The following is a 230,686-nucleotide window of genomic DNA, read 5'->3' on the forward strand; positions in this document are numbered from 1 at the left end:
GTCAGTTTATGGACCAGACCAACCCATTGGCAGAGGTAACTCATAAGCGTCGTCTTTCTGCTCTTGGTCCTGGTGGTCTGTCTCGTGAGCGTGCAGGTTTCGAGGTTCGTGACGTTCACTATACCCATTATGGTCGTCTTTGTCCTATTGAGTCTCCTGAAGGTCCTAACATCGGATTGATTTCATCACTCTGTATGTATGCTAAGATTAATGATCTTGGCTTTATCGTTACACCATATCGTCGTGTGAAGGATGCTAAGGTGGACATGGATAATAAGGATGTAGTCTTCTTGACAGCAGAGGAGGAAGAAGAGCAGATTATCGGACAGGGTAATGCACCATTGAATGCAGATGGTACATTTATCCGTGATGTTGTTAAGTGTCGTCAGGATGCTGATTATCCAGTAGTTACTCCAGACTCTGTTGCTCTTATCGACGTATCTCCACAGCAGATTGCATCTGTGTCAGCAGGTTTGATTCCATTCTTGGAGCATGATGACGGTCACCGTGCGTTGATGGGATGTAACATGATGCGTCAGGCAGTTCCTTTGCTTCATAATGATGCACCTATTGTTGGTACAGGTCTTGAGAAGCAGGTATGTGAGGACTCACGTACTATGGTTACTGCAGAGGGTGATGGTGTTATCGAGTATGTTGATGCTACAACAATCCGTATTCTCTACGATCGTACAGATGATGAGGAGTTTGTAAGCTTCGAGCCTGCTTTGAAAGAGTATCGCATTCCTAAGTTCCGTCGTACTAACCAGAACATGGTTGTAGACCTTCGTCCAATTTGTGATAAGGGTCAGCGTGTGAAGAAGGGTGATATCCTTACAGAGGGTTATGCAACAGAGAACGGTGAGTTGGCATTAGGTCGTAACCTTGTTGTGGCTTACATGCCTTGGAAGGGTTACAACTATGAGGATGCTATTGTTATTTCTGAGCGCATGGTTCGTGAGGATGTATTGACCTCTGTTCATGTTGATGAGTATTCTCTCGAAGTTCGCGAAACTAAGCGTGGTGTTGAGGAGTTTACTGCTGATATTCCTAACGTAAGCGAGGAAGCTACTAAGGATCTTGACGATAATGGTATTATCCGTATTGGTGCTCGTGTTGAGCCAGGTGATATCATGATTGGTAAGATTTCTCCTAAGGGTGAAAGCGATCCTTCTCCAGAAGAGAAACTTCTCCGTGCTATCTTTGGTGACAAGGCTGGTGATGTTAAGGATTCTTCTTTGAAGGCTAATCCATCATTGAGCGGTGTTGTTATTGATAAGAAACTCTTTAGCCGTGCTATTAAGACACGTGAGAGCAAGCGTCAAGATAAGAATATTCTTGCTAAGATTGATGAGGAGCAAGAGGCAAAGATTAATGATTTGAAGGACCTCTTGGTTGATAAGTTGCTCGAACTGACTGAGGATAAGGTTTCAGAGGGTGTTAAGGACTACTCTGATGCTGAGATTATCACTAAGGGAAGCAAGTTCACTGTTGCTGCATTGAAGAACCTCGATTATGAGGGAATCCAATCAAATGGCTGGACTGATGACGAGCATACCAACCTCCTTATTCAGAAGTTGATTATGAACTTCATCCGCAAGTACAAGCAGATGGATGCTGAGATGAAGCGTAAGAAGTTTGCTATCACTATAGGTGATGAACTTCCTTCTGGTGTTCTTCAGATGGCTAAGGTTTACATTGCTAAGAAGCGTAAGATTCAGGTGGGTGATAAGCTTGCAGGTCGTCACGGTAACAAGGGTATCGTATCGAAGGTTGTACGTACAGAAGATATGCCATTCCTTGAGGATGGTAGTCCTGTAGACTTGGTATTGAACCCAATGGGTGTGCCTTCACGTATGAACCTTGGTCAGATTTTCGAGGCTATCCTTGGTGCTGCAGGTCGTAAGTTGGGTGTTAAGTTTGCTACTCCTATCTTCGATGGTGCTAAGCTCTCTGATTTGAAGGAGTGGACAGATAAGGCAGGTCTGCCAAATCTCTGTTCAACCTATATCTATGATGGTGAAACTGGTGAGAAGTTCGACCAGCCAGCTACAGTGGGCATCACTTACTTCTTGAAGTTGGGTCACATGGTTGAGGATAAGATGCACGCTCGTAGTATCGGTCCATACTCATTGATTACACAGCAGCCACTTGGTGGTAAGGCACAGTTTGGTGGTCAACGTTTCGGAGAGATGGAGGTCTGGGCTATTGAGGCCTTCGGTGCATCTCATGTTCTCCAGGAAATCTTGACAATCAAGTCTGATGATGTAGTTGGTCGTTCAAAGGCTTACGAGGCTATCGTTAAGGGTGAACCAATGCCAACTCCAGATATTCCAGAGTCACTGAACGTGTTGTTACACGAGCTTCGTGGTCTCGGTCTCAGTGTCAAACTTGATTAATACGTACACCCCATAATAGAAGTAAAACATGGCTTTTAAGAAAGATAATAAAGTAAAGAGTAATTTCAGCAAGATTACTATCGGACTGGCTTCACCTGAGGAGATTCTTGAGAACTCTTTTGGTGAGGTAACCAAGCCAGAGACTATCAACTATCGTACCTATAAACCAGAACGTGATGGTTTGTTCTGCGAGCGTATCTTCGGTCCAACAAAGGATTACGAGTGTGCCTGCGGTAAGTACAAGCGTATCCGTTATAAGGGTATTGTCTGCGATCGTTGTGGTGTTGAGGTAACTGAGAAGAAAGTACGTCGTGAGCGTGCTGGACATATTGAATTGGTTGTCCCTGTTGCTCATATCTGGTATTTCCGTAGTCTTCCTAACAAGATTGGTTACCTTCTTGGTATGCCAACTAAGAAGCTTGATGCTGTTATTTACTATGAGAAATACGTTGTCATCCAGCCGGGTGTCGTAGAGGGTATGAAGAATGCCGATACTGAAGAGGATTTGAATGGTTCTCATAAGTTCGACCTTCTTTCAGAGGATGAGTATCTCGATATCCTTGATAATAAACTCCCAGAGGGTAATGAGCGTTTGGATGATTCTGATCCAAGCAAGTTCATTGCTAAGATGGGTGCAGAGGCTATTTATGACCTCCTCACAGGCATTGATCTTGATCGTTTGGCAGGTGAATTGCGTGACCGTGCAACAACTGACTCAAGTCAGCAGCGTAAGACAGAAGCTTTGAAGCGTCTGCAGGTTGTAGAGGGCTTCCGTCAGTCAATCGGTGTGAATAATCCAGAATGGATGATCATGAAGATTATCCCTGTTACTCCACCAGAACTTCGTCCATTGGTTCCATTGGATGGAGGACGTTTCGCAACATCTGACCTTAATGACCTCTATCGTCGCGTTATCATCCGTAACAATCGTTTGAAGCGTTTGATGGAGATTAAGGCTCCTGAGGTTATTCTGCGTAATGAGAAGCGTATGCTTCAGGAAGCTGTTGACTCACTTTTTGATAACAGCCGTAAGTCTTCTGCTGTAAAGAGTGAGAGCAATCGTCCATTGAAGTCACTCTCTGACTCTCTGAAGGGTAAGCAGGGACGTTTCCGTCAGAACCTCCTCGGTAAGCGTGTTGACTATTCTGCGCGTTCAGTAATTGTCGTTGGTCCAGAGTTGAAGATGGGTGAGTGTGGTCTGCCTAAGTTGATGGCAGCAGAGCTTTACAAGCCATTCATTATTCGTAAACTCATAGAGCGCGGTATTGTGAAGACTGTAAAGAGTGCTAAGAAGATTGTAGACCGTCGTGAGCCAGTAATTTGGGATATCCTTGAGAATGTAATGAAGGGTCACCCAGTTATGTTGAACCGTGCCCCGACACTTCACCGTCTTGGTATTCAGGCATTCCAACCTAAACTTATTGAAGGTAAGGCTATTCAGTTGCATCCATTGGCATGTACAGCGTTCAATGCTGACTTCGATGGTGACCAGATGGCTGTTCACCTCCCATTGAGTAATGAGGCTGTGTTGGAGACACAGGTGTTGATGCTTCAGAGCCATAACATTCTTAACCCAGCTAATGGTGCACCTATCACCGTTCCTTCACAGGATATGGTGCTTGGTCTTTACTATATTACAAAGATTCGTCCAGGTGCTAAGGGAGAAGGTCTTACATTCTACGGCTCAGAGGAAGCAATTATCGCTTACAATGAGAAGAAGTGTGACCTCCACTCACAAGTAAAGGTAATCGTTGATGACCTCGTTGATGGTAAACTCCAGAAGCGTATGGTTGAGACATCAGTTGGTCGTGTAATTGTTAATCAGATTATCCCAACTGAGATTGGATTCTTCAATGGTATTATCTCTAAGAAATCACTTCGTGGTCTTATCGCTGACGTTATTAAGGCAGTTGGTATGGCTCGTGCTTGTGAGTTCCTTGATGGTATCAAGAACCTTGGTTACCGTATGGCATATGTAGCAGGTCTTTCCTTTAACCTCGACGATATCATCGTTCCTGTTGAGAAAACTGATATCGTAGGTAAGGGTCAGAGTGAGGTAGACCAGGTGAAGGCTAACTATGAAATGGGTTTCATCACTGACAAGGAGCGTTACAATCAGGTAATTGATGCGTGGACACACGTAAACAATAACCTTAAGCAGGCTGTTATGAAGCATATGACAGAGGCTGATCAGGGATTTAATGCTGTATATATGATGCTTGACTCTGGTGCCCGTGGTTCTGCTGACCAGATTGCTCAGCTTGCTGGTATGCGTGGTCTTATGGCTAAGCCACAGAAGGCAGGTGCTGAAGGTGCTCAGATTATTGAGAACCCAATTATCTCTAACTTTAAGGAGGGTATGTCTGTGTTGGAGTACTTTATTGCTTCTCACGGTGCTCGTAAGGGTCTTGCTGATACGGCTATGAAGACTGCCGATGCAGGATACTTGACACGTCGTCTTGTTGACGTTTCTCATGATGTTATCATCAATGAGGAGGATTGTGGTTCACTCCGTGGTCTTGAGTGTCGTGCCTTGAAGAATGGTGATGAGACAATTGCAAGCCTCTATGAGCGTATCTTGGGTCGTGTGTCAGTTCATGATGTTATTAATCCTACAACTGGTGATATTATCGTTGCTGCAGGTGAAGAGATTACAGAGGCAAAGGCACAGGCTATTGAAGATTCACCAATTGAGATGGTAGAAATCCGTTCTGTACTCACTTGTGAGAGCAAGAAGGGTGTATGTAAGAAGTGTTACGGACGTAACCTTGCTTCTGCACGTATGGTACAGATGGGTGAGGCTGTTGGTGTCATTGCTGCACAAGCTATTGGTGAGCCTGGTACACAGCTTACTCTTCGTACGTTCCATGCTGGTGGTGTGGCTGGTAATGCTGCGGCTAATGCAACTATTACAGCTAAGAGTGATGCAAAGATTGAGTTTGAGGAACTCCGTACCGTACCATTCGTTGATGAGAATGACAAGGAGTGTGAGATGGTTGTTAGCCGTTTGGCTGAAATTCGCTTTGTAGATCCTAACACTGGTATTGTACTCCTTACAGATAATGTTCCATATGGTAGCTCTCTTTACTTCAAGTCAGGTGATACTGTTAAGAAGGGCGATCTGATTTGTAAGTGGGACCCATTTAATGCTGTTATTGTTAGTGAATATGCAGGTGTTCTTCGGCTACATGACGTTATAGAGGGCGTTACTTATAAAGCAGAAACCGATGATGCTACAGGTCTTACAGAGCGTATCATTATTGATTCTCGTGATAAGACAAAACTCCCTACTGTTGATATTGTCAAGGTTGGTGCTAATAAGGGTGCTGATGGTCTTTATGCTGCATCTGATATCCTCGGAACTTATAACCTCCCTGTGGGTGGTCACTTGGAACAGGTACTTCTCGATGGTGCTGAGATTAAGACGGGTATGACACTTGTTAAGATTCCACGTTCTGTCGGTGGTGCTGGTGATATTACTGGTGGTCTTCCACGTGTTACCGAACTCTTTGAGGCTCGCAACCCATCTAACCCTGCTGTCGTATCTGAAATTGATGGTGAGATTACTATGGGTAAGGTGAAGCGTGGTAACCGTGAGATTATCGTGACTTCTAAGACTGGTGAGCAGCGCAAGTATCTTGTTAGTCTGTCTAAGCAGATTCTTGTGCAAGAGCATGATGCTGTTCGTGCTGGTACTCCATTGTCTGATGGTATCATCACACCTGCTGATATCTTGTCTATCATGGGTCCAACAGCTGTTCAAGAGTATATTGTTAATGAGGTTCAGGACGTATATCGTTTGCAGGGTGTGAAGATTAATGACAAGCACTTTGAGATTATCGTTCGTCAGATGATGCGCAAGGTACGTATCGACGATCCAGGAGATACTACATTCCTCGAGCAAGAACTTGTTGACAAACTTGACTTTGCTGAGGAGAATGATCGTATCTGGGGTAAGAAGGTTGTTACCGATCCGGGTGATTCAGAAAACTGCTATAAGGGTCAGATTCTCTCTGTACGTAAGTTACGTGATGAGAACTCAAGCCTTAAGCGTCGTGACCTCAAGCTTGTTCAGGTGCGTGATGCCGTTCAGGCAACTGCTACCCAGATTCTTCAGGGTATCACACGTGCTGCCCTCGGTACGAAGAGCTTCATGAGTGCTGCTTCCTTCCAGGAGACAACTAAGGTACTCAACGAGGCTGCTCTCCGTGGTAAAAGCGATAACCTTGAGGGTATGAAGGAGAATGTTATCTGTGGTCACCTCATTCCTGCCGGTACTGGTCTTCGTCAGTGGCAGAAACTCGTTGTTGGTTCGCAAGAAGAACACGAGCGTATGGAGGCTAACAAGAAGAATGTTCTTGACTTCGCTAAGCAAGAGGCAGAGGCTACACAGGAGTAATCCTAACCTCTCATACATAAGATTAAAAGGGATTTGCAATAACTTTGCAAGTCCCTTTTTTATATATTGCTTTGGCTGTCTAAGTTCATTATAAGGATGAAAGGTGATGGTGTAAAGGTCAAATTTATTCATTAATCCCAAATCTCTAAATGATGAAGATTCTAACATAGTTAACTCTCTTATTCTTAAAAATTATAATAGTATTTTGATTTAGCTTACCAAATGTTAAAATAGCGTTATTTTATGTTTTTCTTTTGCTTTTATAAAAATATCTTTCTACTTTTGACACCATAAGACAACAGATTGTTAATCTTCCTCTTTCTCCAAGAGCAAGACTGTTTATCAGCCGTACAGAGGGGACTTCAAGAAGTTGTTGAGGTTTTCTCTTTTTTGTTTTCTGGTTAAGGAGATGATAAGGGTGCCTCGTTTATCATTTTTTTTCTAACAACTTAAAAAATTATCAATTATGAGTTCATTTAGAGCAACTTTGGAATTGGGTGGTAAGGAGTATGACGTACTCTATTCTAACTACGAGTTTAGCCGCACAACTGACAAGAAGGGTCAGCCTGCATCAAGCATCTCTGGCGGTCGAATCAGTGTAACCATCGAGTCTACTGATGACACTTCTACTATCGAGGCTATGCTTAACAGCCAGTTCAAGCCTGTTGAGGGTAAGATCGTTTACAAGAAGAGTGAAGAGGATGCTAAGATGAAGGAGATTTCTTTCAAGAATGCTTACATCGTTCACTACAAGGAGACACTCGACGTTAACAACGAGGCACCGATGACCATCGCTATGACTTTCTCTGCTGAGAATATCACCGTGGGCAATGCTGAGCTCGACAACCGTTGGCCTCGCACATAAGCTTAGGAAACTTAAAGGACTATGCAGAGCTTCCTTGCTCTGCATAGTCCTTTTCGCTTTCAATACTCAAAGGGGACTTAAATCAGTTTTATATTGCAATTATATTCCGTTTCCTAAGACTGGGAATATTATACCCCGACACGCCTATTAGCTTAATTTTATCTCAAAACAAACAACCCATGTCAATTCCTTTCAACCCCATTACTATCAGCGTAGGAAAGAAGACTCTTTCTTCTTTTATTTCTCTACAAATCGAACAAAACATAGGTAAACACCACCGATTCCAAATGTCTGTTGAACTCGAATCGGGGGGAAATAAATATGTACATAATATCAGCAGTAGTAAAGAGTGGCTCGGACAAAGCATCGTCGTAAAGGCTGCAAATACTCCTATCTTCGTTGGTGTGGTGACAAATGTACAATTACACAGAGAAGGAAGTGACTTTGGATGTATCATCGTTTCTGGCTACTCTGCTACTTACAGAATGGAAACGGCACACAGCTGCTTCTCATGGAATGATAGAACCATTGGGGATGTAGTGAAAAAGCTGTGTGAACAAGCTAAGGTGCAATTAGAGTTGAATCCTGCATTCAAGGAAACCAAAGACTTTATCTGCCAGTATGAAGAGTCGGATTTCGACTTTATCCGTCGTCTTGCTCATCAGTATCAAGAGTGGATGTATTTCGATGGAACTAAACTAATCTTTGGTAAACCAAGGAAATTGGCTGACCCTATAAGATTAGAATATGGAACAACACTGTCTTCACTTGACATTGGTTTGCAGACCCTCGCACGCTCTGAGCAGGTGTTCTCTTATCACTCTGGTGCTGACCGTGAAATGCAACGTATGACGCCAGACTTGGCATATGGTCATGACAAACTTGCGGGTGAGGCTTTCCGTGCATCATTAGGTATGTTCTCAAAACCTGCAAGACAGCATGCGCTGCCACGTATCAGCAATGAGACGGAACTCGTTAACTACATGGGGCGTAAGCAGGCGGCAGAGACGGCAGAGACACATTATATCACAGCTGAGAGTCAGGTACCAACCCTGCGTGTAGGTTCCGTCATAAGTCTCTACAGCTCATTCTTGGAACGTGTAGGGAACCTATCAGAAGAGAGCTTGGGTAACTTTATCATTATCGAGATAACACATGAGGTGAGCCAAGGCAGCTACTACAAAAACCGCTTTAAGGCTATCCCTGCAACGATAAAGGCACTGCCAAGTCCAAAGGTGCGTATGCCATTGGCTGAGACACAGATGGCAACTGTGCTTAGTAATGCTGACCCACAGGGTAAGGGCCGTGTGCGTGTGCGTATGAACTGGCAGACGGATGGTATGCAGACAGGCTGGGTACGTGTGATGACACCAGATGGTGGTAGCAGTAGTGACGTAAAGAGCAACCGTGGCTTTGTATTTATCCCAGAGGTAGGCGACCAAGTCCTCCTCGGCTTCCGTCATGGTGACCCTGCAAGACCATACGTTATGGGTAGTCTGTTTAACGGAGTTACTGGTGGTGGCGGTGGTCAAGGCAACAACTGCAAGAGCCTCACCACACGAAGCGGTAGTTCCCTCAAGCTTGATGATTCTGCAGGTAGCGTCACATTACACGACAAGGGCGGTGTAAAAATGAATTTTGATGGTGGAGGAAATCAAAGCCTTAATGCAGCTTCTAAGGCTACAACATCTGTGGGAAAAGGTGGTTCAAGTGTTCTCACAATGGATAGTAGTGGAAACATTGACCTTTCTGGTAAAACGCAGATTACATTGACCGTTGGTGGTAGTACAATTACAATCAAAGGAGACGAAGTACGAATCAGTAGTAAGAATATAATCTTGGAGGCTGAGAATAATTCTATAACAGGAACTAACAACACTGTAACAGGAACTAACAATAAGATTAACGGTGAAACCGATATTGAAGGACCAAAACTGTCCTTGAAGGGTGACCCTGTGAAGATTAACTAACATTTTGTTTTCATTTATGAAAAAAACATATTGGCAAGAGGTACATGAACAGTGCGCAGAAAAAGATAATATGCGCCTAAAAACAACTAAATATAGATGTGAGCAAACCATCATTACAAAACTAAATGGTGTACCAGCTTGTACTATCAGAACAAAGTCAGATTATCAATTTGAGTGGGCAGAGAATCTTAAACGCCCAGCAATGAATGCTTATTGTAAGCTACTGGAGCAGTTTGTTTCTGTTTATCCACCAAGCTATCAGAAGCCTTTAGAGATGATTATAGACTTAGAAAAACTAAAATTCGAGTCTGTTTTTGATATTGATATGGCAACTGGTAAAATGGCAGGTATTGTCAATCACAATGAGATTGTTGAGAAATGGCAGGAGTATAAGAAGAACATGCTGGATAATTACAGTTTCCTTCGGTCAGCTGATACAAAAGAGAATGTAAATGCTTTTATAGACTCGATGGAAAAAGTTATCGTAGACGAAAAACTCCTAATGGCTGAGTTCTATGGAAAAATGATATTCCTGCTGTTATTTGATGGCTATCTCGTTGGTAAGCCTAACTACGCAGCAACAACAGATATAGAATTTCCATCACAACTATTTCAAGGTGTAAAGTTTCCGATGACACTTACGCCTTGTATACAGAAAGAATCCGTAGAGTCTGTTATTTATGAACTTAAGAGTTCTGTTTCAGATTCTGTAAAACTCTCTGAACGTATTAAGAAGGAGTATGACGAACGTTTTAAACCTACTATTCAATATAGTTTCTCTTCATATGATGCACAATTTAATTCTCATGTGTTATTAAATGAGAAGGAAAGATATGTTCAGGAGGCGGAATGCTATATCATTGAAGAAATTGTTAATAATCTGAGCTTAACAATCCACTGTAAAATTCGTAAAATAGTTTAGCAAGATGAGCAAACAATATATTAAAATGGGAACAAACGTTGTTTGTACCAATATGACATTTCCTTCTCCATTGAGAATCGGTACACCCTCAAGAATTTGTACAGCATTGACAAAGGAAGACAAGCCAGTGCTACGTATTGTAGACACCAAAATCAGCAATTGTTTTGAATGTAGAGTGCCACAGATGAAATGGGAAGGAGTTAGGGCTTCGATTCTTGGTATCATAGCAGGGGCTCTTATTGTAGCAGGAGCTATTGCTCTTATAGCTGCAACGGTTGCAACAGGAGGTTTAGCAGCAGGTATTGTTGCTGGCATCGGAGCAGCTATATTACCTGAATCATTAGCCGCACTTACGGTATCTGTCTATATTGCAGATGCGATTCTAATAGGTAGTAAACTAAAGTTGGGATATGATTTAAAACATTTATGTGACGCATCATTAGAGGCTACATGGGATATGGGACTTCCAAGTACAATCATTGAAGGAGAACAAGCCATATTATCAAGTTCTTTTATTCCATGTCCACAGGGAGGAATCATTACGCTCATCATTGATGATGGTTTAGCTGAACATGCTGCATGTATGATAGCTGATCGTAATAGTGAGATAATAAATAAAGAATGGTGGGGGCAATTTTACCAAGGTATGATAAGTGGTGCAACAGGTGCTGCTAACCCTGTTTCTATGGCTATAACGGCGATTGCGACTTTAAAAGATGGCTTTGACGGATATGCTGATGATGACCTGAATATAAATCAGTATGAGATGCTACACAAAGACAAAGAATTTAAATATGATTACCAAGGAAAGATTGAGGACGAAGCTTATGATATTGCAAAGGAAGAAGGTATTGAAAAGAAAAGAGGAAAAGGAACATATAATGACGCTAAGGAGAATTGGGGTAAATATAAAGAAAGTAAACAGAACGAAGCTAAAGCTATCGAAAAGCACCAAAAAGCAGAAGGCAAGGCAGCAAGACGAGAGCAAAAGATTTCTAATAGGTCGAGTGATAAAATGAAAGGACGAGCTAAAGGTGAACGCCAAAGGGCAAACCACAAGGGAAATGTTGCAAAGCAGGCGACTCAAGAGGCTAAATATGCCAAAGGAAAGTTTATAGGAGGATTAATTGGCTTTGGAATGGGTATTGGTGGTTCTGCGGTTAATATGCTTATTGACAAGGGATATAAAGAAGAAGAATTTAAAATGACACGTGATATTGTTTCAGAGATAAAAAGAATCAATACTATTGATAAAAATAATTCCAAAATAGTATCAGATGGGAAGTAGCAAAGGAAATTGGGGAAGATACGGATTACAAGCATTTGGAATTTCAGTGCTTGGTCCCCTCTTATTTTATCTTATTAATCCTATCATTGAACATTTTAAGGGTAATCGTGATGCTGTCTCATATACAAAGACATACGTAAGTCAGTGGGATAGTATAAAAATAGTGCTACCCACTAACCTATTTGATTTCTCATCTGGTGGATTTACTCATCGAACAGAAGTCTTGACTGGTGATGGTAAGCAAAAACAAAGGATATATGCAAGCTTTGAAAAGTGTTATATTTCACAATATAAGAAATATTTTGAAATTATATGGATCGTAGGTATAGATGAAATTGTTGGGCTTTATAATCGTCATTATGATGCAGCTGGTGTTCAAAATGACTTAATACGTCCAAACATGGTGTTATCAGTCTATGTCAATCGTAAACAATGGAAGGATAAATCATATGGAACGATAGAAAAGCCTATGCCAGTCTTTCTACATAGAATTATCTCAGGTGATGATATAGAAGAGCGAAACAAGCATGCGCTCTGGAGAGACAGTCTTCAACCTGGTGGAGACTTTGTAGATTTTTATCTCCCTCCTAAGGCTGTCCAACGTATGCGCAACACGCCAGACTCTGTTAACTATAAGTTTGCAGAGTATTACTTGCGTTATCTCTTACCCGAAGACGAGTTTGAAAGATTGTTTGAAGAAAAATAATCTAAAGGGGCATTATGATAGGAAGTAATAAAGGGAATTGGGGAAGATACGGATTACAAGCATTTGGAATTTCAGTGCTTGGTCCCCTCTTATTTTATCTTATTAATCCTATCATTGAGTATTTTAAGGGAAATCGTGATGCTGTCGCATATACAAAGACATACGTAAGTCAGTGGGATAGTATAAAAATTACTCTGCCAAACAATCTATTCGAACAGATGATGCAAAAAGGATCTATTCGAGTAAAAACACTTGTTTCTGATAGCAAAGGTAAATATCGAATAGTAGCGGATAATAAGATTTTTTATATATCTCAATATAAGAAGTATTTTGAATTAATTTGGATAGATGGAGTAGATGAAATTGTTGGACTTTACAATCGTCATCATGATGCAGCTGGTGTTCAAAATGGCTTAATGCGTGCAGGCATGGTGCTATCATTCTATGTCAATCGCAAACAATGGAAGGATAAATCATACGGAACAAAAGAAAAGCCAATGCCAGTCTTTCTACATAGAATTATCTCTGGTGATGATATAGAAGAGCGGAATAAGAATGCGTTAAGGCAAGATAGTCTTTTCCCTGGAGAAATTATGGTATATTTTTATCTCCCACCTAAGGCTGTTCAACGTATGCGTAACACACCAGACTCTATTAACTATAAGTTTGCAGAGTATTACTTGCGTTACCTCCTACCCGAAGACGAGTTTGAAAGACTGTTTGAAGAAAAATAATCTAAAGGGCCATTATGATAGGAAGTAATAAAGGTAATTGGGGAAGATATAGTCTACAAGCATTTGGAATTTCAGTGCTTGGACCACTCTTGTTTTATCTTATTAATCCTATCATTGAACATTTTAAGGGAAATCGTGATGCTGTAGCATATACAAAGACATATGTAAGTCAATGGGATAGTATAAAGCTCATACTACCTAATGACTTGTTAGAACAATCAATAAAGGAAGGTTCAAGTCATATTAAGACGTTGTCATCCTACAGAGACAAAAACCGAATAGTTGCAGTAAACGAAATATATTATATTCCACAATATAAGAAATATTTTGAGTTAATTTGGATAGAAGGTGTTGATGAATTTATTGCGCATTATCAACGTCGTCATGATGCTGCAGGTATACAATGTCAACTGATGCGTCCAAACATGGTGCTATCAGTCTATGTCAATCGTAAACAATGGAAGGATAAATCATACGGAACGATAGAAAAGCCAATGCCAGTCTTTCTACATAGAATTATCTCAGGTGATGATATAGAAGAGCGAAACAAATTTGCACTCTGGAGAGATAGTCTTCAACCTGGAGGAAGATTTGTAGATTTCTATCTCCCCCCCAAGGCTGTCCAACGTATGCGCAACACGCCAGACTCTGTTAACTATAAGTTTGCAGAGTATTACTTGCGTTATCTCCTACCTGAAGACGAGTTTGAAAGACTGTTTGAAGAAAAATAATCTAAAAGTTCATTATGATGGGAAGTAGCAAAGGAAATTGGGGAAGATACGGATTACAAGCATTTGGAAATTCAGTGCTTGGCCCCCTCTTGTTTTATCTTATTAATCCTATCATTGAACATTTTAAGGGAAACCGTGATGCTGTCGCATATACAAAGACATACGTAAGTCAGTGGGATAGTATTAGACTCGTTTTACCAGAAAACCTATTTGATCAAACCTTGCAACGAGAAGGGACAAGTTATGTCCAAGTAATAAAATATGATAAAAAACAAAGTCAGAGAATATATGCCAGCAATAAAAGATATTATATTCCTCAGTATAAAAAGAATTTTGAATTGATATGGATTAAAGGTGTTGATGAAATTGTTGGACTTTACAATCGTCATCATGATGCAGCAGGTGTTCAAAATGGCTTAATGCGTCCAAACATGGTGCTATCAGTCTATGTCAATCGCAAACAGTGGAAGGATAAATCATACGGAACAAAAGAAAAACCTATGCCAGTTTTTCTACATAGGATTATCTCAGGTGATGATATAGAAGAGCGGAATAAGAATGCGTTAAGGCAAGATAGTCTTTTCCCTGGAGAAATTATGGTATATTTTTATCTCCCACCCAAGGCTGTTCAACGTATGCGCAACACACCAGACTCTGTTAACTATAAGTTTGCAGAGTATTACTTGCGTTATCTCCTACCTGACAATGAGTTTGAAAGGCTATTTGAAGAAGAATAATGTAAAAGTTCATTATGATGGGAAGTAGCAAAGGAAATTGGGGAAGATATGGATTACAAGCATTTGGAATTTCAGTGCTTGGCCCCCTCTTATTTTATCTTATTAATCCTATCATTGAGCATTTTAAGGGAAATCGTGATGCTGTCGCATATACAAAGACATACGTAAGTCAGTGGGATAGTATAAAAATAGTGCTACCCACTAACTTGTACGACTTCTCATCTGGTGAAATACCTCATCGAACAAAAGTTTTGACAGGTGATGGTAAACAAAAACAGAGGATATATGCAAGCTTTGAACAATATTATATTACACAATACAAGAAATATTTTAAGATTATATGGATTGTAGGTGGTATAGATGAAATTGTTGGACTTTACAATCGTCATCATGATGCAGCAGGTGTTCAAAATGGCTTAATGCGTCCAAACATGGTGCTATCAGTCTATGTCAATCGCAAACAGTGGAAGGATAAATCATACGGAACAAAAGAAAAACCTATGCCAGTTTTTCTACATAGGATTATCTCAGGTGATGATATAGAAGAGCGGAATAAGAATGCGTTAAGGCAAGATAGTCTTTTCCCTGGAGAAATTATGGTATATTTTTATCTCCCACCCAAGGCTGTTCAACGTATGCGCAACACACCAGACTCTGTTAACTATAAGTTTGCAGAGTATTACTTGCGTTATCTCCTACCTGACAATGAGTTTGAAAGGCTATTTGAAGAAGAATAATGTAAAAGTTCATTATGATGGGAAGTAGCAAAGGAAATTGGGGAAGATATGGATTACAAGCATTTGGAATTTCAGTGCTTGGCCCCCTCTTATTTTATCTTATTAATCCTATCATTGAGCATTTTAAGGGAAATCGTGATGCTGTCGCATATACAAAGACATACGTAAGTCAGTGGGATAGTATAAAAATAGTGCTACCCACTAACTTGTACGACTTCTCATCTGGTGAAATACCTCATCGAACAAAAGTTTTGACAGGTGATGGTAAACAAAAACAGAGGATATATGCAAGCTTTGAACAATATTATATTACACAATACAAGAAATATTTTAAGATTATATGGATTGTAGGTGGTATAGATGAAATTGTTGGGCTTTACAATCGGCATTATGATGCTGCAGGTATACAATGTCGACTGATGCGTCCAAACATGGTGCTATCAGTCTATGTCAATCGTAAACAATGGAAGGATAAATCATACGGAACGATAGAAAAGCCAATGCCAGTTTTTCTACATAGGATTATCTCAGGTGATGATATAGAAGAGCGGAATAAGAATGCGTTAAGGCAAGATAGTCTTTTCCCTGGAGAAATTATGGTATATTTTTATCTCCCACCTAAGGCTGTTCAACGTATGCGCAACACACCAGACTCTGTTAACTATAAGTTTGCAGAGTATTACTTGCGTTATCTCTTACCCGAAGACGAGTTTGAAAGATTATTTGAAGAAAAATAATCTAAAGGGGCATTATGATAGGAAGTAATAAAGGTAATTGGGGAAGATACGGATTACAAGCATTTGGAATTTCAGTGCTTGGTCCCCTCTTATTTTATCTTATTAATCCTATCATTGAACATTTTAAGGGTAATCGTGATGCTGTCTCATATACAAAGACATACGTAAGTCAGTGGGATAGTATAAAAATAGTGCTACCCCCTAACCTATTTGATTTCTCATCTGGTGAATTTACGCATCGAACAGAAGTTTTGACTGGTGATGGTAAGCAAAAACAAAGGATATATGCAAGCTTTGAAAAGTGTTATATTTCACAATATAAGAAATATTTTGAAATTATATGGATCGTAGGTATAGATGAAATTGTTGGGCTTTATAATCGTCATTATGATGCAGCTGGTGTTCAAAATGATTTAATACGCCCAAATATGGTGTTATCAGTCTATGTCAATCGTAAACAATGGAAGGATAAATCATACGGAACGATAGAAAAGCCAATGCCAGTCTTTCTACATAGAATTATCTCAGGTGATGATATAGAAGAGCGGAATAAGAATGCGTTAAGGAAAGATAGACGTTTTCCTGGAGAAATTATGGTAGATTTCTATCTCCCACCCAAGGCTGTTCAACGTATGCGCAACACACCAGACTCTGTTAACTATAAGTTTGCAGAATATTACCTGCGTTATCTCTTACCCGAAGACGAGTTTGAAAGATTGTTTGAAGAAGAATAATGTAAAAGTTCATTATGATGGGAAGTAGTAAAGGAAATTGGGGAAGATACGGATTACAAGCATTTGGAATTTCAGTGCTTGGACCACTTTTGTTTTATCTTATTAATTCTATTATTGAACATTTTAAGGGAAACCGTGATGCTGTAGCATATACAAGGACATACGTAAGTCAATGGGATAGTATAAAGCTCATACTACCTAATGACTTGTTAGAACAATCGATAAAGGAAGGTTCAAGTCATATTAAGATGTTGTCATCCTACAGAGACAAAAATCGAATAGTTGCAGCAAACGAAATATATTATATTCCACAATATAAGAAATATTTTGAGTTAATTTGGATAGAAGGTGTTGATGAAATTGTTGGGCTTTACAATCGTCATTATGATGCAGCTGGTGTGCAAAATGACTTAATGTGCCCAAACATGGTGCTTTCAGTCTATGTCAATCGTAAGCAATGGAAGGATAAATCATACGGAACAAAAGAAAAACCTATGCCAGTCTTTCTACATAGAATTATCTCAGGTGATGATATAGAAGAGCGGAATAAGAATGCGTTAAGGCAAGATAGTCTTTTCCCTAGAGAAATTATGGTAGATTTTTATCTCCCCCCCAAGGCTGTTCAACGTATGCGCAACACACCAGACTCTGTTAACTATAAGTTTGCAGAATATTACTTGCGTTATCTTCTACCCGAAGACGAGTTTGAAAGATTGTTTGAAGAAAAATAATCTAAAGGGGCATTATGATAGGAAGTAATAAAGGTAATTGGGGAAGATATGGATTACAAGCATTTGGAATTTCAGTGCTTGGTTCCCTCTTTTTGGGTGTATTATCGTTTCTGGCTACTCTGCTACTTACAGAATGGAAACGGCACACAGCTGCTTCTCATGGAATGACAGAACCATTGGTGACGTAGTTAAGAAATTGTGCGAACAAGCTAAGGTGCAGTTGGAATTAAATCCTGCATTCAAGGAAACCAAGGACTTTATCTGCCAGTATGAAGAGTCGGACTTCGACTTTATCCGTCGTCTTGCTCATCAGTATCAGGAGTGGATGTATTTCGATGGAACAAAACTCATCTTTGGTAAACCAAGGAGATTGGCTGACCCTATAATATTGGAATATGGAACGACGCTGTCGTCACTTGACATTGGTTTACAGACCCTCGCACGCTCTGAGCAGGTGTTCTCTTACCACTCTGGTGCTGACCATGAGATGCAGCGTATGACACCAGACTTGGCCTATGGTCATGACAAACTTGCGGGCGATGCTTTCCGTGCATCATTAGGTATGTTCTCAAAACCCGCACGACAGCATGCACTGCCACGTATCAGCGATGAGTCGGAACTTATTAATTACATGGGGCGTAAGCAGGCGGCTGAGACGGCAGAAACACATTACATCACGGCTGAGAGTCAGGTGCCTACCCTGCGTGTCGGTTCTGTCGTAAGTCTCTACAGCTCATTCTTGGAACGTGTAGGAAACATATCAAAAGAGAGTTTGGGTAACTTTATCATTATCGAGATAACCCATGAGGTGAGCCAAGGCAGCTACTACAAAAACCGCTTCAAGGCTATCCCTGCAACAATAAAGGCACTGCCAAGTCCAAAGGTACGTATGCCATTAGCAGAGACACAGATGGCAACTGTGCTTAGTAATGCTGACCCACAGGGTAAGGGCCGTGTGCGTATGAACTGGCAGACAGATGGTATGCAGACAAGTTGGGTGCGTGTGATGCCCCCAGATGGCGGTAGTAGTAAGGACGTAAAGAGCAACCGTGGTTTTGTATTTATCCCAGAGGTAGGCGACCAAGTCCTCCTCGGCTTCCGCCATGGTGACCCAGCAAGACCATACGTTATGGGTAGCCTCTTTAACGGAACTACTGGTGGTGGCGGTGGTCAAGGTAACAACTGCAAGAGCCTCACCACACGAAGTGGCAGTTCTCTCAAGCTTGATGATTCTGCAGGTAGCGTCACATTGCACGACAAGGGTGGTGTAAAAATGAATTTTGATGGTGCAGGAAATCAAACTTTAGCCACCAAAGCTTCTGCAACAACAACTGTTGGTAAAGATACCAGCCTTTTACAAATGGACAAGGATGGTAACATAGAATTGAAAGCTAATACGAAAATAACATTGAAGATAGAGGGTAGTAAAATAATTATAACCAAGGACAAAATCACGCTTGAAAGTTCAGAAATAGAGGTGAATGGTACTACATCTACGACTGTAAATAGTCCTTCAATAAATATGCAAGGTGGAACAACAAATATAACAAGTACAACTATTAATTTAAAGCCTGTACAACCACAAGCACCAGATGATGGTAATGCTTACTTTTTACCAACAGCAGCCGTAAATATTGATAGTACAAAAGTAGATATAAATGGTGGTACTGTAGAAATTAACTAATAATAATTTAATAAGAAAATGATAGATTTACATAATAAATGGGAGGTCAAAGATCATCATTCCACTTTGGAGAAGAAGAATGCATTGGATCTTTTATCTGAGAATCATATAGAGTCCTTGGATAGTTCTGCACACTATCGTTTTAAACAGATTAATGTTATCCGTTATGAAGATATTCCTATAAGTAATTCTACAATACGCGCTCAATATCTTTTTGAACGCGCAAATCATAATGTCCATACTAAATGTGAAGAAAGTTATTATACTTTTACACCACAGCAAAACAAAATTGGCGATTTTCTGAGCCTTTCTGATCAAATTAGAAAAGAGGTATATTGGCGTATAGATAAAAATGGAGAACCTCTACGTATTTTGAATGAGGGAGAGTTGAAGGAAAGTTGGGAAAATGCTAAGAAAGAACTTCTTCCTAACAATGAGTTTATGAGCTCTTTGGATAAAGAACAGTATAAAAAGATTATTCAAGCTGGAGATACGGAGTTTCAGGATATGAGCTTATTTATACGCAATTATAGAACGAATCTTTTTTTAGAGAGCTATTTGGACAATACTTAATGAAATCACCAGAGAATTATGAATTTGAGAAACTACAAACAATGTCTAACTTTTTTAAAGATATTGTTATAGAAGCAGATCTCACATATTCAAAGTTGAAAGAGGACGAGAAATTTATATTTATAGTGAAAGAAAGCGAACTTGACCGTAATAAGCTTGATGAGATAGAGATGGTAAAACAATACAATAAATTATATAAAACAAAAATTAAATATGACTTTACAGAATATGATTATAAATATAGAGCAACCATGAAATTAAACAAAGAGGACGGATTGTTAGAGAACCTAACTCTAAGTCTTACAGAAAAAATTAAAAATAATCTAATTTGTGATATCAGTTTTGATTTAAAGCGTATAGAGTCATGAAAGGTTATATAGAAGAGGGAGGCTGGGTTTCTTGCACAATGGATAGTTTCGGAACTCCCAGACAGTTAGTAGCACGGCGTGATGCTCAGGTTAAACGGCATAATGGTAAAATCTTATTAACAAAAATAGATACAGCTATTGATAAACAATTTGTTTGTAATTCTCCTGTTAAATTCTGGACGGGTTTGGCTGCACTTGCTGTAGGTATTGCAATTGCTTTATCTGGTCCTGTGGGTTGGATAGCTTTGGGAGCGTGTGCTGTAGCTGCTGTAGCGATTACTATTCAATCTGTAACGTCTCACGCTTGTAATGGGTGTTTAGAAGGAATAGAGTGGAATCCTTCACATGAGACGGTAAAAATAGGCGGACAAGATGTCATATTATACAATTATTCTCGGTTACAATGCAGTAATGGAGGACTTCTCATTGCGAGTGAGACATTCGATGAAGCAAATAGTATTTCTAATCAGATGGCTCTGAATAACTGGCAAGCAAATGTAATAAATATCGAACAACATCTCTTGAATGGAATGATTGATGGTCTTATGGGTTTTTCTTTCACAGCAGTAGATGTTACATTTGAATTGGCTGGAGAATATCTTGGAGAAAATAATATCGTAAGTGGAGAAACATGGTTTGGAGTTGGATTAGGCAAAGATGCAACTACTACGATATTAAAAGCTGCACCTGCTGAGCGAGCTCTATCAAAAGAGATAGTAAGTAGCATATTTACAGCAGAATTTTGGGCTGTCTTAAAAAAAGCCCAAGATTAACCCTTCAATTAATTAGCCCTACGTCGCTTATTAAAGATGTAGGCAAGGGACTTATAAAAGGTTCAGCTGTCGGCATTCCACAATTAATATTAAACAATATGATTGATGCGGAAGAAGAAAAATTGAAAAAGAAAAATGAAACAGCTATTATGCAACAAATAAATCCAAATAGTGATATTATAGCTAAGAAAATATAGTTAAATTAAAATGGGTATTTTATAAGAACGTCAAAAAGCTTAACTTTGTTGTAAGTTTGTTATTAATATAACGCTTATTAAATATTTTGCTTAGATAATAATATAACAACCATTAAATAATAAAAGATGAAGACTTTCAAAATTAATGCACAAGGAATAGGTGCAGCCATAGGCTTATTGTTGGTAAACGGGATAGTTTATCTAATTTTTCATCGTACACCAGCAAGCGAAGAAGAGATTAACGCATATATTCAGAACTCGGAAGTTGTGGAACTGACAGATTTTACTTTTTTCGATGTGGAAGACATGGTAGTATATGCAAGACAGCCTTTGAGACGCAACCATAGTACACTGTATAAAGATATAGCAAAAGTTTATTCACCAGACAGTAAGAAAAATTTTGTTTTAGAGACTTACGATGTCCCTGGCAGAATATCTGTAAATGCAGAAATTTTACGAAGGCGCCCTAAGATTTATCTTGTTGTTAATAAGGATGATTTGCATAATCCAAAATTAGGAAGTAAGGAAAAGCCTGTTCCTGCATTATTGTGGTACACAAGTCCAGATAGTAAGTTTAATCACGTTCCTGAAATAAATTATATACATAGTGTAAAGGAATACCTTACCTATTGCCGAGCTGAATAAAGAGAGAGTATAATAATTGGTTAATGGGTAAACTGAAGGGTTTGATAATATAGAAAAGCAAAGATATATTAAAGCAAAAGAGTTCTATCAACAAAATGAAGACTTTCAAAATTAATGCACAAGGAATAGGTGCAGCCATAGGCTCATTGTTGGTAAATGGGATAGTCTATCTTATTTTTCATCGCACACCAGCGAGCGAGGAAGAGATTAACGCATATATTCAGAACTCGGAAGTTGTGGAACTGACAGATATTACCTTTTACGATGAGGAAAACATGGTAAGGTATGCAAGACAGCCTTTGAGACGCAACAATAGTTCATTGTATAAGGATATAGCAAAACTTTATTCGCCTGACAGTAAGAAGTATTTCGTTTTAGAGGTTTACGGAGCCCCATATTCAATACCAATAGACACGGATATCTTACGAAAGAGTCCTAAGATCTATCTTGTTGTTAATAAGGATGATTTGCATAATCCAAAATTAGGAAGTAAGGAAAAGCCTGTTCCTGCATTATTGTGGTACACAAGTCCAGATAGTAAGTTTAATCAAGTTCCTGAAGACGATTACAAATATAGTGTAAAGGAATACCTTACCTATTGCCGAACTGAATAAAGAGAGAGTATAATAATTGGTTAATGGGAAAACTGAAAGGTTAGATAATATAGAAAAGCAAAGATAGATTTAAGCAAAAGAGTTCTATCAAAAAGATGAAGAGTTTCAAAATTAATGCACAAGGAATAGGTGCGGCCATAGGCTTATTGTTGGTAAATGGGATAGTTTATCTGATTTTCCATCGTACACCAGCAAGCGGGGAAGAGATTAACGCATATATTCAAAACTCAGAAGTTGTGGAACTGACAGATTTTACTTTTTTCGATGTGGAAGACATGGTAGTATATGCAAGACAACCTTTGAGACGCAACCATAGTACACTGTATAAAGATATAGCAAAAGTTTATTCACCAGACAGTAAGAAAAATTTTGTTTTAGAGTCTTATGGATCTCCCTACAGAATATCGGTAGATGCAGAACTTTTACGAAGGTGTCCTAAGATTTATCTTGTTGTTAATAAGGATGATTTGCATAATCCAAAATTAGGAAGCAAGGAAAAGCCTGTTCCTGCATTATTGTGGTACACACGTCCTGATTAGTAAGTTTAATAGAGTTCCTGAAAGAAATTATATATATAGTGTAAAAGAGTATCTTACCTATTGCCGAACTGAATAAAGAGAGAGTATAATAATTGGTTAATGGGTAAACTGAAGAGTTAGATAATATAGAAAAGCAAAGATATATTAAAGCAAAAGAGTTTTATCAAAAAGATGAAGACTTCCAAAATTAATGCACAAGGAATAGGTGCAGCCATAGGCTTAAAAAACTATATCAGTAGTGTTATTTTGAGGGTGTAAGCTAAGACAGTCAAGGTAAAAACTTTTGTAGTTAGATTTGGGTAAATGACTTTAATGTATTATCTTTGCATAAGAGAAATAAAGTATTATCTAAATCATATTAACAAAATGGACAATAACAATCAGAATCAAGAGGGACAGCAGTTGCAGATTGATCTCTCACCAGAAATCGCTAAAGGTGTTTATACAAACTTCCAAATAATCTCTCATTCAAGTTCAGAGTTTGTACTTGACTTTGCTACGCTTCTTCCAGGTGTACCAAAGGCAACCGTAACAAGTCGTGTTATTATTGCTCCTGAACACGCATTGCGTCTCCTTGCAGCGTTGCAGGACAATGTAGTTCGCTATGAAAAAGAGTTTGGTAAGATTGATCGCCACGAGCCAGAGCAGGAACCACGTACGATTGCTCCATTCGGTCCTGGTAAGGTTGATGCATAAGCATCTCTTTAAAGAATAAATTATGAAGCCGTTCGAGCAATCGGGCGGCTTTCGTTTTTTTGATAATCTCGAGAGATATAGAATGTGCAGTTATCGAATTACTTGTATCTATAGCAATGGTAGGAAATCTGTTCGTCGACCATTTGGGCGTAATGGATTTAACCTCGAAAAGCATATTTATAAATAAAGATACCAACAAGAGGTGTGAAAGCAAGGCTTAGTCCTATAAATGTGAAGCACGATAGCCAGCCCCAATCTCTCCACTTTATGACAAAGGGCATAAGTACAAGTGTAATAATGAGATCTATAAATATCCACATAATAAGAATTGCTTTTGAAAGACAAAGATAAATAAAAATGCTGTAAAAACAAAGCGTTGCAGATAATTATTTTGAAAAATTATTACATAATCTCGGATAAAACATCTACAAATAACGGCAAAAATATATGTAAAAGATAAGTTTGTAACCAATGGTAAATCAGTCAGTTATGATTCTGTGTAAGAAAAGGTGCTTAATTGGACTTCAAAAGGGCGTTAGTAAGACCTCTAAAGGGCATCTTTTGTAAGTCAATTAGGCGTCTTTTAGCAACCAAAAGAGCATGTATTGGTTTTGAGTTGTATGAAAATAGTTTACAAGTATTGGTTGATATGGGAATAAGTAGTCTCGCAGAAGACGGAAATATATCAATAATAAAACAAAATGTCATGAGGCTCTATTGGTTGATTTGACTTTAATGGAAGAGCCTAAAGAAAGTTCTGTTAGTAGTGTTATTTTGAGGTGGAAATCTAATAGGTTTAGAGTAAAACTTTTGTAGTTAGATTTGGACAAATAACTTTAATGTATTATCTTTGCGTAAAAGAAGAAAGTATTTATTGCTCCTGAGCACGCATTGCGTCTCCTTGCAGCTTTGCAGGACAATGTAGTACGCTACGAGAAAGAGTTTGGTAAGATTGACCGCCACGAACCAAAAGAGCAGGGACCACGCACCATCGCTCCATTTGGCAATGGTAAGGTTGAAGCATAAGCAATCCCTTTAAGATTAAAATACTTGAAAGTCGCCTCCATATTGGGGGCGACTTTCTGTTTCAGAGGGGGCTTGTAAGCATGTTACAAGGTCACTACTTTGGTTAAGCTATTGCGCTTTCACGTATAAGTTTGTGTATTGGTAGTAAGCCTGCGCCTTGCGGATGAGTTCTTGATTCATCTGCTTTGTAGGTTGCTCTTCAAATGTACCATCGTGTAATGGACGAACGATGTATTGTCGTATATTGCGGACTGGCGATAAAACAGTTAGTCGGTTACCTTCAAGATACCCAAGGTCTTGGTAAGTTGCCATGAATGCACGAGGATGATAGGTTGGTGCGAGGATGTCTTGTCCTGTGAAACTTACAGTGCAACGTAACTTGAGGAGAGAAAGTAGGGTAGGCATGACATCAATCTGCGAGCATATAGTTTCAATCTTTCTTGGTTGGAGAATAGCTGGCGCATAGATGAGGCATGGAATATGGTAGCGGTCTATAGGAAGTGATGTTTTTCCAGCACTGGATGCACAGTGATCAGCAATAACTACGAATACAGTATTCTGGAACCATGCTTTCTTTCGGGCGTCATTAATGAATTTACCGATTGCATAGTCTGTATATTTTACTGCGGCTTCTCTTGTGTTAGGGTCACCGTCTACTTTAATTCTGCCACTGGGATAGGTGTAAGGGCGATGGTTGCTCGTGGTCATAATCTGTGCGAAGAAAGGAAGCTTCGACTGATAGTTCTTATCGAATACTTGTAAGCTCTTGTTGAAGATATCTTCATCACAGACACCCCAAATGTTTGCGAATGTTACTTGATTGTTCGGTATGTCCTTTCGGTCTATTACCTCGTAGCCATTATGACTGAAGAAGTCGCCCATGTTATCGAAATAACTATCTCCGCCATAGATGAATTGCGGTTTGTACCCCAAGTGAGAAAGGATACGACCTATTGATAAGTTCCCCATTCGATTAGCTTTTCGCTTGATGATGCTCTCTCCTGCACTCGGTGGAATGCAAAGAGATAATGCTTCTAATCCTCTAACAGTTCTGTTTCCTGCTGCGTATAGACTGTCAAAGACAATACTCCCTTGCATGAGCTTGTCAAGTTGTGGGGTAAGGTTCTCTTTGTTTCCATATCGAGTAAGGAAATCAGCACTTAGGCTTTCTACTGTTATTAAGACGATGTTAGGGCGTTGTGGCGCAAGGGACTCTCCAATCGCCTTCTTTCCCTCATCATTAAGTCCACTTAATTGACGATACTGAGACACACATTGTTGTTTGGGTAACATGGTATAGAACTTATCATACTCTAACATGTTACTCTGGAAAGCAATGACAAAGTCGCAGGCTCCGTTTTGTTCAAGTTGAGTAACGTATTGATTGTTACTTTGTAGAGCATGGGTGCCTTGTAAGATAAAATATGAGCTTATTGCTAAGACCATATATATAGAAAGGTGTATAAGAAACTTCTTCGCATTGTAAAGATGAGTAACCTTTAGCTTGTAATGTCGCGATTGAAGGAAGATAATTGCAGCTGTTAAGAGTAATGTAATGCCAATCAACGGAACAATAGAATAAGACTCCATGATGTTCCCAATAACTTCGTGAGTGTAGACGAGATAGTCTACTGCAATGAAATTATATCTTACGCCAAACTCTCCCCAGAAGATGTATTCTCCTGCTGTGACGCAAAGTAATAAGAAAACATATACAGCCCAAGTTATATAGAGGGAGATCTTACGCCATGCTTCTCTTGTTCTTGGAATGAAAAAGCGTATGGAGAAACTGAATAGTTTCCATCCGAGGAATATTCGTGCAATCTTTGGTGCGCCGCCTCTATATTCGTGGAAGATGGTATGGAAGAATAATACGTAGGCAAAGGCGATAGTTAGTAGAAGTTCAATGATCCATCCTGTGACGCGATGATATTTAGCTTCATTTAGCCCAAGGTTTATAATTTGCAATGGTAAGGCAAGCAAAATTGCCATACAAATGTCTGTTACGAAGCCAACACTTAAGAATCTGATTATCTCCCAGAAAGAGAAAGAAGAATCTTCGGGGACATTCCACATTAAGATAATTCTTAGGATGAATCCAATGAGTAGATACAGTTTTAAAAATCGTGTTCCAATGAAATTAATAGGATTCTTGGTAATTACATTTGTTCTTTTGTCCATCGTTTGCTTATTTTTCGGCAAAGTTAATAATTATAGATGAGGTTCAGACATATTTTAGGCAGTAATTGCGCTCGCGTGTTTGAGAATGTTAGATCCTTGGAATGATAAATATGATTCTATTTGTCGATGGTGTTTCTTTGTTTTTAGATAAGGTTCAACTTTATTTTTTAAGAGACTATCTACTTTCGAAGTATTTGCTTACTTTTACATTCAAAATTAAATCTTAATGAGTATTATAGTATTTACTATTCTTTTATTGTTAGCCCAAGTTTAACACCCACCTTCGCCTAATTGTTGCTGTCACCATACTTTCCTCGTTTTTCTTATGGACTCTGTGTCCTACAAATTTTATTCTTTTTGAATGGTGAGTGTTTTAAGTTCAACTTATCGTATATTTGTTTTGCTTGCTTCGAAGGACTACCACATTGGCGCATCTCGATGGTTTCACCTAATGGATTCTTCCCTTTTGTGGTGACGAGCTTTTGGGTGCTCATACGTCGTACTATCTCGGTCCAGTAACAGGATTCTCCTTCTCGTTTTAATTGACAACGGATGGTGTTTACCACCCAGTAGGCTAATAAACCGAAGAAAAGGTGTGCGTCGCTTCGCTCATCTTTCTGATGATAAATAGGACGGAGGTTGAGATCATTCTTTAGTTGTCTGTTCGTACATTCTATCTCACGGATGAGATTGTAGTATTCCCATGTCACACGCTCAGAAAGTGTCCTGACATTGCTGCGGAGGAAATAGACTCCATGACCAGATTCCATTGCCGAGAGGTCTTTTATCTCCCAGTCTACACGTAGCATCTCCTTGGGTTTCTTCTCATTTTTTATGTAGCTTATCTGGTAGAACTTCGCTATAGAAGGGTACTTCTGTATGGCACGTCCTGTACGTTCAACAACCTTTTCATAGGTTTTTGTTCCACCTTTCTTGGAGATTCCTTCGTTTATCCTCTGCAGTTCCATCTCAAAACGCTCTTTCCAAACCCTGTTCATGGACGACTCTGTCATAGCTTTCGAAGGAGATGTTATTTCGAGATAATAATCCTCATCATCCTCTGTCTTAACCTCTTTCAGCGTTATCTTCTGCCGACGGGCATCCATTACCGTAACACTCTTGTTATCATCACTGAGCGTATAGTCTTTCATTTTCGTACGGGATACGCAGAGATAATTGTAACCCTTTTTCTTTATTAGCTCCAAGTTCTCTTCCGTGGCAACACCTGCATCCATGACAACAAGCGTATCCTTGGTTCGTGATGGATTCCTCTTTGCCAGCGTATCAATCATATTGGGTAGAGACTTGGGATCTGCTGTATTACCCTCTAAGATAGAAGAATAACGTATAAAACCTTCTTGATTGATACATAATGCAAGTACAAGTAGCTTACAGTCAGAGCGTTTTTCTTTTGAACGACCGAACTTGGCTTTATCGCTATTACGCTTACTACCCTCGAAATAGAAGTTGGTTAAGTCGAAGAGCATCAACTTGTTGTCTATATTAAAGATATCGTCAGTAACGCTGCACAGATGACGCTCTAACTGTTCCTTTAGTTCATACAACTTGTCAGTGATTTTATACAGAGAATTGATCCCTGGTGTCCAGCCAGGAACTCCACTGTAAAGTTCGCCAGCAGCTGAGTTATCGCGCAAATAATAATAAGATGAACGTTCAGAGACTGCATATACCGTGCGAACAATCAATGCTGACAAAGCCGTGTGTATCGCATTCTCCGTCCAGCCGTTTTTGCGCAGAAAACCCTCTAACTGCAGCTTGTCTATCGTCTGCTTGCAGAGCCACTCTGCACCAACATTCCTTGCGTCAGTATAGTTTGCCGTCTCGAGGTCAATGTAGTTCTCATATTTTCTCAGCGACTTCTGCTCTTCCTTATTAAACCGATCGATTCCACCTTCTTTCTCCATACGGCTCCACCATTCGTCAGCCTTTGCCTGTTCAATAGGAGTAAGTCCCTCAAGGCGTTCTTTGAAAAGCGAGGGTGTACTTCTGGTTTTGAAGCGTTCGGTAAGAGCGTATGCAATTTTTCGAACCTGTACAGCAGTAAGTGAAGGTTCAAAACCTATGTTCAACAGAATTAGCGAATGTACATGACCCTGCACGTCACGATATGACTCCTTGATGCGATAATAAGGAGCCATGTCGCCTGTGGCAGGGTTGAATCGTGTCTGTACATTTGCGTGCATGAGTGCAAAGTAACAAAATATTTTTGATATGGCTGTGTCCTACAAATCAGATTTTACTCCTCGTTACAATACCCTATACTTGATTATCAATCATTTATCAAATTGATACTACACAAAACATCCCGAAAATTTATGAAAAATAATTTTGCCGGTTAAACTTGGGTTAGGTGCCTATTGTGCAGGATTGTTAGGCTCCTTGACAGGTTTGGGGGGAGGAGTAATCGTCATTCCTCTGCTCACTTTAGTTTTCGGTATCGACTTTCATTATGTCATTGGAGCAGCTTTGAGGGTGTGTCAAAATTGATACATCCTCTTTTTTATTCTTCCTTTACTTTGTGTACCACATAATTCGTTATTTACTGCAGCTATGCTGCTAATTTCATATAAAATGATTTATTAGGCTTTAAATAACCTATATAAACTTGTATAAAGCGTCTGAAGGTGACTAAAAGTAGCTCCATAACGGCTTTTAGTTCCTTGAGTTTGGTTTTTCTACACATTTTCCCTATGTTAAAGGCAATAGCGAAGAAGGCAAAGTCCATATTGACCTTGTCTTTCCCAAAATGTCTAAACCTCTTGTAGGCTTTATTATATTTTGTTTGTCCAAAAACAGCTTCAGGTTCTATGCACCTTCGTCCTCTATGCTTGATGCCTTCTTCCGAGGTCAGTAGTTCCCGTGCCTTTTGTTTATAGTGCTGTAGTTGGTGGTTTACTTCTATAATTCTGTTCCCTCTTGCCTTAAAGCATGAGCCTCTCAGCGGACAGCCTTCACAGCGTTCTGCCTGATAACGTACGCTGTAAGTAACGAACCCATTAGAGGTTAGGGAACGCTTCATGCCTATACGTTTCATATGCTGTCCCATAGGGCAGACGTAGAAATCCTGTTCTTTATTATAATAAAGGCTTGCGGGACTGAATGGGTTAGGTGTGTAGCGTGGACGCTGCTCTTTATGGAAGTAGTTATACTTCACATAGGCTTCTATATTATGTACGTCCATGAACAGATAATTCTCCTCGGAGCCATACCCCGAATCGGCTACGACTGTCTTGGTATAACGATGATAGCGTGATTTGAAAGACTCCAAGAAAGAAGGTAGTGTGAGTGTATCGGTACGATTGGCATAGAGTGCAAAGTCAGTGATGAACTGGTTCTCAGTTGCTATCTGCAGATTATATCCAGGCTTAGTCTGTCCGTTCCGCATAGCGTCCTCCTTCATGTGCATAAACGTGGCATCAGGGTCGGTCTTGCTATAAGAGTTTCTTTCTCCCATTATCTCAAGGTGTTGGTCATACTCTTGAAGTTTATTACGTTTCTTCTCAAGCTCCTTAAGTTGTTTTTTCTTGGTTCTAACAGCCTGCTTTTCTTCTTTTGTCTTAGCTTCATGAATAGATTCCAAAGACTTGTTCAATTCCTCGGATATCTCATCGAGCAGAGCTGCAGTGAACTCGACACCTTCTGTTTTAGCGGCATTGTCCTGCGCTATGACATCATCAACCTGAAGCAAAAGTGTGCGTATTTGTTCCTGCAACTTGGCGCGGTTCTTTTCCACGGTTCTCTTCCAAACGAAGGTATACTTGTTGGCTTTCGATTCTATTTTTGTACCGTCAATATATTCAACGTCAAGACTTATCAAACCTTTGGCTGCAAGTACTAATACCACTTGTGTGAATATATTGTTGATTTCCTTTTTCACACGATTACGAAAACGATTGATGGTAATAAAATCAGGCAGCTCATATCCTGCCAGATAGATGAAATGAATGTCACTCTATACGACGGCAGGAATAGATATTATTCATATAGGCGTAAAGAATCACCTTGAGCATCATTTGTGGATGATAAGGCTTGCGACCACTGGGCTTATAAAGTTTGTAGACACTATCCAACATAAGATTATCCACTAAGGCGTCTAAAAGACGAACAGGGTCATCTTCTGCGATATCCTTATCGATTCTTTGAGGAAAAAGAATCATTTTCTTGTGTATGTAAGAACGAAAGTGTACCTTTGTCATAATGAGATTTTTTGTATGCCTAAAGGTGCAAAAACTTTAGGAAATAGCAAAGCCCTGGCTTGAGAAAGTCGGGGCTTTGTGCATAAAAAAGAGGATGTGTATATTTTGACACACCCTCTTACAGACAATATAGTTAAATGATATGCTTTATAGTCCTTGGCTTTGCAATTCTTTCTCGGGTATTGGCAACCACTTGATTTTACGGCTTGCCCAAGTTGTTGCGGCAGAACCTTGCTCCAATCCACGACGGATATCTGCTGTGCGTTCACCACGGAAAGCAAGGAAGATACGACGTAACTCAGCTATTTGTGCAAGGGTAGGGGCAGTTGACAGTTGACTGGCTGTGTCATATTTACCAATGACCTTGTTAACCTCTGTCATTGCATCACCAGTCATAACACCTCTTACAATGAGTTCAGCCTTGATAAGGTGGATGTCATCATCGTTTGAAATAATCATCGAACCCTTTCTTGTTAGCCCTGACGCATAAATGTTATAGCGATTAGGATTCTTCTTATCTACACTCGCATGAGCCAGTGGTAAGGCTTTCTTTTCAGCATCTGTTGTTCTTGCAGCTTCAAGAGAAGGGCTTACTTGTACATCACGGCTGTTTGGACCGATAGCACTGTAAAGTGGGTTGTCACCACCATCATTGTTATAGATTACCTCCACAGTCTCACCATCCTTTAGTGCACCTTCTACGAAAGTCTTAGCGTCTGCGTATTGTCCACGATGCATAGCCAGTTTGAGTTCGTAGGTTTTTATCTGTCGGATAGCTGCGTCTTGGTCAAAGCCTTTGAAGGACTTTAGTGCATCAGACTTTGCAGCTTTCTCAGCAGCTTCGTATTGCTCCTTAGCTTGGTTTAGTAGTGTCTCGTGCGGGATAACAGCCTTATTCAGGATGACAGACCCACCTTCTGCTGCCGGAGTTGTAGAGAAAGACTCTGCAAGCAATTGTAGAGCATAGCCAGCATGGAGATGTCCAACGTAGTTACCATATGCTTTTACAATCTCAGTCTGCTCAGCATTTGCTCCTGTTATCTGTACAGCAATCTCTGTTAGTTCAATACTTCGAGCGTAATAGTTATGGATTTTATTCCAAAGATCGTTTTGCGTGCCCGAAGTAGGAGTGAGGTTATCTGTCGCAATTTGGCGATAAAGGAGCGCATTAGGAATCGTTCCTTCGGTCAATTCGTCAACGGTTGTACCCAAAGCGAGGAAGGCTGCAGCAGAGGCATCGCCTTGAAGCGTCTTTACGTAGGCTATCAAAGGACCATCAGTAATACTATTGCTTTGAATATTAGCAACCATTGCTGATTTATTCAGTTGGTCTCTTGTAAGTGTGTTACTTGGTGTCTCCGCATTTTCTACCCATGAATCGCAACTCGCGCATAGTACAGAGAGAGCGAGAATGGCATATATTGATTTTTTCATTTTATCGTCTTCTTTTTATAATGTGAAACTTAAAGTTGCTGTGTAAGTGCGTGGATGTGGAGTATTGGTAATGTCACGTGACAAACTTCCAATACCTCTCTGCTTACGATTACCACCGTTGCCTTCTACTTGTGGGTCTGCACCAGAGTAGTTGGTAAGGACAAATACATTTTGTATTGCGAAAGAGAAACGCATTCCATTCACCACGTTGCGTGTCCACTTGCGAGAGAGTGATGATAAATCATAACCTAAGTAGAGCGTTGACAAGTGCAAGAAGTTAGCTTTCTCGATGTAGTTAGCTCTGAAGCGTGCGCTGTGTGCCAAGTCCTCGGCAATTTGGTTATATTCTGCAGTACCTACGGTAGCATTAGCAAGCGCCTGCAGCTGGTCGTTACGTTTCTTCAAGTTATCACCCAAACCAGATACATTATAGAAGCTTTGATTATAGATAGATGCACCCAAAGCATAATTCCACTTTGTTCCGAAGGTGAAGTGGCTGAAGAGTTTTAGGTCGAATCCAAACGAACCATTGACAGATGGGAATGGCTTACCAAGATACTGGTAGTCATTACTCTCTATGGCACCTATTTTCTGATTGTATGTGCCGTCAGCATTGAAGGCAGGCTTCTCAACGGTGTGATAATAGAAAGCATAGACAGGTTGCCCCTCTTTTACAACGTTAGGATAGTTATTGATATCCTTTCCGCCAGTATCAATCACTTTGTTTGCCTGATAATTAATGTTTGCATACACGTCAAGAGAATGACGGTTAGCCTGTTTCCAGAGGTTACCATTATAGCTGAACTCAATACCATGACCCTTGATGCGTCCTACGTTACGTGGAACGCTACCTATCCAGCCATCGCTTGAAAGAAGGTCATCGTAGATGATGGCGTCAGAAGTGTATTGTGCATACAGAGTAAGTGCTAATGTATGTCTGTTACGAATAGTCCAGTCTGTTCCTAATTCAATCTCTCGCATACGCTCAGGTTTGATATCAGGGTTACCTTTGTACTGAGGTTTAACAATTGGGCCATAAGCACTGATACCGTCCATGACATAAGATGTACGGGCATCTGTAGGGTAGGGAAGGCGTCCACTCTCACCATAGGCAATGCGGAACTTCTGATTCTTGAGGTTGTATGATGCACTCAAAGAGGGATAATAGATACTTGCCACATTACTACCGATAAGATTAGATGCATCACGTCTGAGTCCTGCATTCACAAAGAAACGGTTATCATAGTTGAGAAAAGCCTCACCATAAAGACCCCATGTGCGTTGTTCGAAGCTTGACTCTGTTACTGTACGTTCCGTTGCTGCTGAGATATTGTCGATATCACTTCTAAAGCGAGATGCAGAAATACTATTCAGTGTTTCATACTGGCGTGCAATCTGTTAGAGAAGGGTTGCTGTAAGGTCCCATTTGTCAGCAAGATGGAACTTACGAGTAGCTTTTATGTCCCAGTTGAAGTTAGAGTTTCTGCGGTTGCTTATATTTTTTGCACCCTCAGCATTATTTCCTAACTTATAACCGAAAGGTAGGCGATAGATTCCTTCTGTATGGTTTACGTCTGCGCCAATGATAGTCTCAATCTTCACATCTGCTGGAAGCATATAGCTAAGACGAAGGTTACCGATGAAACGGTCGTTGCCATAGGTCCAACTCTGTGCTCGCCACGTACTTTCGTCGACATATGGCCATGGCGTCTGGTTAATCATTAAGTTCCATATCGCATCATATCTACCCATTGCAGTCTGTGGAAGACTGATGTTACCATGTATGTAGGAAGCAGTAGCACCGAGTGAGAAGCGACCAGAGCGAAGGTCATAAGCCATCTTCGCACTATGTCGTTTGTCCTTATTGCCAGGTACGATACCTGCAATGTCATTCATATTGTAAGAGAAGAAAAGGTTCTGATTCCCTTTGAAGGCTTTTGAAACAGAGGTGTAGATAGTTTTCTGCCAGCCAGTTTGGAAGAAATTATTGATAGGATCATTATTTACAAACTGATCATATTTTCTTGCCAATGTAGCTGCGCCTAACGACATCTTCACTTGTATGTCAGCCTTTCTGTTTTCTGGATTGTTATTTTTACCTCTTTTGGTTGTGATAACAATAACACCATTGGCAGCCTCTGCTCCATAACTGGCTGCGGCAGAAGGACCTTTTATGACATCGATAGTTGCAATGTCATCAATGGTCAAGTCATTGAGTGCGCTGAGTGCATCTTGTGAACTATTGATGTCAGAGATATGTGAGCTATTGTATTTCACACCATCAACATAGATGATTGGGTCACGCTCCATACTCATTGTAGCACCGCTACGCATGTTAAAACGGATTGGCATACCAACTTTACCATTGCTTTGGTACATCTGTACACCACCAATCTTACCATCAAGCATGTCACTGAGAGAATTTGTATGCGCATTCTTACTCAGATTATCAATGTCGATATGGTCAACCTTACTTCCAAGTGCTTTCTGACTACGTGCGCTGGAGATACTGGCTGTAACCTGTACCTCCTGAAGGTCGATACCAGGAATAAGACTGATAGTAGGCTGTCCTTTTAGTGCTTGTGCCTTTATGTCCTGTTCCTTGAAACCAATATAGCTGATGTGCAGTGTCTGGTCATCATTTGTGTTCAGTGAGAAGTAACCGTCTTCGTTGGTTACTGCTTCTACACCTTTATTTCCTTTGACCACAGCACCAATAATAGGCTCTCCTGTATCTTGGTTAATAACTCGTGCCTTGTAGGTTGTTTGCGCACTTAAATTGATAGCAGAGGCTACCGATAGCATGGCAATACTTCTCTTAATGTTTTGTAACATGAAATGATTCTGTTGTTATCCTCCTAAGGAGTAATATTAAGTAATGACTACATTATATAAGGTGTAGCCGAATTTGGTGGCGCAAAGGTACCTCTTAAATAATGATACTACAATACCTAAAAATTGTGATTTTTATTTGTAAGTAGTATAGTTGCGCTCATAAATATGTTGATTCAGTACGAAGTAAGATGGGAATCTTCTGATATAAGGAGTCTTCTTTTAATTGCCAAGACTTCAGTAGGTTGTCTTCTTTCTAAGTATAGCTGCTCAGCACATGTGGTGTTGTTCGTAAACACCATTGGTGCTGATGCTCCGCACCATATGTGCGCAGCCTAATAAACACTCCTTAGAAGCTTGCTAAAAAGTGGTAACATAGCTGTTTTGTAGAGGCAGAGTTAGTTTTAGTCAACAAAGAACACCTTTGGTAAAATCACAAACCTTTGTCATGTAATGTTAAGTGTTTGACTTATAGGGTGTTTGTTGCCCATTAAATACTCTGTGTTGTATGTCGGATAGTGCTCATTGTTGTCATTTTATGACCGTAGATGAATCAGATGTCTCTTACAGCAGATATGACATAATTTAGCTTCTTTGAATGTGTTTTTCACTCCAAAATTATAGAAAAAGGTCTCTGTCAGTTGTGTTTTTCAGTCCCAAAATGGTATGAATGGGTTCTTTTGAACTGTTAAATAATAAGTAAAAAGTTATTTATTGTTAACGAATAGCGTTTGGCAGATTATTCTTTTTCTTATTATTAGGTCGTTTAACGGATTATTCGTACCTTTGCAACCCGAAACAACAGAGTGAATTATATCGTTTTTAGAGTGTCTCACTTGTGTTTGTAATGGTTTGAAAATAAACAAAATAAATATATAACAATAAAAAGTAAAATTATGCCTACTATTTCACAATTAGTAAGAAAAGGCAGAAAGGACATCGTAGACAAGAGCAAGTCTCCGGCTTTGGACAACTGTCCACAGCGTCGTGGCGTATGTGTTCGTGTTTACACAACAACTCCTAAGAAGCCTAATTCGGCAATGCGTAAGGTTGCCCGTGTTCGTTTGACCAACCAGAAGGAAGTGAACTCTTATATCCCAGGAGAGGGTCACAACTTGCAGGAGCACAGTATTGTTCTCGTTCGTGGTGGTCGTGTTAAGGACCTTCCTGGTGTACGTTATCACATCGTTCGTGGTACTCTTGATACCGCAGGTGTTGCCAACCGTACACAGCGTCGTTCTAAGTACGGTGCTAAGCGTCCAAAGGCAGCTAAGAAGTAATATTCAAGTTGCCTAAAGGCAGCTAAGAAACTTCAAACCATAAAGCCGAGGTGCAACGGCCGGTGATGGTCGATGCCCCGAGGCTCTTTAAAAAGAAGCAACTAAAAACAAACAGTTTTGCTGGAGATTTGTAATCACAAAGGTTGAGTAAATGCCCAAGAGAGGGCGTTGAAGAACGAAAGACGACAGCCTCCGCAGACTTAAAGTTTAAAATAAAAATGAGAAAAGCAAAACCAAAGAAGCGTGTAGTCCTTCCAGATCCAAAGTTTAATGATCAGAAGGTGTCAAAGTTCGTAAATCACTTGATGTATGATGGTAAGAAGAATACCTCATACGAAATTTTCTATGCTGCCCTCGATATCGTAGGCGGTAAGATGAAGGATGAAGAGAAGTCTCCACTTGAGGTGTGGAAGCAGGCTCTCGACAACATCACTCCACAGGTAGAGGTAAAGAGTCGCCGTATTGGTGGTGCTACTTTCCAGGTGCCAACAGAGATTCGCCCAGATCGTAAGGAGAGTGTTTCAATGAAGAATATGATTGCCTTTGCACGTAAGCGTGGTGGTAAGAGTATGGCTGATAAGCTTGCTTCTGAGATCATGGATGCTTTCAATAATCAGGGTGGTGCTTACAAGCGTAAGGAAGATATGCACCGTATGGCTGAGGCTAACCGTGCGTTTGCTCACTTCAGATTCTAATCAAGTTATTATAATAAGGTAAAAGAAATGGCAAATCACGATTTACATTTGACTCGTAATATCGGTATTATGGCACACATCGATGCCGGTAAGACGACAACATCTGAACGTATTCTTTTTTATACAGGTAAGACTCACAAGATTGGTGAGGTTCATGATGGTGCTGCAACCATGGACTGGATGGCACAGGAGCAGGAGCGTGGTATCACAATTACATCTGCTGCTACAACATGTAACTGGAACTATCTCGGCAAGTCTTATAAGATTAACTTGATTGATACTCCGGGACACGTTGACTTTACTGCTGAGGTAGAGCGTTCACTTCGTGTTCTTGATGGTGCAGTTGCTACTTATTCTGCAGCTGATGGTGTACAGCCACAGTCTGAGACTGTTTGGCGCCAGGCTGACAAGTACAATGTTCCACGTATTGGTTATGTAAACAAGATGGACCGCTCTGGTGCTGACTTCTATGAGACAGTACAGCAGATGAAGGATATCCTTGGTGCTAATCCTATCGCTATTCAGATTCCTATCGGCGCAGAGGAGAACTTCAAGGGTGTTGTAGACCTTATCAAGATGAAGGCTATCTTGTGGCATGATGAGACTATGGGTGCTCAGTATGATGTTGAGGAAATCCCTGCTGATCTTGCTGATGAGGCTGCTGAGTGGCGTGAGAAGTTGCTCGAGGGTGCGGCTAACTACGATGATGAGTTGATGGAGATGTACCTTGAGGGGCAGGATATTCCAGAGGATAAGCTGATTGCTGCAATCCGTAAGGGTTGTATCGCTATGGAGTGCTGCCCAATGCTTCTTGGTTCTTCTTATAAGAATAAGGGTGTACAGCCTCTTCTCGATTACGTTTGTGCTTTCTTACCTTCTCCATTGGATACACCAGCTATAGTTGGTATTAATCCAGATACAGAGGAGGAAGAGGATCGTAAGCCAAGTGAGAGCGAGCCTACATCTGCTTTGGCATTTAAGATTGCTACAGACCCATTCATGGGTCGTTTGGTATTCTTCCGTGTCTACTCAGGTAAGGTTGTTGCTGGTTCTTACGTATTCAATACACGTTCTGGCAAGAAGGAGCGTATCAGCCGTCTATTCCAGATGAACTCTAATAAGGAAATTCCTATGGAGTCAATCGATGCAGGTGATATCGGTGCTGGTGTAGGTTTTAAGGATATTCGTACTGGTGATACTCTCTGTGATGAGAACGCACCAATTATCCTCGAGTCTATTACCTTCCCTGACACTGTAATCTCTATCGCTGTTGAGCCAAAGAGCCAGGCTGACGTTGCTAAGCTTGATAACGGTCTTTCTAAGCTTGCTGAGGAGGATCCAACATTCACCGTTCGTACTGATGAGCAGAGTGGTCAGACCATTATCTCTGGTATGGGTGAGCTTCACCTCGATATTATTATCGACCGTTTGAAGCGTGAGTTCAAGGTAGAGTGTAACCAGGGTAAGCCACAGGTTAACTACAAGGAGGCTATTACTAAGGCCGCTCAGAGCCGTGAGACTTATAAGAAGCAGTCTGGTGGTCGTGGTAAGTTCGCTTGTATTGACGTAACTATCGAGCCTAAGGATGAGGATTACGAGGAGGGCGACTTGCAGTTTGTAAACGTTGTTAAGGGTGGTAACGTGCCTAAGGAGTTCATCCCTGCAGTAGAGAAGGGCTTCAAGGATTGTCTTGGCAATGGTGTACTCGGTGGCTTCCCAATGACTGGTCTTAAGGTTACTTTGACTGATGGTTCTTTCCACCCAGTTGACTCTGACCAGTTGTCATTTGAGCTCGTAGCTCACCAGGCATTCAAGGTCCTCTGTCCTAAGGCAGGTCCTGTTCTTATGGAGCCTATCATGAAGGTAGAGGTTGTTACTCCAGAGGAGAACATGGGTGATGTTATCGGTGACTTGAACAAGCGTCGTGGTCTTGTACAGGGTATGGATGAGGCTCGTAGCGGTGCTCGTATCGTTAAGGCTATGGTACCATTGTCAGAGATGTTTGGTTACGTAACAGCTCTTCGTACTATTACTTCTGGTCGTGCTACTTCTTCTATGGAGTATGATCACCACTCACCAGTATCAAGTACTCTCGCTAAGGAGATTCTTGATGAGTTGAAGGGTAATTCAGACCTCATTAAGTAAATAATGTAAGGTTCTGCTCTCTCATAGCGAATGACTCTTATGAGAGAGCAACCTTTCTGTATATTCAATAATAAATAAAAAGTTAAACATGAGTCAGAAGATTCGTATTAAGCTGAAGTCTTACGACCACCAGTTGGTTGACAAGTCAGCAGAGAAGATTGTGAAGGCTGTTAAGGCTACTGGCGCTATTGTTAGCGGTCCTATTCCATTGCCAACACACAAGCGTATTTACACTGTAAACCGCTCTACATTCGTTAACAAGAAGTCACGTGAGCAGTTCCAGCTCTCAGATTTCAAGCGTCTCATCGATATTTACAGCTCTACAGCAAAGACTGTTGACGCTTTGATGAAGCTTGAGTTGCCTTCAGGTGTAGAGGTTGAAATCAAGGTGTAGTCATCTGTTGACAAATAAGAAACAAATTAATACAAAAAGCATTTACATTCATTTTTAAATCATTAGTTGAAATGCCAGGATTATTAGGAAAGAAAATCGGAATGACATCCGTTTTCAGTGCCGACGGTAAGAATGTACCGTGCACTGTTATCGAAGCTGGTCCTTGTGTTGTAACCCAGGTTAAAACCGTTGAAAAGGATGGTTACAAGGCTGTTCAGTTAGGTTTCGGCGAGGCTAAGGAGAAGAGAACTTCTAAGCCACAGCAGGGACACTTTAAGAAAGCCGGCACAACACCAAAGAAGCACTTGGCCGAGTTCAAGTTTGACGAGGAGTATAACCTCGGTGACACTGTTACTGTTGAATTGTTCAGCAATGCTAAGTTCGTAGACGTTGTAGGTACATCTAAGGGTAAAGGTTTCCAGGGTGTTGTTAAGCGTCACGGATTCGGTGGTGTAGGTCAGTCTACTCACGGTCAGGATGACCGCGCACGTAAGCCGGGTTCTATTGGTGCTTGTTCTTACCCAGCTAAGGTCTTCAAGGGCATGCGCATGGGCGGCCAGATGGGAGGCGACAGAGTAACTACTCAGAACCTTCAGGTGTTAAAGGTTATTCCAGAGCACAATCTTATCCTTGTTAAGGGTAGTGTTGCTGGATGTAATGGTTCAACCGTAATAATTAAGAAGTAATGGATATTAACGTATTAGATATCAAAGGTCAGGAGACCGGCCGTAAGGTAACTCTTAACGAGAATATCTTCGGAATTGAGCCTAACGATCACGTCCTCTATCTCGCAGTTAAGCAGTATCTCGCTGATCAGCGTCAGGGTACAGCTAAGTCAAAGGAAAGAAGTGAGCACGCTGGTTCTACTCGTAAGTTGGGTCGTCAGAAGGGCGGCAGCGGTGCTCGTCGTGGTGATATCAATTCTCCAGTCCTCGTAGGTGGTGGTCGTGTATTCGGTCCTAAGCCACGTGATTACAGCTTCAAGCTGAATAAGAAGGTAAAGGTTCTTGCTCGTAAGTCTGCATTGGCTTATAAGGCACAGGATAATGCTATCGTTGTTGTTGAAGATTTCAATCTTGACGCTCCAAAGACTAAAGATTTTGTAAATATTGCAAAAAATCTTAAAGTTGATAGCAAGAAAGTTCTTCTTGTTTTGCCAGAAGTAGAGAAAAACGTATATTTGTCGGCTCGTAATCTACAGAAAGCTGAGGTTATGACAGCTGCTCAGGTAAATTCATACAAAGTTTTGAATGCTGACGTAGTTGTTATCACAGAGAACTCTCTGAAGGTTATCGACGAAATCTTAACCAAGTAATTATTAGGAGACAAGAAGAATTATGGGATTTATCATTAAACCAGTGGTCACTGAGAAGATGACCAAGTTGACTGACAAGTCTTCTGAGGATAAGGTTGTAAAGCACAAGGGTGAGAAGAGAACTATTTTGGCTCAGCCAAAGTATGGTTTTATCGTTAAGCCTGAGGCCAACAAGCTTGAGATTAAGAAAGAAGTTGAGGCTTTGTACAACGTTACAGTAGTAGATGTGAATACGATTCGTTACGCAGGTAAACGTCAGGCACGTTATACCAAGGCTGGTCTCGTTAAGGGACAGAAGAACGCATTCAAGAAGGCTATCGTCACTTTGAAGAATGGCGATTCAATCGATTTTTACAGCAATATTTAAATAAAAAATGGCAGTACGTAAATTAAACCCGGTTACTCCGGGACAAAGACACAAGGTTATTGGCACGTTCGAGGATATTACTGCATCCGTGCCAGAGAAGTCTCTCGTTTACGGTAAACGTTCTACCGGTGGTCGAAACAACACCGGTAAGATGACTGTTCGCTACATGGGCGGTGGTCACAAGAAGAAGTATCGTCTTATCGACTTCAAGCGAGAGAAAGATGGTGTTCCAGCTGTAGTGAAGACAATCGAGTATGATCCTAACAGATCAGCTCGCATTGCGCTGTTATACTATGCTGATGGTGAAAAACGTTACATTATTGCTCCTAACGGACTGCAGGTTGGTGCAACACTGATGTCTGGTGCTGAGGCAGCACCTGAGGTTGGTAATGCACTTCCTTTGGCTAACATTCCTGTTGGTACTGTAATTCATAATATTGAGTTACGTCCAGGTCAGGGTGCATTGCTCGTTCGTTCGGCTGGTAACTTTGCTCAGCTTACTTCTCGTGAAGGCAGTTATTGTGTTATTAAGCTCCCTTCTGGTGAAACACGCCAGATTTTGTCAGCTTGTAAGGCAACTGTAGGTAGTGTAGGTAACTCTGACCACGCTCTTGAGCAGTCTGGTAAGGCTGGTCGTTCTCGCTGGTTGGGACGTCGTCCTCACAACCGTGGTGTTGTTATGAACCCTGTTGATCACCCAATGGGTGGTGGTGAAGGTCGCCAGTCTGGTGGTCACCCACGTTCACGTAAGGGCTTGTACGCTAAGGGTCTTAAGACTCGTGCACCTAAGAAGCTTTCAAACAAGTACATTATTGAGAGAGCTAACAAGAAGTAATCAAAGTAATTAAGAGTAAATTATGAGTCGTTCATTAAAAAAAGGTCCATACATCAACGTATCACTCGAGAAGAAGATTCTTGCTATGAATGAGAGTGGTAAGCAGAATGTAGTTAAGACATGGGCCAGAGCATCAATGATTTCCCCTGATTTTGTGGGTCACACTGTTGCAGTTCATAACGGAAATAAATTTATCCCTGTTTACATTACTGAGAATATGGTAGGTCACAAGCTCGGAGAGTTCAGCCCTACACGCCGTTTCGGTGGTCACTCTGGTAATAATAAGAGGTAAGCAGGTCATAATCCATTTAGAAAATAGAAAAATATAATGGGAGCAAGAAAACATATAAAGGCTGAAGCTCGTAAAGAAGCTTTGAAAAGCCAGTATTTTGCAAAGCTCAAGGACTGTCCTTCTTCTCCACGTAAGATGCGCTATGTAGTAGACATGGTTCGTGGTATGGAAGTCAATCGTGCCCTTGGCGTGCTGAGATTCTCCAAGAAGGCAGCTGCTCAGAACGTTGAGAAACTTCTGCGTTCAGCTATCAACAACTGGGAGACAAAGAATGACCGCAAGGCTGAAGACGGTGAACTTTATATCTCTAAGATCTTCGTTGATGAAGGCGTTACAATGAAGCGCATGCGTCCTGCACCACAGGGCCGTGGCTACAGAATCCGCAAACGTTCTAACCACGTCACTCTTTTCGTTGATTCAAAGAATGACGCTAATAATGATGATAAATAAATAGTAGAATGGGACAGAAAGTTAATCCAATTAGCAACCGTCTTGGTATCATCCGCGGTTGGGAGTCAAATTGGTTCGGTGGCAAGAATTTCGGGGATAATCTCGTAGAGGATCGTAAGATTCGTACTTACTTGAACAAGCGTTTGGAAAAAGCAAGCGTTTCCCGTATTGTCATTGAGCGCACATTGAAGCTCGTCACCATTACTATTTGCACCGCTCGTCCGGGTATCGTTATCGGTAAAGGTGGTCAGGATGTTGATAAGCTTAAAGAAGAGTTGAAGAACCTTTTCAAGAAGGAAATTCAGATTAATATCTTCGAGGTTAAGAAACCTGAACTTGATGCAAACATCGTTGGTAACAATATCGCTCGCCAGGTAGAGGGTAAGATTGCTTACCGTCGTGCTATCAAGATGGCAGTCGCTAACACTATGCGTGCTGGTGCTGAGGGTATCAAAGTTCAAATTACAGGTCGTCTGAACGGTGCCGAAATGGCTCGTAAGGAAATGTTTAAGGAGGGTCGTACTCCTCTGCATACATTCCGTGCAGACATCGATTATTGTCAGACAGAAGCCCTTACAAAGGTTGGTCTGCTGGGTATTAAGGTATGGATTTGCCGTGGTGAAGTTTACAACAAGGTAGATCTTACTCCTAACTTTACTCAGGAGAAGAGCAATGGCCGTTCTAACAATGGTGGCCGTTCTGGAAGAGGTAATCGTAGAAGAAACAATAACCGTTAAAAGAAGAAGCTATCATGTTACAGCCAAAAAGAGTAAAATATAGAAGACCTCAAGACGGACGTGGCAATAAAGGCAACGCCCACAGAGGTACACAGCTGGCTTTCGGCTCATTCGGCATCAAGACACTTGAGGCTAAGTGGATCGACAGCCGTCAGATTGAGGCCGCTCGTATAGCAGTAAACCGCTATATGAACCGTCAGGGCCAGGTCTGGATTCGCATCTTCCCTGATAAGCCAATCACTCGTAAGCCTGCCGATGTTCGTATGGGTAAGGGTAAGGGTGATCCTGCAGGATGGGTTGCACCAGTTACTCCAGGTCGTGTTCTCTTTGAAGTAGAGGGCGTAAGCTTTGATATTGCAAAGGAGGCTCTCCGCCTCGCTGCACAGAAGCTGCCTGTTAAGACAAAGTTTATTGTTAGACGTGATTTCGATAAAAACGCTTAAGAAAGATGAAGATTAAAGAAGTAAAAGAACTCGAGACCAAGGATTTGGTTGAGAAAATTGAGAACGCTGAGACAGCTCTCGCAAAGATGAAGCTGAATCATCAGATTACTCCGCTTGAGAATCCATCTCAGATTAAGGCCGCTCGTCGTGATATTGCACGTATGAAAACAGAACTTTCTCAGAGAGAACTTAATAAATAACAATGGTCCAGATGGAAACAAGAAATTTAAGAAAAGTAAGACAGGGTGTCGTTATCAGCAACAAAATGGATAAAACCATCGTTATTGCAGCTAAGTTCAAGGAGAAGCACCCTATTTATGGTAAGTTTGTCCAGAAGACAAAGAAGTACCATGCTCATGACGAGAAGAATGAGGCTAATGTAGGTGATACAGTTCTCATTATGGAGACTCGTCCTCTTTCTAAGACAAAGAGATGGAGATTAGTTCAAATTGTAGAAAAAGCTAAGTAATTATGATACAGACAGAATCAAAACTTACAGTATGTGATAACAGCGGTGCTCGTGAAGCTAAGTGCATTCGTGTACTCGGTGGTACTCGCCGTCGTTACGCAAGTGTTGGTGACGTTATCGTAGTTGCTGTACAGAACGTCATCCCATCAAGTGAATTGAAAAAGGGTGCAGTATCAAAGGCTTTGATCGTTCGCACAAAGAAGGAAATTCGTCGTGCTGATGGTTCATACATCCGCTTCGATGATAATGCATGTGTATTGCTGAACAACGCTGGCGAAATTCGTGGTAGCCGTATCTTCGGCCCTGTTGCTCGTGAGTTGCGTGCAGTGAACATGAAGGTCGTTTCTTTGGCACCTGAGGTTCTTTAATTATTAAATAGAATAATAAAATGGCAAAATTCCATATAAAGAAAGACGATCAGGTCATTGTTCTTGCCGGTGCGGACAAGGGCAAGACTGGAAAGGTGCTTAAGGTCATCGCAGACAAGGAGCGTGCTATCGTTGAGGGCGTGAATATGGTCTCTAAGAGCACAAAACCTTCTGCTGCTAACCCTCAGGGTGGTATCGTTAAGCAGGAGGCTGCAATTCATATCTCAAATTTAAGTCTCATCGATCCGAAGAGCGGTAAGGCTACACGTATCAAGATTGAGCGTGAAGGCAAGACTGTTAAGCGTATCGCTAAAAAGTCAGGGGAGGAAATTAAGTAATGAATACAGCTCAGTTAAAGAAACAGTATAAGGAGCAGATTGCTCCTGCTTTGCAGAAGCAGTTTAACTATTCTTCAGCTATGCAGGTTCCTGTTTTGAAGAAGATTGTTATCAATCAGGGGCTTGGTGATGCAACTCAGGATAAGAAACTTATCGAGGTTGCAGTGAACGAGATTTCTTCTATCACAGGTCAGAAGGCTGTTGCAACATATTCTAAAAAGGATATTGCAAACTTCAAGTTGCGTAAGAAGATGCCTATTGGCGTTATGGTAACTCTGCGTCGTGAGCGTATGTATGAGTTCCTCGAGAAACTCGTTCGCGTATCTTTGCCACGTATCCGTGACTTCAAGGGTATCGAGAGCAAGTTCGATGGTCGTGGAAATTATACTCTCGGTATCACCGAGCAGATTATTTTCCCAGAGATTAATATCGATCAGGTTGACCGCATCCAGGGTATGAACATTACCTTCGTAACATCAGCTAAGACTGATGAAGAGGGTTATGCTTTGCTGAAGGGCTTCGGACTTCCATTCAAGAATGCTAAAAACGATTAATTGATATGGCAAAAGAATCAATGAAAGCTCGCGAGGTAAAGCGTGCAAAACTTGTTGCTCGCTATGCTGAGAAACGCGCTGCTCTGAAGAAGATTATCGCTACTTCAAATGATCCTGAAGAGGCTTATGAGGCTGCTCGCAAGTTGCAGTCTATTCCTAAGAATGCTAATCCAATCCGTTTGCACAATCGTTGCAAGATAACAGGACGTCCAAAGGGTTACATTCGTCAGTTCGGTCTCTCTCGTATCCAGTTCCGTGAGATGGCATCTCAGGGACTCATTCCAGGAGTTAAGAAGGCAAGCTGGTAAGCAAATATATCGACGCGGATAGTGAATTGTGAAAATTATTTTGTATCTTTGCAGTTCATTATCCGCTTTCAAGCGATTTTTTAATATTGTCGGGGTAGTCCCGATTAATTAAACATTTATATTTTATGACAGATCCAATAGCAGATTATCTGACAAGACTCAGAAACGCAATCATGGCTCATCACCGTGTTGTTGAGGTTCCTGCGTCTAACTTGAAGAAGTCTATTACTAAGATTCTCTTCGAGAAGGGTTACATCTTGAACTATAAGTTCATCGAGGATGGTCCCCAAGGTTCAATCAAGGTCGCACTTAAGTACGATCCTGTAACAAAGCAGAGCGCTATCAAGAAGTTGAAGCGTGTTTCTACCCCAGGTCTTCGCCAGTATACTGGTTACAAAGACATGCCGAGAGTAATTAACGGACTTGGAATTGCTATCCTTTCCACGTCTAAAGGTGTAATGACAGACAAGGAAGCTGCTGCAGAGAAGATCGGTGGTGAGGTTCTTTGCTATGTTTATTAATTGGAGGATTGAATATGTCAAGAATAGGAAAATTACCAATTAGTGTTCCAGCTGGCGTTACAGTTGCTCTTAACAATGGTGTTGTTACAGTAAAGGGTCCTAAGGGTGAACTTTCTCAGAAGGTAGATTCTTCTATTAAGACTATCATCGAGGAAGGTCAGGTAACATTCGAAATTGATGAGAATAGCCCAGTAAACTACAAGCAGAAGCAGGCTTTCCACGGTCTTTATCGTTCACTTGTAAACAACATGGTTGTTGGTGTAAGTGAGGGTTACAAAAAGACATTGGAACTTGTTGGTGTAGGTTATCGTGTTTCTAACCAGGGCAACTTGGTAGAGTTTTCTCTTGGTTATACTCACCCAATTTTTATTCAGCTTCCTTCAGAAGTTAAGGTTGAGACAAAGAGCGAGCGTAACCAGAATCCAATCATCACTCTTGAATCAGCTGACAAGCAGCTGCTTGGTCTCATCTGTGCAAAGATTCGTTCTTTCCGTAAGCCTGAGCCTTACAAGGGTAAGGGTGTCCTGTTCCAGGGTGAGGTTATTCGCAGAAAGTCTGGTAAGACAGCTGCAGCTAAGTAACTTTAATTCATCATTACGATTATGACAACAAAGAAAGAACAAAGAAGAATTAAGATAAAGTTCCGCATTCGTAAGAGTGTGAACGGTACTGCTGAGCGCCCACGTTTGAGTGTTTTCCGCAGTAATAAGCAGATTTATGCACAGGTTATTAACGATCTGACAGGAACAACCCTCGCTTCTGCTTCTTCACTTGGCCTTGAGAAGATGGCTAAGATAGATCAGGCTAAGAAGGTAGGTGCACTTGTTGCTGAGCATGCTAAGGCTGCTGGCGTAGAGCAGGTTGTTTTTGACCGTAACGGTTATCTCTATCACGGACGTGTACAGGCTTTGGCTGATGCTGCACGTGAGGGAGGACTTAAATTCTAAACGATTATGGCAATGAATAGAGTAAAAGTAAATAGTGATGTAGAACTGAAAGATCGCTTGGTTGCTATCAACCGTGTAACTAAGGTTACAAAGGGTGGTCGTACTTTCACATTCGCAGCTATCGTCGTTGTAGGTGACGGTAAGGGCGTTATTGGCTGGGGTCTTGGTAAGGCTGGTGAGGTTACTGCTGCTATCCAGAAGGGTACAGATTCAGCAAAGAAGAACCTTGTTAAGGTTCCTGTTTTGAAGGGTACTGTTCCTCATGAGGCAGAAGCTCGCTTCAGCGGTGCTCATGTTCTCCTTAAGCCAGCTGCAGCCGGTACTGGTTTGAAGGCTGGTGGTGCTATGCGTGCTGTTCTTGAGAGCGCAGGTGTTACTGACGTGATTGCAAAGTCAAAGGGTTCTTCTAACCCTCATAACCTTGTAAAGGCTACTATCGCTGCTCTCGCTGATATGCGTGACGCATATACAATCGCTGGTGAGCGTGGTATCAGCATGGATAAAGTATTTAACGGTTAATTTTAGGAGGTATTAAATTATGGCAACAATTAAGATTAAGCAGATTAAGAGCCGTATTGGTGCTCCTAAGGACCAGAAGGAAACTTTGCAGGCATTGGGACTTCGTAAGATTTCTCAAGTTGTTGAGGTAGAGGATACTCCAAGCTGCCGCGGTATGATCCGTAAGGTGCATCACCTGGTATCAGTAATTGATTAATTAATCTTTTAAAGAAAACAGTAATTATGAAATTAAATAATTTGAAACCAGCTGTTGGCTCTACACATTCACGTCGTCGTATTGGTCGTGGTCCAGGTTCTGGACTCGGTGGTACTTCTACTCGTGGTCACAAGGGTGCAAAGTCACGTTCTGGTTATAAGAAGAAGATTGGCTTTGAGGGTGGTCAGATGCCTCTCCAGCGTCGTGTACCGAAGGCTGGTTTCAAGAACATCAACCACAAGGAATATTTCGCTGTAAATCTTTCTACGCTTCAGGCACTTGCTGAGAAGAACAATCTTACTAAGATTGGTGTTGAGGAGCTTAAGGCTGCTGGACTTACCAATGGTAAGGAACTTGTTAAGGTTCTCGGTAATGGTGAATTGAAGGCTAAGTTGGAAGTTTCAGCAAATGCCTTCTCTAAGACTGCTGAAGAGGCTATCAAGGCAGTAGGTGGTAACACAACTATAATCTAAGTTAATGAAAAAGTTTATTGAGACACTGAAGAACTGTTGGAAAATTGAGGATTTGCGTCAGCGACTTCTCATTACTATTCTGTTCACAGCTATTTACCGGTTTGGGTCGTTTGTGGTGCTTCCTGGCATCAATCCCACCCTGTTGGAAAAATTGCAGGCACAGACCAAGGGCGGTCTTATGTCACTTTTGGACATGTTCTCCGGTGGTGCATTTTCTCATGCGTCAATCTTCGCATTAGGAATTATGCCATACATCTCAGCTTCTATCGTTATGCAGCTCCTTGCTGTCGCTGTACCTTATTTTCAGAAGATGCAGCGTGAAGGCGAGAGTGGCCATAAGAAGATAAATTGGTATACGCGTGTCCTGACAGTAGTGATTCTACTGTTTCAGGCACCGTCTTACCTGATGAACTTAAAAATGCAGGCCGCTGGTGCGTTGGCATCAGGTATTGATTGGACTACATTTATGATTCCAGCTACAATTATTCTTGCAGCTGGTTCAATGTTCATTCTTTGGCTCGGTGAGCGTATTACGGATAAGGGTGTCGGAAACGGTATCTCTATTATCATTATGATTGGTATCATTGCACGTCTGCCACAGGCGCTTATTTTGGAATTCGGTAATCGTGTTTCAGAAGCTATTGGTGGTGGTATTGTGATGCTTATCATTGAGATTATCATCCTTTATGCTGTTGTATGTGCGGCTATACTTCTTACACAGGGAACTCGCAAGATTCCTGTGCAGTATGCTAAGCGTGTTGTTGGAAATAAACAATATGGTGGTGCACGTCAGTATATTCCATTAAAACTTTTTGCAGCTAACGTAATGCCTATTATCTTTGCGCAAGCATTGATGTTTATTCCGTTGGCAATCGTTCAGTATTCATCTGATAGTACAAGTTCAGTACTTCAGTCTTTGATGAACACGAAAAGTTTGGCATATAACTGTATTTATGTGCTTCTTATCGTAGTGTTTACTTATTTCTATACTGCGATTACACTTAATCCAACTCAGATGGCTGAGGATATGAAACGTAATAACGGTTTTATCCCTGGCGTTAAACCTGGAAAGGATACTGCAGATTACATTGATACTGTTATGTCTCGTCTTACGGGACCAGGAGCTTTGTTTATCGCTTTTATTGCTATTATGCCAGCATTAGCAGGATATTTAAATGTTGCTGATGCATTTGGTCAGTTCTTTGGTGGTACTTCATTGTTGATTCTTGTTGGTGTTGTTATCGATACTCTCCAGCAGATTGAGTCACATTTGATGATGCGTCACTATGATGGACTTCTCAATTCTGGACATACACGTGGCAATAGTGGTGTTGCAGCCTATTAAATCTTTTTCTTAAGAAATGAGTATATTTCTAAAGACTGAAGATGAAATTGAACTCATGCGTGAGGCCAACCTGCTGGTCGGTAAAACGTTGGCAGAAGTTGGTCGTCATGTCAAGCCTGGTGTCACAACTCTCCAGTTAGATAAAATAGCTGAAGAGTTTATTCGTGACAATGGTGCTATACCCACATTCAAAGGTTATCCAAGTTCTTATGGACCTCCTTTCCCTGGCAGTATCTGTGCGTCTGTAAACGATGTTGTGGTACATGGGGTGCCAAGTGAGGATGTTGTTTTGAAAGATGGAGATATTATCTCTGTTGATTGTGGGACTTTACTTAATGGCTTCAACGGAGATAGTTGTTATACTTTTTGTGTTGGGGAAGTAAGTGAAGATGTCAAGAAGTTGCTTCGTACAACGAAGGAATCCCTTTATAAGGGTATTGAGGTAGCACAAGCAGGTCATCATGTAGGTGATATTGGTCAAGTGATTCAGGATTATTGCCAAGCACAAGGTTATGGTATAGTTCGTGAATTAACAGGACATGGTATTGGCCGTGAGATGCATGAGGAACCATCCGTTCCCAATTATGGTAAGCGTGGAAGTGGAGTATTGCTTAAGGCAGGAATGTGTATTGCGATAGAACCGATGGTAACTATGGGTAAACGAGAAATTGGTTTATTACCTGATCGTTGGAGTATCGTTACACGTGATCGTTATCCGGCAGTCCATTTTGAGCATACTATTGCGATTAGGGCTGGTAAGGCTGATATTTTATCTTCTTTTGAGGAAGTTGAACATTTAGAAGGACAAAATTTTTAATTAGTATATGGCAAAGCAAACTGCAATAGAGCAGGATGGAACAATTCTTGAAGCACTTTCAAATGCAATGTTCCGAGTGGAATTAGAGAATGGTGTTGACATCACCGCTCATATTTCCGGTAAAATGAGAATGCACTACATCAAGATTCTTCCTGGTGACAAGGTGAAGGTTGAGATGAGTCCATACGATCTAACTAAAGGTCGAATCGTTTTCAGATACAAATAAACAACATAGAGATATGAAGACAAGAGCATCATTAAAGAAGCGTACAGCTGACTGCAAGATCGTTCGTCGTAAGGGTCGTCTGTTCGTTATTAACAAGAAAAACCCTAAGTTCAAAACACGTCAGGGTTAAGTTAAAAAAGCGTAAAGAGTAAGATTTCTCGTAATTAATGCTTACCTTTGCGTGCTTTTTAGCGTTAAATGACATTTAATTATTTAATTATCAAACAATGGCAATAAGAATTGTTGGAGTAGATTTGCCCCAGAATAAGCGTGGCGAAATCGCATTGACCTATATCTATGGTATTGGTCGAAGTAGTTCAGCAAAGATATTGGATAAGGCTGGTATTAGCCGTGACCTGAAGGTCAGCGAGTGGTCTGATGACCAGGCAGCCAAGATCCGTGAAATTATCGGTGCTGAATTCAAAGTTGAAGGTGATCTCCGTTCTGAGATCCAAATGAACATCAAGCGCCTCATGGATATAGGTTGCTATCGTGGTGTTAGACATCGTAATGGTCTTCCTGTTCGCGGTCAGAGTACTAAGAACAATGCTCGTACCCGTAAGGGAAAGAAGAAGACTGTTGCTAATAAGAAGAAGGCTACTAAGTAATTCTAAGGAGGAAATTAATTATGGCAAAGAAATCAGCAACATCTAAAAAAAGAAATGTAAGAGTTGATGCGTTGGGACAGCTCCACGTACACAGCTCATTCAATAACATCATTGTATCTTTGGCTAACAACGAGGGTCAGGTTATCTCTTGGTCTTCGGCTGGTAAGATGGGATTCCGTGGATCAAAGAAGAATACTCCTTACGCTGCTCAGATGGCAGCAGAGGATTGCTCTAAGGTAGCTTTCAATCTCGGTCTTCGTAAGGTTAAGGCATTCGTTAAGGGTCCAGGTAACGGTCGTGAGAGCGCAATCCGTGCGGTGAATGCAGCAGGTATTCAGGTAACTGAAATCGTTGACGTTACTCCATTGCCACACAACGGCTGCCGTCCTCCAAAGCGTCGTCGTGTATAATCACATCTTATAACAATTAAAAGAATTCATATTAATTATGGCAAGATACATAGGTCCAAAATCACGAATTGCACGCCGTTTCGGTGAGCCAATTTTCGGCGCAGATAAGGTATTAGCTAAGAGAAACTTCCCTCCTGGACAGCACGGTAATAACCGTCGTCGCAAGGTGTCTGAGTATGGTGCTCAGCTTGCAGAGAAGCAGAAGGCTAAATACACTTATGGCGTTTTGGAGCGTCAGTTCCGTAATCTGTTCGATAAGGCTGCAAAGGCAGAGGGTATTACTGGTGAGGTTCTTCTTCAGAGCCTTGAGAGCCGTCTGGATAATGTAGTGTTCCGTCTTGGTATCGCTCCTACTCGTGCAGCTGCTCGTCAGCTCGTTAGCCACAAGCACATTGTTGTTAACGGTAATGTCGTAAATATTGCTTCATATCAGGTAAAGGCTGGTGACGTTGTTGGCGTTCGCGAGAAGGCTAAGTCACTTGAGGTTATCGAGGCAGCATTGGCAGGCTTCAACCACAGCAAGTATCCTTGGCTCGAGTGGGATGATAACGCTAAGTGCGGTAAGTTCCTCCATCGTCCAGACCGTGCTGACATCCCTGAGAACATTAAGGAGCAGTTAATCGTTGAGTTGTACTCTAAACAATAAAATTCATTAAATTAATGGCGATATTAGCATTTCAAAAACCTGATAAAGTAGTGATGCTGGAGGCCAATGACCATTTCGGCAAGTTCGAATTCCGTCCTCTTGAGCCAGGCTTTGGTGTTACCATTGGTAACGCTCTTCGCCGCATCCTCCTTTCATCGCTGGAAGGTTTCGCAATCAACACCATCCGTATAGCTGGTGTTGAGCACGAATTCTCTTCAGTTCCAGGTGTAAAGGAAGATGTTACCAACATCATCTTGAATCTCAAACAAGTTCGATTCAAGCAAGTAGTAGAAGAATTCGAGAATGAGAAAGTTAGTATCACCGTAGAGAATTCCACCGAATTCAAAGCAGGTGATATCGGTAAGTATCTGACTGGATTTGAAGTGTTAAACCCTGATTTGGTGATTTGTCATTTAGACTCCAAGGCTTCTATGCAGATTGATTTGACCATCAACAAGGGACGTGGTTACGTTCCTGCTGAGGAAAATCGCGAATACTGCACTGATGTAAACGTACTCCCAATCGATTCCATCTACACCCCAATTCGTAACGTAAAATATGCCGTTGAACCATATCGTGTTGAACAGAAGACCGACTATGACAAATTGGTTGTTGAAGTTACGACTGATGGTTCCATCCACCCAAAGGATGCACTGAAAGAGGCTGCAAAGATTCTTATTTATCACTTCATGTTGTTCTCTGATGAGAAGATTACTCTCGAGAATCCAGATCAGGAGGGCAACCAGGAGTTTGATGAGGAGGTTCTGCACATGCGCCAGCTCTTGAAGACCAAGTTGACCGACGCAAGTCTCAACTTGAGTGTTCGTGCACTCAACTGCTTGAAGGCAGCTGATGTAGAGACATTAGGCGACCTCGTACAGTACAATAAGACGGATCTTCTTAAGTTCCGTAACTTTGGTAAGAAATCGCTTTCTGAGCTTGATGATTTGCTCGAGAGTCTGAATCTGTCGTTTGGAACCGACATTACAAAGTATAAATTGGATAAAGAATAGTTGACGAGTTGTCTAAACGACAAGTTGACGGGTTTATCCACAACAAGTTAAAAACAAAATGAGACATAATAAGAAATTCAACCATTTGGGTCGTACTGCTGACCACCGCGCTGCGTTGCTTTCAAACTTGGCAGTTGCTTTGATTCTGAATCAGCACAAAAGAATCACTACGACTCTTGCTAAGGCAAAGGCTCTTAAGAAGTATGTTGAGCCGCTGATCACACGTTCTAAGAATGATACAACTAACTCACGTCGTGTTGTATTCCGTTATCTTCAGAACAAAGAGGCTGTTACTGAGCTTTTCAAGGAGATTTCAGTTAAGGTAGCTGATCGTCCAGGCGGTTATACTCGCGTTATCAAGCTCGGTACTCGTCAGGGTGACGCTGCTCAGATAGCATTTATTGAGCTTGTTGACTACAATGAGAATATGGCTAAGTCTCCAAAGGCTGAAGCTAAGAAGACTCGCCGTAGCCGTCGTTCTACAAAGAAGGCTGATGCACCTGCAGAGGCTGCTGAGAACGTTGCTGAAGAAGCAAAGGCTGAATAATCCGAATAGATTTTATCTCTATATAAAGAACTCCCGGTACTTAATGTATTGGGAGTTTTTTTTGTAGATTAAGCTTTTTACTTTAGCATTCTTGCTACATAGCCATTGTGGCGGAACCATTTATGTGCCCAGTTAGGTATCATAAAGATATAGCCAGAGATGTCCTCGTGTGGGGCACAGTCAAGTTGGTTGCTAATGATGTCTGCTGCTTCTTGTACAGATGTTCCGTATAAACGTGCTAATTCTTTACGTATAAGCGTATAAGTGATGTTACGGATAGTTGCAGCGTTGATGGGTTGATCACCTAACAGAGCTAATAATTCGTCTTTAGAAGGGATTTTTACCTTTGGTCCTACTCGTAGTCCTTCAAAGCAGTATTCACCATCTACCTTGTACATTGTAAATCCATCTTTATGGTTACGTTCGTTACGGTCCTCTGCCATTTGGCGTGCAATAGGGTGGGTGATGTGTTTTAGAATCTCAGTTATAATCGGTTGATGACGTAATTGTCCGTATGTATAGCCTTCTCCGTTGATACCTCCAGATCCTGCTGGGATGTCTGAGTCGGAGATTATGCATAACTCTTTTCTTTCTATTTATTCTTGTTTAAGTATTCTGATTAAATTTTAGTTCAAACTTTGTGTAGAAGTCCCTAACATAAATGAAATCGAAGATGCTGAAGCTTGTATGGTCGTATAGATTGTGGAAATGCTGATGAAGGTGTAAGTCGTAACTCCATTCTCGGTCTAACCCTTCATTCCAACAATCATCCGCATCTTGCATTCCCATGAGTTCCATATCTGTCTTGTCGTCTTCCTCTCCATGATATCCGTAAAAACTCATACAGCAACCATGTTTGCAATAGATGTCGTTATAACTTTCATCATTGAGAATCTCCCAAATCATTTCTGAATCTTCTGCTTGGAAAGGATTACTTTTCGAGTATTGTCTATCTTTTCCTAAGAATATCTTACACTCTACACCCCAAACAGCAAACTACTACCGCTATCTGCCAACATTTTCTTTGTGTTGTAATACAACTCTTTACTTTGTTGATAGTTTTTAATTACTACTTCTTTCAGTGTTTCGTTGAATTCCTTTAACAGCTGATAGTTTTCAGCTGTTGGCTTGAATAGTTGGTTAAGGTGCATTCGACGATTAAAGATGAGATTTTGGTATAAGTGACAAAAAGAGACCTAAAATCTTTTGTAATCCATTTATTTCACGAAGGAGGGTGTGTTCATAATTGACACACCCTCTTTCAATAATCTAACGAAAACAATCTTGAGGCAGGTGAGCACAAGTTTATTGGGTGTTTTTACCCACTTGCTTCTTCATAGCGTTTATTGATGCCTCTTTATTCTGCAAGTCTCCCTATTAGTAGTTAGGACCTTCGCCAAAGTTTGGAGCCCCCTTGTCGTACCACACCCTTTCAGAGTTAAGCAGTTCAGGTCTTTGTCCATCTGTAAAGGTGAATCCTTGCTGCGTCATCGCAGTTTCAATAATAGTACGCATTTTATCGGCTGGATCGGGTTGAGCGATATAGAATCGGCGAGGCAACTCAGTGTTGGGCTTCATTGTAATCCAAGGAATGAGCGAACTACCAACTTTAGGAACGCCAGAGCGGCGCACTGTTACAAACTGCTCAAGTGGTTGATAGAAGAAATGTAGATACAATTGGATGTAAACCTTCTCTAAATCGCTTGGAACACTACCTGTTAGTTGGTAGTCAGAATTAGCCATCATCGTAGCAATGGCTGCATCATCGTAGATAACAGGCTCGTCTAACTTGTCGTTACAATGTGCCTTATCATAATAAGGTATTTTGTTCAGTATCGCTAAACGGTTATAAGCCTTAGCTGAAGCCTCAACGCCAAGTTTGAAATATTCGGCTGCAGTATGAGGCAAGTTAGCACCCAGTAACTTAAACTCAGTCAGATAGAGGTTCATTTCAGCTGTGGAAAGGGTCATCTCGTAAAGTGGGTTATCTTCAGTGTCTTGTACCACCTTACCTTTTGGAGCTGTTGGGAAAGTGAAGTCAACGCGACCACGCACTAATTCCTCGTTAAAGTACGATAGCGGTGAGTAGGTTTTCGTTTTTTCTCCGTCAGTTACTTTCCATCTGGTTGTTACAAAATAATTGTTGACGCCAGTGTATTCTGTCTTTTCAGATATAGCTATACCGATAGGTAATCCCTGATAGCGCACCCATGGTTCCCCATCACCTTTCCAACTGTCGAAATGTTTCTTGCCAGAAGCATCTGTGGTATAGTTCACCTGGTCTAAAATATATTTAGGAATAGCACAGTTATTATCCCCTCTTGCTTGTGCATCAAAGAATGCTTGTACTACCTCAGAGTTGAAATCGTTTTTGGTAAACATCACCAGCATACGTGGATCTTTGTTACGTTTCATGAAGTCGATAACGTTTTTGCTGCTAATACCTAAGTTCACACTATTATCACTTCCATAGGTGTTGTTGCCACCATCTCCACCTGTACCTTTATTATATACATAGTCGTCTGCAATAGATTGCATTACGTTTGCATCATCAGCACCCACTTCTTCTGCTATTTTTAAGGCTTTAGCTTTGTTTTGGTGAAGAAGTCTTACTGCAATTTTAAGTTTTATGCCGTTTACAAATTTCACCCATTTCTTAGTATCTCCCCCGTAGGCTAAGTCATTGTCTCCAACACTTATCTGCGTTATCGTTGACTTCAGCTTATCCAGATCGGTGTTTAGTTCAGTCAACCATTGGTCGAATAGACTCTCTTGCGATTCGTAGTTAGGAGTTAATGTGCCCTCATACTTGGCTTGTGCAGCTTCAGAGTAAGGTCTTGAACCAAAGAGGTCGGTATCGAACAGTCCCATGTAAACTGTTAGAGCGTTTGCCATAGCCGAAAGGTGTGAGTATTGAGCAGCTTTGTTAGCTGGCATCTTATCGATAGTAGCTTTAATATCGTTCTCGTATCGTTTAACATAAATAAGTTGAGAACCCACACCGCCCAGTTCAGCCAACTTGTTATACAAGTCATTAAAACTACTTGATGGTGAATATGCCTGAACTATTTTTGACGTGTAAGCCCCATCGTAATACCACAGCAGGTAATCGAAGGGTTGGTATTGCACCTGTTCCTGAGTAAACAAGAACACAGGATTTCCTTCGGCGATAGTCGATGGGTCAGTATTTATTTTTGCGTATTCGCTTTCGCTGCATCCTGTTACCAGTACCATGCATGTGGCACATATACCAAAGGCGAGCGACTTGAATTTTATAATATTCTGTTTCATAATGAAAGGCATTTAGAATGTAGCGTTTAATGTGAAGAGATAGCTTGCTGTGTAAGGCATAAATGATCGCATACGGAACTGCGCAGCTCCTGTTCCACGTACCGATTCAGGATTCTCGTGATTTGGCGCAGTGTTCAGTAGGTATGCCAAGTTACGTCCGGTGAAACTAAGGGATAAGTTCTTTGCACCGATATAGCTGCTAATTTTGGTTGGAACGTTGTACGAGAGAGTTATTTCTCGCAGAGCGATGTAGTTGATTTTCTTAAACCAATCATCGTTAATAACACCTGTTCCCCAGCTATTCTTAAAGTATGCAGCACTTTGTAGGTGTGCAGGTTCTACATAACCTTTTTCATAAGCCTCCTGATAGGTCATTCCACTAACGTCTTGGTTAGTTCCTCCTGGTGTGGTAACAATAGTACCAGCATCGAAAACGACATCAGGGATAAAGCCATCAGTAAACACCTTATCTTGCGCATTAGCGTATTTGCTGGTCCAGGTCATCCCCTTACGGTATTTCTCGGTCTCTCCAGAGAAACCGTATGCAGTTGCGTAGCGTGAGTTATACGAAGCAACGTATCCTCCAAAGCGTGCGTCAAATAGCACATAGAGACTAAGGTCTTTCCATCTTAGGGTAGAGTTTAGTGATCCAAGGAAGTTAGGCAACATCGATCCAACTTCTTTCACAGTACCTCCGCGCTTATAATACACTGTTCGGAATTTGTTAGTGTAGCCCACCACTGGTTTGCCAGTCTTTTCGTCGGTCTTTATCCAAGAGTCAGACATTAGCATACCATAGTCGGAGCCTACTTTGGCAACAGATGCTATGCGGTAGTTACCATAGTTTGCTGCACCATCCAGATTAATGTAAGAGGTTACATCAGGACTTAGTTCTACAATCTTATTGCGGTTGCGAGTGTAGGTGAAATTTAGGTCCCATTGCCATTGTTTCTTCTTTATAGGAGTTGTGTTGAGTGCTATTTCTATACCTGAGTTCTGTATATTACCAGCGTTGATTAGCTTTTCTTTTACGCCCGATTCCCAAGGTACATTGATAGTCATAATTTGGTTTCGAGTGTTCTCCTTATAATAGGTGAGGTCTACCCCAATCCTACTGTCAAGGAAACGCCAGTCAAGTCCCACTTCCCAAGCATTCTTACGTTCAGGTTTTAAGTTGGTACTCTTCATATTCTCAGGGATAGTCATTCCATAGATTTTCTTGTCGCCACGTTGATATGTTGCCACAGAATAGCCCGAATTTATATAATAAGGAGAGGTGTCGTTTCCCACCTGCGCCCAAGAACCGCGTACCTTTGCAAAGCTAACCCATTTTGGAAGTTTGTCTTTGAAGGTTTCTGTGATGATCCATGAGCCCGAAACAGAAGGATAGAAATAAGAGAAATTACCTGTTCCGTAGCTGTAAACCAAGGCTGAGGACCAGTCGTTACGTCCCGTTATGTCCAAGAATAGTTGATTCTTCCAGCTTGTTCCAATCATAAAGATGGTAGAGACGATACGCTTGGTGTTGAATTTATACGCATTAAAGCTGGCTTGTTGTTTTGAATTCTTGATAAAGAATTGGTTGGGCACAATAAGTCCACCGTTCGTACTCTCGCTATTATACTGTGCATATTGGTTAAAATATTCCTCACGTAAGAACCCGTGCACTTCCCAGTCCTTATTAATTTGATAGTTTAGGTTGGCCGCAAGGTACAAGTTCTCTTGTGTAGTGTGCGTGTGAGAGAGAGCATAAGAACCACCTTCGTTGGCATAACCACTACCAGGGGCTTTTAGCTCGCCATCGATGGCATAATAGTTGAGCGAACCACCAGTTGAAAGCTGTAGCCAAGGCAGTGCTTGAATATTGATGTTAAGCACAGGGCGAAACATGGTTTCTGTTTGTTTGTAATCGTTTTCAAAGATACTCCACCACAGCTCCTTGCCAGGTACAGCACGATAGAGATCGCCATATCTTTCGCTGGCAAGTCCACCATGTTCCCCTTTGTAAAGGTTACGATAACGATTAACGTCGTATTCACGTGGGAACGTACTATTTGCAAAGTATTCTCCGATGTTTAAAGGTGCATTACGAGGTTGTGATTGCGTAAAGTTTACGCTGAAATCTACCGTCACGATGTTCCCAATCTTTTGTGAAGCTTTTCCTAAGAACGACAGACGGTTAAAGGTGTTGCGTGGTGTAGTACCCTTATTGTATTTATAAGATGCTGAAGCGTAGAATTGTGTACGATCATTACCACCTTGCAATGATACATTCGTATTGGTATTAAAGCCTGTGTCGTAAGCATCTTTATAGTTGTTTGGGAACATCTTCGCTGTTCCCATTGTCCCATCGTACTGTTCAAACTGTTTACCCTTAGCCCATGAGATATCAGGTCCCCAAGCATAGTTCCCATATTGTTCGATGAGCGAGTATTCACCTTTAGAGTTACGAGCGAACGATGTCATGTTATCGCTCCAAAGGTTGCCCGTGGCAGTGTATTCGTCTCCGTAATCTACAGCACCAGGGAAAGCTCCAATCATATAGGTGTTTTGTAGATCTGGAGAACGATAGACTGTTTCTAATCCTATAGTTTGCGAAACCTTTACAGTAACACCTTTGCCTGCTTTCCCACTTTTAGTGGTAATTACTACAGCACCATTCAAACCACGTGAACCATATAATGCTGTTGCTGCAGCGCCTTTTAGTACGCTCACACTCTCAAAGTCGTCGGGGTTAAGGTTCTTTAGTTGGTTACCATAGTCGTTGATATTGCTATTCCAGTCAGCGTCCCCTGATTGGCTTGTAGCATTATCTAATATCACACCATCTACTACAAAGATAGGTTGGTTGTTGGCATTAACCCAAGTTTAACACCCACTTTCGCCTAATTGTTACTGTCACCGTACTTTTCTCGTTTTTCTTATGGGCTCTGTGTCCTACAAATTTTATTCTTTTTGAATGGTGAGTGTTTTAAGTTCAACTTATCGTATATCTGTTTTGCTTGCTTCGAAGGACTACTACATTGGCGCATCTCGATGGTTTCACCTAATGGATTCTTCCCTTTTGTGGTGACGAGCTTTTGGGTACTCATACGTCGTACTATCTCGGTCCAGTAACAGGATTCTCCTTCTCGTTTTAATTGACAACGGATAGTGTTTACCACCCAGTAGGCTAATAAACCGAAGAAGAGGTGTGCGTCGCTTCGCTCATCTTTCTGATGATAGATAGGACGGAGGTTGAGTTCATTCTTTAGTTGTCTGTTCGTACATTCTATCTCACGAATGAGATTGTAGTATTCCCATGTCACACGCTCAGAAAGTGTCCTGACATTGCTGCGGAGGAAATAGACTCCGTGACCAGATTCCATTGCCGAGAGGTCTTTTATCTCCCAGTCTACACGCAGCATCTCCTTGAGTTTCTTCTCATTTTTTATGTAGCTTATCTGGTAGAATTTCGCTATAGAAGGGTACTTCTGTATGGCACGTCCTGTACGTTCAACAACCTTTTCATAGGTCTTTGTTCCACCTTTCTTGGAGATTCCATCGTTTATCCTCTGCAGTTCCATCTTAAAACGCTCTCTCCAAACCCTGTTCATGGACGACTCTGTCATAGCTTTCGAAGGAGATGTTATTTCGAGATAATAATCCTCATCATCCTCTGTCTTAACCTCTTTCAGCGTTATCTTCTGCCGACGGGCATCCATTACTGTAACGCTCTTGTTATCATCACTGAGCGTATAGTCTTTCATTTTCGTACGAGATACGCAGAGATAATTGTAACCCTTTTTCTTTATTAACTCCAAGTTCTCTTCCGTGGCAACACCTGCATCCATGATAACGAGCGTATCCTTGGTTCGTGATGGATTCCTCTTTGCCAGCGTATCAATCATATTGGGTAGAGACTTGGGATCTGCTGTATTACCCTCCAAGATAGAAGAATAACGTATAAAACCTTCTTTATTGATACATAATGCAAGTACAAGTAGCTTACAGTCAGAGCGTTTTTCTTTTGAACGACCGAACTTGGCTTTATCGCTATTACGCTTACTACCCTCGAAATAGAAGTTGGTTAAGTCGAAGAGCATCAACTTGTTGTCTATATTAAAGAGATCGTCAGTAACGCTGCACAGATGACGCTCTAACTGTTCCTTTAGTTCATACAACTTGTCAGTGATTTTATACAGAGAATTGATCCCTGGTGTCCAGCCAGGAACTCCACTGTAAAGTTCGCCAGCAGCTGAGTTATCGCGCAAATAATAATAAGATGAACGTTCAGAGACTGCATATACCGTGCGAACAATCAATGCTGACAAAGCCGTGTGTATCGCATTCTCCGTCCAGCCGTTTTTGCGCAGAAAACCCTCTAACTGCAGCTTGTCTATCGTCTGCTTGCAGAGCCACTCTGCACCAACATTCCTTGCGTCAGTATAGTTTGCCGTCTCGAGGTCAATGTAGTTCTCATATTTTCTCAGCGACTTCTGCTCTTCCTTATTAAACCGATCGATTCCACCTTCTTTCTCCATACGGCTCCACCATTCGTCAGCCTTTGCCTGTTCAATAGGAGTAAGTCCCTCAAGGCGTTCTTTGAAAAGCGAGGGTGTACTTCTGGTTTTGAAGCGTTCGGTAAGAGCGTATGCAATTTTTCGAACCTGTACAGCAGTAAGTGAAGGTTCAAAACCTATGTTCAACAGAATTAGCGAATGTACATGACCCTGCACGTCACGATATGACTCCTTGATGCGATAATAAGGAGCCATGTCGCCTGTGGCAGGGTTGAATCGTGTCTGTACATTTGCGTGCATGAGTGCAAAGTAACAAAATATTTTTGATATGGCTGTGTCCTACAAATCAGATTTTACTCCTCGTTACAATACCCTATACTTGATTATCAATCATTTATCAAATTGATACTACACAAAACATCCCGAAAATTTATGAAAAATAATTTTGCCGGTTAAACTTGGGTTAAGAGTAGATGCACCTCTTATTTGAATTTTAGTAGAACCAAACATTCCACCGTCTGACTGGCTGATCTCTACACCAGCCACCTTACCTTGCAATGCTGTAACAGGAGAAACCGTGTTGGCTCGTTCCAGTTCATCGCTTTTCAGTTCGGTGACAGCATAACCCAATGCTTTTGTTTGTCGTTTAATTCCCAATGCCGTAACCACCACATCATTAAGCGCAGTGGCTTCTTCTTCAAGGGCAACGTTTATCTGTTGTCGACCATTAATATCTACATTTTTAGGCTTCATTCCCAAGTATGAGAATACTAACGTGCCTTTTGTGGGGCATTGTAGGGTGTATTGCCCGTCGATATTAGTCACAGTACCCATATTTGTACCTTTCACCGTTACCGAAGCACCGATTACAGGCTCGCCCGTTGGGTCTTTCACAATGCCACTAACCGTGACATTTTGCGCATAAAGCTCAGTAGCGAACATCCATATCAGTGCCATCATACAGATTCGCCATAAGACTTGCGCTTTGTTCTGCTTGTTGTTCATTTTGCTTATAGTTAAAGATTAATATGTAAAATTTATTGTTTAGGTTTTATATATGTCTCTATTTCACTTTCATTCTGTATCAGCTCTTTGTGTTAGGTTTTGTTGTTTTGAATATTAGCTATGTGTAGCAGCTATTACCGCAATGAATTTATCGCTCTTGTAACTCTTATTGAGAGAGACTTTTATTTGTTTAGTTATAGGTTCTTATTAATAACTTCTGATATCTTTGAGTAAACAGATTGATACTCTAAAGATGGTTTTTAAGTATTGTAGATATTGTAATTTCGATTGTAGGTTAGTGTTAGTATGTTTTACGACACATAAAGTGTTGCTTAAGGGTTATTTATATAGTTTTTATTATCAATAGTCCGTTAAATATTATGCTGCATCAGCAGCGAAACTAAATATATCATTTATCCTTTCTTTATTTAATGGCGTGTTCGGGTTCTTCTCGAACACGTCAATAATTCGTTGTGCATAGTAGGCATTGACCATCTGCGCTTTAAGTCGACCGATGGACGTGCCAAGTTCCTTGCACATGATTTTGGTCACATTGAGTGCTGTGAATGAAGAGTTGAAAGCAAATTCAAGTTTTCTCTTGTCGCGTGCCTGACAATCGGTAAGACCGAGGAATTGCTTTGCGTCGCGAAAGCAAAACTCCTCTTGGAAACGTGTGGTATAGTACTCCATCACATCGCGTCCACTCATGCTCTCATCCGTAGAGAAGTACAAACGGCGGACACCGTTGGGCAACTCGTGGATGACAATCGACACGACCCTATGCAAGGACTTGCACCACGCCTTGAGCGCATAGGCTTTGCCTTTGGTCTCTCCTAAATCAAGCTCATTGCCTTTGGATATGTCGATGTTCCTTACGTCAATCTTGTCACCTTTGATACGAGGACGGCCGGGCTTTCCCGTGGGTTCCCCATCCCATGTGTAGAACAAGGCTGCGTCATGACGCAAGCGGCTCACAACATGGAAGCCCATCTTCATTACCTTGTCGATGAAAGGTCTTTTGGAGAAGGCTGAGTCAGCGACAAGAACCTTGCAAATACGCTGTAAGGTTACCTTGTCGTCCTCCAACACCTTGGTATACCAGTCGTATAGACTCATCTCTTTTTTCTCCTCCCCTTTTTCCAATGTGGTCTGCACAGCCTTGAGCATCATACACTCATGCAAGTCCACGTCTATCACACCGATGCCGAGGATCTCAAGACCGTGCTTTACCGCACCTGCACAGCCCGACCAAAACGTACCCACGTATGGGGTATGCTTCCCAGCCTTCTTGATGAAGCTTGGATCAATAACGATGGCATTGAGCCCTTTACCCTGCTTGAAGGCGAAAGCACTCAGCCACATATTTATTTCGAGCCAGTTCACGCTGCGCTCTGCCGTCTGCCGATAGCATTGTTCGCCACGCTTTCCATAGCGTCCCATCTGCGTAAAATTACATTTCCTTGGGATGACCATCAAAAGAAAAAGCATTTCCATGACGTTTGTTTGAATACTTTTGTTTAACTTTGCTCCATCTTCAGCACTAAATGCTGCTTTGCAGAGCTTCATATATCGGCTAATCAAGTTGGTTATCAGCATAAACTTTATTGTCTTTTTACATCTATAAAGTTACTGAAATTCAATGAGATAGCCGATTTTATTATGTTATACTTTGTTATATTCTATTGCCTAATTATCTCTTTCTCAGAGACTTATCATGTTTTCTTTCTGCCACAATTCCTGTTGGCTTTTGGGTAAAAGCTTCGCAAACTGCGAAAATTTAACGGACTATTGATTATGTGAGCAAATATAAATAAAATAAATATATTAAGCAATAAAAATGGCGATTAATTTTTGTAAATATGTAAAGGCGATAAAATGAGGTGCTCGCAAGTAGATAAGTAGACAAGAGAGTGGGTCGGAAAGAGTTGTCCTTTGGTTAAGATGACTAAGATGATTATTTGTAACGAAGTAGAGAGAATAGGCTAATCAGCTACTTACAATCAGTAATGCCTTACAATTCCCTAATCTTCTACCATGCGACAATAGACTTTGTTACCTAAAAATCTCGATTTTTCAGATGTTTCAGGTGATGTAGTATAGTTCATGTTCCTTTATTCGTTAATGTCAAAATCTAAGTATTCGTTGTGGACTTACACCTGACTCTTATTCTGTGGTATGTAATAAATGATAATAGTAAATGTTACAATATATTGCATGTTATATTTATTTTACTTATATTTGCAACCAAAAGTGTGATTTATATTGTGGTTTAATAGCACTATCACGATGTTCTTTACGCTTTGGTAGACAGAACTATGGTTAATTTCTATGTTCTGTCGTTTGATAAACCTTTCTTATAAAGTGCTTAGACATTACAGCTTATGAAGAAATTTTTACTGATGTTTTCTTTGTTTGTGTCTTTAGTGACGTTTGCACAAACAAATGGTGAAATGAGGATTGCAACATCTACAGCCGTAGGGCAAGACTTTGTGTTCCGTGTTACTCGAACCGATGAAACCAGCAAAGTGTTTGTTGACTGGGGAGATGGTAATAAACAAGAGGCTACGTTAGAAGGATGGAGTAATAATAAGAAGGTAACAGGAAAGTTACTGAAAGACACAATTATTGTTTATGGTGATTTTTCTGCTGTTGAAGTTTCTGAGGCAAAAGCAACATATCTTGCTTTTAAGAATCAGCCTAATTTAAAGCAAGTTGAAGCTAAGAGGAATGAATTAACCTACGAAGGTATTGATTTATTAGGTGCTCCTAATCTTGTTACACTTGACCTTAGCTATAACAAAATTACGCGTTTAGACCTGCGTAATTTTAAGAAGTTAACTAACTTTACAGCTAATCATAATACAATTTTGGCAACTGTTTTATTTCCAGATGGCAGTACAGAACTACGAAATATCGACATGTCAGATGGAGATATTACACACTTTTATCCTGTTAGTCTTCCTAACCTCCGTTATCTTAATCTTGCGAACGGTAGTTTGTTAGAGTTAGAATTGGGTAATAATTATCCAGAGTTACGTGATGTTGATATCACAGGGAATGTTGGAGTAACATCTATTGATGTTACGCAACAAACTAAACTTGAAAAGCTTCTTATAAAGGGAACGAAGATAACTGAGCTAAACCTTATTAATACCCCAGAGCTTATCATGCTTGATGCGTCTAATACCGACATTGCAAAGCTTGACTTAAGTGGTAACAAGAATGTAACAACGCTTGAACTTAGTGATACGAAGTTGTCTCGTTTAGATGTGTCTAATCTTGCAAATCTTTATACAATTAATATTGATAATACGAAGATACAACGTATTGATTTATCCCACCAACGGTTTTTACGTAGTGTGAGCGTACGGAATACTGGAATACAATTTCTTGATATGCATGGTGCTATCGGTACTAATAGACTTAATCACCTTGATATGCGTGACTGTAAGAATACTACTCCTCAGTCACTTAACTTCACATTCAAAGCAATGCCGTCACATACCGGTAATTCTTATCGTACAAATGTTTTCCTATCAGGGGCTAACTACGAACACGCCAATACTGGGATTTTAGATGATGATGCCGACAATTCTTATAAATTAGATGTTCATGGTGATGCTACTGCTTCTATGGATTCTGTTTCTATAACTATGCAAACATCCGAAAATGGAGGTAGTTATACACTAAGTCAAATCCCTGATGATGGGTATTTTGCAACTTATGAACCTGTTACTGGGAAAGTTCTGCCTGGTTTTCCAATTAAGATAGATGTTAAAGCACCTGCTGGCTCAAAGTTCGTTGGGGTAGAGGTGAATGGAAAATTAATAGCTGACAGTATATTTGTCGTGTCTGAAGCGGCGGTTGTAAAACCTATTTTTAGTGTTTCTGGTGATGACGATTATATCAAACTAACAGTTCCTACAGGTATAGATCAACAGTACTTCCTTTCTGTTAGCGGTGAGGATAAAGATGTTTCAATTGACTGGGGAGATGGCGAACTTGTAAAAGTGAAGGTTAAATCGACTCCAACAACAGTAGAGGGGCAAACGTCTGGAGCGACTGTAACGATATATGGTGCTGTTACAGGAGCTGATTTCTCAAGTTATCCAGGTGTAGGTGTCGATAATAAGATAACTGCTGTTGATTTGAGTCATAATATTCATTTGCGTTCTCTTTCTACGTATATGAATCCAATTACGTCCATAGATGTTTCTAAACTATTGGATCTTGAATCCCTTGATTGTTCTTATTCAGACCTTACTTCCTTGGATGTAAGCAAGAACAGCAAACTTATCAATTTACGTGCTTATGGTAATCAAGTTGATAATATAGATATTACAGGTGCTGTCGATTTAGCTTATCTTGATGTCAAAAATAACTGGTTAGAAAGCTTAGATTTAAGTCAAAACAAGAAACTTGTTTATTTGAATATAAGTAGTAATGAGATAGAGGCAGTTGACGTGAAGGATATGCCAGAACTTGTAGAACTTTATGTTTCAAATAACAAAATTACGACTCTTGATGTTAGCAAGAACCCTGCATTGAAGACATTGCAGCTTTCTAATAATTCAGTCTCAAACTTAGACTTAAAGAATAATCTTCAACTTGTGACACTTACTGTTGATGGCAATAGATTAGAGGGGTTGGACCTTATGGGGCATGAACGATTGACCTATCTGAATGTAGGAGGTAATAGATGGGATGCATGTACTTTAAATGATCTTTATTATAGCCTTTCTCGTTATCCTAAACTTCAGAGTGGAAAGATGCCACGTGGTAACACGCTTTTCGTTCATGGTGAGAAAGCTGGAGAGTATAATGACGCTGAGCATGCAGAATCATCTATCGCTAAGTTGAAGGGTTGGACGATTGATTATGAGGGCGATGGAACAGGTTGTAACATGGCGTATATTACAATACAGGAGCCAGAATATGGAACGTTAAAGGTATTTACAACAGATGGCGTTGAGGTTCTGACAGGTACAAAGGTGGCTAAGAATACAGATCTTGTCATTAAAGCGATACCCGCATCTGGATATAAACTTGAAACTTTGACACTTAATGATGAAGAAGTAGATTCTCCTAATTTTAAGGTTATTTCTTCTGTGACTATTGGAGGAATCTTCACAGTTTCGTCACAAATAGATGCTTCTACTACTGATACCCTTAAAGTCTCTGGAGGTAAGAATTATCTAAGTTTTATGACAGGAACGCCTACACACTTGCAAGTCTATACCTTAAGTGGCAAATTGATGTTCTCTACTATTGTAAGAGAGCATAAGACGGTTAGTCTACCATCGGGTATCTATATTGTTAAAACGAAGGGCTATTCAAAAGTTGTAGTAGTTGAATAGAAAGAAATTAAACTTGTCCGCATGAGAAAGCGGAAAGAGTAGAATTAGCAATCCCGAAGGTCATTATAAACTTTCGGGATTATTTTTCTATAAGTGTTTTTACTTTAACATTCTTGACACATAGCCATTGTGGCGGAACCATTTATGTGCCCAGTTAGGTACCATAAAGATATAGCCAGAAATGTCTTCGTGCGGCGCGCAATCAAGTTGGTTACCTATGATGTCTGCAGCTTCTTGTACAGATGTTCCGTATAAACGTGCTAATTCTTCGCGTATAAGCGTATACGTGATGTTACGGATAGAGGCTGCGTTGACGGGTTGATCACCTAACAGAGCTAATAATTCTTCTTTAGAAGGGATTTTTACTTTTGGTCCTACCCGTAGTCCTTCAAAGCAGTATTCCCCATCTACTTTATACATCGTAAATCCATCTTTACGGTTACGTTCATTACAGTCCTCTGCCATTTGGCGCGCAATAGGGTGGGTGATACGTTGTAATATCTCTGTGATAATGGGTTGATGGCGCAATTGTCCGTATGTATAGCCTTCTCCGTTGATACCACCAGAACCTGATGGGATGTCTGAGTCGGAGGTTATGCATAACTCTTTTCTTTCCATTTATTCTTGTTTAAGTATTCTGATTAAATTTTAGTTCAAACTTTGTGTAGAAGTCCCTAACATAAATGAAATCGAAGATGCTGAAGCTTGTATGGTCGTATTTATTATTAAAATTTTTATTAAGATTTACGTTATCGATTTCATCTCATTTATTGCAAAACCCCAGAATGATGAGCTTATCATAATGTCTGAAAAAATAAATTCATCACCACAAGAATTTGCTTTATTTGATTAAGAGGTCAAAAATGAATGCGGAATTACCTATATAAAGGCAATTCCGCAAGGATATATATGCTATTTAAGTTTTAGCGTACAGCAATATTATTATTTATATGGAAGTTTACTTCTTTAAAAGTAAACTTATATACACTGACAGGGAAGTTGCTACCTTTTGTATTCCATGTAAAGGTTGATATGTGTATATCACTCCCGTAGTGTCTTGAACTAACAAGATACCATCAATGTATGTATTTGAGATTACATACATATCTTTTGGAAAATCAGGATTTTTTTCTTTTGCTTTTAATGTTATATCTACAACATCTATGCCAAAGATTTCTTCTCCTTTTAGGAAAAGTGATCCATAGTTTGCTAATACTTCTCTGTATTCCTGTGCAAAATGCAGGCCTAATACGTTCTCAGCAGATACTATCTTATCTTCTGATACTCCTCCAGTTGCTCTTTTACGAGGAAAAGAGTTAATTAATTTTGTAATATTCATAATTATAATGTTTGTGAACGAGTCTCCCAATACTCTTTTCTTTCTTTGTTAAATTGTTGTCTATCTATTGATGATTCATCGAAAGTATGCAATTTTGTAAAATTTCCATTACAATGATGTTGGTCGTAAGTTAATTCTGCCAATGGCGATTCTGGATTTTGTCCAACGTGATGGAGTTCATAAGGTCTGCCCGTTTCATCACGTGGCGGATATCCATCTTCAGCCAAAGCTTTGTTTGTCCAATCTGGCCATTTTGGCTCATTACAAGCATTTCCATCAATCTTAGATTGTAAAAGAGCTAGTTTCCCATTAACTTCACCTTCCTGAAGCCCTGCATCTATGTAGATTTGTGCTTCATCCATAGACCTAATAGAATCTATAATGGCATCAGACCATCCTGTTTTCAATTTAATTTCTATTTTCTGTTCATCGGTTAGTCTCTCTGTTCTTTGCTCAATTTCTTTCGATATTTCTATAGAATGTTGTGCTTCAGTATTTTCTTGAAAGTGGGACTGTTTTTCTGCAGTTTCTATCGGGTTAGTATTATTACTTCTTTCTTCTGTTAATCCTGAGTTTGCAACATTTTCTGGTTGAGGTATTACCTCACTTTGAGAAACGTTTATATTAACATCTAATTTTTCAGAAGAAGCCAGCTTTTCAATAGGCATACTTTCATCTAAATCATCTGACTTAAGGAGCTTATCTTTTGCTGAAGGCATATCTTCTACAAAGATACTATTTTCTTTTTTTTCTAATGTTTTGCTTTCATCATAGACTTCTTGTTTTGATAAGTATTCGTTTTCTGAAGGAAGTTCTTTGTCAAAAACACTATGCCTCTCTTTTAGAGATTCATTTGGGGATTCCCCTTTTAACTCAAGCATATCTGGTTTAGAGAGACCATGCATAGACTGAGATTCTAATTTTGATTGTAAGTTATTAAAACCTTGCATGTTGCCATTTTTTTCTAACCCCTTCATTTCTTTAATAAAGAATTTGCTAGCGGATGTAGCAACTTTAGAAATTGCTTGAAGTTTCTCTTTTCCTTCGGATTCTGCAACGTTCTTCATTTGCTGTGACACGTCGTAAACCTTCTGAATTTTTTTGGCAACTTCAACACCTTTTTTAGCTATTTCAGCCACCTTAATTGCAGTTGTTACTGGTTCCATATATTCTATTTAACTCTAAAAGTTTCTCTCCATTGGTCAAACATCGCATTATTTCTTACGAAACAACGTTCTGTATAATATAAAAACTCTCTGCTTATGTTCCCGTCTAGTTTATCTTTTAGTAACTTGTCAAGAAGAACTCTTACCTGATTCATATTAGAGTGCTGTTCTGTCATATTCCTGTACTCTGCATCAAGATGGAGATATAATTTAACAACCTCTGATAGTTTTGCAATTTGACAATCTTGCCAAATAGATAAGTTTCCTTTGTTCTCATACTCTATAAGCATTTCACTTAGACCATACTTTATTGATGTTGGCAGTGATGTTGTTGAAATATGTTCACGAATTATTTCAGTATCAAAAGGTTCTTTTATATATGGTTTAAGTAGAAATTTTATAACTTCAGAGCTGCGTTTATTGTTCAGTTTAGGTGAAGGTTTTGAGGCCTTATTATAGCAGAAGTTAGACTCAAATTCATTGAATTTTGAAATCCTGCATTGAACAGGCTCTTCCCAAATATTTTGATAGATAACAGCTTCACCTTGTTTTTGTCTCCCTATTTCTTCAATCTGTTCATTTTTAAGAGACATTGAACCGCCAGCGGCTTTTCTATCTTCGCTATCGGGTAAAGTTAGTACTATTTTGGTATTTGTATTTCTTATTGCAGAAGCATCCAGCATAGATGGGGACTGGTCTACGATAACAAAGGCTTCTCCATAAGTACGCATTTCTGCAATACTATTGGAAATCATCTCGACGGATTTACCTGTGAGATTCGAGGACTCTTGAGATTGCTCTAATGATGTTTTTTTTAATAAATTATGAGCTTCTTCGAGAACTGTAACATGCTGTAAAGGCTTATTCATTCCTCCTTCTGACATTCTAAACTCATTAATTTTCATGACGAGGAATCCCATTAGTAGAGCCTTAGTTTCTGTCGATTTAATGCGGCTTAAATCTATAATAACATTCTCATTGAAAAGTTTTGCATCAGGTATTGATTCACTATTCAGCATATTTCCGAACATACCTTCGCACAATTCCTGCAAACGAATTTCAAGGGCTCCTTTGTAATCACCCTTTGTGTCAACAGAATAGTTTGAATTGTCAATGTATTCTGATAGGCAGACCAAAACGTCTTCTACAGTAGGAAAAATAGGTGTAGAGAGTTTGTGTTCAGAAGATTCAATATCCCATCCACACTTCTCGTAAGCTGTAATAACTGAGTGTTTCAACACAGCAGGCATTGCCGCATACATAGGCCAGCATGCATTAAAGATTTCCACAAGACAGTCTACATGCTCCAATACATCTATATATTTATAAGGAAAACTGAAAGGATTTATTCTCAGTAGTTCGCCAACCTTATGAGTGTTGCTGTAAACAGTAACATCTTTAAGGCAACCAAATACATGCTTATATTCTCCTTTTGCAGGTTCAATAACCATGAAATGTTTACCCTTTTCTCGAATCTGCTGTAATAGTAAATACATGACGTTAGATTTACCGCTACCAGTTGAGCCTGTAACAAATATATGTTTTGTTAGTTCGTCAAGATTAAGAGACACAGGTGTTTCTGACTCATTGCCTAAATGGATTATATGGCCTATATTGATATTTTCCTTAGACATCTTCTCGGAGAAAACATTTCTTGCAAATGAGGCTCTCTCTTCAACGATAATCCCTGGTACACTGCTTTGTGGCAATGATAAATGAATAGCTAGTTCTTTACTGGTTACAATAGAGCCTGCAGAGACATCGAGAGAATAATAATCAAATCTCGGATTTAAACAGTTCTTTAAGTATTTACAAATGTCTTTTACGTCATTGAAATCTTGCCATGTGTTTATTGCACATGTTTCCAATCCACTTTCTTCACCAATTATTGAACCACGATAAATATTAGCTAACTGTTGAGCTGTAGTAGCGTCATTGGCAATAAAATACGTTGCTACCGACCATAAACCAAATGGGCTGCCTTTCTGGAGGCGCTTCAATTGCTTGTCCAAAATATCAAGATAATACTTAACTGTTCTATTTTGGTAGGTCACTTGTTTAGATATTCCAGTCGTTTTTGTCTGGCTTGTCCCATTTTGAGTAGATTCTCCCTTTTGTTCTGTTGTGTTTGTTCCCTTCTGATTAGCTACAGAATCTGAAAAGTTTTTTCCTATAGAATCTGAAAAATTTGTGCTTTCGCTATGACTAGTACCATTTCCTATTCTACCACCAACTAAACCCTTATATATTGAAGTAAGAATGTTACGACTGTAGTTTTCGCTGGTTCCTTCAGTTGTGCTTTTCCCTGTTGTAGAATTCTCAGAATATCCGTCTGTATGAGTTACTGTTTTAGAAATAGACTCTCCGATTGATCTAGAAAAGTTCTCTGTAAATGATTCAGAGATACTTTCACTTTCACTCTCATTATAGGTCATTTGAAGGTTTTCTGCAGGTGAAAGTCGAGTGTATAGATTATTAAACGAATTAACCATATCTTTGGCTTCTTTGTTGCTAACACTATCTGCAATGAAATAGGTTCTGAAACGAGGTATAGAGGATGTGGCATTTATAAGTCGTTCTATTCCTTGAACAAAACCTTCCCTCTTGTCATCTCGTAATGAGGCGATAGCAGACACGGATGCTACCGCCGGACTTTCAAAGTCCAAAGCTGGGATGGCTTGCATTTTATAGCCGACCCCTGGGAAGTAGCCTTCTAGTCCAGATTCAAGAATTTCGCCCGATATATGACTTGATCCAGAAAAATCCCTAGCACCAAGATATAGTTCAACATCTCCATCATTTTGCTTGTTCAAAACCAATATAACATTTTTGGCTTTTTTATGAAGAGACATATACAACATTGACAATTTATCAGCGAAAAATACATTCTTCTCGATAACAACCTTGTTAACTCTATACCACCTAATAGGTGAATAATTACTCTTTTGCATAGGTAAAACCTGACAATAACTTAATTCATGCAGATACTCACGTGTTACCATGCTATCGAACACTTGTTTACTCGCCGTAATTATCTGTTTAGGATCAATAGAAGTCTCATCAAAGTTGTGTGTAGGTTGCTCAACTAACGTTTGTTCTTGCTGTAGGTGCGATTCCTCTACAGCAGGATGATTTCTTTTATAATGTAATTTATTCATATTAATTTATACCGAAAGAAATTAATAAACTATCAGAATGATTTTTTGCATTATTAAGCCATTTTGTTAGGTCTTCAATAAGACCATTAACTAGTCGTGCCTTTTCTCGCTCTATTTGATTTTCATATCGTTTAAGTTTGAAGTTATAGTCGGCCTTATTTTGAGCTTTCTTTTGCTTGTATAGATATGTAGCAGTTGCCAAGACTAAAAGTTCCGCTGCGACAATTATCCATAACTCTACTCCTGCAATAGCCAATCCTACAGCGATTAAGGTTCCGACACTAGCAACAGCAACAGGGGGCGCTGTTACGTCTTGTACTTTATGAGGTATTTCTAATGATGCATCTATTTTCACCTCTCTGATGGATATTAGGTTCTTATTTGACCATAAACGCATCTTGGCACGGTAACCATCGTGAAAATCAGAGAAAGCATTCAGCTGTTTCTCATCTTGTAGCTTTAAGACCCCATCTGTGTAAAGGTCATCAACATCAAAGTAAAATTTTTCAAGAATCGATTGTGCAATAAACTTTGTTGACTCAGCAAATGCCTTTAAGTTTTCTTCTGTGATATCATCAAGATACTCAGCTGCTTTTGCACGAACTTCTTCTTTTAATCGAAAAAAGTCTACCATTACATGATTTCTTGTGTTAAATTCCATATTCGTTTACTAACTTGTTTAGTTCCTTTATTGCATCATGAGATTCTGTAATAATTTTGTCTTTTTCACCCTTGAACTTTTCCTTATTTGACAATTCTGTTTTAAGTTCTTCGAGTCTATATTCTTCCTCTTTTAATTTTTTATTAAGTTCATCAAATACAAGTTGACGCATCTGATAAGCTTTCTGTTTCACCTGAGGGAGAAACTTATCCCTACTCTTTCTAACGCGTTGAAGTGTTAAGGCCATGAAATTACGAAGCTTATCGGCTTCATTTGTTCTTGTGCCGTATTTAGCTGGAATTCTTTCATCTGGTCTAGAAGTGTGATAGATGACTTGTTCGGGGGATATTTCGTATACTTCTTGACTAGCAGATGTTGCTTCCTGTAAAATATTCCCAAAATCTAACGACTCTAATATAATGTCATTTAAGTCATCTTCCTTTAAAAAATCTGAAAAGGTTTTTGAAAATTCTTCAAAAAGCTCTTTTTCTGCTTCTTGAACCTTGTCAAAAAGGTTGGTTATTGCTGTGCGGACATTATTAATAGATTCCAGAGTTTGAAAGTTGTCAAGCTCTTTATCAATAAATTTAAATTTGGAATTTAATTTGTCAATATTGAACTTCTTATCAGCTTCTTTCGCAAGTGCATTAAAATTTGATCGTCTTGCTTCGACAATGTCTCTCTCTTTGTTAATTTTGCTGAGACCCCCATCAATAAGTTCTTTTTCCTTGTTAAGTCTTTTTATAAACCCAGAATAGTCTTTTTTAATGAGATTTATAAATTCACGAAGACATTTCTGCTTTTCTTTTTTAGCAAACTGATTTATTTCTGATTTAAGTGAATCAAAATTAGCCCATGACTGTATTGTTCTCAGCATAGTGTCATTATTAAAGGCATCAACTTTATTTTTTAAGTGCCGCTTAGCATGATCTAATATAGTCATAATAGTATCCCATTCGTCTTTAGCCCACCCTTCAGGTTTTACGAAATCATCGTAACCTTTCAAGTCTACTTTGCTTCCTTCCAGATATGAGATGAATGTGTAGAGTAGACTATCTACATAGGTCAAACACTTAATTTTATCACCATAATTCTGTTTGATAAAATCAAGTTTAGACTCCTTGTGGTTTAAAAAATCTGTAGAGCTGCTATGCGTTAGTACGTAGAAGAGACGACGTTTATCGGATTCTGATAAATTATCTAATTGCTCATTTACAAATTTTTTGCTATCAGTCTGGTCGAGAGTTTCGCTACCTTTTTGTAAAAATATAATGGCATCAATTTCTCTCGAACCATCTTCTGTTTGAGTAGCAAGTAATTGCTTAGTCCTTGTCTCTATTCCACCAATAGCACCAATTCCTGGAGTGTCAATTACTCGCCAACCTTTTAATTCCTTATTGAAAGGGTATCTCATACGTACTTCAATAGCTATATCTTTCTTTTTTCTATTATCGACATAGTTCTTTAATAGTATTTTGTCAATTTTGGCACATAGAGTTTCTTTCTCAAGCTGTTCATGTCGCTCCCATATTTTTTCGAAATCATATCCTCCCAAGATCATATCATCTATATTATTGACAGGTAGGTTATGATATTTTTCTGGAATTGCAACATAAGATTTAACTTTTCTACTAATATTGTCTTTGATAGTCGTTTTATTACCATCACCAAAGGTTATAGTTACCTCAGGAGTCTCACCATATTCAATGTAGGTTACTCCACAAGTTGTCTGATCATGTCCTGTAGGAAGCAAATCCTTGCATCCTAAAAGAGCATTGATAAATGTAGACTTGCCGGAACTTACTTTTCCAACAATGGCTAAGGTGAAATAGCCTTTGATAAACGGCTTAGCCATACGTTCTATGCTACGGCTATGCCAGTCATCATCAGCAATTCCACAAATTTTTCGGACTGTACGATATTTATTTAATGTCGTATCTACTAATTGTGTGAGTTTTGCAAATTCGTTAGTATTCATTAATTGTTAGTTTTTGGTAAAAATTTATGCAAATATAACAAAAAATTAGATAATATCAAATGTTTTCAAGAAGATAATATTTTTATTTAAAATTATGCTTATATTTGATTATATTTAATCTAAACCGCTTGTCTTATAACTATTCAGCGATAATAAACGTTGAATATTTACGATTGATATCGTACTTGTTATTTTTTCTAAAGCAAATAAGATGTAAAAGCTGAGAGTCTTTCTTATCTGCAAGGTGATAAGAGGACTCTGTCTTTTATAATTATTTTTAATTATAATAATGTTTTCCTTTATTAATGTTTGTCTAACAAAGATTTTGAATTAACTGTTTATTAAGTATCTTGCGGACTTCCTCTCTCATCCATTTCTTCCCATATATTTTTATATATGTCACGGTTGTTGCCGAAGGGATAAAAGCCGAGAATACGCCAGTTATGAGGGTAAGTGTGGCGACTATTACAATTTGGGCAGGGCATTGGAACTGACATAGCAGTTGCTCCATATTCAATATCTAATGCGCGAAAGGTGTTGTTGCAGTCGTCGCATCTGAAAGTCATATAACCTCTGATCATAAGTTTGATGATTTAAATTATAATTCTCAGTCTTGTTGTGAAGGAAGCAACTTCTTTGTAGGGAATGAGTTGTACTATCACAAGTTAATAAAACATATTTGAAAAGTAGGAACTATTTACTCCTTTATGAACAGAAAAACTCAATTTAACTGGTAGTTGTGAGTAGGGTAGTGCTACAGAGTAATGTAATACTAATCGTTAAGATAAATGTTGTTTTGTTCATAATTCATTAGGTTTTTGTTTCTGTTTGCAAAATAAATATTTAATTGTGAGAGGCACAAAGGAATTAATTTGTATTTTTGCGGAAGAGTATCTTAAGTGCTGCGATTAGTAATATATGAAGAAAGGGGAACTCAAAATTGTAAGAAAGAACTTCGGAATCTTCTTTACAGATTGAGGGCGAGAGATGGTGTTAATAACAGAAAATGTTTGGCAGGACTTGTATCTGTATAGTATGTGTAGGCAGATAGAAGATGACAAAGCTAAGAATGAAAGATATGAATATAGACGATAAGACTATCAACTTAAGTACTGAGGCAGCTAAGACGTGCGGAAAGTCTGTTAAGACTCATACTGAAGACGGGGCTATAAAGGCAAAACTGAATGCAGTGTATCGGCTCAGACTATTATATAATAGTGGTGAAGAACTGTGGAAACATATAGGAAAGGCGGGCAGTGGAAACAATTCCTTTGGTCGTGTTGGAGGGAAAGATGCCTTTTTGCGTAAGGCTGTTTATCACGAGTTGGAGCGTGAATGGGAGGATGAAATGGGAATTTCTCTTGACAGATTGATAGATGCTTATGGGTTGGCGGAAAGACTGATGGAGAGGTACAAGTCCTTGCTGGGGGATGTCGAAGATAAGGATGTGAGGACAGAATGTTGTGAGCAAATTGTCAATGTCTGTGTTTTTGATGATGAGATAACAGAACGTGAGGGTACGAAGAAGCGAGAACTTCTACTGCGATTGCAGGAAGAAGATGCTTATTGTCTTACGGTTTTTCTATTGATGTTACTCGGTGCACTGCCCTTGTCAGTCGAGACACGACAGGGCGATGCGAAGCAGATGAAGTAACAATATGAGTCGGTTTATAACTTCTTTCTACGTGTATGTCATCGGAATATACTTTTTGTACAGACACCAAGGATGACACTTTTTCATAAGGTTTTAAAGGAAGCGGAAGAGAAACTGACGCGTATTCGGTTGGTAAAACTTACGGCTGACATACTTTGTAATCTATCAGTTCTTGCCAGCACAGAGCAAGTTGCAGAGACTGGTCGGCGTGGTCAGTGGGACCAGTTATATCCCAATCTTGATGGTTATTGGATAGGCGAGCATCATAGTGAGCAGAAACCAGACTACTGGCGAGTAGAAGAATTAGCGACAAGCTATCTATTTTGTCATTATTTTCAGAAGGAAGGTGAGGCTGGTAAGCTGCATCAGCAAGAGTTTACTATAAGTTTCTATCGGAATGAGGAGGATTATGCCTGTGTGCAGCATCCTCGTTCTGTCTTGCAGTGGTTGAATAACGACAAGTTATCAAAGGATGATATCACCTATCCACACTTTGTTTTCTTCGGTGGAGATAGTCCGACGAAGATAGCATTTGAGTCATTTATGATGGATGTATCTTGGTTTCGTCCGATGCAATTAACACGTGCAAAAGATGATTGGATGCCTCCAACAGAAAAGGGAGTAGAGGTGGTAAATGATTTTGAGGACTATTCCTATACGTTTTATCTCGGCTTAGAAGCTATTACACCTGATTTTATTTACGTAAAAGATGAGAACGGAAAGTCGTATAAAGTCTCTGTTTCTGAGCACGAAGAGTTGAGAAACTGTACGTTGAATGATGCTATTGGTATTATTACTTGGGCTGGTAAACGTTATATTGCGTTTGATCATCTGATGCTATATCTACCGATAGACTCATAGTAAATATGGCTGTTTGTAGCTGTTGAAAATCAGCAATATGGAGGATATATTTGGTAACTTTAGGGTTTTCCCCTCACTGAGTAGGGAAATATCTTTGTAAATGTGAAAATATGTAGCTAATTTTGCCAATGTTAAGAATTTGTAAGTTATGAAGAAGTCTTTAATTCTCTCCCTCTCCGCAGCCGTGGTGCTTAGTAGTTGCGATACCTATACAGGGTCAGGTGCTGTAACTGGTGGCTCGTTAGGAAGTATTCTTGGAAGCGCTATTGGTGGTATTGCTGGTGGAGCGAGAGGTTCAGATATAGGTACGATTGTTGGTATGGCTGGTGGTGCTATCATAGGTGCTTCTACAGGAGCAAAGGCTGACAGACGTGCGAAAGAGGATGTACACGACCATTATGAGAAGGTGCAACAGCGTAAGGCACGTGAAAGAAGGAATCAATCAGGATACGATAATTATAATCAGACAGACGACTATGCACAGCCTAATAGGGTAGATGGAAGCGGCTTTGATAGCACTAACTCTGGCGACGACCGTATTTACGATTTCCAAGGCAGTGATTATACAGGCAGTTACAGCGCGGCACAGCCAAATACAAAGGCACCAGCTGAGTCAAGTGTGGATAAGTTGGCAGGTAATTACCAGTATACACCGAACATTGAGATTATCAACGCTCGTTTTGTTGATGATAACCAAGATGGTATCTTGTCGCGCAATGAGGTAGGTAAGATTATCTTTGAGGTGATGAATCGTGGAAACAAGGCTATCAGTGATGTACAGCCTTCAGTGTTGGAAACAACCGGTAATGCACACATTTACATCAGTCCATCTATTCACATTGAGAGTATTGCACCCGGTAAGGGCGTCCGTTACACAGCACTTGTGAAGGCTGATAAGAAATTAAAGAATGGTATGGCACGATTTGCTTTAACTGTTTTGCAGGGTCAGAAGAGTATAAGCAAAGTGACAGAATTCAATATAAGAACCAGTAAGTAAGATTGTTGATAAGCTGATAATATAAAGAGTCAGCAAATCGTCTTACGGTTTGGATTCTAAAAGGATAGGATTAAATAGAGATTATAAAGATATTATTGTGTAAGTACTAACTACTGATAACTAAAACTTTAAATGACGGAATGGGGCTGTATCATTAAACTGGTGCAGCCTCTATTTCTTTTTAACCCAAATAGTTTATTAGAGGCTAAACATATTTCTACAAACAACTTATTCCTATTAGCCTAATTAGGCTATTTGGTTTATTTGGTCTAATTAGGCTAATAACTTATTTTTCTGTCATAATTTTTCACATCATAATTTTGAATACATGCTCTTTTGGCTTCTAAAAGACGCCTAATTAGCTTGCAAAAGATGCCCTTTAAGGCTCTTACTAACGCCCTTTTGAAGTCCAATTAAGCACCTTTTATTTTACTACTTTATAACTAATTGATTTCCTGTTGGTTGCAGATTTGCCTTTTATACGTGTTTTTATCCTTATTTGTAGATGTTTTCTTTGAAATTATGTAATGATTTTTCACATCCTTGTTTACAGATGTTCGAACTCTAAAAAGAAATGATTTTCAATGAAAGAGGATGATAATAGGATAGAATGTTGACAGTCTTAGCCATGTTTTTGTTTGATGAGTAACTATGGTTCTTACGTTAAAGCAATACGAAAAGTGTCCACTCATTTAACAGAAGAAACTTTTTTTTGTGGCGATATCACGGTATTAACGCCCCTCCCTATGGGGGAGGGGAAGGGGGAGGGGCAGCCTGCTTATGTCTTATTCCTTTCTATTCAAAGAGTCCAGTCACACCATCCTTCACACGTTTGAAGAAGTTGGTCCAACTGCTACTTGAATTGTTCTTTGAAGTAGTAGGTTGTGTGGTTGACTTGTTCTGCTGAGCAGTCTGCTGTCGGTTGGTTGCAGCAGGAGTGGTACGGGCTGTCGCCTGACTCTTAGTCTTTGTAACCTGCTGGTTAGCTGGAGTAGAAGTTTGTACCTGCTTGCGTGTCTCGCTAATGTTTTCTTTCTCCACCTTGCCTTGCTGAAGATTCTTTTTTTGATTTAAGTGCGTGTCTACTTTGCGCTCAATCTCTTTAGGTTTATCCTCTTCAACCTTTTCCCATTCAGGGATAAACTCATAGCATACGCCAGCAGTACCATATTCAATTTCAGGCATTTCAAGTGTACCATTTGACTCAGAAGGGAATGGTATCTCAGTTTCTTTGCGTACAAGCTCAACCTTCACGTAAGCCACACCACTGGCAAGTGTACCTAATTCGCGTGCAGCAGCATAGGATAAGTCAACGACACGTCCACGAACAAATGGACCACGATCCGTTACGCGGACAATGACAGACTTACCATTACGAGGATTCGTAATCTTTAGACGTGTACCAAAGGGGAGTGTGCGATGTGCACAAGTAAAAGCATTACGGTCATAACGTTCGCCATTACTCATTCGGCGACCGTGTAATCCGTTACTATAATAAGAAGCTTTACCATCTGACTGTGCTTTTATAGTCAGAGTAAAGACGTTGCATAGCGCAAATAACGCTATAAGGAGAAGTTTGGTTCTATACATATTAATTTATTAGTATCGCCAGCCTTCTCTCATAGAGTTTATTCCCTCCCTGCTTTGGAGAGCAGGAGAGGGAATAGATAGACTGGTCTATTTATACGACACCCTGGGCAAGCATAGCCTTCGCTACCTTCATGAAGCCCGCAATATTGGCGCCCTTAATATAATCGATGTAACCATCAGCCTGCTTGCCATACTTCACGCACTGCTCATGGATAGAGCTCATGATGTAATGGAGCTTCTGATCAACCTCTTCCGGACTCCATGAGAGACGGAGAGAGTTCTGTGACATTTCGAGACCTGATGTAGCCACACCACCTGCATTAACAGCCTTACCAGGAGCGAAGAGCTGCTTCGCTGCAGTGAACTTATCAGCAGCCTCTGCTGTACAACCCATATTTGAAACCTCAGCTACGCACAATGGCTTGTAAGCAAGAATCTTGTCGGCATCCTCACCATTAAGCTCGTTCTGAGTAGCACATGGCAAATAGATATCTGCCTTCTGCTCCCAAGGCTTACGACCCTTGAAGAACTGTGAACCAGGATATTTCTCTGCATATGGCTCACAAACATCATTACCACTGTTACGGAGTTCGAGCATATACTCGATCTTCTCACCGCTAATGCCTTCTGGGTCATAGATATAACCATCAGGACCACTCAATGTGATAACCTTTGCACCAAGTTCGGTAGCCTTCTTAGCAGCACCCCATGCAACGTTACCAAAACCTGAGATGGCAACAGTCTTACCCTTGATGTCAAGACCATGAGTCTCCATCATCTGGTGAACGAAGTAGAGTGCACCATAACCTGTAGCCTCTGGACGGAGGATAGAGCCACCCCATTCTCTGCCCTTACCTGTGAGCATACCCTGGAACTGGTGAGTCAGCTTACGATACTGACCAAAGAGGTAACCAATTTCACGACCACCAACACCGATATCGCCTGCAGGAACATCCTCGTCAGGACCGATGTGACGATACAACTCGTTCATGAAAGCCTGGCAGAAACGCATGATTTCAGCATCGCTCTTACCACGTGGAGAGAAGTCAGAACCACCCTTACCACCACCCATAGGCAATGTGGTGAGTGCATTCTTGAATGTCTGTTCGAAACCGAGGAACTTCAAGATACTGAGGTTTACTGATGCGTGGAAACGCAGACCACCCTTGTAAGGGCCGATAGCACCATTAAACTGCACGCGGTAACCAATGTTTACCTGTACTTTTCCCTGGTCATCAACCCAAGGTACACGGAATGTGATGATGCGCTCAGGCTCCACAATACGCTCAATAATACTTGCGCGCTCAAACTCTGGGTGCTGATTGTAAACATCCTTTACAGACATGAGTACTTCATGTACAGCCTGTAAATACTCTGACTCACCTGGATGCTTCTGCTCCAGTGCTTGCATGATTTTTTCGACTTCCATAGTAAATTGACTTTTATTTGTTTATGTTAGATAGTATCATTCAGTTCAGAATGGTATGGCAAATATATCCAAATTCTATCAAAAGTCCAAATGAAAATCAAAAATTTTTCATTTTTTTCTTTCTTTCGGGAAGTTACTTAAGTCGCAAAAAATGGTAACCAGTATGCAAAGTAATAAAAAATATATTATTTAAGTTGCGAAAAGATAGGTTGACTTGTATTTATTTTGTATTTTTGTCCAATATTAAGTTTTGGATTATGAGTGAGCAAATTCCTGCAGAATGGGGTAATTTTTACCTAAAAGACGTTAGTTTCGTCAATCTGATGATGCGACGAATCTACAATGTTTTGATTGTAGCTAATCCATACGATGCCTTCATGTTGGAGGATGATGGACGTGTGGAAGAGAAGATCTACAATGAGTATATGGAATTAGGTCTGCGTTATCCGCCAACCTTTACGCAGGTTTCAACGATTGAAGAGGCCTCAAAGGTACTCAATACGGTAGATATCGACCTCGTTATCTGTATGCCGGGTAATGCTGATAATGATGCTTTTGATGTGGCAAGAGCTGTAAAAGCAGAGTTCCCAGACATCCACTGTGTGGTACTGACTCCCTTCTCTCATGGTATTACAAAACGTATACAAAACGAAGACCTTAGTATCTTTGATTATGTATTCTGTTGGTTGGGGAATACCAATCTCATACTTTCTATCATTAAGTTGATGGAGGATAAGATGAATATAGACAATGATATCCATGAGGTTGGTGTACAGATGATATTGCTGGTAGAAGACTCTATCCGTTTCTATTCATCTATTCTACCTAACTTATATAGCTATATTCTTACGCAGAGTCAGAACTTTGCCACTGAAGCCTTGACCCGACACGATGCCTCTTTGCGTCAGCGTGGACGTCCAAAGGTAGTCTTAGCGCGCACTTACGAGGAAGCATGGGATATCTATCAACGTTATAAGGATAACTGTTTGGGTGTTATCTCTGATGTAAGATTCCCTATTAATAATGTAGAAGATAAGGGTTCTTCTGCGACAGAAGGGAACATTCCTGTAGCGGAGAAAGACCCAGAAGCAGGCTTAAAACTACTTCGTGCCATAAGGAAAGAAGATGAATACCTCCCTTTGATTATAGAAAGTTCGGAGAGTGAGAACCGTGAAAAGGCTGAGGCAGAAGGCTTTCACTTTGTAGATAAGAACTCAAAGAAGATGAGTGTAGACCTTCGCCATCTATTAGAGGAACACATGGGTTTTGGCGATTTCATCTTCCGTAATCCAGAAACACGTGAGGAGGTGATGCGCATTCGAAGCTTGAAAGAGTTGCAGGATAACATCTTTAAGATTCCACGTGACTCTATGCTCTATCATATCTCTCGTAATCACATGAGTCGTTGGCTCTCTGCACGTGCCATTTTCCCAGTTTCTTCCTTCCTGAAAGGTATTACATGGCATAAACTACAGGATGTAGATATGCACCGACAGATTATCTTTGATGCCATTGTTGCCTATCGGAGGATGCGCAATGTGGGTGTTGTAGCCCTATTTGATAGGCGAAAATTCGACCGATATGCCCATTTTGCTCGTATTGGAGACGGCTCGTTAGGAGGTAAGGGACGTGGTTTGGCTTTCCTTGATAACGTTATTAAACTCCGACCAGACTTCAATCGCTTCCCCAATGCAAAGGTACAGATACCGAAGACAGTCGTTCTTTGTACGGATGTCTTCGATAGCTTTATGGAACAAAACAATCTTTACCAGATTGCTTTGAGTGATGCAAGCGATGAAGAGATACTCCAAGCCTTCCTTCGTGCCCAATTGCCCGATGAATTCATAGGCGACTTCTTTACCTTCTTTGAGGCTACTCGCTCACCAATAGCCGTCCGTTCCAGTTCGTTGTTGGAAGATAGTCACTACCAACCGTTCGCAGGTATCTATTCTACCTATATGATTCCTTATCTTGAGGATAAGTATGAAATGCTCCGAATGTTGGCTTGTGCGATTAAGGCTGTCTATGCCTCGGTTTATTATCGTGACTCCAAAGCCTATATGACAGCCACAAGTAATGTCATTGATCAGGAGAAGATGGCAGTTATTTTACAGCAGGTTGTCGGTAAGGAGTATGGAGATCATTTCTATCCGAACATCTCTGGCGTTCTTCGCTCTCTCAACTATTATCCGATAGGAGAAGAGAAAGCAGAGGAAGGTATTGCCTCTTTGGCATTGGGTTTAGGTAAGTATATTGTCGATGGTGGGCAGACGCTGCGCGTTTGTCCGTTCCATCCGCATCAAGTCTTGCAGATGAGCGAAATGGAAATAGCCTTGCGCGAAACCCAAACTCAGTTCTATGCGCTCGACATGAAGCATATCAGTGAGGACTTTAAGGTAGATGACGGCTTTAATATCCTCAAACTGCGTGTGAAAGATGCAGAGACAGATGGTAGTCTACAATATATCACTTCCACTTATTCTCCCGAAGACCATGCTATTTATGATGGACTCTATGAGGGAGGAAGAAAGATTATTTCTTTCTGTGGTGTCCTCCAGCAGAACGTCTTTCCACTACCAGAGTTGTTACAAATGGCAATGACATACGGTGCTGAGGCTATGCGTCGCCCTGTGGAGATAGAGTTCGCTGTTAATCTGAATGATGACCGAACGGGTGACTTATACCTCCTGCAGATTCGTCCAATCGTTGATTCTAAGCAGATGTTAGAAGAAGACCTTACTGCAATACATGACAAAGAATGTCTCTTGCGGAGTCATAACTCGTTGGGGCATGGCGTTTCAGACGATGTACAAGATGTTGTATATGTAAAGACCGACAGTTCTTTTACAGCATCTAACAACCCAACTATTGCTGATGAGATAGAACGGATAAATCGTAAGTTCCTTGATACTGACAAGAACTATGTGCTCATTGGTCCTGGTCGTTGGGGTTCAAGCGACCCTTGGTTGGGTATTCCTGTGAAGTGGTCACATATCTCGGCAGCCCGTGTCATCGTTGAGGAGGGACTGGAACACTATCGTGTAGACCCAAGTCAGGGAACACATTTCTTCCAAAATCTCACCTCTTTCGGTGTAGGCTATTTCACAATTAATCCTTATAAGGAAGATGGATTCTATCAGCGCAGTGTACTTGATGCCCTTCCAGCTGTGGAAGAAACTCAGTGGGTACGCCATGTTCGTTTCCCAAATCCATTAAAGATAATGATGGATGGTAAGAAACAAGAAGCTCTTATCATGCTTCCTCAAGAGGAAAAGGAGTAGACATCCTCTCTAAAAAAGGGTATGATTCTATAAAAGTAAAGCCGTCATCTACGGCAATAGACTGTGGATGATGGCTTTATTGTTAGTGTGATGAAAGAGACAGCAAGGATCTTTTCCACTCTCTTGGTTCTCCTATATTGATTTTATCTTTTGTTTCTTCTCAAATTATTTTCATGAAAAGAAATATTTATTGTCGTGAAGAAAAATATTTTCTTTCATGAAAATAATTCTTTTTTATCATGAAAAGAACTCAGAACTGTTTGTATTTGGAGTTAAGACGGAGCACATTTAACGAAGCTTCTGCTTGCCAGTTGAGAGCATTTCAATGGTTTTGAAGCGGATGCTATGCGGCATTTCTGCGCGTGACAGTTGTGGGCGGAGCCAGTTGAGGAGTGTAGCCTCTGTTAGTGTTGCCTTTGGTGTACATTCTATTTCCGTGTGAATGACATTGCCAAAGTTAGGGTCGGGAACGGTAAAGGCACGTGCAGCAATAATCATAGGGTGGGAGAGAAGTACCTGCTCAATGTGTTCGGGCTGAACGTTCTCACCTCCACAGACCACCATTCGGTCGGCTCTCCCATGATGAAAGAAGTAACCTTCGTTATTCTGTGATACTAAATCGCCTGTGTTTTGCCATTGATTTCGCAGTCCTCGCATTGCCCAACGAGAACGAACCCAAAGTGTTCCTATCCCTTGACGATTACAGTCTTTTACCTTACAGTCGACTCCTCGAATAGGTTTCCCTAAGGTAGTCTCTTCGAAAGAAGCTAATTCTTTAGGATTAGCAAGCATAAAGAATCCTGCTTCAGACGTACCATATAGGTTAAAGATTACATCTCCTATTTCTTTATGAGTCGTGTCGATGAGGCTTTTAGGAAGTTTATCACCACCGCTTATAAGACAACGTAGACTCTTCATCTTCTCCTTTGCATTTTCAATCTGCCAAAAACGTGAGAGCATAGCAGGAACAATAGGCATGACCTCTATCTGTTCACGCTGAATAATCTCTAAGGTTTTGATAGCATCGAAGCGTTTTTGTAGGCATACCTTCTTACCCATAAGTAAGGAGATGATAAGCGTTGAAAGTCCAAAACCATGATAGAAGGGCAGTGAAATCAGCACACGCTCATATTGATAGATTCTGATGTCGCGCAGTAAGGCAAACAATGGAGGGAGAAAAGAGGTAACAGAGGGACGACGAGCAATGGTCTTGAATTTACCACTTGTTCCTCCAGAGTGAATGACGATTTCTCTCCCTCGCCAGATTTTAGGGAGTTTTCTTTTCTTTATTTGAGAATGCTTATCTAAAAGGATGTCATTTATCTTCTCAGTTGTAATAGCCACGCAGGGAAGTTTCGTTGGTATCTGTTTGAGGTCTGAGTCGTATATAATAAGGCGGTAATGGTGCTTCTGCAAATCAGCTGTTATCTGTTCTGTTCCCAAATCGGTACTTAATAAGGTAGCGCGTATGCCTAATCGTGAAAGTGCATGCAGCAGGAGAGTCAAAATAAGACTGTTATGTCCAAGCAAAGCCATACTCATTTTAGGTTGGAGATGATATTCCGTGTGAAGAATTTCAGCGAGTTGACGCGTACGAACATAGAGTTCTTGATAGCTTAGAGATTGCTTCTCGTCAGTGATAGCACAACGATGCGGATAGAAATGAGCCGCAAAACGGAGCAACGCCATTAGGCTGATGCCTTCATAAATGAGGCTTTTAGCCCACACAAATATGCCCTTTGGTGAGATTATGTGTAAGCGATAGAGGATAGAAAGGATAGCTTCATTCTTTCTTCTCATGGCAATCGCTTATAATATAGGTGAATAATCGGAGCAAAGAGATAGGCTATTGGGGCAGAAAACTTTGCCCACCAAGGTTTATAAGTCCTGACCTTCCGTATAGCAAGTTTCAATAGAATATTGGCTGCATTAGCTGGTGTGTATGCAGGTAAGTGCTTGTATTGTTCGTTGACATCTGACATCGCTGTGTGAACCAAGGGTAAATAAGCTATCTGCACGTGAACACCTAACGGCGCAAACTCGCTGTCTGCCGTTTCGCACCATGTGTTTGCTGCACTTTTTGAGGCATGATAAGCCGACCAGCCTGGTGCCATTGGGTAGAGTGTACTCACTGATGAAGAATAGATGATACGCCCTTTGCTTGCCTTCAAGGCAGGTAAGATAGCTAATGAAAGCGCGACCAAAGAACGATAGTTGAGGTCCATCGTACGGTCATAGTCGTGTAGGCGGTCCTGCGCATCATTAATCTTGCGATGGATAGATTTACCGGCATTGCAAAAGAAGTAATCTAACCGTGGTAGTGTTTCCCTTAGTTTTTGGCAAAGCTGTTCCAACTTTTCCCTGTCTCTTAGGTCTATTGCGCAGTAGTCTGCACTGCTACCCATTTGCTTAGCTTTGGCACATAAGAATCGTAAGTCCGCTTCACTTCGAGCAATGAGGAAGACATTTGCACCTGCATTGATTATTTTTTCGGTTAATGCTCTCCCTATTCCATGCGATGCACCCGTCACAAGTACCCACTTCCTATAGAAGTGTTCTCTTGTAATATCAGGTGAAAGACTTATGGTAGGGTAAGCCAATGCACCTCCGATAGCTATTATCTTTTTTCTAAGAGACGTCATCATAACTCTTTTCTAACAATCAGTAGTACTTGTTTTGATAACCTATAGCGATGTGATTAATGCTCCGCACATCATGTGTTAGGCATGAGCACCATGTGTGTTGGGCATCCGCACATCATGTGCTGAGTAATAACACAGCGGACGATAATGGGTAAAACGTTTTGTTCTTGTCGTTATAATAGGATCGTGTAAGGCACAAATATGAAGGTTATACAGTACAGTTCTGTTAGATTCCCATGCTACCTTATACTTTCTTTTCCCTATTTCTTTATATTATTTCCAACGTGAAATGCTGGTAATCACGTACGATAGTATAAAGGAACTTCTCGTCAGCAGTATTGGTATCAGAGATGTTAAGGTGTGCTCGTACTTTCTCAGCAAGGGAAGCAATACGACGGTCACGCTCGTATCCGTACTCAGAATTGAGGGTACGTTGGATGACATCAAGTTGGTTAAGAGAGAGGTCTTCAGCTTGTGGATAGACAGGTTTATACTTTCTATCAAGGTAAGAGAATTCGTCAAGTGAGACTTGAATCTTGCGATAATCGTTGAGTTGGATGACCATCGTTCCTGCTGCAAGGTCGCCAAGACGTTGTGAATTCTTAGAGATAAGAATGACAAGTGCCCCAACACCAGAGAAACCAAGGTCGACAAGTTGCAGAAGCCAACGCATAAAAAAGTCACCAATGCCCGGTGTTGTTCCGTCTTTCTTCACAACACGGATATGCATCACCATCTTTCCAACACTTTGCCCATGGTTGAAAAGTTCCATAAGGAAGTGATAAAAGAGGGCAGGAAGGTAGACGGCTATTAGGAAGAATAACACTTTCGTTATATAAAAAAAGTTTAACTCAGTTATCAGGAGCGACACACCAACCAGATAGCAGATAATTAGGAAGTCATCAATGATTTGTGCAACGATACGCTCTCCTAAACTTGCCGGCGACTGACTTATCTGGACGTACTGACCTGTTATGATATTGGCTTCGGGCATTTTCTTGATAATTAAATGTTGTTTCTGTTGCAAATGTAAGAAAAAAACTCTAAATTTGTTGCGTAAATGATAATAATGTGTAAATTACGTGTGGACTTTGCATGAAAGAGATTCTTTTCATACGCAATAATATTGAGAAGTGGCGGGCAATGGAAGGCATGATAGATAATGTCAAATTTGAGATGCCTGACCAGTTGGCTGATGCTTATACTGAGCTTACAGCCGACCTCGCTTTTGCACAGACACATTATCCTCATTCACGTATTACCATCTATCTCAACAAACTTGCTTCTGCACTTCATAATGAAATCTACCGTAATAAACGGGAGAAGTGGTCGCGTTTGGTGACTTTCTGGACGCAGGAGGTGCCTGACGTGATGTGGAAAGAGCGTAAGTTGCTGCTTCTGTCATTCATTATTTTTATGGTGAGTGTACTGATTGGTGTTGTTTCTACCTTAGGAGACGAGTCCTTCCCACGCTTGATACTTGGCGACGGCTATATGGATATGACCCTTGAGAATATAGCGAAGGGTGAGCCGATGGGCGTATATGGCACTGAAGAAGAGGGAGGAATGTTTATTGGTATTACGCTGAACAATATCATGGTATCGTTTAATGTGTTTGTTTCGGGCGTATTGACAAGCTTTATGTCAGGCTTTCTTTTATTCCGAAATGGTATCATGGTAGGGTGTTTTGATACTTTCTTTTATCAGCATGGATTATTAGGCGAAAGTCTTTTAGCCACGATGTTACACGGTACGTTGGAACTTTCAGCAATCATTGTGGCAGGTGCTGCAGGCTTGGCAATTGGTAATGGTTGGTTATTCCCAGGTACCTACTCGCGTTTGGTCAGCTTTCAGCGAGGTGCAAAGAGGGGAATGAAGATAGTTGTCGGAACAGTACCCATCTTTATTATGGCTGGTTTTATCGAAGGATTCATTACTCGTCATACAGAGTTGAATAACTTTATCCGCATTGGTATTATACTTGTATCATTGGCGTTTGTCGTGTATTATTTTATTTACTTACCTTATAAGCGTAATTATCATTTAGAAAATGCAAATAGAAAGACCAAAGATTGAACTTTATCAAGTTCGTAGTTTCGGCGAGAAGTTCTCAGCGATTTTTGAGTTTATTCGTGAGAACTTTAAGTTTTTGTTGCGTGCATGTACCTATCTACTCTTGCCGCTTTGTTTGGTACAAGGCTTCGCTATGGAGATGATGATGAAGGTCTTAGCACCTTATTATACCAATACCTTCGATATGGGGGAGGATGTAGACGTGGCACAGGGGATGCTCCTTAGATTAGGTGCTTCGTACGTGGGATATGGTATTTGTCTGCTGATAGGTTCTACCTTGTTGGCTGGAATCTGCTATAGTATGGTGAAATACTATCATAAAAGTCCAAATAGACTTCGTAATACGACACTGAGCGACTTAAAACCTATAATCATTCAGGTGATTAAACGCTCGTTGTTAATGACCGTGGTTCTCGTGGCTCTGTTTATCGTAGTTTTGGTTCTTATCATTTCTTTTGCTGCAATCACAAGTGCACCGATACTGGCCGTTATACCAATTCTTGCGTTAGTAGTATGCTGTTTGCCTGTTTCTATGGCGTTACCTGTCTATGTTTTTGAAGATGAGGAAACGTTGTTTAGCTCAATAACTCGTGGCTTAAAACTTGGCTTCCATTCATTCTGGTCATTGTTTGGCTTGATGTTTGTGATAGGATTCTTGACTAATATCCTGTCTTCATTCACATCAATTCCTTGGTATATATTGACGGTTGTGAAGTCAGTTTTGCTGGCTACTGATACTACTCAAAGCTCTTTTGCAACAAGTCCTGTCTATAGCTTCCTTGTTTATTTGTCATCTGTATTTATGAACTTTGGTATGTATATAACGATGACAATCTCAACCTTCGCCTTAGCTTTTCACTATGGAAGCATCGCAGAGGAGGAAGATGGTTTCTCTGTAGAGGACGACATACAGCACTTTGAAGAGTTAGCAGAGAAAGATACTGACATTGATAACTTTGATAAACTTTGATAAAACGGTTCTATGTTACAGCCATTAAGTGATACTTTGTCGTGTGATTCAGCGTTACTTCATCAGTATCGTGCTGATGAAGCGTACAACTATGCGCGAGAGTTACAGGCACCTGAACTTGATTGGTGGGATTGGCTGATGTCAAAGATAGGTGAGTTCCTCTCTGATTTATTTAGTATTCAGAGTAAGGGGGACTTCCGTATCGTGATATACATTGTTATTGCACTTGCTTTTATTGCTCTAATCGCTTTCATTTTGTACCGTTATCAATTCAAACTCTTTGGTAGAGCGGGTAAGGTGACAAATGAAAATGATGAAGAAGATAATATCTATGGCGTTGACTTTGATGCTGTTTATGCCAAAGCAATGGCACAGAAGGATTATTATAAGGCTGTTCGAATTGTCTATCTGCGTACACTTCGTTGGTTATCAGATGGTAATAAGATTAGTTGGCAGCTCTATAAGACGCCAACTCAATACACTCGTGAGTTCCTATCAGTAGAATTTGAAAGAATGACTACAGCTTTTATGCGTGTAAGATATGGTAATTATCAAGCGTCTGAAGAACTCGTAGAACTACTGTTAGACTTAGAAAGCAAGATAAAGAAAGGAGGTAAGGAATGAACAAGCGCTTTTGGTTCTTCGTAGCAGGCTTCCTTGTCTTTGTCTTTCTATTAGAGTGGAATGTGCCTTCAAAGTTTGTTTGGGAGCCTACCTTTAATCATTACGATAAGCAACCATTTGGTTGTGCGGTGTTCGACTCACTGATGGAGAAGTCTGTTCCTGCAGGATATGAGGTGACAAAGAAAACAATAGCACAGTTGGAACGTGATGGATATGGTAAGAAACCGCATGCCTTCTTAATTCAAACAGACCGTTTTAGCCCTTCTGCAACGGATATCCGTTCGTTGGATAGACTGTTGAAAGCTGGTAATAAAGTCTTCATTGCAACGTCTGATATTGAACCTGATTCTCTATATCCTGATTTGCAGGTAGCTATTAATGGGCAATATGGGTTCTCTCCTATGGAGGTTAAGTCCTCAATTGCGAATCAGTCAATTCCTTATGATACCTTAGTCTGGTCTCATCAGTTGCCTTATCAGGAGAAAGAATACGCGGTCTATGCCGCGATGGCAGGTAATAATGTTACAATAGAAGGAAAGGCTGCGTGCGATACTTTGGTTAGTTGTTGGCTTTCAGAGGAGGAAATTGATTCTACAGATGGCTATTGGTTGGCACATATGGTTAGAGTGAAGCGAGGAAAGGGTGAACTCTTTGTATCTTGTGATCCATTGTTGATGACCAATTATGGTATCCTTGATACGCAGACAAATGGATTCATCTTCCGTTTGATGTCTCAATTCCGTGGCTTGCCAATCATTCGTACTGAGGCATACGGACCTGAAACAGAATATGAAACGGATACTCCACTGCGCTTTTGGCTACAAAACGAGCCTCTCCGATGGGCTATCTATCTCACCTTAGGAGGCTTATTACTCTTCTGTATGTTCTATGCGCGTAGACGACAACGCGTTATCCCGGTGGTAGAGGAACCAGCAAATCGTTCGTTGGAGTTCGTGAAGTTGATAGGTACTCTTTATCATCAGAAGCATATTAATCGTGACTTGCTGCAGAAAAAGTATAGTTACTTTGGCGAGACCTTACGTCGTATGACGATGATAGATGTCGAAGATGTTGAGTCAAGGAAGGAGAATATAGCACAGATAGCCATTCGAACGGGAATGTCAGAGGCTGAAGTACGAATGATATTTGACCGTGTCGATCGTTATTTGCAGGGTGATGATGAACTAAAAGATGCTGCTTTGCGAAAGGCAATAGACGGTATGGATATGATAATCAATAAGCTATAAACGCTATGGATGAGCAAAAGAACAATGTAATTGAAGAGCAAACAATAAATAAGATGGAAGAGTATAAAGAAGAAAGAACCGACCTTGCTGCATTCAGTGAAAAAGTGATGCAGTTGCGAGGAGAGATAAATAAGGTTGTTGTTGGGCAGCAGGAGGCAGTTGCCTTGTTGTTAACAGCGATTCTTGCAGATGGTCATGTGCTGATAGAAGGTGTGCCTGGTGTTGCTAAGACCTTGTTGGCACGTCTGTTGTCTCGCCTGATTGATGCGCGTTTTAGTCGTATTCAGTTCACGCCAGACCTCATGCCAAGTGATGTACTCGGTACGACAGTCTTCAATATGAAGACCTCTGAGTTCGACTTCCATGAAGGTCCTGTGTTCTCTGATCTCGTCCTTGTCGATGAAATCAACCGTGCTCCTGCAAAAACACAGGCAGCTCTTTTCGAGGTAATGGAGGAACGTCAGGTGACGATTGATGGTACAACTCGTCGTATGAGCGATGTTTATACAATCATTGCGACGCAGAATCCAGTAGAACAGGAAGGTACTTATCGTCTACCAGAGGCGCAACTCGACCGTTTCCTCTTTAAGATAAGTATGGGTTATCCTTCTGTTGATGAGGAAATGAATATCCTTAAGCGTCATCAGGAGAAGCGAAACCTCATCAAGTTGGAAGATGTTAAGCCAATACTTACCATTGACGAACTTCTGCAGATGCGCAAGAAACTCGATACGGTATTCATTGAGGAGAGCCTTTTACGCTATATTGCAAACATCGTACAGCAGACTCGTACCTCAAAGGCTGTCTATCTCGGTGCCAGTCCACGTGCTTCTGTTGCTATGCTCAATGCTGCTAAGGCTTCAGCTTTGTTGGGTGGTCGCGACTTTGTAACACCCGAAGATATCAAGTTTGTTACGCCAAGTATTCTTCAACATCGTCTTATCCTTACTGCTGAGGCTGAAATGGAGGGATATACCCCATTGAAGGTTGCACAGAAGTTGATTGACAAGGTCGAAGTACCTAAGTAATGAGGTTAGCCGAGAAGCACTCAAATAAATAAAGACGAAATGTTCCTTACTAAAAGGTTTTATTTTATATTAGCAAGCCTTACACTGCTCGCAGGCTTTGGTTATGTGTTCCCACAGCTTTTCATGGTTGCAAAGATACTTCTCTTTATCTTTGCTGCTATGGTTGTGTTCGATGCTGTTATGCTCTATCATCGTCGTGGAATAATAGCGAAGCGAACCTGTTCAGAACGTTTCTCTAATGGTGATAAGAATGTTGTCAAGATAAGTCTGGAAAGTAAGTACTCCTTTCCTGTATGGCTGACGGTAATAGATGAGGCTCCAGAGGTGTTCCAACGGAGAGACATAAGCTATAAGAGTCATCTAACAGCGATGGGTAAGAATACGATTCGTTATACGCTCAGACCAATGAAGCGTGGCGTCTACTCCTTTGGTAAGATTCGTTGCTTCACACGTACAGTCTTAGGACTTGTCGAACGTCGTTATACGTTGGGTAACGCAGAAGACGTTAAGGTCTATCCTTCTTATATGATGCTGAATCGCTATGAACTTCTTGCGATAAGCAATAACCTCACTGAGATGGGTATAAAGCGTATACGTCGGGCAGGTAACAACACTGAGTTTGAGCAGATAAAAGACTATGTAAAAGGCGATGAATACCGAAGTATAAACTGGAAGGCAAGTGCACGTCGCAATCAGTTGATGGTGAATGTCTATCGTGATGAGCGCTCTCAGCAGATATTCTCGGTTATTGATAAGGGACGTGTTATGCAGCAATCGTTCCGTGGAATGACGCTTCTCGACTATAGTATCAATGCTTCTTTGGTGTTGTCATACGTTGCCATGCGCCGTGATGATAAGGCTGGCTTGATAACCTTTGCAGATAGAATGGACACGTTTGTTGCTCCTTCGAAGCAAACTGGTCAGATGCAACTTCTCTTAGAGTCACTTTATGCACAAGAAACCAAGTTTGGTGAAAGTGATTTTAGTAGTTTGTGTGCCAATGTACATAAACAAGTTAGCAAGCGAAGTCTGTTCGTTATTTACACAAACTTCTCTGGTATGACTGCTCTCAATCGTCAGTTGGCTTACTTGAAGTTGCTTAGTCAGTGGCATCGTGTGCTCGTTGTCTTTTTTGAAGATGCAGAGATGAATGATTATATTCGTTCTCCGAAGCACTCAACAGAGGAATATTACCAGCATGTTATTGCTGAGAAGTTTGCTAATGAAAAGCGTTTGATTGTATCAACACTGCGTCAGCATGGTATCTATAGTGTTTTGACAACGCCAGACAAACTCAGTATTGATGTTATCAATAAATACTTGGAAATGAAGCAAAGACAAATCTTAACATAGTAAGTCTTACTCATTTTCTAACGGAGAACGTAAAGTTTTGCTCTTCCAACACCTAAAACTAATGGGCTGAGATCCGATTGTGGATTTCAGCCTTTATTGTTGTTATGAATAGATGAGATGAGTTTACGTTTGACATTAGGTTTGTTATGATAGATAATAATGGTAGAACCGAAATCGCTTGTTAAACAAAACCATAGCCAAGACCCTCAACTGTCTATCCTATTATCCTCCTCCAACACAGGAAATCTTTTTATTTTAAAACATCAAAAAGCGTAGATAAAGGCTTGAAAAATTATTACATAAATTTAGATAAGGCATCTATAAATAAGGATAAAAACATATATAAAAAGCAAGTTTGCAACTAACAGGTAATCAATTAGTTATAAAGAAGAATAAGAAAAGGTGCTTAATTGGACTTCAAAAGGGCGTTAATAAGGGTCTTAAAGGGCACCGCTTGCAAGCCAATTAGGCGTCTTTTAGAAGCTAAAAGAGCATGTGTTGGTTTTGAGCTACGTGAAAATAGTTTACAAACACAGGTGATATGAGAATGAATTGTTTGTAGAAGACGGATAGACAGGCTTTCTATTTGCATTTTATCTTTTAGTTTATCCCCCTTTGTAAGACTATCTGCTTTGGTATAGTCATACCATGTAAGGGAATAAGTCATTATGCTATTTGCAATCTATAGCATTCAACGGAAGAACCTAATATGGTTATCAGAAGTTCTATTCGTTATAAATAGGTAGTGAGTAAAATGTATTGTGAGCTCGTAATAGAGAGGTTTACTATTCGTTAAAGTTTACTTTTAGAACTTTATCTATGGTGTTAATTCAGTGTAAAGACGATAAAATCAGCCTGAATCGCCTGCTTGTGTTAATTGATAGGGCAGGAAGTTGTAGATTTATATATTGTAGTTTTGAATTCCTCTTATAGGTGTAAGTTAGTGTTTTTGGCTGTCTTTTGGTTTAAAATCATTATTATTAGGTATTGTATTGTAATGTTGATTCTTATAACTTTGCACTCGATTAGAATTTAATATAAACAGAATCAGTAACATGAGAATTAAAAAATTATTTTTTACACTTGCTGTTACACTGTTAGCTTCCATGAGCACACTCTCTGCTTCTGCAGCTGACTATGTGAAAGTAAGTGACAAAGATGGCAAAGACACTTACTTTGCTCTGTCTGAGAAACCTACTGTTACCTTCACTTCCACTGCCATGGTTTTGACTGCTGGAAGCCAAACAATAGAGTATCCTCTGACAGATTTCCGTGCTTTTGCCTTTGCTAATCAACCAACAGGTATTGGAACGCTGGATGTAGAAAGCAACAATGCTGTCTTTTCCTTTGGTAACTCCTTGAAGGGAGAAGGGCTGAAAGCAGGTAGTCAAGTAGCTGTTTACACAATCAACGGACAGTTGGTAGGTCGTGCAACCGTAAGCCAGAGTGGTTCTGTTGAGATTCCTCTCGACGGACAAACAGGCGTTTTTGTAGTTAAATCATTATCTAAGACATTTAAATTTATACGTAAATGAAAAAGATCTTTACTTTAGTAATCGTATCTTTCTTGAGTGCACTCGCAGTACAGGCGCAGTCATTAAAGGTAACAAAAACTGATGGTAGCGTTGTAACTTATAACGCATCAGATATTTCAAAGATTGAGTTCTTGCCAAGTGAAACCCCTTCACAACCAAAGTTGATACACGAGTATGCAGGCTATTTGACTGTAAAGAACAGAGTACTCGACAATGTTCGTTTTGACACAGGTGCTAAGATTAAGGTGTTGCAGGACGGTGGTAAGTTCCTTGCAGAGTTCTCCGATACTCAGTGGGGTACTGGTTCTTTCGTGATAACAATGAATAAGCACGCAATTAACGGTACTGGTAAGATGAAGATTGCTAACCCAAGAGCTGGTGGTGCAGTGGAGGAATATGATGCAACGATGAGTGGTTCGATGCGAGAAATAAAGATTTCAATCCCATCACTCATGGGTGGTACTGATATTACTTGGCATTATGCTGAGGCTTCAGCAGCATCAAAGGTGGCAGGAAACTATATTGGTACAACCGCTTTGAAGGTGGGTGATAGCTTTGGTCCATTCACTTCTGCTACTGTTGGCTATAAGATTACAGCTAATGAAGATGGTACTATCAACGTTACAGCTTCTGAAGAGAACTACACAGGGGTTACAATGATGGGTAACTTGACTTTAGGAACATATACCGTTAAGAATCTTGCTTATGACAAGGAATCTAACAGTTTTGTTCGTGATTATAGCAATGATGGTCTCAAAGTTCATTTCAAGGCTGTTGGGGGTATGCCAATAGATAACGAGTACTCATTCAAGGCTACAAGTAAGATGGTTGTAACGGTTGACGAGAGTGGAACGTTGACCATCAAGAATAATTATAGTCTTACACGTATGCCATTCCCAATCTCAGCAACTTATACTGGTAAGAAGGCTAAGTAAAACGTTATACGCTCATGCACAGAGTATTTCGCCCTATTTCTACCCTTGCAGGCTGTGCCATTATGTTAATGGTAACAGCCTGCAACGGCATTTTTGAAGATATATATGATGAGGCACCAGCCGCTGCAAGTGTGACAACGGAAGGTCAACTCCTTGTTAATGCCGCCAGTTGGAAGAACTGGTATTATGTTGACTTTGACTCTTTACAGATGTATATCGAGCGCAAAGACACTGCAGGACTGCTCAAGGCACAGACGAACTTCACGCATTATGCCATCCCAACAAATCTGACATCGGGTAGTGGTGATGGGAAAACGGGTATGTACACTTACTGGTTTGATGTCTTCGGAAAAGGTATCTCGGTAAATGAAAAGCGTGGTTTTACTGCTACTGATGCACAACCTGAACCACAGTCGTGGAGCATTGCCTTTCATCGTAACAATGTAAGGACGAATGGTGGTGCCGTACTTGAAACGAAGTACACCTCTTTGAATGAACTTCCAAAGAATAGTTCCTATTTCTTAGGAGCAACATTCCAAGAAGATGAATGGACAGAGAACGAGGTTTGGGAGGACCAGTCGCAGATGCTTATGAGTCTGATTGGCTGTCAAGGAATACGTATCAATAAGGTACTTTCCTCTTGGTTGAAAATCGAAATACCTCCAATGCCTCCTTCTTTTACCATGAATAGTCATGTGTTTATTGTTCGTCTGAAGAACAATAAGTATGCTGCTCTGCAGTTGGAGAACTATATTGGTGCTGATGGTACCAAATGTTGGTTAAGAATCAATTATAAATATCCATATTAAATAAAACATAAAACCTTTTCGTTAGTGGTTCTTTCAAAGAATAGAGATAAGGTTATGATATTTTTTTGATTGGTTATGAAACGAAAAACCATTATACTTTCAGTTCTTACCTGTCTGCTTCCTGCAACGATGTGGGCAGATGAATTGCCTGATTCCATTTATAAATGCTTAGAATTAGAGCAGGTAGTAGTAACGGGAACACGTACACCGAAGCTACTTGCCAATACCCCTGTGTTGACGAAACTCATCACATCTGATGATATTATGAAGACAGATGCTACCAATCTGCGTGATGTATTGCAGCAGGTAATACCGGGTATTGAGTTCTCATACGCCATGAATCAGCAGGTACATATGAACTTCTCTGGCTTTGGTGGACAGAGTATGTTGATTCTGGTTGACGGTGAACGCCTTGCTGGTGAAACGATGGACGATGTCGACTTCACTCGTATTGGTATGGATAATGTTGACCACATCGAGATTGTGAAAGGTGCTGCTTCAGCCCTTTATGGCTCTAATGCTGCTGGTGGAGTTATCAATATCATCACCAAGAAAAAGCCAAATCCATGCGCACTTAACCTTAACATGCGCTTTGGTCGCCACAACGAGCAACGTTATGGACTATCATGGCAATACGCAAGAGGCAAGTGGAACAACTTACTGACAGTAAATCGGAATAGTTCTGACAACTTCAATGTACACAATGGACCCAATCCAATCACACGAGTTGTCTCAACTATCTATGGTGATGCTGTTTGGAACTTTAAGGAACAACTCACTTTTAGGTTGAATGAAAAGCTTCGTCTGACAGGACGTGCAGGCTATTTCTATCGCCAGTTGGTGCGTACATCAGAAGTACCAGAGCGCTATCGTGACTTTTCGGGTGGTCTTCGTGGAACATGGACACCAGACCTTGTTAATAGTGTTGACTTCTCCTATGCTTTTGATCAGTATGATAAGTCAGACTATCAGCGCATCACTCGACTGGATATCCGTGACTATTCAAATGTACAGAACAGTCTTCGCTTGCTTTATAATCACACTTTTGAGGGGGAAAACGTCCTTTCTGTGGGTGCAGACTATATGCATGATTATCTCTTTAATACCAACTTGGGGGGGCGAATTCGTAAACAAGACTCTTTTGATGCCTTTGCACAATACGACTGGAACATCAGTCCGAAGTGGGAGGTTGTAGGTGCCTTGCGTTACGATTACTTCTCAGACGGACGCATCTCCCGACTGACTCCAAAGGTAAGTGCACGTTATCAGCCAGTACATAACTTGAATGTTCGTTTCAGTTATGGTATGGGTTTCCGTGCTCCTACATTGAAAGAGAAGTACTATAACTTTGATATGTCGGGTATATGGATAGTCGAAGGCAACCCTTCTTTGAAACCAGAAGTAAGCCAGAACTTTAATGCTTCGGTTGATTATACTAAGGGTCGCTATAACTTTACAGTAAGTGCTTATTGTAACAAGATTGAAAATAAGATTGCAACTGGTGCACCTTACTATAAGAATCCATCAGACATTATCCCACGTCTTCCTTACCTAAACTTGGACAACTATACGGTTAGTGGAGGAGAAGCAACGGCACAAGCACGTTGGACGAATGGTCTTACAGCTCGTTTAAGCTATGCTTATACCAATGAACGCTTGCCAAAAGACAAGAACAGTAACTCTGTAAACAATCAGTATATACCTGCTCGCAAACACTCTATGACAGGTCATATCGATTGGGATTATCAGTGGTTGAAGAACTATGGAACGAACATCGGATTAGATGGACGCTTCCTCTCAGCAGTCGACAATGAAGAGTTTGTTGATTACTATGACATCTCTAAGGGTATAAAAACAATACATTACCCCGCATACGCACTCTTCAAACTCTCTTTGGTGCAGCGCATCGGTAAGGGTGTGAAGGTAAGTGTAATCCTTGATAACATCTTTAATTATAAACCAGAATATTATTATTTGAACTGTCCATTGACTGATGGAACAAACTTAATGATTGGAATGTCAGTTGATGTTGATAAACTATTTTAAGCTCTCAATACCTTTTTAATTTATGGGAAAAAGTAAAATCTATTTATGGCGAACACTCGCCTCGTTTATCCTTGTGTTGTTCACGATGCCTTTGGGTCATGCTCTTATGATCATGATGGAAAAGACGATGACTCCAGAAGCCGTACATTATGCTGGCTTTACAATGGGATTCGTGGGATTGATAATGGTAATTATCGGTGTGTTTGTCAAAGGTGATACTCGTCAGACACTTTGGGGACTTATTGGTGGTCTGCTTTTTTGGACTGGATGGGTAGAGTTCCTCTTCCAATATTACGCTCATCGCTTTGGCGTACAACCAGAGATTGAAAATGGAGAGATTGTGACAAAGCCAGAATATCTGATTCTTCCAGCTTCTTTTGGTTTCTGGATGATGATGATGACAATGTATATCTTCAGTACGCGCAATGGTTGTAACTTTATCACATGGATTCAGAAACGGCTTTTCGGAAAGCGTAAGAATGAGATTGCTTTCCAACCAATGACACGCCATACATCTATTGTCACCTTTATGGAGGTGAACATGATTCTTTGGGCTTCTTACCTCTTACTGATGTTCTGTTACGATAAGAACTTCCTTGGCGATCATCACCCAGTAACCTTCTTGGTAGGTATTGGCTGTTTCTTCGGTGCACTTTATATGTTGAAAAAGCAGCTTTATATTGCTTCATGGGGTGCTAATATCCGTATGGCAATCGCAACGGTGATTGTTTTCTGGACTCCAGTAGAGATTCTCGGACGTATTAATTTCTTTAAGGAGTTCTGGGTTCACCCACAAGAATATGCCGTACAGCTACTTTGTATCTTGGCAGCTTTCATCTTACTGATGGGTTATATGTGGCTGAAAGGGTCTAAGAAGAAAACAAAACAGTAAGTAGGCATAAAGGCTTTTACAGAAGAAATAACATAACGTAGCCTATTCATTGAAGGTGTTACGTATACATCTAAGATTACTTGTTAGCAGCTTTAATGTTGCCGGCAAGTAATCTTTTTCGTTTATATAGATGATCTTAAACAGTTGATAAGTTTCTGTTAGGAAGGATTTTATATTATTGGTGTCCGATAAAACTTTTTTTGCGTTCATATCTTTTTAATTCAGAATAATAAAAAAAACGGGCTGATTGTTTTGCACATTCAGCCCTTCTTATTTCCTTTGTAGTTGTCAAAATAAAACAATGAAATAAGATGAACAAAAGTACACATTTTATCGGACAGCCACTATATGTTCAACTGTTAAACTATTTTAATCGTGATAAAATTCTCTCTCTGAGCCAAGCTCAGGGAGGTGAACACTATATAAAGAAGTTTGATGCATGGCATCATCTTGTCGTCATGCTTTATGCAGTAATGATGCGTTTAGACTCTCTGCGTGAGATAAAGGCCTCTCTCTTTGCTAATGTTAATCGCTTTAATCATCTTGGTTTAAAGCATTTTCCTTGTCGAAGTACCTTGTCAGATGCAAACAAACGCCGAGATTCCGAGATATTCGGTTCGATCTATATGAACTTATATGAGAAATATCGCCATGAACTTTACTCGGACAGCCGAAATTGTGGACAGCCCAAATGGCTGAAGAATCTAAAGATAATAGATTCTACGACAATCAGTCTGTTTTCTAACCTGGTCTTTAAAGGAGTAGGACGTAATCCCAAAACTGGTAAGAAGAAGGGTGGAATAAAAGTACATACAGAGATATTTGCCAATGAGAATGTTCCAAGCGATATCAAGTTCACATCTGCAGCTAGTCATGATCAATTTGCACTTATCCCAGAACGATACGCCAATGAGGAACTGATTGCTTTTGACAGAGCCTATATAAACTATGAAAAGTTCTCTGAACTGACTCAAAGAGGCGTTATATATGTAACTAAGATGAAAAATAATCTTAGCTTTGAAAGGATTGCTGATACGGATTACCAGATGACTACAGATTATGGAGTTGTACGCGTAGAAACCATTCTCTTCCATAAGCATACAAAGGAAAAAGATATTTACCATAAAGCAAGAAAAATCACATATCAGGATAAGACCAAGAAAGGGAAAATCAGATTCATATCACTGCTGACCAATGATTTTCAGATGTCGGCAGAAGATATTATAGCTATCTATAAGAGACGATGGCAAATAGAAACCTTATTTAAACAAATAAAACAGAATTTCCCGCTAAGATACTTCTATGGAGAGAGTGCGAATGCTATAAAAATACAAATATGGATTACGCTTATAGCCAATCTGCTTATAACCCTAGTGAAGAACAAAATAAAGAGACCTTGGAGCTTCTCAGGCTTGGCAACAATGATAAGAATTTTACTTATGAGTTATGTCGCAATACAAAGTTTCTTTGAGCAGCCACATAGAGACTGGGATAGATTGATTACCCAAGTAAAAGCCCCACCAGAAGAGTTGTCATTATTCTAGGGGGCTTGGAATTTGAAATTAGAACTAATCATGCCTATTTCAGCAGGATTGAGAGAGGATATTGCAGTATATGGAGGTTTTATCGGACAGCAATAATTTTATATGTGCCTTGTACAGAAAATGTAATCTTGTGTGAGTAAGTCATTGATGTTTATGAATTATAATAACGTTATAAATTGGTTCTTCTTACCGTTTTTGATTGTTGTGTTGATGCTCCGCACGTATGGTGCTAAGGCTTCGCACATGTGATGCGGAATACTAACACCAATGGTGCGAAGGGCTGAATATAAAAGCGTCAATTACAGCAAGAGGTTCTATTTACTTAATTTGGGGAGCACATCAGATGTCAAAAAGTAGATAAAACTTATTTGAAGATAAGATAGTATTTCTTTCAAAGAAAATGGGTTTAGTAGAGATAATGTGCATAGCAAAGGCATCTAAAATAGATTAAGGTATGTAGTCTTGTCAGTCTTTGGCAGTTTCTTCTTTGTTTTATCGCTTTTTTTTAGTATTTTTGTAGCTGCAATATAATTAAAAACAATGAATAAATTATTTTTATCCCTTTGTTTGCTGTTAGTAAGCTTTGCAGCGTCTGCACAAGACCGTCTGCCTAAAGTAATGCTCAAAGACATAGAAGGGAAAACCGTACAAACCGACACTATTTCTAATAATGGTAAGCCCCTTATTATAGCTTTCTTTGCTACTTGGTGCAAGCCTTGTAATCGTGAACTCACAAGTATTGATGAGGTCTATGATGATTGGCAGCAAGAAACGGGTGTTCGACTCGTTGCTGTGTCTATCGATCAGGCGCAGAATGTCAATAAGGTAAAGCCTATGGTCGACCAGAATGGCTGGCGTTATGATGTTTTGCTCGACCCTAATGGTGAGTTTCGTCGCTCGTTAGGTATTCAGTCTGTGCCTTATACCGTGTTGCTTGACGGACAGGGTAAGATTGTTTATAAGCACAACGGCTATACTGATGGTGCTGAAGTAGAGCTATATAAAAAGGTGAAAGAAGCGGCAGGTAAGTAATTCTATGAAGAAATTGATGATGATAGGACTGCTCATTGGTATGAGTAGTATATCTCTTTGTGCACAAGAGGAGTCCGATAAATTACGCCTTTCTGGAAGTCTTCAGAGCGATATGCTGTTAGCTCAAAAGGACAGTACGATAGGTGCTGAGGCTACAGATGGTCGTTTTCTGACAAATACTTATCTCGACTTGAAGTTATCGAGTCGTTATGTTGAGGCTGGTGCACGACTGGAGTATTTGGAACATCCGCTTCCAGGATACGAGAGTGACTTTAAGGGTTGGGGTGTTCCTTACGCTTATCTGAAAGGTCGTTACAAGAATGCGGAACTTACCTTGGGTAGTTTCTATGAGCAGTTTGGCTCTGGTTTCATCCTCCGTTCGTACGAAGAACGTAGCTTGGGAATTGATAATTCTCTGCAAGGTGCACGATTGAACTATCGCCCTTGGGCAGGTGTTGCAGTGAAGGTGCTTACAGGTCGTCAGCGTAGATATTGGAATCATAATAAGAGTTGGATGATAGGTGCTGATGTAGAATGGAATATTGACGAGTTGTTTAAAACTCTCCAACAGCGTAATACATATATTACCTTAGGTGCTTCCTATCTTAATAAACATGAGAGAGACGAGGTGATAATGGTTGATCCAACTCATCGTTTGCATCTTCCGCTTAATGTTAATGCCTTCGATGTACGTTTGCGTGTGCAACATCGAGCTTTTAATGTATTGGCAGAGATGGCAATGAAGTCGCAAGATCCCTCTCATGATAATGGTTACATCTATCGTAATGGTTACGTTGCAATGCTTTCGGGTTCCTATTCGAAGCGCGGAATGAGTCTGCTTCTGCAGGCAAAACGCAGTACGAATATGGGCTTCCGCAGCCGTAGAGGAATGGAAGGAATCTCTTCTTTTGTTAATCATCTACCCCCATTTACGATGGAGCATACCTATACATTGGCTGCTCTCTATCCTTACGCGACACGCCCTGATGGTGAGTGGGCTTATCAGGCAGCTGCTGCCTATACCTTCCCAAAGGGTTCACCGATAGGTGGAAAGTATGGTACGACCGCGAAAGTAAACTTCTCACACGTTCATTCTGTGCGGAAGAATGGTTCTGGAGAAATCGGAACAGATGGCTATGGTAGTCCGTTTTGGGCGTGGGGGGACGCTACCTATTATCAAGATATTGATGTACAGTTGGAAAAGCGACTCGCTAAGGATACGAAACTCAATCTGATGTATATGTATCAACGTTACAATCAGATGCTACTCGAAGGACATGGAGGAATGCTTAATTCGCATATCTTTGTGGCAGATGTCAAACAGAAGCTTTCGCCTAACACAACGTTGCGTGTAGAGGCACAGTATCTTGCATCGAAAGATGGTGATAAAGATTGGTTATTTGGATTGGGTGAACTGTCGCTTGCACCACATTGGATGTTCACATTGAGCGACCTTTATAATGTTGGTAATACTCGGGTGCATTACTACCAAGGTTATGTAACCTATAGCGGTGGGGCACATCGCTTGCAATTAGGCTACGGTCGTACACGTGCAGGCTTCAACTGTTCGGGTGGTATATGTCGTTATATCCCAGCAACAAAGGGCTTGACACTCTCTTATAATTATAACTTCTGATAAGAAATGAAAAGTTTTTATATATCTCTTTTAGCTGCAGTTGCTTTTTTAACAGGCTGCGATTCGGTTGGTTCTGACGAACGACTGATAGAGGTTCCAGCTGCTACTGTTCAGCGTAATGTACTGATAGAGGATTTTACGGGACAGCGTTGTATCTTTTGTCCTGATGCTGCAGAGGCTATTGCACAGCAACAAAAGCTTTATGGTGCAGACAAATTGATTACTGTTGCTTTCCATGCAGGACCGCTTGCAATCAAGAGTGGGACTGGATTCGTTGGTTTGCGCACCGATGTGGGTGATGTCTATTATAAGCATTGGTCAGTTCCAAATGTGCCAAAAGCCATTATCAATCGTCGTGGAGGTGTACTTTCCAAAGATACTTGGGCTGGACGTATCTATGATGAGTTTGCTCAGACGACAACAGTTAGTATTGAACTTAAAAGTCAGTATGATGCTTCTACACGTCAGATGGAGATAGAAACCGATTTGAAGACCTTGTCTGAAGATGTGAAGGGACGGCTACAACTGTGGTTGGTTGAGGATAACATCGTTGCCCCACAGATGTTCCCAAACAATAAAGTGGATAAGGAATATGTGCATAATCATGTCTTTCGCGCTGCTATTAATGGGGAATGGGGCACAGAGTTAACGCTCTCTACGAAGAATGTTCATAAGGAGAAAACGACTTACACACTCCCTGACGGAGTTGTACCAAAGAATGCATGGATAGTAGGTTTTTTCTACAATGATAGCGGAGTCTTGCAGGCTGTGCGCCAAAAGGTTTCGCTTTAATAAACGAATGATAATCAATTACGAATAAATATAAATAAATAAGAAAATGAAATTACGTTTACTCGTGTTTATTGGTCTGATGACTAATCTTTTAGTTAGTGCACAAGCACAGACAAGTTCTAATGATGTTGTGTTCCTTGATGAACAAGGTAGAGTTATTCCTAACGGCACTGTTGTTGTCTTGAATAAGGCAGTTACAACAGAATTTCCTTTTGAAGGGTTTGAAATTGCAGGAAAGGTGTTTATTCAGAATAAGACTGATAAACCCCAGAATGTTTCTCTTTCCTATACTATTAACGAAATAGATGAAGGTGAAGTGAAGGTTTGTGCGTATGAAAATTGTACTATTAATCCAGATCCAGGAACTTATGAAGTAGGCACTAAACTCTTGTCTATAGGTCTTGAAAAAGAAACAGTTGAGATAGAACATACGTATGGTAAAAGAGAGAATTGTACAATTACGCTGAAACTTAAAGTAAAAGAACTCGGTTCTGATAAAGAGAAGGAGGGCCCATCAATTACTGTTAAGTTTGATACTAATGCAGCAGGTATTGCTTCGGTAGCGTCACAGAAGGGTGTTACTTACGATGTTTACAATACTCAGGGTGTGTTGTTGCATAAGCAACTTACGTCTTTGACAAATCTCCCTAAGGGCGTTTACATTGTGAAGCAGACGGGCGTTGCCTATACAAAAAAGTATGTTATTCGTTAAGCATATAATTTATTAATCTATAACTTGATATGTTACATAAGTTTTATACATTGTTTATTGCGCTTATTGCAGTCTTTTGTTGTGCTGTGAATGTAAAGGCGGATGGTTATACGCTTATTCCTTCTACAGGGCAGAAAGTATATGTTCCTATCACAGCAAAGAGTGCAAAAGGTAAACTATTGATTACCAATTACGGTAGAACTGCTATTCGTGACTTCGATTATACACTTTCTTTCAATGGCAAGGAGCTGATGTCGAAGAATTATGTCCTTACAAATCCATTGAACCGCATGGAGGGAACAACGATAGAAATTGATATCCCTCCTCATACACAGGTTTCAGAAACCGACCTTTTGTTTACAATTACAAAGGTAAATGGAGAGTTGAATAGTGCTACTTTCAACTATGCTACGCTTCCGAGAGTAACTGTTACAAAGGTGCCTCATAGAAAAGTTGTAGTTGAAGAATACACTGGAATGTGGTGTGGATTTTGTCCGCGTGGTATTGCACTTATGGAGAATTTGGCACGTAAATATGGTGAAGACTTCATTGGTATTGCTATCCATACTGGAGGTAGAGCTGATCCACTAACTTGTACGGACTATGCATGGAAAGCTACAGATTACAGAAGTCGCCCTTCACTTGATATGAATAGAAACCTTTTACTGGGTTATTTCAAAGCACAAACTGAGTTTGAAGAGGAACGCTCAAAAGGAGCGGATATGGACATTACCGTATCAGCTGTATGGGATAAGGAAAAGAACAATATTACTGTAACTCCCTGTGTCACTTTCTGTGTGAATCGAGATGAAGCCCCTTATGGCTTTGCTTATGTGCTGACGGAAGATGGTATGTCTAATCCTAACTGGGTACAATACAACAATTATTCAGGTAGTACGGATGATCGTGGTATCACAAAAGAATTTGATTATTTTATAGATGCTCCTCGAGATATTCGTAATCTTGAAAATAACTTTGTTGCTATTGCAGCAGAAGGAGTAAAAGCTCCTTTGACAGGCTATATCAAGACTCCGATTAAGGCAGACGAACCCCAGAGCCATACATATATCTTTAAGAATATTTCTAATAAGAAGATAATACAAGACAAGTCGAAGTTGAAAGTCTGCGTTCTGCTGATTAATAAGACTACTGGGCGCATTGAGAATGCTGCCAAGTGTACGATTTCTGAGCCAAATACTACTGCAATCTCTTCTTTGTCACAGGGAGAAGGACAGGTTGTAGAGACAGCACGTTATACACTTGATGGTCGTCGTATTACAACTCCACAAAAGGGTGTTAACATTGTGAAGTACAGTGATGGCCGTGTTAGTAAAGAGGTGGTGACACAATAATGTCATCCTGACCTTATATTTATTTGTATTATGAACAGAAAATTGACTGATTTGTATCAGCATAAGGCAGAAGAGACGAGCAAAACGCTCGTCTCTCTCCGTAACCGTAGTCGTTTTTTTATCCTGACAGAAATCGGTTCTTTTTTGATAGCTATTGGTTTTGTAGTTCTCTACACCTTATTGGATAATGCAGCTTGGACACTTTTCTGTGCCTTAGCTGCATTATTGTTTTATCTTTACATTCGTCATCGTGACGTTTTGAACGACCGAAAGATAAAGAAAGGGGAGGCTTTATTGCTGGTCTACCAAAACGAGATAGCCTATCAGAAAGGCGACTACTCAGGCTTTGAAGCTGGCGAGCAATATGTCAGTCCGCAACATTCTTATACCTTCGATATGGATGTCTTTGGTATAGGTTCTCTGTTTCAAAGGATGAACCGCACTATCTCAACTGGTGGTAGTGACCAGTTGGCAGCCTGTCTGTCTACGGAGTGGGGAGGTGCGAAGAGGGAAGAACTTGTTGGGCAAATACGTCAACGAATGGTTTCCATAGACGAGTTGGGTAAGGAGGAAACTTTCCTTTCTGAATTTAAGTCTTTGGGCGTAAAGGGGCGTATTAATACAGAAGAGGTTTTGAAGGCATTGACGGATATTCATTACCAAAGCTTTCCAAAGTTCTTCCATAGCTCTCTTTTACGTTATTTCTGTTATGCCAATTTACTTAGTTTCTATGTGAGTATTGTGCTTTCCATTGTGGGATTGGTTCCTTTTCTATTACCTGTATGGTGGGGAATATTTAACTTTATGTTCTCTTTCCTTTGTGGGCATAAGCACATGCGTGTCATTTCTGAGCTGATAGCAAAGGTACACACACAGGTAGATGGTTACTTGCAAGTATTGAAGTTGATTAACACGACTGATTTTAAGTCGGCTGAACTTCAAACGTTGAAAGAAAAATTTTCAGGTGCGGAAGAATCTTTTGAGCAGTTAGAACTTATCTTACAAAAGATTGATAACAGAAGTAACGAGGTTGGAGTCTTTGTCTTCAATAGCTTTGCTTTGATTGACATTACTATCGTAAGACTCTTCCTCCGCTGGCAGCATACGTATGAACAGCGTACGAACGAGTGGATTGATAGTCTGAATCTCTTTGATGCTTTGGTGTCAATGGGTAACTTCCGATTGAATGAAGATAGGGCTGTACAGGCAGAGATCAGCGAGGAGAATAAGGTGGTTTATGAAGCGAAAGACCTTTATCATCCCTTCCTTGGCGAGAAGGCTGTGGCAAATGATTTTGATATCCTCGACCATGAATATTATATTATTACGGGTGCGAATATGGCAGGTAAGAGTACATTCTTACGCTCCTTGGGTATAAATTACCTCTTGGCGATGAATGGTTTGCCTGTCTTTGCTAAGCAGTTGAAGGTCTCAGTATTCCATCTCTTTACGAGTATGCGCACGACGGACGACCTTACGCATGGCATCTCTTATTTCAATGCTGAGTTGCTTCGTTTGAAGAAGTTGTTAGGCTCGTTGCGTGATGATGTACCAAGTCTGATTATTTTGGACGAGATTTTGAAGGGAACAAATTCTCTCGATAAGTTGAATGGCTCTCGTCTTTTCTTGCAGTATATTGCCGAACGCAATGTAACAGGCGTTATTGCTACTCACGACCTTGAGCTTTCAAAGATGGAAGAGGTATATGCCGGACGTTTTCATAACTATTGTTTTGAAATAGAATTAGGCGAGAATATCACTTATTCTTATAAGATAACGAAAGGGGTGGCACGCAATCAGAATGCGACATTCTTGTTGAAAGGAATCTTAAACCCCAATCGTATTTGAGTGATAACCCTTTCAGATTGTAGTTTAAACGCTTGTTTGTTTAGAAATTTATTTACAATCCAATAGCCGTTTTTACCTTATTTTTAGGGTAAAAACGGCTATTTTTGTTGCTCTTGTAAGTATCATGTATTCAATTAGTTACAAAACAGTAAAATTAAAGGTGCTTAATTGGACTTCAAAAGGGCGTTAGTTAGACTCCCAAAGGGCACTTTTTGCAAGCCAATTAGGCGTCTTTTAGGGGCCAAAAGAGCATGTGTTAGTTTTGAACTGTGTAAAAATAGTTTACAATACGGCTAATAGGCAGATGAGTTGTTTGTAGAAGATATCCTCTTAATTCATGTTCTCTGGTGAGAGGATAAAGCGTTCAATGACGTGTGCAACACCATCTTCTTCATTTGATAAAGTAACGAAGTCAGCTTCACTTTGAATGTCTTTTGCAGCGTTTGCCATAGCAATGCCAAGTCCGGCAAAGCGAATCATGCTAAGGTCGTTATAACCATCGCCACAGGCAATAACCTCTTCACGGCTGATACGGAGCGATGAGATAAGACGGTCGAGAGAGCGCGCCTTGTCGATACCGAGTGGTACACATTCAAGGAAGAAATCGGCAGAACGATAGACATCCATCTTCCCTTCCAACTCTTTGGCTAATCTTATCTCCAACTCGTGGAGAGGGGTAGGGTCGCCAACAATCAAACATTTATTGATAGGATAGACCAACTGATTGAGGAAGTCGTCATATTGCATGACGGGCATCTTATTGATAAAAGCCTCGTGTTGTACGTATTCGTCATCTTTATTAGTAGCAGCAATACCCTCACCTTGATAGGTTAGAATTTCCATTCCAGCTTTTTTGGCTCCTTGAAAGAGGATAGGTACAAGCTGTTCGTCCAATTTCTGTTCAAAAAGAACTTCGTTCTTGGTGCAATCGATAATTTTTCCTCCGTTGAAAGCAAGGATATACCCACGATTTCCTTTTAGTTTCAATTCCTCAGCTAAAGGAACGATACCATAAGTAGGGCGGCCAGATGCCAATACGACATGTACCCCAGCAGCTTGTGCTTGCATGAGAGCTTGTTTGGTACGTGGGGTAATCTCCTTCTTATTATTGGTTAGCGTGCCATCCAGATCGAGCACAATCATCTTATACCTCATGTTGTTTATCTTCTTATTTCTTTGTAGTTCCCATTATGGATAACGACTTATAATTATCGAAAACCATTAATCCTTGTGCAAAGGTACGGCTTTTTATGGACTAAAGGTTGTGTTTGCCTTGATATAAAATGATAAGTATGAAAAAGTTTTGATGTGATACAATAAATCGCAAACGTTTACGTGAAGGATTAACTTTCCTTTGGGTCTTTATCGTAGGTCTATTTGCTGGTGGTGCGCTTGCATTAGTTGTTTGGCGTGTTATTGAACCATCAGAGAAGTAATTCAGTTTATCATTGAAATAAGAAATTAGGCTTATTAGGCTATTATGTCTAATAAGTCAATTCGCTTTTATTCTGAAAACATTGCAGTTTATCACGGAATTTAACATTTTGCGCTTATTAAATATGTGTGATGTTTTGGCTATCAGAAAATAAAACCGTACTTTTGCAATTGTAAATAGGTATAGATTTATTAATTTTAAAAGATAAAAGAAATTATGGTAGATTACAAGAAATTAGGTCTCGTGAACACTCGTGAGATGTTCAAGAGAGCAATTGACGGCGGTTACGCTATCCCAGCATTCAACTTCAATAACCTTGAGCAGCTTCAGGCTATCATCAAGGCTTCTTCTGATTTGAAGTCACCAGTTATCCTTCAGGTTTCTAAGGGTGCTCGTAAGTATGCTAACCAGACTCTTCTCCGTTACCTCGCTGAGGGTGCAGTAGAGTATGCAAAGGAGTTGGGTTGCCATCATCCTGAGATTGTTCTTCACCTTGATCACGGTGATAGCTTCGAGACTTGCAAGAGCTGTGTAGACTTTGGCTTCTCTTCTGTAATGATTGATGGTTCTGCTCTTCCTTACGAAGAGAATATCGCTTTGACTAAGAAGGTTGTTGAGTATGCTCATCAGTTTGACGTAACTGTTGAGGCTGAACTCGGTGTTCTCGCTGGTGTTGAGGATGATGTAGTAGCTGAGGTTTCTCACTACACAAAGCCAGAGGAGGTTGTTGACTTCGCTACTCGTACAGGTTGCGACTCTTTGGCTATCTCAATCGGTACTTCTCACGGTGCTTACAAGTTCACTCCAGAGCAGTGTACACGTGATCCAAAGACAGGTCGCCTCATCCCTCCTCCATTGGCTTTCGACGTTCTCGCAGCTATCGAGAAGCAGCTCCCAGGCTTCCCAATCGTTCTCCATGGTTCTTCTTCAGTTCCTCAGGAGTATGTTGATATCATCAACGAACATGGTGGTAAGTTGCCTAACGCTGTTGGTATTCCAGAGGAGCAGCTTCGTCAGGCTGCTAAGAGTGCTGTTTGCAAGATTAACATTGATTCTGACTCTCGTCTTGCATTCACCGCAGGTGTTCGCCAGACATTTGATGAGCATCCAGAGTACTTCGATCCACGCCAGTACTGTGGTAAGGCTCGTGAGTACATGGAGGATCTTTACAAGCACAAGATTACAGACGTTCTTGGTTCTGAGAACAAGCTTGCTAACCTCGACTAATTATTTGTTGAGGTCGGCTTGACTAAATAAAACATTAGCGGCAGCTTCCTTTTGGGAACTGCCGCTTTTCTTTTGTGTTGTTTTCTACGAGGCAGTGCCTCGTAGGCTATGACAGGGGAAACAAGAAGCCCCGCATGGAAAGAACCATGCGGGGCTGTTGCTTATACTTGGATGGCTTTATTACCTATCAACAATAGCTGGAATGGGATGACTCTATCAATCGTCCAAAAGCTTGAAAGCTTTAGGGAGATAGTTGATAATGTCTCCTGCAACAAGGCTTTCCTTACCTAATTCTTTCGCTGCTAAGTCGCCAGCAAGACCATGGAGGTACATTCCAACCATACAAGCGTTCTGTTGGTGATAACCACGAGCAAGGAGGGCTGTGATGATACCAGTGAGAACATCACCACTACCAGCTGTTGCCATGCCACTGTTACCTGTTGAGTTAAAGATAACGTTGCCATTAGGTAGGCAGAGTGCGCTGTTGTGTCCCTTCAATATGATATAAGCTTGTAAGGACTTTGCCAATTCTCTTGCACGATGAAGACGCTCATAGTCAGCATTGGCAGGAGAGCCTGTAAGACGGTCGAGTTCTTTTGCGTGAGGCGTCATAATGATTCCCTTTGGTAGTTGTTGCATCCATGCACGATGGCTTGCAAGAATATTCAAGGCATCAGCATCGGCAACAATAGGACATTGTGCGCGTCTTATCTGGGCTATCATCGCAATGGCAGTAGGCTCCTGTCTGCCTAATCCTGGACCTATTGCAAGTGCGTCGAAATCATCTGTATCAACTGCTTCGGTAAAGGCTGTCTCCTCATGGTCCATTTGTAAGATAGCTTCAGGAACAGATATCTGCATGATATCGTAGTTCTTTTTAGGAGTATGCACCGTAACCTTACCCACACCGCTGCGTAGACAGGCACGAGTTGCAAGGATAGCTGCTCCCGACATGCCGTAGCTACCTGCGATGATAAGTGCATTGCCCATATCACCTTTGTGTGAGAAGTCATCACGATGGAGTAAACGCGAACGAATGTCGTTCTCTTCTAATAGGTAATATTGTGCTTCTGTCTTCTGAATAAACTCCTGATTCAGACGGATATCAAGCACCTTTAGCCTACCAATAAACTGCTGTGCGTCAGCGAAAAGGAAGGATAATTTGCGTTCATGGAGGGTTAATGTGAGGGTAGCGTGAATGATATTCGCACGTACGTTATATGTATTGTCCTCCGCCATCAAACCAGATGGAACGTCAATACTCACAATCTTAGCAGGACTTTGATTGATATATTTCACTAATGAGGCAAAACCACCAGCCAATGGTTTGTTGAGTCCAGAGCCAAACAAACCATCAATCACTAATGTGTCTGCGGTTAATTCAGGTGGGTCAAACTTCGCAGTGATTTCTGTAAAATCCTTTGCATGCTTGCTATCGAGCAAACGTTGGCGGTTTGTTACACAGTCTTCTGATAGATGATTGGTGATATTGAAGAGGTAAGTACTAACTTTGTATCCCTCATTTATCAGCAAACGTGCCACAGCAAGAGCATCGCCACCATTGTTGCCAGGTCCTGCAAAGACAACAATTGGCGTATGTGTCGACCACTCCTCAGTGATAGCACGAGTAATGGCTTTTGCAGCACGTTCCATCAAATCAATAGACTTGATTGGTTCGTGTTCTATAGTGTATCTGTCCAGTTCGTGAATCTGGGCACTTGTAAATATCTTCATAACGATGGCAAATTTACAAAATAAATGCGGATAGTTTGGTATTATTTTCGTAATTTTGCGCTAAATTATAAATAATGAAGAATGAGTCGAGTAACAATTAAGGACAAAACGTTTGAGACTTCTATTCCTGAAGCCGAGATTTTGGAAAGAGTAAAGCAGGTAGCTGATCGTATAAACAAGGATTTTGAAGGTAAGACTCCGCTCTTTCTTGCGGTGCTGAACGGTTCGTTTATGTATGCTTCTGACTTAATGAAGCATATCACTATCCCATGTGAGATATCCTTTGTTAAGTTGGCTTCTTACCAAGGTGTTACTTCAACGGGTACGATTAAGGAGATTATCGGTTTGAACGAAGATATCCGTGGTAGAGAAGTTATCATTGTAGAGGATATTGTTGATACAGGTGCAACTATGAAGCGTATGCTCGAAACGCTTGGTACACGCGAGCCTGCTGGTCTGCATATTACAACCTTACTGTTGAAGCCTGGTAAGCTTACTGTTCCTTTGAACATTGAGTATGCAGCAATGGAGATTCCAAATGACTTCATTGTTGGCTATGGACTTGACTATGACCAGGAGGGTCGTAACTTGAGAGATATTTATACTTTAGTACAAGAATAATGAAGAATATTGTAATTTTTGGTGCGCCAGGTGCTGGTAAAGGTACTCAGAGCGACAAGATGATTGAGAAGTATGGCTTCGGTCATATCTCAACAGGTGACGTACTTCGTAATGAAATTAAGAATGGTACAGAACTTGGTAAGACAGCAAAAGGATACATTGACAATGGTCAGCTCATTCCTGATGAGTTGATGATTGATATTCTTGCAAGCGTATACGATAGCTTTGGCAAGGAGCATAAGGGTGTTATCTTCGATGGTTTCCCACGTACAATCCCACAAGCAGAGGCTTTGAAGAAGATGTTGGCTGAGCGTGGTCACAATGTGGCAGCTATGGTTGAGCTCTTTGTTCCAGAGGATGAGTTGATGAAGCGTCTGCTCCTCCGTGGTCAGCAGAGCGGTCGTTCTGATGACAACGAGGAAACAATCAAGAAGCGCCTCAATGTTTACAACAACCAGACTTCTCCATTAATTGATTGGTATAAGGGTGAGAATATTCACCACCATGTTGAGGGTCTTGGTACTGTAGAAGATATTTTCGCACGTATTGAGTCTGTTATTGATGCTCTGTAGACCTTTGACCTTTGAGGTTTGAACTTTGAACTTTATGATTTGTACCGTATGTTGGAGAGAAAAATCGTAGAGAATGATATCTATATCTTATCAAAAAGTTTTGCACTAAGGGTTGTACGGTTATATAAATACCTGACAGATGAGCATAAGGAGTATGTCCTGTCAAAGCAACTTCTGCGTTCTGGGACGAGTATTGGGGCTAATGTTCATGAAGGAAAGAACGAACAAAGTCGTGCAGACTTCTGTAGTAAGATGAATATCGCTTTGAAAGAAGCAACAGAGTCAAACTATTGGATTGATTTATTAAGGGAAGCAGAATATATTAGTGAGAGTGAGTATAAATCTTTATCAGACGATTGTCATAAGATTCAAGCGGTCTTGACAAAAATAGTTAAGGCAACTCGTTCTTCTCTTAATCAATAATATTTCAAGTTACAGTACAAATCATAAAGGTCAAAGTTCAAAATTCAAAGTTTAAAGATGGAAAGTAATTTTGTTGATTATGTAAAGATATACTGCCGCTCTGGTAAGGGTGGTAGAGGTTCCATGCACCTTCGTCATGTGAAGTATAACCCTAATGGCGGACCAGATGGTGGCGATGGTGGTAAGGGTGGAAGTGTTTACTTGCGTGGTAACCACAATTATTGGACGCTGTTGCACTTGAAGTTTCAGCGTCATATCTATGCTGAGCATGGAGGTAATGGCGGTCGTGATAAGTGTCATGGTACAGATGGTAAGGATATTTATATTGATGTTCCTTGTGGTACTGTTGCCTATGATGCCGAAACTGGCAAGTATGTTTGTGATGTCATGCATGACGGACAGACGGTGTTACTGCTGAAAGGTGGACGTGGTGGATTGGGCAATTTCCAGTTCCGTACAGCTACGAATCAGGCTCCACGCTATGCACAACCAGGTGAACCAATGCAGGAGATGACTGTTATTCTTGAGTTGAAGCTGTTAGCTGATGTCGGTTTGGTGGGCTTCCCAAATGCAGGTAAGTCTACTTTGCTGTCTTCTCTCTCAAGTGCAAAGCCAAAGATAGCCAACTATCCTTTCACAACGATGGAACCATCGTTAGGTATTGTCAGCTATCGTGATAACCAAAGTTTCGTTATGGCTGATATTCCAGGTATCATCGAAGGAGCCAGTGAAGGTAAGGGACTCGGCTTGCGTTTCCTCCGTCATATCGAACGAAACTCCCTTCTGCTCTTTATGGTACCAGGAGACACCGACGATATCAAGCGTGAATACGAGGTGTTACTAAATGAGTTACAGCAGTTTAATCCAGAGATGCTCGACAAACATCGTGTCTTAGCGGTAACGAAGAGCGACCTTCTTGATGATGAGCTCATTGAGATGCTGCGTGAAACGTTGCCAACAGACCTTCCTGTTGTTTTCATATCAGCTGTTACAGGACAGGGAATTGATGATTTAAAGGATATTCTTTGGAAAGAACTTAATGCAGAAAGTAATAAGCTGCAAAGTATTCTTTCAGAAGATACACTTGTTCATCGTGACAAGGATATGTCGCGTTTTGCTGCCGAGTTAGCGGCTGAGGACGCTGATATTGATGATGTTGAAGAGGTGGGTATAGACGAATTGGATGAGGTAGAAGACCTTGAAGATTTTGAATATACGAATGATTAAGCCTGTTCTACATTACTTTAATCTTGCCGACGAGGTAGTCAGCTTTAGCACTACCCGTCATGGCGGAGTTAGCAAGGGAAAGCTTGCTACACTCAACATCAACCCTCATCGGGGTGATGAACCGTCTGCTGTAGACGAGAATCTGCAGGCTGTAGCAGCTGAGATTGGTGTTCAGGCGGATAAGGTTATTCGTCTACATCAGATACACGAGACACATTGTCTGACCGTGACGGATGCGTTTTTTCGTCTTTCAGTCGCTGAACAGTACGAGATGGAAGAAGGGAAAGATGCTGTCGTTACCGATTGTCGTAACGTCTGCATCGGTGTTCATACTGCTGATTGTGTTCCTGTTCTTTTTTATGACCCTGTTCATCATGTCATTGGTGCAGCCCATGCTGGTTGGCGTGGTACGGTGCAGCGTATCGCACAGCACACACTTCGCAAGATGACAGAACTATATGGTACCGACCCAAAAGAACTCAAGGCGGTTGTTGGTCCTTGTATTTCGCTGAAGAACTTTGAGGTAGGTCAGGAGGTTTATGATGCTTTTTCGGCTGCAGGTTTTCCTATGGAACGCATTGCACGTATGTATGAGAAATGGCATATCAACCTTCCGCTCTGCAATCAACTTCAATTAGAAGAACTTGGTGTGCCAGCAGCTAATATTCTTCAGTCTGGTATTTGCACCTATGATAATGCTTCCGACTTCTTCTCAGCACGTATTCTTAAAGAAGGATTCGGTACTATTTACACAGGTATTGCCTTGAAATAGATACCCATTCCATGGTTATTACGGAATTATTTTCACGTAAATAAATATTTCTTGTCGTGAAAATAAATATTTCCTTTCATGAAAATAAATCTTTTTTTTCATGAATATAATTCGAACAAGTCGTTCTTTACAATGATTTTATACCTTCTATTTGGAAGGTAATAAGATGAAGAAAAGAGATTGAAAAGCATGTTTTTATCAATAATTTAGTATCTTTGTTGTCTTCGAAGGCGTTTATTCCATGCAAAGATATTTACTGTGTAGTATGAAGAAAATCCTGTTTTTCCTTTCAATATGTATGCTGTTGGTGGCTTGTACAGACAAGCGACAGGAGCAGATAGCGAAGGTTCTCTTTCTGTTGAATAGAACTGGAACATCCTATGAAATGCAAAATACTAATGGTAGACAGTATTATCTGAATGTAGATAGTCTGTTGGATTGTATTGATACGACTTATATTAAAACATGCAAAGGACCAAGAGCTTTTCCTGTGGTGCAGTCTTTATTAGATTCATTATGTACTACGAAAGAACTTTGCGAACTTACTAACAGGAGTTATTCTGTGGGTGTTCGACTTGCAGCTACAGATGCTTTGATACGTCGAAAGTATGCACACTTAGAGGAAAGATTACTCTCGAATTATACAGATACGACGAAGATTTATGTGCGGTCAGATGATGTTATAGAAGAGGAATATGCTGGTAGTGTGTTCTTACGTAATGTTCAGTCATGCAGAGATAAGACGGTCATTAGTAAGGAAGATTCATTGCGTAATGACTCTTTAGCGCTCTATACACCCGGATTGTCCAAATATCAATATACAAAGAAACTTTTATTGAGACTCCCACCAAAGGAAAGCTATTACTCAAGGATAAAGGAGATCGTTCTTAAAGAACGAACCTATCAGGCATTGAAGACTTTAGCTTCCTATCGTAGAGAAGAGGATAAATTTATCTTATTGGATGCTTTGTCACATTATGATAATGAGAATGAAGATGTTGATAGGGAAGATGATGAAACCAATAATGCTTTGTTGGCTGTTACGGTTTGGGCTTGTCAAGATTTCGTTCCTTTGTTGATGCGCATCCGAGACTATGAAATAAAGCAACATGATAGTAGTATGCTGCCTCGTACCAAATACTTATTTGAGGCTGTAATGGCTTATAATAATCAGTGGGCATACAACTTCATTGATGCAACACTTGCCTTGTCTTCAAAAAAGAAAGACCGTGAGTATAGCTCTGATATAACGATGGCAACAAACTTCCATTCGGCTATGTTGTCTCATTATAATCCTCGTTTTTCCAGCTTATTAAGGAAGTATCCTGGTGAAGACTTTGGTGATGGCTATGAATAGACAGTCGTATCATCAATAACAAACGCCCTCGTTTCTCCAGTTCCCTTTGACAAGGGCGGAGAAATGAGGGCGTTTGTTGTTTTGTTTACTTGTGTCGGTTGGCACGTTGCTGACGGTATTTAGCCTTCTGCTTTGCACTGCCAGAGCCGTGTGCACCAGTAATATACTTCTTTTTCTTGGCTTTGGTTTTCACCTTGCCATCATCGGTTTTGGGTTTCGAGGCACCTCGAAAGACCATTCCTGTTTCAATAATATCGTCAATATCACTCATATACAATCTTTTTAATGATGGAATAAACGAACGCCAGTAAATGCCATTGCGATGTTGTATTTGTCACAAGTGTCAATAACATGGTCGTCACGAATACTTCCACCAGCCTGTGCTATATATTCTACACCACTCTTATGCGCACGCTCAATGTTGTCGCCAAATGGGAAGAATGCATCAGAACCGAGTGCAACACCCGTATTCTTGGCAATCCACTCTTTGCGTTCCTCACGTGTCAGAGGCTCTGGGCATTCTGTGAAGAACTGCTGCCATACACCATCCTGCAGCACATCTTCGTACTCATCAGAGATGTAGATATTAATTGTGTTATCTCTATCAGCACGGCGAATACCCTTCTTAAATGGGAGGTTCATAACCTTTGGACACTGGCGCAACCACCATTCGTCAGCCTTACTACCAGCTAAGCGGGTGCAGTGGATACGACTCTGCTGTCCAGCACCAATACCAATCGCCTGTCCATCCTTCACATAGCAAACAGAGTTACTCTGTGTATACTTCAACGTAATCAACGAAATGATGAGATCACGCTTAGCATTCTCAGTGAATGTCTTGTTCTTTGTCGGTATATTCTCGAAGAGTGCGGGATCATCAAGCTTCACCTCGTTGCGGCCCTGTTCAAATGTAATACCGAAAACTTGCTTCTTCTCGATAGGAGCAGGCACATAGTTAGGGTCAATCTTAATGACATTGTATGCACCCTTACGCTTATCCTTCAGAATTTCTAAAGCCTCTGGCGTATAGTCAGGTGCGATAACACCATCGCTAACTTCACGCTTAATCAGCAATGCTGTCTCCTTATCGCAGGTGTCACTGAGCGCACAGAAGTCGCCATAAGAACACATACGGTCGGCTCCACGAGCACGTGCATAAGCACTGGCAAGCGGTGTAAGCTCGAAGTCAACATCATCGACAAAGTAAATCTTCTTGAGAGTATCACTCAAAGGGAGACCTACTGCAGCACCAGCTGGGCTGACATGCTTGAACGATGCAGCTGCAGGCAGACCAGTAGCGGCCTTCAACTCTTTAACGAGTTGCCAGCTGTTGAGCGCATCAAGAAAGTTAATGTAGCCGGGACGACCACTGAGAACTGTGATTGGGAGTTCGCCTTCCTCCATATAGATACGTGAAGGCTTTTGGTTCGGATTGCATCCGTACTTAAGAGCTAATTCTTTCATATAACTTATGTGGTATATGTAAATTGGTAGTGCAAAGATAAGGAAAAATAATGGAATACGCCGTTACGCTTATCGTTTTTAAGTAAATTAGCCGTGTTGGTTTGTTTCTTTTGAAGAAATTCTGTACTTTTACACTCGAAAAGAAAACAATCTTTGGAGCGTGAGGACTATCCTGCGCAGGCAGAATACCCTCTGACTCCTCTAATCCCTTTAAATTACTTAAAGATATGCAAGCATTACACACAGACAAGGCACCTGCTGCAGTAGGTCCTTACAGTCAGGCTATCGAAGCCAATGGTTTTATTTTCGCATCTGGTTCACTTCCTATTGACCCAGCTACCAATGCTTTTGTTGAGGGTGGTGTGAAGGAACAAACACGCCAGTCGCTCACTAATGTACGCAATGTGTTGGCTTCTGCAGGTGTAGACCTGTCTCATGTTGTTAAGACAACAGTATTCCTTTCTGATATGGAGAACTTCGCTGCAATGAATGAAGTTTATGCTGAGTTCTTCAAGGAGCCTTATCCAGCACGTTCTGCATTCGCTGTTAAGGCTTTGCCAAAGGGTGCGCTTGTTGAGATTGAGTGCATTGCTGTGAAATAAATTGCATTGATTAGCCTAATAGTATACGCTTTCTGATGCGCTATTAGGTTGAAATGACGAAATATAAGTGTCCTTTTGTATGGGGTAGTATTCTATTTCTATCCTTACAGGAGGACGCTTGTTATTTTCGTTTTGTATTCAAACAAGCGTAGTTTCATTGCTTTTCTGTTGTTGTGTGGATGGTCCGCACGTGTGGTGTTGATGCTTCGCACATAGGGTGCTAACGCCCCGCACGTGATGTGCGAAGTACTAAATGTTGTGTGATAAGTGGTTTAGAGGAGGATAGAATGTGGTAAAGAAGACGCCACAATACGCTAAATAATGTTTCTTTTATGGTGGTTTTGCCTATTCAAAACTGATACTTTCTTTTCTATTTCAAGATGATTTTATATAGCGTAGTACGTAATTTATATTTACACTCTTTGTTTACAAGTTTAATTAACACATTTAACTTTAAGAAAAGTCGTTGAATATTACTTAATTACTTATTCTTTTATTACTTTTGTATCACGTTAGTATATATAGTGAAGAATGAGAAATGAAAAAGAAGCTTAGAACCATTATCGAGGAGCTTGGTCAAAAGGCAAATATCCGCAGAGAACTGGCTTCTGACTTGGAAAGATTGTCCAGTAGGTTAGCACTTTATCACATTCACTTGGAATCGGCATCATTGAGAAAAATTATTGGCTATTTCAAGGGGAAGGAAAAACCTTCTAAAAAGACTTTAGACAGGCTGGCTCTCTTTGCTGGTTTCCAAAATTGGAAAGACTTAAATGCGGCTTTGCATGGTGAAAATGATGCAAAGTTGAATTATGAAGATTAATTGCTCTGTAGAGAGATTGAGTAGGGAGGAATCTCTGAAAGGTTATCTCTGAAGGATTGTAGGGACATATGATGTGTTTATCTGTAAGTGATACCTATCACAAGATAAGCAAAGCGTATGTCCCTACATTATTTATATGTGTTTTTACGGTGAGAAGTTTTATCTTTACCCTCAAAAAACTGATAAGAAGGCATTTTAGATGATACAATATGATAACTCTTTCTCTCCTTCGTTTGTTAGCTTTACCAATAATGAATGTCTAATAATCCTTATTAATTGGTAAATAAAAAAGCCCGAAACCAATGGTTTCGGACTTTTATTTTCTTGGATTTCCAAGGGCTTACTTCTCTGCAGCAACAGTTCTCTTCTCCTTGATGCGTGCAGCCTTACCTGTGAGTTCACGGAGGTAGTAGAGTTTCGCACGACGAACCTTACCGCGCTTGTTCACCTCGATAGAATCAATGTTTGGTGACTCGATTGGGAAGATACGCTCAACACCAATGGTGCCTGACATCTTACGAACTGTGAAACGCTTCTTCTCACCATGACCAGAAATCTTGATAACTACGCCACGGTAGAGCTGAATACGATGCTTGTTACCCTCGACGATTTTGTAAGCGACAGTGATGGTGTCACCAGCCTTGAACTCTGGGAACTGCTTGCCGGTTGCAAATGCTTCTTCAGCAACTTTAATTAAATCCATTTTTCTATTAATTAAATATTGTTTGTCGTTCCAACGTAACGTAATCCATGACTCTTCCACGATCAGCGGTTACGCCGAAAAGCGGTGCAAAGTTACTACTTTTCAATGAAATAACAAAGTAATTGTTAGCTTTTTAATGCTTATTTGTTGCAAGCACCTTGGCTATTTCTTTCTTAGCCTTTGCCATTTGCTTTTGGAAAGCATCAGATGATTGTACGGCAGCAAAGCCTACACTTGCGCAAAGACGGCCTGCATCGACATCGCTCTGATAGTGATAACCACAGATTACACGGCTCTGACCATACTCGTAAGCGTGCTTCATAATCTCGTTACCACGTGATGGATTCAACTCTGTCAGTGTCAATCCGAAGATCCAACCACGACAGGTATGACCTGAAGGATAAGAGCCATTGTTAATCAACTCTGCCTCAAACTGTGGTTGAAGTGTATGCTCATGGAACTGTGCAAACGGACGTTTACGCATATATTTCGCTTTAGCACGGTCAACAGCGTGGTTGCCATCAATACCTATCATGCACATGAGTTTGTAGGTCTCTGGTGTCTTCTCTGGTGTGATAAGCAAACCAAAAGATGGAGCAAAGCCTACGAGAACAGAATCAACATCGAAGTTGGCATCGAACTTTGCTTGTGCAGCACGTTCTTTGTCCTCTCTCATCTTTCGGCCCCACCAATACTGACGGAAGTCATAATCAAATTGATAAGATGCTGTGTCAGGTGGAGCTGGGAGGTAGATACCTGCATCTGGCATAGCTGCTTCTGGTATGAACGACTGTTTTTTGTAATCCTGCGCATTGACAGTCATGCCTACGAACAGCATAACCATGCTAACAAACAAACTCTTTTTCATAATAATAAATGTTTTGTTGAATTGATTGATATGTATTGCAAAAGTAAGTAATTATGCGTTTCTGTCAAAGGTTTAATGGCTTTTTAATAGTTGCATTCTGCGTTAGTGCCGTTTTAGTAGGGTTGCAACTATTGCTTTTCTGAGGTGTAAAGGGCTGATAGTGTGTCTCTCATGTGGTAATGAAGGGTTATCTATACGTTGGTAGTAGATAAGGTGTGAAGCGATAAATAAGGCTTTTGAGAAGTAAGAGAATGGTTCTTCCGTTAAATGTGTGGACACTTTTCGTATTGCGTAAACGGAAGAATCGAAGTTACTCATTAAACAAAAACATGGCTAAAACAGTCATCTATCTGTTCTATTATCATTCTCTGATATTGAAAACTATTTCATTTAAGACTTTGAAAATCAGTAGACAAGATTTTGAAAAATCATTACATAATTTCGGATAAAACATCTATAAAGGACGGCAAAAACATATATAAAAAGCAGGTTTGCAACCAACAGGAAATCAATTAGTTATAAAACGGAATATTGGTGTCCGATAAAACTTTTTTTGCGTTCATATCTTTTTAATTCAGAATAATAAAAAAAACGGGCTGATTGTTTTGCACATTCAGCCCTTCTTATTTCCTTTGTAGTTGTCAAAATAAAACAATGAAATAAGATGAACAAAAGTACACATTTTATCGGACAGCCACTATATGTTCAACTGTTAAACTATTTTAATCGTGATAAAATTCTCTCTCTGAGCCAAGCTCAGGGAGGTGAACACTATATAAAGAAGTTTGATGCATGGCATCATCTTGTCGTCATGCTTTATGCAGTAATGATGCGTTTAGACTCTCTGCGTGAGATAAAGGCCTCTCTCTTTGCTAATGTTAATCGCTTTAATCATCTTGGTTTAAAGCATTTTCCTTGTCGAAGTACCTTGTCAGATGCAAACAAACGCCGAGATTCCGAGATATTCGGTTCGATCTATATGAACTTATATGAGAAATATCGCCATGAACTTTACTCGGACAGCCGAAATTGTGGACAGCCCAAATGGCTGAAGAATCTAAAGATAATAGATTCTACGACAATCAGTCTGTTTTCTAACCTGGTCTTTAAAGGAGTAGGACGTAATCCCAAAACTGGTAAGAAGAAGGGTGGAATAAAAGTACATACAGAGATATTTGCCAATGAGAATGTTCCAAGCGATATCAAGTTCACATCTGCAGCTAGTCATGATCAATTTGCACTTATCCCAGAACGATACGCCAATGAGGAACTGATTGCTTTTGACAGAGCCTATATAAACTATGAAAAGTTCTCTGAACTGACTCAAAGAGGCGTTATATATGTAACTAAGATGAAAAATAATCTTAGCTTTGAAAGGATTGCTGATACGGATTACCAGATGACTACAGATTATGGAGTTGTACGCGTAGAAACCATTCTCTTCCATAAGCATACAAAGGAAAAAGATATTTACCATAAAGCAAGAAAAATCACATATCAGGATAAGACCAAGAAAGGGAAAATCAGATTCATATCACTGCTGACCAATGATTTTCAGATGTCGGCAGAAGATATTATAGCTATCTATAAGAGACGATGGCAAATAGAAACCTTATTTAAACAAATAAAACAGAATTTCCCGCTAAGATACTTCTATGGAGAGAGTGCGAATGCTATAAAAATACAAATATGGATTACGCTTATAGCCAATCTGCTTATAACCCTAGTGAAGAACAAAATAAAGAGACCTTGGAGCTTCTCAGGCTTGGCAACAATGATAAGAATTTTACTTATGAGTTATGTCGCAATACAAAGTTTCTTTGAGCAGCCACATAGAGACTGGGATAGATTGATTACCCAAGTAAAAGCCCCACCAGAAGAGTTGTCATTATTCTAGGGGGCTTGGAATTTGAAATTAGAACTAATCATGCCTATTTCAGCAGGATTGAGAGAGGATATTGCAGTATATGGAGGTTTTATCGGACAGCAATAAAAACGGAATAAGAAAAGGTGCTTAATTGAACTCCAAAAGGGCGTTAATAAGAGCCTTAAAGGGCACCTTTTGCAAGTCAATTGGGCGTCTTTTAGAAGCCAAAAGAGCATGTATTCAAAATTATGATGTGAAAAATTATGACAGAATAATAAGTTATTAGCCTAATTAGACCAATTAGACAAAATAGCCTAATTAGGCTAATAGGAATAAGTTGTTTGTAGAAGATAAGATAGACATCGCACCTAATTACAATTGTTATGTAGTTTATCCCCCGTTCTAAAACCATCTAATTGGAGGTAATTTTACCAGTGTTGGGTGATGGTTGTTGGGTGTTGAGTCTTTATAAAACAATCTTATCGGATGAAATCATACCATGTATGTGGATTATTCTCATTCCAATAACAATCTACACTTTTAACGGAAGGACTAAAAGAAAAGCAGGGAAGTGGTAGAATCCTTGTTCTATTCCGTCTTCCCTGCTTATAGTTTATGATATACTTTGGGCAGCTTCTGTTTTTAGAAGGGTATCTTATATAATTATAAGAGGTAAACTTTATCCAGTTTTACCTTGTTATATAATGTCCTTTTAGTACCTGAGAATAAGTATATCGAGTGTTTGAACATTAATACTTGAATACTGCGGTGAGTGTTATCTTGCGTCCATCAGCGTGAGCATACTCTGCATTACGTGCCATCATCATAGATGCTGGTGTATAATAAGTGTAGTTCAATAAGTTCGATACAGCTAAACTTAAGTCGCAAACCTTCATCTTTACACCTGCAGTAAGGTTTAGTAAGTTGATACGATTTACGATACCTTCACCCTCCTTATATACTCCTGAAGCATTAGGAGTAAATCTGTCACGCTTACCGGTGTGCATGTATTGCAGTTGGAGATAGGTGTTCTTGACAGGAGCATAGTTGACATACATTGCCAATTTTGCGGCTGGGATGGAAATGTTTGACATATATGTGTCCCAATTACCAGTAGCTGATTTGAGCTTACCTTCGAACCATGAGAAGTTAGCACCAGCCTTTAAGTTACGGAGAATTTGTGCATCTGCACTCAATTCAACGCCATACACCTTCTGTGGAGTACGGTTTACTACCCAGAAACCATTCTCTATCTTGAGGTCACTTCCAAGCTTAGAATAGGTGTAGAAAACAGATCCATTCAACTGCAACCAATGGTTAATATCAGAGTAAACACCCACCTCGTAGTTGTTTGTCTTTACTGGTTCTGTTGATATCTTAGAGAGTACATCAGCCTTGGCAGCACGTAGTGTACGGCCTAAATCAAAGATAGAGAAGCCCTGAGAGTAGGCTACGAAGGGTTGAAATGCGCGATATCTGTTATAGGAAAGACCAACGTTAAAAGACATATTATTATACTTTAGCTTTCCACCCTTGACCTGAACCTGTGGGTCGGAGAGCTTATTGCGCAATACATCATAGTCTGGTACGTTCACATTAATGAAGTCGTAACGTCCTCCAAGTTTGACGTTAAGGTGCTGCCAAAGTGTGGTCTTCACTTGGACAAAGGGTGCATGATTGTTACTTGTTAACCATGGTACCCAATATCTACCATCTACCAATGGTTGAGATGTCTTGTTGTAGAGATAGTCATAACCGTATGCTAAATGTGCAAAAGCATTCTCTGAGAATATAAGTCGAGTGTTAAACTGGGTGCGGAAACCAAACTTACGGTCTTTAACAGCCGACTGTCCACTTGTTTCTTCCCATCTTGGCTGTGCTGGGTTAGCCTTACGGAAGTCGAAGATAGTATATATTCCCGAACCATAAACAGATGCTTCTAAGTCGGTATGTTTGAATATATCCTTTGATGTAAACTTGAGGTAGGCATTGTGATTGTATCTTGTTCCCTCGTCAACAGCCTGTGGGTCCTTGCTGCCAATTATACCAATAGAAGGACTTTGTAGGTACTTTCCACCGAAAGGAATCAATTTTGTATCTTGCAAACTACGATAGAAATTATACATTAATTCGATTCTGTTCTTTGAAGACAAGGAATAACCGAGATTAACAAGTACGTTTGTTGTATAAGTATCACCGAGTCCGTAGCGTGGAGAGATAAACTTTCCATCACCATCAATAGCACTACCTGTACGTCCGAAAGCCCCATTTACGAGATAATCAAACTGCCCCACACGACCATAAACTTGCTGGTTGATGCGATAACCTTGCCCTTTTCCGTGACGGAAGAAGTTATAAGTTGAACCCGAGAGAGTCGTCTCTCCGGCTACAGCCTTGTTGGTGGTATTCTTCTTAGTTATGATGTTTATCAATCCTCCGATAGCACCATTACCATAGAGAGCGGTAGAACCTTTTACCACTTCTATATGGTCGATAGCAGCGATATCGATGGTTCGGATATCACGGTCTGTTGAACGTAAAGGAGTTGATTGAGGTATACCATCAATCAGGATGAGTGCACTTCTTCCACGAAGTGATTGTGACCGAGAGCTTGTAGTATTACTTGATAGAGCCATACCAGGCGTGAGCATGCCCAAGAGGTGGGTGATGTCAGGAGCCGCCTTGCTCATTTCTGCTATTTGCTTTTGGTCAATAATCGTAACTGTAGCAGCTGCATTCTGCTTTATTTCAGGCATACGTGTAGTACTGATTGTTACTTCTTCGAGATGTAATGTGGAGTCTTTAATCTCTTCTGATTGTGCATTACAAGGGATATTTGTAATTGCAAGCATTGCGAGAGATAGATAAATTGTTTCTTTCTTCATATAAATACAATCCTATGAGTGTTAATAAATATCTGCAAATGTATTAATATTCTATATAACGTGCAATACCTAAAATGAGGTATATGTAGTTCTATGCGCTTTATTTTGAACGTATTTTTCCATGTGTCAATATATCTTTAGTCTTGTGACAAGCATTTGATTCATTTTTTTTTCTTACTTTTGCATTATCTTTTTGAATATTATCGGCTTGTGATGTTATCTATAGATGACAGGATGGGCGATGTTGGAAGTTAATCAAAGTAGGGTTATTTTCTACTCTGATAAATATTTATGAGAATTATAAAAGTTATTATATATGAATAATAAAACGGTTTATCTGTCTGGATTAACAGCATTATTAGCGTTGACGGGCTGTGCTTCTCATTATGAGTTAGCAGGCATTCAGCGTACACGTGTGCTGGTTGATAATCGATATGATGCTACTCCTGATGCAGGGGCTGCAAAGTTTATGGAACCATTTAAGCACAAGGTTGACTCGGTGATGGGACCTGTTGTGGGAGAGGTTGACCACGACATGGTGGCACACCGCCCAGAGAGCGATCTCTCTAATCTGTTGGCTGACATCATGGTGTGGGCTGCACGCGATTATAATGAGAAGGTTGACTTTGGTGTTTATAATATGGGTGGTATCCGTGCAGCCCTTTCTAAGGGTAAGATTACCTTTGGTGACGTGTTGGATATTGCACCTTTCGAGAACAAAATTTGCTTCGTAACACTTTCTGGTGAGAAACTTTTAGAGCTGTTCTCACAGATGGCACATACTGGTGGTGAGGCTGTTAGCCATGGTGTAGAACTTGTTTTCACACGCGACCATAAGCTTAAATCTGCTCGTTTGCATGGTAAGGAGATTGATCCAAAGGCAAGTTATCGTATTGCTACGCTCGATTACTTAGCACAAGGAAATGATAAGATGGAAGCTTTCAAGTCGGCAACAAGTGTTGTTTCACCACAAGAAAGCAGTAACAACACACGTTTCATCATTATGAACTATTTCAAGGAGCAGACAGCTCAAGGTAAGGTAGTTAATGCTCACACAGAAGGACGTATCCGCGTGGAATAATCTTTTAACGACATATAAATATGAAAAGAAATATATTATTGATTACTTTCTGCTTCCTAACTGCTCTCGCTTTCGGTCAGGATAAGCAGTTAACAATTCTGCATACCAACGATACACATAGTCAGATTTATCCGCTAAGTCCTAATCTTGCTGATACGATGAAGGCTGATCGTGGTGGTTTTGTGCGTCGTATTGCAATGCTTAAAGAGGAGCGTGCAAAGAACCCTGACTTGCTACTCTTTGATAGTGGCGACTTCTCGCAAGGCTCGCCTTATTACACAATGTTTAAGGGTGATGTTGAAGTGGGACTGATGAATCAGATGCACTATGACGCTGCTACGATTGGTAATCATGAATTTGACTTTGGTTTGGATAATATGGTGCGCCTCTTTAAGAAGGCAAACTTCCCAATCGTTTGTGCAAACTATGATTTTAAAGGAACTGAATTAGCAAAGTTGGTTAAGCCATACATCATTTTGAAGCGTAACGGACTGAAGATTGGTGTCTTTGGTCTTGCTCCTAAGTTGGATGGTCTTGTGGTGAAAGCTAACTATGGTCCAATTGTTTATAACGACCCTGTCGCTTGTGCACAGAAGGTTATCAACGAATTAAAGGCAAAGAAGTGCGACCTTATTATCTGTATTTCTCACCTTGGTTGGAATATAGAAGGTGTCAGTGATGAGGAGGTTATCGCAGGAACTCGTGGACTTGACCTTGTATTAGGTGGTCACTCACATACCTATCTTACAAAGTTAGAGTACGTGAAAGACCTTGACGGCAAGATGGTTGGCGACGATCAGAATGGTAAGCATGCTATTTACGTAGGTAAGTTGGTGCTTGATATGAAGAAGAAAAAGTAAGTCTTTCAATCGATAAGACCTATATATAAATAATGTGGGCTGTATCAGTATGATTGCCAATAGCAATCTTATTGATGTAGCCCACAGTCTTTTATACTTTCTAAAACGTTATTGAGAGTTAATCATTAAGCGAATACATAGCTAAAACAGTCCACTGTCTATTCTATTATCATCTTTCAAAGCAGAAAACCTTTTCATCTTAATGTGTTAAAAAAATGTAGATAGGGATTTGAAAAATCATTACATAATTTCGAATAAAACATCTATAAATAAGGGCAAAAATAGGTATAAAGAGCATGTCTACAACTAACAGGAAATCAGTCAGTTATAAAGTGGTATAAGAAAAGGTGCTTAATTGGACTTCAAAAGGGCGTTAGTAAGACCTCAAAAGGGCACCTTTTGCAAGTCAATTAGGCGTCTTTAAGAAGCCAAAAGAGCATATATTAGATTTGAGTTGTATGAAAATAGTTTACAAGTAGTATCTGATAATGGAATAAGTTGTTTGTTGAAGCAGCTATCGTATCTATTTGCATTTTGTTTTATGCATGGTATTAATTTGGTGTAATCAATCTCGTTTGTTTATAAGAACCAATCCCAATAGCAGCAGTTGACGATTATTCAGCTACTATTGGACATTGGTTATGATGTAAAAAGCTATAGTCTAATAGCGTTATCGTATTATTAAAGGTGTTTGTGAGCACCTTTATCTTATGTAAACCTTCCCAGACTTCTTGTTGTCATTTGCCTTCTTCATCTCATCTTGATGCTTTTGGATGATAGGCTTCAGATACTTCTTTGATTTTGTTGTAATCAGAATTACACCGCCAGTACGTGGATAAAACAACTTGTTGAAGTCACTGTTTTTGATAACATTCATACTAATGATGTCTTTTTGGTCAAGGTTATCGATGTTCTGTACCTCAACTCCATCTACAAGATATACTGGTATGTTCAGGCTATCTTGCTTCTCTTTAGTTTGTGCACTTATGTTCAGACTTGCTATGAGTGCAACGATTAGGATAATAGACTTTCTCATAATTTCTTTAGTTTATGAACTTTAGATTCTTATTTAGTAAATGAATAATTTTATAAATCTAATCTATGCAATTTTGAAGTAGCACTCCAAAAATACATAAAAAAGAGCGTACGTACAAGGGAAAAGTGTGTTTTAAAAAAAATCTATGCAATTTTGGAGTGTAACTTCAATATTGCATAGATTCTGTTTGCTTTCGATAAGTCTTTCTTCGTTATTAATCTTTTATGCCATGTCTATTTGCTTGACAAATAAAGGATTTACTCGAAGTAGAAAGTAAGTGCTATCATCTTAGCTCGTGTTTCGTTAACAGAGTTGGTGTACATGAGCATATTCTTGTCTTGTAGGTTCTTTGCATGACTCTTGTCAAGACTGTTTGTAAGGCTGTACATGAACTTCAATTCTGGGCGTAGCTTGAAATAAGGGAGGTAGAAATCGCATCCAAGTCCTACTTCTACGAAGACATCGCTACGTTTGAGCTTGATATAATCATTGTCTTTACCTGAGAGGTTGAGCATAGGATTCAGACCTAACATCACGTAAGGGCGATGGTTGTTAAAGCGTGGAGCAGCTGCAATGAGGTCGAAAGCGCAAGAAATGTATGCTGTTTTGAGTTCTTGTACCTGCTCTGTAGACTCTCCTTGTGTATTAAGGTCTGTAATATTACGGAAAGTCAGATGTCGAGTGCCAAAGTACATAGCTGGAGCCATACGCAACTGAAAGGTAGAATTGAGGCGCAACTCACCCAATACACCCACAGTGAATCCAGCATCCCAACGGTCTTGATCGGCTGAAACAATCTTCTGAACCACTCCGTTGCCATCATCAAGGTCAATCATTTGTGGTCCAACATTGTTAAGTTCAAGGTCTTGCAGATGTGTACCAACGAGCACTCCGAAATGAAAATCACGCAGATCCGTATAAGGGCGGTTCTGCACTCTTCGTTCCTGTGCGTGGATTGTAAGCACAGAAGCCAATAGGATGAGGGCTACTAATATTCTTTTCATAATTAATCTTCAAACGTATTTCTACTGGTTTTATTGTCTATATTAATAAAGTTCTCGTCCAACTTTTCTGCCTTCTCATCCTTTTTAGGTAGGGAGTGGAAAGGATGTTTTGACTAAATAGAGGTTAATCTGTTGTTTATAATTGTTTCAAAAAGATATATAATAGTCTGTTTGTTAATAAGTTAGATTGAAAAACATTTCATGATTTTTATTTTTATGCCGTCTAAATATTTGTAATTTTTATCAATATGTTTAGGTATTCAAGAAATTATTTCTAACTTTGCATCATCAAATTTAGGTATTGAGCCTATTTGTAATACAAGAACATTATTAACATTATAAATTATTTATATTATGGCTTACGTAATTGGTAATGATTGTATCGCTTGTGGTACATGTATCGACGAATGTCCAGTAGAGGCTATCTCTGAGGGTGATATCTATAAAATTGATGCAGACGCTTGTACTGAGTGTGGTACTTGTGCATCAGTTTGTCCAAGTGAGGCTATCAGCCTTCCATAAGGTTTTATAACCTGTTACTGATTAAATTCACAAGGCGAGTCGAAAGGCTCGCCTTGTAAGTTTTATGATAGTTTGTAATGGGAATTATTGGTAGGAGCTATTGCGAACGCTATGAATAGTTGCTACTTCTTGATAAGTTTTCGTGGAACAGTAGATATTTAGTGTGGATACACATTTAGTTTGTGGAGCTGCTTGGATAATTGGTGAAATTCAATTTGCTGTCACTGCTGTCATTTGTTGTATGTGCTTAACTTGTTAGTTTACAGAGGAATAAACGAAGTGTTAAAAGTGACAGGAAAATGAAATAAAAATATTCCTGTAAGATATGTGTATGTACGATGAAGTTAAGAATACTTTATAATAAGATCTTTCCTGTCTGCTTAAACTCATATTGAGGCGTGCATTGGGTTGTATAGAAAACAAAAAAGGTTGGTAATCATAATGATTATCAACCTTTTTGTAGCGGGACGGGGCTACGATCCCCGGACCTCCGGATTATGAATCCGACGCTCTAACCAACTGAGCTATCCCGCCGTCCATTTAACTTTCGTTCTTGAAAGCGGGTGCAAAGGTATGAAGAAAATATCATACTCGCAAATATTAAGTCGTTTTTTTAACGGATATTCGATAAAAAGTTTTATATTTGCACCTGATAATAGGAATAGACGACTATATAACATGTTGTTATTTTGTGTGATAACAGCATTTCTTGTTTTGTGATATTACTGACGAATTTATCTGTTAGTTTGGTGATCAGGCAATAAAATGGGGCTTTGTTCGTTAAAGATATGTCCTTCTGTATGGCGCATGAAAAGAGAATTGTAGTTCTAACATGATGTAGACAATGTTGTTTTTAAGCACTATTTGTACAACTGCTAAAAACTGACTTGTATGAAGAATGTCTTTTAATAGAATGTTTTTGAAGCGTTGATAGCAGAAAAAGAGAGTTGTAAAAAGAATAATATTAAACGTAATAATTGAAGATGAATAAGAAAATCGAACTGGAATACGAATTGAAAACACGTTCGGGCAGTGCTGTGTGGGCACTGATTAGCACACCAATTGGTTTGATGAAATGGTTGGCAGATGAAGTAACGATTGATGAAGATGTGGCAACCTTTATTTGGGGTAACCCGCTACGTGAACACGATACACATACGGCAACAGTTGTCGAAATGGTAAAAAACAATTATATACGTTTTCATTGGGACTCGTCTGATAGTGATTCTTATTGGGAAATGAAGATGTTTCATAGCGAGATTGCTGGCAACTATCATCTGTTGGTTACTGACTTCGCTGATGATGATGATGTGGAAGGGTTGGAACAACTTTGGAATCAGAATATAGACCGCCTACATCGTATAACAGGAATGTAATCTTTTATAAATATATTGTAATCGGAATAGGGTATATGACACGACGTTGAAGTAGCCGTCCATATACTCTATTCTGTTGTTTAGAGGGGTTGTAAGAGTGGAATGATGTTCTTTGTTTACTCAGTATATTGTACAGATAGAGAAAGAAAGAGCCTTTCCAGTGTTACTTCTTTTGAAGTTGTAGCGCTTTATGGAGAAGATGTATAAACAAAAGAGTAAAGAGTAGAGGAGGGTAGATGTTATAAAAGGAAAGACGGTGGTAAAAGAATAAAAATACTAAAAAAGACCATTACTCTGATATTTTTATGTAATTTTGCAAAAGGTAAGTCGTACTTTACAGGTTAAAAGCAAGATTTCTCTGCTTTTATTCGTAATAGCTTCGCACATAAAATAAGGGAGGATAAGAACCTCGTTATTATATCATGTTTCAAATCAAGAAGTTAGATATATTCATTGCCAAGCAGTTTGGTATGCTTTTCATGGGAACATTCTTCATCAGCTTGTTTGTGTTGATGATGCAGTTCTTGTGGCGATATGTTGATGACTTGATTGGAAAAGGATTGTCAATGGATGTTCTTGGACAATTCTTTTGGTATATGAGCTTGATGATGGTGCCGCAAGCGCTTCCTTTGGCGATTCTTCTTTCATCGCTTATTTCCTATGGTAACCTTGGCGAAAGTTCAGAGTTGACAGCAATAAAAGCAGCTGGTATCTCTTTGATTCAGTCGTTTAGAGGACTGATTGTTGTTAGTATTTTTATTGCTTTTGGCTCTTTTTATTTCCAAAATAACGTAGGACCAATAGCACATAAACATATAGCCCAACTGCTTATCTCTATGAAGCAGAAGAGTCCTGAGTTGGAAATCCCAGAAGGAATCTTCTATGATGGTATTCCACAAACCAATCTCTACGTAGAGAAGAAAGACTTGAAGACTGGTCACCTATATAATATTATGGTGTACCGAATGACGGATAGCTACGAAGATCAGGCTATTATCCTTGCAGACTCAGGTATGTTGCAGTCTACAGCGGATAAGAAACATCTGGTTCTGAACCTATGGAGTGGCGAGTGGTTTGAGAATATGCGCTCGCAGGAAATGGGTAATAGTGCCAGTGTTCCTTATCGTCGAGAGACATTTGCACACAAGCATATAGTTCTTGATTTCGATGGAGACTTCAATCTTACGGACATGGCTGGTATCTCTAACGATGCCCGTACGAAGAGTATTCAGAAGATACAGCACGACAAGGACTCCTTAGTGCATGTTTATGATAGTGTGGGTAATGCTTTCTATAAGGATGCGCAGACAGTTTATTATCGAGATCCTAACCTTAAAGCTTCCGAGAAGAAACAGGCTATAAAGCTGTCGGGAGAAAAGGCATTTAATGTAGACTCGGTATTTAAAAAGCTTCCTGCAGACCAGCGTCGTTATGTAATAGACCAAGCGTTGTCAACCGTTCAGCAAGAAGTTAGCGACCTTGACTTTAAGAGTATGATAACCAGCGACGGTGATAGACTAATCCGTTTACATGATATTGAGACGATTAACAAGTTCACCTTGTCGTTGATATGTATTATCTTCTTCTTTATCGGAGCTCCACTTGGTGCGATTATCCGTAAGGGAGGATTGGGTATTCCTATCATTATCAGCGTTATCGTGTTCATTATTTTTTATATCCTCGATAATACTGGTTATCGAATGTCACGTCAGGGAGACTGGGCGATATGGTTTGGTAAAGGATTGTCTATGGCTGTTCTTATCCCAATGGCTGTATTCTTCACCTACAAGGCGAACAATGATTCAACAGTGTTCAATGCGGATATGTATAAGAACATGTTGATGAAGATGTTTGGAATGCGTGTGAAACGTAGTGTGGCCAGCAAGGAGGTTATCTTAAATGACCCTGATTATAGTAAGGCAGCAGAACAACTTAATGATCTGAGCGTAAGAATTACGGAGTATGCTAAGACACGCAGGTTGAAGTCTGCGCCTAATATTATAAAGGTGTTCTTCCGCTATCATACGGATCATGTCATTGAGAAGATTAATGATGAACTTGAAAATGTCATAGAAGACTTAGGCAATACGCGTAATAAAGTCATCATGGCAGAATTAAATAAATACCCAATATTAGCAGTAAAGGCACATACAAGACCATTCGATCATAAGTGGTCGAACATTCTTGCAGCAGTTATAGTGCCTGCTGGTATTTTCTTCTACTTCCGAATGTGGCGTTTCCGCTTACGTCTTTATCGCGACCTTCGTACTATTATTAGCTGTAATGATACGATTATCGCAGAGATACAACGTATAAAGGAAAAAGAGGAAGCAAGGGGCTATTGATAAAAACAATGTAAATCAGTAACTATATGGAAGAATTTAAACTTGATAGCATCGAGGATGCACTGAAAGACTTTCGGGAGGGAAAGTTCGTTATCGTAGTAGATGATGAAGACCGAGAGAATGAAGGCGACCTTATTATGGCTGCAGAAATGATAACGCCAGAGAAGGTTAACTTCATGTTGAAGAATGCACGAGGTGTGCTTTGTGTTCCTATAACGATATCACGTGCGGAGGAATTGGATTTGCCTCATCAGGTTTCTGATAACACATCAGTACTTGGAACTCCTTTCACCGTTACGGTTGATAAGTTGGAAGGCTGTTCAACAGGTGTGTCTACACACGATCGTGCTGAAACAATTAAGGCTTTGGCTGATCCTAATTCTACTCCTCAGACTTTCGGCCGTCCTGGACATGTCAATCCACTTTATGCTCAGGATAATGGTGTTTTGCGTCGTTCGGGTCATACTGAAGCCGCTGTCGACCTCTGTAAGCTCGCAGGTTGTTTCCCTGCTGGTGTGTTAATGGAGATTATGAACGAAGATGGTACGATGGCTCGTATGCCTGATTTGCAGAAGCGTGCAAAGGAATGGGGTATGAAGATTATCAGTATCAAGGACATTATTGCCTATCGTTTGAAGAAGGAAACAAGTATTGTCGTTGGTGAGGAAGTAGAACTCCCTACACAATATGGTATGTTTCACTTGATTCCATTCCGTCAAGCAAATGGTTTGGAAAACATGGCTCTTATCAAGGGTACATGGAAAGAGGATGAAGCAATACTTGTACGTGTACACTCATCATGTGCAACGGGTGACATCCTTGGTAGTCAGCGTTGTGATTGTGGCGAACAACTTCATAAGGCGATGGAGATGATTGAGAAAGAAGGCAAGGGTGTTATTATCTATATGCAGCAGGAAGGTCGTGGCATTGGTTTGATGAATAAGATTGCAGCCTATAAGTTGCAAGACCAAGGTCTTGATACGGTTGAGGCTAACCTTCATCTTGGTTTCCGTCCAGACGAACGCGATTATGGTTGTGGAGCACAGATGTTGCGTCATCTTGGTGTTCATAAGATGCGTTTGATAACAAACAATCCAACGAAGCGAGTAGGCCTTGAGGCTTATGGCTTAGAGATTGAGGAGAATGTACCTATTGAGATAACTCCAAATAAGTTTGACTATCGCTATCTGAAGACCAAGCGTGATCGTATGGGACACGACTTGCATCTTTAAGATGGGTTCTATTTATTAGCTTTGTCATATATCGGACTCTCTTCGACTCAAATTGTCAGTTCACGTAGTCATTATGTTTGCATAACTTCTTCGTTCACTATCAATTTGCCCTCGAAGATACTTTCGGAAGATGACAAAGCTAATTAATAAACTCCACCTTATAAATATAAAACTACGATATACTTTGAACGAGGTTTATCATCAAGAAGAATGACTATTCCTTCAAAAAGGTTAGGGATGTGATAGAGCTTACCCCCTTCTAATGGGAAAGAACAAAAGATGGGTACTGCTTTTGTGAGACGATTTGTCCTATTTTTTTATCACCTCGTTTTCTGTTGACGCTAAATTGGCTTCTAAAAGATGCCCAATTGAGGTTCAAAAGGTGCTCTTTAAGGCTTCAATAGATGCCCTTTTGAAAGCCAATTAAGCACCTTTTAATGTATGGCTCTTAATAGCTTGATAATTTGATAGTTATAAGTAGGCTTTTATAAGCTTATAAGCGTTGATTTCCCTCAATTTATCATAGGTGTTTTGTAAATATATTTCTAATACGATAGAGGTGGATGTTGTCCTTAATATAATTATCATGATGGCTTTGACTTATATTGCTGATTGCAGTTTATGAGTATATTAATTAAAGAATGTACAAATTCATTTTGTATAGTTTGAGCTATGGAATTTCTCATTTATTATATTATTTCCTTATCATCAACTGACAAATCGGCACTAAAATTCTTATATTGATAAAATAAAGAAAGAAAAGTTGCGTTATCAAAATGATTTTGCGTACTTTTGTACTTGATATTATTTATAAAGAAAGATAAGGTTCGAAATGGCACAACTATCAGATCGTTTAAATCGATTGGCGCCTTCTGAGACATTAGCAATGTCGCAGAAGAGTAGTGAAATGAAAGCGCAGGGAATTAATGTTATCAACATGAGTGTGGGAGAACCAGACTTCATGACTCCTGATCATGTTAAGGAGGCGGGCAAAAAGGCTATTGATGATAACTTCTCTAAGTATTCTCCTGTTCCTGGTTATCCTGCTTTGAGAGAGGCTATCTCAAAGAAGCTGAAAGATGAAAACAATCTTGATTATGCTGCATCAGAGATTATTGTTGGTACTGGTGGTAAGCAGGGTGTTTGCAATGCTGTTTTGGCTTTGGTGAATCCAGGTGATGAGGTGCTTATTCCTGCACCTTATTGGGTGAGCTATCCACAGATGGTTAAACTCGCTGGCGGTGTTCCTGTTATTGTTTCTGCAGGAATTGAGCAAGACTTTAAGATTACCGCAGAGCAGTTAGAAGAGGCTATTACACCAAAGACAAAGATGATAATTCTTTGCTCTCCAAGTAATCCTACTGGTAGTGTTTATACTGCAGAGGAGTTGGAGGCTTTGTCAAAGGTTGTCTTGGCACATGAAGACGTGTTTGTTCTTTCAGATGAGATTTACGAACACATTAGTTATATAGGTGGCCATAGCAGTATCGCATCTTGTTCTGGAATGAAAGAACGTACGATTCTTTGTAACGGAGTTAGTAAGGCTTATGCTATGACTGGCTGGAGAATCGGTTGGGTAGCAGCACCAGAGTGGATTGTAAAAGGTCTCAATAAGTTGCAAGGACAATATACATCAGGTACATGTAGCGTAAGTCAGATGGCTGCTGTTGCGGCATATGTTGAAGATCAATCTTGTGTAACTGAGTATCGAGAGACATTCCGTCGCCGTCGTGATCTGATTGTTAGTCTGGCAAAAGAAATCCCTGGACTTGAGGTAAATGTGCCACAAGGTGCATTCTATCTCTTCCCTAAATGCTCCAGCTTCTTTGGAAAGACAGATGGCAAGCATGTGATTAATAACTCATCCGACCTTGCTATGTATATTCTTGAAGAAGGATGTGTAGCAACAGTGGGTGGTGATGCTTTTGGTGCTCCAGACTGTTTTAGAATGAGTTATGCGACAAGTGATGAAAATATAAAGGAAGCGCTTCGTCGTATTAAAGAAGTACTTTCAAAACTTAAATAGGAATCGGAAATGCAGATAGTAATAAAGATGAGATAGAAACTGTACATTTATAACTGTTAAATGTTATTAATCGTAGCTGTAGTTTTCTTTTAATTACTATCTTTGCGGAGATAAGAAGCAGTGTTGAACCCCCTTTTATAATGGCGGTAAGATACAAATGCTTATAAATCAGAAAGATATTAACAAATTAATTCATTAATAACCTAAAAATTAAAATTTTATCAAATTATGGCAACTACACAACAAAAACCAGCCCCACAGAAAAAGTCTGAGGGCTTCACAGGAGTTAGAGGTGCATTCTGGATTATCGTCGTTTGCGCTGTCGTTGCGTTCACATTGTTCTACACATGGTTCGGTAATGAGATGCACTTCCAGGATGGAGCTGCACGTGAGAACCCAGCAGACGTTTGGGGTACCATCTTTAAGGGTGGCGTAGTCGTTCCTGTTATCCACACTCTCTTGTTGACAGTGCTCGCTATGTCTATCGAGCGTTGGATGGCTTTGAAGACTGCTTTTGGTAAGGGTGCCCTTCCAAAGTTCGTTGCAAACATCAAGAGTGCTCTTAACGCTAATGATCTTGCTAAGGCTAACCAGCTCTGCGATCAGCAGAAGGGTTCTGTAGCAAACGTTGTTAAGGCTTCTTTGAACGCTTACAAGGATATGGAGACTGGTGCTAATGCTAACCTTAAGAAGGCTCAGAAGGTAGCTAAGATTCAGCAGGCTCACGAGGAGGCTACTCAGCTTGAGATGCCAACTCTGACAATGAACCTCCCTATCATTGCTACTCTCGTAACACTTGGTACTCTTACTGGTCTTCTCGGTACTGTAACCGGTATGATTAAGTCGTTCTCTGCTCTTGCTGCAGGTGGTGGTGCTGACTCTGCTGCACTTTCTGCTGGTATTTCTGAGGCGTTGATCAACACCGCATTCGGTATTGCAACATCTTGGTGTGCGGTAGTTTCTTATGGTTACTACTCTAACAAGGTTGACAAGTTGACTTTCGCCCTCGACGAGGTTGGTTATTCTATCGCTCAGACATACGAAGTAAACCACACAGACGAGGCTTAATTTTTGCTAACCCTTTAATAATTTATCGCTATGGGTAAAGTAAAAGTTAAGAAGAATGACACTTTTATCGACATGACGCCTATGTCAGACGTTATGACCCTGTTGCTTACCTTCTTCATGCTGACATCAACGTTCGTTAAGAACGAGCCAGTGAAGGTAAATACTCCAGGTTCTGTGTCTGAAACTAAGGTGCCTGAGAATGGTGTCTTGACAATTCTTGTGAGTCCTGAAAAGGGACCTACAGGAAAGCCTACTGGCGAAGGCCAGGTTTTCTTGAGCTACGATAACACCAATGAGTTGGGACAAATCGTAGATAATATGGGCATTACATTGACTCCTGCACAGAAGAAAACTTTTGTTGCTGAGTCTACATTTGGTACTCCGCTCGATAAGTTAGCTGCTTATTTATCAAAGCCAGCTGCTGAGCGTGGTAAAGAACTCCCTAAGATGGGTATTCCTCTCGATAGTATCCAAGGACAGGAGATGACTGAGTTCCAACAGTGGGTTAACGCAGCCCGCCAGGTGAACCCTAAGGTTAGACTTGCTATCAAGTCTGATTCCGATTCTCCTTATGGTACCGTTAAGAAGGTAATGAGCGAACTCCAGGATATGGATGAGAGCCATTACTATATGATCACACAGTTGGACGCTAAAAAGGCTGCGCAGGCAGCTAATAAGTAAGGAGATCAAAGTATGGAAATGATGGATACAGGAAAAGGAGGCGGCAAGCAGAAGAAGATGACCGTCCGCGTAGACTTTACGCCGATGGTGGATATGCTTATGTTGCTGATTACCTTCTTCATGCTTTGTACTTCACTTAGCAAGCCTTCAACTATGGAGTTGACGATGCCAAGTAATGATAAAACTCAGAAGGATACTCAGAAGAATGAGGCCAAGGAGTCACACTCTATTACGATTTACATTGCTGACGGAGATAAAATCTTCTACGGTAACGGTAAACCAGAGTATGATAACGCTAATTGGTTGAAGCCAGCTGATTGGAGTAACACTCCAAGTGGTATTCGCTACGTTCTTCAGCATAAGCAGGTGGGTGACCCTTCAGCAGGTGATCCAGTCTCTATCCCATATCAGGATATGGACATCGCTGTGAAGGAACTCAATCGTAAGAAGCAGGCTAATCCAGCTTCTTATCCTGACAGCATTTATCAGGCTGAGTTGTCTGCGATCAAGACTGGTATGATTAATGGCAAGAAGGTTTCTACTATGACTGTCATTATCAAGCCAACTGATCAAGCTTCTTATCGTCATTTGGTAGACATCCTCGATGAAATGCAGATTTCATATATTGGAACTTACGTCATTGACAAGCTGACAGACCAAGACAAGGCTCTCTTAGCCAAGAAAGGTATAAAGGCTTAATCACTGAATAGTAACAATTAAAGAAAGAAAACAATGGCAAAAATAGATTTATGCGATCCTAAATGGGTCGACATGGTGTTCGCCGACAAGAACAAGGAGTACGGTGCATACAAGCTTCGTAAAACTGTTTCTCAGCGTAATATCAAGGCTTTAGCTATTCTGCTTTGTGCTGCATTCCTTGGTGGTGGTTACTTAGCTTATCAGATCAAGAAGCATAACGACGACTTGGCTGCACAAGCTGAATATGCAGCAAAGATGGAGTTAGCAGCTCTTGAGCAGGCTAAGAAAGAGCAGGCTGAACGTAAGAAACAGCAGAAGAAGGAAGAACCTAAGAAGATTGAACCTGAAAAGGTTGTTCCTGAAACGCGTGCAACAGTTAAGTTTACAGCCCCTGTCATCAAGGATGATAAGGATGTTAAGGAAGAGATGCCACCAATGGTCAAGATGAATAAGGAGACTAAGGCAGTCGGTGTTGAGAACAAGGAAGGTACGGAAGATCGTACTGAAGTTGCTGCTCGTAGCACTGTTGCTACTCCTGAACAGATTGTACCAAAGATCGAGAAACCAGTTGTTGAGGCTCCAAAACCAGAGCCAAAGCAGGAGGTTGAGAACAAGGTCTTCACAGTGGCAGAGGTTATGCCTTCATTCCCTAATGTAAATGCTTGGTTGGCTTCTCATATCCAATACCCAGCAGTTGCAGCAGAGAATGGTGTGCAGGGACGTGTTATTGTCAAGTTCGTTGTAGGACGTGACGGTAGCGTTAGTCAGGCACAAATCGTTCGTGGTGTTGATCAGGCACTCGATCGTGAGGCACTTCGCGTTGTTAATAGTATGCCGAAGTGGTCTCCAGGTATGAACAATGGTCAGCCAGCAAACGTTTGGTTTACTCTCCCTATTACTTTCAAACTGCAGTAAAAGCAAATATTATATGAAAAGAACCAGATTCTACATAACAGTAGGATTGATGCTATCCCTCGGCTTCCTTCTGTCTGCTTGCGGACAGAAGAAAGCTAAGGACGGCAGAACAGATACACCGACGTCAGGGACGATTAAGTTCGCCTCTGACGAAAGTTTTAGTCCTATTATAGAGGAACTGTTACAGAATTATCAGTTCCGCTATCCAGAAACTCACTTGTTGCCAATCTATACAGATGACAACAAAGGTATGCAACTGCTCCTCGACCAGAAAGTTAATCTTTTCTTTACTTCTCATGCATTGACGAAGGGAGAAGATGCTATGTTACGAGAGAAAGGTCCTATCCCAGCGGTATTCCCGATAGGATATGATGGAATTGCTTTCATTGTGAACAATACGAATGCAGATTCATGTATTACGGTTACCGATGTTAAGAAGATTCTCAGTGGTCAGATTGCAAAATGGAATCAGCTGAACCCTAAGAATGATAAGGGTAATATTGAAGTTGTCTTTGACAATAAAGCATCAGCTACGTTACATTATGTAGTCGACTCCATTTTAGGTGGAAAGAATATTAAGAGTGCGAACATTGTTGCTGCAAATAACAGTAAGTCAGTTATTGACTATGTTCACAAAACTCCGAATGCTATAGGTGTTATTGGGTCAAATTGGTTGAATGATCATCGTGACTCTACAAACACCACATTTAAGAAAGATATTAGAGTGGTTGGTCTTTCAAAGACTACCGTTGCACAGCCAGAGAATAGTTGGCAACCTTACCAAGCTTATCTGTTGGATGGCAGATATCCTTTCGTAAGAACTATCTACGCTGTCGTGGCTGACCCTCACAAAGCATTGCCTTGGGCATTTGCAAACTTCGTAACCAATCCAATTGGTCAGAAGATTATTTTTAAGGCTGGTCTCTTGCCTTATCGTGGTGAAATCAACATTCGTGAAGTTGAAGTTAAGACCCAGTAGTCAGTAAAGCACAGTGTGTTATTTATTGGCAAATGATAATTAGTTATGATTAATTATAATGTGGTCGTTATAACATTAGAGAAGATTTATTTTGCTTATCAACATTAGTTACTACTCTCATAGAATTAAACTAAATGCCGTGGTAGGCGTCTTAATGAATAAAGTTCACTTGAATTAAAATCTAAAGAGAAAGAATTATGAAGACAAAGAAATATTTAATAGCTGGAGCCTTGATGTTGGCAATGTCAACTCCAGCAATGGCACAGGATGTTGATTACGCAGTAGCTCTTAAGCCTATTGTAGCTGCTATCGAAGCTGCACCAAATGATCCAAAGGCAGCAAAGGATCTTATTAAGGAGTATCAGAAGAACTTTAAGAAGAGTGAAGAGGCTATTGTTGCTTTGGGTAATGTTTACCTTTTGCAGCATAATTATGATGCTGCTACAGAGATAGCAAACAACGTCATCAATAATAAGAAATACAAGGGTAGCTTAGCTTATGTCCTCTTGGGCGATATTGCTGCTCTTAAGGATTCTATCGGTAATGCAGGTGCAGCTGCTACACAGTATCAGAATGCAATTACTGTTGATCCACAGAACGTAACAGCTTACGAACGTTATGCTAAGGTTTTTCGTCACGTAAACTCAAAGGTTGCTGTTCAGAAACTTGAAGAACTTCGTAAGGTTAAGCCAGACTATCCAGTAGAGGCAACTGCAGCTGAAATCATGCTTGGCGATGGTAAGTATAAGGAGGCATTAGAGTGGTATGCTAAGGCTAATCCAGCTAATATGTCAGAGGACAACTTCTATAACTATGGTTTTTCTGCTTACATTACAAAAGACTATCAGAGAGCTTTGGATGTTGTAAAGCAGGGTTTGCAGAAGTTCCCTAACAGTGAGTACTTGAGCCGTATTGCTATGATGGCATCAGTTGAGTTGAAGGATTATGCTTCTGCTATCAACTATGGTAAGGTCGTGTTTGCTGGTTCTGGTAAGAAGGTAGCTAATGACTACGATGTATATGCAAAGGCACTTTGCGGTGCTCAGCAGTATGACGAAGCTATCAACACTGTTAACAAGGCACTCGAGGTTGATAAGAACAATATTGAGCCTTTGAAGACTTTGGCTGCTATCTATGCTGCACAGGGTAATGATGACAAGGCACTCGAGGTTCAGCAGGAGTATCTTTCTAAGAGTAAGAAGGCTACTAATAATGACTGGGCAACACTTGCTAATACCTATGTTACAAAGGCAGAGGGCTTGACAGACCGTGCTGCTAAGAACGCTGTTCTTGCAAAGGCATTTGATGTTTACGAGCAGATGGTTTCTAAGTTCCCAACAATCTCTGATTGGGTATGGTTGAACCAAGCTAACGTAGCTCAGTTGATGAACGATCCTGATAAGGTAGCTGAAATCTATCAGAAGGTGGCTGCTTACGAAGAGGCTAAGCCAACGCTCGATGAGGATAGCAAGAGTTACTTGGAGAACGTTTACTATGGTCTTGGCTACTATTACTCAAAGAAGGGTAACAAGCCACTTGCAGACGAGTACTTCAATAAGGTGCTGAAGGTTAATCCTAACAATGACGGCGCTAAGAAGGCTTTAGGAATGTAATTATCTGAACAATCATTAGATATAAGGGCGATGGTCGTAATGATCATCGCCTTTTTTTGCTTCCTTTATTAAATGTTTGGACACTTACCTTATAGTTTGAACGTAATAACCTTAATGTTTCTATAAAATATAGCAGGACTATCAACTACCAACTTTTATTCTTCGACACAGAATTCCTTTTCATGTTTATACTTAGAGAGCTTGCTAATAATGGTTTGAAAAATAATGACAAAACGTCGAATAAAATATCTATAAATCGAGGCAAAGATACGTACAAAAAGCAAGTCTGCAACAAGCAGTGAATCAATCGGTTACAAAATCGTTTTCGTAAAGGTGCTTAATTGGACTTCAAAAGGGCGTTAGTAAGGGTCTTAAAGGGCACCTTTTGTAAGTCAATTAGGCGTCTTTAAGAAGCCAAAAGAGCATATGTTGGTTTTCGATTTCACGAAAATAGTTTACAAAGAACATTCAATATAGAAATCCGTTGTTTGTTTAATATGGGCAGATATACTAACGGATAGACAAGGTATTAGTTAGTCTTTTTATGCTTTATCTTGTAGTTATGGTCCTTTTATATAAGGATTAAATTTTAACTATACATACCATTCAAGTGTATATGCGTTTATTCTTTTTTCAAGTTATGATTTATTAAAGAAGTTTTATCGTCTATGTCTGTTTATTTATATTCAAATTTATTTGCTATAGATGATTTTTTATGTTTTGAACGATGCAAGTGGATGTGTGTAGTGCTCCGTAATTGATTGTTTACAAAGATTGCAAAAACCTTTCTATTCTCTTTCAAGAAAAGCGAAAATCATCAGCCTTTGATATATAAATTATCTTTTAATTCTTATTCATGAGTGCTATTCCTGCTTTTTCTCGTTAATTTTATGTATCTTTGTCATCGTTTGAAAAGACACAATACTAAGTTTGCAGTGGTGTTCGAATAGCCTGCTTGAACCTATTTATCTCTTTTGGTTACATGATTGATGTATCTCTCATTGGTTTTGTTGATAGTAGGCTGTGGGAAAAGGACACTTTGCATACAATAATGACAATAACAGAACTCAAAAGCGTAACAAGCATTGAAAACAGAAAGAAAGATAAGTCCATGGGCATGGATACCCTCACTTTATTTTGCTGAGGGTCTGCCTTATATTGCCGTAACTGTATTATCCTTGCAGGTCTATATGCAAATGGGCTTGTCAGATGCCGAAGTAACTTTTTATACTTCATGGCTTTACCTCCCTTGGGTTATCAAACCTCTGTGGAGTCCATTTCTTGATTTGATTAAGACAAAGCGATGGTGGATTATCATTATGCAGTTGCTTGTAGGTGCAGCTTTCGCAGGTGTTGCCTTTACGGTCAATACTTCGTTATGGCTTCAAGGAACAATCTGTTTCTTTTGGTTGCTGGCATTTAGTAGTGCGACACATGATGTCGGAGCTGATGGATTCTATATGATGGGACTTAATCAGCATGATCAAGCTTTCTTTGTAGGTATTCGTTCAACCTTCTATCGTATATCAATGGTTGTTGGTAAGGGTGGACTGATTGCGCTCGCTGGTTTTTTACATAAGAACTTTGATATTCAGTGGGCTTGGTCGCTTGTGTTTTATGGTCTGATGGCTCTTTTTATGGGACTTGCCCTCTATCATCGCTTTATTCTTCCTCGTCCGTCTGAGGATTCAGAGAGGGCACAGGTGTCAGCCAGCCATTTGCTTCGCAGTTTTGGAGATACTTTTCTTTCCTTCTTCAAAAAGGAGCAGGCTTTAACAACAATCTGTTTCCTACTTCTCTTTCGTTTGCCAGAAGCTTTGATAATCCCTATTTCTCAACTCTTTCTGCAGGCATCGAAGGCTAAAGGGGGATTGGCCCTTTCTGAGATAGAGTATGGTACGGTGAATGGTGTTGTTGGTGTGGCAGGTCTCTTGATAGGCGGTGTCATTGGAGGATTGATGATCAGTCGTGATGGTTTAAAGCGTTGGATATGGCCGATGACGGCAGCTATCACGTTGCCTAACTTAGCCTATGTCTATTTAGCCTATATGCTTCCCGATAATGTGATAGCTATTAGTGTAGCTGTATTTATCGAGAATTTCGGTTATGGTTTTGGTTTTAGTGCCTATATGCTCTTTATGATTTATTTCAGTCGGGGCGAGCATAAGACCAGTCATTATGCGCTTTGTACGGGCTTTATGGCGTTGTCAATGATGATTCCAGGGTTGTTTGCGGGTGCGCTGGCACAGGCAGTGGGTTATCGTTGGTTCTTTGTTATCGTAATGTTTGTTTGCATCTTCCCATTCTTGGTTGCTCATCAGCTACGTATTGATGAGGATTTTGGGAAGAAGTAGCCGATAGAGGCGCTTTGAAGGAAGGAGAAAGGGGAGGAGGGAAGGCTACGAGGCAGTGCCTCGTAGAAGCGGACCGTGGGATAGACGGCTGAAGGGAGGCGGAATTTAGGCAGGAACTACCTTTAGCAGAATCTCAATTAGCCGTGGTAAAGCATAATTTTCAAGGTCTTGCTTTTCAATCCATATGAATTCAGAGGGCAGCTGTGGGCGATTCTTTGGTCGCCAAAGGTAGATGTCAGCAAGGAGAATTTGATGGGTAAGAATATGCTTTACTCCCTTTTGTAGTAGCTGTGCTTCGGTTTTCCACGCAGAGTCTTCAGACGATGTAAGCTGTTCTGCCTGTGGAAACTCCCATAGTCCTTGCCAAATATCACCCGCACCACGTTGGTGGATGGCTATCTTTCCTTCATATTCAATATAGAGATAGGTGAAATGACGTTCCCGTTGTTTCACTTTTTTGCTTTTTACTGGTAGTTCGTTAATGCGTTGTTCACGGAAAGCAACGCAGGTTTCGCAGAGTGGGCAAGCACTGCAATGAGGAGAATTTGGTGTACATTGAGTCGCACCAAAGTCCATTATCGCTTCGTTGTAGTCTGCCGGTTCATTTATAGGTAAAAGAGATTGAGCGAGCGCTTGAAACTCCTTCTTCCCTTCGGTACTATCAATAGGTGTGTCAATGCCATAATATCGAGAAAGCACACGATAAACATTTCCGTCTACCACAGCAACTGGTTCGCCAAAAGCAATAGAAGCAATGGCAGCAGCAGTATAATCGCCTACACCTTTCAGTGTCTTTAATTCTTTAAAAGTCTGGGGGAATCCACCTAATTCCACCACCTGCTGTGCTGCCGTATGGAGGTTTCTTGCACGAGAATAATAGCCCAACCCCTGCCAAGCCTTTAGCACTTCGTCCTCCGTGGCAGCAGCGAGGTCGTTAACCGTGGGCCATTGTGCCATGAAACGTTCCCAATAACTCATACCCTGCACGATACGAGTTTGCTGTAAAATAACCTCACTCAGCCAAATAGCGTATGCATCATTCGTCTCTCGCCAAGGTAGAGAACGTCCGTTATTTTTGAACCATTGAAGAAGTGTTGCTGCAAAATTCATGGAACAAAGGTAGTTAAAAAGTAGAAAAAGAATGAAAAGTAATGTGATGTTTTGTTGGTAAAATCATTATTATTTCCTATTTTTGCCACGACTATTACCCTTAAAAGGCTGAATTTGATGTTACTTTCGATATAGAAAGATATTATAAACATAAGCCAGATATAGGGAAGATTATTATAAAATTAGAAGTTATAAAAGATGAGAAACAAGGTAAAGAAAATGCTTATGGGCCTTGCCCTCATTGTGGCAATGCTATCGGTAAGCTCATGTGCTACACGTGAGTCTGCTATTAACGACTTAGAGAACTTTTCCTATGAATTACGTGATAACAGCCAATACTACACGGCAAAGAAGTGGCGTAAAGCTGTTGACAAGTTTGGTCGCATTCGTCGAGAGATCTCACGCCATGATTATACCGTTGCAGAACGCCAGCGTATCGGTAAGCTCGAAGGTGATTGTGCCCGTTATATGGTGCGTGGTGCCAAAGATGGTGTGATGAATAGTGTCTTTGGTCTTGGCAGTGAGATACAAGGTATCTTAGATGCTATCGGTATCAAAGGTAAAGAATAGACTTGATAAGGCCTTTGGTAGGCATAAAGAAATTGAACTTCAGTTCTCAAAAAGCAGAACTTGAAGCAGGCAGAATAAAACAAAAGGTGGCAGCTTATTAGACTTTAAGCAAATAGTTGGCAACCTTTTGTTTTTTTTTGATTTAAAATATTGTTTAGTCACCTATAATTAGTAACTTTGCAAATCAAATCCATAAAATGTTTTACAATGGCTGGTAAAAAACAAATTAAGACTGCTCTTATTTCGGTTTTTCATAAAGATGGACTTGAGGACTTGCTCAAGAAGTTAGATGCGGAAGGTGTGAAATTCTTAAGTACAGGTGGTACACAAGAGTTCATCGAATCATTAGGATACCCATGTCAGAAGGTAGAAGATGTAACATCTTATCCTTCTATCCTTGGAGGTCGCGTGAAGACCCTTCATCCAAAGGTCTTTGGAGGAATCCTTTCTCGCCGTGATAATGAAGGTGATCAGGCACAGATGCAGAAATATGAAATACCTTTCATAGATCTTGTTATCGTAGATCTTTATCCATTTGAGCAGACAGTTGCCAGTGGTGCCAGCGCAGAAGACATCATTGAGAAAATTGATATCGGTGGTATTTCACTGATACGTGCAGGAGCAAAGAACTTCAAGGATGTTGTTATCGTGCCAAGTAAGGCAGAATATCCAGTGTTGCTCCAGATTCTCAATACTAATGGTGCGCATACAGATATCGAAGACCGAAAGATGTTTGCAGAGCGTGCTTTTGGTGTTAGCAGCCACTATGATAAAGCTATCCATAGTTGGTTTGCAACAGAATAAGTACAGAATAGAAAAGAATATACAATTATAAAATACAGATATATTAATGGGATTATTTTCATTTATCCAGGAAATTGCTATGGACCTGGGAACGGCAAACACGATTATTATCAGTGATGATAAGATTGTAGTTGACGAGCCGTCAGTAGTAGCACTGGACCGTCGCACAGATAAGATGATTGCTGTGGGTGGTGATGCAAAGATGATGTACGAGAAGGAACATCCCAATATTCGTACAATCCGCCCTTTGCGCGACGGAGTTATCGCTGACTTTACAGCTTGTGAGCAGATGATGCGTGGACTTATTAAGATGGTTCACAGTGGTAATCGTTTCTTCTCACCTTCATTACGTATGGTAATCGGTGTGCCATCAGGTTCTACTGAAGTGGAGCTTCGTGCCGTTCGTGACTCAGCTGAACACGCTGATGGACGTGATGTATATCTTATCTTCGAACCAATGGCTGCAGCTCTTGGTATGGGTCTTGATGTAGAGGCTCCTGAGGGTAACATGATTGTTGATATCGGTGGTGGTAGCACTGAGATTGCTGTAATCTCTTTGGGTGGTATCGTATGTAATAACTCTATCCGTGTAGCTGGTGATGACCTCACTGCGGATATTCAGGAATATATGAGTCGTCAGCACAATGTGAAGGTCAGTGAGCGTATGGCAGAGCGTATTAAGCTCCATGTAGGTTCAGCGCTGACAGACCTTGGTGATGAAGCTCCTGAGGATTACATTGTACATGGACCTAATCGTATTACAGCTCTTCCTATGGAGGTTCCTGTATGCTATCAGGAGATTGCTCATTGTCTTGATAAGACCGTTGCAAAGATTGAGAATGCTGTTCTTTCAGCATTGGAGAACACTCCACCTGAGCTTTATGCTGACATCGTAAAGAATGGTATCTATCTTAGTGGTGGTGGTGCTTTGCTTCGTGGTATTGACAAGCGTCTGACTGATAAGATTAATATTCCATTCCATATTGCTGAAGACCCATTGCACAGTGTGGCTAAGGGTGCAGGCATTGCATTGAAGAACGTAGATCGTTTCTCGTTCTTGATGAGATAACAACTAACGTTCATGCACAATCTGACTGAGTTCCTTGCTAAGTACAAGCATTGGTTCTTGTTCGTTGCCCTGGAAGTCTTGAGTATGGTTCTTTTGTTCCGATTCAATGACTATCAGGGCAGTGTGTGGTTCACGTCAGCAAACTATGTGGCTGGTTTAGCTTATGAAGGAAGTTCAAAGGTTACGTCTTATCTAACAATGGGTGAGGTGAATGAGGCTTTGACCAAACGCAACCTTGAACTGGAACGTCAAGTGAAGGAGTTATCTGCTCAACTTTATGATAAGACAAAGGATTCTACCTTTCTTCATAAAGGTCAGTATCGTTTCCTTTCAAAGTTCCGATTGATACAGGCAAAGGTTGTAGCCAATTCACTGGATAAACCTAATAACTTTATCACCATCAACAAAGGAACATGGGATGGTGTACATAAGGATATGGGTGTTGCCTGTGGTAATGGTGTTGTGGGTATTGTCTATATGGCAGGTATTCATTATGCCGTTGTAATCCCTGTGCTGAACTCAAAGTCAAACATCAGTTGTTCTATTCAAGGACGTGACTACTTCGGTTATCTCCATTGGAATGGAGGCGCATCCGATGTTGCTTATTTAGATGATGTCCCTCGTCATGCTAAGTTTAAGTTAGGTGACCGTGTTGTAACGAGTGGATATTCTTCTGTTTTCCCAGCTGGTGTGTTGGTTGGTAAGATAAAACATGTCTATAATTCAGAAGATGGACTCTCTTATCGACTACAAATCCAGCTATCAACAGACTTCGGAAACCTTCGTGATGTCTGTGTGATTGACGATGCTTCTATAAGAGATCAACGCCAAGTTATAAAGGCAGCACAAGACTCTATCAAGCCTATTGAGAGTCAGATGGACAATAGTGTACAGTAAGTAGACTGCTTGCAGATATTATTTAGATTGATGGGAGGTAGGATAACCACACTTTGTAGAGTCATTCTAACATTGGTGTGAGCCACTTTCCCCCTTTGAATTACGAATAAAAAGAATGAATATAGATTTCCTAAAACGTTTGCTTTGGTTTGCTGTTTTGACAGTGGCACAGGTGTTTGTACTCAATCACATTCATCTGTTTGCTGTTGCCACACCATTGCTTTATATCTATTTTATCCTTTTGTTCCCTCGTAATTATCCTCAGTGGGCTATGTTGATATGGGCGTTTCTAATGGGTCTTACCATTGACACTTTCTCAAATACGCCTGGTGTAGCTTCTGCTTCATTGACTTTAATAGCTGCTTTACAGCCTTATGTACTACAGCTATTCATACCTCGTGACAGTAGTGACAACTTCCAAGCAGGTATGGACACGCTTAGTATACCGCAATATACGTGGTATGTGGCTATTCTAACCTTGATATACAGCGTCGTTTTCTTCTTATTAGAGATGTTTAGTTTCTTTAATGTGTTAGAATGGTTACTTTGTATTGGCGGTAGTTCATTGCTCACGCTTATTCTTATTCTTGTTGTTGAGAACGTTAGGAGGCGATAAGAAATGAAGAATTATGATTTAGAAAAACGTCGCCTCGTGCTTAGTGCTGTTGCAATAGGTATCGTGGTGATATATATTATACGTCTTTTTGCTCTTCAGATAGCCAGTGACGACTATCGGAAGAGTGCCGACTCTAATGCTTTCTTAAAGAAGATTGAGTTCCCTTCACGTGGTTCTATCACTGATAGGAATGGTAAGCTGTTGGTTTTTAATCAGCCAGCTTATGACATTATGGTGGTAACCAACGAGATGAAAGGTCATCTTGATACGCTGGAGTTTTGTAAGGCACTAAACATAACAAAGGCTGATTTTATCAACCGAATGGCTAACATCAAGGATAGAAGTAAGAATCCGGGTTATTCTCGCTTTACGCAACAACTATTCTTGAGCCAATTGAGTGATAAAGACTTTAGTGCCTTCCAAGAGAAACTTTATCGTTTTCCAGGCTTTTATATTCAGAAACGTAGTGTTCGTCAGTATCAACGAGCTATTGCTGCACATGTCCTTGGAGATGTAGCAGAGGTGAGTCAGGGTGATATTGAGGAAGATGAGTACTATCAGCCAGGAGATTATATCGGTAAGATGGGTGTCGAGCGTGAGTATGAGAAAGACTTACGTGGAGTAAAGGGAGTACAGATACTTCTGCGAGATGCCCACGGACAGATACAAGGTCGCTATCAGGATGGTAAGTATGACCAGCGTCCACATCCTGGACGTGATATCCAACTTGGTCTTGATGCAGAACTTCAGGCACTTGGTGAACGTCTAATGGAAGGTAAATTAGGTGCTGTTGTGGCAATCGAACCAAAGACTGGACAAATTTTGGCAATGGTTTCTGCACCGACTTTCGACCCTCGTATGATGATAGGTAAACTGCGTGGTAAGTACCAGCGAGATATGACGCTCGACCCAGCCAAGCCTCTACTTAATCGTGCTATAATGGGTCAATACCCTCCAGGTTCAACGTTTAAGACCGGACAGGCTGTTACTTATTTTACAGAAGGGATTGTGACAGACTCAACTCGTTATCCTTGTCATCATGGATTCAACTTCAAAGGACTTCATGTCGGTTGTCACGCACATGCATCTCCTATCTCATTAGTACCTTCAATCAGCACCTCTTGTAATAGTTATTACTGTTGGGGACTCTATCATATGCTCTCCAATCGTAGGAAATATAAGACATTGGAGGATGCTATGAACGTGTGGCGCGACTACATGGTGTCAATGGGTTTCGGTTATAAATTAGGTATTGATCTTCCTGGTGAGAAACGAGGTATGATTCCAAATGCGAAGTTCTATGATAATGCTTTTAAGAAATGGAATCCGCTTTCGGTTATCTCTATTTCTATTGGTCAGGGTGAGGTCAACCTTACTCCACTGCAGATTGCTAACCTCGGTGCTACGATTGCGAATCGTGGTTATTATATTGCGCCACATGTTGTACGTAGTATTCAAGGGAAAAAACTCGATAAGAAGTATGTGGAGAAGCACCATACAAAGGGAAGTCTAAGAGCTTACCAAGAAGTGATAGCAGGTATGGTTTCATCAGTACGTGGTGGAACTTGTGCGCATGCGGTTCATCCTGGTTACTCATTGGCAGGTAAGACGGGTACAGCTCAGAACCGTGGTAAGGACCACTCTGTGTTTATGGGTTTTGCACCTGTTGATACTCCAAAGATAGCTATTGCTGTTTATGTTGAGAATGGTGGCTTTGGTGCAGACTATGGTGTCCCAATTGGTTCGCTAATGATAGAGCAGTATATTAATGGAAAGCTTACTCCTGGTGATGAAGCTCGTGCTGCAGCAGTTCAGAAACGCCATATCGCTTACTCCTTTAAGCGTCCTTTGTCACGTGCTGACTCTCTTCGTCTCGACTCTATTAAGCGTGTAAATACTATTAGAGACTCGCTGAAGAAGGTAAAAGAGAAGCAGGATTTAGCTGATGCAGAAAAGCTGAAGGAAGCAAAGGCAAGGAAAGAAGCTGAGGAAAAGGAGAAGAAAAGGCAACCACAGAACGAACCTGCTATCCGTGTAGAGCCTGAAACAACGGTTAAGACGGAGAAGAAAGAGAAGGATAAGGAAGGCGATAAGAAGGAAAAAGAAAAAGAAAAGAATAAAGATAGTCGAAAGGAAAATAAGGAAAAGCCTAAGGTGAAGGAAAAGTCTAAGGAGCAGTCCAAAGACAAAGCAAAGGAACAACCTAAGGTGAAGTCTAAGGAACAGGCGAAAGAAAAGCCTAAGGAGCAACCTAAGGCTAAACCAAAAGAACAAGTAAAAGATAAAGCAAAGGAACAGCCTAAAGAGAAATCAAAGGGTCAATCCAACGATAAACAAAAAAGCAAGGAGAAAGTAAATCGTGCCAAGTAATTATACAGCAGACAGACAACCAGGTGTACTTCGTTCATTAGATTGGTGGACGATAGGTATCTATATTGCGTTGCTCACCTTTGGATGGGTGAGTGTCTGTGGTGCGAGTTATACTTATGGCGATACAGAGATTTTCTCACTTTCAACCCGTTCGGGTATGCAGATTGTGTGGATTGGTACTTCTATCTGTTTAGGCTTTGTGCTTCTAATGATGGACGACCGTTTCTATGACACCTTTGCTTATGTTATCTATGGCTTGTTAGTACTACTGCTCTTTGCCACAATCTTTAATCCTCATAGTATTAAGGGTTCTCGCTCGTGGCTTGTTATGGGTCCACTCCGATTGCAGCCTGCCGAGTTCGCGAAATTTGCAACCGCATTAGCAATAGCCAAGTTTATGTCGGCTTATGGATTTACTATCAAGAATTGGAAGCATTTTGCTGGTGCGTGCGGAATCATTTTCCTACCAATGCTGTGTATTGTCGGACAGCGTGAGACAGGTTCTGCTTTGGTTTATTTCTCTTTCTTCCTCATGCTTTATCGTGAAGGAATGTCTGGTGCGTTCCTTTTCACTGGTCTGGCAATGGTCATTTACTTTGTTGTCGGAATCAAGTATGAGGAAATCTTGTTATGGGATACACCAACATCCTTAGGAAAGTTTGTTGTACTCCTACTTGTTCAGATATTCTCTTCGGTCATGGTGTGGGTCTATGTGGGCGACAAAGGACGTACGCGCCTATTGCTAACTTATGTCTTTGGTGTCACAGGACTTGCCTTGCTCTTCTCAGAGTTTGTTATTCCGTTTGATGTTGTTTGGATACAGTTGGTTTTATCAGCATGTGTCATTGGTTATTTAATTTATAATGCAATGAACACTCGCTTTGCTAACTATTTCTATATTGCATTGTTTGCTTTAGGGTCAATAGCTTTTTTCTATTCAGCAGACTATGTGTTGAACGATGTCATGCAGCCACACCAGCGTGTGCGTATTAATGTACTTTTAGGCTTAGATGAGGACTTAGCAGGAGCAGGATATAATGTACATCAGAGTGAGATAGCCATTGGCTCTGGTGGCTTACAGGGTAAAGGTTTCTTGAATGGTACGCAAACTAAGTTGAAGTTTGTACCAGAGCAGGATACAGACTTTATCTTCTGTACAGTAGGTGAGGAGGAGGGCTTCCTCGGTTCAGCCTCTGTTCTTGTGCTGTTCCTCTTCCTAATACTCCGATTAATGTACCTTGCCGATCGACAACCCTTTAAGTTTGGGCGAGTCTATGGCTATTGTGTTGCAGGAATATTCCTATTTCATCTTTTTATTAACGTAGGAATGGTATTAGGTTTGACGCCAGTTATTGGTATTCCGTTACCTTTCTTCAGTTACGGAGGTTCCTCCCTATGGGGTTTTACTTTGCTTTTGTTTATTTTTCTTCGTATCGATGCAGGGCGTAATCTTATCCGTCAGTAGGCGATAGGACTACGCTTTGGATAGCTTTAAGAAAAGGAATACAATTTATCTTTTTTGATAGATACTTCTCTTTTTGTTTAGGAGAATAAGTCTATACATCAAAAAGCGTTTTTTATTATAGAGTGGTATAGCTTTCTACTAATAACCTGAACTCGGGATAAGTATCATCCCACTCTTCTGTTTGGTTTAGTACAACGGCTCTTTAGACTCAATCTTTTGATTGGGCCTAAAGATAATAATAAAACAGATTACTTTAGAATAATGTAAGCTGTCCCGAATGTTGCTCTATAGCAAAGTCTATGTTCACTGCTGGCTTCTTCTCAAAGAAGCTGTAGGCTGCAATAGCAGAGAGAACATTCATTGCGAAATTAAATATGCTTCTATGCCTTGAATGCACTAATTGAGCTACATTCTTTAGCTCATCATTGATAGTCTCTATTACAGATCTTTTCCTTAGAAGAAGTCTATCATAAAGTGGCATTAGTTTGTTTTTCATGTTACTCCTAATGCCCGTAACTAAATTTATTCCATCATTGAACAATCGCTCAAATAATCCTTGAGAAATGTACCCTTTGTCTGCAAACAATTTACCAAATACATTGTCTGTCAACCTGTTAAATACATTTTCGTCTCGGTCATCAACATTTGCTTTAGTGAGCATAAAGTTTAGAATCTCACCTCTTTCATTACAGATAAGATGTAGTTTGAATCCAAAATACCATCCCATTGTACTCTTACCCCTTGTTGCATAATTTCTAAAAACCTTATTGCGACAAATACGTTTATTATGGCAAACTGGAATACAAGTTGAGTCAATAAAACTAATACCAGTACACCTCCCAAAACAACATATTTGCAGGAACATCATCATCTCTACAGAGACTCTTGCCTCTAATTCAAGAAAACGATTATAAGACAATTGATTTGGAAATAAATCTGCTAAATGCTCTTTTACGAAAAAGGTATAATAGTGACGAAAATTACGATAGGAATTAAAGTGGAAGCAAATTAATATCGTTATGATTTCAGACTTACTCATACGCCACTTGCGATGGCGATGACACCCTTTACTCTTTTCTGAGAGACCTATTTTATCAGTTTCTAACTCAAATTCTTTGCAAAAGTCATCTGCAATACAGAAAATTTCAGTAATTTTGTCCTTGGTAATCATCGTTATGTTTATTGTAAATAATTGATTTTCAACTATAAAGTTACAAAAATATAATGAGATTACCAACTTTTTGCAGACTTTTCTTATCCCGAGTTCAGGTTAATAATAAGTTGGTTTTGTTTGCACTATTTTCTGCACGGTGTTTTGTGCTCCGCACCACACGTGCTCCGCATCAACACGCCTTGTGTTAAGCATTATCACCATTTTAGAATATGGGAAGTTGAACAACTTATTATCATGAGATGAAGGAGAGTAGGATACTAATACACGCTAAATATGATATTATAGCTTAGGCTGGTGCTAATTAGGCTTATTCCAACATAGGTAAAGGCTGCGTCATGACTCTAATGTGTGGAGGATGAAGCAGCCTTTATAGTTTGTCTCTAATGTTTACTTTTTGAGAAGTCTGATACCCACATCGCTGATACCAGGAAGTGACTCACGGCTCATGATATGACGTATCGTGACGTGCATAGAGTCATTGCGGTTGAGACGGAATGCTGTAATTGCCTGACGTATTTCAGTATTTGAGATACCTTTCTGTCCTACCAATATTCCCTTATCATTGATAATCTCACAATTAATAGTATCGTTATATGTCTTTTCTCGCTTCTTCCGTTGTCTGTAGTAGATTATCTTTCGTTCAATAATCATACTTATGTTGCGGTAAGGATAAGTCTGTGCAGCACGTAGGCAGAGGTCTAATTGGTAGTGACCCTCCCATTGGCGAGGAATATCAAAAGAAAGTGTATCATTGCGTGACCACCCCTGTAGTGACACACTTTTATATCGGTCATAGGTGCGTGGGTCACTGCATGAAGCAGCACCCATGGTAATTACCATGAGTGCTATGATATATAATAAGGTGGAAACCTTATGTTTCATTCTTGTTTTCTTTCCGTTTGCTGAGGCTGTCTGCCTTCATTTCTATTGTTCTGTGGAGTAGCTTCGTTCTGTTGTTGTGCAGGACGAGGACCGTTATAAGGACGACGATTACCATTCTGAGGGCGACGGTTATCGTTCTGTGGACGTCTGTTGTCATTTGGCTGACGGTAGTTGTCCTGTCCATCACGCTGATTACGACGGTTGTCGCGTTGTGGTCTACCACCTTGCTGACCGTTGTTATTGCGTGGTTGGTTGTTCTTTTTGCGTTTCTTTGCCTTATCAAATCGACTGAGGTCAGCACCAGCGAGGAGGTCAACAGGCTTCTTAGCTGGTTTTGCCTTACCATCTTCAAGGAGCGAAAGAGGCTTCTCACCACGTCGGTTGAGTTCAATAATCTCCTTTGCACGCTCAGCACTGATGGTCTCGAGGTTTGCTGCAAGGTTCTTATCGGTAGAGTAGGTGCATTGACCATTGAGGATATCCGTCTTGAAGAGATGGTATTCGCCATCCATAGTCTCCAAGATAACCTCCTTGCTTGGCAGTTTTCTGCCAGCCTCCATATAGTCGTCAACCTCATAGTTCAGGCAACATTTTAGCTTAGCACACATACCCGCCAGTTTGGTTGGGTTGAGTGAGATGTCCTGAATGCGGGCAGCTGTTGTCGAGACACTGGAGAAATTCTTCATCCAAGTAGCACAGCAAAGCTCACGACCACATGGACCTGTACCGCCAATGCGTCCTGCTTCCTGTCGTGCACCAATCTGTTTCATTTCGATTCGTACGTGGAAGGCTGCAGCAAGGTCCTTAATAAGCTGACGGAAGTCAACACGTTCGTCGGCAATGTAGTAGAAGATAGCTTTGTTTCCATCGCCCTGATACTCTACGTCGCCAATCTTCATCTTCAGTCCTAAGCCTTTCGCAATCTGTCGGCTCTCAATCATTGTAGCGTGTTCACGTGCTTTTGCTTCGTGATATTTCTGCATATCAACTTCTTTTGCAAGTCGATAGACACGCTTGATATCGTCTGGTGACTTCACGCTTGACGACTTCTTAATCTGCAGTTTAACGAGTCGTCCAGTCAGTGTAACGACTCCGATATCGTGTCCTGGGTTAGCTTCTACAGCCACGATGTCACCCTTCTTCAAGTCAAGATTGTTGACATTGTGATAGTAACCCTTACGAGTATTCTTGAATTGAACCTCAACAAGGTCAGTTGTCTGGTTGTTTCCAGGCACGTCAGCCAGCCAGTCGAATGTGTTCAACTGGTGGTTTTGTCTGCCACAACCTTTGTGGCATAAGCCTCGGTCGCAACCATGCCAGACCTTGAATTTCATATCTTTGTAATCCATTGATTGTTTCTTTTTGTTTATATATATGTTGGAAGCCTCCAAGTTCCTCTTTGCTTGTAGAGTTTGGTAGGCTGTGATAAGCAATGATTAATTATATAGTACAGGTATCAAGCATATAACTTGTCAACTTGTTAACTCGTCTACTTGTTCACCTGTCCACTCGTCTACTTCTTCAACAACAGCACAATGAGTTTCAATGCCATGTCATAGAAGACAATCTTAGCGTTTGCATTCTGTCCGATATCACGATTAGCACGCTGGAAGAGTTCGTTGATTTCAATGACGTTTGCCTCGTTGATGAATCGTGCGAAGTTCTTAGCGAAGTTCTCTTCCTCCAAAGTCATGTAGTTGAGTTCGGGCGTTCGGAAGTTAAACATGAAGTTCTCGCGCACTTGCTGTTGGAAGTAAGTAAGCATACGACGCTCTTTCTCACGTCCATATCCTGCTACAACCTCGCTCCAACGTTTGAGGTCTTTGACGTTACGAAGGTAACATAGGCGCATAAGCATTTGGAACATGTTGTGGAATTCACGGTTTTCATTACCCGAATCCATTGCTTCCAATGCTTTCAACCAACTACCATTTGCGATGCGAGCAATGCGGTGTGCCGCATCAGTATCAATCCCCCTTTTGTTGATGAGTGCCTGTTCAATCGCCTCGTCGTTGATACGTTTCACATCAATACGCTGTGTACGGCTGATGATGGTTTCGAGAAGTTTCTCTGGTTCTTCGCATACCATGAGGAAGATAGTGCCCTGCGGTGGCTCCTCTAATAGCTTCAACAGCTTATTGGCAGAGGTGAGATTCATTCGTTCTGGCAGCCAGATGATAGACACTTTATAGCCCCCTTGACTTGATTTCAACGCCAAAACGCGTGACAGTTCGTCACTCTCAGCACCCGTGATGATAGCCTGTTGCGTGGTAGCCCCCATCTGATTCATCCATTGATTCATGGTGAAGTAAGTCCCTTGCATGATGAGTCCGTGCCATTCCTTCGCAAAGTCAGCACTTACGGGTTGGTGTTCACCACTCATGCTTGGTAGTTTGATGGTAGGATAAGAGAAGTGAAGGTCAGGGTGTTCCCAGTTTCGAAGCATGGCACGAGCATTTGATACGGTTGATGACGTAGCTTCCTCAGTTTCGTCACCAGCAAGCAAATAGCTGGCAAAAGCCATTGCAAGTGCCATCTTACCCGCTCCTTGAGGTCCGCAGAAGAGCAAAGCATGAGGCAGACGGTCTTTTTTAACCATCTGAATAAGCCGTTCCTTAACTGCTTCTTGTCCTATAACTTCTGAAAAGTTCATCTTCTCTTGTATTCTTTTTTATTTGCTGTTCTGTTGCAGAAGACCAGTTTCTACCAATCGTTTCATCACCTCGTGCACACTGCTCACTGCCGATACGGTATAGAAATGTACGTTGTTGAAACCATGTGCATAAAGGTCTTTCACCTGTCTAACAGCCCATTCAATACCTAACAGGCGAGCCTCCTCATCCGACTTACAAAGTAAAGCTAATCCAGCAAGCTCTTCTGGGATGTCACAATGGAATGTCTTTGGAACGACATTCAGCTGAGATAGCTTTGCGAAAGGCTTAATTCCTGGTATGATAGGAATGGTAACGCCAATCTTACGAGCCTGATCAACGAAGTTATAGAACTTCTCATTGTCGTAGAAAAGCTGTGTAACGGCAAATGTTGCACCAAGGTCCTGCTTCATCTTGAGGTAACGTAGGTCCTGTTCAAGGTTAGGTGCTTCCTCATGTTTCTCTGGATAACATGCCACACCATACACGAAAGGTCTACCTGGATGCTTCATAGTAGAACCATCAATGAATACACCTTCGTTGAAACTATTCACTTGTTCAATCAGTTCTGTCGTATGACTATGACCGCCTTCTGTCGGTGTGAAGAATCGGTCTTCGCGAGCTTTATCGCCACGCAGAAGCATCAAGTTCTTTATACCAAGAAACTGTAAATCGAGCAATTCGTACTCAATATCTTCTTTCGTTGCACCCGAGCATATCACATGAGGGATGACAGGAATACCATATCTTTGCTGGATAGCAGCTGCAATGGCTACCGTTCCAGGTCGACGACGTATGCGCTGGCGTTCCAATAGTCCGTCTTCGCGTTCGTGATATACGAACTCACTATGATGAGTGGTTATGTTTATGAAGCTCGGATTAAACTCCTTGAGCTGATCAATATTGCGGAAAAGAGACGCTGTTCCATTACCCTTCAAAGGGGGAAGAACCTCAAACGAGAAATGTTTCTCGTCGGTCTCATCATTCAGTAATTGCTTTATATCTGTTATGTTGTTGCCCATTTGGCTACAAAGTTAGTAAATAAATGTGAGAAAAAGGATAGGTTTGGATAAGTAAAACGGTTAAAGAGTAAAAAGTAAAAGCGTATTTATTCGGTTCTTTTGTTAAATCTGTAGATTGTTAATAGAATGAGATAAATCCACATACATGGTATCATTACCTCCAATTAAATGATATTACAAAGAAGAATAAACTGCATGATAAACGGAATTAGGTGCGATGTCTATCTGTCTTCTACAAACAACGTATTCTCTTATTAATTGAAGTTTGTAAATAATTTTCGTGCTATTCAAAACCAATACATGCTCTTTTGACTTCTTAAAGACGCCCTTTAAGCTTGCAAAAGATGCTCTTTAAGCCCCTTACTAACGCCCTTTTGAAGTCTAATTAAGCACCTTTTACTTTACTGCTTTATAACTAATTGATATACTGTTGGTTATAAATTCGCTTTTGATATGTGTTTTTGCCGTTGTTTACAGATGTTTTACTTGAAATTATGTAATGATTTTTCAAAAGCATATCTGCAGATTTTCGGAGTCTTAAAATGAAAAGATTTTCAATGAAAGAGGATGATAAAAGGATAGATAGTTGACTGTCTTAGCCATGTTTTTGTTTAATGAGCAACGATGGTTCTTTCGTTAAAGCAATACGAAAAGCGTCTACACATTTAACAGAAGAACCATTTATTCTTCTAAAAGTAGCAATGTGGGTAAGGGAAAAACTTGCTTTAGGTGTATTAATAAGTAGAAGCATCTTCCCTAAAAGGGAAACATTGCTCGTAAAGTTGGTAATATTTCGACTTACTACTAATATATGAAAAGAGTTTTTATGGCAATTATTGCCTTGGCAATGGCTGTGAATATGATGGCCGGTGACTTTGTGAAAGTGAAGAACGGACGCTTTGTTCGTGGTGGAAAACCCTACTATTACGTAGGAGCAAATTTCTGGTATGGACCTATACTTGGTTCTGAAGGACCGGGAGGAGACCGTGCGCGTCTTCGTCGAGAACTCGATGAGATGCAGCGTTTGGGTATTGATAACCTTCGAATCTTGGTTGGTGCAGATGGTTTGCCTGGTGTTGAGGATAAGATAGAACCTGTTTTACAGTCTCGTCCGGGTGTCTATAACGATTCTATTCTTGCAGGATTAGACTATCTTTTAACTGAGATGAGCAAGCGAAAGATGGTTGCTGTGCTTTATCTCACCAACTCTTGGGAATGGAGTGGAGGCTATGGTGCCTATTTGGAGTGGGCTGATGAAGGACCTGCTTTGATACCACGCAGAGACGGCTATGGCGCTTATACAAAGTTTGCCAGCAAGTTTGCTGCTAATCAGAAGGCACATTTAATGTTCTATGATCATATTCGCTTCATCCTTAGTCGTACTAACCGATACTCTGGTGTCAAGTATGTTGATGACCCTACAATCATGTCTTGGCAGATTTGTAACGAGCCTCGTGCCTTTTCTAAGGAAGCTTTGCCAGAGTTTGAGAAGTGGCTTTCAGAGGCTACTGCACTGGTTCGCAGTCTTGATCAGAACCATCTGATAAGCCTTGGAAGTGAAGGTGCCTTTGGGTGTGAGCGTGATTATGGTTGTTTTGAACGTATCTGTGCAGATAAGAACGTGGACTATTGCAATATTCACATTTGGCCATACAACTGGCAGTGGGCAAGAAAGACACATTTGAAAGAGGACCTCAAGGCAAGTTTTAAGCAGACACAAGAATATATCGACAACCATCTTGCCATCTGCAAGCGTCTTAATAAGCCACTTGTTCTTGAAGAGTTCGGTTATCCTCGTGATGGTTTCTCCTTCTCATTGAAGAGTACAACCAAGGTGCGTGATGCTTATTACAAGTATGTTATGGAAACTGTTGCAGAGAATGCAGCGAATGGTGGACTCCTTGTTGGCTGTAACTTCTGGGGTTGGGGTGGTTATGGAAAACCTCGTCATGAGCGTTGGCAGGCAGGAGACGACTTCACCTGCGATCCAGCACATGAGCCACAAGGATTCTACAGTGTGTTTGCATCAGACAAATCAACACAAAAGATAATTCAGAAACAGACAAAGCGAATGTCTGAAATTAAGTAAAATGATATGTTAAAGCTGTTGTTTGAACATTGTAAAGGTAAGGTTTAATAAGTCTAAACCTATCGTCTACATAAGCCAAACAACAGCTTTATTGTTTATATAAACTGTGACGCAGAAACTGATGGATAGTTTCTTGTTATCTATTAGTAGGAATAGAGTAGGAATAAAGGTGAAAGTCTGTTGTGCAATCATGCAATATGGCAGTATTCTTTCGATCATTTTGAGGAGAATGAAACAATGCCTTTCTATCAGTTTTCTTGGTAATCTACTGATTAAAGTGTAACTTTGCAGTACAAATGAGACCATAGATTGGTTTCGTTATTATAAAGTTTGATACATCAAAATAGCAATAAAAAATGGAAATGTTTAAGTTTAATCCTCTTTTGAAGTCTATCCTTTGGGGTGGAGAAAAGATAGTACCTTTCAAGCATTTGACTTCTGATCAGAAGCAGGTGGGCGAAAGCTGGGAAATTTCAGGTGTTAAGGACAACGAGAGTGTTGTCTCTAATGGCGAATATAAAGGCTGGACACTGAACAAACTTGTTGAGACTTTGAAGGATAAACTGGTGGGTAAGGAGAACTATGAACGCTTTGGTAATGAGTTCCCTCTGCTTGTTAAGTTCATTGATGCACGCGAGCAGCTTTCTATTCAGGTTCATCCAACAGACGAGCAGGCACAAGCACAGGGTTTGGGTCGTGGTAAGACAGAGATGTGGTATGTGATGGAAAGTGATGCTGATGCTTCTCTTCGCAGCGGTTTGAAGCAGCAGATTACACCAGAGCAATACAAGGAAATGGTTGAAAATGATACTATTACAGAGGCTTTGTCAGAATATCCTGTGAAGGAAGGCGACGTATTCTTCTTGCCAGCAGGTCGTATTCACTCTATCGGTGCAGGCTGTTTCTTGGCAGAGATACAGGAGACAAGCGACGTAACCTACCGTATCTATGACTTCAAGCGTCAGGATGCAGCGGGCAATTATCGTCAGTTGCATACCAAGGAAGCTGCTGAGTGCATCGATTATACCGTCTATCCAGACTATCGCACACAGTATGAGGCACGTCAGAATGAGCCTGTAGAACTCGTTAGCTGTCCTTACTTCACCACTTCTGTCTATGACCTTACAGAGCCAATGACACTCGATTATAGTGATTTGGACTCTTTTGTAATCTTCGTTGGTCTCAAGGGTGAGGGTGAGATTACTGATGCTGAGGGCAATACTATCTCATTCCGTGCAGGTGAGAGTGTACTCCTTCCAGCTACAGCAACTACTGTTAAGGTTTCGGGAACAGTTAAATTCTTAGAGTCTTACGTATAAATAAGCATATTAAAGACCACTTCAGCTGAGTTTTCAATGGTGTTGATAAACTGCTAATAGTGGTAGATTATATAAGAAATAGCTCTCTTTTTCATGTGAAAAGGAGAGCTATTTTTGTTTTTATAGAACTCCTCTTAGTTTGTTGTTAATGTCTTCTTGGCTTTATTATAGTAGCCTTAATACTTCTCTTTTCTATTCTTTAATCAATGTGATGTGGTTACGCACACATGGTGCTATGGCTTAACACATATGGTGTTCATGGTAAGCACCATTGGTGCGGGTGGTAGATAGCATTAAAAAGAAGCCCCCTTTCCATGTGAAAAGGAGGCTCGTTATAGTTCTATAGATACTATCTTTCTTTATTCTTTGTCTTCTTTCTTTTCCTCAGCAGTAGCCGGTATGTTTTCTACCTGCGCCCCATCACCCTCTTTGGTGACATATCTTTGCCAGTAAGCAATGATAAGGGTTGTGAGTGGTAAGGCTATGATTAGTCCGATAAAGCCCAAGAGTGCACCCCAAACAGAGAGAGAAAGGAGTAGGATAGCTGGGTTGAGTCCCATTGCTTTACCCATAATCTTTGGTGTTATCACCATATCCATTAGCAGCTGTACAACCGCAAATACGATCAGTGCAGAGGCAAAGATAATCCAGAAATTCTGTCCTGTATCAGCAGCTTTGAGCAATGCAAGGAAAGCTGTTGGGATAAGTGCAAAGGTGTGAAGATAAGGGACGAGGTTAAGAATGCCAATAAGGATTCCCATACCGATAGCCATTGGGAAATCAATAATGGTAAAGCCAATGCAGAAGAGTATGCCCATACAGAGTGAAACTAATCCCTGTCCACGTATATAATTATTCAACTCTCGCTCAGCATCCTGTGCTAATCCAGCCCAGAAAGGACGTACGTTCTTAGGGAATATCCTAATCCAATTATTTGTCAATACCTCGTAATCAAGCAGGATAAAGAAGGTATAGAGTAGGGTGATACATGATGCAATGATAGAAATCACGATACTTGCCGTCTGACCTATTACAGAGAATATCTTTGGCATAGCGGTCTTAATCGTGTTTGTGAAGTCTGGACTCTTTAAGAATCTTTCGATTTCTGTCTGATTCTCCCTAATCCATTTCTGTATCATTGTCGCTATGTCATTGGTGTGTGTCGTCTCATGTAGATAGCGATTGACAATCGTCATAAACTTATCAACCTGATTGATCATTGGTGGAACGATGAACAGGAAGATGGCAGTAAAGAGTGCTGCAACCAACAAGAAGGTGATGATTATGCTCAAAGCTCTGCCTGGAACGTGGAGTTTATATTGTACGAACTTCACGATAGGATAGAGGAGGTAGGCAAGTAACCATGCTATGAAGAATGGCAAAAGTACCCCAGACAATGCATTGATGATAAAACCGACGGTTATGACAGCAAGTGCTATTAATGCCCAGCGTATGAATTTATCGAAGGTTATTGTTTGTCGCATAAGCGTTTTTATTGTTTATTGTTTGTTTCCTCTTGTGTTGCCTTTTTGTAGCATTCACGGCATAGCGGCTCGTACTCCTGCTGCTCTCCGAGCATGACACGACGGTCGTCAGCAATGAGACGGTGGCTAACGTATGCCAACGCACCACACTTCACACAGATTGCGTGTACCTTTGTTACCTCGTCTGCAATGGCACAAAGCGCAGGAATAGGACCGAATGGCACGCCTTTGAAGTCCATGTCGAGTCCTGCAACGATGACACGTACACCGTTGTTTGCCAATTTATTGCATATATCAGTGAGCCCCTCGTCTAAGAACTGTGCCTCGTCAATACCCACGACATCAATGTCTGAGGCAAGAAGAAGAATGTTGCCAGATGAGTCGATAGGTGTAGAATGGATGCTGTTCTGGTCATGACTGACTACATCCTCGTCTGAATAGCGTGTGTCAATAGAAGGTTTGAAAATCTCAACCCTCTGTTTTGCGAACTTTGCACGTTTCATACGACGGATGAGTTCTTCGGTTTTACCAGAGAACATACTTCCACATATCACCTCAATGCGTCCTTGACGACGTCTTTCACCGTTATGGTTGTCTATCTTTGTCATAATCATTGCAAAGATATATAATTTAAAAAGAATAGATAAACGTTAAGCGTTAAAAGTTATTGAGGAAGTGTGTTCTTTGTCTTCTTAGCGGAAAATAAAAGAGAACTGAAAGTTAATTTGTAGAATGAAGTTGTATTTTTTCGTAGATAGTAGTATTTATTCTTTAAAATTATAACATCATTGTTACTTTGTCTTTTTCCTTGCAAACGGACATGATTGTTATGTAAAAAAAGCTAATTTATTTTGTCCTTCTGTTCATTTACTTTACATTTGCAACCAACAATGGGAACATTATATCTCGTACCGACACCAGTTGGAAACATGGAGGATATGACACTCCGTGCTATCAGAATCCTAAAGGAGGCTGATTTAGTTTTGTGTGAGGATACTCGTACATCGGGTATCTTGTTGAAACATTTTGAGATTAAGAATCGTCTTATGTCTCATCATAAATTCAATGAACATGCAAGTTCTGCTGGTATAGTCAATAGATTAAAGGCTGGTGAGACGGTTGCACTGATCTCAGATGCGGGAACTCCAGGCATTAGTGACCCAGGTTTCTTCCTCGCTCGTGAGGCTGCAGCCAATGGAATAACCGTTCAGACGCTTCCGGGAGCTACCGCTTTCGTACCTGCTTTGGTGTCAAGTGGCTTGCCTTGTGACCGCTTTTGCTTCGAAGGATTCCTCCCTCAGAAGAAGGGACGTAAGACTCATTTAGAGAGTTTAGCTGATGAAACGCGTACAATGATATTCTATGAATCACCTTATAGAGTTGTGAAAACCTTAGAACAGTTCGCTGAGGTGTTTGGAGCCGAGCGACAAGTAAGCTGTTGTCGTGAGATTTCAAAGCTGCATGAAGAGAGTGTTCGAGGGACATTGACAGAGGTAATCGCCCACTTCAAAGAGACAGAACCACGTGGTGAGTTCGTCATTGTAGTGGCAGGAAAAGAAAAAGTAAAGTCTTCTGATAGGAAGAAACAAACGGATAAAAAAGTATAATGTATGAATAAACTATTAGTTTTCGCAGTATGTGGAGTACTTGCACTGGCATCCTGCAATCAAGGAAAGAAATCGGCTTTGAATCCATCCGAAATACAGAATGATTCATTGCGCAATATTATCGACGCACGTGATCACGAGATTAACGATATGATGGGAACGTTGAATGATATCCAGCAGGGTTTTGCTGCTATCAACGAGGCTGAGAATCGTGTGACAATAGCTAAGAATGGTGAGCGTGCAGACAAGGCAGAGCAGATGAAGGAGAATATCCAGTTTATCGCTCAGCGTATGCAGGAAAACCGTGAACTCATTAAGAAGTTGCAGCAGCAGTTACGCGAGACAGGCTTTAAGGGTGATGCAATGAAGGAAACTCTCAGCCGTCTAACAAGTCAGTTGAGCGCTAAGGAGACTGAGTTGAAGCAGTTGCGTGCTGAGTTGGAGTCAAAGAATATTCATATTAAGGAACTTGATGAGACTATCACTGGTTTGAATACAGATGTTACTAATCTCAAGACTGATAAGGAGAACCTTACAGCAGAGAAAGAAAACCTCACCAAGGAGAAAGAGAATCTCCAGACAGAGAGCAACCAAAAGACCGAGACTATCAATACACAAGACAAGCAGTTGAATGCTGGTTGGTATGTATTCGGTACTAAGAGCGAGTTGAAGGCACAGCGCATTCTCGATGGTGGTAAGGTTCTTCAGGGTTCTTTCAACAAGGGTTACTTCACAAAGATTGATATCCGTGTCAACAAGGAAATCAAGCTTTACAGCAAGAGTGCTCATCTGTTGACTGCTCATCCAAGCAGCAGCTACACGCTGACAACTGATACAAACGGACAGTATGTTCTCCGTATTACGGACCCACAGACATTCTGGAGCACAAGCAAATACTTGGTTATTCAGGTTAGATAATCATAAAATACAAAATAAGAAAGAGGAGATGTGTTATAACAGCACATCTCCTTTTTTATTTCTCCAAACTTACAACAGTCTCATAATTGGATATATTCAGAAGAGGGTAACTATTTCTTCAAAAAGGTTGACGGTTTCTTTAAAAAAGGTAGACCTTTTTGCCCAAAAAGGTCTACCTTTTTTGCAATCGTGCTATCTGTTATGTCAACTTCTACAAAACCCTAAGAAGCCCCTATTGATGTGGTGCTTCGTCTTTTAGATTTACTAATCTCGTGGTAAACAATAGGCTGAGTGTGACGAAGGCCGCGCCTATTGCCAGTCCAATATACTGAACGTTGTGAAGCAAGGTAAGGATGAATTCTGATTCAGTTCCATTGATATATCTATCAAAGATGTTAGGCAGTGTGAAACTTGCAAGCGTCACAATACAGCCCAAAACAACCCCGACAACAAGCAGTTTAAGCGACATCAGTTTGTTCTTTCGGCTCTCCGCACGTTGATATGCCTTGACTTCTTCGATGAGTTCCATCTGTCGTTGCAGTCTTTGCATAAAGGCATTGTCATCCGATAGCTGTGGATGATAGTCCACCAGTAAGTCTTTCAAGAATTTATCTTCGTTCATCTTTCCAATAAGTATTTAAGTTCTTGCCGTCCACGTGAGAGTTGTTTCTTAATCGCATCCTCACTGTTTTCGGTTATCTCTGCAATCTCTTTTATCTGATAACCCTGCATATAATAAAGCAGGATACTTGTGCGCATCGTTTCCGTAAGCGTTTCTAAAGCACTATGTAATTCCTGATAGCGGAAGGCATCGTCACTCTTACTATTCCCTTGGAGCGTGATAGCCTTCTCAAGGGGTAGTTCCTGCTGGTGTTTCTGTTTGCGGCGCGAGTCGATGAAGACACGATAAGCAATTTTCATTAGCCAAGCCGAGAACTGTCCACGTTCGTCATATTGACTACTGCGAAGGTAGGCTTTGATAAGAGCCTCTTGAGCAATATCGTCAGCTTCAGCACTATTGCCGCAGCATAGAGCCGTCAGGAACCGGCGTAATGTTGCCTGTTCCCGACTGACCTGTTCGACGAATTGTTCTCTTGTCATAATAACCTAATCGTTGTCTTTCAAGTTTTCCAAAGTCTTTTTGGCATTGTTGTAGGCGATTAACAACCCGCATCCTACTGCCAATGGGACAACACCAAATACGGCGCCTATAGGGATATATCCTTTGTCAAAACTTTGCAAAATGCTCAAAACTATAATAACCAATATGGTTGCCGCCCCTCCGATAAGACAGATTGTCCCCCAAAGTAGTTCCTGGTGCATTTTTGTCATCAGTTGCTCTTTGTATGATTTCTTTGAAGGGTTCAGCTTGTCGAGAAACTCCTGCACGTCAATGTCAGGATTCTTTTCAATAATAGCCGTAACAATCTCGCTTCTTTTGTCTGTTTCGTGTTGTTTGTTACGGTAAGAGAGCCAAGCCATTATGATAGGAAGAACTACTGCAATTGCTATTGGAACGAGACTTTTAATGATTGATTCTAATATTACATAATTCATAATCATTTGTTTTTAATATGTTATACATTTGGTTTTCTTTCTGAACCGATTCACTTGTATAACGTTGTTGATTTGTAAAAGGTGACATCAAAGGCATAAATTTATTTGTTTTATGGTATTAATTGTATTCTTGATAACGGCTCTTTTTTATGCTTACAACAGCTTTTGAGCGAATTATTTACATGAAAATAAATATTTTTATTCATGATAAAAAAGAATTATTTTCACGACAATAAATATTTATTTTCATGTAAATAATTCGTTAGCGTGTAGCTATAAGAAGTTAAAAGGGCATTTATCAGCAGTTTATCTCTTACCTCTAATATTCGTAAAGAGCACTGGTAAAACCCTTTCTCTTTCCTTTCTATATCTTTATTAGTATCACGAAAAGAGGTGATGTCTTAACTCCTTTTACTCCCTTTCACTCCTTAACTCCTCGATCCCTACCTTCTCTCTTGAAAGAATCGCTGCATCAAGGCACGACATTCTTCTTCCATCACACCGTAAGTAACATTAGCTTTTGGGTGAAAGGCTTTGGGTGCATACTCGTGATAGCCTCGTTTCTCATCGGGACAACCGTAGACAATGCGTTGGAGTTGTGCCCAGCCTATAGCACCAGCACACATGATGCAAGGTTCAACAGTCACATATAGCGTACAATCCTGTAGGTACTTACCCCCTAACTCGTTGGCAGCCATGGTTATTGCTTGCATTTCAGCATGCGCAGTGACGTCATTGAGCGTCTCTGTCAGGTTATGGGCACGAGCGATGATACGGTCGCGACACACCACAACAGCACCAATAGGGATTTCACCTTCTTTATAAGCCGCTTCGGCTTCAGCTAATGCACGCTGCATAAAGTATAGGTCTTTCTTGCTTTGTTCTTCTGTACTCATACTGCAAAAATACGGGTTTTATTTTGATTTTACGAAAGATTATTCTAACTTTGTGCGTGAATATTAATGTACACAATTCTTGACGGGAGTGATAAAGTTTAAGGATTTTAGAAGAAGTAGGCAATACCTTTGTTTCATCCGTAAATCGATTTGATACGTATAAAGAATTATCTTATCTCCTTCTAATAGTCTGAACTTCTAAAACTTCTGCAAGTTGAGGAAAGAAAGACGCATGGCATACCATAACGAATTGGGTAAATGGGGAGAGGATGTGGCGGTAAGCTATCTCCAACAGTTGGGTTATGTCATTCTTCATCGTGATTGGGATTATCATCATCGAGACTTAGATATTGTTGCTATAGATAATGGTACGCTGGTTATCGTTGAGGTAAAGACCCGAAAGAATGAGCAGTTTGCTGATGCCGATGAGGCTGTCACTGTGCAGAAAGTGCGTTCGCTCTCGATAGCTGCCAATGCATACGTCAAGCGATATAACATCAATTTGGATATTCGCTTTGATATAATCACTGTCGTAGGGCAGCCAACAGGAACCAATGAGGTGCGCCATGTGAAGGATGCCTTTCTTCCATTCATATAAAGAATAGATTGTAAATGAAGATAATAGATGCCGTATTAGGCTTTTTCAAGCCAACAGTAGTAGAGAAAGAAAGAGAGGTGAAAGTCGTAAGATTGGATGCTGTCGATAGTACAAATGCCTACCTTCGCACTTACACACCTGCTGAAGATGAGCCAATGACAGTCGTTGTTGCCGATTATCAGACTGCAGGAAAAGGGCAGGGGACGAACACTTGGGAGAGTGAAGCTGGTAAGAACCTGTTGTTTTCGGTACTTGTTCATCCGACGATGCTGCCTGTTCGTAGTCAGTTTCTACTCTCTGAAGCTGGTGCTTTGGCATTGAAAGAAGCTTTGGCAGACTATGTGAAAGAAGATATCAGCCTGAAATGGCCCAATGACATCTATTGGAAAGATAAGAAACTGAGCGGAACACTGATTGAAACAAAGCTCGCTGCGGGGCGTATAAAAGACTGTGTCTTCGGTGTGGGACTGAATGTAAATCAGGAAACGTTCCATAGTGATGCTCCTAATCCCGTTTCTCTCTGTCAGATTTTAGGGTATGAAGTAGACAAAGAAGAACTGCTGAAAAAGATAATCAAGAAGTTCTCAGAACTCTATCAGCTGTTAGAGATGGGCGGGTATAATGATGTCAGTGCCATGTATCACGAAGCTTTGTACCGCCGTGGAGGCTTTCATAAGTTCCGTGATGCTGATGGCGAGTTTGAAGGCGCTATCGTTGAAGTAGAAGACGATGGGCATCTCATCCTCCGTGACAGCAAGGGTATGATACGTGAATATCAATTTAAAGAAGTAGAATTTATTATATAACAAGGTGTTTGGGAAAGTAAAGAAGTTCCTTCAACTCCTTCAACTCCAAAAATAATGGCAAGATTTAAAAGAATTCTCTTGAAACTTTCGGGTGAGAGTTTGATGGGAAAACAGGGCTTCGGTATCGACCCTGAACGTCTTAGCGATTATGCTAAGCAGATTAAGGAAGTACATGAAATGGGTGTACAGATTGGTATCGTAATCGGTGGTGGTAACATTTTCCGTGGTTTGAGCGGTAGTCAGAAAGGCTTTGATCGTGTGAAAGGCGACCAGATGGGTATGTGTGCTACTGTTATCAACTCTCTTGCGCTCAGTTCAGCACTTGAGGCAATCGGTGTGAAAGCTAAGGTCTTGACCGCTATCCGTATGGAACCAATCGGTGAGTTCTATAGCAAGTGGAAGGCTATCGAGGCTATGGAAGCAGGTTATGTTTGTATCTTCTCAGCTGGTACTGGTTGTCCTTACTTTACAACGGACACTGGTTCAAGCTTGCGTGGTATTGAGATTGAGGCAGACGTAATGCTTAAGGGTACACGTGTAGATGGCATCTATACTGCCGATCCAGAGAAAGATCCATCGGCAACTAAGTTCTCTGAAATCACATATGATGAGATTTATAATAAGGGTCTTAAGGTAATGGATCTCACGGCAACGACTATGTGTAAGGAAAACGATCTACCTATTTATGTCTTCAATATGGACGTTGTCGGTAATCTGAAGAAGGTTATGGACGGTGAAGATATAGGTACGTTGGTGCATAATTAATGCTGATTATTCTCAAATGAATAGCTGTTGCAGCAGGTAGGTGACTACCTGTCTGCAACAATATACGTAAAATAAAAATCGACGAGAGAACTCATCTTAATCCTGAAAACCTTTTGAACATAGATTGATAAAAAGTTATTGAATATAAATATTAAATATATACATTATGTAATGTTATAAAAATAATTTTCTTATCTTTGCAGTTCAAATTCTAATAGTATAAAACGATGAAAAGAAGAAATACACTATTTATCCTCTTTACGCTGTTGTTTAGCCTCACAGCTATGGCACAGCAGAACCCTGTTCACTTTTCTGTACAGCAGAAGCAGGTTTCACCAACAGAGGTTGAGGTTATCTTCACAGCGAAGATTGACCAGGGATGGCATGTATATTCAACGAATCTTCCTGCTGATGGTCCTACATCTGCATCTTTACATGTAGATAAAGCAGAGGGCGTAACACCAGTTGGTAAGCTCACAACACGTGGTAAAGAGTTGAATGTCTATGATAAGACTTTCGAGATGAAACTACGTTATTTTGAAAATAGCGTTGGTTTCGTTCAACGTTACAAGATAACAGCCAAGACCTATAGTATAAAGGGTTATTTGGAATATGGTGCTTGTAACGATGAGATGTGTTTGCCACCAACACAGGTTGAATTTAATTTCAAAGGTAATGGACCTGCTTCCGCGCCCGCAGCAACACCAACAGCTGCTAATGCAGAAACGGAAAAAACAACGACAGCTGCTACTGATGTAGCAGCTGATGGTTTATCTGCACTTTCCGCAATGACTGCAGATACTGCTAAGAAAGCTGATGTGTTGCCAGCCGATACTGTAGGGGCTCTAAAGCAGGAGAATGCACAAGTAAATGCAGATGTTAACTTGTGGCAACCTGTTATCAAAGAGTTGTCAGCCTTCAATAGCACCAAGGACAGCACTAATAGCTCTCTTTGGAGTATTTTCTTTATGGGTATTTTAGGTGGTTGCATCGCTTTGCTCACCCCTTGTGTATGGCCTATCATTCCAATGACGGTAAGCTTCTTCCTCAAAAGAGCGAAGGATGACCGCAAGAAGGGTATACGTGATGCAGTGACATACGGCTTGTCAATCATTGTTATTTACATGGGTTTGGCAACGCTTGTTACTTGGGCTTTCGGTCCACAGAAGTTGAATGAGTTGGCAACAAATGCACCGTTCAATGTGTTCTTCTTCCTTTTGTTAGCAGTCTTTGCTTTCAGTTTCTTTGGATGGTTTGAACTTCGATTGCCTTCTTCATGGGGTAATGCGGTTGATAATAAGGCTTCTGCGACAACAGGTTTGCTTTCTATCTTCCTTATGGCATTCACCTTGTCATTGGTAAGTTTCTCTTGTACAGCTCCTGTCGTAGGTCTTCTCCTTGTTCAGGCAGCAACAAGTGGTGACTGGGTAGCTCCTGCAGTGGGTATGTTTGGTTTTGCTTTGGCTCTTGCCTTACCATTTACCTTCTTTGCTCTCTTCCCAACTTTGCTTAAAAAAGCACCAAAGTCTGGTTCATGGATGAACATGATTAAGGTTGTGTTGGGTTTCATCGAGTTGGCATTCTCACTGAAGTTCTTGTCAGTAGCCGACCTCGCGTACGGCTGGCATATTCTTGATCGTGAGACATTCCTTTCTATTTGGATTGTTCTCTTCGGTCTCTTGGGTCTTTACCTTATTGGTAAACTCAAGTTCCCACATGATGATCCAGAGCAGAAGGCTATGCCTGTACCAGCTATTATGCTCGGCCTTTGTTCATTGGCATTCTCTGTTTATATGCTTCCAGGACTCTGGGGTGCTCCTTGTAAGGCTGTTAGTGCGTTTGCGCCACCTATTAACACACAGGATTTCAACCTTGCTCCACAGACGGTACATGCTGCTTATACAGATTATGATGAGGGTATGCGTGCAGCCGCCGCAGCAGGTAAGCCAGTCTTGGTTGACTTCACAGGCTTTGGATGTGTGAACTGTCGTAAGATGGAGGCATCTGTATGGACTGACTCACGTGTAGCCGATAAGTTGAATAAGGACTACGTTCTCATCTCACTTTATGTAGATGATAAGACTCCATTAAAGCAGCCTGTTGAGGTGAAACTCCCAGACGGAACTTCACGTACACTGCGTACTATCGGTGATAAGTGGAGCTATCTTGAGCAAACAAAGTTTGGTTATCTTGCCCAGCCATTCTATGTGCCATTGGATAATGCGGGTAAACCATTGAATGGTAGCTTTAGCTTTAAGGAGGATGTACCTGCTTATCTTGAGTTCCTGGACAAGGGATTGGAAAATTATCGTGCACAGCATCAGTAAGATTTCGACGTGATAACATGGTTTTTTGCTATCTATAGATCGTAGAAAGGCGACAGTTATAAATTCTAAAAAGGGGTTGTATCAAAGTAACCATTAATGGTTTTATTTTGATACAACCCCTTGTTTTTATTTTAATTATAAGGACTTCGGGCTTAAAATAGTGGTTCGTGTAATCTTGTAAGTGATTGCTGAGTAAGTTAACCATCAATGTCTTTATGATTCGTAACAATCATAATGAACTCTTTATGTCATCTTTTCCCGATATGTTGATGGTCAGCACACTTTGTGTTGATGGTTAGCACTATTGGTGCGGAGCCTTAGCACCATTGGTGCGGAGCATAAGATAGGCTTCAAAAGACGGTCGATATGCGAGCAACTTGAAGTAAGTAGTTTGCAGTTTTAGCCTCTAAAAGCACAAGGCTTTTGATGCTACGGAATGTAGACGCAGATAGAATAGTAAGCTTTTGTCTATGATAAACGGGCGTTTGTAAGTATAAAAGCAATTTAAAAATTTATTGAAAAGCAATCAGAACATAAAAGTAAAAAAGTATAAGGAAATCTTATACGAATTTGACACATAATTTATTATTTACTATCATTTCGTTAAGAAAATGCCATTAAAATGTATATTTAGCTATCAAAAAATAATAATAATGAAGGGAATTCTTTATTTTTAATAATAAAATAGCTTGAATTTTTATTTTTTTTCGTACTTTTGCAGAATAAATTATAATAGGTATTGTCTACCTGTGAAGGGACTATCTCAATAGTATTAATAGAAATGAAGATTTCTTTTCTTCTCTCTGAACAATTATTAACATAAGAGTTTTCGAGTAAAAAAGATTGTAATTTCAAGTAACAAAATTCATAATTTTAGAGAATGATGCAGAAGATTAAATTCCTCCAACGCATAATATGTGTTCTTTTTTTGAACCTTTTATGTTTTGGTCCATTAAGTCTCCCCATGTCAGCGCAAGATCTGAATGGCGCAAAAGTAACTCTTTCTATGCATGATGCAACGGTAGAGGATTTCGCCAATGAGGTCGCAAAGCAGACAGGATTAAATGTAAAGTTTGCAGATGAAGGCGTGAAGGCACTTAAGGGTGTTACTCTTGACGTGCGTGATCAGTCAGTATCAAGTTTGTTACTGAACTTGGCAAACCAGTTCCCACTCTCTTATACCGTTGAGGGTAATACCCTGACGCTTGCAAAGAAGGAAACTACACAGCGCAAGGGTAGCGTTCGCGGTCAGGTTACTGATAATAACGGTGATCCAATCATCGGTGCTGTCATCCGTGTGGATGGCGTGAATGGTGGTTATGTTACCGATATCAATGGTGAATACGAGATTGTGACAGATCTAAAAGAGGTGCACATGAATGTATCATATATTGGTTATAAGACAGTTACAAAGACAGTAAAGAATGGCGCAACTGCTAATATCACGCTGCGTGAAGATTCAAAAGAGATGCAGGAAGTGGTTGTGACCGGTTATCAGACTAAGAATAAGAATTCGTTTACGGGTTCTCAGGTGGCTGTAAGTCGTGACCAGTTGATGAATGTGGGTACGAAGAATGTGTTGCAGAGTATTGCAAGTTTCGTTCCTGGTATGGTCATCGCAGATGATAACCTCAAAGGTTCTGACCCTAATAAGGTGGCAGAACTCAATATCCGTGGTCGTGCAACCTTCGAAGGACAAGCCAATACACCAGTCTATGTGGTAGATGGTGCGCAGGTTTCTGCTGAGTATGTTGCCGATATGGACATGAATGATATCGAGACAGTTACCGTATTGAAGGATGCTTCTGCATCTGCTCTTTATGGTGCTAAGGCCTCTGCTGGTGTTATTGTTATTACAACAAAGACCTTGAAGGGCGGTAAGTTGAAATTGAACTATAGTGGAACAGTACGTTTGTCAACACCTGATTTGCACGATTATAACTTGTTGAATGCACGTCAGAAGTTGGAGTATGAACGTCTTGCAGGTTTGTTTACAGACACAAGTCCTTCAACTCAATATACGCTCGACAAGGATTATGCACGTATATATAATGATGTTCAGAGAGGTGTTGAGACTGACTGGCTGTCTAAGCCACTGCGTAATGCGATCTCACAGTCACACAGTTTGAGTGTAGATGGTGGTGATGACCGTGCAAAGTATAATCTCGGTATTCGTTATGGTAAGGATGCTGGTGTCATGAAGGGTTCTGATCGTACTCGTCTTTCAACCAATTTCCGCCTGTCTTACAATATTGCAGGTAAATTCTTCGTGTCAAACAGTTCGACACTCTCCTCTGTATCAAGTAACGTGTCACCTTATGGTGACTTCTCAGACTGGGTTAAGATGAATCCTTATGAGAATCCATATAACTCTGATGGACAGTTGCGCTCTTCACTCTATCATGACTTGGCGAACCCATTGTATGATGCTTCGTTGGGTAGTTATAGTAAGACAAATAACTTTGACTTCCTCAATACGACAAGTATTCAGTTGTGGTTCGGTGAGAAGATTCGCTTGGATGGAGACTTTACAGTCGACCGTAGCAAGCAGGATAGACGCACTTTCACATCTCCTTTTGCCTACAGCGAGATTCGTAATAAGTCTGCTGATCAGCGTGGTTCATTGTCTGATAACTGGGTAAATACCACAACGTTGCAGGGAAAAGCAATGTTATCATATAATAACTACTTCTTTAAGAAGCTCTTCCTTACTGCAATGGGAGGTGGAAGTATTGAGTCAACGTCATCAGATGCCGCTACTTATACTTCAATAGGCTTCTATTCTGATAAGCTCGGACACCCATCTTTCGCTACGGCATACGCTGCAACGCGTCCAAGTGGCTCTGATACACAGACAAGAGGTGTAGGTTTCTTCGTTAATGCCAATACAATTTGGGATAACAAGTACTTCCTCGACCTTATCTATCGTTATGAGGGTTCATCTCGTTTCGGTAAGAATCAGCGCTTTGCCCCATTCTGGAGTGTTGGTGGTGGATGGAATATTCACAACGAGAAGTTCATGAAGGGCTCACAAGTTTCACTCTTGAAGCTTCGTGCCAGTGTTGGTTACTTGGGTAATATCAACTTTAACCCATATCAGGCATTGACTACCTATAGCTATAACAGTTCTTACTTCTATGGTAAGGGAACTGGTGCTACACCAATTACTATCGGTAATCCAGACTTGAAGTGGGAGCGTACATTGAGCACCAACATCGGTGTTGACTTCACAGCTTTCCGTGGTCGTGTCGACCTTTCAGCTGATTATTATATCAAGAACACAGACAACCTGCTCTTGGATATTACTAAGGCACCATCTGTAGGTGTGACAACTTCACGTGAGAACATTGGTGAGGTGCAGAACTCAGGTTTTGAACTTCGTCTGCGTACCTTCCCAATTCAGAACAAAGATTGGCAGTGGTCACTCGGTCTTACATATGCTTATAACAAGAATAAGATTAAGAAGATCAGTAATTCTCTGCGTGAACAGAATGAGAAGAACAAGTCTGACAATGGTGTTGCACCGCTTCCTATCTATGAAGAAGGTCAGTCTTTGACAGCCTTGAAGGTTGTTCCTTCTGCAGGTATCGACCCAGTAACAGGTCAGGAAATCTTCATTAAGCGTGATGGTACATATACTTTCGTTTATGACTCAAATGATAAGGTAATCTTCGGAGATACGAATCCTTTAGGTACGGGTTCTATCACTTCATACCTTACTTATAAGCGATTTGCATTGAGTTGTTCGTTCTTGTACTCTTTCGGAGGTTCTGTCTATAATGAGACTTTGGCAACAAAGGTAGAGGGAGCCAACCCTAAGTACAATGCTGATGAGCGTGTATTGAATGACAGATGGAAGACTCCTGGAACTGTTGCAAAGTATAAGCGTATCGACGATACAACTACTCCGTATCAGACATCACGCTTCGTAGAGAAGAACAACTTCTTGCGTATGAGCAGTTTGTCACTCTCTTATGAGGTTCCAACAAACTTTATTCAGAAGTATGGATTGAAGCGTATGTTCTTAGAGCTTCTTACTAACGACCTCTTCTACCTATCAACAGCGAAGAGAGAGCGTGGTTTGAACTATCCATATGACAGAAGCTTTGAATTCTCATTACGATTCTCACTCTAAAACTAAATTAGGATAACAATGAAGAAGATAACGAAATATATAGGACTATCCATGGTGTTTGCTTTGCTTACATCATGTAGCGACTTCTTGGATGTGCAGTCAAAAGGACAGCTTACCGATGACGAGATGTTCACTGACCTTACTGGTTATGAGGATGCTATGTTTGGTATCTACGGTAAGTTAGCTTCATCTAATCTCTATGGTAGTAATCTTTCATGGGGTATGGTAGATGAGTTAGGTCAGCAGTTCGGTTATGACAACACACAAGATGTTAGTTATTATCTGAACCGCTACCAATATACCAATCAGCAAGCACGCAACGTCGTGGATGCTGTTTGGAGCAATATGTATAACAATATCTCTAATGTCAACAATGTGTTGAGACACATTAATGATATTAGTGCAGGTGCACAGGAGCGCAAGATGATTCATGGTGAGGCGTTGGGTCTGCGTGGCTTTATGCACTTCGACCTCGCTCGCCTCTACTGTACAGACTATACGCGCAGTGATGCAAACACGCTTGGTCTGCCTTATGCAACAGAGTTCAATTTGAAGAACCGCACACGTTATACCTTGCAGGCAACGTTCAACCTTATTCTTAAGGACTTGAATCAGGCTGACTCATTGTTGACAGACGACAATGATGTTACATACGATAATACTTTCGTACGTGATTATAGTAAGGGACGTGTGATTCTTTTCAATAAGTATGCAGTAAAGGCTACCAAAGCTCGTGTATATTACGCTATGGGTAAGTACACAGAAGCTGCAAAGTATGCTCGTGAAGTCATCAACGCTACACAGAACTTTAAGCTGAATACAAGTACTTCACTTGACTCTGTGATGCGTTTCCCTGCAAGTAAGGAGATGATTTTCGGTGTTTATGCTGCCGATCGTTCAACAGCCATTCGTACAGCCTTCCTGCGTTCTACAGGTTACGGCTCTTTCGTTGAGGGTCGTCGTGACACACGTAGTCTCTATGAGACCGACCTCTTTACAGCGCTTAGCTCTGACCTCCGTTTCACCTCTTTCTTTAGAGAGAATACATCAGGTTCAGCATCTTCTTTCAGCTTTATCCGTCTAATTCAGAATGATGCCGAGGCTACAAGAGGCGTGTTGAAAGGCTTTGTGTTAATTAGTCTGCCAGAGATGTATTATATTTTGAGCGAAAGTCTTTATGATACAAACCAGACAGAGGCAATCAGTCTGCTCAATCAGGTAAGAAAGAGTAGGGGACTGGGTGATGTAGACGCGGCTAAGGTTGCAACACGTACACTCTTTGAGCAGGAGATGATGCGTGAACGTATGCGTGAGTTCCCTGGTATGGGACAAACCTTCTATGCGTTGAAGCACTATAACCGTAGTTTCACTGACTTCAGAAACATCGACACGTATCAGCCTTCAGATGCCATCTTCAATCTCCCATGGCCAGACAGAGAGAATGAGTACGGTGATCAGGCTGTACACAACGAATAGTACATATCAAAGAGTTAGCATGGTTTAGCACTGCTAAGCGATACGAGCAAGACTACTTGTAAAAAGCGTTTAGCATCGCTAAATCACTGACTTGAGTGTATAAAAGAAGAGATATAAACATAAAAACAAATATTGTAATCCGATAATACTTAAGTAGTATAAGCTCTCTAACGGGCTAACTAATATGCAGCACCATTGGTGTTAGCCCTCCGCACCATGCGTGCTGAGCCTTCGCACCACATGTGCGCGAACTTAAGACATCGGCAAAACATGGAAAAGCGAAGTCATAAGCGTCCTATATAATAAGGAAGAAAAGGCTAAGCTACATGGAAATTGCTTATCGGACAACACTAAAAAACAAATGATTATGTATAAATCAATCACAAACTTCTTCGCTATCGGTGTCATTGCATTGTCGTTGGCAGCGTGTTCAAATGATGAGTACAAAGGTGAATACTCAAAGGATGGTACTTTCGAAGGAGCAAACCAGGTTTATTTCGACCTCAATAATGCTTCTGACACATTATATAACTATTCGTTCGGAACACAGCCTACGAGCGTGACAACAGATACGGTTACTGTAAAAGTCAAGCTTGCAGGAGTGAGAAAGTCACAGGCTCAACATTATAAAGTAGTTGTTGACCCAAGTAGTTCTGCCAAAGCAGGAGTACACTTTGAGGCAATCAATAGTGATCAAGTAATCCCAGCTGATAGTCTTGCATCAAGTTTTCGTGTAGTTCTTTTGCGTCAGAATCTTAGTGATACTAAGAACGAAAATATTCGTCTTGTTCTGCGTTTGGAAGCATCTGACGACCTTGGTGTCCGTTTCCCTAATGCACTAAAGAGAACGATTACTTTTGACAATGTGCTTGAAAAGCCATACTGGTGGGACAATCCTACGCTGCAAGCAATGGGTCTTCCTGCTTATACACCAGCTAAGTATCGTTATCTCCTGTCTTTGTATAACTCAGATGCAAGTGAGATTGAGAAGGCAATACGTAATACAAGAAGTTGGACACAGCTTTATAGAAATATTCAGAAGTTGAAGGCTTACTTTGCAGCCAACCCTGAATAAGCACGTTCATAGGTATAACGATTAAAATAATTGACGAATTATGGTAAAGAAATATTTATTTATCTTAGCTGCAACAGCCCTTACCTTCACTTCTTGTATCAAGGATGATTCAACAGAAGGAGGTGATGGTGTGTCTGTAATCAGTCTGCAGACACCTCTGAATAGCAGTTATACACTTAATCAGGGTGATACTTTGAAAATCAACCCAGCGGTGTTGCAAAGCAATGGAAAGCAGAAACTCACCTACGAATGGGAGATTAATCATAAGTTGGTTTCAAGTGATTCTGCACTTGTTTACCCTATTCAGAGTTCTGGAACCTATACAGGACGTCTTCGTCTAAGTAATGGTCAGAATATTCAGATTTATGAGTTTAGAGTGAATGTTGAGTATGCTTATACAAAGGGTGTTTATCTCTTGGCAGAAAATAATAGTAAGTCAATCCTTTCATATGTACCTACAGAGGATGTAAACAAGAGTTTCCACCTTGATGTGTTGGCTCCTAACAACCCTAACATTAACTTTGGTACACCTTGCTCAATGGCATGGAACAAGACTATCGGTGGTCAGGCAAACAATGTTCTGATTATTGCAGCAGGTAATCCATCAATACTTTACCAGCTTGATGGTTATGAAATGTTGTCACTTTTCCAAACTCCTGTCGGTGAGAAGGTGATACAGGTAGCGGCTAACTCTGATCCAGGTGCACCAAAGGTTATGACTGTTACTAAGAATAACTTGTATTCATTGGGTCTGAACACAACCAACTTGATTTCACAGACTTCACGTTTCACAAGTGCTGTAGGTGGTTCTGTTACATTTGCAAATAGCATGACTCCATGGTGGAGAGACGACCTTTTCTATGCACATGGTGATGCTTACTTTGACAATGCACACGGCTCTCTGTTAGCAATGGCTATTGAGAATACATCAGTTCCTGCTGAAATCTTGAAGGGAACCTTCACTGGTGATACGTTGGTTGGTATGGGTAGTGTTAACAAGCAGCGTAACCTTGCACTGATCACTAATCAAACAAGCACGGGAACATTCTACTTTACATACATCTTCCCCGGCTACTACTCTTCTTCTGCAGATAAGAGAATTGCAGCTAATGTGCTTTACCGTGTTGCAATGCCTTCTACTTCTGGTATCGCTAATGGGTCTGTAGTACGCTCGGCTCGTAGCAAGAACATTGTTTATTACACTAATGGCAATGCCGTCTATGCACATAACGTACTTGCTAATAGTAACTTCCCAACTGCAGCACTGTTCACTGTAGGTAGCAGTTCTGAGAAGATTGTAGACATGGTGTTCTCAGATGATGATAACCTCATCTATGTTGCAACCAATGATACATCGGCATCTATGCCAGGTAGTCTATACTGTTATGACACGCAGACAAATGCTCTACGTTGGTCAAAACAGCACATTACGGGACGTATTGTGAAGGCATTATTCAGAAATAAATAACATACAAATGATAAGAATGAATTTCTCATTTAAGAACTCTTTACTTGGAGGGGCATTACTGCTCCTCCTTGTATCGCAAAGTACTGTTGCAAAAGCTGATGATGACAAGTCTAAGTCTAAACCAAAGAAGGAGACAAAGTATGACCGTCTCTTCAAAGATAAAAAGACTGAGACGGCACGTAGTAAGTTTATTACTGTTCATAAGCTTGACAACAAGATTTACTTTGAGTTGCCACGTACTTTGTTGAAGAAGCAGATGATGCTTGGTGGAGTAGTAAACTCAACAACTGACGCATCTACAGTTACTGTTGGTTCGACAAGTTCTAATCCTGTTTTGTTCTATTTTGATATACAGGATAGCTCTGTGGTGATGAAGACTCCTAATAATGTTCTTTTCAAGGAGAATGCAAACTCTGCTGACCTTGATGCGGCATTGGCTCTGAACTATCGTGATGGTATTTGGCAGGGCTTTAACATTATGGCTTATAACAACGACAGCTCTGCAGTTGTCTTTGACGTAACTTCTTTGTTAGGTAAACCAAATAACCTCATATCGGTTATGCCAACAAAGAATGGTAACTATAGTATCAAGGCTACTCCTAAGCCAGAACTCTCGTTTATTCGTGGTATAAAGAGTTTTGATACGAATGTTATCGTTAATAATGACTTCACTTATGGTGTGTCTACTTCTCTGATGTCTATGCCTATCGGAGGTGAACGTCCTACAACTGTTGGTGTTAGTTATAGTGTAGCACTTGTGCCAGAGTCTGCAATGCGTCCACGTATTATGGACTCACGTATTGGTGTTAACTACTCAGTTCGTTTGGGAATCCCAAAGGAAGGTGCAGGTACGAAGCGTATCTTCTACTCTCATCGTTGGAATCTTGTACCAAAGGATAAGAAGGCTTATGCAAAGGGTAAGTTGAGTCAGCCTGTTAATCCAATCCGTTTCTATTTGGATGATACCTTCCCAGAGGCATGGAAACAGCCTATCCGTGAGGGTGTTCTTGAGTGGAATAAGGCTTTTGAAAAGATAGGCTTTAAGAATGCTATTGAGGTTGTTGACTTCCCTCAGAAGCAAGGAGATTTCGACCCAGACAACATTCAGTATTCTTGTATTCGCTATATACCAAGTGGTTCTTCATCTGCTCCAAAGAGTGATATCTATGTCAATCCTAATACTGGAGAGATTATGGCAGCCTCTATGTTCATCTATTCTGATGTCGAGAAGTTGTTACATAAGTGGCGTTTAATTGAAACAGGTGCTGTTGATCCATCAGTACGTAGCAACCGTTTGTCTGCTGCAAAGTTTGCTGATGGCTTGAAGATGTTGGTTACAAAGGAAACTGGTAGTATGTTAGGACTCTTGGATAACCTTGGTGCTTCAGCTACTTATTCTACTGATTCATTGCGTAATGCACGTTTCATGAATACCATGGGACTTGCTCCTTCTGTTATGGATGACGTTCATTATAACTATGTTGCACAGCCAACAGACAATGGTGTACGCCTTGCTCCAACAGGACTTGGCATGTATGACTACTTTACAATTGATTGGAACTATCATTATTTCGATACTGATAATGTTTCTATCAATGATGAGAAGAATACACTTGAGGCGTTTGTTGACAAGAAGGTGACAAACCCACGTCTTCGTTATTATGCTGAGCGCAATGCTAAATGGGACCCACGTCTTGCTGCAGGTGCACTTGGTAACGATATGATTGCAAGTGCAAACCTTGCAAATAAGAACTATACAATCGTTGAAAACAATCTCTCTAAGTGGATTAAGAACGATGAGGATACTCGTATCAAAGATCAGTTATACCTGCAGATATCACAGAATCGTTACGCTTTGTTCAAGCAGGTGTTGAGTAATGTTGGTGGAATGTACCTCAACAATATGAAGATTTCAGCAGGAGTACCACAGTATCAGGTTGTTTCTAAGGAACTTCAGCGTCGTTCACTCTTGTGGTGTTTGCAGGAAGCTATGAACTTCAAGAAGTATGCTAACCGTAACTTCGAGCGTAAGGGCTACTTGTCAGTAAGCTATTATGACCAGAGTTTGGAGTTTATGGGTTACGATTTGATGGCAGCACGTATGCGTGTAGCTATCACTTCTTACTTGAATCCAAACAGTTACACACAGAAAGAGTACTTTGATGATATCTATAACACCCTCTTCAAGAGTGTTGCTGAGATGCGCGCACCTTCTCAGGGCGAGCGTGTTTTGCAGCGTGCATTTATGAGTCAAGCACAGAGTGTTGTCTCTAAGGCTACTGGTAACGGTGGCTCAGGCGGTGGCTCTGGTTCAAGTACGGCTTTAAAGGGTGATGATCTCGGTGCAACTCCGGGCTTCGGTGACCCATCTCAGAACCTTGCTCCAACTGTTGATATCACTCTCGCAGACAATTCAGAGCTTTACTTCTACAACAGTCTTCTGAAATTGAGAACAGCTTTGGAGAAATGTTTGAAGGCAAACTTGCCACTTGAAGCGCGTACACACTATGAGATGATGCTCTTCAAAATCAATAAGACAATGGAGGTGAAGAAATGAGAAAGACTTCATTTTTATCAATGAAATCGGTTCATGCAACCCTATTAGCAGTGGGCTTCTTGAGCCTTTCACTGTCAGCACAGGCTTTCCCTTTCTTTAAAAAGAAGAAAAAGAAGGCTACAACCACTACTTCTGTGGTGAAGAAAGATGCCTATGAGCGTATTCTAACCGAAGAGAAGACAGACTCTGCAAAGGGACCATTCGTTTCGTTCTATAGGACAGGTGAGAAACTCCTCATGGAGTTGCCACCTTCTTCTATCGGTCGTGACATGCTTATTGGTGCTACAATTTCATCTGTATCAAGCCCACAGTTTGCTGAGGTTGGTACTCGTGCTGGTTCTATTTCACACGTTCGCTTTGTAGAGAAAGATAGCTCTATCGTAATGCAGGCTATCAACTCTGAATTACTCGACGCCCTACCAACAGGCAATGCGAAGCAAGCACAGGCTACGAACTATCGTAACCTTGACTTCTATAGCTTCCCAATCAAGGCAAGAAACAAGAAGACTGGTGGTATTCTCTTTGACGTTTCTTCTTTCTTCTTGAGAGAAAGTAAGTATTTCCCAGTGATTGCAAAGATTGCTGGTCCATATCGTGTGGATGCTGACTTAAAGCCAGAGTGGATTAAAGTCACTTCTTTGAAGTCGTTTGCAAACAATGCTTGTATCTCGATGGAGCGCAACTATGTTACCAACATGACTGGTAATAGTGGTAGTGTGGCTATTAGCAATCATCCTGTTTCTATCGGTGTACAGTTTACTTTGGCACTCTTGCCAGAGGATAAGATGATTCCACGTCTGAGTGATACTCGTCTTGGCTACTTCCTTACACCGAAGTCAATCGTCAATGACAGTCTTATCGACCATGCAAGCTTTATCAATCGTTGGCGTTTAGAACCTAAGGATTCTGCAGCTTACTTTGCTGGTCAGCTCAGTGAACCTGTCAAACCTATTGTGTTCTATATCGATAATGCGTTCCCTGAAAAGTGGAAACCAGCGATTCGGAATGCTGTCCTTAGATGGAATAAGGCTTTCGAGCGTATCGGTTTCAAGAATGTGATGCAGGCTGTGGACTTCCCAACCAATGATCCAAACTTCGATCCTGATAACTTCCAGTATTCTTGCATTCGTTATCTGCCTACTGCAACAGAGAATGCAATGGGGCCTTCATGGGTTGACCCACGTACAGGTGAGATTATCACAGCGACCGTATTGGTGTATAATGACGTTGTGAATGTTATCAATAGCTGGCGATTTATTCAGACATCACAGCTTGATCCTGCTGCACGTACATTGGATATGCCTGACAGTCTTTTGCTGCCATCACTTGAATACATTGTGACACATGAGGTAGGACATACACTCGGTTTGATGCACAACATGGCTTCATCGGCTGCAATCCCAACTGATTCGCTCCGTTCTGCAAGCTTCACACAGAAGTATGGTACGACAGCATCTATTATGGACTATGCTCGTTTCAACTATGTTGCACAGCCAACAGATAAGGGCGTGTCACTGACTCCTCCTGAGTTGGGTGTCTATGATAACTATGCAATAGAGTGGGGATATCGTGTTTTCCCTAACTCAAAGACTTTCCGAGATGATGTAAAGCCACTGATGGCACTCGTAGAGTCTCATGCGCACGACCCAATGTATCGTTACGTACTTCAGCAGTCACGCTATCGTTATGACCCAACTGCTATTGAAGAGGACCTCGGTGACGATGCTGTGAAGTCAAGTACATACGGCCTTAAGAACCTTGAGTATATTCTGAGTCACTTCGATGAGTGGATTCCAGATGGTGCTGATGGCACACGTAAGGCTAAGCTCTATCGTCAAATGGTTTCTCAAGCATACGGTTATGCACGTAATGTCTATGCTGTCATTGGTGGTATCAAGCTGAATCAAACCACAGAGTCTTCTGGTATTCCTCGTTATGAGGTGATGCCTAAGGAGAAACAACGTGCTGCTGCAATGTGGTTGTTGCAGGAAGCACGCAAGTTTGGCAAGCGTGGTGTTGAGAGTATCGAGAATCGTCTACCTCAGATTAACTCTCATCCTTACAAGACATTGGCAGGTGGTATTCAGGAAATGGCTCTTTCTGCAACCGCACGTTTAGCATTGAGCTATTATGCTGACTCTACTTCTTATTCTCCATTGGAGTATTGCGAAGACACGTATAATAATGTTTGGGCTAAGACAATTGCTGGTGATGAGAATCTTGATGATGATGATATCGCCATGCAGCAACTCTATGTTGAACGTCTGAAGGCTAACATTGTTGAGGTTAGACAGGTTGGTAAGGTGCGCAGCTTGCGTGATGATAAGCAGGATGTGGCTTTCCTTGGCTTTGGTGTTGGTTATGGTGAGCCAGAGACGATGTGGACAGAGACCATCGATCGCACAGCTGAATATGTGTTCCACTATGCACAGAAGCTGCAGAAGCTACTTGAGGAGCGCATCAAGACAACGAAGGATACAACTATCAAATCTCAGTATGAGTTGATGTATGCACGTGTCCAGCGTTATATGAATGATTAATCTTCCGTGATAACATACATTTCAGAGGGTATATCTTAGACGTTAGTGTCTTGGATATACCCTCTTTCTTTGTACGTAATATTGCTGCGCACATGACGTGTTAAGGCTTCGCACATATTGTGCTAAGGCTTCGCACCAATGGTGCGGAGTACTAAACAACATTTAATGTCTTACCAAAGCAGAGCCAATTGGGTGTAAGTAGGGAGTTGTTTAGGCAGAAGTAAACTTGGCCTATTGGGTCATAGGCTAAGTTTATTGGTGCTTTTCTGCCGTCTATAATCTGTTCTTTTCAGCCTGTCCGGCACCTGTACCCTTGTATTTGCTTCGTGAAGTGTTGAACTTATAGGTAACAGTTAGAACAAACTGACGGCTGTCGTATGTACCAATATATTGAGTCTCCATAGACTCTGTGTAGCTAATTCCTCCTTCTTTTTGGGTATGGAACAAGTCTGTTCCACCAATACGAAGTGCGAGTCTGTCTTTTAGGAAAGACTTGGTAAGGTTGATGTCAAGCGAACCTCTATTGCTTGCTAATGAGGCAATTTCGCCATCGCCTTTTGTAACGAGGTAGGACTCCATTGATAGCAACCAACCTTTTCCAAAGTCAAAGGTGTTGTTAAAGCTGAATTGCCAGATTGGTTTGTTCAGCTTATAGGTCTTTGTACTTGTATGTAATGTGAGCCATTGCTTCTTCATTAATGCCGTGAACTCAGGTGTCCAGATACCGATTGTTGGCGAAAAAGCTAACTGAGTAGATATTGTCTTGATGCTTGGAAGATTCGTGTAGGTAAGACGTGAGATAGCTGAGTTATGACTGTCTTGTTCGCTCCAGAAGACAATGGCGTGACGACGGTCATTGTATGAGATGCCAAACTGGATGAACTTCCACATAGCTCCTAAGCTTATGTCGTGGATATATTCGTGCTGAAGCAGTGGGTTACCCGACTGCATCAAGAAACGATTGCCGTATGTAACGTTATTGCTTAACTGACGGTAAGAAGGACGACATGTCCTCGCTGCATAGCTTAATTGCATCTGTAGGTCTCCTATTTGAGTAGCTGCAGAGATGCTTGGGAATAAGTTGCTGAACGAACGACTCTGATTAGCAATGTGCTGTCCGTTTTCATAATAGTTGAAGTGTACCGCCTCCCAGCGTAAACCAGCTGTCAACTGGCAGATTGATAGCTGGTGTTTGTATTCCATAAAAGGAGCGATATTCGACTCTTTTAGCTGTGCGGATGAGCTTGGGACATAGTTTTCAGGATTGCTATACGTGTCATTGCGGTTCGTATAGGTATATTCTGCACCCACTGACAGATTACCTCCTAAAACAGGATAGCCCAAGGTTAGCTTAGAAGCAAAGAGCCTGTTGCGCTCTTGATTGTCGGAAGTCACGGTGCGACTAACCTTGTTGCGACTTTCTTCTCGAGAGGTAGTATGGTTATTTTGCTTGTTATAAAGATAATCAGCATTGAAGTCTATGTCCATCTTTCCTATCTTTCCAACATAGTAGAGATTAATGAATTGGGAAGGACGATGGGACTGCTTGCATGTTGCAAAGGTGTTAATATGGTCGTAGAAAGTCCCGTTTGCCGTTACATCACTACTAAGCGTAAAAGGTTGAGGGGAGTCGTGGAGGAAGTTAAGCATGTATTTGATACCAATAGAATTACTATCATTTAGCTGATAGTCTGCTCCTATTGTATTCTTAAAATTAGAATTCCTTTCGGTGACTTTTTGCGTGAAGTCCTGCTGCCAAAGGGTGTCAGCGTGGACAATAGTAGTTGTTGTGCTGGGATAGTTACCATTGTCAAGTGAATAGGCATGCCCACCAAAGAGTTCTAAATGCTTATGGCGATACTTCCAGTTGAGTCGTTCCGAGAGGTCTACATTCTCCGACTGGTAGTAGGCGGAGCGTACATCGAAGCCAAAACCGTCGCCTACAGCCTTCTTTGTGCGTATCTTTACGACTGCTCTTACTGCTGCATTATATCTGCTTCCGGGATTACTTATCACCTCAACGCTCTTGATATCGCTTGACTTTAGGCGTTCAAGCTCTGTTGCATCACGCATCTGACGACCGTTGATATAGATAATAGGTGTACCTCTACCAAATACTTCGTAGCCATCTTTCTTCTTCGTCAGTCCTGGGACATGTGCAAGGACATCCTCACAAGTGCCGAGTTTGCTCAGAATGGTGTTCTCGATGTTCGTTTGTATACCCTCTGTTGTCATCTTATGCAAGGGAGCATTGCCTTTGACAACTACCTCTTTCATCATTTTTGCATCTTCTTTCAGTACGATAGTAAGGTTATCTTGGTTGGAAAGAACCGTAGTGAAAGGTTCATAACCTACGAAAGAGGCTTTAAGGATATTACCTACTGTAACCTCCTTGAAGTTGAAACTACCATCATCAGCGGTTGTTGTACCAACAATGAAGGTAGAATCCTTGGCTGAAAGGATAATGACATTTGCGTAGGGGATAGGTTTCTTGTTTTCATCAAGTACCTTTCCAGATACGGATTGTGCATTAGCTCGAAGTCCAGTGCAGAACAAAAGGAGGATAAGTAATAGTTTTTCCATAACTAATGAAGTTAAGTGAATTGAAAGGTTCAAACTCAGTTGCGCTTTTAGAAAGCGATAGGTTTCTGTTGCAAAGGTATAAAATTATATGATTACTAATAAAAAAAAAGGAAAAACTTTCAGTTTAATGTGTCTTTTTTAGTAGTGAGGTGGTTTAGATATGAAACTTTATGCATAATATAAATATGATGGTGAGTATCAGTGATATGTGACGTTATGATATTGAGTTACTCATAGGCTTGGGAGTAACTTTAGTATTATACTTCTTTTATGTGTCTTTTCATAGATAATGTTTTACAATAGAACGAGGTTTGGAAAACGTGATAAAATGAAAAAAGCCATACCAGAATCCTATAAAAAGGATTACTGATATGGCTTTATATTTATAAGTGTTTTGTTTAGAGCAGCGCGTCGAACTTCTCCTTGAGAACGTCCTTTGAAGCTGCACCAACAAACTTGTCAACCAACTGACCACCCTTAAAGAAGAGGATGGTTGGGATGTTACGTACACCGAAATCAATGGCTACGTCATCATTCTCCTCAACATCACACTTGCCTACAACAATCTTACCATCGTACTCCTCGGCAAGTTCTGAGATGATAGGACCAATCATCTTACAAGGTCCACACCATGTTGCCCACAAATCAACTACCAATGGTAACTCACCATTCTTGTAAGTCTCTAAATTCTCGTTAGTAATTACTACTTCCATTTTTATTCTGTTTATAAGTTTATTAATGAAGTCTTTTCTATCTATTTACTCATCATCAAAGATTGTGCCACATTCGATTTAATTAATATGGAACTCCATCTTCTCATTCGATGAGATAAAGTCTATCAGCGTACGGTCGACGTTAACGCCACCATTCTTACTCCTTAGCATAAGAACTGTATTGTCAGGCGTTCGCAACTGTATGTAAAGTTGTGTGTTACCAATATGTTCCTCGATGACTGTTGCTAATTCCGAAACGAAGGCATCGTCTAAAGCTGTTGCATCCATAGAGATGGTAAAGCGTTCCAAACGATTTTGTTTCACGTCATAGAGTTGCTCAATCTTTTGCACTTTTAGCTCTAACATGTCTGGATTATTGCGGTAACGAGGCTGACACTTAGCTGTTATATAGACGGTGTAGTTCATCTTCAGGAGGTTGTTCCATCGTGCCCAATCGTCACCAAAGAGTGCTAATTCACCCGTTCCGTGAAAGTCTTCTATCGTGACAAAGCCAAAGGGCTTGCCAGTCTTTTGTGAGAAACGCTCATTAACAGAGGTAACAATACCGCCGAATGTCACTTCGTCAGCTTTTGCCAATTCTGTCATATTCGCATTGCGACCTATCATAGAGCAACGAGCGTTACACATGTTATTCAGTACAACACTGTATTCATCGAGTGGGTGGGCTGACAGATAGATTCCAACAAGCTCACGCTCCTTGTTTAATTTCTCAATGACTGGCCACTTCTCTGCCTTTGGTGCGATAGGATGTACTACATCAATAGCATCCATACCTCCGAAGAGGGAGTTCTGTTGTTGTGCTTTTTCTGCTTGGAAAAGCTGACCATAACGGACGATGGTATCTAAGAACAAATCACCCTTTGCAGTGACTGCAAAGTATTGTTCTCGCTGTAAACCAAAGCTGTCGAAACCGCCACTATAAGCCAAACTTTCAAATGCTTTGCGGTTCACATTACTGAGGTCGACACGCTCAGCAAAGTCGTATATATCCTTATAAGGGCCATTCTCCATGCGTTCACGTACAATACTATCAGCCGCACTTGCACCCATTCCCTTGATAGCAGAGAGTCCGAAGCGAATCTCACCATGCTTGTTCACACCAAAACCAATCTGACTCTCGTTGACATCAGGACCAAGGGTTGCAATCTTCAATGCCTTACATTCCTCCATCAACTTTGTGATTTCGGTAATCTGACTGAAGCGACGTGTCATCAACGCAGCCATATATTCGGCTGGATAATGCGCCTTCATGTAAGCTGTCTGATAAGCTACCCATGAGTAGCAAGTGGCATGTGACTTATTGAAAGCATAGCTGGCAAACTTCTCCCAGTCGCTCCATATCTTCTCAAGTATCTGTGGGTCGTGTCCGTTCTCCTGTCCTTGCTTGATGAACTTAGGCTTCATTTTGTCAACGATGGCTTTCATCTTCTTACCCATCGCCTTACGAAGAGCATCACTCTCACCACGTGTAAAGTTCGCCAATTGGCGACTTAAGAGCATTACTTGCTCTTGATAAACAGTGATTCCGTAGGTGTCTTTGAGGTACTTCTCCATACAAGGGATGTCGTACTTCACCAAAGAAGGGTCATGTTTACGCCTGATAAAGTCTGGGATATAATCCATAGGGCCCGGACGATAGAGCGCATTCATGGCGATGAGGTCTTCAAACACTGTTGGATGAAGCTCACGAAGGTACTTCTGCATACCTGCCGACTCAAACTGGAAAGTACCAACGGTCTGTCCACGTTGATAGAGTTGGTAGGTCAATTCGTCATCAATAGGAATCTTCTCAAGGTCAATCACGTCGCCAGTTGTCTGCTTAACAACCTTGCAAGCTTCCTTTAACTCGGATAGAGTCTTCAGTCCGAGGAAGTCCATTTTGATAAGACCAGTAGACTCAATTACGTGACCATCATACTGGGTTACTGGTACTTTCTTCTCTGGGAAGTCTGGGTCTGTTGCCGTAGAGATAGGTACCCATTCATCAATAGGGTTACGACAGATAATGAATCCACAGGCATGGATACCCGTTCCACGTACTGTCCCCTCCAGCATCTTGGCGTATTTAATCGTATTACGCTCCCTTATGTCTTCACTGACCTCTGCATTCTGCAACTCTGGGGTACACTTGATAGCATTCGTTAAGTTCATCTTCATGCCGTCAGGTAAGCGTTCTGGAATCGCCTTACAAAGGGCATTGGAAACATCTAACGGTAGTTTCTCTACGCGAGCAACATCCTTAATAGAGTTCTTTGTTGCCATTGTAGAGTAGGTAATAATATGTGCACAGTTCTCGTGTCCGTACTTATCCATTACCCACTGCAGCACACGTCCGCGACCATCATCATCGAAGTCGGTATCAATATCAGGGAGGTTGACACGGTCAGGGTTGAGGAATCGCTCAAAAAGTAGGTCATACTTCAATGGATCAATCTGCGTAATTCCTAAGCAATAAGCCACTACAGAACCAGCTGCTGATCCACGACCTGGACCCACCATCACGTCTAAATCCTGTCGTGCAGCATTGATAAAGTCTTGTACTATAAGGAAGTAACCAGGGAAACCCATCGTCTTCATGACGTGCAACTCAAAGCGGATATGATTCTTAACCTCATCAGAGAGAGGATCACCATATAGTTTCTTTGCACCATCGTAGGCTAATTTAGCAAGATAGTCAGCCTCAAACTTAATGCGATACATCTTTTCATAGCCGCCTAAACGGTCGATAACCTTCTGTCCTTCTTCAGGGGAAAGAGGGCTCTCACCGTTCTCATCGGTGGTAAACTCCTTGTATAAATCTCCTTCACTGAACTTCTGTTTCCACTCTTCCTCTGTTCCAAAGTCTTCTGGAATAGGGAAGAAAGGCATGATAGGACCATGATTAATATTGTAGGTCTCTACCTTATTAAGAATCTCCAGTGTATTTGTCATCGCTTCTGGGATGTCTGAGAATATCTCATTCATCTCTGCACGCGTTTTAAACCACTCTTGTTTAGAGTAACGCATACGCTTAGGATCATCTAAATCTTCATTTGTTGAAAGACATAGTAAGTGGTCATGTGCCTCGGCGGTCTCTTTATCTTCGAAGTGACAGTCATTGGTACATACTATCTTTATACCATATTCTTGTGCAAACTTCATGAGTACTTTATTAGCTTTCTGCTGTAAAGGATAAGCCTCACGGTTTGCCACTAAACTTGGGTCTTTTACTTCATGACGTTGCAATTCAAGGTAGAAATCATCTCCGAAGACACGATGATACCATTCACAAGATTCTCTTGCACCCTCGATATCATCATGGATAATCTTGTTAGGGACTTCACCTGCAATACAAGCTGTACACACAATCAGTCCCTCATGATACTTCTCAAGCTGCTCACGGTCCGTACGAGGGCGATAGTAATAACCATCTACCCACGCATTAGATACAAGTTTAATAAGGTTCTTGTATCCTGTATAGTTCTTTGCCAATACGATAAGGTGGTAGCCTGAATTATCATGCATACTCTTATCCTTATCATGCATTGTGCGACGTGCTACATACATCTCGCATCCGAAGATAGGTTTGAAAGGCTCTTCACCCTTCTCTTTCCTACCTTTATTGACCTTAGCACAATAGTCAGCAAACTCTTTTATGCCGAACATTACACCATGATCAGTAATCGCCATACCCTTCATTCCGTCTGCAATAGCCTTATCAACAAGGCGTGTTACCTTAGACTGACCATCAAGAATAGAATAATTGGTGTGGACGTGTAAATGTACGTAATCTTCCATTGAACTTATGCGTTTTTGAGCTGTAAAGTTACTATGAAAAGCCGACATAACAAAAGATTGAGAGTGAAAATTTGTGGAAATGACAAAAAAGAAGTACCTTTGCAACAAAACAAATACGTCGTTTATCGACCATGGGAAAAATAAAAAAGAAACTCAAAAAGATTAGAATCCATCACGAAGGGACAAATACATTGCTCTACGGAGGTATAGGTCTTGTCCTTATAGCTTTGGTTCTCTGGTTTGCAGTTCCAACGAAGATACCATTTTGGATTTTTACAGTCGTGTTCGGTACTGTCTATGGTATAGTACTTAATTTCTATCAGTGTCCTATCCGCTATTTTGGTAGTGAGGATACGGAGGGTATTGTCGTAGCTCCAGCCGACGGCCATATCGTTGTTATAGAAGAGGTAGACGAAAACGAATATTTTCATGAGCGCCGATTGATGATTTCAATCTTTATGAGTCTATGGAACGTTCATGCCAATTGGTTCCCTGTAGATGGAGTAGTAAAGTCTGTACAGCATTTTGATGGTAACTTCCACAAGGCTTGGCTACCTAAGGCAAGTGAGGAGAATGAACATGCAGATACTATCATCACAACTCCTGATGGCACAGACATCCTCTGTCGTCAGATTGCTGGTGCTATGGCACGCCGTATCGTGACATACGCTAAACCTGGTGAAGATTGTTATATTGATGAGCATCTTGGTTTTATCAAGTTAGGTAGTCGTGTTGATATCTTCCTTCCTGTAGGCTCTGAGGTATGTGTTAAGATGGGACAGGCGACAATGGGTGATCAAACAGTGATTGCTAAGTTGAAGCCAAATAACAAGTAAAGATGAAGAAACATATTCCTAATAGTATTACTTGTTGCAACCTTATCTCTGGTTGTATCGCTATTAGTTTTGCCTTTGCAGGCAAGATAGAGGTTGCTTTGCTATTTATTATTATCGGTGCTGTGTTTGATTTCTTTGATGGAATGGTGGCACGCTTACTGAATGTTAGTTCTCCTATTGGTAAGGAGTTAGACTCTTTGGCAGACGTTATTACTTTCGGTGCAGCACCATCAGCTATCATCTTTTCACAGTTATACGTAATGTCTTATCCTGTTTTTCTTGAGCCATTACGCGACTATCTGCCTTATACAGCCTTTATCATGGCTGCTTTCTCGGCATTGCGTCTTGCAAAGTTCAATCTTGATGAACGTCAGGCATTAGGTTTTATAGGATTGCCAACACCTGCGAACGCACTCTTTTGGGGTTCACTTCTTGTAGGTGTAGGGGAGAAGTTAGAGACTCGTCCATGGGCTTTATACTTTATTCTTGCAGGTATTCTGATTAGTTCATGGCTGCTTGTATCAGAGATTCCAATGTTTGCTTTAAAGTTCAAGCACTGGTCATTCAAGGGTAATGAGGTGAAGTATCTCTTCTTGATTACTTGTTGTCCATTGATTGTTATCTTTGGTATCTCGTCATTTGCTATTATCATTGCATGGTATGTGATACTATCAGCTATCGTAAAACAATCCCCAACACAACAGTAAGGGGTATAAATTCAAAGCTATGTCAATTATTGCTTTTATTCTGAAGTTTGCGTTTTTCTTTTTTATAGCGTTTTTTGTGATTATCTTATGGGTGGCTTTTGCATTCTATAAGCAGATGACACGCGCGCGTCGTCAGTTTAATCCTAACAACTATCAGTATCAAGAACCAAGCTCTACAAAGAATACTATTATCGATAATCGCCCAATAGAGGAACGCCGTAAGCAGGTAATTCCAGACAGCGAAGGTGAGTATGTAGACTTCACCGAGTCTGATGATACGCAATCATAATAAGAGGTAATACAAGATTACATACATAAAAAGAATAGGACAAATCAATCTGATTTGTCCTGTTTTTTATCTGTACATTTTCAATTGATGCTTAATTGCATTCGAATTAAGCCTTAATTGGTTTCTAAAAGGTGCCCTTTTGAGGTCTTACTAACGCCCTTTAAGAGGCTTATAAAGCACCTTTTCTTTTTCTATTTCGTAACATTTTGAATACAAGACAGTTACAAGTGTGCTCGAAAATGCGTTTTTATCCCTATAAATTGCCCAATGAACGGCAATTTATGTAAAGATATTTCGCATTTGCATGAACTACTTTTTGGTGTTCTTTTCTTATTAACAACTCAGCTTACGAGTACCATCTGGTTGTTCTTCAATCGTAACCTTGATGACATTCTCAGGGAGGATTTCCTCGATGAGTTCAGGCCATTCTAACAAGCAGAGGTTACCACTGTAGAAATAGTCCTCATATCCCATGTCATATACTTCTTCCAACTTCTTGATACGATAGAAGTCAAAGTGATAGATAGGGTCGCCGTTGCCATCCGTATACTCGTTGATAATAGCGAAAGTAGGGGAGGTGATAACATCTTCTACGCCCAAGACCTCGCAAAGAGCCTTGATAAAAGTAGTCTTTCCTGCACCCATCTTTCCGTAGAAAGCGAATACCTTTCCATCACCCATCCCCTTGACAAATTCCTTTGCAGCCTCATGGATGGAATCGAGGCTTTTGATTGTAATTTCCATATTGTTTTCTTTTTATTCTGTTTATGCGGTAGGTGGTTGCCTGCAGTTCGTCCATTTGTATGGAACTATATGTTTTCAAGGATTTTACAGATTCCTATGTGAGAACGATTCTATACAACCTATGTTTATGTCTTAAGCACGCTTACCTTTAATAAGATATATTCTCTATCCCATTCTTAAGTGTATTTGAGGAAATCTCCCCTCCTTTCGGAGGGGTTGGGGGAGGCTTCCTCTTACCTCTTCCTCGGACTAAGTGTTGCCAATGGCACAATCATCTCTTCCATTGAGATACCTCCGTGCTGGAATGTATCTTTATAGTAAGAGACGTAATAGTTATAATTATTAGGGTAGGCAAAGAACGAGTCGCCTGTTACAAAGACATAGCTTGTGCTGAGGTTTGGTGCAGGGAGCTGTGCAAGATGAGGATTCTTGATAGCGAATACCTGACGTGCATCGTAGTTGAGGCTCTTTCCTAATTTATAACGCAGATTGGTATTCGTATTGCGGTCACCGATAATCTTAACTGGATTCGTCGTACGGATAGAACCGTGATCGGTTGTAATGATGACCTTATAGTCAGACTGTGCCAACTCTTTGAATACATCTGCCAATACGCTATGTTGGAACCAACTAAGCGTAATAGAGCGATATGCGCTCTCGTTACTTGCTAATTCACGTATCATTCTCATCTCTGTACGAGCGTGAGAAAGCATGTCGACGAAGTTTACTACAAGTACATTGAGGTCGTTCTGCGCAAGGTTCTTATATTGCTGCATGAACTTGTCTGCACCAGTAGAGTTGTTAATCTTATGATAAGAGAACTTATCATGTCGGCGATAGCGGTCTATCTGTGTCTGTATGAGTGGTTCCTCGTTAAGGTTTTTACCTTCTTCCTCGTCTTCATCTACCCATAGTTCTGGGAACATTGTTGCTATCTGCTTTGGCATAAGACCGCTGAAAATAGCATTACGAGCATACTGTGTGGCAGTTGGAAGAATACTCATGTAGAGGTCTTCTTCAATGTCAAACATGTCGCCAATCTCTTTTGAGAGAATGCGCCATTGGTCGAGTCGGAAGTTATCAATGACGATGAGAAATACCTTCTCACCTTTGTCAATGAGTGGGAACACCTTACTTTTGAAGATATCAGTACTAAGCAGCGGACGATTATCAGCGTTGTTCGTCTGCTGTTTCTTCTGTCCAGCTAATTTAGAGAAGCTATTGCTGACTTTGTTGTCTTGTGGAGCTACCCAATCAAGATAGTTCTTCGCAATGTATTTAGCAAAACCATTGTTGGCTTCTTCCTTTTGCATCTTCAGCATTTCGGTCATGCTGCTATCAGCACTGCTTAGTTCAAGCTCCCAATGTACAAGCTTCCGATAGACTTCCTTCCAATCATTGAATGTTCGGCAGTCGGCTATCTGCATGGCAATTTGCTGGTAGTTCTGTTGATAACCGCTTTGAGTTACTTCCGTAACAATCTCTTTTTGGTGGATATTCTTCTTCAGTGTAAGAAGAATCTGATTAGGGTTGACAGGCTTAATAAGGTAATCGGCAATCTTTGCACCGATAGCTTGGTTCATAATGTCTTCCTCCTCACTCTTCGTTACCATAACGATAGGTGTGGCAGGTTGAATCTCCTTAATGCGTTGTAACGTTTCTAAACCAGATAAACCAGGCATCTGCTCGTCCAAGAGAACGAGATCGAATGTCTGTGTTTGGCATTGGTCGATGGCATCAGTACCATTGCTGACCGTTACCACTTCGTATCCTTTCTTCTCAAGGAAGATGATATGAGCCTTTAACAACTCAATCTCATCATCTACCCAAAGTAACAATCCATTGCTCATAGCTGTTATCTCCTTTCCTTAGAACCCCTCCAAATTGTAGTATTCATCTTCGATATCGTTCTGGATGGGCTGGTTCTTTTTATTATTCTTGTTGTTTGTCTTGTTCTGTTGTGGAACTTCATCACCGAAGTAGATTATCGGACCGTCATCCGAAACCTTCTTTTTCTGCACAGGAGTGGTCTGCGACTTCTGCGTAGAAGGCTGTTGCGTCTTTGGCGCTGTAGGCTTAGCAGACTTGTCCGTTGCCACCGGTTTTGTTGTCTTTGCTGGTGCTACTGGAGTCGTAGGCTTAGCTGGTATAACAGGCTTAGTTGTCTTGTTTGGAGTTGTTGGCACTGTTGACTTAGCTGGTGTCACAGGAGTAGTTGGCTTTGCAGGTTCCTCCTCTGGTATGAAGTAGGTGCTGTTGTCGTCCAGTACAGGCTTTTTCTCCTCCGTTATAGGCTTCTTTTCTTCTATTATAGGCTTCTTCTCAGTTGCAGGTTTCTTATCTTCTACAACTGGCTTCTTGTCCTCTACAGGAATCTCAAAGGTGTTGTTATCTTGTTCAACCACCCTTTGTTCTGTCTTCTTAGGCTTTGACTCCTCCATTGGGATAGTCATCGTGTTGTCTACAGGTACGTCCTGCGTATCAGGATAGAGGTCAGGATCATTTGCATGTTTCTGTTCTATCTCCTGCTGTATATCGCGTTCACGTGGTGTTGCAACCTCAGCTGGCTCACTCAGTAAGTATCTTTGTGTCACTACTAAAGGTACAAAATGCTTTGCATAGAACGCCTCGTAGTCCTTATAACTGTATATTGTTCCTATCAGTTTAAGGTTCTTATCACTGATTATAATCCCCTTTGTGCTCTTGACCATCTGCTGTACTACAGCCTGTGATACGAATAATTGGCGTGCATATTGATAAGCCTCATCAAAGCTACGGAAGCCTGATACCTGCATCTGATGTAAGCCATTGAGGTCTTCTATCTCAATTTCAAAGTTACGAACGAGGAAGTTTGTGAAGTTGAAGCGTGCTAATTCGAATAGTAACTTATTCTCTTTCACGGAGTCAGGGTGGTACACTAATAGGAACTTGAAGTCTATATCACGCTCTGAAGAAAGCTTAGCTTGTTGTAGGCTATCGCTATCTTTCATTACGTTTGCACGATAGCTCCAGATGTCGTCAAGGTCAAACTTACCTCCACGCAGCTTCTTGCCAGCTTGCACACCATTAACAATCATACCCGCCATCTCGCTTATACGACTGTTAGGATACTTCTGTACAACCTCTTTCATGTCATTGACACAACCCGTAGGATCGCCATTGTTCAGTTTACCTAAGCCTCCAATGAAGAGGAACTTATCCCTATTGGCACCCATTGGGAAGCGTGAATTAGAGATGTGGGTATTAGCTGCTACCTCACTATATCGGCCTTGTTTGAAGGCTTCGTAGGTTGCTGCATAAAGTGAATCTTCTATCTGTACACCGAAACGAAGGTTCTGTTTGTAGTACGGATCAGTAAGGAGAGCAGTCCACTTGCTCTTTGGGAACTTCTGAATTAGGCGTGTAACATAGTTCTCAGCCACCTGTGGTTCATTCTTACGCATATAGAGTAAGTAGAGATGATAGTACACATCATCCATCTGTTCATAGTCAGGATAGTTGTCACTCACACGCCTTAAGGCCTTTTCAGCTAACCGAAGGTTGTCGAGTCTGTCCTTAAAGATAACACCAGAATGGTGCAAACCATCTTCTAATATCTTATTACTTGCCTCCAACTGTTCCGCAGTGAACGGTATCTGTGACAGATAATACTCACGTTTATGAGGGTCATTCTTAAGCGAGTCAGCTGCTTGTTTGATAGAATCCTGTCGTGCTTCAGCGTGCATGATAGAATCCCTTTGCCGCTCTGTAAGTTCAATAGGCATGTTGGTATTGCCTATTTTGCCCACAACACTTTGATTAATGCGCTGCCAGTTATCAACATTCTCTCGTTTACCCCATAGTTGTTGGAAGGTAGTCTTACCTTGTTGAACCGCTGTTGGGTTATAGAAATACCACGTATTTCCTTGCTGTTGTCTATTATTTAAAGGCTTAGGCGTCCCAAGGTTATTGTTTCCAAAGTTGCCATCCATACCTTGCTGCTGTCCATTATTCATTGCAGTCTGCAGCTGTCGTTCTTCTTTTTCTTTCTTCTTAAGGGCTGTGATAACACAATCAATCGCAGCATTACGCTCTTGTTCAGAACATTTTGCAAGATATTGAAGCGAGTCTTGGAGCTGTACGGCATCTGTATAAGGCGCTAATTCGTCCAATATCTTTGAACGTTCAGACAACTGCTCATAGTCTTTGCGGTCCTTATCAAGGAGTCCGATAGCTTCTCCATAGCATCGTTTAGCATCTCCAAAGCGTTCCTTTGCCCAGTAGAGATCACCGAGGTGGAGCAGTAATACGCCTTTCTCAATACCACTTCTTGTTGCCTTCTTGTTACCTAACTCGTATGCATTAATGGCTGCAAGCGTATCTCGTGCAGCAAGGTGTATGTTACCCATTGCGTAATACACTTGGTCAAGATACTCCTTGTTATTGTCTGAAGCAGCCATTTTCTTGAGCTTGCTAATCATCTTCTTCGTCTGCCCCTTAGCGGTAACTTCAGTCTGTGCAATACGTGCATTGAACTCTAATTCATAGGGAGGGTTGGTACGAATTACACGTTGGAACGCTTTGTAAGCTTCCTCATTTCTGCCGAGTGAAGCCAATACCTGTCCAAGTAGATACAGCTCACGAGCCTTCTGCTTCTTACGCATTTCATGCTTGATAACCTTTTGGAGATAAGGAACAGCCTTCTCAAACTCACCTGAATGCAGGTAATAATCAGCATAGGTATAGTCCCATTCTTTCACAGCTCGCCAGTCCAAAGAGTCGCGCTGCATATTACGGATGATATCCTCAGCATCATAGAGCCAGTCTTGTTCTATGTAACACTTAGCTAACCAAGCCCTTGCTTTTCCATAGATTGCAGGTTGTCCTTTGTAGATACGACTCATATAAGCAAAGGTAGCAGCCGCTTCTTCAAAGGCACCTTTATGGAATTGTGAACGTCCCATGAGCATCCATGCTTTCCATAGGAAGGGGTTATATTCACGGCGCGATAGCCATTCTATGTCCTTTTCTGTCTTTCGTCTGCTCTTTGTCCACTCTGGTCTTTTCTTGATACTATACTTTGCAATCGCCTTCTCAGCCTTTTCTATAGCTCTATCGAAGTTACCCTTTCCTAAGTCACGACTGTTCTTGTTGCCGACGGTGTAGAGTGGAATGAGTTCTGTGAAGTTATCTTTATTTCCCTTCTCCTTCTCTAATGAGCCATCAATATAAGCCTGTGCGCCATTGTAGTAGACGTTATAGCGTGTATTGAAAGCATGCCACCAACGCGTTTGCGAGGTGTTATTCTTTGTTGAGCAACTAATAATTGTTAGTACACTGATTGTCAACAGAGAGGGAATGATATATCTTATTATTCTTTTCTTCACGTTTCCTTTGATGTTCTTTTCTAAAGTAAGTGTCTTGGGATTGTAATTGTACAGATAACGGACTTAACCTTCTATCATTGCTATTAACTCATCTTTTATCTGATTAGGCAGATTAATTTCTCGAAGGATAAGACTTCTGTTCCAGCCTCTCACTTCATGAGGCTGCATTGTATAGAGTATAGTTGCAAACTCTTCTACCTCCTCGTCTGTATATTGGTCAGACTCTCTTCCACGAAAGCGGTCGAGTTCTTCATCGTCATAATACTCTACGTCTTTTATTGCTGCTTCCATCATACACACCTGTTCACACTTATCGTCCGTTCCATCACAGGAAGAACAGTCACCAGATGTAGGCATAACGACATCAGGCTCACCATCTTTTTTCTTGGTGAGCTTTGTAGCGATAGCAGCTATAATTGCTAAGATTAAAAGAGAACCTATGCCAATGAAAAATATATTCATTCTTTTACTTCGTTTTATTGTTTGAGCGGCTCTGTGAGTAGGTTAATCCACTTCTTGTATATGGAAGCCTGCTTTGCGTAAATCGTCCCAATAGTGGGGATAAGACTTAGAAACCACCTCTGGATGATTGATGCGTATTTCGCCCAGTTTGATAGCTAATGGGGCAAACGACATTGCCATGCGATGGTCTTCGTAGGTTTCTATGATGGGTTCTGCCATTGGCTCGCAACGTTCACCATTCCACGAAAGCTCTGTTTCGTTCTCCGAATAGAGGATATAGCCTAACTTCTCCATCTCTCTCGTCATAGCTTCAATGCGGTCAGTCTCTTTAATTTTTAGCGTACCTAAGCCTGTGAAATGGAAGGGTATTCCTAATATCGGACATACAGCGATGAGCGTTTGGGCCAAGTCTGGCTGATTGGTAAAGTCATACTCCATTCTGTTCAGCATTCGTGAATGGCGTGTCAATATCGCTTCTGGTAAGCCGTTAGAATCTTTATCCTTAAAACTTGTCTTTATTCCTAATAGTGAGAAGATATAGCGCACAGCCGAGTCGCCTTGTCGTGAACCATCTTTCAGTCCTTGCAAAGCTACCTTTGAGCGTGTGTCATCTGTCAGAGCAAGTATCTCATACCAATAGCTTGCTGCGCTCCAATCACTTTCTATCGTGTAAGCACGTTGCTGATAGGCTTGTGACTTTACGCTAATTGTATCAAAGTCTGACCATTCTGCCGATACACCAAACTCATGCATAAGATGCAATGTGAGGTCTATGTAAGGTCGTGAAATAATGTTACCCGTCAGCTTTAGTTCTAATCCTTTTGTCAGAATAGGCGCAATCATTAATAGTGCAGAGATATACTGCGAACTGACGTTGCCTGGTATCTGCAATGAACCTCCTTCAAGTTGTCTGCCACGGATGTGGAGTGGGGGATAACCTTCTTCGCCAACATATTCAATCTCTGCCCCTAAATAACGCAGTGCATCTACGAGAATACCAATCGGACGATGTTTCATTCGTTCCGTTCCTGTGATTGTATATTCTCCATCCGTTGCACTTAGATAAGCTGTCATAAAGCGCATTGCTGTTCCTGCAGCTTTGATATCGATGACATCTGACTGCTTACTTAGTCCACGGATGATAACCTCTGTATCGTCACAATCCGATAGGTTTTCTGGCATCATTCCTCCCTTTGTAAGTGCTTGGATAATCAATGCACGATTACTGATACTTTTTGATGCGGGAAGCGTGATAGAAGTATCAATAGGTTTGGGGCAAGTTATGATGTATTGCATGTGTATTTAGTGCAGATTTATTATAGGACAAAAGTACGAAATAAACTTGGGATAAGAGAAAAAGAAGTCCAAAAGTTTGCTAATATGGTGGAAAGTAACTAATTTTGCATTGCTTTAAAAAGAGCGGGATGTAGTTCAGTAGGTTTAGAATGCTGGTCTGGGGGACCAGTGGTCGCCAGTTCGAGTCTGGTCATCCCGACTGAAATAAATTAAAGATGCTGAACCTCAATTAATTATCTTTGGTCGCAGGAAAAGCGGTCGGCGAATAGTCGGTGAACTTTAATTTAATAGAACAAACAGTATTCAATAGGGCATTTCACGCAAAAGTTAGGAAATGTCTAAAAAATCTCCCAAAAACAGACAAACGGCTCAGTAGGGAAAAGTTGGAGAGAAGGTACACAAAAAGCTAATTGTAAAAAGTCCTTCTAAACTTTGAAATAATAAATATCCCCAAAGACGAGAGATATTATTACGGATAATAGAAGGATAGTTTTATTTTAGTTTGCTGTCACTTTTAACATTTCCTGTATCTTATTGTGATATAACATTTTAAGAGCCTACTATAACTGACAGGAGTGACAGGAGATTTAGTTTATGGGTCGCTCGGTAAAACAAAATCAGCTGATTGATATATATACTTTGCTGGTTCTTCCGAAATATAAAGTGACAAAGTAAGTCTCTTGTAATATAGTACGCAGAGAAGGGGGGAAGAGCCGAGATGAACGCCATCTCACAGAGGTGCGAAAGCACAAAGAGCAGACAGGGGCGTAGTGTGCAGGTTGCTGATATCTTTGAAGACAAACGTTATATATACTTTACATACAATCGCTCCAACAAAATTTGCAACTATCCTTCTTTGCTCCACGTACCAGCGGTGTCTCCGTGTCAACCTTTGCTTTGTGATAAATCATCCTCCGTTCGCTCCGCCTCTGTGTACCTTTCTTCAAAGTACTAAACTCACGAGGTAAAACTTATTACGTCAAATACTTAAAACCCTTTATTCTTCTACGATACAAGTGAAAGAAAATATCAATTAAAGAAATTATCCTATCAATTTCCTACCGAGCCCTTTTTCTTTTCATTTCCATTCGTAGTCTTTCATTATATCTATTCTCGCAATTGGTGTCATTCGTGGGCTTTCAATATATTTATTCGTGTCATTCGTAGTCTTTTAAAACCTATTCGGGTACGTTTCAGAATACGGGAACAGGTGTGTGGACAGGGATAAATCCCCGAACCACACACCTGTCATTAATATATACAGATGATAAAAAATATTATTCAGAAGTCCAGAGCTTGAGACCGTTGCTTCTGGCTCTGAGGTTGCTTATAACTACGTTATTTGATGCGAAATACAGGTTATATACGCCTTGGGAAACATAAGCCTCCGGCGTACTCGTCCAGAAGAATCCTGCAGCTCTGAAATCTTTGAGTTCATTATTCTCATAATATCCCATAGCAGGCATGAAGAAATAGTCCTTGCGGTTGGTGGGTGCACCTGTTGCAACATTATTGTTGTTACGAGGAGTTTCGAATGTACCATTTATCACACGGTTTCTGCCGTCAGGCGAAACAGTCTTGAGCGCAGCAGCACTGCCTTTGTTGTTCTCTTTGGCAATGACCTCTGCCTTCTTGAACCACATACCGTTTGTATAGATATGTCCCCATACTGTCCACATCGTTGTGGTGTCCCAGCGTGGACCACCCTTCAGGCAGTACCAGTGAAGCTCGTTGATGTTTGGGCAGTTCTTCGCAGAGTTGCTGGCAGCATTGTTGACACCTACCTGATACTTGAGAGGGTTATACCACCGCTGGGCGTCACTGCTGGTCGGGAAGGTCGTGATGTTGTTTGAGCCATTTGCCTTTGGCTGGTCATTCTCGTGTCCGAACCAGTAATCCTTCTGTGCATCCCATGTGTAGTACTTTGCATCAAACGCCCTCATGGTCAGCTTGGCAGATATGTCATAGTACTCGTTAGCCGCATAGGCAGCTGACCCGAAGGTCTTGGTGATGGTGCCCGTGGTGCCTGTCTGCGTATCCGTAATGTAATACTTCACGGTCAGCGTGTACGTTCCCGGCGCGATGACCATGAACATGCGACCTGTCTCGCAGCTTGTTTTGACCAGGTTGTTCTTCAGCTTGAAACCCTCTGCGTTGCCTGTCTCCTTGGGCGTGAGGGTGATGGTCTTGCTGCCGCCGTCCTTGTAGGTCAGCTTGCCGTCACTGCCGAGCGTGTAGTTGCCCGCGATGTTCTGGTCGGCAGTCACCTCAACCTTAGTTACATAGCTTGTCTCCAGCGGGTGGTCGTAGGAAGGTTTGAAGCAAAGGTAGGCAGCAGAGTGGGTCAGCTTGAACTTGTACTGTCCGCCCTCCAGCGTTGCCTCGCCGACACCGCAGTCGCCTGACGTGCCAAAGTGCATCGTATTGTCAGCTCCATTCTGCGTTTGTGTTGCGGCAATTGTCACGTTGTCATTCGTCTTGTCCTTACCTGGATAGTAAACCATGTATTTGTTCTTGCTGTATTTTCCAGGCATCATGAACTTGAAGCTCGGCACGTTCGTGCCCGTTACGGCATTGGAGCTGCCATAGAACTTGTTTTCGTCATCCTTTACGAAGATCTTGTCTCCAGCTTCCCAGTAGAAGTTGCTGTTGTTGTAGTTCAGCGATGTACGTGTACCTTGATTTCCAGCAACAAAGCTGACCTGATTCGTCTCGGTCTTGTCAGCATCTGGTTTCGTCACTGTTCCTGTCGTTATGTCATCGCTTGAGCAGCTGGCAAATACTGTCAGAAAGGCTGCTATAGCCCAATGATAAGATAATTTAATATTCATTTGTAATGTTTTTATTGTCTTTTTGTCTTAATTCCAAGAAGTACTCGATGTGTTGTTTTCGTCACTGCTGAAGAAGAAGCTCTGTTTGGCACCTTCGCTGCTTTCTTCTGCTGGTCCCTGTTTATGGTTTCCTTTTTTGTGGTCGCCAGGGTAAGATGCATCCATTAGCTGGCAATCCATGTGGACGTGCATGACTTCTATCGATGGCTTGCTGTAAGCCGTTCTCATGTTTTGTTTTTTTCTCATTGTGATATGTTTATAATTGTAGACAAATTACTGTTTCCTGTGAGACTTCTGCGTTATGTAAGAAATCATGTTTGTTGATAGCTTGTAATGTTTCTTTTTGATAGTGTATCCCAAACATAAAGTGTGATTTATCCTTATTCTGCGTGTGCAAAATATGCGCCCTCTTTTTCTTAAAAAATATTTTCGGATGCAAAGTTACATGATTTTTTTTGTTTTCAAGTGGGTGTGTATATTAAATTATATTAAGATAGTGAGGAGTGGAGAACATTTTTCTCAAATCGATTATTGGCATCCGAATTGATTTGTTTTATTATTTACAGTCAGGTTATCTGTTGTGTTGATGAGAACCTACTCAAGTAATTATCAATGGGGCAGGGAGGGCACTGGGTTTATCAAACGCTGGGTCTTACTATATTATTGATACTATAGGTGCATGAGAGGGAAGCTTAATTTTTTGTTAGCGTACTTGTTCGTAATGTTGATAAAATGGCGTTTCTCGCCAAAGCTTTAACAGCCCATGTGCTACATCTCCGCTCGCCTTTAATGCTTTGAAAAATATTTACATAACGTTGTGCTAACAGTATGTAAATTAGCCGGAAAATACGTGTAAAGATGGGGGTTGTAACTGGCAGAAAATCAAATGGTTATAATATGGTGTACGAAGAGGTGCTTAGTTGGCTTCTTAAAGGGCGTTAGTAAGGGTTCAAAAGGGCATCTTTTACAAGCCAATTGGGCATCTTTAAGAAGCCAAAAGAGCATGTGTTCGTTTTTGGATATGCGAAAATTATTTACAGCTCTTAATAAATGAGAATACAAGTCGCATGTAGAAGCGTGGAATAAGAAACGGTAATGGGTTGGCGTAGCATCTGTTGAGGTGGGTTCTATTAATTCCCACCGATATCAAATCGTTAAATCATGGGGCTTGCTTTGTTATCTTTCGGACTCCCTTCGGCTTAAATAGCCAGTTCACCCAGTTGTTATAATCGCATAACTTCTTCGTTCAATAGCATTTTCCCTCGAAGATAGTCTCGAAATATGACAAAGCTAAATAATAGAACCCACCTTAAGGTTGTTATGTTGAAATCTTCTTTGTAAGGTATAACCTTATTATTGTACATCTACTTCCTATGCGTTTATCCGTATAGTTAACAATTATAAGTATTTTATGTGTTATTTTATTGAAATTGCTAAGTAATCAATCGAATTTTGATATAAAGTGTAATTTTAGACGCTAAAAGTTTGTTGTTTTTATATATAATATATAATTTTGCACCCTTATAAGACGTAATAATCTTTGTATGTTGTGAAAAAGTAGCAATTTATTTAAGTTTATAATCTATCTTCCCTCAATTCCGCAGCACTTTTTCTTGTGAGATGATTTTGTGTATTGAGGTGTCTTTTTGCCTCTACATGTGAAAGGAAGCGACCTTAGACTGGTATTAGCCCTTGCAGGCGCATGAAATCCCCCACCCAAGCCAATGGGGAAAATGAATGCCACAAAGAAATGCTGTTTATTCAAGGAAAACTTCAGAGTAGTATGCTTTATTGGTATAAAGGTTTAGAATGTTCTGCCTTCCTGTGCGCACTCATTTCGCTGGCACACTGACAAAATGCAGGATAAAGGCTTTCAGCCTGCTTGTCTTTTTCAACGGCTTGACCTTTTCGCTGATATGACGGATGAGATAGAGATAGAAGTTCTTCAGCATGGCGGTAACCATCATGAAAACCATGTTCTCAGCCATAAAGGAAAAGGGCAGATGCGACCAGCCGAAGTCATTGTTCTGTATGTCGAAGTTCTTTTCGCTTGCTCCACGCTCATTATAAAATGTAATGATGTCTTTCTCAGTAGATGTCCAGTTATTGGTGAGGATACAGCGGTATGTGTATATCACTCCGAACATATCCGTCTGTTGCTTGCCATCCTTGTCTTTCAAAGGACTACGCTGTACGACAAGCCTGTATGACCTTCCTTCTATTAAGTTGTCCATGCTGATGGATGTGACATTGCATCTCTCATAACCAACTTCAATGCTCTTCCATTCTTTCAGCTGGTTGAAGTCCTCGCATCGACTGCCACAGGTGGCAGCACGTATATAGAACGTGTTGCAGCGCTGCTCTACAGTTTGGATGATTTCCTTTGAAAACGACCCGCAATCGGCACGGAAACGCTCTATTGTCACACCAAGTTCTGAGATTACTCGGTCCATAATGCGACGAAGCGTGTCTTCCTGATGAAATTTCACATTGGTGTTTCCATCACGATTTTCACCTCCAACGATGATTCCCCCAATGGAAGCCCAACCAGGAAAATAGCCAAAATCCTGCTTGTAAGAATACTTTGCATCGAACTTGTGGGCTGGAATAAACTGGTGATCAAAGTCTAAGTCAACATGGCTACCCGCCTTTATAAGCCCCATCCCCCGTATCATTCGTAAAAGTAAGGTATTCAACTTTTCTGCCGTGTTGAAACTATACGACTTGTCGGAGGTCTCGCTCTTGTAGATAATGTTCTCTTCGGCAAGCTCCTTTAGTCCGCGCCCCACGGTGTCGGCACTGGGTAACAGCGTATCAGGTCTCTGCTTGAACTGCCCAATAAGCGCATTGATGTCCTCAAGACATTCTCCACCACAAAGGTAACTGAAGAAGAGAGAACCGAAAATGCTTCCATGACTAAAAGCCTTATCACTGCTACCACGTTTACCCAAGACAGATTCGGTGAGTTTTTTTAAGCCCAACTTTGAAAATACGTCCATAATATGATAAATTCCACCGAAAGAAGTGATATTCTCGTTTTTAATTGCTACCTTTGTCATGTCAGTTGTTTTGCTTGTTTTTTATTTAACAGCACTAAGTTAGGTGAAATTTCTGACATATCCAAGTGTTTTGAGGACTTTGTCGCTCAGGCACTTGGGTTTCTTATAAGATTTTGTTCTGCGGAATTAAGGGAAAGTGAGAGAATATCGCTACTCATCTTAATTTTAACACTTAAAAGCTTGGATATCTCGCTTAAATTGTATAATTTTGCATCCATAACAGTTACTCTTTAATTTGTTGATAATCAATGTAATAAAGCACGACAAAGTTACCAATAATTATTGAGAAACTGTTATTTTAAGCCAACTTTTTGAGGGTGAGAAACTTTAGTTACGTAATTAAAAACTAACAAAAAATGGCTACAACGAGTGTAACCTCTTGGGCAAATCTGTGGCAGAAATTCCTACAGTTTATTAACAAAACGAATGTGTTCAAAGGATTCTCTTATCGGAGAAGATGTATAGGACAAGTCGTGTCAGTACTTGGCATCTGTTTTTTGATATTCCAGTCGGTAAATGCGCAGAACTTCAGAACTTTGCGTGATGTGAAGATCAATGAGACCATCCTTGACCTTTCGCAGACAAACTGCACGATAATTCCTCGCAATGCTATGCACTCTTGCCATCGTCTCACATCGTTAACGCTTCCGCCTCGTCTCGATTCTATCGGTACGCAAGTGTTCTTCGCTTGTGACGGAATCAGTGGAAAACTATATTTCCCAGCAACTACACGTGTGGTAGATGCATCAGCTTTTAATGGATGTTGCCAGTTGACAGAATTGTTCTTCGACGGCTCTACACGTATAGGTGCTTTCGCTTTTGCTAATTGTCGTGGACTTCGTGAAGTTCGTCTCTCAGCAGTTGTTCCTCCTATTTGCGCTGACAATGCTTTTGACGGTATAGACCTTAGCCGTGTGAAACTTGTGGTTCCTACTCAAGCAAAGAAGGCATATCGTAACGCTCCAGGCTGGCGAAACTTCTTCTCACGTCATGAAATGGAGAATATATGCGACCCAGAGCATCTCCTCGTGCCGCGTCCTCTCAAGCTGGAAGTCTACAAAAATAGTCTTCCTCTCAAATGGAAAGATGTTGTAGGGGTAGAGGCTCCACAGGAATTGAGTAATGAAAAGATTCAAGTTGAGCGTATCCTCGGTGAGCGAACAGTCTATAAGAAAGGACGAAAGACTGGACCGATGGTACGTCTTGCACTTGACAAGGCGCTTACCAATGATGAGGCTTACACCTTACAGGTGAATGATAAAGGAGTAACAATCAAAGGACGTACAGCAACAGCGGTGTTCTATGCATTGATGACACTCGAACAACTCTGTATTGGTAATGGTGTTTCCTCACGTTCAGTGAAGATTCCTGCGCTCAATATTGTGGACGAACCACGTACGGCAATCCGTGAATTGATGGTTGATCCAGTGCGTCATTTTATTCCGTTTGAGGATTTGAAGGGCTTTATTGTTGAGATGGCACGCTATAAGTTTAATGCACTCCATCTTCATTTGGTAGACGATCAGGCATGGCGTATAGAGATAAAGAAATATCCAGAACTGATTGAGAAGGCGTCTGATCGTGTCGGAATGGATGATATGCCAGAGCGTATCAGCGGTTATTATACCCAAGACCAGATGCGCGAGCTCGTTCGTTTTGCTGGCCAGTATCATGTTATGGTGATTCCTGAGATTGAACTCCCAGGGCATGAGGTAGCTGCTGTTCACTGCTTTCCACAGCTCTCTTGCGCCAAGAAGCCTGTGCCTATTCGTTTGACTTGTGGTGTGAGCAATGAGTTACTTTGTCCTGCGGAACCCTTTGTTTACGAATTTCTCGATAACGTCCTGACCGAGTTAGCCGATGTGTTTCCTGCCCCATACGTTCATTTGGGCGGTGATGAGGCTGGGCAGCCACCATTGGGCGCATGGTCGGATTGTGCTGCTTGTACGGCATTGAAGCAGAAGGAAGGATACACAGAGAACTGGCAGTTGCAGCAATATCTCTTTGATCGTGTGATTAATAAGCTGCAGTCATTGGGTAAGACCCCAATGTATTGGTATGAACAGGAATTTAAGACGATTCAGCCGGGATGCGTTGTTTACGCGTGGAGACATGGTTTGACGAAGACGGCTATTGATGCTGCTGTGCGCAATAAGGCCAAGATAATGCTCTGTCCGGGCGAGCACTGTTACCTTGACTATCCACAGCAGAAGGGGGATATGCCAGAGAAAAACTGGGGAATGCCGGTAACAACGCTTGAACAAACCTATCGTCTTGACCCTGCATGGGGGCAGGATAGTGTGTTTGTACGTGATAATCTACTCGGAGTGAGTGGAACGCTTTGGAGTGAATGTATCAACTCCACAGAGCGTATTTACTATCAAGCTTTCCCACGTGCAGCCGCTTTGGCTGAGGCAGGATGGAGTGTACCAGAACGTAGAAGTTATAAGGAGTTCCTCAAGCGAGTTCGTCCGCTGACAGATGATATGCTGCGTCGTGGTATCGCTGTAAACGTAAGATAGAGTGATGATGGTAGTTGTCAGCTTGTAAAAAGAAAGTCTTTACGATGACGACAGACCGTTATAAATAAAAGTATCATCACGAAGGTAATGAATTATTCTTCGTGATGATAAATATTTTTCTTCATGAAAAAAAATATTTCTTGTCGTGAAGAAAAATATTTTTTTTCATGAAAATAATTCGCTAAAGGTTCAGACTTATACCAGCAACGACCCATGCGCCTGGCTGTGGAACATTCCCATAGTCAACGTAATGAGCCCCAAATAGATTGTTGGCTTCGACGTATGCGGTCCATGTTGAGGCTTTCCAACTCATTCGACTGTCCACAACTCCATAGCTCTTATAGCTTTGTAGCTGGTTGTTTGTGTCGATATAGTTTCCCATTCGATGTTGGAAGCGATAGTAGAAGCCAAGGTCAAGATTACGCCAGAGGTTCAACTGGAGATTGCTGACAAACTTGTTCTTCAAATATTCCAACGCATACTTACTTACATAACCTTGATTATCAACCTTCTTTTGGTGGATATAGCTATAAGCCACACCAAACTTCTTAAAGAATCTTTGTGAAGGAAGAAGCTGATAGAGATCGAAATCGAGTGAAGCCTCTGTTCCAAAGTGCTTTATCTTTCCGAAGTTTACACTCTTCCATAGCACAGCTCCATTAGCATCTAATGTACCATCACTAATCCAGTCGATAAGGTTCTTATGATTGTTCCAGTAAACGCTTGCCTTGGCAGTGACGCCCTTGTTGTCATATTTCACACCCGTTTCGAATGCTGAAAGTTCTTCTGGGCGGAGATGTTTGTCTGCCTTATGACCACCAACTGAGTAGAATAACTCTGTTACTGATGGCATACGGAGGGATGAATTATAAGAAGCATATAGCTTCCAAGCGTTTCCTATACGGTAACTTGCATCAACTCCAGGGTAAACATGCATTGGCATATCTGCTTGACTGTTCTTGACAGCTGTCAAACCAGCCGACAGCGTGAAGCGGTCAAGGATGATATTATGCTCAAGAACAAACTGAATATTTGTGCGATTAAGTCCGACTGTGTAGTCTCTGTCTGTGCCATGGATATGCTTTGGACGAGAGAGTGGTTCGCCAAGGTTACCACTGACGAGGTCTTCATTGCGTAGCTCTGCAGCAAAGGCTGTGCGTCCAAGGTTCCAATCAAAGTAAGCATTGAGGTTTACACCATAGATGTCAGTGCGGTGATAGTTGAAAGGATACTTATTGGATGCGCCACGGAAGAGTTCAAAGCGGTCCATATTGCGGTTCCAATAGATAGATGGGCGAATGTGGAATCGGCCCCTTAGGTTCTCAGCTTGAATGGCTGTGAAGGTCTTGAAAGTGTGTTCAAACTGGTCATCGTACTTTGCCGAATAGAAAGTATTTGAGCCAAAGTCTTTCACACTCATACCTGTATGCCAGCGAACCACTATGTCTTCATCCGTATAATTACCTTGATAAAAGACTTTTGCAGTGCGGTAATCAGCGTTGAGGCTGCCTGCCTTGTTGCGAAGATAGCCATCACTGCGAGTGTAAGAAGCTGATAGCTGATTGTTCCAACGGTCTTTTGAAGCAATGTTTCCACGTACTCCAGCGCTGAGATAGCCGTAAGAACCACCTTCAATATGGGCAGAGAGACTTGTCTTTTGTGGAGTTCTGGTTACGATGTTTATAGCACCTAATAAAGAAGATGTACCATAAACGCGGGCTGCTGGACCCTCAAGGACTTCTATCCGTTCAATTTCACTGATGTCAACTGGGAAATCAAAGGAGTTGTGTCCAGTCTGTGCATCACAGATATTGATACCATTAAGGAGGACTGTGATTTGCTCTGAGTTGCCACCACGAATACTTACGTCGGTCAAGGCACCTAAAGGACCTTTCTGGCGGACGTCAACACCGACGGCATACTTTAACAAATCGTTTACACTTTGTACTGGAGCCGCCTGAATGTCTTCACGACTCAGTACAGTTACCATTCTCGCTTGCTGACTAACTGTCAGCGGTGCTCGCGTTCCAGTGACGTTCACTTCCTCCATCATGATGCCCCTGTTGGTGATAGTTGAGTCCGTCTCTGCCTTCTCTGTTTCAATACTAATGCCCTTGGCAGTAGCATTTTGCAAGGTAGCGACGCTCAGTACACCAATCAGAACCTCTTTTCCAAGAACAGAAAAGAGCGAATAGCCATGGTTAGAGAAGTGTTTAAACTTCAGAACGCTGCGCTTTTGAAATGTTGGTTTGTACATAATATAATTAAAGAAAACGTCGGAAGGTGGAGCTTTCCCCAACCGACAAACGGGTGCAAAAGTAATAAAAGTTTTTGTAACGGCGAGGATAAATCGATGATTATCAACTTTTATATGGGTAAGATGTAGAAAAACCTTTGTTTATGCACGATATATTTGAGATTTTTACTACTTTTGTAGGCAATTAATTCTCGAAACAGACAAACGATTAATTGCACAATGAAAGCATTACGTGACCGTATCCTAAAGGATGGAAAGTGCTTCCCAGACGGAATCTTGAAGGTAGATAAGTTTATTAATCACCAGATGGATCCTAATCTGATGAAGCAGATTTGTGTGGAGTTTATCCGCCGTTATGCATCAACAGAAATCAACAAGATTATCACAATTGAAGCGAGTGGCATTGCTCCTGCCATTATGATGGGCTTTTTGCTCGACCTTCCTGTGGTCTTTGCGAAGAAGAAAAAGCCTTCAACAATGTGCGATATGCTTTCAACAACAGTCTTTTCTTTTACGAAACAACGAGAGTATCATGTCGTGATATCGAAGGAATATTTGGGCAAAGGTGATAAGGTGCTGTTTGTTGACGACTTCTTGGCTTATGGTAATGCGGCGAAAGGAATCATAGATCTTTGTAAAAAGGCAGGTGCAGAGTTAGTTGGTATGGGCTTTATCATAGAAAAAGCATTTCAACATGGTCGTGATGCGATTGAAGCAGCAGGTGTTCGTTGTGAGAGTTTGGCTATCATCGAGTCGCTTGATAACTGTGAGATTAAAATGAGAGAAATATAAATGAGGTGGGCTTGTGTGCCCACCTTTCTTGTTTTATATGGTAATCATCTTTAACGCAAACGCTTCTTTAAAGCATTAAGATCACTCTTTAAGAGGCGTAGAACTAACTTTTAAGAAAGATGAAGCTGTACTTTGGAACCACCAAAGCTACCCTTTTATTTCAGTAAAGAATAACATCTTACCTTTATTATATCGTTTTAAATAACAAAAAGAATGGAAAAGTCTAAGGAACTTATCTATGGTCTGAATGATCGTCCACCAATTCGTGAAACTATTTTTGCTGCTTTGCAGCATCTGTTGGCAATCTTCGTAGCCATTATCACACCACCCCTCATTATCAGTTCAGCATTGAAATTCGACTTGGATACCACAGGTTTCCTTGTGTCAATGTCTCTCTTCGTGTCTGGATTGGCTACCTTTATTCAGTGCCGTAGGTTCGGTCCGATTGGAGCAGGTCTTCTTTGTATTCAAGGAACGTCTTTCTCTTTCATCAGTCCAATCATCGGAGCAGGTATGTTGGGTATGATTAACGGCAAGATGAATATAGAAATGGGACTCAGTTACATCTTTGGTGCTTGTCTTGTTGCCTCTGTTGTTGAGATGGTTGTGAGCCGTCTCTTGCCTTACACACGTAAGATTATCACTCCATTGGTATCAGGTATCGTTGTTTCCCTCATTGGTATGTGTCTTATTAAGGCAGGTATTAACTCTTGTGGTGGTGGTCAGTCGGCTGTTGATGCTGGTACATTTGGGTCTATGCAGAATCTTGGACTTGCGTTACTCGTATTGGTTAGCATTATTTTCTTCAACCGATCTAACAACCGTTTCCTACGTATGGGATCCATTGTGTTGGGACTATTGATAGGCTGTGTAGTTGCTTATGCACTCAATATGATCGACTTTTCAAGCCTCAAAGGTAGTGGTAGCCTTAATATTCCAGTTCCTTTCAAATATGGATTGAACTTTGATTTAGGTACAATCATTGGTATCGGACTTATTTATCTCGTAACAGCTGTAGAGGCTTTTGGTGATATTACAGCCAATTCACTCATCTCTGGTGAGCCTGTTGAAGGTCCAGTCTTCTTGAAAAGAGCGCAGGGTGGTGTTCTTGCAGATGGTTTCAACTCTTTCTTGGCAGCCGTCTTCAATAGTTTCCCTAACTCTATCTTTGCCCAAAACAATGGTATGATACAGCTTACGGGTGTTGCCAGCCGTTATGTTGGTTATTTCATTGCTGGTGCTTTGGTTCTCTTAGGATTGTTCCCAGTAGTAGGTAAGGTGTTCTCACTTATTCCTGATCCTGTTTTGGGCGGTGCAACCTTGTTGATGTTTGGTACTGTTGCCGCTGCAGGTATTCGTATTATCGCTTCTACTGAGATTACTCGTAAGGCTGTGTTGGTCATGGCTATCAGTTTTGCAATGGGTCTGAGCGTAGAGTTGGTACCAGGTATTCTCGACAAGATGCCTGATATTATCAAGAACATTTTCTCAAGTGGTATCACTACAGGTGGCCTTACAGCTATTCTTGCCAATGCCTTTATCCGCATCAAGGAGTAAACTTAAGCAATATAGAAAACCAAAGAATCAATAATGATTTAAGTGTTTTCTGTAAGAAAAAAGCAGTTTTTTACTATCCTTTCGGTACATTCTCCTTTTAAATGTTTATCTTTGCAAAAGATAGAAGGAGAATGTACCGATTGCGTTTCTCCGTGAAGTATAAATTGATTCTTAACAAAACAGAATAATAACAAGACTATGTCAAATCAGAATAAGCAGCGTAAATTTACAAAGTCGCTGACCTTTAAAGTTCTTTGTGGACTGGCTGTCCTCGTATTCTTGGGCTTAATTTATAATCTCATTGTGGCTTCAGATGATGCTCCAATGACTGAACAGGAGGAGGAAGAGGTGCAGAAACGCAATGCAGATGCAGACACAATAGACATAGTAGGCGATTATCTTTGGCCTAATATGAAGCCTTCAAAAGAAGATATGATGACTGATGAGGAGAAAGTTGCTGAGGCTGAAAAAGCTAAGGCTGGTAAAGATGATAAGGGGAAGGAGGCTTCTGATAAGGTGCAGTCTAACCAATACAATGCTCCTATCGCTGCACCTGCTCCAGACATAACCCCATCTTCAGAACTTCCTGCTAAGCAGACAGCACCTTCTATTGAGAAGATGGAGGCTCCAAAGATTGAAAAGATTGAATAGTATAAGAACTGTTCTTTAGACTGAACAGTAGACTATAAGAATCTTCACAACTTTGTGTAAACGTTGTTCTAAAGCTTGTAAAGTAGAAAGAAAAAATACTATAACGACTTAAAAGAAAGAGAGGTATGCAATGAAACGTTTAGTTTTATTTCTTTTTGTAGCTGTCCTAATGGTGGGTTGTGCTACAACTTATTATGATTCAGAGGGTAATCCTGTGTCAAAGGAGAAGATGGCGCAGTTGCGTTCTACTGCTGTGAAGGCTCACTTAGCAGAGCATCGCTACCGCGTCTTTGTGGACCGTATGTATCCTATGCGTGGTCCTGCTGTCTATTTACAGGACGACTGGGGACTCGAGGTGAGTGGTGATTCGGTAGGACTTTTCCTCCCTTATTTCGGTAGAGCTTACTATATTCCTTACGGACGTGGTGGCGGTTTGAGCCTTGTAGAACCTCTAACGAGTTATAGGGAAGAACCGATGAAGGGCGGACGTCGTATCTTTATGACCACTCGTAATGATTTCGAGAGCTATCAGATTGTACTTGAAGTCTTCGATAATGCTACTGTTTCATTGGTGATTAATCCCAGTGAAAAGGAGACGATTAGTTTTTCTGGTGTGATGGAGCTTAATGATGTTTTTACACCAAAGGGTCAAAAAGCAAGTAAGAAACACCAGACAACATTCATGAAATTATGATTAACCGACTTAATACTTTGTTCCTGTTACTGTTTGTAAGTCTTATGGCATTCGGACAGTCGGCAGGAACAATTGCGTCTAAGGATGCCATGCTTTATGAGTCGTCCCGACATCTATATGAGAAGGGTGATACGTTGACGATTATCTCAAAGGATTTTGAATGGCCAAAAGGCTTGGATGGCTCGGTCTTACCAGAACTACAGCATTATCTTACAAGCTTTTTCTTTAACCAGTCTTCTGAAAGTTATGAAGCTGGTTGGAAGCAGTTTGAGTCTTCGTTAGGGAAGGAAGTGCGAACTATAAAGGATGATGCGGGTGCTGAAAGGCGTTTTTATGATATGGGGTTACGATGTCTTTGGTTGGAGCCAGGCAGATACATTTCTTTTCTTGCCCGCTTGGAGGAGCGTAATGCAACAAGTGTCATTACGGCAAAGCATTCTTATTTTACCTTTGACCTTATCAATAAGAAAGTCTTAACGCAGAATGATGTGTTTAATCAGACACGCATGTGGCAGGATCCTAACGTTCGCTATCAGTTCTATGAACTGTTAGATTATACGGCAAATACGCATACTGAGGACTCTATAAATTGGGACCTTCTGCCCAATCAGTTTGCACTGATAGGACAGAATATACGTTTCGACCTTGGTGTTGATAACGGTGGAGGAGTTTATTCAGAAGTAAGTAATGACATGGTAGATGTCCTTTTCTCTAAGAGCTTTAAGAAGTGGCAGAAACAGTCATTATCTTATGCAGGCATAAAGAAACTTCCTAATGAGGCTGTATATGTCTCCTTATCAACTGATTCTGTCTTCCCAGAAATATTGCCACAGTTTGATGGAAATTTAGCTGCAGCTATTGGACAGAATATTTCCTATACAGGACTTAACCCGACAATAACTCCTGTGGGGAGAATTTACGCCTCTTTTATTGTTGATACGGATGGTTCCTTGAAAGATATAGTCTTTCTAACGGTAAATAATATTGAGTTGAACCGCGGTATTGCTGCAGCACTTCAATTATTAAGAGGTTGGAAACCTGCAATGCATAACGGTAAACCTGTAGCTTTTAGATATAACCTTCCCCTCATTTTACACTTCCAATAAGAGTCGTGCGGAGCCTTAGCACGTGTGGTGCGGGTGGTAAGCACCAATGGTGCGGAGGCTTCGCACCAAACAAATAGATGTAGATGTGATTGTCGGTAAAGAGTTGGCTCAGAGTCGATTAATGCTTATTTATTGCTTGTTTCGAAGGTGAATGAAACACGAAAGCATTTGTTTTGTTTCACCAAAGAGAGGAGACGGAAAGTTGATAGGTTGTACTTATCTTCTTTTAGGGTATGCTTGTATGCCTTTCGTCCTTCTCTTTTTCAGCCTGATATAGGAAGTCGTAAATAATTTCTGTAACCCTTTCTTGCCCTTCGTTAGTAAGTGCTGGAAGGGTGAAGATTCTTCCCTTTGTTGTATAAATTATCTGAACGATGAAAGGAACGAAGTAATAATTGTAGTCGTTTATCCCTTCTATTTCATCAGCAGTTACTTCTGTATATTTGCAACGTAGACAATCGTAGAAACAAATATGGTCACCTTTGATGGATAGATAGTCTTTTTCCCATAGTTTTTGGCAGGCAACAAAAAGTTTGAAAAGCCAAAACGAAACAGTATGAAGTATGATTAAGAGTGCGAAAATGAGCATGAAAGGATGGGCAGCGTCTACACCTTTGTGCCCAAAGAAAAACCATATAAATAAGAAGATGGGGATGGGTGCGAATAACGCGTCTAAGAGTAATAAGCTGCTATATTTGTATTTGATAACCATCTTAGAATTGTGTGTAGATAAAAGGTTGGATACTATGATGACTAAGATTAATAACTAACTGCATAACAACAGCAAAGATACATAGCTTAACAAGCCATGAAGAATTGATAAACTTATTTTGCAGCCAGTTATAGTCAGTCTCTCGAATACTATGAAGTTCCAAACTTATCAGCACAACGGCAAGCCATAGTGGGTATTCCATTAGGAAGGTGTAGGCATCTGAGAGGCTGATAGTATGCAGGATATTGTCGATTAATGTTGTAGCAGTTGTCATATCCGCTGCACGGAAGAATATCCATGCAAGGGAAACATAGCTAAACGTAATAAACCAACTGATACCTTTTGTGTATTTATTGTCTGGTATCTTATCCAATCCATTGTTTCGGCAAAACTTATGAATGACCAGTCCGATACCATGAAGTACACCCCATACGATGAACATCCATGATGCACCATGCCACAGACCTGCCACTATCATTGCTAAGAAGCTATTGAGATAGGTGCGAAGTTCGCCTTTTCTGTTTCCTCCCAATGGGATGTAAAGATAGTCGCGGAACCATGTTGAGAGGGCAATGTGCCAACGATGCCAGAACTCTGTGAGGTTCAGACTCTGATAAGGGAATCTGAAATTGTCTTTTAGTTCGTATCCCATTAGGGCGGCAACACCAATAGCAAGGTCGCTGTAGCCCGAGAAATCGAAATAGATTTGAACTGAAAAGCCCAATACACCCATCAAATTACCAAAGCCACTTTGGCTTGCTGGCGCATCAAAAACAATGTTATTGTATTGTGCAATATAGTCGGCGATGAGGGCTTTCTTTATCAGTCCGCAGATGATCAGCCATAAACCTTTATAAACAAGATTCTCGTTGACATTGTCTTTCGGTGTCTGAACCTGTGGGAGCAATACTTCAGCGCGGGTGATGGGACCAGCGATAAGGAGTGGGAAAAAGGTAAGGTAGAAGGTATAATCTATCAGTTCTGCTGTCTTTGGATAGCGTCCTTTATAGATGTCAACGGTGTAACTGATAGCTTGAAAGGTGAAGAATGAGATACCGACAGGTAGCAACATCTTCTCTGGTGAGAAGTTGCTACGCAATAGTTCGTGGAATATCTCAAGTGTAAAGTTTGAGTATTTGTAGTAGAGTAGGGGTAATAACTCTGTTAGGATGACAATGGCAAGTCCAATTTTACGCACTTTTCCACGCTTTAAGTGCATCATAAAGCGAGTGAGATACCATGAACTAATCGTAATAATGGGCAATAGCCACATCAAAACTCCATTTGCTTTGAAAGCAAAGAAAAGACTAAAAGCTATGACGTATGCCTTTGTCCATGTTTGGCGATAGCGGTTTAATCCTATGTATATGGCAAAGAAAACAAGGAACGAAGCCATAAATGGAAATGTACACAGCGACCAGTTCTTGTCTTGTGAAGACAAGAAGTCAAAGAAGGTAGTCATCAACTGTGTTGTATTTGTCATCTATTAATCGTTTATTTGCAGCTTGTTTCCTATTTAATAGCCTTCAAAGGAAGGTTGCAAAAGCTTTGTATTTGTTGCCTTGTGATTGGCTTTTGGATTGTTGAGTTGTAGCGGATTAGCACACTCTTTACTCCTTATAAACTTAGCTGCGGTATCCATCCAGTAGGCAGCTGCAGCCCATGTAGGATGATAATGGTCGCTACCTCTTTTGAGTTTTAGGTTACGACTGTCAAAGAAATGTCCTTTTCCGACATTCTCCTTTATGACATCATTGATGCCAGTATCGCCATTCCAATCAGAAGGACTTATCCATACGAAAGGAATATTACCTATTTTTTTTACTAATTGTTGTACATATTGCGTACGATTGGCAAGGTCGTTGATAAAGAGCTCATTACTGCCAAGGCAGATGAGTATGTATGTTGGCTTATATTCTGTAATGAAGTGTTCTAAGGTTTGGGTGGTTCCCCAACGCTCAGTAGAAGAACTATACCAGATAACGGTATATAGTTTGTGTCCGTTTTCGCCTGCATAATCACCCAACCTACGTGAAAGGCCTTCCACCATTGAGTCTCCAATGAAAAGGATTGTTTGGTTGCGATGTACCTTTTTAGCGGTATGCTTCGTTTGTTTTGTTTTCTCAATAAGCGGTCGGCTTAGGTTGACAAGCGTTATCTTGCGGATAGTATAGCTGCCCATTGTTATCTCGGTTGGGATAACAGCATAGACAATAATGGCTGCCATGACAGCAGCCATCAAGAGTAGTGTCTTTATCTGGGCGTGCATATGATTGTCTTATTTCAAGATAATTTCCACAGGACAGTGGTCGCTTCCCATAATCTCTGTATGAATCTTAGCATCTTCGAGGCGGTCTTTGAGACGTTCTGAGATGAGGAAATAGTCGATACGCCACCCCGTATTCTTCTCTCTTGCACGGAAACGATATGACCACCAAGAGTAAGTAACCTGCTCTGGATAAAGGGTACGGAAGGTATCGATGAAGCCATTACTTAGTAATTGGGTCATCTTCTCACGCTCTTCATCAGTGAAGCCAGCATTCTTGCGGTTTGTCTTAGGGTTCTTAAGGTCTATCTCCTGATGGGCAACATTCATGTCACCGCATACGATAACAGGCTTTTTCTCATCGAGTTTATGAAGATAGGCTTGGAAGTCATCTTCCCACTTCATACGATAATCCAATCGACGAAGTCCGTCTTGTGAGTTCGGTGTATAGACTGTTACGAGATAGAAGTCATCCATCTCTAATGTTATCACACGTCCCTCATGGTCGTGCTCATCAATATTAATACCATAAGTCACGCTCAATGGCTTATGCTTTGTGAAGATAGCGGTGCCAGAGTAACCCTTCTTGTCAGCGTAATTCCAGTAAGACTCATATCCCAGAAAACTGATATCAAGCTGTCCTGCTTGCATCTTCGTCTCTTGCAGACAAAAGAAATCTGCATCCAAGTCCTTGAATTGCTGCTCAAACTCTTTTCCTACACAGGCGCGAAGCCCGTTTACATTCCATGAAATAAACTTCATCGTATTTCTTTCTTTTCTATTGTTCTTAGTTCAAACTCAACAGGTATGCTGAATTTCTTTTCTTGTTTATATTCAGTGCGTCCATCCTGATGTTCTATAACTTTATCCAATCTGTAGATTATAAATTTCATATTGAGGCTGGATGACTTTATATCATAGTGTGCATTAAGTCTATCATTTCGTAACTGACCGACTACGTTATAAGTACCCTGAGAGGTCTGTATTTTTGTTGTAATACGTGGGGTTGCATATAAATCTGCAGGATCTTTAGAGTCAGGATTGCCTATAAGGCGGAACTGAAGGTTGGCTAACGGAGCTTCTTTTAATGCTGAACGAAGGTGAGCGGCTTCGCTGCTGTTGTCATCAGTAGATATTCCAAACGCAAGAGCTTCATAAGGAAAGTTCTTGCAGACAACTATACCATCTTCATTGATGTTCCATTTGATATTACCACTAAGCCCCTGATTTTTTGCATCAGCACTTATTAAACCTTTGTAACTGCCAGGTATGCTGTTTAAAACCTTTGTACGTGCTTCAAGGAATTGTTCTTTTGTTAGTTCTTTTTCCTTACCCCCTATATTTTCATTGTTGTCGTCTTTTGAGCAGCTTGTGAGGCATAAGGTGATGGTGCATAGTGCCATAGCTGCAAGTGTCATAATCTTTTTCATATACTTTTGTTTTAATGTTTTTATCTTATAGTAAAGGTAGACTACTCGTCTTATATCCCATGAAATAAATTTTCATTTACATCTTATATCCTTCCAGATAGAAGCTAACAGGTGTGTCAAAGTCCTCTTGTATAATTGCAGTTGCGTGTGCCTTGTTTATTTTCACCAGTTTGTATATAGTGAATTGCAGTTGCATTTTAGAGTTGTTCATTGTATAACTACTGCTGAACTGCTTATTGTTAAAGGAAACGGCACCTGTTAATTCATAAGTTTCGTTGGCTGTTGTAACATTAAACTTGAAGTTAGATGACAAGTTGAAAAATACCTTATTATCTTGTGGTTGTAAGGTCGTAATATACAATTTCAGCGGTCCTTGCTTCTCGCTAACGAGGGTAGTATATAGCGAAGATGCAGTGTTCTTTGACACTCCATTTGCCAACAATTGGTATGGGAAGTTGTTGACTGTAATGGTATAGTTCTTATCTACAGTCCAATTGATTCCCGGCCAGATTGTTGTTGTTGTCCCATAAGTAGCAGCCAAGTTACCTTTATAGTTTCCAACAATGTTGTTGAGCGCCTGTATAGCATTTTTCTCAGCATCTGGAATGTCGTTATCTTTTGAACAACTTGTAGTAAACAATGCTATTACAAGTGCGCAAATGACCATTGTTATAAGTTTCATATTTCTTTTCATGCTCTTCCTTCTTTTGACGTACTTGTACGAAGCCCTGTTGAATAGGCTTCGTACAAGTTACATTTATTGCTTTTTGGCCCTTAGATAGTATGTTATTGGCTTGTCGAAATCTTTCTGCCATTTTACTCCACCATGCTTATGTTTCTTAATTAGTCCCTCTACTGTAAATTCGAGGTATAATTCTGATTCATTTATATTATAGTAACTCTTGGATATAGGTTGAGCTTTTTTGATTGATCCTACTATTTCATAATCTGCATTTGGTGCAGAAAGTGGTGCGTAGAAAAGAAGGTCTATATTCAATGACATGCGGTTGTCGGATATGTCTGAACCTGCCATGACAATATAAAGAGGTGCATCTTTAACGTCTAAAAGTGTCTGAAATAATTCTGACATTTTCCCAGCAACTTCTTGTTTTGAGACACCACTTGCTAATGTCGCGTATGGGAATTTCTCGATAATAATATTGTGGTTCTTATCTATCTTCCAACTAATTTTTTGTCCAAAAGCTCCTTCTGTACCAGTTTCTGTCGTGGTAGAGAAACCTAATGTTCCTTTATATTCTCCTACCATGTGGTTAAGAACTTGTTCAGTAGTCTTGGGATAGTCAACTTCATTTTTGTCACTTGAGCAGCTGGCC

The 230,686-nt window shown here is 40.8% G+C and carries 192 protein-coding genes, 2 tRNA genes and 6 pseudogenes (2 of these 200 cut by a window edge); 135 read left to right on the forward strand and 65 right to left on the reverse strand.

Annotated features, from left to right (window positions below; genetic code table 11):
- The 23 genes and pseudogenes from rpoB to FIU21_RS05770 all read left to right on the forward strand — a co-directional run.
- Positions 1-2,396: the 3' portion of a DNA-directed RNA polymerase subunit beta gene (gene rpoB / locus FIU21_RS05660; protein ID WP_004361436.1), read on the forward strand. 1,414 nt of this gene lie to the left of the window's left edge; 2,396 of the gene's 3,810 nt are visible here — the last part of the coding sequence; the start codon falls outside the window, past its left edge; its stop codon occupies positions 2,394-2,396.
- 28 nt (positions 2,397-2,424) lie between these two features.
- Positions 2,425-6,795 carry a DNA-directed RNA polymerase subunit beta' gene (gene rpoC, locus FIU21_RS05665; RefSeq protein ID WP_004361435.1) on the forward strand — a complete coding sequence of 1,457 codons (4,371 nt, stop codon included), beginning with the start codon at positions 2,425-2,427 and terminating at the stop codon, positions 6,793-6,795.
- Positions 6,796-7,261: 466 nt separating this feature from the next.
- The gene (tssD, locus tag FIU21_RS05670; protein WP_004383461.1) at positions 7,262-7,660 is read left to right on the forward strand and encodes a type VI secretion system tube protein TssD; all 399 of its coding nucleotides are present in this window, start codon (positions 7,262-7,264) and stop codon (positions 7,658-7,660) included.
- Between the two features lie 179 nt (positions 7,661-7,839).
- Positions 7,840-9,630 carry a type VI secretion system Vgr family protein gene (locus FIU21_RS05675; protein WP_172891324.1) on the forward strand — a complete coding sequence of 597 codons (1,791 nt, stop codon included), beginning with the start codon at positions 7,840-7,842 and terminating at the stop codon, positions 9,628-9,630.
- 16 nt (positions 9,631-9,646) lie between these two features.
- Complete coding sequence (locus tag FIU21_RS05680; protein ID WP_004361688.1) at positions 9,647-10,552, forward strand: hypothetical protein; 906 nt, start codon at positions 9,647-9,649, stop codon at positions 10,550-10,552.
- 4 nt (positions 10,553-10,556) lie between these two features.
- Positions 10,557-11,840, forward strand: coding sequence for a hypothetical protein (locus tag FIU21_RS05685; RefSeq protein WP_004361687.1), 1,284 nt, complete (start codon positions 10,557-10,559; stop codon positions 11,838-11,840).
- Entirely contained in the window at positions 11,830-12,546 is a 717-nt protein-coding gene (locus FIU21_RS05690; protein ID WP_172891325.1) for a DUF8188 family protein, read from the forward strand. The genes FIU21_RS05685 and FIU21_RS05690 overlap by 11 nt, the downstream gene beginning before the upstream one ends.
- A 14-nt stretch (positions 12,547-12,560) precedes the next feature.
- Entirely contained in the window at positions 12,561-13,280 is a 720-nt protein-coding gene (locus FIU21_RS05695) for a DUF8188 family protein (protein ID WP_004361685.1), read from the forward strand.
- A gap of 14 nt (positions 13,281-13,294) precedes the next feature.
- Positions 13,295-14,011 carry a DUF8188 family protein gene (locus tag FIU21_RS05700; protein ID WP_004361684.1) on the forward strand — a complete coding sequence of 239 codons (717 nt, stop codon included), beginning with the start codon at positions 13,295-13,297 and terminating at the stop codon, positions 14,009-14,011.
- Positions 14,012-14,025: 14 nt separating this feature from the next.
- Complete coding sequence (locus tag FIU21_RS05705; RefSeq protein ID WP_172891326.1) at positions 14,026-14,748, forward strand: DUF8188 family protein; 723 nt, start codon at positions 14,026-14,028, stop codon at positions 14,746-14,748.
- A gap of 14 nt (positions 14,749-14,762) precedes the next feature.
- The gene (locus FIU21_RS05710) at positions 14,763-15,485 is read left to right on the forward strand and encodes a DUF8188 family protein (RefSeq protein WP_172891327.1); all 723 of its coding nucleotides are present in this window, start codon (positions 14,763-14,765) and stop codon (positions 15,483-15,485) included.
- A gap of 14 nt (positions 15,486-15,499) precedes the next feature.
- The gene (locus tag FIU21_RS05715) at positions 15,500-16,222 is read left to right on the forward strand and encodes a DUF8188 family protein (RefSeq protein ID WP_172891328.1); all 723 of its coding nucleotides are present in this window, start codon (positions 15,500-15,502) and stop codon (positions 16,220-16,222) included.
- Positions 16,223-16,236: 14 nt separating this feature from the next.
- Positions 16,237-16,956: a DUF8188 family protein gene (locus FIU21_RS05720; protein WP_172891329.1), complete on the forward strand. Its 720-nt coding sequence runs from the start codon at positions 16,237-16,239 to the stop codon at positions 16,954-16,956.
- 14 nt (positions 16,957-16,970) lie between these two features.
- Positions 16,971-17,687 (forward strand): DUF8188 family protein, encoded by a 717-nt coding sequence (locus tag FIU21_RS05725; protein ID WP_004361682.1) that lies wholly within the window; start codon positions 16,971-16,973, stop codon positions 17,685-17,687.
- Positions 17,688-17,820: 133 nt separating this feature from the next.
- Positions 17,821-19,371, forward strand: a complete 1,551-nt coding sequence (locus tag FIU21_RS05730) for a phage baseplate assembly protein V (protein ID WP_254361457.1) — start codon at positions 17,821-17,823, stop codon at positions 19,369-19,371.
- A gap of 18 nt (positions 19,372-19,389) precedes the next feature.
- The gene (locus FIU21_RS05735; protein ID WP_004361679.1) at positions 19,390-19,944 is read left to right on the forward strand and encodes a hypothetical protein; all 555 of its coding nucleotides are present in this window, start codon (positions 19,390-19,392) and stop codon (positions 19,942-19,944) included.
- Positions 19,944-20,312, forward strand: a complete 369-nt coding sequence (locus FIU21_RS05740; protein ID WP_004361678.1) for a hypothetical protein — start codon at positions 19,944-19,946, stop codon at positions 20,310-20,312. The genes FIU21_RS05735 and FIU21_RS05740 overlap by 1 nt, the downstream gene beginning before the upstream one ends.
- Positions 20,309-21,085: a hypothetical protein gene (locus tag FIU21_RS05745; protein ID WP_004361677.1), complete on the forward strand. Its 777-nt coding sequence runs from the start codon at positions 20,309-20,311 to the stop codon at positions 21,083-21,085. The genes FIU21_RS05740 and FIU21_RS05745 overlap by 4 nt, the downstream gene beginning before the upstream one ends.
- A 323-nt stretch (positions 21,086-21,408) precedes the next feature.
- Positions 21,409-21,927 carry a DUF8188 family protein gene (locus FIU21_RS05750; protein WP_004361675.1) on the forward strand — a complete coding sequence of 173 codons (519 nt, stop codon included), beginning with the start codon at positions 21,409-21,411 and terminating at the stop codon, positions 21,925-21,927.
- 95 nt (positions 21,928-22,022) lie between these two features.
- Positions 22,023-22,541 carry a DUF8188 family protein gene (locus FIU21_RS05755; protein ID WP_004361674.1) on the forward strand — a complete coding sequence of 173 codons (519 nt, stop codon included), beginning with the start codon at positions 22,023-22,025 and terminating at the stop codon, positions 22,539-22,541.
- Between the two features lie 95 nt (positions 22,542-22,636).
- Entirely contained in the window at positions 22,637-23,080 is a 444-nt protein-coding gene (locus FIU21_RS05760; RefSeq protein ID WP_004361673.1) for a DUF8188 family protein, read from the forward strand.
- 366 nt (positions 23,081-23,446) lie between these two features.
- On the forward strand, positions 23,447-23,776 hold the full coding sequence (locus FIU21_RS05765; RefSeq protein ID WP_004361672.1) for a DUF3467 domain-containing protein: 330 nt from the start codon (positions 23,447-23,449) through the stop codon (positions 23,774-23,776).
- A gap of 864 nt (positions 23,777-24,640) precedes the next feature.
- A pseudogene (locus tag FIU21_RS05770) lies at positions 24,641-24,802 on the forward strand (DUF3467 domain-containing protein); the annotation flags it as partial.
- Between the two features lie 108 nt (positions 24,803-24,910).
- Here FIU21_RS05770 and FIU21_RS05775 read toward each other — a convergent pair.
- On the reverse strand, positions 24,911-26,983 hold the full coding sequence (locus tag FIU21_RS05775) for an LTA synthase family protein (RefSeq protein WP_036886984.1): 2,073 nt from the start codon (positions 26,981-26,983) through the stop codon (positions 24,911-24,913).
- 323 nt (positions 26,984-27,306) lie between these two features.
- Complete coding sequence (locus tag FIU21_RS05780; RefSeq protein ID WP_172891330.1) at positions 27,307-29,187, reverse strand: IS1634 family transposase; 1,881 nt, start codon at positions 29,185-29,187, stop codon at positions 27,307-27,309.
- A gap of 139 nt (positions 29,188-29,326) precedes the next feature.
- On the opposite strand from FIU21_RS05780, the pseudogene FIU21_RS13455 reads away from it, so the two are divergent.
- Positions 29,327-29,473 (forward strand): annotated as a pseudogene (locus FIU21_RS13455) (sulfite exporter TauE/SafE family protein); the annotation flags it as partial.
- A 79-nt stretch (positions 29,474-29,552) separates the two neighbouring features.
- Here FIU21_RS13455 and FIU21_RS05785 read toward each other — a convergent pair.
- From FIU21_RS05785 to FIU21_RS13530, 3 genes and pseudogenes are all read right to left on the reverse strand, one after another.
- Positions 29,553-31,200 (reverse strand): annotated as a pseudogene (locus FIU21_RS05785) (IS1182 family transposase).
- A 147-nt stretch (positions 31,201-31,347) separates the two neighbouring features.
- Positions 31,348-32,634, reverse strand: coding sequence for a hypothetical protein (locus FIU21_RS05790; protein ID WP_004361602.1), 1,287 nt, complete (start codon positions 32,632-32,634; stop codon positions 31,348-31,350).
- Positions 32,635-32,649: 15 nt separating this feature from the next.
- Positions 32,650-35,469, reverse strand: a pseudogene (locus FIU21_RS13530) (TonB-dependent receptor domain-containing protein).
- A gap of 893 nt (positions 35,470-36,362) precedes the next feature.
- Between FIU21_RS13530 and rpsL the strand changes: the two are divergent.
- The 33 genes from rpsL (at position 36,363) to rplQ (ending at position 54,724) form a co-directional block, all read left to right on the forward strand.
- Complete coding sequence (gene rpsL, locus FIU21_RS05800; RefSeq protein ID WP_004335835.1) at positions 36,363-36,746, forward strand: 30S ribosomal protein S12; 384 nt, start codon at positions 36,363-36,365, stop codon at positions 36,744-36,746.
- A gap of 218 nt (positions 36,747-36,964) precedes the next feature.
- The gene (gene rpsG, locus FIU21_RS05805) at positions 36,965-37,441 is read left to right on the forward strand and encodes a 30S ribosomal protein S7 (RefSeq protein WP_004361605.1); all 477 of its coding nucleotides are present in this window, start codon (positions 36,965-36,967) and stop codon (positions 37,439-37,441) included.
- 27 nt (positions 37,442-37,468) lie between these two features.
- The gene (fusA, locus tag FIU21_RS05810; RefSeq protein ID WP_004361606.1) at positions 37,469-39,586 is read left to right on the forward strand and encodes an elongation factor G; all 2,118 of its coding nucleotides are present in this window, start codon (positions 37,469-37,471) and stop codon (positions 39,584-39,586) included.
- Positions 39,587-39,674: 88 nt separating this feature from the next.
- Positions 39,675-39,980 (forward strand): 30S ribosomal protein S10, encoded by a 306-nt coding sequence (gene rpsJ, locus FIU21_RS05815; protein WP_004352787.1) that lies wholly within the window; start codon positions 39,675-39,677, stop codon positions 39,978-39,980.
- Between the two features lie 71 nt (positions 39,981-40,051).
- Positions 40,052-40,666 carry a 50S ribosomal protein L3 gene (rplC, locus tag FIU21_RS05820; RefSeq protein WP_004361607.1) on the forward strand — a complete coding sequence of 205 codons (615 nt, stop codon included), beginning with the start codon at positions 40,052-40,054 and terminating at the stop codon, positions 40,664-40,666.
- Positions 40,666-41,295 (forward strand): 50S ribosomal protein L4, encoded by a 630-nt coding sequence (gene rplD, locus FIU21_RS05825; RefSeq protein ID WP_004361608.1) that lies wholly within the window; start codon positions 40,666-40,668, stop codon positions 41,293-41,295. Before rplC ends, rplD begins: the two co-directional genes overlap by 1 nt.
- A 22-nt stretch (positions 41,296-41,317) precedes the next feature.
- Positions 41,318-41,662 (forward strand): 50S ribosomal protein L23, encoded by a 345-nt coding sequence (rplW, locus tag FIU21_RS05830; RefSeq protein ID WP_004361609.1) that lies wholly within the window; start codon positions 41,318-41,320, stop codon positions 41,660-41,662.
- A 7-nt stretch (positions 41,663-41,669) separates the two neighbouring features.
- Positions 41,670-42,497, forward strand: a complete 828-nt coding sequence (gene rplB, locus FIU21_RS05835) for a 50S ribosomal protein L2 (RefSeq protein WP_004361610.1) — start codon at positions 41,670-41,672, stop codon at positions 42,495-42,497.
- Positions 42,498-42,519: 22 nt separating this feature from the next.
- Positions 42,520-42,789, forward strand: a complete 270-nt coding sequence (rpsS, locus tag FIU21_RS05840; RefSeq protein ID WP_004361611.1) for a 30S ribosomal protein S19 — start codon at positions 42,520-42,522, stop codon at positions 42,787-42,789.
- Positions 42,790-42,825: 36 nt separating this feature from the next.
- Positions 42,826-43,239 (forward strand): 50S ribosomal protein L22, encoded by a 414-nt coding sequence (gene rplV, locus FIU21_RS05845; RefSeq protein WP_004361612.1) that lies wholly within the window; start codon positions 42,826-42,828, stop codon positions 43,237-43,239.
- Positions 43,240-43,247: 8 nt separating this feature from the next.
- Positions 43,248-43,976: a 30S ribosomal protein S3 gene (gene rpsC, locus FIU21_RS05850; RefSeq protein WP_004352815.1), complete on the forward strand. Its 729-nt coding sequence runs from the start codon at positions 43,248-43,250 to the stop codon at positions 43,974-43,976.
- A gap of 14 nt (positions 43,977-43,990) precedes the next feature.
- Positions 43,991-44,419: a 50S ribosomal protein L16 gene (rplP, locus tag FIU21_RS05855; protein ID WP_004361613.1), complete on the forward strand. Its 429-nt coding sequence runs from the start codon at positions 43,991-43,993 to the stop codon at positions 44,417-44,419.
- 5 nt (positions 44,420-44,424) lie between these two features.
- Entirely contained in the window at positions 44,425-44,619 is a 195-nt protein-coding gene (gene rpmC, locus FIU21_RS05860; protein WP_004361614.1) for a 50S ribosomal protein L29, read from the forward strand.
- A gap of 2 nt (positions 44,620-44,621) precedes the next feature.
- Positions 44,622-44,888, forward strand: coding sequence for a 30S ribosomal protein S17 (gene rpsQ / locus FIU21_RS05865; protein WP_004361615.1), 267 nt, complete (start codon positions 44,622-44,624; stop codon positions 44,886-44,888).
- A gap of 2 nt (positions 44,889-44,890) precedes the next feature.
- Positions 44,891-45,256, forward strand: a complete 366-nt coding sequence (gene rplN / locus FIU21_RS05870) for a 50S ribosomal protein L14 (protein ID WP_004361616.1) — start codon at positions 44,891-44,893, stop codon at positions 45,254-45,256.
- A gap of 20 nt (positions 45,257-45,276) precedes the next feature.
- Positions 45,277-45,594 (forward strand): 50S ribosomal protein L24, encoded by a 318-nt coding sequence (gene rplX, locus FIU21_RS05875; RefSeq protein ID WP_004361617.1) that lies wholly within the window; start codon positions 45,277-45,279, stop codon positions 45,592-45,594.
- The gene (gene rplE / locus FIU21_RS05880; RefSeq protein WP_004361618.1) at positions 45,594-46,148 is read left to right on the forward strand and encodes a 50S ribosomal protein L5; all 555 of its coding nucleotides are present in this window, start codon (positions 45,594-45,596) and stop codon (positions 46,146-46,148) included. Before rplX ends, rplE begins: the two co-directional genes overlap by 1 nt.
- A 5-nt stretch (positions 46,149-46,153) precedes the next feature.
- Positions 46,154-46,456, forward strand: coding sequence for a 30S ribosomal protein S14 (gene rpsN, locus FIU21_RS05885; RefSeq protein ID WP_004361619.1), 303 nt, complete (start codon positions 46,154-46,156; stop codon positions 46,454-46,456).
- A gap of 125 nt (positions 46,457-46,581) precedes the next feature.
- Entirely contained in the window at positions 46,582-46,977 is a 396-nt protein-coding gene (rpsH, locus tag FIU21_RS05890) for a 30S ribosomal protein S8 (protein ID WP_004361620.1), read from the forward strand.
- 14 nt (positions 46,978-46,991) lie between these two features.
- Positions 46,992-47,558 (forward strand): 50S ribosomal protein L6, encoded by a 567-nt coding sequence (gene rplF, locus FIU21_RS05895; RefSeq protein ID WP_004361621.1) that lies wholly within the window; start codon positions 46,992-46,994, stop codon positions 47,556-47,558.
- A gap of 21 nt (positions 47,559-47,579) precedes the next feature.
- Positions 47,580-47,924 (forward strand): 50S ribosomal protein L18, encoded by a 345-nt coding sequence (rplR, locus tag FIU21_RS05900; protein ID WP_004352769.1) that lies wholly within the window; start codon positions 47,580-47,582, stop codon positions 47,922-47,924.
- 6 nt (positions 47,925-47,930) lie between these two features.
- Positions 47,931-48,443: a 30S ribosomal protein S5 gene (gene rpsE / locus FIU21_RS05905; RefSeq protein ID WP_004361622.1), complete on the forward strand. Its 513-nt coding sequence runs from the start codon at positions 47,931-47,933 to the stop codon at positions 48,441-48,443.
- Between the two features lie 19 nt (positions 48,444-48,462).
- A complete protein-coding gene (rpmD, locus tag FIU21_RS05910) occupies positions 48,463-48,639 on the forward strand; it encodes a 50S ribosomal protein L30 (RefSeq protein ID WP_004361623.1) in 177 nt (58 codons plus the stop codon).
- Between the two features lie 26 nt (positions 48,640-48,665).
- Complete coding sequence (gene rplO, locus FIU21_RS05915) at positions 48,666-49,112, forward strand: 50S ribosomal protein L15 (protein ID WP_004361624.1); 447 nt, start codon at positions 48,666-48,668, stop codon at positions 49,110-49,112.
- Positions 49,113-49,116: 4 nt separating this feature from the next.
- Complete coding sequence (secY, locus tag FIU21_RS05920) at positions 49,117-50,457, forward strand: preprotein translocase subunit SecY (protein ID WP_004361625.1); 1,341 nt, start codon at positions 49,117-49,119, stop codon at positions 50,455-50,457.
- 16 nt (positions 50,458-50,473) lie between these two features.
- The gene (gene map / locus FIU21_RS05925) at positions 50,474-51,274 is read left to right on the forward strand and encodes a type I methionyl aminopeptidase (RefSeq protein WP_004361626.1); all 801 of its coding nucleotides are present in this window, start codon (positions 50,474-50,476) and stop codon (positions 51,272-51,274) included.
- A 7-nt stretch (positions 51,275-51,281) separates the two neighbouring features.
- Positions 51,282-51,500, forward strand: coding sequence for a translation initiation factor IF-1 (gene infA / locus FIU21_RS05930; RefSeq protein WP_004352768.1), 219 nt, complete (start codon positions 51,282-51,284; stop codon positions 51,498-51,500).
- Between the two features lie 13 nt (positions 51,501-51,513).
- Positions 51,514-51,630, forward strand: a complete 117-nt coding sequence (ykgO, locus tag FIU21_RS05935) for a type B 50S ribosomal protein L36 (RefSeq protein ID WP_004361627.1) — start codon at positions 51,514-51,516, stop codon at positions 51,628-51,630.
- 97 nt (positions 51,631-51,727) lie between these two features.
- Positions 51,728-52,108: a 30S ribosomal protein S13 gene (rpsM, locus tag FIU21_RS05940; protein WP_004361628.1), complete on the forward strand. Its 381-nt coding sequence runs from the start codon at positions 51,728-51,730 to the stop codon at positions 52,106-52,108.
- 20 nt (positions 52,109-52,128) lie between these two features.
- Positions 52,129-52,518, forward strand: a complete 390-nt coding sequence (rpsK, locus tag FIU21_RS05945) for a 30S ribosomal protein S11 (protein WP_004361629.1) — start codon at positions 52,129-52,131, stop codon at positions 52,516-52,518.
- 37 nt (positions 52,519-52,555) lie between these two features.
- Positions 52,556-53,164, forward strand: coding sequence for a 30S ribosomal protein S4 (gene rpsD / locus FIU21_RS05950; RefSeq protein WP_004361630.1), 609 nt, complete (start codon positions 52,556-52,558; stop codon positions 53,162-53,164).
- 14 nt (positions 53,165-53,178) lie between these two features.
- A complete protein-coding gene (locus FIU21_RS05955) occupies positions 53,179-54,177 on the forward strand; it encodes a DNA-directed RNA polymerase subunit alpha (RefSeq protein ID WP_004361631.1) in 999 nt (332 codons plus the stop codon).
- Between the two features lie 58 nt (positions 54,178-54,235).
- Positions 54,236-54,724 (forward strand): 50S ribosomal protein L17, encoded by a 489-nt coding sequence (rplQ, locus tag FIU21_RS05960; RefSeq protein WP_004361632.1) that lies wholly within the window; start codon positions 54,236-54,238, stop codon positions 54,722-54,724.
- A gap of 77 nt (positions 54,725-54,801) precedes the next feature.
- Here the strand turns inward: rplQ and FIU21_RS05965 are convergent, their stop codons facing one another.
- The 7 genes and pseudogenes from FIU21_RS05965 to FIU21_RS05995 form a co-directional block, all read right to left on the reverse strand.
- Positions 54,802-55,167, reverse strand: coding sequence for a hypothetical protein (locus FIU21_RS05965; protein WP_004361633.1), 366 nt, complete (start codon positions 55,165-55,167; stop codon positions 54,802-54,804).
- 163 nt (positions 55,168-55,330) lie between these two features.
- The gene (locus FIU21_RS05970; RefSeq protein ID WP_172891331.1) at positions 55,331-55,567 is read right to left on the reverse strand and encodes a hypothetical protein; all 237 of its coding nucleotides are present in this window, start codon (positions 55,565-55,567) and stop codon (positions 55,331-55,333) included.
- A gap of 534 nt (positions 55,568-56,101) precedes the next feature.
- Positions 56,102-58,015, reverse strand: coding sequence for a SusD/RagB family nutrient-binding outer membrane lipoprotein (locus tag FIU21_RS05975; RefSeq protein WP_004361636.1), 1,914 nt, complete (start codon positions 58,013-58,015; stop codon positions 56,102-56,104).
- A 12-nt stretch (positions 58,016-58,027) separates the two neighbouring features.
- Complete coding sequence (locus FIU21_RS05980; RefSeq protein ID WP_254361446.1) at positions 58,028-60,838, reverse strand: SusC/RagA family TonB-linked outer membrane protein; 2,811 nt, start codon at positions 60,836-60,838, stop codon at positions 58,028-58,030.
- Positions 60,839-60,936: 98 nt separating this feature from the next.
- Complete coding sequence (locus FIU21_RS05985) at positions 60,937-62,817, reverse strand: IS1634 family transposase (RefSeq protein WP_172891332.1); 1,881 nt, start codon at positions 62,815-62,817, stop codon at positions 60,937-60,939.
- Between the two features lie 165 nt (positions 62,818-62,982).
- A pseudogene (locus tag FIU21_RS05990) lies at positions 62,983-63,477 on the reverse strand (carboxypeptidase-like regulatory domain-containing protein); the annotation flags it as partial.
- A gap of 423 nt (positions 63,478-63,900) precedes the next feature.
- The gene (locus tag FIU21_RS05995) at positions 63,901-65,088 is read right to left on the reverse strand and encodes a transposase (protein ID WP_254361422.1); all 1,188 of its coding nucleotides are present in this window, start codon (positions 65,086-65,088) and stop codon (positions 63,901-63,903) included.
- Positions 65,089-65,903: 815 nt separating this feature from the next.
- Here FIU21_RS05995 and FIU21_RS06000 point away from each other — a divergent pair.
- Positions 65,904-68,879 (forward strand): leucine-rich repeat domain-containing protein, encoded by a 2,976-nt coding sequence (locus FIU21_RS06000; RefSeq protein WP_231291378.1) that lies wholly within the window; start codon positions 65,904-65,906, stop codon positions 68,877-68,879.
- A 99-nt stretch (positions 68,880-68,978) separates the two neighbouring features.
- Here the strand turns inward: FIU21_RS06000 and FIU21_RS06005 are convergent, their stop codons facing one another.
- The 7 genes from FIU21_RS06005 to FIU21_RS06035 all read right to left on the reverse strand — a co-directional run bounded on the left by FIU21_RS06005 (position 68,979) and on the right by FIU21_RS06035 (position 77,762).
- Positions 68,979-69,497 (reverse strand): hypothetical protein, encoded by a 519-nt coding sequence (locus FIU21_RS06005; protein ID WP_004361599.1) that lies wholly within the window; start codon positions 69,495-69,497, stop codon positions 68,979-68,981.
- A 340-nt stretch (positions 69,498-69,837) separates the two neighbouring features.
- A complete protein-coding gene (locus tag FIU21_RS06010) occupies positions 69,838-70,218 on the reverse strand; it encodes an SMI1/KNR4 family protein (protein ID WP_004361598.1) in 381 nt (126 codons plus the stop codon).
- A 2-nt stretch (positions 70,219-70,220) separates the two neighbouring features.
- Positions 70,221-71,384, reverse strand: coding sequence for an HNH/ENDO VII family nuclease (locus FIU21_RS06015; RefSeq protein ID WP_036886954.1), 1,164 nt, complete (start codon positions 71,382-71,384; stop codon positions 70,221-70,223).
- A gap of 5 nt (positions 71,385-71,389) precedes the next feature.
- On the reverse strand, positions 71,390-74,542 hold the full coding sequence (locus FIU21_RS06020; RefSeq protein ID WP_004361596.1) for an ATP-binding protein: 3,153 nt from the start codon (positions 74,540-74,542) through the stop codon (positions 71,390-71,392).
- 1 nt (position 74,543) lies between these two features.
- Positions 74,544-75,203 (reverse strand): hypothetical protein, encoded by a 660-nt coding sequence (locus FIU21_RS06025; RefSeq protein WP_004361595.1) that lies wholly within the window; start codon positions 75,201-75,203, stop codon positions 74,544-74,546.
- Positions 75,193-77,181, reverse strand: a complete 1,989-nt coding sequence (locus FIU21_RS06030; RefSeq protein WP_004361594.1) for a dynamin family protein — start codon at positions 77,179-77,181, stop codon at positions 75,193-75,195. The genes FIU21_RS06025 and FIU21_RS06030 overlap by 11 nt, the downstream gene beginning before the upstream one ends.
- A 341-nt stretch (positions 77,182-77,522) precedes the next feature.
- The gene (locus tag FIU21_RS06035; RefSeq protein ID WP_172891333.1) at positions 77,523-77,762 is read right to left on the reverse strand and encodes a hypothetical protein; all 240 of its coding nucleotides are present in this window, start codon (positions 77,760-77,762) and stop codon (positions 77,523-77,525) included.
- Positions 77,763-78,235: 473 nt separating this feature from the next.
- Here FIU21_RS06035 and FIU21_RS13305 point away from each other — a divergent pair, with 473 nt between their 5' ends.
- From FIU21_RS13305 to FIU21_RS06045, 3 genes are all read left to right on the forward strand, one after another.
- A complete protein-coding gene (locus tag FIU21_RS13305; protein WP_004361593.1) occupies positions 78,236-78,835 on the forward strand; it encodes a hypothetical protein in 600 nt (199 codons plus the stop codon).
- Positions 78,836-78,907: 72 nt separating this feature from the next.
- Entirely contained in the window at positions 78,908-79,696 is a 789-nt protein-coding gene (locus FIU21_RS13310) for a hypothetical protein (protein ID WP_004361592.1), read from the forward strand.
- 148 nt (positions 79,697-79,844) lie between these two features.
- A complete protein-coding gene (locus FIU21_RS06045) occupies positions 79,845-80,693 on the forward strand; it encodes a YMGG-like glycine zipper-containing protein (RefSeq protein ID WP_036886952.1) in 849 nt (282 codons plus the stop codon).
- A gap of 795 nt (positions 80,694-81,488) precedes the next feature.
- Here FIU21_RS06045 and FIU21_RS06050 read toward each other — a convergent pair.
- Together FIU21_RS06050 and gdhA are read right to left on the reverse strand one after the other, a co-directional pair.
- Positions 81,489-82,283, reverse strand: a complete 795-nt coding sequence (locus FIU21_RS06050; protein ID WP_004361589.1) for a septal ring lytic transglycosylase RlpA family protein — start codon at positions 82,281-82,283, stop codon at positions 81,489-81,491.
- Between the two features lie 91 nt (positions 82,284-82,374).
- Positions 82,375-83,712: an NADP-specific glutamate dehydrogenase gene (gene gdhA / locus FIU21_RS06055; RefSeq protein ID WP_004361586.1), complete on the reverse strand. Its 1,338-nt coding sequence runs from the start codon at positions 83,710-83,712 to the stop codon at positions 82,375-82,377.
- Positions 83,713-83,969: 257 nt separating this feature from the next.
- Between gdhA and FIU21_RS06060 the strand changes: the two genes are divergently transcribed.
- Positions 83,970-86,993: a PEP/pyruvate-binding domain-containing protein gene (locus tag FIU21_RS06060; RefSeq protein WP_004361584.1), complete on the forward strand. Its 3,024-nt coding sequence runs from the start codon at positions 83,970-83,972 to the stop codon at positions 86,991-86,993.
- A gap of 288 nt (positions 86,994-87,281) precedes the next feature.
- On the opposite strand, the gene FIU21_RS06065 is transcribed toward FIU21_RS06060, so the two are convergent.
- The 3 genes from FIU21_RS06065 to FIU21_RS06075 all read right to left on the reverse strand — a co-directional run bounded on the left by FIU21_RS06065 (position 87,282) and on the right by FIU21_RS06075 (position 90,629).
- Positions 87,282-88,793 carry a class I adenylate-forming enzyme family protein gene (locus FIU21_RS06065; RefSeq protein ID WP_004361583.1) on the reverse strand — a complete coding sequence of 504 codons (1,512 nt, stop codon included), beginning with the start codon at positions 88,791-88,793 and terminating at the stop codon, positions 87,282-87,284.
- Complete coding sequence (locus FIU21_RS06070) at positions 88,790-89,638, reverse strand: SDR family NAD(P)-dependent oxidoreductase (RefSeq protein ID WP_004361580.1); 849 nt, start codon at positions 89,636-89,638, stop codon at positions 88,790-88,792. Before FIU21_RS06070 ends, FIU21_RS06065 begins: the two co-directional genes overlap by 4 nt.
- A gap of 265 nt (positions 89,639-89,903) precedes the next feature.
- Positions 89,904-90,629, reverse strand: a complete 726-nt coding sequence (locus FIU21_RS06075) for an RDD family protein (protein WP_004361578.1) — start codon at positions 90,627-90,629, stop codon at positions 89,904-89,906.
- Between the two features lie 101 nt (positions 90,630-90,730).
- Between FIU21_RS06075 and FIU21_RS06080 the strand changes: the two genes are divergently transcribed.
- The 18 genes from FIU21_RS06080 to FIU21_RS06165 all read left to right on the forward strand — a co-directional run bounded on the left by FIU21_RS06080 (position 90,731) and on the right by FIU21_RS06165 (position 112,063).
- Positions 90,731-91,711: a stage II sporulation protein M gene (locus FIU21_RS06080; RefSeq protein ID WP_004361573.1), complete on the forward strand. Its 981-nt coding sequence runs from the start codon at positions 90,731-90,733 to the stop codon at positions 91,709-91,711.
- Positions 91,686-92,678 (forward strand): hypothetical protein, encoded by a 993-nt coding sequence (locus FIU21_RS06085; protein ID WP_004361571.1) that lies wholly within the window; start codon positions 91,686-91,688, stop codon positions 92,676-92,678. Before FIU21_RS06080 ends, FIU21_RS06085 begins: the two co-directional genes overlap by 26 nt.
- Positions 92,679-92,690: 12 nt before the next feature.
- Positions 92,691-93,302: a DUF4129 domain-containing protein gene (locus FIU21_RS06090; protein WP_004361569.1), complete on the forward strand. Its 612-nt coding sequence runs from the start codon at positions 92,691-92,693 to the stop codon at positions 93,300-93,302.
- A complete protein-coding gene (locus FIU21_RS06095) occupies positions 93,299-94,549 on the forward strand; it encodes a DUF4350 domain-containing protein (protein ID WP_004361567.1) in 1,251 nt (416 codons plus the stop codon). The genes FIU21_RS06090 and FIU21_RS06095 overlap by 4 nt, the downstream gene beginning before the upstream one ends.
- Positions 94,550-94,602: 53 nt before the next feature.
- Positions 94,603-95,577, forward strand: coding sequence for an AAA family ATPase (locus tag FIU21_RS06100; protein ID WP_004361565.1), 975 nt, complete (start codon positions 94,603-94,605; stop codon positions 95,575-95,577).
- A gap of 39 nt (positions 95,578-95,616) precedes the next feature.
- Positions 95,617-96,930, forward strand: a complete 1,314-nt coding sequence (locus FIU21_RS06105; protein ID WP_004361563.1) for a DUF58 domain-containing protein — start codon at positions 95,617-95,619, stop codon at positions 96,928-96,930.
- A 1,055-nt stretch (positions 96,931-97,985) separates the two neighbouring features.
- Positions 97,986-98,465: a hypothetical protein gene (locus FIU21_RS06110; protein ID WP_004361561.1), complete on the forward strand. Its 480-nt coding sequence runs from the start codon at positions 97,986-97,988 to the stop codon at positions 98,463-98,465.
- Positions 98,462-99,400, forward strand: a complete 939-nt coding sequence (locus FIU21_RS06115) for a calycin-like domain-containing protein (protein WP_004361560.1) — start codon at positions 98,462-98,464, stop codon at positions 99,398-99,400. The genes FIU21_RS06110 and FIU21_RS06115 overlap by 4 nt, the downstream gene beginning before the upstream one ends.
- A gap of 14 nt (positions 99,401-99,414) precedes the next feature.
- Positions 99,415-100,209, forward strand: coding sequence for an HmuY family protein (locus FIU21_RS06120; protein ID WP_036886950.1), 795 nt, complete (start codon positions 99,415-99,417; stop codon positions 100,207-100,209).
- Positions 100,210-100,284: 75 nt separating this feature from the next.
- Positions 100,285-102,255, forward strand: a complete 1,971-nt coding sequence (locus FIU21_RS06125; protein WP_004361558.1) for a TonB-dependent receptor plug domain-containing protein — start codon at positions 100,285-100,287, stop codon at positions 102,253-102,255.
- A 22-nt stretch (positions 102,256-102,277) separates the two neighbouring features.
- Positions 102,278-103,147, forward strand: a complete 870-nt coding sequence (locus FIU21_RS06130) for a hypothetical protein (RefSeq protein WP_004361557.1) — start codon at positions 102,278-102,280, stop codon at positions 103,145-103,147.
- 311 nt (positions 103,148-103,458) lie between these two features.
- The gene (locus FIU21_RS06135; protein WP_172891309.1) at positions 103,459-104,691 is read left to right on the forward strand and encodes an IS4 family transposase; all 1,233 of its coding nucleotides are present in this window, start codon (positions 103,459-103,461) and stop codon (positions 104,689-104,691) included.
- Positions 104,692-105,231: 540 nt separating this feature from the next.
- Complete coding sequence (locus FIU21_RS06140) at positions 105,232-105,723, forward strand: TlpA family protein disulfide reductase (RefSeq protein ID WP_004360395.1); 492 nt, start codon at positions 105,232-105,234, stop codon at positions 105,721-105,723.
- Positions 105,724-105,727: 4 nt separating this feature from the next.
- A complete protein-coding gene (locus FIU21_RS06145; RefSeq protein ID WP_004360396.1) occupies positions 105,728-107,359 on the forward strand; it encodes a DUF6029 family protein in 1,632 nt (543 codons plus the stop codon).
- Positions 107,360-107,365: 6 nt separating this feature from the next.
- Positions 107,366-108,151 (forward strand): Omp28 family outer membrane lipoprotein, encoded by a 786-nt coding sequence (locus tag FIU21_RS06150; RefSeq protein WP_004360397.1) that lies wholly within the window; start codon positions 107,366-107,368, stop codon positions 108,149-108,151.
- A gap of 46 nt (positions 108,152-108,197) precedes the next feature.
- Positions 108,198-108,863 (forward strand): hypothetical protein, encoded by a 666-nt coding sequence (locus tag FIU21_RS06155; protein ID WP_004360398.1) that lies wholly within the window; start codon positions 108,198-108,200, stop codon positions 108,861-108,863.
- Between the two features lie 29 nt (positions 108,864-108,892).
- The gene (locus FIU21_RS06160; RefSeq protein WP_004360399.1) at positions 108,893-110,215 is read left to right on the forward strand and encodes a thioredoxin domain-containing protein; all 1,323 of its coding nucleotides are present in this window, start codon (positions 108,893-108,895) and stop codon (positions 110,213-110,215) included.
- 30 nt (positions 110,216-110,245) lie between these two features.
- A complete protein-coding gene (locus FIU21_RS06165; protein WP_036886357.1) occupies positions 110,246-112,063 on the forward strand; it encodes a MutS-related protein in 1,818 nt (605 codons plus the stop codon).
- 330 nt (positions 112,064-112,393) lie between these two features.
- Here the strand turns inward: FIU21_RS06165 and FIU21_RS06170 are convergent, their stop codons facing one another.
- The gene (locus FIU21_RS06170) at positions 112,394-113,218 is read right to left on the reverse strand and encodes a Cof-type HAD-IIB family hydrolase (RefSeq protein WP_036886358.1); all 825 of its coding nucleotides are present in this window, start codon (positions 113,216-113,218) and stop codon (positions 112,394-112,396) included.
- 496 nt (positions 113,219-113,714) lie between these two features.
- On the opposite strand from FIU21_RS06170, the gene FIU21_RS06175 reads away from it, so the two are divergent.
- Positions 113,715-114,725 carry a class II fructose-bisphosphate aldolase gene (locus tag FIU21_RS06175; protein WP_004360402.1) on the forward strand — a complete coding sequence of 337 codons (1,011 nt, stop codon included), beginning with the start codon at positions 113,715-113,717 and terminating at the stop codon, positions 114,723-114,725.
- Between the two features lie 216 nt (positions 114,726-114,941).
- Here the strand turns inward: FIU21_RS06175 and FIU21_RS06180 are convergent, their stop codons facing one another.
- Positions 114,942-116,459, reverse strand: a complete 1,518-nt coding sequence (locus FIU21_RS06180; protein ID WP_004360403.1) for a bifunctional ADP-dependent NAD(P)H-hydrate dehydratase/NAD(P)H-hydrate epimerase — start codon at positions 116,457-116,459, stop codon at positions 114,942-114,944.
- 81 nt (positions 116,460-116,540) lie between these two features.
- Here FIU21_RS06180 and hpt point away from each other — a divergent pair, with 81 nt between their 5' ends.
- From hpt to FIU21_RS06210, 6 genes are all read left to right on the forward strand, one after another.
- Positions 116,541-117,080: a hypoxanthine phosphoribosyltransferase gene (hpt, locus tag FIU21_RS06185; RefSeq protein ID WP_036886359.1), complete on the forward strand. Its 540-nt coding sequence runs from the start codon at positions 116,541-116,543 to the stop codon at positions 117,078-117,080.
- Positions 117,080-117,652, forward strand: a complete 573-nt coding sequence (locus FIU21_RS06190; protein WP_013264859.1) for an adenylate kinase — start codon at positions 117,080-117,082, stop codon at positions 117,650-117,652. The genes hpt and FIU21_RS06190 overlap by 1 nt, the downstream gene beginning before the upstream one ends.
- 48 nt (positions 117,653-117,700) lie before the next feature.
- A complete protein-coding gene (locus FIU21_RS06195; protein ID WP_004360405.1) occupies positions 117,701-118,075 on the forward strand; it encodes a four helix bundle protein in 375 nt (124 codons plus the stop codon).
- A 57-nt stretch (positions 118,076-118,132) separates the two neighbouring features.
- Positions 118,133-119,302 (forward strand): GTPase ObgE, encoded by a 1,170-nt coding sequence (gene obgE / locus FIU21_RS06200; RefSeq protein WP_004360406.1) that lies wholly within the window; start codon positions 118,133-118,135, stop codon positions 119,300-119,302.
- Positions 119,295-120,074: a peptidoglycan editing factor PgeF gene (gene pgeF / locus FIU21_RS06205; protein ID WP_036886360.1), complete on the forward strand. Its 780-nt coding sequence runs from the start codon at positions 119,295-119,297 to the stop codon at positions 120,072-120,074. Before obgE ends, pgeF begins: the two co-directional genes overlap by 8 nt.
- A gap of 265 nt (positions 120,075-120,339) precedes the next feature.
- A complete protein-coding gene (locus FIU21_RS06210) occupies positions 120,340-121,431 on the forward strand; it encodes a hypothetical protein (RefSeq protein ID WP_231291344.1) in 1,092 nt (363 codons plus the stop codon).
- Between the two features lie 85 nt (positions 121,432-121,516).
- Here the strand turns inward: FIU21_RS06210 and FIU21_RS06215 are convergent, their stop codons facing one another.
- Positions 121,517-121,702, reverse strand: a complete 186-nt coding sequence (locus FIU21_RS06215) for a hypothetical protein (protein WP_004360409.1) — start codon at positions 121,700-121,702, stop codon at positions 121,517-121,519.
- An 11-nt stretch (positions 121,703-121,713) separates the two neighbouring features.
- The gene (locus FIU21_RS06220; protein ID WP_004360410.1) at positions 121,714-122,895 is read right to left on the reverse strand and encodes a phosphoribosylaminoimidazolecarboxamide formyltransferase; all 1,182 of its coding nucleotides are present in this window, start codon (positions 122,893-122,895) and stop codon (positions 121,714-121,716) included.
- A 227-nt stretch (positions 122,896-123,122) separates the two neighbouring features.
- Between FIU21_RS06220 and FIU21_RS06225 the strand changes: the two genes are divergently transcribed.
- A complete protein-coding gene (locus FIU21_RS06225; RefSeq protein ID WP_004360411.1) occupies positions 123,123-123,497 on the forward strand; it encodes a RidA family protein in 375 nt (124 codons plus the stop codon).
- 538 nt (positions 123,498-124,035) lie between these two features.
- Positions 124,036-124,320: a hypothetical protein gene (locus FIU21_RS06230; RefSeq protein ID WP_004360412.1), complete on the forward strand. Its 285-nt coding sequence runs from the start codon at positions 124,036-124,038 to the stop codon at positions 124,318-124,320.
- Positions 124,321-124,660: 340 nt separating this feature from the next.
- Here FIU21_RS06230 and rplS read toward each other — a convergent pair whose 3' ends face one another.
- Both rplS and FIU21_RS06240 read right to left on the reverse strand, forming a co-directional pair.
- Positions 124,661-125,023 (reverse strand): 50S ribosomal protein L19, encoded by a 363-nt coding sequence (rplS, locus tag FIU21_RS06235; protein WP_004360413.1) that lies wholly within the window; start codon positions 125,021-125,023, stop codon positions 124,661-124,663.
- Between the two features lie 133 nt (positions 125,024-125,156).
- On the reverse strand, positions 125,157-125,891 hold the full coding sequence (locus tag FIU21_RS06240; RefSeq protein WP_004360414.1) for an acid phosphatase: 735 nt from the start codon (positions 125,889-125,891) through the stop codon (positions 125,157-125,159).
- Positions 125,892-126,555: 664 nt separating this feature from the next.
- Between FIU21_RS06240 and FIU21_RS06245 the strand changes: the two genes are divergently transcribed.
- On the forward strand, positions 126,556-127,788 hold the full coding sequence (locus tag FIU21_RS06245) for an IS4 family transposase (RefSeq protein WP_172891309.1): 1,233 nt from the start codon (positions 126,556-126,558) through the stop codon (positions 127,786-127,788).
- 719 nt (positions 127,789-128,507) lie between these two features.
- Here FIU21_RS06245 and FIU21_RS06250 read toward each other — a convergent pair.
- Positions 128,508-130,643 (reverse strand): TonB-dependent receptor, encoded by a 2,136-nt coding sequence (locus tag FIU21_RS06250; protein WP_004360415.1) that lies wholly within the window; start codon positions 130,641-130,643, stop codon positions 128,508-128,510.
- A 316-nt stretch (positions 130,644-130,959) separates the two neighbouring features.
- Between FIU21_RS06250 and FIU21_RS06255 the strand changes: the two genes are divergently transcribed.
- Both FIU21_RS06255 and FIU21_RS06260 read left to right on the forward strand, forming a co-directional pair.
- On the forward strand, positions 130,960-131,724 hold the full coding sequence (locus tag FIU21_RS06255) for a 5'-nucleotidase C-terminal domain-containing protein (protein WP_004360416.1): 765 nt from the start codon (positions 130,960-130,962) through the stop codon (positions 131,722-131,724).
- A 20-nt stretch (positions 131,725-131,744) separates the two neighbouring features.
- On the forward strand, positions 131,745-132,584 hold the full coding sequence (locus FIU21_RS06260) for a bifunctional metallophosphatase/5'-nucleotidase (RefSeq protein ID WP_004360417.1): 840 nt from the start codon (positions 131,745-131,747) through the stop codon (positions 132,582-132,584).
- A gap of 703 nt (positions 132,585-133,287) precedes the next feature.
- Here FIU21_RS06260 and FIU21_RS06265 read toward each other — a convergent pair.
- Positions 133,288-133,620 carry a hypothetical protein gene (locus FIU21_RS06265; protein WP_004360418.1) on the reverse strand — a complete coding sequence of 111 codons (333 nt, stop codon included), beginning with the start codon at positions 133,618-133,620 and terminating at the stop codon, positions 133,288-133,290.
- Positions 133,621-133,877: 257 nt separating this feature from the next.
- On the reverse strand, positions 133,878-134,624 hold the full coding sequence (gene porT / locus FIU21_RS06270; protein ID WP_036886363.1) for a type IX secretion/gliding motility protein PorT/SprT: 747 nt from the start codon (positions 134,622-134,624) through the stop codon (positions 133,878-133,880).
- Between the two features lie 354 nt (positions 134,625-134,978).
- On the opposite strand from porT, the gene fdxA reads away from it, so the two are divergent.
- Complete coding sequence (gene fdxA, locus FIU21_RS06275; RefSeq protein WP_004360420.1) at positions 134,979-135,146, forward strand: 4Fe-4S ferredoxin; 168 nt, start codon at positions 134,979-134,981, stop codon at positions 135,144-135,146.
- Between the two features lie 460 nt (positions 135,147-135,606).
- On the opposite strand, the gene FIU21_RS06280 is transcribed toward fdxA, so the two are convergent.
- Positions 135,607-135,680: transfer RNA gene (locus FIU21_RS06280), tRNA-Met, on the reverse strand.
- A 449-nt stretch (positions 135,681-136,129) separates the two neighbouring features.
- Between FIU21_RS06280 and FIU21_RS06285 the strand changes: the two genes are divergently transcribed.
- The 11 genes from FIU21_RS06285 to FIU21_RS06335 all read left to right on the forward strand — a co-directional run bounded on the left by FIU21_RS06285 (position 136,130) and on the right by FIU21_RS06335 (position 150,434).
- Positions 136,130-136,522 carry an START-like domain-containing protein gene (locus FIU21_RS06285; protein WP_004360421.1) on the forward strand — a complete coding sequence of 131 codons (393 nt, stop codon included), beginning with the start codon at positions 136,130-136,132 and terminating at the stop codon, positions 136,520-136,522.
- 422 nt (positions 136,523-136,944) lie between these two features.
- Positions 136,945-138,867: an LptF/LptG family permease gene (locus FIU21_RS06290; RefSeq protein ID WP_004360422.1), complete on the forward strand. Its 1,923-nt coding sequence runs from the start codon at positions 136,945-136,947 to the stop codon at positions 138,865-138,867.
- Positions 138,868-138,893: 26 nt separating this feature from the next.
- Entirely contained in the window at positions 138,894-140,099 is a 1,206-nt protein-coding gene (locus FIU21_RS06295) for a bifunctional 3,4-dihydroxy-2-butanone-4-phosphate synthase/GTP cyclohydrolase II (RefSeq protein WP_004360423.1), read from the forward strand.
- An 832-nt stretch (positions 140,100-140,931) separates the two neighbouring features.
- On the forward strand, positions 140,932-142,125 hold the full coding sequence (locus FIU21_RS06300) for a pyridoxal phosphate-dependent aminotransferase (RefSeq protein ID WP_004360424.1): 1,194 nt from the start codon (positions 140,932-140,934) through the stop codon (positions 142,123-142,125).
- 228 nt (positions 142,126-142,353) lie between these two features.
- Entirely contained in the window at positions 142,354-143,193 is an 840-nt protein-coding gene (locus FIU21_RS06305; protein ID WP_004360425.1) for a MotA/TolQ/ExbB proton channel family protein, read from the forward strand.
- Between the two features lie 30 nt (positions 143,194-143,223).
- On the forward strand, positions 143,224-143,874 hold the full coding sequence (locus FIU21_RS06310; protein WP_004360426.1) for an ExbD/TolR family protein: 651 nt from the start codon (positions 143,224-143,226) through the stop codon (positions 143,872-143,874).
- Positions 143,875-143,886: 12 nt separating this feature from the next.
- On the forward strand, positions 143,887-144,573 hold the full coding sequence (locus tag FIU21_RS06315) for an ExbD/TolR family protein (protein WP_081445984.1): 687 nt from the start codon (positions 143,887-143,889) through the stop codon (positions 144,571-144,573).
- Between the two features lie 33 nt (positions 144,574-144,606).
- Positions 144,607-145,488, forward strand: a complete 882-nt coding sequence (locus FIU21_RS06320) for an energy transducer TonB (RefSeq protein ID WP_036886364.1) — start codon at positions 144,607-144,609, stop codon at positions 145,486-145,488.
- 13 nt (positions 145,489-145,501) lie between these two features.
- Positions 145,502-146,467, forward strand: coding sequence for a PstS family phosphate ABC transporter substrate-binding protein (locus FIU21_RS06325; protein ID WP_036886365.1), 966 nt, complete (start codon positions 145,502-145,504; stop codon positions 146,465-146,467).
- Positions 146,468-146,664: 197 nt separating this feature from the next.
- Entirely contained in the window at positions 146,665-148,080 is a 1,416-nt protein-coding gene (locus FIU21_RS06330; protein ID WP_004360430.1) for a tetratricopeptide repeat protein, read from the forward strand.
- 1,085 nt (positions 148,081-149,165) lie between these two features.
- Positions 149,166-150,434: an MFS transporter gene (locus FIU21_RS06335; RefSeq protein WP_004360431.1), complete on the forward strand. Its 1,269-nt coding sequence runs from the start codon at positions 149,166-149,168 to the stop codon at positions 150,432-150,434.
- A gap of 105 nt (positions 150,435-150,539) precedes the next feature.
- On the opposite strand, the gene mutY is transcribed toward FIU21_RS06335, so the two are convergent.
- Positions 150,540-151,544, reverse strand: coding sequence for an A/G-specific adenine glycosylase (gene mutY / locus FIU21_RS06340; protein WP_004360432.1), 1,005 nt, complete (start codon positions 151,542-151,544; stop codon positions 150,540-150,542).
- 198 nt (positions 151,545-151,742) lie between these two features.
- On the opposite strand from mutY, the gene FIU21_RS06345 reads away from it, so the two are divergent.
- From FIU21_RS06345 to rodA, 7 genes are all read left to right on the forward strand, one after another.
- Positions 151,743-152,114 (forward strand): hypothetical protein, encoded by a 372-nt coding sequence (locus tag FIU21_RS06345; protein WP_036886368.1) that lies wholly within the window; start codon positions 151,743-151,745, stop codon positions 152,112-152,114.
- A gap of 207 nt (positions 152,115-152,321) precedes the next feature.
- Positions 152,322-152,918, forward strand: coding sequence for a bifunctional phosphoribosylaminoimidazolecarboxamide formyltransferase/IMP cyclohydrolase PurH (locus FIU21_RS06350; RefSeq protein ID WP_004360434.1), 597 nt, complete (start codon positions 152,322-152,324; stop codon positions 152,916-152,918).
- A 46-nt stretch (positions 152,919-152,964) separates the two neighbouring features.
- Complete coding sequence (locus FIU21_RS06355) at positions 152,965-153,987, forward strand: rod shape-determining protein (RefSeq protein WP_004360435.1); 1,023 nt, start codon at positions 152,965-152,967, stop codon at positions 153,985-153,987.
- A 12-nt stretch (positions 153,988-153,999) separates the two neighbouring features.
- Positions 154,000-154,884: a rod shape-determining protein MreC gene (mreC, locus tag FIU21_RS06360; RefSeq protein ID WP_004360436.1), complete on the forward strand. Its 885-nt coding sequence runs from the start codon at positions 154,000-154,002 to the stop codon at positions 154,882-154,884.
- Positions 154,885-154,999: 115 nt separating this feature from the next.
- On the forward strand, positions 155,000-155,500 hold the full coding sequence (gene mreD / locus FIU21_RS06365; RefSeq protein WP_004360437.1) for a rod shape-determining protein MreD: 501 nt from the start codon (positions 155,000-155,002) through the stop codon (positions 155,498-155,500).
- A gap of 3 nt (positions 155,501-155,503) precedes the next feature.
- On the forward strand, positions 155,504-157,870 hold the full coding sequence (mrdA, locus tag FIU21_RS06370; protein ID WP_004360438.1) for a penicillin-binding protein 2: 2,367 nt from the start codon (positions 155,504-155,506) through the stop codon (positions 157,868-157,870).
- The gene (rodA, locus tag FIU21_RS06375; RefSeq protein WP_004360439.1) at positions 157,860-159,335 is read left to right on the forward strand and encodes a rod shape-determining protein RodA; all 1,476 of its coding nucleotides are present in this window, start codon (positions 157,860-157,862) and stop codon (positions 159,333-159,335) included. The genes mrdA and rodA overlap by 11 nt, the downstream gene beginning before the upstream one ends.
- Before the next feature lie 253 nt (positions 159,336-159,588).
- Here rodA and FIU21_RS06380 read toward each other — a convergent pair whose 3' ends face one another.
- The 5 genes from FIU21_RS06380 to FIU21_RS06400 form a co-directional block, all read right to left on the reverse strand.
- Positions 159,589-160,506 (reverse strand): IS982 family transposase, encoded by a 918-nt coding sequence (locus tag FIU21_RS06380; protein WP_172891283.1) that lies wholly within the window; start codon positions 160,504-160,506, stop codon positions 159,589-159,591.
- Between the two features lie 390 nt (positions 160,507-160,896).
- A complete protein-coding gene (locus FIU21_RS06385) occupies positions 160,897-161,391 on the reverse strand; it encodes a gliding motility lipoprotein GldH (protein WP_004360440.1) in 495 nt (164 codons plus the stop codon).
- A complete protein-coding gene (locus FIU21_RS06390; protein WP_004360441.1) occupies positions 161,388-162,740 on the reverse strand; it encodes a PSP1 domain-containing protein in 1,353 nt (450 codons plus the stop codon). The genes FIU21_RS06385 and FIU21_RS06390 overlap by 4 nt, the downstream gene beginning before the upstream one ends.
- A gap of 164 nt (positions 162,741-162,904) precedes the next feature.
- On the reverse strand, positions 162,905-164,044 hold the full coding sequence (locus FIU21_RS06395) for a DNA polymerase III subunit (RefSeq protein ID WP_004360442.1): 1,140 nt from the start codon (positions 164,042-164,044) through the stop codon (positions 162,905-162,907).
- Positions 164,045-164,062: 18 nt separating this feature from the next.
- On the reverse strand, positions 164,063-165,064 hold the full coding sequence (locus FIU21_RS06400) for a methylenetetrahydrofolate reductase (RefSeq protein ID WP_004360443.1): 1,002 nt from the start codon (positions 165,062-165,064) through the stop codon (positions 164,063-164,065).
- 826 nt (positions 165,065-165,890) lie between these two features.
- Between FIU21_RS06400 and FIU21_RS06405 the strand changes: the two genes are divergently transcribed.
- Entirely contained in the window at positions 165,891-167,153 is a 1,263-nt protein-coding gene (locus tag FIU21_RS06405; protein ID WP_081445985.1) for a glycoside hydrolase 5 family protein, read from the forward strand.
- A 356-nt stretch (positions 167,154-167,509) separates the two neighbouring features.
- The gene (locus tag FIU21_RS06410) at positions 167,510-168,472 is read left to right on the forward strand and encodes a type I phosphomannose isomerase catalytic subunit (protein ID WP_004360445.1); all 963 of its coding nucleotides are present in this window, start codon (positions 167,510-167,512) and stop codon (positions 168,470-168,472) included.
- Between the two features lie 359 nt (positions 168,473-168,831).
- On the opposite strand, the gene FIU21_RS06415 is transcribed toward FIU21_RS06410, so the two are convergent.
- Both FIU21_RS06415 and FIU21_RS06420 read right to left on the reverse strand, forming a co-directional pair.
- Positions 168,832-169,956, reverse strand: a complete 1,125-nt coding sequence (locus tag FIU21_RS06415) for an AI-2E family transporter (RefSeq protein ID WP_004360446.1) — start codon at positions 169,954-169,956, stop codon at positions 168,832-168,834.
- 8 nt (positions 169,957-169,964) lie between these two features.
- A complete protein-coding gene (locus FIU21_RS06420) occupies positions 169,965-170,564 on the reverse strand; it encodes a thymidine kinase (protein ID WP_004360447.1) in 600 nt (199 codons plus the stop codon).
- A 282-nt stretch (positions 170,565-170,846) separates the two neighbouring features.
- Between FIU21_RS06420 and rsmI the strand changes: the two genes are divergently transcribed.
- Both rsmI and FIU21_RS06430 read left to right on the forward strand, forming a co-directional pair.
- Positions 170,847-171,563: a 16S rRNA (cytidine(1402)-2'-O)-methyltransferase gene (gene rsmI / locus FIU21_RS06425; RefSeq protein ID WP_004360448.1), complete on the forward strand. Its 717-nt coding sequence runs from the start codon at positions 170,847-170,849 to the stop codon at positions 171,561-171,563.
- A 3-nt stretch (positions 171,564-171,566) separates the two neighbouring features.
- Positions 171,567-172,481 (forward strand): Cbp1 family collagen-binding glycoprotein adhesin, encoded by a 915-nt coding sequence (locus FIU21_RS06430; RefSeq protein WP_004360449.1) that lies wholly within the window; start codon positions 171,567-171,569, stop codon positions 172,479-172,481.
- A 232-nt stretch (positions 172,482-172,713) separates the two neighbouring features.
- Here FIU21_RS06430 and FIU21_RS06435 read toward each other — a convergent pair whose 3' ends face one another.
- From FIU21_RS06435 to FIU21_RS06450, 4 genes are all read right to left on the reverse strand, one after another.
- A complete protein-coding gene (locus FIU21_RS06435; protein ID WP_004360450.1) occupies positions 172,714-173,103 on the reverse strand; it encodes a hypothetical protein in 390 nt (129 codons plus the stop codon).
- Positions 173,100-173,582 carry an RNA polymerase sigma factor gene (locus FIU21_RS06440; RefSeq protein ID WP_004360451.1) on the reverse strand — a complete coding sequence of 161 codons (483 nt, stop codon included), beginning with the start codon at positions 173,580-173,582 and terminating at the stop codon, positions 173,100-173,102. The genes FIU21_RS06435 and FIU21_RS06440 overlap by 4 nt, the downstream gene beginning before the upstream one ends.
- A 6-nt stretch (positions 173,583-173,588) precedes the next feature.
- Positions 173,589-174,044, reverse strand: a complete 456-nt coding sequence (locus FIU21_RS06445; RefSeq protein WP_004360452.1) for a hypothetical protein — start codon at positions 174,042-174,044, stop codon at positions 173,589-173,591.
- 437 nt (positions 174,045-174,481) lie between these two features.
- Positions 174,482-174,934: a nucleoside deaminase gene (locus FIU21_RS06450; RefSeq protein WP_004360453.1), complete on the reverse strand. Its 453-nt coding sequence runs from the start codon at positions 174,932-174,934 to the stop codon at positions 174,482-174,484.
- A 232-nt stretch (positions 174,935-175,166) separates the two neighbouring features.
- Here FIU21_RS06450 and FIU21_RS06455 point away from each other — a divergent pair, with 232 nt between their 5' ends.
- The 10 genes from FIU21_RS06455 to FIU21_RS06500 all read left to right on the forward strand — a co-directional run bounded on the left by FIU21_RS06455 (position 175,167) and on the right by FIU21_RS06500 (position 192,681).
- Positions 175,167-175,532: a YraN family protein gene (locus tag FIU21_RS06455; RefSeq protein ID WP_004360454.1), complete on the forward strand. Its 366-nt coding sequence runs from the start codon at positions 175,167-175,169 to the stop codon at positions 175,530-175,532.
- Positions 175,533-175,546: 14 nt separating this feature from the next.
- Complete coding sequence (locus FIU21_RS06460; protein WP_004360455.1) at positions 175,547-176,338, forward strand: biotin--[acetyl-CoA-carboxylase] ligase; 792 nt, start codon at positions 175,547-175,549, stop codon at positions 176,336-176,338.
- 54 nt (positions 176,339-176,392) lie between these two features.
- Positions 176,393-177,103: a UMP kinase gene (gene pyrH / locus FIU21_RS06465; protein WP_004360456.1), complete on the forward strand. Its 711-nt coding sequence runs from the start codon at positions 176,393-176,395 to the stop codon at positions 177,101-177,103.
- A 227-nt stretch (positions 177,104-177,330) separates the two neighbouring features.
- The gene (locus FIU21_RS06470; protein WP_036886372.1) at positions 177,331-179,430 is read left to right on the forward strand and encodes a protein-disulfide reductase DsbD family protein; all 2,100 of its coding nucleotides are present in this window, start codon (positions 177,331-177,333) and stop codon (positions 179,428-179,430) included.
- Positions 179,431-180,313: 883 nt separating this feature from the next.
- Entirely contained in the window at positions 180,314-183,565 is a 3,252-nt protein-coding gene (locus FIU21_RS06475) for a SusC/RagA family TonB-linked outer membrane protein (protein WP_036886428.1), read from the forward strand.
- A gap of 18 nt (positions 183,566-183,583) precedes the next feature.
- Positions 183,584-185,041, forward strand: a complete 1,458-nt coding sequence (locus FIU21_RS06480; RefSeq protein WP_004360459.1) for a RagB/SusD family nutrient uptake outer membrane protein — start codon at positions 183,584-183,586, stop codon at positions 185,039-185,041.
- Between the two features lie 367 nt (positions 185,042-185,408).
- Positions 185,409-186,116: a DUF4843 domain-containing protein gene (locus FIU21_RS06485; RefSeq protein WP_036886374.1), complete on the forward strand. Its 708-nt coding sequence runs from the start codon at positions 185,409-185,411 to the stop codon at positions 186,114-186,116.
- Between the two features lie 40 nt (positions 186,117-186,156).
- Positions 186,157-187,584 (forward strand): PKD-like domain-containing protein, encoded by a 1,428-nt coding sequence (locus FIU21_RS06490; RefSeq protein ID WP_004360461.1) that lies wholly within the window; start codon positions 186,157-186,159, stop codon positions 187,582-187,584.
- A 7-nt stretch (positions 187,585-187,591) separates the two neighbouring features.
- Positions 187,592-190,141, forward strand: a complete 2,550-nt coding sequence (locus tag FIU21_RS06495) for a zinc-dependent metalloprotease (protein WP_004360462.1) — start codon at positions 187,592-187,594, stop codon at positions 190,139-190,141.
- A 20-nt stretch (positions 190,142-190,161) separates the two neighbouring features.
- Entirely contained in the window at positions 190,162-192,681 is a 2,520-nt protein-coding gene (locus FIU21_RS06500; RefSeq protein ID WP_004360463.1) for a zinc-dependent metalloprotease, read from the forward strand.
- 273 nt (positions 192,682-192,954) lie between these two features.
- On the opposite strand, the gene FIU21_RS06505 is transcribed toward FIU21_RS06500, so the two are convergent.
- The 3 genes from FIU21_RS06505 to dnaE all read right to left on the reverse strand — a co-directional run bounded on the left by FIU21_RS06505 (position 192,955) and on the right by dnaE (position 199,775).
- On the reverse strand, positions 192,955-195,264 hold the full coding sequence (locus FIU21_RS06505) for an outer membrane beta-barrel family protein (protein ID WP_036886381.1): 2,310 nt from the start codon (positions 195,262-195,264) through the stop codon (positions 192,955-192,957).
- A gap of 398 nt (positions 195,265-195,662) precedes the next feature.
- Positions 195,663-195,977: a thioredoxin gene (gene trxA / locus FIU21_RS06510; RefSeq protein WP_004360465.1), complete on the reverse strand. Its 315-nt coding sequence runs from the start codon at positions 195,975-195,977 to the stop codon at positions 195,663-195,665.
- Between the two features lie 78 nt (positions 195,978-196,055).
- Entirely contained in the window at positions 196,056-199,775 is a 3,720-nt protein-coding gene (gene dnaE, locus FIU21_RS06515; protein WP_172891334.1) for a DNA polymerase III subunit alpha, read from the reverse strand.
- Positions 199,776-199,906: 131 nt separating this feature from the next.
- Here dnaE and FIU21_RS06520 point away from each other — a divergent pair, with 131 nt between their 5' ends.
- From FIU21_RS06520 to FIU21_RS06530, 3 genes are read left to right on the forward strand one after another with little or no spacing between them, the layout of a single operon-like run.
- A complete protein-coding gene (locus FIU21_RS06520; protein ID WP_004360467.1) occupies positions 199,907-200,611 on the forward strand; it encodes a phosphatidylserine decarboxylase family protein in 705 nt (234 codons plus the stop codon).
- A 2-nt stretch (positions 200,612-200,613) separates the two neighbouring features.
- Positions 200,614-201,318, forward strand: a complete 705-nt coding sequence (gene pssA / locus FIU21_RS06525; protein WP_004360468.1) for a CDP-diacylglycerol--serine O-phosphatidyltransferase — start codon at positions 200,614-200,616, stop codon at positions 201,316-201,318.
- A gap of 19 nt (positions 201,319-201,337) precedes the next feature.
- Positions 201,338-201,607: a DUF4834 family protein gene (locus FIU21_RS06530; RefSeq protein WP_004360469.1), complete on the forward strand. Its 270-nt coding sequence runs from the start codon at positions 201,338-201,340 to the stop codon at positions 201,605-201,607.
- 333 nt (positions 201,608-201,940) lie between these two features.
- Here the strand turns inward: FIU21_RS06530 and tsaE are convergent, their stop codons facing one another.
- The 5 genes from tsaE to FIU21_RS06555 all read right to left on the reverse strand — a co-directional run bounded on the left by tsaE (position 201,941) and on the right by FIU21_RS06555 (position 209,475).
- Entirely contained in the window at positions 201,941-202,351 is a 411-nt protein-coding gene (tsaE, locus tag FIU21_RS06535) for a tRNA (adenosine(37)-N6)-threonylcarbamoyltransferase complex ATPase subunit type 1 TsaE (protein WP_004360470.1), read from the reverse strand.
- A gap of 233 nt (positions 202,352-202,584) precedes the next feature.
- Positions 202,585-204,201: a T9SS response regulator signal transducer PorX gene (porX, locus tag FIU21_RS06540; RefSeq protein ID WP_036886383.1), complete on the reverse strand. Its 1,617-nt coding sequence runs from the start codon at positions 204,199-204,201 to the stop codon at positions 202,585-202,587.
- 18 nt (positions 204,202-204,219) lie between these two features.
- Positions 204,220-207,717 (reverse strand): type IX secretion system periplasmic lipoprotein PorW/SprE, encoded by a 3,498-nt coding sequence (porW, locus tag FIU21_RS06545; protein WP_036886386.1) that lies wholly within the window; start codon positions 207,715-207,717, stop codon positions 204,220-204,222.
- A 63-nt stretch (positions 207,718-207,780) separates the two neighbouring features.
- Positions 207,781-208,179, reverse strand: coding sequence for a hypothetical protein (locus FIU21_RS06550; RefSeq protein ID WP_004360473.1), 399 nt, complete (start codon positions 208,177-208,179; stop codon positions 207,781-207,783).
- 42 nt (positions 208,180-208,221) lie between these two features.
- Complete coding sequence (locus FIU21_RS06555) at positions 208,222-209,475, reverse strand: 3-phosphoshikimate 1-carboxyvinyltransferase (protein WP_004360474.1); 1,254 nt, start codon at positions 209,473-209,475, stop codon at positions 208,222-208,224.
- Between the two features lie 124 nt (positions 209,476-209,599).
- Between FIU21_RS06555 and FIU21_RS06560 the strand changes: the two genes are divergently transcribed.
- Positions 209,600-209,674, forward strand: a tRNA-Pro gene (locus FIU21_RS06560).
- 1,078 nt (positions 209,675-210,752) lie between these two features.
- Here the strand turns inward: FIU21_RS06560 and FIU21_RS06565 are convergent.
- From FIU21_RS06565 to FIU21_RS06575, 3 genes and pseudogenes are all read right to left on the reverse strand, one after another.
- Positions 210,753-212,306: a hypothetical protein gene (locus FIU21_RS06565; RefSeq protein WP_004360475.1), complete on the reverse strand. Its 1,554-nt coding sequence runs from the start codon at positions 212,304-212,306 to the stop codon at positions 210,753-210,755.
- Positions 212,307-212,333: 27 nt separating this feature from the next.
- Complete coding sequence (locus FIU21_RS06570) at positions 212,334-212,534, reverse strand: hypothetical protein (protein ID WP_254361448.1); 201 nt, start codon at positions 212,532-212,534, stop codon at positions 212,334-212,336.
- Positions 212,535-214,063: 1,529 nt separating this feature from the next.
- Positions 214,064-215,365: pseudogene (locus FIU21_RS06575) on the reverse strand (IS1380 family transposase).
- Between the two features lie 356 nt (positions 215,366-215,721).
- Between FIU21_RS06575 and FIU21_RS06580 the strand changes: the two are divergent.
- Positions 215,722-217,887, forward strand: a complete 2,166-nt coding sequence (locus tag FIU21_RS06580) for a family 20 glycosylhydrolase (RefSeq protein WP_036886394.1) — start codon at positions 215,722-215,724, stop codon at positions 217,885-217,887.
- 181 nt (positions 217,888-218,068) lie between these two features.
- Here FIU21_RS06580 and FIU21_RS06585 read toward each other — a convergent pair whose 3' ends face one another.
- Positions 218,069-220,144 (reverse strand): TonB-dependent receptor plug domain-containing protein, encoded by a 2,076-nt coding sequence (locus FIU21_RS06585; protein WP_004360478.1) that lies wholly within the window; start codon positions 220,142-220,144, stop codon positions 218,069-218,071.
- Between the two features lie 219 nt (positions 220,145-220,363).
- On the opposite strand from FIU21_RS06585, the gene xpt reads away from it, so the two are divergent.
- From xpt to FIU21_RS06610, 5 genes are all read left to right on the forward strand, one after another.
- The gene (xpt, locus tag FIU21_RS06590; protein WP_004360479.1) at positions 220,364-220,936 is read left to right on the forward strand and encodes a xanthine phosphoribosyltransferase; all 573 of its coding nucleotides are present in this window, start codon (positions 220,364-220,366) and stop codon (positions 220,934-220,936) included.
- Between the two features lie 213 nt (positions 220,937-221,149).
- Positions 221,150-222,493 carry a nucleobase:cation symporter-2 family protein gene (locus FIU21_RS06595; RefSeq protein WP_004360480.1) on the forward strand — a complete coding sequence of 448 codons (1,344 nt, stop codon included), beginning with the start codon at positions 221,150-221,152 and terminating at the stop codon, positions 222,491-222,493.
- Positions 222,494-222,691: 198 nt separating this feature from the next.
- Positions 222,692-223,144, forward strand: a complete 453-nt coding sequence (locus tag FIU21_RS06600) for a hypothetical protein (protein ID WP_004360481.1) — start codon at positions 222,692-222,694, stop codon at positions 223,142-223,144.
- A 130-nt stretch (positions 223,145-223,274) separates the two neighbouring features.
- On the forward strand, positions 223,275-223,838 hold the full coding sequence (locus tag FIU21_RS06605; RefSeq protein ID WP_036886397.1) for a DUF4251 domain-containing protein: 564 nt from the start codon (positions 223,275-223,277) through the stop codon (positions 223,836-223,838).
- Positions 223,835-224,944: an energy transducer TonB gene (locus tag FIU21_RS06610; protein WP_004360483.1), complete on the forward strand. Its 1,110-nt coding sequence runs from the start codon at positions 223,835-223,837 to the stop codon at positions 224,942-224,944. The genes FIU21_RS06605 and FIU21_RS06610 overlap by 4 nt, the downstream gene beginning before the upstream one ends.
- 226 nt (positions 224,945-225,170) lie before the next feature.
- Here the strand turns inward: FIU21_RS06610 and FIU21_RS06615 are convergent, their stop codons facing one another.
- The 7 genes from FIU21_RS06615 to FIU21_RS06645 all read right to left on the reverse strand — a co-directional run.
- Complete coding sequence (locus FIU21_RS06615; RefSeq protein WP_004360484.1) at positions 225,171-225,656, reverse strand: hypothetical protein; 486 nt, start codon at positions 225,654-225,656, stop codon at positions 225,171-225,173.
- A gap of 1 nt (position 225,657) precedes the next feature.
- Entirely contained in the window at positions 225,658-227,139 is a 1,482-nt protein-coding gene (locus FIU21_RS06620) for an MBOAT family O-acyltransferase (RefSeq protein ID WP_004360485.1), read from the reverse strand.
- Positions 227,140-227,172: 33 nt separating this feature from the next.
- Positions 227,173-227,925 carry an SGNH/GDSL hydrolase family protein gene (locus tag FIU21_RS06625; RefSeq protein ID WP_036886399.1) on the reverse strand — a complete coding sequence of 251 codons (753 nt, stop codon included), beginning with the start codon at positions 227,923-227,925 and terminating at the stop codon, positions 227,173-227,175.
- A 9-nt stretch (positions 227,926-227,934) separates the two neighbouring features.
- The gene (locus tag FIU21_RS06630) at positions 227,935-228,684 is read right to left on the reverse strand and encodes an exodeoxyribonuclease III (RefSeq protein WP_004360487.1); all 750 of its coding nucleotides are present in this window, start codon (positions 228,682-228,684) and stop codon (positions 227,935-227,937) included.
- Complete coding sequence (locus FIU21_RS06635; protein ID WP_004360488.1) at positions 228,681-229,352, reverse strand: DUF4840 domain-containing protein; 672 nt, start codon at positions 229,350-229,352, stop codon at positions 228,681-228,683. Before FIU21_RS06635 ends, FIU21_RS06630 begins: the two co-directional genes overlap by 4 nt.
- Positions 229,353-229,428: 76 nt before the next feature.
- Positions 229,429-230,034 carry a DUF4840 domain-containing protein gene (locus FIU21_RS06640; RefSeq protein ID WP_231291345.1) on the reverse strand — a complete coding sequence of 202 codons (606 nt, stop codon included), beginning with the start codon at positions 230,032-230,034 and terminating at the stop codon, positions 229,429-229,431.
- A gap of 75 nt (positions 230,035-230,109) precedes the next feature.
- Positions 230,110-230,686 carry the 3' portion of a DUF4840 domain-containing protein gene (locus FIU21_RS06645; protein ID WP_004360490.1) on the reverse strand. It continues 62 nt past the right edge of the window, so 577 of the gene's 639 nt are visible here — the last part of the coding sequence; the start codon falls outside the window, past its right edge; it ends in the stop codon at positions 230,110-230,112.

The organism is Prevotella melaninogenica (genome assembly GCF_013267595.1).
Classification (GTDB): domain Bacteria; phylum Bacteroidota; class Bacteroidia; order Bacteroidales; family Bacteroidaceae; genus Prevotella; species Prevotella melaninogenica_D.

What these genes read in the sequence shown, in the direction of transcription:
- rpoC (WP_004361435.1), top strand. Translation starts at nt 2,425, where the DNA reads ATGGCTTTTAAGAAAGATAATAAAGTAAAGAGTAATTTCAGCAAGATT.
- tssD (WP_004383461.1), top strand. Translation starts at nt 7,262, where the DNA reads ATGAGTTCATTTAGAGCAACTTTGGAATTGGGTGGTAAGGAGTATGAC.
- FIU21_RS05675 (WP_172891324.1), top strand. Translation starts at nt 7,840, where the DNA reads ATGTCAATTCCTTTCAACCCCATTACTATCAGCGTAGGAAAGAAGACT.
- FIU21_RS05680 (WP_004361688.1), top strand. Translation starts at nt 9,647, where the DNA reads ATGAAAAAAACATATTGGCAAGAGGTACATGAACAGTGCGCAGAAAAA.
- FIU21_RS05685 (WP_004361687.1), top strand. Translation starts at nt 10,557, where the DNA reads ATGAGCAAACAATATATTAAAATGGGAACAAACGTTGTTTGTACCAAT.
- FIU21_RS05690 (WP_172891325.1), top strand. Translation starts at nt 11,830, where the DNA reads ATGGGAAGTAGCAAAGGAAATTGGGGAAGATACGGATTACAAGCATTT.
- FIU21_RS05695 (WP_004361685.1), top strand. Translation starts at nt 12,561, where the DNA reads ATGATAGGAAGTAATAAAGGGAATTGGGGAAGATACGGATTACAAGCA.
- FIU21_RS05700 (WP_004361684.1), top strand. Translation starts at nt 13,295, where the DNA reads ATGATAGGAAGTAATAAAGGTAATTGGGGAAGATATAGTCTACAAGCA.
- FIU21_RS05705 (WP_172891326.1), top strand. Translation starts at nt 14,026, where the DNA reads ATGATGGGAAGTAGCAAAGGAAATTGGGGAAGATACGGATTACAAGCA.
- FIU21_RS05710 (WP_172891327.1), top strand. Translation starts at nt 14,763, where the DNA reads ATGATGGGAAGTAGCAAAGGAAATTGGGGAAGATATGGATTACAAGCA.
- FIU21_RS05715 (WP_172891328.1), top strand. Translation starts at nt 15,500, where the DNA reads ATGATGGGAAGTAGCAAAGGAAATTGGGGAAGATATGGATTACAAGCA.
- FIU21_RS05720 (WP_172891329.1), top strand. Translation starts at nt 16,237, where the DNA reads ATGATAGGAAGTAATAAAGGTAATTGGGGAAGATACGGATTACAAGCA.
- FIU21_RS05725 (WP_004361682.1), top strand. Translation starts at nt 16,971, where the DNA reads ATGATGGGAAGTAGTAAAGGAAATTGGGGAAGATACGGATTACAAGCA.
- FIU21_RS05730 (WP_254361457.1), top strand. Translation starts at nt 17,821, where the DNA reads ATGGAAACGGCACACAGCTGCTTCTCATGGAATGACAGAACCATTGGT.
- FIU21_RS05735 (WP_004361679.1), top strand. Translation starts at nt 19,390, where the DNA reads ATGATAGATTTACATAATAAATGGGAGGTCAAAGATCATCATTCCACT.
- FIU21_RS05740 (WP_004361678.1), top strand. Translation starts at nt 19,944, where the DNA reads ATGAAATCACCAGAGAATTATGAATTTGAGAAACTACAAACAATGTCT.
- FIU21_RS05745 (WP_004361677.1), top strand. Translation starts at nt 20,309, where the DNA reads ATGAAAGGTTATATAGAAGAGGGAGGCTGGGTTTCTTGCACAATGGAT.
- FIU21_RS05750 (WP_004361675.1), top strand. Translation starts at nt 21,409, where the DNA reads ATGAAGACTTTCAAAATTAATGCACAAGGAATAGGTGCAGCCATAGGC.
- FIU21_RS05755 (WP_004361674.1), top strand. Translation starts at nt 22,023, where the DNA reads ATGAAGACTTTCAAAATTAATGCACAAGGAATAGGTGCAGCCATAGGC.
- FIU21_RS05760 (WP_004361673.1), top strand. Translation starts at nt 22,637, where the DNA reads ATGAAGAGTTTCAAAATTAATGCACAAGGAATAGGTGCGGCCATAGGC.
- FIU21_RS05765 (WP_004361672.1), top strand. Translation starts at nt 23,447, where the DNA reads ATGGACAATAACAATCAGAATCAAGAGGGACAGCAGTTGCAGATTGAT.
- FIU21_RS05775 (WP_036886984.1), bottom strand. Translation starts at nt 26,983, where the DNA reads ATGGACAAAAGAACAAATGTAATTACCAAGAATCCTATTAATTTCATT.
- FIU21_RS05780 (WP_172891330.1), bottom strand. Translation starts at nt 29,187, where the DNA reads ATGCACGCAAATGTACAGACACGATTCAACCCTGCCACAGGCGACATG.
- FIU21_RS05790 (WP_004361602.1), bottom strand. Translation starts at nt 32,634, where the DNA reads ATGAAAAAATCAATATATGCCATTCTCGCTCTCTCTGTACTATGCGCG.
- rpsL (WP_004335835.1), top strand. Translation starts at nt 36,363, where the DNA reads ATGCCTACTATTTCACAATTAGTAAGAAAAGGCAGAAAGGACATCGTA.
- rpsG (WP_004361605.1), top strand. Translation starts at nt 36,965, where the DNA reads ATGAGAAAAGCAAAACCAAAGAAGCGTGTAGTCCTTCCAGATCCAAAG.
- fusA (WP_004361606.1), top strand. Translation starts at nt 37,469, where the DNA reads ATGGCAAATCACGATTTACATTTGACTCGTAATATCGGTATTATGGCA.
- rpsJ (WP_004352787.1), top strand. Translation starts at nt 39,675, where the DNA reads ATGAGTCAGAAGATTCGTATTAAGCTGAAGTCTTACGACCACCAGTTG.
- rplC (WP_004361607.1), top strand. Translation starts at nt 40,052, where the DNA reads ATGCCAGGATTATTAGGAAAGAAAATCGGAATGACATCCGTTTTCAGT.
- rplD (WP_004361608.1), top strand. Translation starts at nt 40,666, where the DNA reads ATGGATATTAACGTATTAGATATCAAAGGTCAGGAGACCGGCCGTAAG.
- rplW (WP_004361609.1), top strand. Translation starts at nt 41,318, where the DNA reads ATGGGATTTATCATTAAACCAGTGGTCACTGAGAAGATGACCAAGTTG.
- rplB (WP_004361610.1), top strand. Translation starts at nt 41,670, where the DNA reads ATGGCAGTACGTAAATTAAACCCGGTTACTCCGGGACAAAGACACAAG.
- rpsS (WP_004361611.1), top strand. Translation starts at nt 42,520, where the DNA reads ATGAGTCGTTCATTAAAAAAAGGTCCATACATCAACGTATCACTCGAG.
- rplV (WP_004361612.1), top strand. Translation starts at nt 42,826, where the DNA reads ATGGGAGCAAGAAAACATATAAAGGCTGAAGCTCGTAAAGAAGCTTTG.
- rpsC (WP_004352815.1), top strand. Translation starts at nt 43,248, where the DNA reads ATGGGACAGAAAGTTAATCCAATTAGCAACCGTCTTGGTATCATCCGC.
- rplP (WP_004361613.1), top strand. Translation starts at nt 43,991, where the DNA reads ATGTTACAGCCAAAAAGAGTAAAATATAGAAGACCTCAAGACGGACGT.
- rpmC (WP_004361614.1), top strand. Translation starts at nt 44,425, where the DNA reads ATGAAGATTAAAGAAGTAAAAGAACTCGAGACCAAGGATTTGGTTGAG.
- rpsQ (WP_004361615.1), top strand. Translation starts at nt 44,622, where the DNA reads ATGGTCCAGATGGAAACAAGAAATTTAAGAAAAGTAAGACAGGGTGTC.
- rplN (WP_004361616.1), top strand. Translation starts at nt 44,891, where the DNA reads ATGATACAGACAGAATCAAAACTTACAGTATGTGATAACAGCGGTGCT.
- rplX (WP_004361617.1), top strand. Translation starts at nt 45,277, where the DNA reads ATGGCAAAATTCCATATAAAGAAAGACGATCAGGTCATTGTTCTTGCC.
- rplE (WP_004361618.1), top strand. Translation starts at nt 45,594, where the DNA reads ATGAATACAGCTCAGTTAAAGAAACAGTATAAGGAGCAGATTGCTCCT.
- rpsN (WP_004361619.1), top strand. Translation starts at nt 46,154, where the DNA reads ATGGCAAAAGAATCAATGAAAGCTCGCGAGGTAAAGCGTGCAAAACTT.
- rpsH (WP_004361620.1), top strand. Translation starts at nt 46,582, where the DNA reads ATGACAGATCCAATAGCAGATTATCTGACAAGACTCAGAAACGCAATC.
- rplF (WP_004361621.1), top strand. Translation starts at nt 46,992, where the DNA reads ATGTCAAGAATAGGAAAATTACCAATTAGTGTTCCAGCTGGCGTTACA.
- rplR (WP_004352769.1), top strand. Translation starts at nt 47,580, where the DNA reads ATGACAACAAAGAAAGAACAAAGAAGAATTAAGATAAAGTTCCGCATT.
- rpsE (WP_004361622.1), top strand. Translation starts at nt 47,931, where the DNA reads ATGGCAATGAATAGAGTAAAAGTAAATAGTGATGTAGAACTGAAAGAT.
- rpmD (WP_004361623.1), top strand. Translation starts at nt 48,463, where the DNA reads ATGGCAACAATTAAGATTAAGCAGATTAAGAGCCGTATTGGTGCTCCT.
- rplO (WP_004361624.1), top strand. Translation starts at nt 48,666, where the DNA reads ATGAAATTAAATAATTTGAAACCAGCTGTTGGCTCTACACATTCACGT.
- secY (WP_004361625.1), top strand. Translation starts at nt 49,117, where the DNA reads ATGAAAAAGTTTATTGAGACACTGAAGAACTGTTGGAAAATTGAGGAT.
- map (WP_004361626.1), top strand. Translation starts at nt 50,474, where the DNA reads ATGAGTATATTTCTAAAGACTGAAGATGAAATTGAACTCATGCGTGAG.
- infA (WP_004352768.1), top strand. Translation starts at nt 51,282, where the DNA reads ATGGCAAAGCAAACTGCAATAGAGCAGGATGGAACAATTCTTGAAGCA.
- ykgO (WP_004361627.1), top strand. Translation starts at nt 51,514, where the DNA reads ATGAAGACAAGAGCATCATTAAAGAAGCGTACAGCTGACTGCAAGATC.
- rpsM (WP_004361628.1), top strand. Translation starts at nt 51,728, where the DNA reads ATGGCAATAAGAATTGTTGGAGTAGATTTGCCCCAGAATAAGCGTGGC.
- rpsK (WP_004361629.1), top strand. Translation starts at nt 52,129, where the DNA reads ATGGCAAAGAAATCAGCAACATCTAAAAAAAGAAATGTAAGAGTTGAT.
- rpsD (WP_004361630.1), top strand. Translation starts at nt 52,556, where the DNA reads ATGGCAAGATACATAGGTCCAAAATCACGAATTGCACGCCGTTTCGGT.
- FIU21_RS05955 (WP_004361631.1), top strand. Translation starts at nt 53,179, where the DNA reads ATGGCGATATTAGCATTTCAAAAACCTGATAAAGTAGTGATGCTGGAG.
- rplQ (WP_004361632.1), top strand. Translation starts at nt 54,236, where the DNA reads ATGAGACATAATAAGAAATTCAACCATTTGGGTCGTACTGCTGACCAC.
- FIU21_RS05965 (WP_004361633.1), bottom strand. Translation starts at nt 55,167, where the DNA reads ATGGCAGAGGACCGTAACGAACGTAACCATAAAGATGGATTTACAATG.
- FIU21_RS05970 (WP_172891331.1), bottom strand. Translation starts at nt 55,567, where the DNA reads ATGAGTTTTTACGGATATCATGGAGAGGAAGACGACAAGACAGATATG.
- FIU21_RS05975 (WP_004361636.1), bottom strand. Translation starts at nt 58,015, where the DNA reads ATGAAACAGAATATTATAAAATTCAAGTCGCTCGCCTTTGGTATATGT.
- FIU21_RS05985 (WP_172891332.1), bottom strand. Translation starts at nt 62,817, where the DNA reads ATGCACGCAAATGTACAGACACGATTCAACCCTGCCACAGGCGACATG.
- FIU21_RS05995 (WP_254361422.1), bottom strand. Translation starts at nt 65,088, where the DNA reads ATGAAGCTCTGCAAAGCAGCATTTAGTGCTGAAGATGGAGCAAAGTTA.
- FIU21_RS06000 (WP_231291378.1), top strand. Translation starts at nt 65,904, where the DNA reads ATGAAGAAATTTTTACTGATGTTTTCTTTGTTTGTGTCTTTAGTGACG.
- FIU21_RS06005 (WP_004361599.1), bottom strand. Translation starts at nt 69,497, where the DNA reads ATGGAAAGAAAAGAGTTATGCATAACCTCCGACTCAGACATCCCATCA.
- FIU21_RS06010 (WP_004361598.1), bottom strand. Translation starts at nt 70,218, where the DNA reads ATGAATATTACAAAATTAATTAACTCTTTTCCTCGTAAAAGAGCAACT.
- FIU21_RS06015 (WP_036886954.1), bottom strand. Translation starts at nt 71,384, where the DNA reads ATGGAACCAGTAACAACTGCAATTAAGGTGGCTGAAATAGCTAAAAAA.
- FIU21_RS06020 (WP_004361596.1), bottom strand. Translation starts at nt 74,542, where the DNA reads ATGAATAAATTACATTATAAAAGAAATCATCCTGCTGTAGAGGAATCG.
- FIU21_RS06025 (WP_004361595.1), bottom strand. Translation starts at nt 75,203, where the DNA reads ATGGAATTTAACACAAGAAATCATGTAATGGTAGACTTTTTTCGATTA.
- FIU21_RS06030 (WP_004361594.1), bottom strand. Translation starts at nt 77,181, where the DNA reads ATGAATACTAACGAATTTGCAAAACTCACACAATTAGTAGATACGACA.
- FIU21_RS06035 (WP_172891333.1), bottom strand. Translation starts at nt 77,762, where the DNA reads ATGATCAGAGGTTATATGACTTTCAGATGCGACGACTGCAACAACACC.
- FIU21_RS13305 (WP_004361593.1), top strand. Translation starts at nt 78,236, where the DNA reads ATGACAAAGCTAAGAATGAAAGATATGAATATAGACGATAAGACTATC.
- FIU21_RS13310 (WP_004361592.1), top strand. Translation starts at nt 78,908, where the DNA reads ATGACACTTTTTCATAAGGTTTTAAAGGAAGCGGAAGAGAAACTGACG.
- FIU21_RS06045 (WP_036886952.1), top strand. Translation starts at nt 79,845, where the DNA reads ATGAAGAAGTCTTTAATTCTCTCCCTCTCCGCAGCCGTGGTGCTTAGT.
- FIU21_RS06050 (WP_004361589.1), bottom strand. Translation starts at nt 82,283, where the DNA reads ATGTATAGAACCAAACTTCTCCTTATAGCGTTATTTGCGCTATGCAAC.
- gdhA (WP_004361586.1), bottom strand. Translation starts at nt 83,712, where the DNA reads ATGGAAGTCGAAAAAATCATGCAAGCACTGGAGCAGAAGCATCCAGGT.
- FIU21_RS06060 (WP_004361584.1), top strand. Translation starts at nt 83,970, where the DNA reads ATGAGTGAGCAAATTCCTGCAGAATGGGGTAATTTTTACCTAAAAGAC.
- FIU21_RS06065 (WP_004361583.1), bottom strand. Translation starts at nt 88,793, where the DNA reads ATGAGAAGAAAGAATGAAGCTATCCTTTCTATCCTCTATCGCTTACAC.
- FIU21_RS06070 (WP_004361580.1), bottom strand. Translation starts at nt 89,638, where the DNA reads ATGATGACGTCTCTTAGAAAAAAGATAATAGCTATCGGAGGTGCATTG.
- FIU21_RS06075 (WP_004361578.1), bottom strand. Translation starts at nt 90,629, where the DNA reads ATGCCCGAAGCCAATATCATAACAGGTCAGTACGTCCAGATAAGTCAG.
- FIU21_RS06080 (WP_004361573.1), top strand. Translation starts at nt 90,731, where the DNA reads ATGAAAGAGATTCTTTTCATACGCAATAATATTGAGAAGTGGCGGGCA.
- FIU21_RS06085 (WP_004361571.1), top strand. Translation starts at nt 91,686, where the DNA reads ATGCAAATAGAAAGACCAAAGATTGAACTTTATCAAGTTCGTAGTTTC.
- FIU21_RS06090 (WP_004361569.1), top strand. Translation starts at nt 92,691, where the DNA reads ATGTTACAGCCATTAAGTGATACTTTGTCGTGTGATTCAGCGTTACTT.
- FIU21_RS06095 (WP_004361567.1), top strand. Translation starts at nt 93,299, where the DNA reads ATGAACAAGCGCTTTTGGTTCTTCGTAGCAGGCTTCCTTGTCTTTGTC.
- FIU21_RS06100 (WP_004361565.1), top strand. Translation starts at nt 94,603, where the DNA reads ATGGAAGAGTATAAAGAAGAAAGAACCGACCTTGCTGCATTCAGTGAA.
- FIU21_RS06105 (WP_004361563.1), top strand. Translation starts at nt 95,617, where the DNA reads ATGTTCCTTACTAAAAGGTTTTATTTTATATTAGCAAGCCTTACACTG.
- FIU21_RS06110 (WP_004361561.1), top strand. Translation starts at nt 97,986, where the DNA reads ATGAGAATTAAAAAATTATTTTTTACACTTGCTGTTACACTGTTAGCT.
- FIU21_RS06115 (WP_004361560.1), top strand. Translation starts at nt 98,462, where the DNA reads ATGAAAAAGATCTTTACTTTAGTAATCGTATCTTTCTTGAGTGCACTC.
- FIU21_RS06120 (WP_036886950.1), top strand. Translation starts at nt 99,415, where the DNA reads ATGCACAGAGTATTTCGCCCTATTTCTACCCTTGCAGGCTGTGCCATT.
- FIU21_RS06125 (WP_004361558.1), top strand. Translation starts at nt 100,285, where the DNA reads ATGAAACGAAAAACCATTATACTTTCAGTTCTTACCTGTCTGCTTCCT.
- FIU21_RS06130 (WP_004361557.1), top strand. Translation starts at nt 102,278, where the DNA reads ATGGGAAAAAGTAAAATCTATTTATGGCGAACACTCGCCTCGTTTATC.
- FIU21_RS06135 (WP_172891309.1), top strand. Translation starts at nt 103,459, where the DNA reads ATGAACAAAAGTACACATTTTATCGGACAGCCACTATATGTTCAACTG.
- FIU21_RS06140 (WP_004360395.1), top strand. Translation starts at nt 105,232, where the DNA reads ATGAATAAATTATTTTTATCCCTTTGTTTGCTGTTAGTAAGCTTTGCA.
- FIU21_RS06145 (WP_004360396.1), top strand. Translation starts at nt 105,728, where the DNA reads ATGAAGAAATTGATGATGATAGGACTGCTCATTGGTATGAGTAGTATA.
- FIU21_RS06150 (WP_004360397.1), top strand. Translation starts at nt 107,366, where the DNA reads ATGAAAAGTTTTTATATATCTCTTTTAGCTGCAGTTGCTTTTTTAACA.
- FIU21_RS06155 (WP_004360398.1), top strand. Translation starts at nt 108,198, where the DNA reads ATGAAATTACGTTTACTCGTGTTTATTGGTCTGATGACTAATCTTTTA.
- FIU21_RS06160 (WP_004360399.1), top strand. Translation starts at nt 108,893, where the DNA reads ATGTTACATAAGTTTTATACATTGTTTATTGCGCTTATTGCAGTCTTT.
- FIU21_RS06165 (WP_036886357.1), top strand. Translation starts at nt 110,246, where the DNA reads ATGAACAGAAAATTGACTGATTTGTATCAGCATAAGGCAGAAGAGACG.
- FIU21_RS06170 (WP_036886358.1), bottom strand. Translation starts at nt 113,218, where the DNA reads ATGAGGTATAAGATGATTGTGCTCGATCTGGATGGCACGCTAACCAAT.
- FIU21_RS06175 (WP_004360402.1), top strand. Translation starts at nt 113,715, where the DNA reads ATGGTAGATTACAAGAAATTAGGTCTCGTGAACACTCGTGAGATGTTC.
- FIU21_RS06180 (WP_004360403.1), bottom strand. Translation starts at nt 116,459, where the DNA reads ATGAAGATATTTACAAGTGCCCAGATTCACGAACTGGACAGATACACT.
- hpt (WP_036886359.1), top strand. Translation starts at nt 116,541, where the DNA reads ATGAGTCGAGTAACAATTAAGGACAAAACGTTTGAGACTTCTATTCCT.
- FIU21_RS06190 (WP_013264859.1), top strand. Translation starts at nt 117,080, where the DNA reads ATGAAGAATATTGTAATTTTTGGTGCGCCAGGTGCTGGTAAAGGTACT.
- FIU21_RS06195 (WP_004360405.1), top strand. Translation starts at nt 117,701, where the DNA reads ATGTTGGAGAGAAAAATCGTAGAGAATGATATCTATATCTTATCAAAA.
- obgE (WP_004360406.1), top strand. Translation starts at nt 118,133, where the DNA reads ATGGAAAGTAATTTTGTTGATTATGTAAAGATATACTGCCGCTCTGGT.
- pgeF (WP_036886360.1), top strand. Translation starts at nt 119,295, where the DNA reads ATGATTAAGCCTGTTCTACATTACTTTAATCTTGCCGACGAGGTAGTC.
- FIU21_RS06210 (WP_231291344.1), top strand. Translation starts at nt 120,340, where the DNA reads ATGAAGAAAATCCTGTTTTTCCTTTCAATATGTATGCTGTTGGTGGCT.
- FIU21_RS06215 (WP_004360409.1), bottom strand. Translation starts at nt 121,702, where the DNA reads ATGAGTGATATTGACGATATTATTGAAACAGGAATGGTCTTTCGAGGT.
- FIU21_RS06220 (WP_004360410.1), bottom strand. Translation starts at nt 122,895, where the DNA reads ATGAAAGAATTAGCTCTTAAGTACGGATGCAATCCGAACCAAAAGCCT.
- FIU21_RS06225 (WP_004360411.1), top strand. Translation starts at nt 123,123, where the DNA reads ATGCAAGCATTACACACAGACAAGGCACCTGCTGCAGTAGGTCCTTAC.
- FIU21_RS06230 (WP_004360412.1), top strand. Translation starts at nt 124,036, where the DNA reads ATGAAAAAGAAGCTTAGAACCATTATCGAGGAGCTTGGTCAAAAGGCA.
- rplS (WP_004360413.1), bottom strand. Translation starts at nt 125,023, where the DNA reads ATGGATTTAATTAAAGTTGCTGAAGAAGCATTTGCAACCGGCAAGCAG.
- FIU21_RS06240 (WP_004360414.1), bottom strand. Translation starts at nt 125,891, where the DNA reads ATGAAAAAGAGTTTGTTTGTTAGCATGGTTATGCTGTTCGTAGGCATG.
- FIU21_RS06245 (WP_172891309.1), top strand. Translation starts at nt 126,556, where the DNA reads ATGAACAAAAGTACACATTTTATCGGACAGCCACTATATGTTCAACTG.
- FIU21_RS06250 (WP_004360415.1), bottom strand. Translation starts at nt 130,643, where the DNA reads ATGAAGAAAGAAACAATTTATCTATCTCTCGCAATGCTTGCAATTACA.
- FIU21_RS06255 (WP_004360416.1), top strand. Translation starts at nt 130,960, where the DNA reads ATGAATAATAAAACGGTTTATCTGTCTGGATTAACAGCATTATTAGCG.
- FIU21_RS06260 (WP_004360417.1), top strand. Translation starts at nt 131,745, where the DNA reads ATGAAAAGAAATATATTATTGATTACTTTCTGCTTCCTAACTGCTCTC.
- FIU21_RS06265 (WP_004360418.1), bottom strand. Translation starts at nt 133,620, where the DNA reads ATGAGAAAGTCTATTATCCTAATCGTTGCACTCATAGCAAGTCTGAAC.
- porT (WP_036886363.1), bottom strand. Translation starts at nt 134,624, where the DNA reads ATGAAAAGAATATTAGTAGCCCTCATCCTATTGGCTTCTGTGCTTACA.
- fdxA (WP_004360420.1), top strand. Translation starts at nt 134,979, where the DNA reads ATGGCTTACGTAATTGGTAATGATTGTATCGCTTGTGGTACATGTATC.
- FIU21_RS06285 (WP_004360421.1), top strand. Translation starts at nt 136,130, where the DNA reads ATGAATAAGAAAATCGAACTGGAATACGAATTGAAAACACGTTCGGGC.
- FIU21_RS06290 (WP_004360422.1), top strand. Translation starts at nt 136,945, where the DNA reads ATGTTTCAAATCAAGAAGTTAGATATATTCATTGCCAAGCAGTTTGGT.
- FIU21_RS06295 (WP_004360423.1), top strand. Translation starts at nt 138,894, where the DNA reads ATGGAAGAATTTAAACTTGATAGCATCGAGGATGCACTGAAAGACTTT.
- FIU21_RS06300 (WP_004360424.1), top strand. Translation starts at nt 140,932, where the DNA reads ATGGCACAACTATCAGATCGTTTAAATCGATTGGCGCCTTCTGAGACA.
- FIU21_RS06305 (WP_004360425.1), top strand. Translation starts at nt 142,354, where the DNA reads ATGGCAACTACACAACAAAAACCAGCCCCACAGAAAAAGTCTGAGGGC.
- FIU21_RS06310 (WP_004360426.1), top strand. Translation starts at nt 143,224, where the DNA reads ATGGGTAAAGTAAAAGTTAAGAAGAATGACACTTTTATCGACATGACG.
- FIU21_RS06315 (WP_081445984.1), top strand. Translation starts at nt 143,887, where the DNA reads ATGGAAATGATGGATACAGGAAAAGGAGGCGGCAAGCAGAAGAAGATG.
- FIU21_RS06320 (WP_036886364.1), top strand. Translation starts at nt 144,607, where the DNA reads ATGGCAAAAATAGATTTATGCGATCCTAAATGGGTCGACATGGTGTTC.
- FIU21_RS06325 (WP_036886365.1), top strand. Translation starts at nt 145,502, where the DNA reads ATGAAAAGAACCAGATTCTACATAACAGTAGGATTGATGCTATCCCTC.
- FIU21_RS06330 (WP_004360430.1), top strand. Translation starts at nt 146,665, where the DNA reads ATGAAGACAAAGAAATATTTAATAGCTGGAGCCTTGATGTTGGCAATG.
- mutY (WP_004360432.1), bottom strand. Translation starts at nt 151,544, where the DNA reads ATGAATTTTGCAGCAACACTTCTTCAATGGTTCAAAAATAACGGACGT.
- FIU21_RS06345 (WP_036886368.1), top strand. Translation starts at nt 151,743, where the DNA reads ATGAGAAACAAGGTAAAGAAAATGCTTATGGGCCTTGCCCTCATTGTG.
- FIU21_RS06350 (WP_004360434.1), top strand. Translation starts at nt 152,322, where the DNA reads ATGGCTGGTAAAAAACAAATTAAGACTGCTCTTATTTCGGTTTTTCAT.
- FIU21_RS06355 (WP_004360435.1), top strand. Translation starts at nt 152,965, where the DNA reads ATGGGATTATTTTCATTTATCCAGGAAATTGCTATGGACCTGGGAACG.
- mreC (WP_004360436.1), top strand. Translation starts at nt 154,000, where the DNA reads ATGCACAATCTGACTGAGTTCCTTGCTAAGTACAAGCATTGGTTCTTG.
- mreD (WP_004360437.1), top strand. Translation starts at nt 155,000, where the DNA reads ATGAATATAGATTTCCTAAAACGTTTGCTTTGGTTTGCTGTTTTGACA.
- mrdA (WP_004360438.1), top strand. Translation starts at nt 155,504, where the DNA reads ATGAAGAATTATGATTTAGAAAAACGTCGCCTCGTGCTTAGTGCTGTT.
- FIU21_RS06380 (WP_172891283.1), bottom strand. Translation starts at nt 160,506, where the DNA reads ATGATTACCAAGGACAAAATTACTGAAATTTTCTGTATTGCAGATGAC.
- FIU21_RS06385 (WP_004360440.1), bottom strand. Translation starts at nt 161,391, where the DNA reads ATGAAACATAAGGTTTCCACCTTATTATATATCATAGCACTCATGGTA.
- FIU21_RS06390 (WP_004360441.1), bottom strand. Translation starts at nt 162,740, where the DNA reads ATGGATTACAAAGATATGAAATTCAAGGTCTGGCATGGTTGCGACCGA.
- FIU21_RS06395 (WP_004360442.1), bottom strand. Translation starts at nt 164,044, where the DNA reads ATGAACTTTTCAGAAGTTATAGGACAAGAAGCAGTTAAGGAACGGCTT.
- FIU21_RS06400 (WP_004360443.1), bottom strand. Translation starts at nt 165,064, where the DNA reads ATGGGCAACAACATAACAGATATAAAGCAATTACTGAATGATGAGACC.
- FIU21_RS06405 (WP_081445985.1), top strand. Translation starts at nt 165,891, where the DNA reads ATGGCAATTATTGCCTTGGCAATGGCTGTGAATATGATGGCCGGTGAC.
- FIU21_RS06410 (WP_004360445.1), top strand. Translation starts at nt 167,510, where the DNA reads ATGGAAATGTTTAAGTTTAATCCTCTTTTGAAGTCTATCCTTTGGGGT.
- FIU21_RS06415 (WP_004360446.1), bottom strand. Translation starts at nt 169,956, where the DNA reads ATGCGACAAACAATAACCTTCGATAAATTCATACGCTGGGCATTAATA.
- FIU21_RS06420 (WP_004360447.1), bottom strand. Translation starts at nt 170,564, where the DNA reads ATGACAAAGATAGACAACCATAACGGTGAAAGACGTCGTCAAGGACGC.
- rsmI (WP_004360448.1), top strand. Translation starts at nt 170,847, where the DNA reads ATGGGAACATTATATCTCGTACCGACACCAGTTGGAAACATGGAGGAT.
- FIU21_RS06430 (WP_004360449.1), top strand. Translation starts at nt 171,567, where the DNA reads ATGAATAAACTATTAGTTTTCGCAGTATGTGGAGTACTTGCACTGGCA.
- FIU21_RS06435 (WP_004360450.1), bottom strand. Translation starts at nt 173,103, where the DNA reads ATGAACGAAGATAAATTCTTGAAAGACTTACTGGTGGACTATCATCCA.
- FIU21_RS06440 (WP_004360451.1), bottom strand. Translation starts at nt 173,582, where the DNA reads ATGACAAGAGAACAATTCGTCGAACAGGTCAGTCGGGAACAGGCAACA.
- FIU21_RS06445 (WP_004360452.1), bottom strand. Translation starts at nt 174,044, where the DNA reads ATGATTATGAATTATGTAATATTAGAATCAATCATTAAAAGTCTCGTT.
- FIU21_RS06450 (WP_004360453.1), bottom strand. Translation starts at nt 174,934, where the DNA reads ATGAGTACAGAAGAACAAAGCAAGAAAGACCTATACTTTATGCAGCGT.
- FIU21_RS06455 (WP_004360454.1), top strand. Translation starts at nt 175,167, where the DNA reads ATGGCATACCATAACGAATTGGGTAAATGGGGAGAGGATGTGGCGGTA.
- FIU21_RS06460 (WP_004360455.1), top strand. Translation starts at nt 175,547, where the DNA reads ATGAAGATAATAGATGCCGTATTAGGCTTTTTCAAGCCAACAGTAGTA.
- pyrH (WP_004360456.1), top strand. Translation starts at nt 176,393, where the DNA reads ATGGCAAGATTTAAAAGAATTCTCTTGAAACTTTCGGGTGAGAGTTTG.
- FIU21_RS06470 (WP_036886372.1), top strand. Translation starts at nt 177,331, where the DNA reads ATGAAAAGAAGAAATACACTATTTATCCTCTTTACGCTGTTGTTTAGC.
- FIU21_RS06475 (WP_036886428.1), top strand. Translation starts at nt 180,314, where the DNA reads ATGCAGAAGATTAAATTCCTCCAACGCATAATATGTGTTCTTTTTTTG.
- FIU21_RS06480 (WP_004360459.1), top strand. Translation starts at nt 183,584, where the DNA reads ATGAAGAAGATAACGAAATATATAGGACTATCCATGGTGTTTGCTTTG.
- FIU21_RS06485 (WP_036886374.1), top strand. Translation starts at nt 185,409, where the DNA reads ATGTATAAATCAATCACAAACTTCTTCGCTATCGGTGTCATTGCATTG.
- FIU21_RS06490 (WP_004360461.1), top strand. Translation starts at nt 186,157, where the DNA reads ATGGTAAAGAAATATTTATTTATCTTAGCTGCAACAGCCCTTACCTTC.
- FIU21_RS06495 (WP_004360462.1), top strand. Translation starts at nt 187,592, where the DNA reads ATGATAAGAATGAATTTCTCATTTAAGAACTCTTTACTTGGAGGGGCA.
- FIU21_RS06500 (WP_004360463.1), top strand. Translation starts at nt 190,162, where the DNA reads ATGAAATCGGTTCATGCAACCCTATTAGCAGTGGGCTTCTTGAGCCTT.
- FIU21_RS06505 (WP_036886381.1), bottom strand. Translation starts at nt 195,264, where the DNA reads ATGGAAAAACTATTACTTATCCTCCTTTTGTTCTGCACTGGACTTCGA.
- trxA (WP_004360465.1), bottom strand. Translation starts at nt 195,977, where the DNA reads ATGGAAGTAGTAATTACTAACGAGAATTTAGAGACTTACAAGAATGGT.
- dnaE (WP_172891334.1), bottom strand. Translation starts at nt 199,775, where the DNA reads ATGGAAGATTACGTACATTTACACGTCCACACCAATTATTCTATTCTT.
- FIU21_RS06520 (WP_004360467.1), top strand. Translation starts at nt 199,907, where the DNA reads ATGGGAAAAATAAAAAAGAAACTCAAAAAGATTAGAATCCATCACGAA.
- pssA (WP_004360468.1), top strand. Translation starts at nt 200,614, where the DNA reads ATGAAGAAACATATTCCTAATAGTATTACTTGTTGCAACCTTATCTCT.
- FIU21_RS06530 (WP_004360469.1), top strand. Translation starts at nt 201,338, where the DNA reads ATGTCAATTATTGCTTTTATTCTGAAGTTTGCGTTTTTCTTTTTTATA.
- tsaE (WP_004360470.1), bottom strand. Translation starts at nt 202,351, where the DNA reads ATGGAAATTACAATCAAAAGCCTCGATTCCATCCATGAGGCTGCAAAG.
- porX (WP_036886383.1), bottom strand. Translation starts at nt 204,201, where the DNA reads ATGAGCAATGGATTGTTACTTTGGGTAGATGATGAGATTGAGTTGTTA.
- FIU21_RS06550 (WP_004360473.1), bottom strand. Translation starts at nt 208,179, where the DNA reads ATGAATATATTTTTCATTGGCATAGGTTCTCTTTTAATCTTAGCAATT.
- FIU21_RS06555 (WP_004360474.1), bottom strand. Translation starts at nt 209,475, where the DNA reads ATGCAATACATCATAACTTGCCCCAAACCTATTGATACTTCTATCACG.
- FIU21_RS06565 (WP_004360475.1), bottom strand. Translation starts at nt 212,306, where the DNA reads ATGAATATTAAATTATCTTATCATTGGGCTATAGCAGCCTTTCTGACA.
- FIU21_RS06570 (WP_254361448.1), bottom strand. Translation starts at nt 212,534, where the DNA reads ATGAGAACGGCTTACAGCAAGCCATCGATAGAAGTCATGCACGTCCAC.
- FIU21_RS06580 (WP_036886394.1), top strand. Translation starts at nt 215,722, where the DNA reads ATGGCTACAACGAGTGTAACCTCTTGGGCAAATCTGTGGCAGAAATTC.
- FIU21_RS06585 (WP_004360478.1), bottom strand. Translation starts at nt 220,144, where the DNA reads ATGTACAAACCAACATTTCAAAAGCGCAGCGTTCTGAAGTTTAAACAC.
- xpt (WP_004360479.1), top strand. Translation starts at nt 220,364, where the DNA reads ATGAAAGCATTACGTGACCGTATCCTAAAGGATGGAAAGTGCTTCCCA.
- FIU21_RS06595 (WP_004360480.1), top strand. Translation starts at nt 221,150, where the DNA reads ATGGAAAAGTCTAAGGAACTTATCTATGGTCTGAATGATCGTCCACCA.
- FIU21_RS06600 (WP_004360481.1), top strand. Translation starts at nt 222,692, where the DNA reads ATGTCAAATCAGAATAAGCAGCGTAAATTTACAAAGTCGCTGACCTTT.
- FIU21_RS06605 (WP_036886397.1), top strand. Translation starts at nt 223,275, where the DNA reads ATGAAACGTTTAGTTTTATTTCTTTTTGTAGCTGTCCTAATGGTGGGT.
- FIU21_RS06610 (WP_004360483.1), top strand. Translation starts at nt 223,835, where the DNA reads ATGATTAACCGACTTAATACTTTGTTCCTGTTACTGTTTGTAAGTCTT.
- FIU21_RS06615 (WP_004360484.1), bottom strand. Translation starts at nt 225,656, where the DNA reads ATGGTTATCAAATACAAATATAGCAGCTTATTACTCTTAGACGCGTTA.
- FIU21_RS06620 (WP_004360485.1), bottom strand. Translation starts at nt 227,139, where the DNA reads ATGACAAATACAACACAGTTGATGACTACCTTCTTTGACTTCTTGTCT.
- FIU21_RS06625 (WP_036886399.1), bottom strand. Translation starts at nt 227,925, where the DNA reads ATGCACGCCCAGATAAAGACACTACTCTTGATGGCTGCTGTCATGGCA.
- FIU21_RS06630 (WP_004360487.1), bottom strand. Translation starts at nt 228,684, where the DNA reads ATGAAGTTTATTTCATGGAATGTAAACGGGCTTCGCGCCTGTGTAGGA.
- FIU21_RS06635 (WP_004360488.1), bottom strand. Translation starts at nt 229,352, where the DNA reads ATGAAAAAGATTATGACACTTGCAGCTATGGCACTATGCACCATCACC.
- FIU21_RS06640 (WP_231291345.1), bottom strand. Translation starts at nt 230,034, where the DNA reads ATGAAACTTATAACAATGGTCATTTGCGCACTTGTAATAGCATTGTTT.